Consider the following 224,739-nt stretch of genomic DNA (forward strand, 5'->3'; position numbering starts at 1 on the left):
CCGAGGCCGCAATCGACGAGGGGCTGACCGCCGTCGCCGCGATCGACGATGATCGCATCCTCAGGCGCCTGCGCGCGCTGATCCTCGCGACGCTGCGCACCAATGCCTTCTCGCCCGCCGGGCAGGAAGCGCTCGCCTTCAAGCTCGACAGCGCTGCCGTTCCCGGCCTGCCCCGGCCCCTCCCCTGGCGCGAAATCTGGGTCTATTCGCCGCGTGTCGAGGGCATTCATCTGCGCGGCGGCCCGATCGCGCGCGGCGGCCTGCGCTGGTCCGACCGGCGCGATGATTTCCGCACTGAAATATTGGGCCTGATGAAGGCGCAGGTAGTGAAGAACGCCGTGATCGTGCCTACGGGCGCGAAGGGCGGCTTCTATCCCAAGCAGCTCCCCACCCCCACCGATCGCGACGCATGGCTCGCCGAGGGCACGGAAAGCTACCGCATCTTCATCCGCGCGCTGCTCTCCGTCACCGACAATCTGGTCGAAGGCGCGGTCGTCCATCCGGACCGGGTGGCGATCCATGACGGCGACGATCCCTATTTCGTCGTCGCGGCGGACAAGGGCACGGCCAGCTTCTCCGATGTCGCCAATGCCATCGCGCTCGAACGCGGCTTCTGGCTGGGCGATGCCTTCGCCTCGGGGGGCAGCGTCGGCTATGATCATAAGGCGATGGGCATCACCGCGCGCGGCGCCTGGGTCTCGGTCCAGCGCCATTTCGCCGAAATGGGCGTGGACGTGCAGAGCCAGCCGATCCGCGTCGCCGGCTGTGGCGACATGTCGGGCGACGTGTTCGGCAATGGCATGCTGCTGTCGAAGGCGCTCAAGCTCGTCGCTGCCTTCGATCATCGCCATATCTTCCTCGATCCCGATCCCGATCCGGCGAAAAGCTGGGCGGAGCGCGCCCGCCTGTTCGCGCTGCCCCGCTCCTCCTGGGCCGACTATGATGCGAAGCTGATCTCCGAAGGCGGTGGCGTCTTCCCCCGCACGCAAAAGGCGATCCCCCTCTCCGCCCCCGTCAAGACGATGCTGGGCGTGGAGGAGGACAGCCTCGATCCCTCCGCGCTCATCTCCGCCATCCTCAAGGCCGAGGTCGATCTCCTCTGGTTCGGCGGCATCGGCACCTATGTGAAGGCGCGCGACGAGAGCAATATGGAGGTCGGCGATCCCGCCAATGACGCACATCGCGTGAATGGCGAGGATATCCGCGCCAAGGCGATCGGCGAGGGCGCCAATCTCGGCGTCACCCAGGCCGGCCGCATCGCCTATTCGGAAAAGGGCGGGCGCATCAACACCGACTTCATCGACAATTCGGCCGGCGTCGATTGTTCGGACAATGAGGTCAATATCAAGATCGCGCTCAACCGCGAGATGAACGAGGGCCGCCTCCCCCAAGAGGATCGCAACGCGCTCCTCGCGCGCATGACGGACGATGTCGCGGCGCTGGTGCTGGAGGATAATCGTCTCCAGACACTCGCTTTGTCGCTCGCCGAGCGCGGCGGCGCCGATGCGCTGCCCGCCCAGCTTCGCGTGATCGAGATTCTCGAAGCGGCCGGCCGCGTCGACCGCACGGTCGATGGTCTTGAGAGCAATGAGGAACTGCTCCGTCGCGAGCAGGACGGGCGCGGCCTCACCCGGCCCGAGCTCGCCATACTCCTGTCCCATGGCAAGCTCGCGCTGCAGGAGGCGATCGAGCGGACGAACCTTTCCGCCGATCCGCTGCTCGCGCCGCTGCTCCATGCCGCCTTCCCCCGCGAGATGCGCGAGAATTTCGCCAAGGCGATCGATGCCCATCGGCTGCGCGGGCCGATCATCGCCACCAAGATGGCGAACCGGGTCGTCAACCGGCTCGGCCTCGTCACGCCCTTCGAACTGATGGAGGAGGAAGGGACCAGCCTCGCCTCGGTCGCCGCCGCCTATTTCGCGGTGGACCGGATCTTCGATCTCGAGACATTGTGGAACGACATCGAGCGGGCTGAGGTGGGCGAGGATGCACGGCTGCTGCTGCTCGACACCGCGGCGGCTGCGGTTCGCCTCCATGTCGCCGATCTGCTGCGCGCCGCCCCTTCCGAATTCGGCCCGGGCGATCTTGCCGATCGGCTGCGCCCCGGCATCGATCGGCTCGACGCCGCCTTGCAGGATCTGCTGAAGCGCGAGGCGCGGCTCCAGGCCGATACGCTGCGCGAGCATATTTCCGGCAGCGGCGCGGACAGGGCGATCATCGATCGCATCGTGCGCCTCAACGAGCTGGACGGCGCGATCGGCACCGCCTCGCTCGCCAGCCGGCTCGGTATCGACGAGATAGTCGCGACGCTCGCTTATGTCCGTCTCGGCGAGGCGCTGGGTCTCGACTGGGGCAAGGCGGCGGCGCTGCGCTTCACCTCACCCGATCCGTGGGAAAGGCTGCTGGCGGCGGGCATAGCGCGCGAATGCGAACAACTCCGGCTCGATTTCCTCGCCCGCTTCACCGATGATCCGCTGGCCGAGGTCGATGCCTGGCTCGCGGCCCAGTCGGCGCGCGTCGATCAGTTCCGCCGCCTCGTCGACCGCGTCCGCGCAAGCCCCGTCACTACCGTCGCCATGCTCTCTCAGCTCGCCGGCCAGGCCCGCGTTCTGCTGGGCCGGTAAAGACGCCGTCCCACAAGTGCCCCACCCACTTACCGTTATCCCTGCGAAGGCAGGGATAACGAACCATTCAATCCCCAATCCAACGAAATCACCCACCCCACAATTGCGATCCATTCGCAAAACTGTTGCAAATGCGAATCGATCGCGTTACGCAAATCCAACCATCACCAATCGGGATCCGCCCGCGCTCCGTCATGCCCCACATCGCAACAGCCAAGGGCATGTCCGATCAGAACCGGCGCGGCTTCTGGCTGCGGCATCTGCATCGCTGGCACTGGATCAGCTCGGGCCTCTGCCTGATCGGCATGCTGCTCTTCGCCGCCACCGGCATCACGCTCAATCATGCCGGCGACATCGCCGCGACGCCTGTCGTCACCAGCCGACAGGCCATGCTCCCCCCACCCGCGCTCCGGCTGCTCCAGGACGCCGTGCCGCAGGATAGCCGCAAGCCGCTCCCCGATGCGGTCCGTGCCGCCGCGGGACAGGCGCTCGGCATCGCCATTCCGCCAAGCGACGCCGACTGGTCCGACGAGCTAATCTATCTCGATCTGCCCCGACCCGGCGGGGAAGCCACGCTGTCGATCGACCGCGCGACCGGCGACATAAGCTATGAGCGCACCGATCGCGGCTGGGTTTCCTATTTCAACGATCTGCACAAGGGCCGCAATGCGGGGCCTGCATGGGGCTGGTTCATCGACATATTCGCCGGCGCCTGTCTGGTCTTCACCATCACCGGCCTGGTCCTGCTTCAGCTTCATGCCGGAAACCGCCCGGCGACCTGGCCGATCGTCGGCTTCGGCCTGCTCGTGCCGCTGCTTCTTGCCCTTCTGTTCATCCATCGATGAGGATGCTTCCGTGAAGATAAGCCATAATATCGTGATCGGCGGGCTTGCCGCGCCGGCCTCAGCGCTTTTCGCCTTTCCCGCCATGCCGGCCGGGCTCGATCTCAGCATCACCATCCCGCAGATCAAGGTCGCCGAATATCATCGGCCCTATGTCGCGGTCTGGCTCGAACAGCCCGACCAGCCGACCGCGCGCACCCTCTCCGTCTGGTATCAGACGGTGAAGAAGGGGAATGAGGAAGGCACCAAATGGCTGCATGACGTGCGGAGCTGGTGGCGCAAGTCGGGTCGGTCGATGCGCTTCCCGGCGGATGGGATCAGCGGCGCCACCCGCGCGCCCGGCCCGCAGAAGCTCTCCTTCACCGCCGGCAAGGGCCCGCTCGGCACGCTCGCGCCGGGCAATTACGAGCTGGTCGTCGAAGCGGCGCGCGAGGATGGCGGGCGCGAGCTCGTCCGCCTGCCCTTCGCCTGGCCGGCCACACCAGGCCAGACGATGGTGCGCGCCAGCGGCAAGAGCGAGCTGGGCGCGATCGCGCTCAGCGTGAAGCCCTGATCGGGAGGAGGCCGATGCTCCGTTCCCTCGCCACCGCCGCCGCAGCGCTTGCGCTCCTCGCCACGCCCTTCGCGGCCGAGGCGCATCGTCCCTGGCTGCGCCCTTCCTCCACCGTGCTTTCGGGCGATGAAAGCTGGGTCACGGTCGATGCCGCCGCGTCCACCGACCCCTTCGTCCTCGATCATCAGCCGCTCCGCCTGCCCGGCTTTGCCGCCTGGGCGCCGGACGGGCATGAAGTGCCGCTCGAAAATGCGCTCACCGGCCGCTATCGCACCACTTTCGACGTCCATCTGACGCAGCAGGGCAGCTATCGCATCGGCCTCGTCCAAAACGGCATCGCCGGCAGCTACATGCTCAATGGCGAACAGAAGCGCCTCCCCCGCGGCCTGACGAAGGACAATTATTCCGATCAGATACCTTCCGGCGTCACCGACGTGGCCCTAAGCGAGGTCCTCAACCGCAACGAAACCTACGTCACCCTCGGCCAACCCACCCCCCTCAAGCCCACCGGCCAGGGCCTGGAGCTGGTGCCCGTCACCCATCCCAATGATCTCGTCGCCGGCGAACCCGCCACCTTCGCCTTCCTGATCGACGGCAAGCCTGCTCCGAGCCTCAGCATCACCATCATCCCCGACGGCCGCCGCTATCGCGACGACACTGCCGAACGCCGCTTCGTCACCGACGCCACTGGCCGGGTAACGATCGACTGGCCGGCGCCCGGCCTTTACTGGCTGAACGCCACCGCGACCGATGCCAGGGTCTCGCTCCCCGCCGCGAAGGAGCGGCGCCTCGGCTATACCACCACGCTCGAAGTGCTGGCGCCCTGACCTTGTCCACCTCCCCGCCCCGGCCCATGCCGGGGCACGAACCGCGCATCCTGCTCCCCGCCTCGCTCGACGCGGACGCCTTCTACCGGCGCGATCCCGCCGCCCGCCTCATTGCGCTTTCCGGGCGCACCATGGGCACGACATGGTCCGCCCATCTCGTCGCCGGCACCATTCCCGCCGAGCGCCTCCAGGCCGCCATCCAGGCCGAGCTCGACCAGGTCGTGGCCGAGATGAGCCATTGGGAGGCGGGATCCGACCTCAGCCGCTTCAATCGCGCGGCCCCGGGGAGCTGGCACAGCCTGCCCTCCGGCTTCTTCGCCGTTCTCGATACCGCGCTCGAACAAGCGGGCGCCACTGGCGGCGCCTTCGATCCCACTATCGGCGCGCTGGTCGATCTGTGGGGGTTCGGCGCCAAGCCAGCCCCGCTCGTGCCGCCCTCCGAAGCAGCAATCGCTGCTGCGCTTGCCCGCACGGGATGGAAGGGGATCGAGATCGATCGCCACGCCCGCCGCGCCCGCCAGCCGGGCGGCGTAGCGCTCGATTTCTCCGGCATCGCCAAGGGCTATGGCGTCGATCGGGTCACCGGCTGCCTCCGGGCCCATGGCATTGCCGACTATCTGATCGAGGTGGGCGGCGAGCTCAGCGGCGCGGGTATCAAGACCGACGGGCAACCCTGGTGGGTCGATATAGAGGCGCCCCCCGGCGCCGGCCTCCCCGCGACACGCGCCGCGCTCCACGGCCTGTCTATCGCCACCTCAGGCGACTATCGCCGCTTCTTCGATCATGACGGCCGCCGCTACGCCCACAGCCTCGATCCGCGCAGCGGCCGGCCGATCGGCAATGGCCTCGCCTCCGTCGCCGTCCTTCATGCCCAGTGCATGATCGCCGATGCGCTGGCGACCGCGCTGACAGTGCTCGGTCGCGAAGCTGGCCTCGCTCATGCTGCGCAGCATGGCATCGCCGCGCTGTTCGTCGAGCGCACCACCAGCGGCTTCAGCGAAAGCCTCTCCCCGGCGCTTGCGGCCATGGCGGACTGAGATGGCCGATCCCCTCCGCATCGGCCTCGCCATCGTCGCCACATCATGCTGGCTCGCACTATGCGTTGCCGCCTTCCGCGCCCATTACGCCCGCCGCCCGCGACCCTTCACCTTGTCGACGGACAGCATGCCCCTCCTGCTGGTCCATGCCAGCCAGACCGGCTTTGCCGAGCAGGTCGCCCAACGCACCGCTGTCACACTCGGCGACGCGGGCATCATGGTGCAGACGGTGTCGCTCGGCGAACTTGATCCAACGATGCTCACCTCGGTCGATCGCGCGCTTTTCATCGTCAGCACCACGGGCGAGGGCGACGCGCCCGACAATGCGGCCTCCTTCCTCGCCACCGCCGCGCGGCCGACCTCGCTTGCCGGCCTGCGCTATGCGCTGCTCGCGCTGGGCGACCGCCGCTACCGCCATTATTGCGCCTTCGGCCATCGGCTCGACCATTGGCTGAGGGCCAATGGCGCTCGCGCCGAGGCGGACCTGATCGAGGTCGACAATGGCGATCCCGGCGCGCTGCGCCACTGGCAACAGGGCCTGCGGCTGTTCGGCGCCGACAGCGACATGCCCGACTGGGCGCCGCCCGCCTATCAGCGCTGGCGCCTCGCCGGACGCCGCCTGCTCAATTCTGGCAGCTTAGGCGGCGAGATCCATCACATCATCCTCGAGCCCGAGGACAGGCTCCCTGACTGGGCAGCGGGCGACATAGTCGAGCTCTACCCCGGTCCCGCCGCAGACGCCTTCGCAGTGGACGGCCCGGCGCTGCCGCATCGCGAATATTCGGTCGCCTCGATCCCGGCGGACGGACGGATCGAATTGGTCGTCCGCCGCATGAGGCACCCCGATGGCCGGCCGGGCCTCGGCTCGGGCTGGCTATGCGAGCATGCCGCGCCCGGCACCGCGATTGCGCTCCGGATCAGGACCAATCGCGCCTTCCATGCACCCGAACCGTCCCGGCCGATGATCCTGATCGGCAACGGCAGCGGGATTGCCGGCCTGCGCGCGCATCTGAGCGCCCGGCCCGAGGCCAGCCGCAACTGGCTGCTCTTCGGAGAGCGCAGCGCGCTTCACGACCGGCTGTTCGCTGACGAACTCGACCGCTGGCGAGAGTCGGGCCGGCTCGCCCGGCTCGACCTCGCTTTCTCCCGCGACACGCCTGATCGTCCCTATGTCCAGCATCGGCTGCTCGATGCGGCGGATACGCTGCGCGACTGGGTGGAGCAGGGTGCCGCTCTCTATGTCTGCGGAAGCCAGGAGGGAATGGCTGCCGGGGTGAACGCCGCGCTCGCGACGATCCTCGGCGCCGATCGGCTGGAAGCGCTGGGAGAGGAGGGTCGTTACCGCCGCGACGTCTATTGAACCTGACCGCGCTCATCCTGCCATGAATATGTAAGCTGCAGCGAGCCTAGGCGTCCGCCCAGCGCCGCAGCAGATTATGATAGACGCCGGTCAGACGGATGATGGCGGCATCGCCCTGGCCGCGATCCGCGGCGATCGTCTGAATCGCGCTGTCGAGATCGAACAGCGTCCGCCGCGCGCCATCGTCGCGCACCATCGACTGGATCCAGAAGAAGGAGGCGATCCTCGCCCCGCGCGTCACCGGCGTCACATGATGCAGGCTGGAGGCGGGATAGAGGATCATATCGCCCGCATCGAGCTTCACCGAATGCGTGCCCAGATGATCCTCGACGGTCAGCTCGCCGCCATCATATTCGTCCGGACCGGACAGGAAGAGCGTCGCCGAAAGATCGCTGCGGATACGGAAGTCGCTGCCCCGCCGGATGCGGATCGCATTGTCGACATGAGTGTCGAAACGGTCGCCGCCGGCATCATAGCGATTGAACAGCGGCGGATAGACTTTGAGCGGCAGGGCGGCCGCGATGAACAATGGCGAACGCCCCAGCGTATCGAGCACATGGCCGCCCAGCGCCTGCGCCACGGGCGAATCCTCGGCAAGCTGCCGGTTGCGCTTGGCGAGCGCGGATTGGTGGCCCGAAGTGGCATTGCCATCGATCCATTCGGCGCCGTCCAGCGCCCGGCGGAACTCCGCCACCGCCTCGGCCCCGAGCAGGCCGGGTATCGCGATGATCATCGAAAAGCTGCCCTCAACCGCGCAACTGGAAGGGAATGGGCACGAAGCCGACCGCCTCGACCGCCCGTCCCGCCTGCATCCCCGGCCGGAACTTCCATTTGCGCACCGTCTCCAGCGCCGCCTTGTCGAGCCGCTCGAAGCCGCTCGATCGGGCTATGCTGATCTCCTTCACCCGGCCCTCGGGGGTGATGACGACGCGGAGCCGCACCGTGCCCTCCTCGCGCCGCCTGCGCGATTCGATCGGATAACGGGGGGCGTCATTGCCGAGATTGGCCGCGCTCGCATCGGGCGGCGCGATCGGTGCGGCCGGCCCGGCCATGACGGCCGGTTCGGCAGGCGCCGCAATCGTGACCGGCGCGGGCGGCGGCAGGATCGGCATGGGCGCGTTCGCTAGAGGCGGCGGCGCGGGCGAAACCGTCCGGACGAGAGGCGCGGGAGTAACGATCCGGGGCTCGATAGTCTTTTCCGGCTTCGCAGGCGCTTCTTGCGGAATGGCGGGCGGCGGTGGCGGGGCCTTCGCCACCGGCAGCGGGATCAGCTCGACAATCGTCGGAGCCGTCTCCCTGGGCTTGCCGATCTCGACCATGTCCAGCTTCACCAGCGCCGCGAGCAACGTTCCATGAAGCAGGATGATCGCCGCGATCACCGGCCAGTTGGGGCGCGAACGCACGCCGAAGCCGGAAAGCGATGGAACGGCAGCGGATGGAGAGATTGGCTCGGCTCTGGTGAAGCTGCGCGGACCGGCTGGCTGCTGCGGCCGGGCGGGAAAAATGCTGTCCGAGCGTCGGCGATAGGTCGCGTGCATGCCGATCCCACTGTTCGCGGCAAACCCGGCCGAGTCGTCGCCCGCGTGCCACTGGGGTGACTAACGCGAATACTATTGAGAAGCAATCTCAAATCCTGACCAGCCGGGTAGCAGATCGATGCCGGGCATCCGCGTCGGGAGGCCTCCCCCACGACGCGGCCCCTGACATCAGAAAGTGTAAGCGAGGCTCAGCACGGCCGAGCGCGCCTCACCGGGTGTCGCCCAGCCGCCGCTCACCACGCCCGTCGCCGCGGTCACATTGTGGCGGATGTTGGTGAAATATTTCTCGTCGGTGAAATTCTGGACGTTGAGCTGCGCGGTCAGCCGGTCGGTCACCGGATAGGAAAGGAAAGCGCGATGGACGAGATAATCGTCCGACCTGAGCTGCGTGCCGAACAACAGGCTGCGATTGTTGAACGCGAAGCTGCCCTGATAGGTGAGGCCATAGCCGAGCTGCAGGCCGAAGGGCAGCGTGTAGGTGGTGAATAGGCTGCCCGAATGTTTGGGCACCTGCGTCAGCTCGTCGCCGCGCGCCGGATCGGGCAATGCCGCGCTATTGCCGCAGGCCGTGCCCGGATTGGCAAGGCAATAGTCGGAAACGCTCTGCCGGATCTTGCTGTCCAGATAGGTGTAGTTGGCGAAGATCGTCCAATCCGGCGTGATGTTGCCGCTGGCGCCGAGCGCGATGCCGTCGACGCGCGAGCGGCCGTCCGGCACGGGCAGCGTCGTCACGACCGGATCGTTGGTCGCGACCCGGAAGTTGCGCCGGTCATTGCGGAACAGCGCGGCGGTGAGCTGGAGGCGGCGATCGAGCAGGTCCGCCTTGACGCCGATCTCATAATTATAGGTCTTCTCTGCCCCCGCATCGCAAGGATCTACCGGGCCGCCCGTGCCTCCTGTGAGCGCACCGCAGCCGAGGCGCACGGTCGTCGAGGTCGGTACGCGCGAATTGCCATAAGCGGCGTAGAGGCTCACCGTTTCGACCGGCTTGAAGTTCAGGCCGACGCGATAGGAGAAGAGATTGTCCGTGCTGCGCTGCTCCAGACCGCGCGTATAGGCGCCGAGCGTCGCGGGCGCGGTCGAATAGGTGTCGGGCCGGAAGACGGCCTTAACATGCTCGTAGCGCAGGCCGAAATTGAGCTCGAGCTGCTCGACGATCTTGCTGGTGTCGAACAGATAGATGGCGGCATTTTCGGATGTGCCGACCGAGCGGCCGGAGCGGATGAAATTGACCGGGCCGGTGTAGGTGGTGACGGGATTGGCGATGCTGATCGGCGTCTCGGCCAGGGTCGTGCCATCGGCATTGCGCAGCAAATTGCCCTGCACCAGCCTATAATCCTCGCTGGTGAGTGATCCACCCAGCACGACCGTGTGCTCCATGCCGCCCCAGTCGGCCACCGCCTTGAGGTCCGTCTGAGTGTAGAGAAGCTGATTTTCCTGGTTGCGCACCAGTCCGCGCGGGCCGCTCGGGCTATAGAAACCGGGCGTGGCGCAGGCGGCACCCACCGGCGTCACGCCGTTGGCGAGGCAATAGCTTCCTTGCGGCGCACTGGTGACCGACTCCTGGTCCACGCGCTGCCAGCGCGTCAGGTTGCGGATCGAGACGGCATCGCTGAATTCATGGACGAAGCGCAGGGTGAGCTGGTCGAGCCTGATGTCCTGCTTGTCGAGATTCTCGATCCCGAAATAGTCGGAACGGTCGACGCCCGGCAGGATCCCGTCGCTCAACCCAGTCTTGAAATAGGGCACGCCATAGACGGGGACGTTGTCGTCCTCCTGATGGAGATATTGGAAGGTGAGGCTGGTGGGGCCGTCTATGCCGATCGTCGCCGAAGGGGCCACGCCCCAGCGCTTATATTTCTCCACGTCGCGGCCGGGAAAATCGTTCCTGTGCACGACGCCGTTCAGGCGCAGCGCGACCAGATCGGTGAGGCGGACATTGCTGTCGACCGTGGCGCGATAATAATCATCGGTGCCGATGCCGGCCTGGACGATGGTGAGATCATCGGGCTGCGGCGTCTTGCTGACGAGGTTGATCGTGCCGCCGACCGAGCCCGATCCGTTGAAGACGCTGTTCGCGCCATTATAGACCTCGATCTGCTGGAGGTTGAACGTCTCGGTGCGGCTATATTGCGCGCTGTCGCGAACGCCGTCCTGGGTGATGTCGTTATTGGCAGAATAGCCGCGCAGGTTGATGCTGTCGCCATAGCCGCCGCCGCCTTCGCCCGCGCCGAAGGTGATGCCCGGAATCGTCGAGAGCGCGTCGCGCAGCGTGAGCAGATTCTGCTTCTTGAGCGTCTGATTGCTGATGACCGTGATCGTCTGCGGCGTATCGAGCAGCGCGGCGGTGGCCTTGAGGCTTTCCACCCGTTCGACCTTGATCTCGTCGGCGATCGCCGTGTCGGTGACGGTGACGCCCTGAAGCTCGGCGCCCTCGCCTTCCGGCGGCGTGGCCTGCGCCATGGCCGGCGCGGCGCAGGCCGCAGACGCGATCATGCCGACGCAGGATAGCGCGATGAAGCGCATCGAGCCCGCCGCCGAAGCCTGCTTGTGCAGAAGATCCTTCATATTCCCCTCATCATCGTGCCGCCCTGCCGGCAATGAGGGTTTGCTAATGAGAGTCGTTCGCGAGGTCAAATTTATTGAGAAAGATTCTCACTATCATCGGTAAAATTCGCGGGACCCTTCTGCCGGCAGCCTTGCTGCAGCCGCCGGAACAGCCAGACGCGGATGGCGCTGGCCAAATTGGGAGGTTGCGCCTCGGTCACGCGCGCGGCGTCGATCCGCGCGACCAGCGCGTTCAGCGGCAGGGCCTCTTCGGCCGCTGCCGCTGCGAGCGCGGTCCAGAAAATGGGTTCCAGGCTGATCGAGGTGGCATGGCCGGCAATCATCACCGACCGTTTCACCGGACCGCTACCAGCGGCAGCCGAGCGCCGCGCGCTCAATACATATGCTGGCCGCCGTTGATCGACAGGGTCGATCCGGTGATGAAGCCAGCATCCTCGCTGCATAGAAAGGCCACGCCGCGCGCAATTTCATGCGCATGGCCGAGCCGGCCGACCGGGATCTTGGAGACGATCTTCGCAAGCACATCCTGCGGCACGGCGGCGACCATGTCTGTATCGATATAGCCCGGCGCAATGGCGTTCACGGTCACGCCGAACTTGGCGCCTTCCTGCGCCAGCGCCTTGGTGAAGCCATGGATGCCCGATTTGGCCGCGGCATAATTGACTTGGCCATATTGGCCGGCCTGGCCGTTGACCGAGCCGATGTTGATGATCCGGCCCCAGCCGCGCTCGCGCATCCCCGCGAAAGTCGCCTTGGCCATGTTGAAGCAGCCGCCGAGATTGACGTCGATCACCTCTTTCCACGCCTGATAGCTCATCTTGAGCAGCGTGCCGTCGCGCGTGATGCCGGCATTGTTGATCAATATGTCGACCGAGCCGAGCTCCTGCGCCACCTGGGCGACGCCCTCGGCACAGGCATCATGATCGGCTACGTCCCATTTATAGGAAGCAATGCCCGTCCGCTCGGTGAAGGCAGCGGCCTTGTCGACATTGCCCGTATAGGTGGCCGCAACCGTCACGCCCGCATCCTTGAGCGCTAGGCTGATCGCCTCACCAATGCCGCGGGTGCCTCCAGTTACGATCGCGACTCGTGCCATTGTCGATGATCCTCTCTTGATTGGACGTCAGGGCAAGTCGAGCCAGCCCCGCATCTCCTGTTTCATAAGCTTTTCCAGGAGATCGATACCGGCTTTTCCTGCATTCAGGCAAGGTAGATAGGCAAAAGATCGTCCACCTTTGGACTGGAATATTTCCCTCCCGCGAATTGCCAGCTCCTCGAGCGTCTCGAGACAATCGGCAGAAAAGCCCGGAGCGAAGATCGCAAGCTTGCGCACACCCTTGCCGGCCAGCGCCGCCAGCGTCGCGTCGGTCGCCGGCTCGAGCCATTTGGCCGGCCCGAAACGCGACTGGAAGGAGACGATCAGCTCGCGGCCCAGCGCCTCGCTTAGCAAGCGCGCCGTCGCCTGGCATTGACAATGATAGGGATCGCCCAGATCCAGCGTCCGCTGCGGCATGCCGTGGAAGCTCGCGACAATCGCCTCCGGCTCGAAATTGAGCGCGGCCAGCTCCTCCTCCACGCGCGTCTTCAGCGCGGCGATATAGGCCGGATGGTCATAATAAGGCGGCAGCGTCCGGATCGCCGGCTGCCAGCGCATCCGCGCGAGCGCGGCGAAGGCCGCGTCGTTCGCCGTCGCCGTCGTCGCCGCGCTATATTGCGGATAGAGCGGCGCCAGCAGGATCCGGTCGCAGCCCGCATCCTTCAGCGCCGCGACCCGCTCCGCAATGGCGGGCCTGCCATAGCGCATCGCATGATCGACGATCACGCTTTCCCCCAGCCGCTCGGCCAGCGCCGCCGCCTGCGCCCGCGTGATCGCGGCGAGCGGCGATCCATCCTCGCGCCACACCTGCTGATAGGCATGCGCCGATTTCCGCGGCCGCGTGGTCAGCACGATACCGCGCAGGATCGGCTGCCACAGGATGGGCGGAATCTCCACGACGCGCCGATCCGACAGGAATTCGCCCAGATAGCGGCGCACCGCGCGCGGCTCGGGCGCATCGGGGGTGCCGAGATTGACGAGCAGCAGCCCGATCCTGCCCGTCGCCACAGGCGGATGATCGGCCGGCCTCATTTCGTGCCTCCGGGACGCAACGGCAGATCGCGCAGCCGTTCGCCCGTCGCCGCGAAAAGCGCATTGGCGAGCGCGGGTGCCACCGGCGGCACGGCGATCTCGCCCACGCCGCCGGGCGCCTCCCCGCTTTCGATCAGCTCCACCCTTATCTCCGGAATGTCGGCCAGCCGCGGCAGGCCCAGCCCATCGAAATTGCGCACCGTCGCCACACCTTTCTCGATCCCGATCGCGCCGCCCAAGGCCGCCGCCATGCCCCAGATGATCCCGCCCTCAATCTGCTGGCGAACGATGTCAGGATGGATGATGCGGCCGCAATCGACCGCCGCCACGATCCGGTCGACCATGACCGCTCCGTCCCTGACGCGCAGCTCGGCGAGCATCGCCACATGGCTGCCGAAGCTGCTGTGCGCCGCGATGCCCTGGCCCGATCCGCGCTCCCCGCCGCTCCAGCCGCCGATCGCCGTCACCCGGTTGAGGCAACGGGCGAGGCGCGGATTGCCGCCCAGCATCTGCATGCGGAAGGACAGGGGATCGATGCCCGCCCGCGCGGCCAGCTCGTCCACGAAGCTTTCGGTGAAGAAGGCGGTATAGCTATGCGCCACCGAACGCCACATGCCCGTTTCGATCCCGATATCGGCGGGCGCATGCTCCACCACCACCGCCGGAATGGCATAAGGCGGGTTGGCACCTTCCACCGCCGCGGCCTCGGCGCCGTCGCCGGGCAGCAGGGCGCCGGGCATCAGCCGCCGGTTCATCGCGCCGATGGTGGCGGGCGCCGCGATCCGCGCGCACCATCCCTGGATCGCGCCACGCGGACCCAGCCGCGCCGTCAGGAGGGCGCGCGCCGGCGGGCGATAGCGGCAGCGCATCGTCTCCTCCTCGCGCGACCACATGAGCTGCACCGGCTTGCGGGAAAGCTTGGCGAGGATCGCCGCCTGCTCCGCCGCGTCATTTTCGATCTTCCGGCCGAAGCCTCCGCCCACCAGCATGGGATAGATGGTCACCTGTCCCTCGCCAAAGCCGATCGCCCGCGCCACCGCCGCGCGCGTCAGCCCCGGCGCCTGGGTCGGCACCCACAGCTCCATCCGGTCGCCCGTCAACCGCGCGGTCGCGTTCAGGGGCTCCATCGGGGTATGCGCGGCCAGCGGCACGGAATAGGCTGCCTCCACCCGTCCGGCGCCGTTCAGCGCCGCCTCGCCCTCGCCCGTCTCGACGAAGCGCTCCGCCTCGCCCCCGGCCAGCGCCGCCTCCAGCGCCCGGCCGATCTGCCGGTCGTCGGGCGGGTTCGCGCCAGCGAAGCGCGGCGCCATCGCCTCCAGCGCCTGATTGGCCGCCCACCAATTGGTCGCGACCGCCGCCACCCAGCGCGGATGCTCGAAGACATGCAGCAGGCCGGGCACCTTGTTGCCCGCCGGCTTGTCGAGCCCCACCAGGCGGCTGTCGCCATGCGGCCCATGCCGGACGGAGGCATAGACCATGTCGGGCAGCCGCACATCGCCCGTGAAGCGCGCCGATCCGTCCACCTTCGACGGCAGATCGATGCGCGGCACCGGCTGCCCCGAAATCCCGCCGCTGCCCGGCCTGCGCAACAGCACATCGGCCGGCGGCGCGAGCATCGCCGCCTCCGCCGCCAGCTCGCCGAAGCGCAGCCGCTCCTCGCCATGGGTGACGAAGCCGGCCTCGGTATCGCAGGTCCGCCAGTCCGCCTGCCAGCGCTTGCCCGCCGCCATGCAGAGCAGCGCGCGGGCGGATGCACCCGCCTCGCGCATGCGCTGTTCGAACGCGCGGATCGAGCTCGACCCGCCCGTGATCATCAGCGCCTCGCGCGTCGCGATCTCGCGCGCCGCCCAGCGCGCGGCACCGCGCAGGAAGCCCGGCACCATGCCGTCCGCCGCCTGCTCCAGCAGCAGCTTATTGGCATAGAGCGGATTGATCGGCGCCGGTTCCACCGCGATCGTGCGCCAGTCCGCGCCCAGCTCGTCGGCCAGCGCCTGCGGCAGCGAAGTCCACACGCCCTGCCCCATCTCGGCCTGCGGCACGATCACCGTGACATGGCCGTCCTCGCCAATCTTCAGAAATGCGTCGAAGATCGTCTCGCCGGGCGCCGCCACCAGATTATGGCCATAATGCCGCGGCCAGGCCGCCCAGGCGATCAGCAGCCCGACACCCGCGCCGCCGCCGACCAGCAGCGTCCTGCGATTGATTCCCTTGTCTTTTTTCACGCCTGTCGCCATCCGGCTCCTGATAAGGTTCGGCGCGCGGCAATGCCAGCACCCTTCCCGTTTGATGCGCCTCGGCCTATGGGGAGCGGGCAATCACGGGGAACCCCATTGAGCCTCACCCTCCTCGCCGCCGCCGCCACCGCCGACTTCTTCCATTATGACGCGCTCGGCCTGTCGCCGGTCGCGCTCGATCTCGGCTTCTTCCAGCTTCGCTGGTATTCGCTCGCCTATATCGCGGGCATATTGATCGGCTGGTGGTATCTGCTGAAGCTGATCGCCCAACCGGGCGCGCCGATGACCCGGCACCATGCGGACGACATGGTCTTCTATGCGACGCTCGGCATATTGATCGGCGGGCGCCTCGCCTATGTCTTCTTCTATCAGCCGGAAATCCTGCGCAATCCGATCGACATATTGAAGCTGTGGCAGGGCGGCATGTCCTTCCATGGCGGGGCGATCGGCGTCATGATCGGCATCCTCCTGCTCGCCCGCAAACATGGGCTGAACTGGCTGCGCGTTCATGATTATGTCGCCTGCTGCGTTCCCTTCGGCCTTTTTTTCGGCCGCCTCGCCAATTTCGTGAATGGCGAGCTGTGGGGCCGGGAGACGGACGTGCCCTGGGCGATGATCTTCCCCGATCCCAATGCCGGCGGCGTGCCGCGCCATCCCAGCCAGCTCTATGAAGCCGCGCTGGAGGGCATAGTCCTCTTCGCAGTCCTCGCCTTCTTCTTCTGGCGGACGAAGGCGCGCTACGAACCGGGCAAGCTCGTCGGCATCTTCCTGCTCGGCTATGGCCTGTCGCGCTTCATCGTCGAATTTTTCCGCGAGCCGGACGTGCAGCTCGGGACGCTGAGCTGGGGCCTCACAATGGGCCAGACGCTGACGCTGCCGATGATCCTCGGCGGCCTCTATCTGATCGGCACCGCCAAGGGCCGCCGCCAGCGGGTCGAGCCGATCGCCGGACGTGACAGCGTCGCCTGATCTCGCCGCCCGGCTGCGGGCGGCGGCGCCGCTCTCGCTCGCCTGCTTCATGGGAGAAGCGAACGCGCATTATTATGCGACGCGCGATCCCTTGGGCGCGGGCGGCGATTTCGTCACCGCGCCGGAGATCAGCCAGATGTTCGGCGAGCTGATCGGCCTCGCTTTGGCCGATCTGTGGGATCGCGCCGGCCGGCCGGCCGTTCGCTATGTCGAACTCGGCCCCGGCCGGGGCACGCTCGCCGCCGATGCGCTGAGGGCAATGCGCCGCATCGGCCTCGCCCCGCTTGTCCATTTCGTCGAAACCAGCCCCGTGCTACGCGCGGCGCAGGCGGAGCGGGTCCCCGATGCCCGCTGGCATAACGGCATTGACGACCTTCCCGATGATGCGCCGCTCATCATCGTCGCCAATGAATTTTTCGACGCGCTGCCGATCCGCCAGTTCATCCGCACCGAAGCAGGCTGGCGCGAACAGATGGTGCAGGCGCAAGGCGACGGCTTCCTGCTCCAGCCCGGCAGCGATCCGCAGGACGACGCCATCCCCGCCTCGCTGCGCGATTCCTCCCCCGGCAGCATCGTCGAAACCGCGCCACAGGCCGCCGCGATCATGGGTGCGCTCGGCCGGCGCCTCGCAGCACAGGGCGGTGCGATGCTCGTCTTCGACTATGGCCATGCCGGGCCCGCGATCGGCGACACGCTGCAGTCGGTGCGCGCGCATGGCTTCGCCGATCCGCTCGCCGAGCCGGGGACGCGCGATCTCACCGCCCATGTCGATTTCACCGCGCTCGCCGATGCCGCGCGCGCGGGCGGCGCCACGCCCAGCCGGCTCGTGCCGCAGGGCGAATGGCTGGTGACGCTCGGTATCGCCCAGCGCGCCGCGGCACTCGCACGCAGCGCGCCCTCCCGCGCCGAGGAGATCGCCGTCGCGCATCGCCGCCTGACCGCCGCCGACCAGATGGGCCAGATCTTCAAGGCGATGGCCTTCACCGCGTCCGGCTGGCCGACCCCGGCCGGCTTTTGATAAGGAAAGAGGCATGACCGTCTCGCCCATCCGCGCCAGCACGCTTGCAGATCTCGCCCATGGCTTTCTCGGCCGCGAGGGCGGCGTTTCGACCGGCATCCATGCCGGGCTCAATGTCGGGCTCGGATCGGACGATGATCGCGCCGCCATCCACGAGAATCGCCGTCTTGCGGTGGAGGCGGTCGCGCCGGGCACGGCGCTCGTCACGCTTCATCAGGTCCATTCGGCCGAGGCCGTCACCGTGACCGAGCCCTTCCCGGAAGATGCCCGCCCCCATGCCGATGCGCTGGTGACGGATCGCCCCGGCCTGCTGCTCGGCATATTGACCGCGGATTGCGTGCCCGTGCTCTTCGCCGACGCCGAGGCAGGCGTGATCGGCGCCGCCCATGCCGGCTGGAAAGGCGCGATCGCGGGCGTGACCGACGCGACCATCGCGGCGATGGAGCGGCTCGGCGCCAGCCGGTCGCGCATCGCCGCCGCGATCGGCCCGTGCATCGCGCGCGCCTCCTATGAGGTGGATGACGGCTTTTTCCGTCGCTTCGCCGAACAGGATCCCGCGAACGAGCGCTTCTTCGCGGACGGCGTCCGCGCCGATCGCCACCAGTTCGATATCGAAGCCTATGTCGCGGCCCGGCTCGCCGAGGCCGGCCTGGAGCGGATCGAAGCGCTCGGCCTCGACACTTATGCGGACGAACGCCGCTTCTTCAGCTTCCGCCGCGCGACCCATCGCGGCGAGCCCGGCTATGGACGGCAGATTTCGCTGCTCGCCCTGCCGTCCTGAAGTGCCGGCCCGTCAGAAGGGCAGGATGCGCGATTTCTCGGTGAAGCGCATATAGCCGACATTGGCGCCCAGCCGCCAGCCGACGCCCAGCCGGATCGGGATCAGCACGACATTGCCGCGCCGCAAATAGCTCGCGGTGAAACCGCCGACGAGATAGGCATTGCCCTCCGCTGCGGGGAAGCGCGCGAACAATTCCTGGCTGTCGTAGAGATTATAGACCAGCACGAAGGTCTTGCCCCCGTTCGCGCCAAGATCGAAGCCCACCGACGGCCCCGTCCAATAGACCGGCCGCTCGCCCTCCACCTTGTGGAACATCGTGCCCGATCCGTAGCGCACGCCGATCGCCAGCGCGCCGCCGACCTCGCGTCCGGCGATATAGGCATTGGGCTCACCCTGATCCTTGAGCACCTTCTCGATCAGCTTGGCGAGGCCCTCCGCACCCTTGCCGAACACGCCCTCGGCGGCGGCGAGCACGTCATTTTCCTGATAGGTGCCATTCTCGGATGCGGCAGCGGCAGCCTGCGCAGCCGGCGCGGGCGGCCGGGCGGGGGCGGAAACGGGCGCCGGAGCCGGGGCAGACGTCCCGTTCTCCGCCGGCGGCTCGGCCGGCATGGTCGTCGTGCCGCCGGCGGGCGCGGCCATGCTATGGGCATCATTGGGGTCGACGGTGCGGATCTGCGCCGCCCCCGGCCCGGCCATGGCCAGCCCCAGCGCAGCACCCAGCCCGACCATCATCCTCGTCATCATCATCTTCTTCCCCCGGGATCCCGATCGGCCCAGTAAAGCGTTCGGGCCTGTCTCGGCAATGAACGACGGGACAGTGGCTCGCATCCTTGCGTCGGCCCGGGGGACAGCTCGGGTGAATCCACTCTGTTGCCTGCCGCCCATCGTCCCGCTATAGCCCGCCAACCGGCCGAGCCTGGAGACGTGGGTGAGTGGCTGAAACCAGCGGTTTGCTAAACCGCCGTACGGGGTTAACCCGTACCGAGGGTTCGAATCCCTCCGTCTCCGCCATTTGCCGCCGATTGCGCGATATTCTGCGAGATGGCTCCCCAATCATCGCCGATTACCGCACGGGTCCGCAGGGACTTGACAAGAGTTGACGAACATTCGGCTCAGCCGGATTCGATCCATTGCGGTCAGCGACCTCCCCGGACCAAATGTCAGCTTTTTGTTGTGACAGTGGCCGTTCTTTGCCGCAGGAGTTGCCACGAAAGATATCAGAACTTCGTCAACAAGTCCGCGTTTGTCCGGCCACCGCATAGGCACCTGAACATCGTTTCCGATATTCATTTCCTAAACAAATCGGAGATATCGTCGATGGCAGCCGCTGTGGATGACAAAAGGCCCGATTTTATCACGATTGGTTGGCCCAGATAGGCCCAATAGAGGAAGGCCGCACGATGTGCAGCCTTTTGGCTTTCTACCCCGGATTCCTCAAGCAACTTTGAAATGAAAGCCATTCTGTCAGCATCGACAGAGGCGACGACCGCCGCAACTTTGTCGTCATCTATGGCCCAGGCTCGCAGAGCCTTATCGAGTGATCTTATCGACAGATCGTCCCTTGGCTCGCCAGAAAATGCGCGACTCAACAACGATTTCAAACGGTCTGGCTCGTCATGATCGGCCTCTAATTCCCGGATGACCCTTTGCGTTGCCCAGTCCTTCCAGCTCTCTAAAAGTCGTGACCGAAAATCGGCAATGTCTCGGAAGTGCCAATAGAAGCTACCCCGAGAAACGTGGAGCTCGGCGGCCATGGCGCCGATCTTCAAGGCGCTAGGGCCATGGGCAGCGAGTGTGCGCAGGCCGTGCCCGATCCAGTCGGACTTTGTAAGGCGGTCATTCATGGGACCAACCATACATATCTGTATTGACTTCCGGCAATGCGCATTCCACTAACCATACAGTGATGTATGGGGGAAGCGTAGGGATATGGACTGGCACAGCACAGCCTTGATGGCAGCCGGAGTGATAGGCGGCGGGACGGCGGTTGCTCACGGCATCCTATTGCAGAGGCTAATAGTCCGCCGGATTGAGACGCTTCTTGTCGCGGACGAAGCGATATTGCGAAGACTCATACCGCTGCTCCTGCAATTCACCACGTTTAACTGGTTGCTTAGCGGCTTCGCTTTGATTGCTGCAGCCATGTGGTTTGGAAATGAGGTGCAGCTCGCAGTGAGCTTTTTCGCGGGCAGTTCTTTTCTCTTTGGCGCTCTGGGCGCTCTTTGGGGAACACGCCGTCTTCACCCAAGCTGGATTCTAATGACCGCTGCACTCGCTATGATCGCCTTCGGAGTAATGCCCGCGATCAGCCCTTCGAACTGAGCGCTTTCGGATGCGGCATCTGGGAGACGAAATGCAGCGCCGCCGCCAACCCGTTTTTTTGCAGGGTCAAGAGAATATTATACTCCATGCATGCGAAATTTGATGAAGCACTTCAGTCAGATTTCATCAATGCAAGTAAATCGAAGGAGTGTTTCGTGCGGCCATTTGCTGTATCCATCCCAAAAAATTGCGAACACATTTTGCCGTCAGTCGACTTCTGCGACGCGTTTGCTATTGACACGCCCGTTGCGACGCTGAGCGCACCTCAAGCCGCACAGTTGGCATTCAGCCGGCCGCCCGGTTGGATTGCAAAACTTCTGGCCATTCGTAACGTTCTCGTCTCTCCGTTCGGGCTGAAGTCCGGCGCTGAGGCCGATTTGTCAGACCGTCCCCGAATTGGCCTCCCTGTCTTTTCATCTTCCCCAGAGCGCGTCGTTCTGGGCCTTGACGACATACACCTTAACTTCCGGCTCATCGTTGACGTGACAAATCTGAACGACACCACTTGTCGGGTTATTGCCACTACGTTGGTTCAGCGAAACAACTTACTCGGTCGCATTTATCTCGCTACCGTCCTGCCATTCCATAGAATCCTTGTCCCTGCACTACTTGCGCCCCTCGCTCGACCGCAGTCCGGCCTGCCATAGCCTGTTCGCTCCCGAGTGACCGGAACGGGTCCCACTCCGGCCGAAACACGAAGGTACGCTTCTGAGAAGCGCCAGAAACGTCTGGAAACGGGACGTCCCTGCTCCTTCCGGTGGGCGACGAACCACCCGTTGCAGACGCTGCAAGGAGTCACTTGGGCGAGCTTGGAGGGCTACAGCGTAAACGTAATTCTCATCTGGTTCCCGCGCGGCCCGCCATAAACGCCTGAAATAGCCAGCCTTATTGGATGCCGGCTCCGCTTGAGAATCCCCTCCGCCTAACAACCAATTGATATTACGCGATTTACTTCCGAAGTATTTGGCTTCGAGCGATGCCATTTTTCTTGGCGAGACACTGATCTTGCATGCCTCTTCACTGCTTTTCCCAAAATTCGCTGAGCGCTTGCGAAATCGAGAGCGGGGAGAGCGACCGGTAGGCAGCAGGATCCTTCCGTACCGACGCAGTACGCAGTTCATGCGAGGGCAGAAGAGGAATCAGGCGTTTTACGAGCGCCAGGCACATACCAATTATGCCGAGCGCCACTGTCAGGACGACCCAACGGGTCATCCTGCATGGCCGGTGCTCAGAACCGATAGGAGATGCCGAGGCCTGCGGTCGGCTGCCAGCGCCGGCCCTCGTCGACCACGGGGCTGTCGGCGATATCGCCGACCAGATAGGATGCGCCCAGGCGGCCGATCACGCCGATGCTCCGGTCGAACCAGTAGCCGGCGGTGACGCCCGCGCCGAGATCGCGCAGTCCTGACCCCGGCCGATATTCCGGCAGACCCGAAGCGGCCGCATCGGCTGCCGTCACACCGAAATAGGTGCGGGCATAATCCTTGTTCGCCCAGCTGAGCTGGCCATCGAGCGACAGGAAGAAGTCGCTTCGCCGAACCGCCGCATAGGAAGCCTGGGCGGTTGCGAGCAGACCGTCATGCGTTCCTGAAATGTCGTGGAGCATGGTCAGCTCGAGCTGGACCGCGCCCTCGCCATAGGCGTTGCCGCCGAACCGGTAGCCGACAAAGCCGCCGGCCTCGATCGCCGTATCGATTTCGGGCAGCAGGCCGACCGCGCCATCGGCATCGTCGCGCGATAGCCGCGCGCTGATGACCGGGCCGGCGGCGAAGCGGCTGTCGGGCATGAGGTCGGCGCGCCCACGAAGCCCGCGAAACTCGAAGTCGACGCCGCCCCACCGCACGTCCGCCATGCCGAAGGGGATGACGCGCAGATCCTCCGCGCCATCATATTCCGGCGTCACGCCCGCCCCGAGCGCGACGAAGCCATGGGGACTGCCATTATCTTCGGGCGCCGGGGACTGCGCCGCCGCCGGAATGGCCAGGACGGCGGCAGCAAGGCTGGCGAGGATCGGGAGGACTTTAGGCATGGATTCACTCCTTTCCTGGGCGGTCAGGCCCGCATGTTCAGCAACAGCTTTCCCTGCACCGTCCGGCTCTCCAGCCGGCGATGGGCCTCGGCGGCCTGCCCGAGCAGCAGGACATCATCGACGAGCGGAGCGATCCGGTTGGCCGCCAGCAGATCGAGCAGCGCCATCAGATCCTCGCGAAAGGCGCTGGCGGCCCGCCGGGCGGCCGTGCTGACGCGGTAGAATACCGCACGTCTGTCGCCGGCAAGCAGCGATCGGACCTTGAGCGCGAGCAGATGCAGCGCGATACGCGGCATGATCGGCCCCCTGCCGAGCATGCCCGTGAAGCCGTAATTGACGAGCCGACCACCGGGCGCGAGCAGCCGCATGCCGCGCCAGGTCTCACGACCGCCAATGGGATCGAGGATGATATCGAAGCCGCCGATCTTCGCGGCGACATCGGCGGTTTGCTGCGCGTTCGAGAGATGGGTCGCGCGATAGCGGCGGACGGCGGCTGCCTTCTCCTGTGCAGCGACGCCATAGGCGATGAGGTCCAGCGCGGCAGCGAGATCGAGCACGGCGGAACCGACGCCCCCGGCCGCGCCATGCACCAGGACGGACTCGCCCGCCTGCGCATCGGCCACCCGGCGCAACATCTGCCACGCGGTCACATAGTTGAGCGTCAGGCAGGCTGCCGCCTGCGGATCGACTTCCGCGGGCACAATCGCGATCCTGTCGACCGGCACAAGGGCATGGCTCGCATAGCCGCCGAGAAAGGTGAGCCCGACGACCGTCCGGCCGAGCAGATCCTGATCCACCTCCTCGCCGACCGCCTCGACCGTGCCGACGACATCCCAGCCCGGCGTGTAAGGAGGCCGTGGACCGCCCGGATAGTCGCCCATCCGCATCAGCAGATCAGAATAAGCGACACCGGCATATTGGACCGAGACCAGAATTTCGCCTCTTGCCGGGGAAGGAATATCGACGGAGCGAAGGTCCAGCACATCCGTGGCGCCGAAGCGTTCGACAACGACCCGCCGCACCATCACCGCGCACTCCGCCAGAGATACCGGATGAGGATCAGGCTTGCCACGAGCGACGTCAGGAGGCCTATCGCCGCGCCGATGCCGAAGCGACCCTGCACCAGATAATCGGCGGTCGCCGTGGCGAACACGCCGACGCCCATGCCGAAGGCGAGCAGCAGTGCCGGGAACATGCGCGGTGAAGGCAGCAGCGAACCTGCGATCAGAACGGCGCACACAATGAGGTCGGGCACGAGGAAGATATTCGTCGCCCGCCAATTGTCGCCGACAAAGAGGAACGCGACCGTGCCTGCAGCGGTGCCCACCGCTACGATGCGGAGCAGCACGGCAGGAAGCCAATCCGATCTGCGTTCATTTTGCATTGCCGACCGATCCCGAGCGGGTTTATGCGAGTCATAACTCGCAAAAGAGGATTTACGAGCTAGGACTCGCATATGTCAACTGAAGATGGTGCCAAGGCCCCGATCCGGCGGCGCGAACGGGGCGAACGGCGAATGGCGCAGATCGTCGAGGCCGCCGCCGTGGTGCTGGTCGAGCGCGGCTATGAGAATGCGAACACCAACCTGATCGCCGCGCAGGCCGGCATCTCGCCCGGCTCGCTCTACCAATTCTTCCGCAACAAGGAGGAGATCGCCCGGGCCGTGGCCCGGAACTACGCCGCGATTTTCGCCGAGGCGCTTGACCAGGCCTTCCTGATCGAGATCGCCGACCTGCCGGTGGAAGCCATGGTCGACCGTATCGTCGACACGCTGATCGCAGTGAACGTCGCGCATCCGGCGCTCCGCACGGTCTTTCGCGGCTGGGATGCGCCGCCGGGTCTCGCCGAAGCGATCCGGCCTCTGCAGGAGGGCATCATCGACCGGGTTACGATGATCGTCGCACGGCGCCTGCCCGGCCTGGCGGAGGCGGAGCGGAGGGTTATCGCGACAGTCACTATCGAGATTTTCCGCGGGCTCGTGCCGCTCGTCCTGCTGTCCGACACGGAAAGACGCCCCGTCTTCACCCGCGAGCTCAAGCGCGCGCTCACCAGCTATATCGCCGCAGCTGAGACGGATGCCGCACTTCACGTCAGGTGAAGCCAGCCCGCTGGGAACGGCAAGGCTGGTCATCGAGCGGCCTGGCCGCGAGGGCGAGGGCGTTCGACCGCTGCCTTGGATGCCGACAAGGTGTCGCGCATCATCTGGGCATATTGGCGCTCCAGGAAGAATTTGCGGAAGAGGAAGTCGCCGAACGCGCCGAAGAATCCCGGCCACCGGTTGCGGCGAAGCTGGAAGCCATATGTCCATCGCACCAGCGTGCGCCCGTCACGAAGCTGCGTATGGACGAAACGGCCGACGCCATATTCGATCGGGCGGGCCTGCCTGGTCGAATAGTTCCACACAACATAGCGGAACTCCGCAGGGCTGGCCTCTTCCCGCCTGACCAGGATCTGCTCGACCAGGGTCGATCCGTCGCTCAGGCAGGTGATACGGCGGGCACCGGCGGGCTCGAACGCGCCGGGCGTCAGCATGAATGTCCCGGTAACGCGGGGCAACGATCCCTCCTGCTGGATCGTATCCTCCAGCGAGGTCGCTTTCGCGACCGCCAGCACCCGCGAGAGCGGTGCATCGATGATGCTCTCCTCCATGTGCGAAACCAGATTCTCGAAGGGCGCTGTCCGCGGTGGGGGCGTATCGACAAAGCCTGCAGGCGGCCGGCAGGCCGCGGCAGCATCGGACGCAAAGCTGAGGCATGTGGCTGCGGCGATTGCGGCCGCGATCCGTCTCCACGGGCGAAGAGCCCCCTTGTGCGTTCGGCAGGTCATGTCGGCCCCTAGTTGACAGCGTCAACCCAATGGCCGATCCGGTTGACGATGTCAACTAGGCGGGCTAGGCTCGCTTGGATGAGCACGCGTGACAGCCTGATCGCCGCCGCCGCCGGTCTCCTGGACAGTTCCGGTCCCGATGGGGTTACGTTGCGTGCGGTCGGCAAGTGCGCGGGCGTCTCGCACAACGCGCCCTACAAACATTTCCAGGACAAGGAGGCGCTGCTTGCCGCGGTGGCGGCGCAGGAACTGCGTGTTCGCGGGGCCGCAATGCAGGCTGCGGTCGAGGAGGCCGCGACACCGCTCGACGCCCTTCGGGCGATGGTGCGCGATCATGTGGACTGGGCGATGCGCCACCCGCGTCGCTTCCACCTCATATTCGGCCTATGGACGCGATATGACGAAGAGCTGGATCGTGCCGCCGGCGAGACGCGGCGGCTGTTCGTGCAGGCGGTCCGGGCAGCGCGCGAGAGCGGCGCCCTTCGCGCGCATGACGACGAACGAACGGCGGCGTTGCTCATGTCCCTGGCGCATGGTGCCATTGATCTGGCGCTTGGCGGACATCTTGCCGAAGACGGAAAAGGACGCGCGGACCCGCAGGGCCTGGTCGATGACCTGATCGCCGTGCTCAGCGTCAATCCCTAGGGGCCGAAACGCGCCGGTCTCCTGATCAGCCGGTCGGCGTCACGGCCCGCGAGATCTCTCCCACATCGTCGAGGAACTGGATCGCTCCCTGCCCCAGCTTCCGGTGCGATCGGTGCATGGCGATGGTCCTTATTATTGGAAGGGCGGGTCAGCAGACCTCGACTCAACTGTCGCTGCCGGAATATTGGTCGGCCGTGCGGATCAACGGGATTGCGCCCTGCACGGCCTGTCTTCCGACGAAGCCCTTTGCGTCTCTCGATGCGCCGAAAACGCCGGCCGGGATCGGGATCATTCCGGGCCTCCCGTCAAGGCCGATCTGGGCTTCGACAGCCTGAATTCACGCCGAAGGACCGGAAAGCCGTGGAACGCCGGAGCGCCCGACCGGCTGGGCTCGGGCGCGCTTTCGCCTCCCCTGCCCTCTATAGTAGAAGCGGGCGGAGATAGTCCCTCATCGGACCGGACCGGGAGGATGTCATGATTCACCATGTCTCGGTTGGCACCAATGATATCGGACGCGCCCGGGCCTTCTACGATCCGGTCCTGTCGCTGCTCGGCGTTCGGCTGCTCGCAGAGAATGGAAAATCCGCCGACTATGGCGTCGGCGAAATATTGTTCAGCGTGGAAACGCCGATAGACGGCCGGCCCGCAAGCGCAGGAAATGGCGTCCATATCGCCTTCCAGGCGCGCGATCGCGCGATGGTCCGGGAATTTCATCGGCTCGCGCTGGCGCATGGCGGCACCGATGAAGGGGTGCCCGGCGTCCGGCCCGAATATGATGCCCATTATTTCGGGGCCTTCGTCCGCGATCCGGATGGAAACAAGATCGAGGCTGTCACCTTCTCAGCCAAATGACGGCCGACACCGGATTCATGGTGAGGCTAGGCCATGCATGACAGGCATTGCGATCCGAGCGTCCCGACATCTGCGCGCATATCCTTGCCGGAGGTCAGAATGGCGCGGACTTGCTGTCGAGATCGGGCAAATCGACGATCGATGGTGGCGGGAGCAGGGTGACCGACTTTCCCAGCTCGATGACTTCACGGTCATGACCCATGGCGAGCGGCCCCGAATAGCCGGCCGCACGAACCCGGGACAGGATCGCGGCGTCGCCAGGGGCGCCGCCCAGTTCCTTCTTCACGATATGAGAAAAGATAGCGAGCTTTGGGCGCGTCTCGACGAACAGACGCGCCGCCTGTTCGGGCGTCGTCAGCTTCGCGAGTACGCCCTGCATCTCCGGCAACGCGCTGAGCCGCGGGCTGAACGCGATGACGTTGCTCACGACAAGGTCCACATCCTGTGCCGCCGCGACGACATTCGCGCTGTACGTCGTGTCACCGGACAGCACGGCTGCGTGGCCTGCGCGGTCGATGCGATAGCCGAAGGCCGGATTGCCATCGTCATGCTCGACGGCGAAGGCGGTGACACGCATGCCGTCGCGGTCGAAGATCGTGCCAGGCGCGAGCTCGTGCACGGTCACCGCGATCGCCCCGGCGGGATTGAAGCGATTGACGCGACTGGCAACGTCATGGCCGTACATCGCCAGCATGCCCGACACCATCGCGCGCGTTCCCGGCGGTCCCCAGATCTCCAGCGGCGCAGTGCGGCCGAGCAGGAACCAGGGCGTGATCCACAGATCGGGCAGGCCCGCAATATGGTCGCTGTGAAGATGGGTCAGGAAGATGCGCGTAATTCGCTTTGGATTGATGCGCTGTTCGTAAAGACGCTGCAAGATGCCGCGCCCGGCATCGAAGAGCAGCAACGTGTCGCCGCCTTCGACGAGCGTCGCATAACCGGCCCGGTCGGGCGTAAGCTCGGGCCCGCCCGTTCCCAGCAGATGAATGCGCAACGCAGGCGGTGCCGCCGAGACTGCCGGCGAGGTTCCGACGAGGAACAGCGCAGCCAGAACCGTGCCCAGGGCCGAGGCGGACGAACATCTACGCATCCAGGCGCAGCGGGCATTGCGGATCATAAAACCACCTCCAGAAGCTGCCATTTGCAGCATGATCGGCGAACGGCTGCAACAAGGCGGATACGGCCGTTCGGCTGTGCGCCTTCGACCGGCGTCACCAATGTCCGCATCATGGAATGCTTTCGGCTCTCGCGGTGCAAAATGGTGTCCAGCGACCGCAATTCCGTGCTTCCCTGCGAGCGCGATGAGGTGACGGTCGATCAGGTCGGCGGTGCCGGGCAGCTGCTCCGAGAGGAACCAATCGGTTCAGGGACGGTTCGCATTCCCAAGTTGCTGCTACAGAAGGGCCGCGACCGGAGGCTTGATCCCAAGCGGAAAAAGGCATGACCCCAACGGCATTTCCTCGGCCCGGCGGATTGACGAGCGCGCTGCGGCTCGACGGAACCCCGCCAGGCGGCAGGCACTGATCGGACGATCGGGATCAGGCAATGACCGAAGGAGCCGGCAGGGGATGAAGTTCGTCATTTTCGGCCTGACGGTCAGCTCGTCCTGGGGCAACGGCCATGCGACCTTGTGGCGCGGGCTGATCCGTGCGCTCGCCCGCCAGGGACATTCGGTCGCCTTCTTCGAGCGCGATGTTCCCTATTATGCGGCCAATCGCGACCTCCGATCGCTCTCGGACGGCGCGGCGCTTGTCCTCTATCCCGATTGGGAGAGCATTCGTCCGGCAGCCGCGGCGGCGCTGGCCGATGCCGACGTCGCGATGGTCACATCCTATTGCCCGGACGGGATCGCGGCTGCCGCGCTGATCTTCGACAAAGCGCCGGGCGTCGCTATCTTCTACGATCTCGACACGCCGGTCACGCTGGCGCGGCTCAGCGCCGGGGAAGCGCTTCCCTATCTGCCGCCGCAGGGGCTGGGCGAGTTCGACCTGGTGCTGAGCTATACCGGGGGCCAGGCGCTCGATGCGCTTCGCGACCGGCTCGGCGCGCGCCGGGTCGCGCCGCTCTACGGTCATGTCGATCCGGACCAGCACCGGCCCGCCGCGCCGATGCAGGCGTTCCGCGCCGACCTCTCCTATCTCGGCACCTTCGCCGCCGACCGGCAGGCGGCACTCGAAATCCTGTTCATCGAACCGGCGCGGCTGCGGCCCGGCTGCCGATTCGTCCTTGGCGGCTCCGGCTATCCGCAGGACTTCCCCTGGACCGACAATATCTATTTCGTGAAGCATCTGCCCCCGCCCGATCACCCGGCCTTCTTCAGCTCCTCCCGCCTGACCCTGAATGTCACCCGCAGCGACATGGCGACGATGGGCTATTGCCCCTCCGGGCGCCTGTTCGAGGCGGCTGCCTGCGGAACGCCTATACTCAGCGACTGGTGGGAAGGGCTCGACGCCTTCTTCGAACCCAGGGCCGAGATTCTGATCGGCCGCAGCGCGGAGGATGCGATCGCGGCGCTCGACCTTTCGGACGAAGAGATGGCGCGTATCGCCAAAGCAGCCCGCGATCATGTGCTCGGGGCGCACAGCTCAGCGCACCGCGCACGCCAACTGGTCGAACTCATCCGGGACATCGGCGCGCTGGCGCCAGCGATCGCGCCGACCATGGGGCCGACCACGGAGCCGACCATGGGACTGGGCGCCCGACTAGCGACAGGAGGATGATATGTGGGGCGTGATACCGGCGGCAGGCAACGGCACACGCATCCAGCCACTCGCTTTTTCCAAGGAGCTGCTGCCGGTCGGCGGCCGGTCCGAGGAGCGCATCGAACGGCCCAAGGCGGTCAGCGAATATCTGGTCGAACGGATGGTATGCGGCGGCGCCGACAAGATCTGCTTCGTCATCTCGCCCGGCAAATCCGACATCATGGAATATTATGGCGGTAGCCGGGTGCCGGGCGCCGATATCGCCTTCATCGTCCAGCCGCGCGCGATCGGCCTGTGCGACGCCATCTTTCGCGCATGCCCGGTCGTGCCGAAGGACGAACCGGTCGTGATCGGCCTGCCGGATACGATCTGGTTCCCCGAAGACGCGCTGTGCGCGCTGCCCGACGACAGGCTTTCCTTCCTGCTCTTCCCGGTCGACCAGCCTCGTTTCTTCGACGCGGTAATGACGGACGAGGCCGGCCGGGTGCTCGAAATCCAGGTCAAGTCGGAGGCGGCGCGATCCAACTGGATCTGGGGAGCCTTCAAGATGCCCGGGCACATCTTCCACGAGCTGCACCATTTCTGGCGCGCCCGGCCCGAACCCGACGAATATGTCGGGACGCTGGTCAACGCCTGGCTTGCGCAGGGCGGCGAGGCCATGGGCGTGCGCGCGGGCCTATCCTATGTCGATGTCGGCACGCTCGACGGCTACCGCTCGGCCATGCAACTGCTCCGACCGGCTGCACAAGAACAAGATATGTCGGCGCGGATCCCAATGTGAAGGAACTTCTGGAGAAATTCCGCTCCGGCACCGCGATTGAGGAACCGATCGCGATCGTCGCCGCCCATCCCGACGACGAGACGATCGGGATCGCCAGCCGCCTCGGCCGCATCAAGCGGCTGCGGCTGATCCATCTCACCGATGGCGCACCGCGCGATCATGCCGACGCGCATCGCAAGGGCTTCGCCGACTGGAAAGCCTATGCCGAGGCGCGCGAGCGGGAGCTTTGCGCCGCGCTGGACCGGCTCGGCGCGGCCGGGGCAGAGCGACGGCGCTACGCCTTTGCCGACCAGTCGGCCATTTTCGCAGCCCGCGAGATCGCCGATCGGCTGGTCGATGACCTGGCCGGCATGGCGGCGGTGCTGACCCATCCTTACGAACATGGCCATCCGGATCATGATACGGCCGCTCTGGCCGTATGGATGGCCTGTTGCACCCTCGCCGGGCGCGACGGACGGCCGCCCGAGCATATCGAATTTGCCTGCTATCATCGCGACGGCAATGCGGGGCTGTTCGGTCGTTTCCGGGCCACCCCCGCCCGCGCGGAAATCCGGATCGATCTCGACGCCGGGGAGGAGGCGACCAAGCGCGCGGCCATCGCCTGCTTCGCCAGCCAGGCGGCCATGCTCGCGCATTTTCCGCTCACCCCCGAACGGTTTCGTCGCGCACCGGATTATGATTTCGCCGCGCCGATCTCGCCCGGCGCGGCGCTCTACGATCTTTTCGGCTGGGATATGACCAGCACGCGCTGGGAAGAGGCTGCCGCCGCTGCGCTCGGCCGCCGAACGGGCGCGACGAACGGCGCGGCGCGATAACCCGCATGATGGGTTGGTGGAGCGGCAGCAGCTACTCTGCCGAACTACGTCTCTAGGACGATAGTTCGAGGTACGCATGGGCCTGACGGTGGTCAGCGTCTCCTATCCCTTCGCGCCGGTGACAGCCGATCCGGTCGGCGGTAGCGAGCAGGTGCTGGCGCAGATCGACCGTGCGCTGGTCGCCGCCGGCCATCGCGCGATCATAATCGCACCGGAAGGCTCGGCCGCAGCCGGCGAGTTGCGCTCCATCCCCGCCATATCCAGTCCGGTCTCCGATATCGCGCGCCGGCGGGCTCATGTCAGCGTTCGCGAACGGATCGCCGAAGCCATCGACCGGGACAGGCCTGACGTCATTCACCTTCACGGACTCGATTTTCATTCCTATCTCCCGCCGCCGGGACCGGCGGTGATAGCCACCCTGCACCTGCCGCTCGACTGGTACGCGCCCGAAGCGCTGCGGCCGGAGCGGCCGAACATGGTGCTCCACCCCGTGTCGGAAAGCCAGGAGCGACAGGCGCCTGCTGGTGCGATCCTGTCGCCCCCGATCGAAAATGGCGTGGAGATTCCCGAGATTCAGGTCCGCAAGGGTCAATTTGCCTTCACGCTCGGCCGCATCTGCCCCGAAAAGGGCTTTGAAGACGCCATCGAAGCCGCCGGCAGAGCGGAAATGCCGCTGCTGATCGCGGGCTCGGTCTTCCCCTATCCGGAGCATCAGACTTATTTCCGGACACGCATCCAGCCCCGGCTGAACCAGACCCGGCGCTGGATCGGCGCGGTTGCCGGGCGCCGCAAGAAGATGCTGCTCGCCAGGGCGCGTTGCCTGCTTGTGCCGAGCAAGGTGGCTGAAACGAGCTCGCTGGTCGCGATGGAGGCCATGGCTGCGGGCACGCCGGTGATTGCCTATCGCACCGGCGCGCTGCCCGACATTGTCGAGCATGGCCGGACCGGCTTCATCGTCGACACGGTCGAGGAAATGAGCGCGGCGATGCGCAAGACCGACCGCATCGACCCTGAGGAATGCCGCGCCCGCGCCCGCGCGCGATTCCCGCTCGAGAAGATGACCGGCGCCTATCTCGCCCGCTATGCCGAGCTCGCGATCCGATGAGGGCGGCGTGCCCGGCGAGACGCAAGGCCCCAACGGTCGAGATCGTCGCACCGGACGGCCTCTCCGGGATTCGGGAGGAGTGGGAACGACTCTGGCGTGCCGTGCCGGATCCAAGCCCTTTCCTCGCGCCGGCCTGGTTGCTCGCCTGGGCAGATATCTACGCGCCCGACCGCTGCCGGGCGGCGGCGCTATGGGCGGATGGAAAGCTTGCCGGCCTGCTGCCGACCTTCGTCTGGGAGAGCGCGCTGCTTCTCGCCGGAACCGGACCGAGCGATCATGGCGGGGTGCTGATCCGGCCGGGCTTCGAAAAATGGGCCGGGACGCTGGTCGAGGCGGCGGCAGAGGCGGCCCCCGAGCCGTTCGAGCGCATCGACCTCCAGCAGCTTGCGCCGGGCTCGCCCCTCATCGATTGCGCCGTACCCGGCTGGAGCGCGCGGATGGAAGAAGGTGATTGCTGCCCCGCCCTCATGCTGGCCGGCCGCGATGGCATGGCGAACGCGCCGAAGCGGATGCGTTCCAACTGGCGTTACGCAATGCGGCAGCTCGATCGCAAAGGCGGCGCCGTCGAACGCGTCGCCGCGGCGGAAATTCACGAGACGATGGCAGCCCTGGAGCGGCTGCACGGGCTGCGCTGGACGGAGAAAGGCGAGGCAGGCATGCTCGCCGACCCGCTGCCCAGCCGGTTTCTTCGGACGGTAGCCCCGGCGCTCGCCGAAGCCGGCCTGCTGCAGCTGCACCGCCTGCGTCTGGACGGCGGGACGATCGCGGTCCTGCTCGCGATGCAGACCGAAGGGGAAAGCTGCTATTTCCTCAGCGGCTTTGATCCGGACCATGCCGGCCTCAGCCCCGGCACCATCCTGGTGGGCGGTGCCATCGCCGAAGCTGCGCGGAACGGTGCGACGCGCTTCGATTTCCTGCGGGGGAAGGAGCCCTATAAATATCGCTGGGGCGCCAAGGACCGGTCGCTATACCGTCATATCCTGACCAGATCATGCTGACCGGCCAGTCGAGCGCCTCCTGCGACCGCATCTCGCAACCGGCAGCGAGATCATCCTTCCGTCTGCAAATCCTTACGCAGAATCTGCTGGTCCACCTCCATCGCCATTGGACAGCCCTTGAAGGTGTAGCGGACTTCCTCCCTCTCCGCGCCGACGGGTTCGTAGCCAAGGCGGCGGTAGAAGCGGCGCGCGCCCTCATTGTCCCACTCCACGCCAAGCTCCACCGCCCAGGCACCGCGCGCGGCAGCCACGGCTTCGACTTCCGCCATAAGGCGCGTCCCCAGGCCGGCGCCCTGAAATGGCGGGAATATCCGGATGGCCCAGATGCGCGGGCAATCGAGGCTGCCCTGCCGATCGAAATCCAGCCATGCCTGGCCGACCGGAAAGCCGTTCGCCAGGGCCAGCAGCATCAGCGCCTCGCCTTGCCGCTGCGCCTCGAAAGTGGCGGCGATGATCTCCCGCTGGCGCGTGAACAGGCCCATCCATTCAAGCGCGGGCAAATCCTCCTCATGCGCGATGCGAAATGCGATCGGCACCTCGATCAGCATGCCGCCGCTTCCATGGATGGCTGCTTCGTCTCGGCCGGCGGCGTCAGCCCGACCCGGCGATAGAGCTCCATCCGGTATCGACGCCAATGGTCCAGCCGCACTTCATGGGCCGGGCGCCCATAATAGTCCCAGGAAAAACTACGTGCATTGAGGCCGACGAAGTGCGCACCACAGCGGCCGAGCCCGGGCTGGTGCGGGGGAAAGGGAGAGCAGATCGATACATCCCCGGTGCCAACCACCAGCGGATCCGCACCCTGTGACATGGCCGCGATCTGGAGGCCCTGTTCATCCAGCTCGGACTCGAGCTTCGCCGGATGCGCGCGCAACACCGCCGCGATCGCCGACTCCAGGTCGAACCCGGCGGGCGTCCCTCTTATGCCCGAATTGCGCGGCTCCGGGCCGGCCATATGCGCGAACTGGCCATGTCCCATTAGGACGTCGGCGGCGATCAACGTCGCCGCTCCGCTCTCGTCCGCAAGCCATCGCGCGAGCGCGTCCGGAATCGCCCAGAGGATGACGTCATTATCGAGCGCCAGCTCGCGCACGCCGGGGTCGATCTGCAGCGGCAGGAATTTCCAGGCGGTTCCCTCGCTCATCGCGCTATCGAGGAAGGGGCGAAGCACAAGCGGCACTTCGGGCGCGACCGCATGCCAGCGGATGCCATCCGGAACCGCCCCGGTTTGCCGGCGGGCCTCGTCCAAAGCGATAGTGTTGACGCAGACATGATAGGCTGCGCCCGGCCCGAACAACCGATATGCGCCGTGCAGCGACAATCGCAGTGCCTCGAACCCGGCCGGGCTGACGTCACCGATCGTCCAGCGGATGTTGAGGAGTGCCTCGTTCATCCGGGCCGGCTCAGTCCTCGTCACCGGAGCGGCTGACGAACTTGTTGAAACGGCTCACCTGCCCGTCGGCGGTTTTGTCCTGATGGAGGAAAGCGAGTTCATTCTCCTCAAATATCTTGAAGAACTCGTCCCAACCAATGTGTTCCAGGCTCTCATCCTCCTCACCGCCCGGATCGTTAAAATCGATGCGCAATATGCCACCGCCCTGCTTATGCCTTTTGATATCGACCCGCGCAGGACAGCCGCCCCGCTCCTCGACCCATTTGCGGATCGCATCATGATCGGTGGTCTTAGTGGCGCTCGCCATGGCCATCTCCTTCGATGCCCCTGGCGGACGCAATGAATAGGCCGCGGCTGGGTTCCCGTTCACCACGCGGGCTAATGAAATGAAAGGCCGTAGGTGATCGCCGGACGTCAGCGCTGCTTAGACGGTTTCCCCGCGCCGCCACAGATAGCCCGGCATGCGCGACGCCAGCGGCCACAACAGGTTCAGCGCGAGCCCGCTCATCACCAGCGCGGCGGCAGCGAGCTTCCAACCCGGCAGCGGCTCGGCGAGGAGCAGCGCGGATGCGCCCATGCCGAATATGGGAACGAGCATTGCGGACGGCGTAATCGTCGCTGCCGGGTGGCGGGCCAGCAGCCAACCCCAGGCGGCATAGCCGAACAGCGTGTTGCCGACCGACTGCCACAGGACCGCCAGCCATGCTCCCGGCCCGGCATGCGCCAGCGCCGCGCCGATCACCGCCGGTCCTTCCAGCACCAACGATCCGATCAGCAGCGGCGGGATCGAGAACAGGCTGGCCCAGATCACGAAGGCCAGCATGTTGGTCGCCCCGCTCGCCTTTGCGACCTGATTGCCGCCCGCCCAGCTCATCGCCGCGATCAGCACGAGACCGAGCCCGAACGGCGTCGTCGTCCGGTCGCTATGCAGCATGATCACGCCGATGCCGACCGTCGCGAGCAGCAGCGCGAGCAGTTGGAACGGCCGGATACGCTCTCCGCTCAGCCACATCGAAAGCGCGATGGTGAAGAATATCTGCACCTGTACCACGAGCGAGGCGAGCCCCGGCGAGATATGGCCGTTCATGGCGATGTAGAGCAGCCCGAACTGCCCGAAGCCGATCAACAGACCATAGGCCGCAAGCGACCGCCACGTCACCGCCGGGCGCTTGATGAAGAAGGCGGCAGGCAGCAGCGCGAGCGTGAAGCGCAGCGTCGCGAACAGCAGCGGCGGAAGCTCGTCGAGCGCGGCACGGATGACCACGAAGTTGGTCCCCCACACCGCGACAACGGCAAGTGCAAGCAGCGCATGACGCCAAGGCAGTCCACGCGCATGGGCGACAGCAAGGGAGGAAGTGCCATTCATGGCCGCCTCTGTAACGATCTATCGCAAGCCAGGTCACGCAATATCGCGCCACATCCGCCGATCACCGGAATGCAGGTGGCTGCTGCTCATTGCATGTGCGGAACATCCGCTGGCTTTACGCAATGCCGCTATTCCACGCCCATCAAATGGCGGCCGAACCCATCGAGCGGCCACGCCGCCGGCACGGTCATTGTTGCTCGCGAAAATACCAGGCGAGCGCCTGCTCGATCACGGGCGCAGGCATCTCATGTCCGCCATCGAAAAGCAGGAGCTGAACCTCGAAACCGGCCCGGCGAAGCTCGGGCGCGAACCGCCTGCTCGTATCGCCGAGCGGAAGCACCTTGTCATTCCGTCCATGGGCGATGAAGATCCGCGAGCGGGCCTTGCCGCGGATCGGCATCATCATGCCCGGCGCAAGGGCGACGACATGCCGGAAGAGGCCGGCATTGTTGGCGCCGAGCGAGAGGGCGTAGCTTGCGCCATCGGAGAAGCCGATGATGGCCACGCGCTCGGGATCGACGGCATAGCGCGAAAATATCTGGGCGAGTGCTACGTCTATGCGCGCCACATCGCCTCCATAGCGTGGCGGGATGCCGGTCAGCCCCGCAGCCGCGTTGGAGACGACGATATCCCAGCTATAATCGAGCGAATCCGGGGCGAGGAGAATGATTCCGCGCGCTTCGGCCTGATCGCGGAAGCGGGCGATCATATCGTCGCCGCGCCGGCTGGCGCCATGGAGCAGCAGCGCGAGCGGCATGGCGCGATCCGGCCGATAGCTGGACGGCACATAGAGGGCTGCGCTCGTATCGCCGGTCAATCGCAGATAGCCGTGCGCGGCCGAAGGCAGCGGGGGCGCCGTCGTGACGCGGGCAGCCAGCTCTCCCGAACGTGCCGCCAATAGGGGGCTAGTGCCGACGAGCAGCAGACCGAGCATGAACGCAAGCCGCGATGCCGGGACCGTTCGACGCCTCGGCCCTTTCCGGAGACAGCCCGCTGGCGAGGCGGACGCATGACCGGCTTGCTGCATCTCCATCCGCTTCCCCCGTCATCATCTTCGTCAGGACATCGAACAGAGATCAACTGTTCGATTCAAGCAAGCACTGCGCCAAGGGGACAGCTTCTTCATGGCAGCCCCAGGACGACAGAGATGATCCAAACCATAGTCGAGAGGGCCTGAAGCCCTGGCAATGCGCCTTTCAAAATTGGGGGACCTGAGGGGATGTGACCGGGACGATACCTCAGCTTTCCGTTTCGTTTCGCCCTCGGTCCGCTCCTGCCGTCAGCGGCGCAGAAGAAATTCGAGGCGTAGCCCGACTGCCAATGCGTTCGATCCGGAACGCAAGCCGGGATTGAGGATATATTGGATGTCCGGCTGCACGCTGAAATGTTTCGAGAATAAGTGCCGGTAGCTCAGTTCAAGCGCCGTTTCGTGCCGTCGGGGCATTACGTCCTGCGATGCGGCAAGGGCACGATAATTGGATGATGTCCTCGCAACGGCCAGCGCCGCTCCCAACTGATCTTCGGGATGACGCGGGAAAGGCCCTGACAAGACCAGCCCGAAGCTGACGAATCCGTCGAACCTGTTGAACCGGCTGGCAGCCTTTCCGAAGCGGACGAACCCATCCAGCCTGCCAACCGACGCCCTTTGCGCAAGCCGTGCTTCGCCGCGGAGGTAGAATCCGCGATTGCCGCGCCGCAGGACAGGCGCTCCAGCGACTTGCGGGGCCGACTGATCCTCGAATCTCGCCGTATAGGCCCAATAGCCGGCGAGCAGCCGCAGATCGCCAAACGTCCGATCGATCTCGCCGACAAGCAGCGCACCATCATTCTGCCCGAGCCGGATCGCGGTACGACGCGGATGATCCGGATCGCCCGGCACCCCATCGAGCACGGCGCCCCGTACGACGAACCCGTCCTCCAGCCTGGCCTGAAGTCGCAAGGCGAGTGAGGTCGAAGGGAAGATGGACGGGCCGTTATGGCCGGTCTGCGCGATATCGGTTCCGATACCATGCTCGCTTCCGAGGAAAAATGTGGAAGCTTCCAGCGCATCGAATTCGCTATTGAGGTCATAGAGCCCGAATCTTGCAGAAATCGAGCCGGTCTCGTGCTCGACCCAGGCTTCATACAGCCGCAGCGCCCGGACGCCCGTTTCGATGTTCGACACGACCTGCGCATCGCCGACGCCTCCGTCGCTGAAGCGCACGCCGTTATTGTAGAGCATATAGGCGAACAGCCTGGTGCCCGACGGGCCGCCGAGCCGTTCCAGATCCGCGGATATCGTCAGATCGAGATTGTCGAGATAGCGGGTGCGGCGATCGAGGCCACCATGCGCCACCGACCAGATATCCGCAGCATAGCCAAGCTGCAGCGCGACGGGGCGTTCCGTCTCCTGCGGTTCGACGGACGCCGGCTCCGGCTGATCCATATTGTTCGCGACGCAAGGCTCGGCGGCGACCGCAAGGATCGCCGACGCGAGACCGATCATCATGCGGCGGCGGCGCGCGCAGCTTGGGTTCCTGCCCTGCCCGCCGGAGCAGTCATTCCCGTCCGTCATCAAGCGTCAATATCGGGGACGCGCCCGCATGTTCGTCCTTCAGGGCAACGCCGCTCAGCCGGCGCTTGCGCGCTTCCTTCATCAGCCAGGCGAGCTGGTCGGCGGCGGCCGCATGGGAAAGGCCATAAGGCGGGCGGATATTGGAGATGCAGTTGCGCTCGCTGTCGCGCCGGCCAGGACGCGGATCCCAGGTCAGATAGGCGCCGAGACTGTCGGCGGCGCTCAACCCCGGTCGCTCGCCGATCAGCACCACCGCCTGCGCCGCACCGAGCGCTGCGCCGATATCGTCGCCCAGCGCGACGCGCGCCTGGCGCGCCAGCACCACGGGCGCGATCCGCCAGCCCGCCAGCCGCTCGGCCATCGCGCCGATCAGCGCAGCCCCATGGGCGTGGACGGCGGTGGCGGAAAGACCGTCGGCGAGGATGAAGACCGCATCATATTCCCCCCGCGCCAGATGCGCGGCACTTGCGGGATCGAGCCTGCGGCCGAGATCGGGCCGCTGGAGGAAGGTCGCCCGATCGCCCGCGCTGCTGTCGACCGCGATCGTCTGCCGGCCTTCGAGTTGCCGGGTGAGGAGATCGATGTCGAGCGCGGCGTGGACGGCATCGCGTGCCCGCGCATGGGCGAGCTGAAAGTCGAGCAACGGCACGGTCGGCAAGCCATTGCCTGCACGGCCGAGACCGATGCGCGCCTGCGTCGCGCCGCGCAGCCGTCCGAAGGGCGAAGGATCGGCAACCGCGCTCATCGCGCGATCTCGGCGGCGGAGAGCAGACGCGGCCCCTGTTCCAGCGCGACGGGGCGAATCCCGCCACGCGCATCGAGCAAGCCGACGCCGTCGAGCCAGGCCTCGAACTCGGGCGCCGGACGCAGCCCCAGCACATCGCGCACATAGAGCGCGTCGTGGAAGCTCGTGCTCTGATAGTTGAGCATGATGTCGTCCGCGCCGGGGATGCCCATCACGAAGCTCACCCCCGCCACACCGAGCAGCGTCAGCAGATTGTCCATGTCGTCCTGATCGGCCTCGGCATGGTTGGTGTAGCAGACGTCGCAGCCCATCGGCAGGCCCATCAGCTTGCCGCAGAAATGATCCTCGAGCGCGGCGCGAATGATCTGCTTGCCGTCATAAAGATATTCGGGGCCGATGAAGCCGACCACCGTGTTGACGAGAAACGGGCGGAAGACACGCGCCACGGCATAAGCGCGCGCTTCCAGCGTCTGCTGGTCGATGCCATGATGCGCATCGGCGGACAGCGCCGCGCCCTGCCCCGTCTCGAAATACATGACATTGTCGCCGATCGTGCCGCGGCCGAGCGACAGCGTCGCGTCATGCGCCTCGCGGAGCAAGGCGAGATCGATGCCGAAACCGCGGTTGGCGGCTTCGGTACCCGCGATCGACTGGAAGGTGAGATCGACCGGTGCGCCGTTCGTGATCGCGGCCATGGTGTTGGTGACATGGGTGAGCACGCAGCTCTGCGTCGGGATCGCGTAGCGCTCGCGCAGCTCGTCGATGAGCTGGAGAAGCACGGTCGCGCCCTCGATGCTGTCCGTTGCCGGATTGATGCCGATCACCGCATCGCCGCATCCCATCAGCAATCCGTCGAGGATGGATGCGGCAACACCGGCGGGATCGTCGGTCGGATGATTGGGCTGGAGCCTGACCGCGAGCCGCCCGGGCAATCCGATCGTGGTCCGGAAACGCGTGATGTTCCGGCATTTGCGCGCGACCGCGATCAGATCCTGATTGCGCATCAGCTTCGAGACGGCGGCGGCCATTTCAGGCGTCACGCCCGGCGCCACCGCGGCCAGCTCGGCCGCCCCGGCATCGACGGATAGCAGCCATTCGCGAAAGCCGCCGACGGTCAGATGGGCGATCGGCGCGAAGGCCGCCGCATCATGGCCATCGGCGATCAGCCGCGTGACCTCATCCACCTCATAGGGGATCAGATGCTCGGCCAGGAAAGTGGCGAGCGGCAGATCGGCAAGCGCATATCGGGCGGCGACGCGCTGCTCGGCGCTCTCCGCCGCCACCCCGGCCAGGGCATCGCCCGAGCGGAAGGGCGTGGCTGCTGCGAGCAGATGCGCGAGATCACGAAAGGCGTGGCGCGTGCCACCAACATCTGCCCGATACATATCCGCCTGCCTCGATCAGCCGCCGGCCATCCTCACAGGCCGGCCAGGAAGCCCGACAATGTCGCGAAATAGGCTTCCGGTTCCTCATAAAAAGGCATGTGCGAGCTGTGGTCGAAGATCGCGATCCTCGAATTGGGCAGCGCCGCATGCATCTTGTACGAACAGGCCGGGGTCAATTCGTCATATTTACCCGCGATCACGAGGCAGGGCGCCTCGATCGCCGACATCGCCGGAACGCGGTTCCAGTCCTTCATATTGCCCGTATAGGTGAATTCGTTCGGCCCCTGCATCGTCATATAGGGCCCCATATTCCACTCCGCGAGCGACGCGGTCAGGCTTTCGGGCCACTCGGCAAGGCGGCAGACATGCCGGTAATTGAGCAGCGTGATCGCCGCCTGATATTCGGGATGGTCGATCGTGCCCGCCGCCTCACGCGCGATCATCATCGCCACGGTTTCGCTGCCCAGCGCGCCGCGCAGGCGATTAAGCTCGCTCACCAGATGCGGAATGTCGCAGGCGCCGTCGGCAATGATGTAGCTCGCCACCCGTTCGGGATAGGTCAGGCAATATTCGGTGCCGAGCCAGCTCCCCCAGCTATGGCCGAGAAAATGGACACGCTCGGCGCCGACTGCGGCACGGACCTGATCCGCCTCGGCCACATAGCGCTCGAGCGTCCACAGCGAGGAATCGTCCGGACGATCCGAGGCGCCGCAGCCGAGCTGATCCCAGGCGACGACGCGGAAGCGGCCGTCCGCCAGCCGGGCATGTGGCTCGCGCAGATAGCGGCAGGGCAATCCCGGCCCGCCATTTGCGAGCAGCAGCGTCTCGGGGCCATCGCCGTGGATATAGACCACGACCTCATAACCCTCCGCCAGTTTGATGCGCCGGGTTTCCATGGGGATTGTCATAGCGATGCCTCCTCGATGAGCGCCCGGTCGCTCGAGAGCGACGGAATGGCGGCGCGGAAACGGTCAACCTCCTCCAGGTCGAGCGTCGCGGCGATCAGCCCCGGCTCCTCCCCCGCATCGGCGATCACCCGACCCCAGGGATCGATGATCAGCGAATGGCCATAGCTGCGGCGGCCGGGATGATTGTCGCCGCACTGGCCCGGCGCGACGACGAAACAGCCGGTCTCGATCGCGCGGGCACGAAGCAAGGCATGCCAGTGCAGCGGGCCGGTGAAGCTGCTGAACGCCGCCGGTACCGCGATGATGCGGGCGCCCCGCTTGGCGAGCCGGCGGTAGAGATAGGGAAAACGCATGTCGTAGCAGATGCTGAGGCCGATCCCGCCCCAGGGCGTATCTGCCACCACCGCCCGCTCGCCGGGGCGATAGAAGTCGGACTCGCGGATCGCCTCTCCGCCCGGCAGATCGACGTCGAACAGATGGACCTTGTCATATTGCGCGGCGATCCGCCCCTGCGCATCGAACAAGACGGACCGGTTGACCGGCGTGCCGTCATCCGCGCGCATCGACACCGATCCGGCGAGAATCCAGAGCGAAAGTTCGGCAGCCAGCGAACTCAGCCGCCGAAGCGCCTGATGCTCCGCCTCGCGCTCCGCATAGCCATGGATATCGGACACGCCCGGCGCCAGGAAGTCGAACGCCTCGGGCAGGGTGACGAACTCCACACCATCTGCCGCTGCCGACCGGATCAGCGCTTCGGCCTGGACCAGATTGGCCGCGGGATCGGGAGTTGCGGTTGTTTGCGCGCAGGCGATGCGAAGGCTCGAGACCATTTGAACTTCCTGGCTGAAATATAGTTTAGTTTATTGGCTACTATTTTGGCACTGTCAACGGCGCGCGGGCCGCAACAGCCAGATTCCCAGCCCGAAACCGGCCGTCACGAGCAGCAGCAGACCAACCAGTGCAGCCAGGATGCGGCCCGGCACGCCGAGCCATTCGCCATTATGGACCGCAAACAGCGCATCAAGGACGGTATCGCCCCATGCCGCCTGCCGTGCATCGCGCTGCCACAGGACATTGCCATCCCGGCCGTCCACCGAAACCGCCGTGGTGCCGAATGTCGCGCGAAGCTCGCCGGGCTGGCGCATCTGCACGACGAAGTTGGCCGCGCCTGGCGCCGGCAGATCCAGCCGGACGAAATGTGCCTGCGGGTAGGCGAGCAGCGCCCGTGCCACCGCCCCGTCCGGGGACAGGCGGACAGGCGCATCGCTCCTGACGGTCGACGAAGCGGGTTGCGCCAGCCCGGCAGCGCCCAGCCACTGGCGCAGCTGCTTGGACCAGACCATCCCGGCACCGGTCATGGCGGACAGGGTCAGCGTCACCGCCACGATCAGCCCGGCGCTGCGATGGAGCACGTAAAGCTTCTGCCAGGGCTTGCCCGCGACGCGCGGCCATAGCGTCCGCTTCCACTGGCCCCGCCGGGGCCAGCCCAGCCAGACACCTATGAGCGCGGTCAAGAGCAGGAACAGGCCGCTCGCACCGACGAGCAGTTCCCCGTTATGACCAAGCAGGAGCTGCTGATGCAGCACATAGATGAAGCGGATGATCCCCGTCCGGCTTGCCCCGCCATCGAGCGGCGTGGCCGACAATATCCGGGATGATTCCGCATCGACCGTCACGACATGCGGAACATCCCGAACATTCACGAAGACGCGCAGCGCACGCACGGGCATGTCCTGCACGACGACGCGCGTCACCCGGCCCGGCAGCGCCTCCTGCGCCGCGGCGATCGCCGGGCCGACGCGCACCGGCCCCGCGACGGGCGAGCCGGCGCCGATCCATGTCGTCTCGATCTCGCGATGGAAGACGAGGAGAAAGCCGGTCAGCGCCAGCAGCAGCCAGTGCAGCCCGAGCGCGAGCGCGGTCCAGCGATGGACCAATAGCCAGTGGCGACGCGCCATCTCGACAGCCTAACGGTTCCGGTTTTGGGATCAGGGCAGGACGACGACGGCATGCTCCGGCTCAAAGGTCGCATAGACTTCGGGCCGATCCAGCGAATCCTCGGTTTCCGCAGCGATGGAAGTGCCGCCTGCTTCAAGCGCATATTGATAGCGCGCACCAAGATAGCTGCGGCCGGTGATACGCCCCGTGAGCAGGTTGGTGTCGTTCGCGGCCGGGCGTGCCGCGGCCAGGCGAATATGCTCGGGCCGCACGGCGACCAGCACGTCGCTTCCCTCCTGCACCTCCGGCGCCCAGATCGTCCTGATCTGCAACCCGCCCTCGAGGATCACTTCGGCGCCGCCATCGCTGTTGCGGTGCTTCATCCGCCCGCGCAGGAAATTGCTCGATCCGATGAAGTCGGCGACGAAGGCGCCCGAGGGACGGGTATAGACTTCCTGCGGCGAAGCGAGCTGCACCACCGAACCCTTGTTCATCACCGCGATACGATCGCTCATCGCGAGCGCCTCGATCTGGTCGTGGGTGACATAGATCGTCGTGATGTTGAGCCGCTTCTGAAGCTCCTTCAGCCAGTTGCGCGCGCGGATACGCAGCTTGGCGTCAAGATTGGACAAGGGCTCGTCGAGCAGCAGCAGCGAAGGCTCGAAGACGAGCGTGCGCGCAAGCGCCACGCGCTGCTGCTGGCCGCCCGAAAGCTCGTGCGGATAGCGCTTGGCATATCGATCCATCTCGACCAGCTCCAGCGCGGACATGATCCGACGCTGGCGCTCCGCGGCCCCCACCTTGCGGATGCGCAGGGGGAAGGCGAGATTGTCCATCACCGTCATGTGCGGCCAAAGCGCGTAGGATTGGAAAACCAGCCCGCAGTTGCGCTTTTCCGGCGGCACGAGGATGCCGCGATCCCCATCGAAGAAAGTCTGGTTGCCGACCCGGATCACGCCGCCGGTGGGCGTGTCCAGCCCGGCGATCGCGAACAGCGTGGTCGATTTGCCGCAGCCGCTGGGCCCCAGCAGCGTCAGAAACTCGCCATCGGCAACGGTGAGGCTGATCCCATCAATGGCGCGGACGTCGCCGAAATGCTTGGCAAGATTTTCGATGATCAGTTCAGACATCCTGGTGACTCCGCAAGAGCAGGCGCGCGACGAAGACGAACAGCGCGGTAATGACGAGCTGGATGACAGACAAAGCTGCGACCGGCCCCGTATCGCCATTGGCCCAGAAGGATAGCATCGTGGTGCCGATGATCTCGCTGCCCGGCGAGAAGAGGAAGACGGCCGAGCTATATTCCTTCAGGAAGGAGAGGAAGAGCAGCACATAGGCACCGAAAATGGCGGGCTTGAGCAGCGGCAGGACGATCATGCGCGACGTCGTCCACCAGTCGGCGCCGCAGGAACGAGCGCTCTTGTCGAGCTCCTGCCCGATCTGGAGCAGTGCCGGGGAGATCGCGCCGAATGCGGTCGGAATGCTGCGCATGGTGAAGGCCAGGACGAGGATCCAGATCGTTCCGTGGAGCAGATTGACCACCGGCAGCAGCAGCATCGCCCAGAACAGCCCGATGCCCGCCACAATCCCGGGAATGGCCCGAGGATAGAGCGCGACATATTCCAGCTGCCGACGCCAGCGGAATTCGGAACGGTGGACCACCAGCGTCACCAGCGCGACGAACGCGGTCGCGATTGCACCGCCCAGCGCCGAGATCAGCAGGCTGTTGGTGATCGAGCGGACATAGGCCGGATAAGCGAAGATCAGCGTGAAATTCTGCGTGGTCAGCAGATCGAACGGCGCCATCAGCGGCGTGAGGAAGGTCGTGACCGAGCGTAGCGCGATACCGGCCAGCGGGATTGCCAATATGGCGATATTATAGACCAGGAAGAAGGCGAAAAGCGGCCAGCGGGCGGGGCCAAGATCGGCGAGCTTCTGGCGCTGCGCCTTGCCCTTGACGGTGACGAAGCGACCCGCCTTGCGCAGCAGCAGCCCCTGGAGGACGAGCAGCAGGGAGATGATCGCCAGCAATACCGCCGCAGCCGCGCCGAGCAGGCCGTAATCGGGGGTGATGCCGCCAAGCCCCTGGCTGTAGAGATAGGTGGTGAAGAATTCGAGCCCGACCGGACGGCCGAACACCAGCGGCACCGAAAGCATCTCGAGCGAGCTGATGAAGGTGAGCAGCGCGCTATAGATGATCGCCGGGCGCATCAGCGGAATGGAGATCGACCAGATCACGCGGAGCGATCCCGCGCCCATCATGCGCCCCGCATCCTCGAGCGTCGCATCGATGCGCTTTGCCGAGCTGGCACAGAATAGATAGACCAGCGGCGCAAGCCCGGTGCCCGCGACCACCGCCATGCCCGGAATGCTGTACAGATTCCACAGCGCGCTGCCAAACCATTGCTGGCTCAGCAATGTGACATAGCCCGACGGGCCGTACATCATGAACCAGGAAAAGGCGATGACGAGCTGCGAAATGTACATCGGCCACAATGCCAGCGAACGCAGTATCCGGCGGCCGGGCAGATTGGTCCGTTCGAGGAAGATCGCGAATGCGACGCCCAGCACGCCCGCGACGAGCGTCGTCGACAAGGCCAGCAGCGCCGAATTCCAGATCACATCATAGAAGCCGGCATCGCCAAACAGCCGGGCATAATTGTCCATCGTGAACAGCCCGCCCGCTTCGTAGAGCGGCCGGTCTACCAGCGATTGCCAGAGTATCGGCGCCAGCGGCGCCGCCACCAGAATGACGGTGGCGACGCTCATGAGCGACTGGATGATCAGCGCCCGGGAGAAACGATCATCGCCTCCGGACAAAGTGGGCATCGGGATCGAGGCCATGATCGGTCCTTCTCCGAGGGCGTTCAGCGCTTGGTCTTGAAGAGGGCGTTCCAGCGGGCGATGAACGGCTTATATTCCGTCACCATGGCCGGTTCGTAGCCGATACGGACCATATTCTGTTCGCCGCCGATCCGCTCGGCGATCGCGCCATAGGTGAGGAAGGGCACCTCGTTCGCCGCGACGTCCGGCCGATAGGGGGTCATGCCGCCTTGGCCGGCCGCGACCTGCCCTTCATGCGACAGCATATAATCGAGCATGAGCCGCGCCGAATTCGGGCTGCGCGCCGCCTTCGTTACCGCCATGCCGCGCAGCATCATCGGGGTCCCGTCCTTGGGCAGCGACCAGCCGAGGATGCGATCGCGACCCGGATCCTTCATGCGCGGGAAGACGGTGATGCCAGACGTGTAGAAAGCAGCCAGATATTCGCCGCCCATCACCTTGTCGAGCATGGTCGATCCGCCCGATTCCGGGCGGGTGACGGGGCCGAGCTGCTCCATCAGCGACCAGCCGGACGGCTTGCCATGATCCACCACCGACCAGTGAATGGCATAGGCGAAGGAATGGCTCGACGCGTCATAGGTGGTCAGCCTGTTGCGGAACCGGGCCGGATCGGCCTTGGCCATCGCGGCGAGCTGCTTCGCGCTCTCGGGATATTCCGACGGCTTGAACAGCATCTTGTTGTAGATGATGATCATCGGGTCGGTCGCGAGCGTATAGAGGCCCGGGAAGGGGCGGCTCCAATCGGGCAGCTTGCTGCTTTCGGGGCTCACATATTCGGCCTGTTCATGGTTCGTGACGAAACGCTGCCAGGCATCGGGCGCGCCGCTGACGATCAGATCGGCGGTCTTCTTGTTGGCCGAAGTTTCCGAATAATAGCGCTCGAACGCCTCGCCCGGCCCGATATCCAGCGCGGAAACCTTCACCCAGGGATATTTTCTTTTGAATCCGTTCAATATCTCGCGCCAATTATATTCGGCGATGTTGGAATAGACGAGAAGCTCCGGCTCTTTCTTCGAATCCTCGACCAGCTTGGCATAATCGGCCGGATAATAATCAGGATAGAGCGGCCCGGCCTGTTGCTGCGCAGTCGTCACCACATCGCCGGCCGCCTCATTTTCGGACGCGCCGCCGCTGCAGGCAGACAATGTCATTCCGGCTGCGGTAAGCGTGGCTATGGAGACCCAACGGGCAAAAACACTCTTCATGGTTAGCATCTCCCTGTTATCACGTCCGGAGTACGGGCCGCGCCATCTGCAGCCCCCCATCACGCAGTAATCCGACATCGCTCGCGGCGGTAACGAAGGCATAGCCGCGATCGAACAGCGCCGCGGCGTCGTGGCCGGGCAGGGCCGCCCCGCCAAGCGCAATCCCCGCCTCCCGCGTGCGCCGCTCGGCTTCGTCGAGCAACTCGACGAAGGCAGACTCCGTATAACGGCCCATCAATCCGATGCTCGCCGACAGATCGAGCGGACCGATGAAGAACATGTCGACATTGGCGACACGCGCGAGCTCGGGGATCGCCGCGACGCCGGCCGCGGACTCGATCATCGCGATGACGAGCAGTTCCTTGTCGGCATTTGCCGCATAAAGGTCGCCATCCAGCCCCCAGCGCGCGGCACGCGACACGGTGAAGTGCGCGCCGCGCTTGCCGAGCGGCGGATAGAGCGCCGCCGCCACCAGCCGCTCCAGCGTGTCGGCGTCCTCGACATTTGCGGCGACGATGCCGTCCGCGCCGGAATCGAGCGCTTGCTTGACGGGGGCCGCGATATTGTCCCCCAGACGCACCAGCGTCGTGACGGGCGAGGGAGCGATGGCACGGAGCTGATCGACGGCGGTTTCGAGCCCGCCGGGGGAATGTTCATGATCGATCAGCAGCGCATCATAGCCGCAATGCGACAATATTTCCGCGGCGGTCGGGCTGCCCATGAACAGCCAGCAGCCGATCGAGCGCTCGCCTGCCCGCAGGCGCTGCTTGAGGCGGTTTGGCCTAAGCATCGTCCGCCACCATCTGCGGCTTCACCGCAAGCACGCTTTCGAAAAAGACGATAGCGCTATCCGCGAGCGCCTGCCGTTCATGGCGAATGCCCGGGAGCAGATCGACCTGGACGCCCAGCCCGTTTTCGCGGAGACTGGCGGCGAGCGACAGAAGCCGGTCCACCCGGGTGACACCGGCATCATTGGCGCCCTCCATCCAAAGGGGGCTCCCCTCGCTGTGCGTTATCTCGTCCGTGTCGGTATCGGCGTCGCCGACCGCGAGATGAACGGCGACCTTGCGCAGCGCGGCCTTGTCCAGCGGGCGTCCGAAGCGCTGCTCGATATCGCGCACCCCGACCCACCAGTCGCGCGTCTCGTCGAGCAGCGTGGGAGAACCCGGCGAGCAGACGGAAAGTGCATCGAGCCGCTCGGGATGCAGATAGAGAAAGCGGTGGGCGAGATGTGCGCCCCCGGAAAATCCGAACATCGATATCCGCTCGACCGGCACGCCATAGCGCGCGCCGATCTCGTCGAGCATGGCGAGCATCAGATGATCGAACCGGATGCCATTATATTCGACATATTTATAATTATCCCGGTCATATGGATCGATGATCCCCGCGGGAAACAGCGGTGCCATCACGATCAGGCCCAGCCGATCGGCCAGCGGCACGAAAAGATCGCGCATCGCCTGATTGCCCCGCTCGGTGCCATGGATCACGACGAGGATGCGGGCCTCCGCGAGACGCCCCGCATCGGCGAGCGACGGCGGAACATAGAGGCAGTAGGAGAAACGCTGGTCCGCCTGGCACGCGATCGCGGCGGTGCGCCCGATTTCGTACCGCGAGAGCGGGGGATCAGGTTCGTTGCCATTATCGATTGTCATGACGCGTGCGTGCTCCGTGCCGCCGATACTGGGGCCGGCGCACAGCGCGCCGGCCCGTGAACAAGTTGATCAATAATCGATGCCGATCTGGACAAAGGCCGTGCGGCCCAGCGCCTTGCTGTACCGATCATTGCGGTTGAGCATCTGCGACGTCACCGAATAATAATCGTTGTTCAGCAGATTGCTCACGCCGACCGTAAGATCCGCCGGGCCGATCTTGAACTTGGTCGAGGCGTCGACGCGGGTCGTGGATTCCACGCGACCCGTGTAGAAATTGTTGATGGGGCTGCCGGGGAACTTGTTGCGATCGCCCGAATAGGCGAACTGAACGCGCGCCAGCCAATTGTCGGTGATGTCATATTCGATGAAGCCGTTGAGCAGCTCCGGACTGATCCGCCGGCCGGTCATCGGAGTTTCCACCTTGCCGTCCTTATTGGCGTCGCGCTTGCCCTCGGACCAGGAGAAGACCAGCCCCCAACGCGTCGCATCGCCGAACTTGCCGTCGAGCGTCGCCTCGAAGCCCTCGATCCGCTCCTTCTCGCGCAGGATCAGCACTTCCGTCGGATGGAGCGGGTCGATCACGAAGTCGGTGCCGAGTTTCGATGTGTTGATGAAATAAGCGGCAGTCGCCTTGATGCCGCCGATGGTGAGCCGCGTGCCAAGCTCATAATTGTTGACGAGCGCAGCCTTGGGCTTGAGCGTGTCGATCGTCGGGAAGCGCGCATTGCGGAGCGGCAAGCCGATATCGGGTACCGAGAAACCCTGGGAGAAGCCTCCGAAGATCTGGAAACCTTCGCTCGCCTGGATCGTCGCGCCGACATTGATTGGCGTCGCACCGTAGGAAAGCGTGCCGCCCTGCACCTTGAGCCCAGTCAGGCCTGCCACGAACGGATCAACCTTCAGACGGAACTCGTCATGCCGGACGCCGGCGCGCAGGGTGAACCAGTCGGTAAGCGGCAGGTCCGCCTGGACGAACAGCGCATAGTTGGCCTGCTTCAGCGGCGGCGTGAAGGTGCGGCCATCGATCGCGGTCAGCGGCAGCAGCGGCTGCTCGGTGATGTCGCGGCTGATGTCGAAGCCCCAGAGCAACAGGCCACCATCCAGCCCGAACGTGTCGAGCTTGGTGCGGAAATCCGTCTGAATGCCGTATTTCTCTGAGTTGAGGGTCGTCTGGGTGCCGCCGAGCCGCGTCGGCTCGAACGCGAACACCGCATAATTCTTCAGATAATAGACCTGGCTGCGCATCGCGCTGCCGAAGACATCGCTGTTGGTATAGGCGAGATAGGAGACGAAATTGCGGTTGACCTGATCGAGCGCGCGCGGATCCTGCGCGGCCTTCCTCACGCTCGTGGGTGTGCCAAGTGCGATATTGCCGGGCACGAGCACATAATCCGTATCCTGCGCCTGCCGGTAATAATTGGCCATCGCCTCGATGCGCTGCGTGCCGCCGAAGGAATAGCCGACCTTGCCGTAGAAATTATAGATGTCCGAATCCGCGATACCGCCGAACAGATGAGGATCGGGGGGCAGCCGCTTGCCGTCGGCATCGAACTGGCCGTTCACCCGCTCATAGCTGCCGTTGAGGTTGACGTCGAAGCCGCCGATGCCGCCGGCCGCGCTCTGGAAGATATAGGGGCGCGCGCTGTCCTCGAAATGCTCGGTCGAGAAGCTCGTCCCGATCTCGGAGCGGAAGGTCCACGCGTCGCTCGCCGAGCCATTCTTGGTAATATAGTTGATGATGCCCCCGGCGCCGCCCTGCCCATAAAGTGATGATGAGCCGCGGATAACTTCGATTCCCCCCAGTGCCGTGGGCGCGATAAGGCGCACGTCGCGGCCGCCATCGCGCAGCGGATTGGATACCGGAATGCCGTCGATGAAGATGCGGACGGGCCGTCCGCGCAGGCTCTGCTCGACATTCGCCGCCGTGTCATTGCCCTGCGCAAGGCCAGGCACCGAGAAGGAAAGTATCTTGCCAAGGTCGCGGGTGATCGCGAGCTGGCTCTCGATGTTCGCCTCATCAAGGACGCTGACGGAGCCCGGGAAGGTTCGGACGGAATCGGACAGGCGCGTGCCCGTCACGACGATATCGCCCGCCGGTGCACCATCGACCTGCTTGCCGCCCTGCGAGGCGCTGTCCTGCGCAAATGCCGTTGCCGAGACCATGGCAGCAAAGGTCACACCCAGCCTCAAAGCACACCGTAGCTTCATCATGCTTTCCCCCGTTTTTCGTGCCACAACCCCGATTGCCAAAATGGTAGCCAATTTCTTCGATCAATGTAAAGCCAATAATGACAATTCAAATAATGACGCATTTTCAGCTGGTTAGCATAGGTTTGAAATCGGGGTTGAGCCGCCTGAGCTACGCAGTCTATAGAGTGATCCGGATAGGATACTGATATTGGCTAACATCATGGCGACCAAAATCGACTCAGAATCAGATCAGACGCTCGTGTCCCGAATCGAGGCCGATCTGCTGGCGGGGCATTTCCGCCCCGGCGAATGGCTGAAACAGGCGGATGTCGAGGCGAACTACAATGCGAACCGCTTCGACGTTCGCATGGCGCTGCTCGACCTCAAGGCGCGCCAGCTGATCGAGCATATTCCCAATCGCGGCTTCCGGGTGATCAACCTCAGCGAGCGCGAACGCGAGGAGCTGTTCGAGACGCGAAGCATCCTCGAAACCGCGGCGGCGAAGCTTGCTGCCGAGCGTATTTCCGATGAGACGATCGCGGAACTGGAAGCGATCGTCCGCCAGTTCGAAGTACAGATGGAGACCGCCGAACTGGACGAGTTGCGTGCGCTAAACGGCCGCTTCCATGATCTTCTATATCAATCCAGCGGCAATTCACTGCTGGCGGAGGAGATCAAGGCGCTGCGCCAGCGCGGATTGCCCGGCGCCCGGGGCGGCGGGCTGGCTTGGCGCACTATGGCGGGCATCCTTCAAAGCCATGAGGATCATGTGCGGATGATCGCCCTGCTCCGCGCCCGTGACGGCGACGGGCTGGCCGAAGCGATCTGCGGTCATTTGAACATGTGGCGGAAATATCTGCCGAAGCCGTAATAGACTATTTCGGCCTGACCGCGCTCACCCTGACCTTGTCGAAGGGTGCTTCAAGCGCGCACCATCATCGGCCAGTCGAGACGGACTTCCAGCCCCCCCAGATCGGAACGGCCGAGGCTAAGCGTGCCTTCGGTCGCTTCCACCAGATCGCACACGATGGCGAGGCCAAGGCCGTGGCCGGGACCGGCCTCATCCAGACGCCCGCCACGCATCAACGCGGCCTCGGCACGTCCATCGGCGATGCCCGGGCCATCATCGCCGATGATCAGAGATACCGTCGCGGCCGCGTTATCCGTCATCCCCATTATCCTGATCTGGCGACGGGCATAGCGCGCGGCATTTTCGATCAGGGCACCAAGGATTTCGGCTAGATCGTCCGATCGCAGCGGAACGCGCAGCGCCTCGTCAATCGCAACGTCGAAGATGATGGATTCCCCTTGCTCGGTCCGCTCGACGACACCGATCACGCGCTCGGCCATTTCCAGCGGCGATGCCTGGGCATTCGCGCTTGCGCTGCGCGCGGCGGCGGCGCGTGCACGCGCCAGTTCCGCCTCCAGCGCTGCACCAACGGCAGCTATCGCATGATCAAGCCCATCGGCAGCGCTTTCCGCTCCCGCCTCACGCGCGCGCCGGCTTTGCGCGGAAAGCGCCGCAAGCGGCGTCTTGAGGCTGTGGGCAAGATCGGCAGCACGTTTGCGGGCGCGGGCCAGATCGGCCTCGCGCGCATCCGCGAGCGCATTGATGGCGGTCGTCAGCGGCTCGATTTCGCGCGGGTAGCTCTGCGTCAGCCGCGCCTGGGCGCTGCGCCGCAGCCGATCCATCTCGGTTCGTATCCGTGCCAGGGGCCGCAGCCCCAGACGCACCTGCATATAGGCGGCGATCAGCAGAACCAGCCAGAGCAGGAGCAGCGACATGGCAAGTTCGCGTTCGAATTCGGCATTGGCCGTACGCAACTCCTCATCGTTCGTCGCGACCTGGACGAGCACCATCGGCCCGCCGCGATCGGGCCGCACGCTGCGTTCGACGAGCAGGATTCGCTTCCCGAACGGGCCCTCCGCCCTGCGTATCTGCCATTCAGTCGCGCTGGCACGAGGCGGTGGCGCAAGCGATTGATCCCAAAGCGATTCGGAATGCGCCGCGCCTCGCGTGGTCGAAATCTGCCAATAGCGGCCGCTGGCCAATTGGGTGAATCGCGGATCGACGGGCGCCGCATCGGCCCAGGGCGTGCCGTCCGGCGCCGTTCCCAGACCGGAAACAAGGATACGGGCATCGCGGATCAGTGCGGCGGCCTCGCGCTGCTCGATATGGCGTTCGAACAACCAGATCATGCCCAGCCAGGCGATCGCCAGCGCGACGAAGATCGCCCCCGCCGCTGCGGCCAGCAGCCGGGAACGAAGCGAATAGGCGATCACGATGTCGCGTCAGCCAGCGTATAGCCAAAGCCGCGCCGCGTTTCGACGATATCGGGGCCGATCTTGCGGCGCAGCCTGACGACCAGCGCCTCGATGGCATTGCTATCGTTCCCGTCGGCCGCGCCATAAAGATGTTCGGCGATCTCGACCGCAGAGACCACCCTGCCCGGCTGATGGCCGAGAAAATCGAGGAAGCGGAACTCGAGCGGCGACAGCCTGATCGGATGGCCGTCGATGGTGGCGGTCATCCGGCTGGTGTCGAGCCGGAGCTTGCCGACCGTCAGCACGGCAGACACCCGCCCCGCCGCGCGACGCACAAGGCCGCGAACGCGCGCGATCAGCTCGCCCATGGCGAAGGGCTTGGCAAGATAATCGTCCGCGCCGGCCTCTATCCCCTCAACCTTTTCCGTCCACTCGCCGCGCGCAGTGAGGATCAGGACCGGGAAGCTACGGCCTTCCGCGCGCCAGCGCTTGAGCACGGTCAGCCCGTCGAGCCGCGGCAGCCCGAGATCGAGTATCGCCACGGCATAATCCTCGACGCCGCCCTTGAACCAGGCCTCGTTGCCCTCGGACGTGAGGTCGACGACGAAACCGGCAGCAGTGAGCGCAGTGGCAAGATCGGAACCGACGTCGGGATCATCCTCAACGACCAATGCCCGCATCAGTCATCCTCGATTTCAATGAGCGCGCCAGTGCGTGCATTGAGTGAAACCTCGCGCACTCTCCCGTTGGGCGTCAATATCTTCACTTCATATTTCAAGCCCCAACGCTCCTGCTCGATCTCGACCTTGACCACCTCACCGGGCACGCGCGCCTGAGCGAGCGACAGGATCCGGGGCAAGGGCAATACCTCCCCGCGCGCCACGGCGGCGCGGATGGCGGCCTGTTCGCGCGCCTTCCGTTCGGCACTTGCCCGATTTTTCGGATCACCTTCGGCGCTGGCCGCCGATCCCGCGGCTCCGTCTGGCTTCTGGATGGCAACGCCGCCCGTGGCGACGGCAAGGCCGAGCGCGGCCACAGCAAGGACTATGGATCGTCTGGCGGGAATGATGCGGACATATGTCATTGGCAGGCTTCTGCCACAACATGGCTGACGTTGCGCTGACGGCCGATGATGGCCGCCTGTAAGCCAGGCCTTTCCAGAAGCGCCCCGTTTTCAACAGGCAGGGGCCAGCATATGAAATATCGAAAGAGCGGAACGGCGATCGCCGTCATGGCCTGCTTCTGGTCCGCTTCCGCGCTGGCGCAGCAGAACGCACCGTCGCCGGTGACGCGCTATTCACCGGACTTCTTCGCCAGGTCGCAGCCTTATTCCGCGCTCGACATGGTGGCGCTGCTGCCAGGCTTTTCCCTGGACAGCGGCAATGCCGATATACGCGGCTATGCCGGTTCGGCAGGCAATGTGCTGATCGATGGAGCTCGCCCGGCGAGCAAGCAGGAGAGCCTCGAGGAGATATTGCGCCGCATTCCGGCCAATGCCGTCGAGCGGATCGAGCTCATTCGTGGCAGTGTGCCGGGGATCGACATGCAGGGACGAGCGGTGATCGCCAACATCGTCCGCGTGAAGGCGGCCATGGCGCGGGGCCGCATGGAGGCCGGAGCCTATATCTTCCGCTCGGGCCTGCTCTCCCCGCGCATCGCGGCCGAAGCATCGCACCGTTCCGGTGACCGGCTGATCGAGGCGTCCATCGCCTATTACCGCGAATATGACGACCAGCATGGGCCGGGCTCGCGCGATCGCCTCGCCCCCGACGGCACCGTGCTGCGCGATGCCGACTATCGGCAGGACGAGGGCGACAAGGCCATCGAAGCCACCGGCAATTATGAGGACAGGCTGTGGGGCGGCAAATTGCGGCTGAACGGCTCCTTCAGCCGCAGCCGCACATTTGCCGATATCGAGCAGCTGACCCGCGCACCCGTCGCCGCGCGCGAACTGATTTTCGAGCGCGCCCGCAAGACGGCGAAGGAATTCGGGCTCCAATATGCGCGGGACATGGGCGCACGCACCGGGATGGAACTGGTCGCGCTCCATCGCGCCGGCACCGGGCATGCAAGGACCAGCGCCTTCGAGGGGCGTGGCAGCGATGTTACACGCACCGATACCGACGCGCCGGAAACCATCGTCCGCGCCGTGCTGCGCCGCCGCGGGGCGCTGGTCTCGCTCGAAGGCGGGCTGGAGGGGGCGCTCAACATTCTCGACAGCTATAATCGCCTCGAGGAAGATGGCGTCGCCGTCCCGCTCCCGGCCGCCCATGTCCGCATCGAGGAACGGCGCGTCGAACCCTTCGTCACCAGCAGCTGGCAATTCTCCCCATCGCTGTCGCTCGAAGCGGGGCTGCGCTTCGAAAGCTCGACCCTGATCCAGAGGGGCGATTCCTCGCTCCGAAAGTCATTGGCCTTCGCCAAGCCCCGGCTCCTGGCGAGCTGGTCGCCGGGCGCGAACGACCAGATCCGCCTGCTCTTCGAACGCGAGGTGGGCCAGCTCGACTTCGCCAATTTCGTGACATCGTCCTCGCTTGCCACCGGCACGGTCACCGCCGGCAACCCCGATCTGGAACCGGATCGGACCTGGCGGCACGAAGTTGCCCTCGAGCATCGCTTCTGGACGAGCGGATCGCTGCTGCTGACCGTGCGACGGGAGCGGATCGACAATCTCGTCGATCGGCTGCCGGTGGTCGCCTCCTCCACCATTTTCGATGCGGTCGGCAATATCGGCCGCGGCGCCCGGCTCGAACTGGCCGCCGACCTCAGCCTGCCGCTCGATCGGATGGGTCTGCCGGGCATGTTGATCAAGGCGAACGTCACCTGCCGCCGCAGCCATGTGATCGATCCGGCAACGGGAGAAAGGCGGCATATCTCCGATGATGCGCCATTGGAGGGAGAGCTGCATTTCACGCACGATCTTCCGCGCTGGCGCGCACGCTGGGGCGTGGATGTCGTCCTGCCGACCGCCGAGCGGGAGTTTCGCTTCAACGAGATCCGTACCGACCGGATCGGGACGCAAGCCGGCATCTTCGCCGAATATCGGCCCGATCCGGTGTGGAACGTCCGTATCTTCGCCAGGAATTTGATCGACAGCAGCAATTCGCGCGAGCGGATCGTCTTCGGCGGCCTGCGGGGAACGACCGGCAGGGCCTATGTCGAAACCCGCCTGCTGGGCGTGGGCCCCTATGTCGGTTTCACGGTGCAGCGCTCCTTCGGGAAATAAGCGGATGGCTGGCGCCGGAAGCTGACAATTCGCTGACGGCCGGCGTCAGAAGGACGACAGCGGGCCTGACTAGAAAGGCCTCCTGCGTCGGGGCGCCAAGCTCGATGACGCGGGTGGCTTCGGTTTCCGCCTCGCCGATCGAGCAGGCGCCGGATCGAACCCCAACCAAAATTCGGCAGCCATTCGGCTCGTGAGACAAAGGGGGCCAAGTCTTGAAAAATGCGTTTGACGATCGACAGCTGATAGGTGGTCGAAATCCGAAGCGGCTCCGCTTCGCCCCGATCGTCGCGCTTGCGCTGTCGACATATATCCTTCCCTCGGCCGCCTCCGCACAGGCGGCACCCTCGGCGGACGACATGGCCGAACTGCGGCAACAACTGGCGGCCCTGCGGGCCGAGCAACAGCAATCCGCCAGCCGGATCGCGGAGCTCGAGGCCGCGCTCAAACGTGCCGCGCCTCCGCCTGCCGCCACCCCCGTCACGCCGACATTCACCACCGGATCGGCGTCGTCGCGACTGCAGCTCTCGGGCGACATGCGGCTGCGCTACGAATCCAATTTCGGCGACAGGGATGCGCGCAACCGCGATCGCGGCGTGCTGCGCGCGCGCTTGCGCGGCACCTATGCGGTCAACAGCTGGCTCACGGTCGGAGGGCAGATCGCCACGGGCGATCCCGATGATCCCAACAGCACCGACATGACCCTGTCCAATTTCGACGACGATCTGCAGGTCAGCCTCGATCAGGCTTATCTGCGCGCCACATTCGGCAATCTGCAGATCCATGGCGGCAAGATGCCCCAGCCTTTCGTTCGGACCGACCTGGTGTGGGACGGCGATGTCAGTCCGCAAGGCGTGAGCGCCGCTTACAGGCTGCCCCTGGCCGGCGGCGGATCGATCAAGGCGACGGGCCTCTACTTCCTTGTCGACGAGTCGGTCGCCGGGCCGAACAGCGACATGGTCGGCGGGCAGCTCAGCCTGGAGACCTCGCCGGCTGCGCCCTGGCGTCTCGAACTTGCGGCCGGCTATTATGATTATTCGCTGCGCAGCCTGGGCGGCGGCGATGCCGGCGATTTCCGCAGCAACCTTGTCGCAAACGGGCGCTACCTCTCCGACTTCGATCTCCTGGACGTGATCGGAGCCGTCACCTGGCAGGGCCTGGGAGAGAAATGGCCGGTGCGACTGACGGGCGACTATGTCAGGAATTTCGGGGCCGCCACTTCACAGGACAGCGGCTATGGCGTGGACCTGCTCGTCGGGCGTGCAAGCCGTCTCGGCGACTGGCGCTTCGGCTATGGCTATGCGTCGACGGAAACCGACGCAGTATTCGCCGCCTTCTCGCAGGACAACACCAACCTAGCCACCAACTATGTTCAGCACATGCTGAGCGTCGATTATGTGCCTGCGGCCAACATCGTGCTCAATGCGACCTATGCACGTTACAAGCCGAAGAGCGCGATCAACGCCGGATCGAACGATCCCAAGGATTGGCTCGATCGGCTCCGGCTGAACTTCCTCGTCAACTTCTAGCAGCCCGGAAGTCCGATAGCCGGACGAGCGGCCCGGCTATCGGACTCAGGATTGCCGATGCGATCAGTCGCGCGCGGCGATGACGATGATCTCGACCTTATAGTCGGGCGTCGCGAGCTTCGCCTCGCCGGTGGCGCGAGCGGGGGCATCCTTGCCGTCGATCCAGGCATCCCACACGGCGTTCATCTCGGCGAAGTCGGCCATGTCGGCGAGCCAGATCGTCGCGGAGATGAGCTTCGACTTGTCGCTGCCGGCTTCGGCCAGGAGCCGCTCGATCGAGGCGAGGATCTCCTTGGTCTGGACCGTCACGCTCTCGCCCGGTGCCCCGACCTGGCCGGCGAGATAGACGGTGTTGCCGTGGATCACGGCCTGGCTCATGCGGGGGCCGGATTCGATGCGCGTCAGGGTCATTGAAAGCCTTTCTGTTGGCGTGGAATGAATGGAGTCAGGCGGCGTAACGGGCGATAGCGAGATCGGATGTCTCGATCGCGGGCGCCTTGCCGCTCATCAGATCGGCAATGACCTGCCCCGAGCCGCAAGCCATCGTCCAGCCCAAAGTGCCGTGGCCGGTGTTGAGGAAGAGGTTGGGAATGCCCGTCGCGCCGATCACCGGCGTGCCATCCGGCGTCATCGGCCTCAGGCCCGACCAGAAGCTCGCCGCCGCAAGATCGCCCGCGCCCGGAAACAGGCTGCCGACGGAAAATTCGAGCGTGCGGCGGCGGCGTTCGGGAAGGTCGTTGGTATAGCCCGAAATCTCGGCCATGCCGCCGACGCGGATACGGTCGCCGAGCCGGGTGATCGCGATCTTGTAGCTTTCGTCCATCAGCGTCGATTCGGGCGCGCGGGACGCATCGACGATCGGGACGGTGATCGAATAGCCCTTCACCGGATAGACGGGCAGATCGATCCCCAGCGGCCGCGCCAACCCTGCCGAATGGCTGCCCAGCGCCAGCAGATAGGCGTCCGCGACGATGTCGCCGCGGCTGGTCTTGACCGAAGCGATGCGGCCGCCGGACCGGCGCAAGCCTTCGATCTTCGTCTCGTAGCGGAAGGTGACGCCGCTGGCGGCGGCGAGCGCTGCGAGCTCGGTCGTGAACTTGAAACAGTCACCGGTCTCGTCATTGGGCAGGCGCAGTCCGCCGACGATCGTATCGCGGACGCCGGCCAGCCCCGGCTCGACCGCGACGCAGCCGTCGCGATCGAGTATCTCGAACGGCACGCCGCCGGCACGCAGCACCTCGACATCCTTGGCAATGCCGTCGAGCTGCTTCTGCGTGCGGAAGAGCTGCAGCGTGCCCTGCATGCGCTGGTCATATTGGATGCCGGTGGCCGCGCGCAGGTCGATCAGCCGGTCGCGGCTATATTCGGCCAGCCGGACCATCCGGCCCTTGTTGACCGCATAGCGCGCCGCCGTGCAGTTGCGCAGCATCGCGAACAGCCAGCCGAGCATCTCGCGATCGACGGCCGGGCGAAGGATCAGCGGCGCATGCTCCATCATGAGCCAGCGTATCGCCTTTTGCGGAATGCCCGGCGCCGCCCAGGGCGAGGAGTAACCGGGCGAAACCTCGCCGGCATTGGCGAAGCTGGTCTCCAGCCCGGATGCTTTCTGGCGATCGACGACGACGACCTCATGGCCTGCCTGCGCCAGATAATAAGCCGAAGTGACGCCGATCACGCCGCTGCCGAGCACTGCGATCTTCATGGGTTCAATCCACCGCGTTGGAAAGGTCGCCCGGCACGCCGTCCGAATAGATGCGGCTGTAGCGCGAACCGAGGCTGGTCAATATTTCATAGGGGATGGTGCCGGCATCCGCCGCCACCTGCTCGAGCGTCTGATGCGGCCCGATCAGCTCGACTTCGTCGCCGGGGCCGAGCGCGCCTTCGGCAAGCGCCGTGACGTCGAGCGTGATGCTGTCCATCGACACACGGCCGGCGATCGGCAGGCGCACGCCTCCGAAAAAGGCAGCGCCACGATTGCTGAGGTGACGCGGCCAGCCATCGGCATAGCCGACGCCGATCGTCGCGATCCGCGCGGGCTCGCTTTTATTGAAGGTAAGGCCATAGCCGACGCCCGTGCCCGCCGGAATCGCGCGGACCTGGATGATGCGCGCGTCGAGCCGTACGACCGGCCGCATCGGGTTCGGCCCTTCTCCATTGGGCGCGGCCCCGTAGAGCGAGACGCCCGCGCGGACGAGATCATGGTGGAATGCGGCCGGCAGGAAGGCGCCGCCCGAATTGGCGAAGGACAGCAGCGCAGGCGGCAGCAACGCGGCCAGCGCGTGGAAACGACGGAGCTGCTCCGCATTGGCGGCATTGCCCGGCTCGTCGGCGCAGGCGAGATGGCTCATGACGAGGCGGAGCGGCACCTGCTCGAAAAACGCCTTGTCCTCGGCAAGGGCGGCGACCTCCTCGGGCTGGAGGCCGAGGCGGGACATGCCGCTGTCGACCTGCAGCACGGCGGGAAGGGCGTGCCCGATCTCGCGCGCCATGGCAGCCCAGCGCCGCGCCTGATCGAGCGAGTTGAGCACGGGAAGGATGCCCAGCGTCGCGCAGCGGCGCTCGGCGCCCGGCTGAAGGCCGTTCAACACATAAAGCGCCGCATCGGCTGGCAGATGGGGACGAAGCGCGATCGCTTCGGCCAGATGGGCGACAAAGAAGTCGCGGCAGCCCATCTCGGCAAGCGCCGGTGCGACCCGCGTCGCGCCAAGTCCATAGGCATCCGCCTTGACCACGGCGGCCGTGCGCGCCGGCGCCACACGCGCGGCGATGAGGCTGTAATTCGCCGTCAGCGCCGCCAGATCGATCGTCAGACGCGCGCCGGCAAAGGGATCGGCAATATGGTCATGCGGAGCCATGCAAATGTCCCGAGCTGGATCTGGGCTCCATCATATCCGAAGAATGATCGAATTTTCTGCGGGATACTCGTCAGATCGACGATAAAACCATAAAAAGCGATATGATATTCGAACTTTATGAAAGAATCCGATGTCGACCCTCGACACGATAGATCGCAACATCATCCGCCTGCTCCGGCTGAACGGCCGCTTGCCCAACAGCGATCTCGCCGCCGAGGTAGGACTATCCGCCTCGGCCTGCCTGCGCCGGGTCAAGCTGCTCGAACAAAGCGGCGTCATCCGCGGCTATACCGCGCTGATCGCCGCGCCGGCGGAAGAGGAAGCGGTTATCGCGATCGTCCGGATCACGCTCGAAAAGCAGACCGAGGATTATCTCAACCGTTTCGAATCCGCCGTGCGCAAGCATCCCGAGATACAGGAATGCTATCTGATGACGGGCGATGCGGATTATGTCCTGCGCGCCTCCGCGCCGAGCGCTGCGGCCTATGAAGCCATTCACAAGGAAATATTGTCGCGCCTGCCGGGCGTCGCGCGCATTCATTCCAGCTTCGCGATACGCAGCGTGCTCGTCCCCAGGCCGCGCGCCGGCAGACATGCCGGGAGCTAGGCTGGAGCCTCCACCCTATCGCGGCATATCTTCCGCCGGCGGTCACGCGGCCCGTCCACCGCGCCCCCGAAACCAGGCCACCAGCCACAAGAGGATGATCGCGCCGATCGTCGAGACGACAAGGCTGCCGATCCACCCGGCGAAAGCGATGCCGAGCAGCCGCGCAAGAAACCCGCCAACAAGCGCGCCACCGATGCCGACGACCAGATTCATCAACAGCCCATGATCGCGCTTCATCACTTTTTCGGCGATGTAGCCGGCAAAGATTCCGATGATGATAGCGCCGAAGAAACCGACCTCGTTCATGGCAGCCTCCCGTTCAGACATTCCGTTCCCGCCTGGCCTTCCGGCGGCGACCGACCAGCGAAAGATGCCATGAATTGACGCAATCGGAAAGCGACAGTCGGCGCCTGTCACCAGACAGGATGGCTTAACTCCTTATCTTACATAGTTTATTTACAGCCATCTAATCGTTTCAAATAGAGCTTGCCGATGGTTGCATGGGCTGGCCTGACGGAGGCGCCACGCGGCGCACCCATCACAAGGAGAAAGAAATCATGTCGCTTCTGAACCTCCTGACCCAGTCGGGCGGCGCTTCCGCCATCAGCCAGATCGGCGCGCGCGTCGGGCTCAGCCCCGAACAGACGCAAAGCGCGATGGCAGCGCTGCTTCCGGCGCTTGCCGGCGGGCTGAAGCAGCAGGCACAGCGCGGTGAACTGCCCAGCGCGCCCGCCACATCCCCCGATCAGAGCGCGAGCGACGCTTCGGTCGCCCAAGGCAATAATATATTGGGACAGATATTCGGATCGAAGGATGTCAGCCGATCGGTCGCGGCCGATGCCGCGGCGAAGACCGGGATCGACGTCGGCCAATTGAAGGCGCTGCTGCCGATGCTGGCGACGCTCGCCGCCGGCACGGTCGCAGCAAAGGCCGGAAGCAGCGCGGGCGGGCTGGAAGGCATAGTCGCCATGCTCGACAGCGATCGCGACGGCAATCCGCTCGACGACATCATGGGAATGGCCGGCAAGCTGTTCGGGCGCTGACGGGCTCCTTATCGCGGCCGCGTCAGGCGGCGTCACCTTCATGCCGGGCGACGGCGTCCGCAAGCTGGTCACGTACCCAATTCTGCGCGGCGACGGCCTCGCTCGATCGGTGCCAGATCATCGAGAAGGGCACGGGCGGCAGATCGAGCGGCAACGCATGGATTTCGAGCGGGAAGAGCCGCGCCGCATGGTTCGCCAATGCCACGGGCAGGGTCAGCACCATATCGCCATGCGTCACCAGCTCGGCCGCGACCAGATAGCTCGGGACGGAAATCGCGATATCGCGCCGCAATCCGTGCGACAGCAGCGCCTGGTTGATATGGCTGTTGATCCCGCCGACGATCTCCAAATGGCTGGCGGACATATAGCGATCGACCGTCCGGCGGCTCGCAGCGCCGGCCCATAGGCCGCGCCGCGTCACGCACACAAGCTCGCTGCGAAAAAGCAGGAGGGTGCGGAAGGCGGCATGGAGCCCGTCGCGCGGAACGTCGAAGGCGAGATCGATCCGCCCTTCCTCAAGATGGCCATATGCCCGCTCGACATTGCTCGACAGGCTGAACTGGATGTTGGGCGCGCGTGCCGCGATCGCAGCGATCGGCCGCGCCAGGATCGCGGCGATCGCGCCATCGGTCGCGCACAGCCGGACGGCGGCGGAAACGGTAGCGGGATCGAACGGCGTCGAGCTCAACAGCGCGCTGACGCCGGCCAGTATCTCGTCAATTTCGCGGATCAGGCCCAAAGCGCGGCTGGTGGGCAGCATGCGGCTTCCGGAACGCACCAGCAGCGGATCGGCGAACAGCTCGCGCAGCCGGTTGAGCGCATGGCTGACGGCGGGCTGGGTCATGTGCAGCCGATTGGCGGTCTGGGTCACATGCCGTTCCTCGAGCAGTACCTGCAGGACCACGAGCAGGTTCAGATCGACCGACCGTAAATTAACCGGCTGCATGATCTTCATCCGTATGATTCATTTCCCAATGGTTGAATTTTACCACAACTTCCTCTCGACCAGCCTCGCTGCGCTGCGGCAAGGTTTGCAAGAGGGGGGAGCGCAAGCCATGATCCATCGGAATCCTATGTTGCACCAGTTCAAGCCGGGCGTCAGGGGCATATTGCTTGGCGCCCTTGCCTGTGCCGCGTTTCCGACCATTGCCTTGGCGCAGGCCTCCGCCGATCCTGCGCCGCCGGCCGATGCTGCGGACGCGAATGCAGCACAGGCCGGGGTGGAGGACATCACCGTCACCGCCCGCCGCCGCGAGGAGAGCCTGCAGGATACGCCCGTTTCGATCACGGCCTTTTCCGCCGCCGCGCTCGATCGCGCGCAGGTCAATACCGTGTCGGATATTTCGCGCTTCACGCCCAATCTGGTGCTGAACCAGTCTGCCGCCATTTCGGGCAACAGCTCGGCCACCACCATCTTCATCCGCGGCATCGGCCAATATGATTTCAGCCCGACGACCGAACCGGCCGTGGGCCTCTATGTCGACGGCGTCTATGTCGCCCGCTCGGTCGGCAGCCTGCTCGACGTCGCCGATGTCGAGCGTGTCGAGGTGCTGCGCGGGCCGCAGGGCACGCTGTTCGGCCGCAACACGATCGGCGGCGCGGTCAACATCGTCTCGAAGCGGCCCGGCGACGAATTTGGCGGCTATGTCGACATGCGCGTCGGCAGCTACGACCGGATCGATGCCAAGGTCGCCCTCGATATCCCGCTGTCCGATCGGGTGAAGACGCGCCTGTCGCTCGCCACGCGCAACCGCGACGGCTATGTCCGGCGCATCTTCGACGGCGTGCGCAACGGCGACGAGGATAGCTGGTCGGGCCGTTTCGACATTTTGGCCGACGTGACCGACAGCCTCACCGCGCGGCTGATCGTCGATGGCACCCGCCGGCGCGAGAATATGGCGGGCAACGAGCTTACCGCCGTCTTCCCCGCATCGGGCTTCGTCACGGCGCACAACATGCAGGTGGCGGGCCCGCAATGCGCGCCCAATCCCGGGCCGCTCACCAATCCCAATTGCTATAATGCGCAATGGATATCCGATCGCGAATATCGCGATTTCGGCACGTTCGAATCCCGCTCGGACCTCGACCTGTGGGGCGTGAACCTCACGCTCGAACAGCAGGCGGGTGCGGTGAGCTTCAAGTCGGTGACGGCCTATCGCGACCTCGATTCGATTTCCTTCCGCGACGGCGATCATTCGCCCGTGCGCATCTTCGAGACGGTCGACGATTTCGATCAGTGGCAGTTCAGCCAGGAATTGCAGGCGCTGGGCAAGGCATTCGACGACCGACTGAACTGGGTCGTCGGCGCTTATTATTTCAAGGAGAAGGGCGGCGATGCCAATGACGTGCTGACGTCGCGCATCGAATTCCGCTCGGGCGGGCGGATCGACAATGAGTCCATCGCCGGCTTCGCCCAGGGCACGTTCGATATCACGGATCGGCTCTCGGCGACGGCGGGCCTGCGCTACACGCACGATCGCAAGCGCTTCACGCCCGATCAATTTGTCACCAAATCGGGCCTGCTGCCCTTCCCCGTCGGCTTCCGGCTCGCGCCGCACCAGCAATATTCGAGCAGCTACGACGATTTCAACCCGATGGCGGACCTTAGCTACAAATGGACGCCGGAGATCATGACCTATCTGCGCTTCGCGGAAGGCTTCAAGAGCGGTGGCTATTCCTTCCGCTTCTTCCCGCCGGTCCAGACGGTGCCGGCCTATGATCCCGAATATGCGCGCGTCTATGAGGCGGGATTCAAATCGACGCTGCTGGGCGGCCTCGCCCGGGTGAACGGCGCGATATTCCGGACGGATTATTCCAATCTCCAGGTGAGCGGCATCCCGCAGGGCAGCGTCGGCCAGGTCACCGTCAATGGCGGCAAGGCGCGCATCCAGGGCGGCGAACTGGAGATGGAAGCGCGCCCCGTCCCGCCGCTCCGGATGCAGTTCGGCCTGGGCTATCTCGACACCGAATATCGCAGCGTCACGCCGGGCCTCGGCATCACGGACATCTCGCTCGATTCCAAGCTGCCTTACGCCCCCGCCTGGTCGCTCAGCGGCTCGGCCTCCTATGAGATCGCGACCGGGATCGGCAGCTTCACACCCCAGATCGACTGGAGCTATCGCTCCAAAACCTATGGCAATGCCGCCAATAATCCCGAAGCCACCCAGTCCAAATATCATGTCGTGAACGGCAGCCTGACCTTCCTCGACCAAAGCGAAGTCTGGGAAGTGGCGCTGGGCGTGACCAATATTTTCGACAAACGCTATTTCACGACGGGCTATGCCAATCGTAGCGTGGGCTATGCGGAGGCGCTGTTCGCCCGGCCGCGCGAATGGTCGCTTCGCGTGAAGCGCACATTCTGAACAGGGACTGCCACCGGGTCGGGCCGGCGGCGATCTTCGCATGAACGGCGCGCCCGGGCGGCCGGGCTGCCCTTGAAAGAGCGCGGGGGATGATGATGACCGAGCATAGGATCGTTGAGCGCCCATCCTCCTCCCGCAAGGGATGGTATGTCGTCGGCCTGTGCATGGTCGCCTATATCTTCTCCTTCATAGACCGGCAGATATTGTCGCTGCTGATCGCGCCGATCCAGGCCGATCTGAATATCCGCGATACCGAATTCGCCCTGCTCCACGGCCTTGCTTTCTCGATCTTCTACGCCACTGCCGGCCTGCCGATCGCGGGGCTGGCGGATCGCATGTCGCGCCCCTTCATCATCTCGGTGGGGATAGCGGTGTGGAGCGCGGCGACGATGCTGTGCGGGCTGGCGGGCAGCTTCCTCCATCTGTTCGCCGCGCGCGTCGGCGTGGGCGCGGGCGAGGCGGCACTGTCGCCCGCCACCTATTCGCTGATCAGCGATCTGTTCCCGCGCGAAAGGCTCGGCCGCGCGATCGCGGTCTATTCGCTGGGCTCCTTCGCCGGCGCGGGCATCGCCTTCATCGTGGGAAGCAGCGTCATTGCCGCAGTCGGGGCGAGCGATGCCTGGGCGATCGGTGGGCTCATGCTCAAGCCATGGCAGCTCACCTTCCTGCTGGTTGGCCTGCCCGGTCTGTTCCTGGCGCTGATCGTTGCCGCCACCGTCCGCGATCCGCGGCGGGCGGCACTCGGGGCGAGCAGCCTTGCCGACGCACCGCCCTTCAGCGCGGTCCTCCGCACGCTCTGGCAGCATCGCGCGATCTTCGGGCCGCACATGCTCGGCTATTCGCTGGCGGCGATGAGCCTGTTCACCCTGCTCGGCTGGTCGCCGGCCTTCCTGATGCGCGGCTTCGCCATGGCGCCGCAGCAAGCCGGCTATGTGCTCGGCGCGATCGCCGTCGTGGCGGGCGGCGGGGGCGTGCTCGCCAGCGGCACGCTGATGGACTGGCTGGCCGCGCGCGGACGCAGCGACGCGCCCTTCCTGACGGGCGTGATCGGCGCGATCGGCGTGGTGCCGGCGATCATCCTGATGGCATCGACCGATAGCGCCGCCAGCGCCGCCGTCTTTCTCGGCGTGGCGCTGTTCTTCGCCTCCTTCCCCATGCCGCCGTCGAGCGCGCTGATGCAGATCGTACCACCCCGGCCGATGCGCTCGCGCGTCTCCGCCATCTTCCTGTTCTGCAATTCGCTGGGCGGGCTCACCATCGGCTCGGTGCTGGTCGGCGCACTCAACGACCATATTTTCGGGCCCCGCAATATGGGCCTGTCGCTTGCCATCGTCATCGGCGGGGCGGCGGCACTGGCGGCGATCATCCTGTCGCGCGGGATGCGGCCCTTCCGGCAGTTCATGGCCGCCACGGCCTGAATCCGGCTATCGCGCCGTAGCAAGACCGCGCGCCTGCCCGACGATCGCCCGCGCCGCCGGCATGGCGAAGCCCATCCTGTCGGCCAGCGCGAACAGCGCATCGGCGATCGCCCCCAGCTCGAGCGGCGCGCCGCGCCGGAAATCCTGCAGCATCGACGTCTCGAACGGCCCGGCGGCGCGGCCCCGCTCGACCATCGCATCGAGCGACATCGATGGCCGCACGCCATAAAGCCCGGCCAGCGCCTCCGCTTCCCGCAGCACGGCGCGCACGCTTTCAAGCAGGTCGGGACGATGGAACAGCGCATGGAGCGTGGCGCCGCTCATGACCGACAGCGGATTGGTCGCGAGATTGAGCGCCATCTTGGTCCAGAGATCGGCGCGGATCGCGGTGCTGATGCTCGTGCCGATCCCGGCATCCGAAAGCGTCGCGGCAAGATCGGCGATCACCAGATCGCGCTGTCCGTCCGGCCGGCCCAGAATCAGCCTCGGCGCACCGATTATGTCCACGGCTCCGTCCGCCTGCATTTGCGCGGTGATATAGACGACGCATCCGGCAATGTTCCCGGCCGGCAGCAGCCGCATCAGCACCCCGCCTGGATCGACCGTCTCGACGCTGCTGCCATCGAAACGGCCGCCCTCTTTCTGGAAATACCACCAGGGAAGGCCGTTCACGGCGGGCACCACGATCGTGCCCGGCCCGATCATCGGCATCAGCCGGGGCAGAAATTCGGGCAATGCCTGCGCCTTCACCGCGACGAAAAGCACATCCTGCACGCCCAGATCGGCGGGTTCGCCCAGCAGCGGCCTTGCATGAATAGTGCGCGTTCCGCTCCGCACGGCGAGGCCCGTCGCGGCAAGCTGCGCCCGGCGCGCGCCACGCGCGACGACATGCACAGCATGGCCCGCCTCCATCAGCAGGCCCGTGATCGCTCCCCCGATCGCGCCCACCCCCGCAACGCAGATGCGTCTGGGCCGCCGGCTTGTCACGCTTCGTTCCAAGACGCTCCCCCCGTCTCCACGCCGCCGGAACCGACCCGGCGCGGACCGATCGACAGCGCCCGTTCATTCTGATTAGAACAGATGAATAGTCAAGTTTGTTACGGACGCGTAGGCGGCCGACGATCGGAGGGAGGATGATATGAGCAATAGGGAAGGCGCCGCCGAACGGATCGATTTCGCTGCATGGCAGTTCGTGGCCGCCCGCGCCGCGGCAGAGGGGTTCAATGCCTTTCCCGGCGATGTTCCGACCGATCTCTCCACCGCTTATGCCATTCAGCAGGCAGCGACGCGGCTATGGCCCGATACGGTTGGCGGCTGGAAGGTAGGCCGCATTCCGGCTGCGTTGGAGGCCGACCTCGGCGCTGAGCGCTTCGCCGGCCCGATCTTCGCGCGCACGATCGTCGAAGGCGATGCGGCATCTCCGGCCGATTTCCCCGTGCATCGCGGCGGCTTCGGCGCCGTCGAGGCGGAAATCGTCTTGCGGCTGGGCCACACCCCGCCGCCGCAGAAGCAATGGACCGCCGGGGAGGCCGCCGCCCTGATCGGCAGTGTCCATATCGCGATCGAGGTCGCCGGCAGCCCGCTTGCGACGATCATGCAGCTCGGCCCCACCGCATCGATCGCTGCCTTCGGCAATAATAGCGGGCTGATCCTGGGGCCGGCGATCTCCGATTGGGCCGGGCTCGGGCCCATCACCTGCGCGACGATGATCGACGACGATCAGGTCGGCAATATTATCGTGGACGATCTAACTGGGCCAATGGCGGCGCTCGCCTTCGCGCTCGAGCAGGCGCATCGCCTAGGCTCTCCCCTCCGCGAAGGCGATCTCGTCTCGACCGGCGCGCTGACGGGCGTGCATCCGATCGACATCGGCCAGCATGCACTTGCCGATTTCGGCGCGCTCGGCTCCATTTCCTGTCGGGCAGTCCCGGCCCGGCCGCTCGCTGCCTGAAACAGCCGGTGACGGACGCCCTTCAGGCGGAGGCCTCCGCCGCCGCAAGATGGTGATAGGCGCGATTGAAGTAGATCAGGCCTTCGATTTCCGCATGCAGCCGGATGTCCTCCACTTCGGCGAAGAAGACGCTGTGGCTGCCGACCTCGCTGACCGAGGCGATGCGGCAGTCGAGCGCGACCGAGGCGTCGGCGAGCACGGGCGCGCCCGTCTCGAGCCGGGTCCAGTCTGCCTCGGGCCCAAACCGTTCGGCCATGTCGGCGGCGCCGGCGAAGCGCGCGGAGAGCGGCGCGTGCCGGCCGGCGAGCACATTGACGCACAGCACGCCATTGGCCTTGAGCAGGACGTTCGCGCGCGAGGCGCGGTTGACGCAGACGAGCAGCGTCGGCGGCGTATCGGTCACGCTGCACACGGCCGAGGCAGTGATGCCATGGCGTCCCGCCGGTCCATCCGTCGTGACGAGGTTCACCGCCGCGCCCAGGCGCGCCATGGCCGTGCGGAAGTCGGCGCTTTCGATCATGATCCGTCCTCAGCGCATGAACAGGCCGCCATTCACGTCCCAGGTCGCGCCCGTCACGAAACCGGCCTCGGCTGCTGCGAGGCGGACGACGAGATCGGCGACGAAGGCCGGATCGCCGAGCGCGCCTACGGGAATGCCGGCAACAAGCTGCGGCAGGCGCTCCTCCGGCACGATCGCGCGCACCGACGGCAGGTCGAGCGGGCCCGGCGCGATCGCGTTGACGGTGATGCCGAACGGCGCCAGATCGCGCGCGAACACCTTGGTCAAGGTCAGGATCCCACCCTTGGACGCGGCATAATGCGCGCCCGTCGCGGTGCCGCCATTCTGCCCGGCAAGCGAGGCGATGTTGACGATCCGGCCATAGCCGCGCGCCTTGAAATGGCGCCCGAAGACCTGGCTGCCGAGAAAGGTGCCGCGCAGATTGACCGCGATCACCGCGTCGAACTCCTCCGCGCCGATCTCCAGCACCGGCGTCGCGCGCGTCACCACCGCATTGTTGACGAGGATCTCGACCGTGCCCCAGCGCGCGCGCATCGCATCGCGCACCGCTGTGAACGCCGCCTCCTCGCGCACGTCGAGGCGGAAGCCCATGGCGGTGTCGCCCGAGGCGTCGAGCGCGTCCGCCAGCGCCTGCGCGGCCTCCCCGTCAATGTCGCCAATGGCGACGCGATGGCCGGCGGCATGGAGCGCGCGCGCGATCGCTGCCCCCAGCCCCTTGGCGCCGCCGGTGACGAGCGCTGCGTGCGCGCTCACAGCAGATAGCCGATGCCGTGGAGCGCATCGTCCGAATTGATCAGCCGGATCACCTTGCGGTCGAGCGCCAGCCCGCCATTGGCGCGGACGATGCGGTAGTTCAGGTCGGCGGCGAGCAGGCGCGTCGTCTCATATTTATATTCGACCAGCAGCATCGCCGCGTCGAGCTCGATCGCGCCCGCCTCCGCAGCCGTCTCGACGAAGCGCGAGACGGTGCGCACCGTGCGCGCGGGCGGCGCCGACGACATGGAAAAGCCGCTCTTCAGCCGCTTGACCCGCGCCTCGCGCATCGCCTGATCGTCATAGGCGACGTTGAGCGTGCCGGCATAGTCGGTCGTGCCGCGGTCGATCGGGATGACATAGCGCCCCGCCGCGCTCCACAGCGCCAGCCAGGGCGCATAGGCGCAGCGGTCGAGCATCTCCGCCTCGCGCCAGATGAAGGCGATCGCCTCGTGCAGATCGATCGCGGCGCCGTCGGTCTCCAGGCTCATGCCGTCATCATCCTTTTCCACATCGCATAGGCCGCGCGCATGCCCGTCTCGGCGCTGACGTCGCCGACATTGTCGCCGGCGCCATGGCCCGTCAGCGGATCGGTGCCGCGATTGACCAGGATCCACAGATCCTCGCCCGCCGCCGCGCCGCGCTGCACGCGCTCCCAGCCCTCGGCATCATCGGGGCTGCCAAAGCCCATCGGCCCCTGGAAATGCTCGTGCAGCCTCAGCCGCATGCGGTTGCCCGCCTCGGGTCCGCCATCCATGGCGAGCGCGATATGGCTGATCTCCGTCTCAGTGACCGAGACCGGACGCAGCACGCGGAAGAAAGCCATCGAGCAGGCGACATTGGGAAAGAGGTTGAGGTTGAAGCCGGTGCCGCCAACCGCGCGGACGATGCGGCGCACCTGCTCGTCCGAATGGCCTTCCGCGGCAAGCTCGTCAGCCAGCGCCTGGAAGCGCTCGGGGATCGGCGCGTCGAGATTTTCCTCCAGATCGACCAGATCGGGGATCATCACCATCACGCTATGGCCATTGCCGAGATCCTCGATCCAGCCGCCCTGCCCCAGCACGTCGAACAGCTCCTCGGTCTCGTCGTCGAGCGAGGTGAGGAAGCTCTTGTGGACGATCGGGAAATGATAGGCGTCGGTGGTGTTCTCGAGCTGGATCTTCCAATTGCCGCGAAAGCGGAACCGATGCTCGCCGGCGGCCTTCACGCCAAAGCCCGCGCCCTGCTTCATGAACAGGTCGATCCACTTCTTCGCCGGGCCGAGATAGTCGGCCAAAGGCTCCACATCCGGATTGAAGGTGGCGAAGATCAGGCCATTATATTCCTCGGTCCGGAGCGCCACGAGCGGATAGTCGGCCTTGTCGAAATCCTGCGCATAGCCCGCCGCATGCGGCACCGCGCGCAGCCGCCCGTCCACATCATAACTCCAGCCATGATAGGGGCAGACGAACACGCTCGCCTTGCCCTTCTTCTGCTCGCACACGCTCGCCGCGCGGTGGCGGCAGCGGTTGAGCAGCACATGCACCTGGCCCGCCCGGTCGCGCGTCACGATCACCGGCTGGCGGCCGACATGCGCCGTCTTGAAGCTGTTCTTGCCCGGCAGCTCGCTCGCATGCGCGACCCACACCCAGGTCTTGGTGAAGATCCGCTCCATCTCCGCCTCGAACAGGGCAGGATCGCGGTACAGCGACGTATGGACCCGGTCCTCGCGCACCAGCGAACCATAATCCGGCACAGACGCCGCATCGCTAGGCAATGTCCCCATCTCAGTCTCCATGGCTGTCGGGTACGGGCACCGGCGCGGGATCATCCCAGCGATCGACCGGCCGGCTGAACAGATTTTCGGTCTCGAAACGCGCGATCCGCCACCGCCCTTCCTCGACCGCGAAGCGGACATGAAGCCGCGCCGCACGAAGATCGGACGTGCCCGATGCATAGGTCGAAGTCTGCAGCATCACCCAGCTTCCTTCGGCCGCATCGCCCTCGACGCGGATCACTTCCGAGGTCAGGAAATGCGCGTTCATTGCGAAATACGGCACGGGCCCGCGATAGCGGTCGAGCATCGCCACGATCGCGTCGCGTCCGCAATGGCCGCCAAAAGCCGCGCCATAACGCGCACCCTTGCCGGCCCACAAAGCATCGCGGGTGAAGAGCGCGCCAAGCTCGTCCATCGGCGTCGTCGCGTCGAGCCGGTCGCACAGCTCCATATAGCGCGCCATCACGCCCCGGATCGCGCTCTCCGCCTCCAGCCGCTCGAGCCGGGCGAGCAGCACGCCGATATCGCCCGCCCCGCTCATGCGGGGATGACGAGCTCGCGGCCGATCCGCGCCTCGACGCGCATATATTTCCACAGCCGGTGCGCGCCCACCTCGGTCACGCGAAACAGGTTGCACGCCGCCACCGCGGTCGCCCGGTCGGGCACGTCGGCGAGGATATAGAAGGTCCAGGGCCAGCCATTGGGCGAGGTGCCGACCATCGTCTCGTCATCGTCGAGCGTGCCGAGCACCTCGACCCCGGGCAGGTCGCGAATGCCCTTGAGCATCTCCCCCGTCGCCTTCCAGACGGTGCCGATCTCGGATGCCGGAAGGTCGAAGAAATTCTGCGTTACGGCACCGCAGAACAGTACGCGAAGCTTCTTGGGCGTTTCAGTGGCCATCGGATCGATCCTTCTGTCAGGGAAAGCCGGGGGGCGTATCGAGGCCGAGCAGCACGCGCCCGGCATTCTGCCAGGTGCCTTCGGACAGAAAGGCATGCTGCACGACGACCATCGCGTCCTGGACGTGGCGCGCGAGCGGATGCGCGGAATAGATGCCGGTCGTGCCCGACAGCGTATAGGCGGTCCGCGCGACATCCGCGCCGACACGCGCGACATGGCTCGACGCCAGCCGCAGCATATTGGCCTTCTCCACCGGCAGGGGATCGCCCCCGCTCACGATCGCGAAGGCCTCCTCGGTCGCCTCATAGAAGAAGGCACGCGCCGAACGCAGCGCGGCCTCGGCCTTCGCCAGCTCGATCTGCACATAGGCGCGGTCGGCAAGCAGCGGGGCCCCCGTGATCGAGGCCCTGCCGCCTGCCATCGCGACGATCTCGTCGAGCGCCGCGCGCGCCACCCCGATCGCGACCACCGCCAGCACCTGCGCGGCGAGCGCCATGGAGGGATAGCGGTAGAGCGGCAGGTCGAGCGTCGCCGGGCTGCCCCGCACGAAGGTCCATTCATGCGGCACGACCACCTTGTCGACCAGCAGATCGTGGCTGCCCGTGCCCTGGAGACCGATCACCTCCCAATTGGGCAGGATCGTCACCTTCTCGGCGGGCATCACCGCCATGCGCGGCAGGCCAGCGCTGGGGCCTTCCTCGCTCTTCACGCCGACGCCGATCAGCGACGCACCGGTCGCACCACTGCCGAACTGCCAGCGGCCCGAAACCTCCAGCCCGCCCTCCACAGCCACCGCCTTCTGCGGCGGGAACAGCGCGCCCGCGAACACGACATCCGGCCCGTCGGCATAGATTTGCTCGAGCGTCGCGAGCGGCAGCGAGGCGAGATACATGGATGACACGCCGAAGCTCGCCACCCAGCCGGCCGACCCGTCCGCCGTCGCGATCCGCTCGATCAGCCGCAGGAAATCGGCGGGCGACGCCTCGTCCCCACCGAAGCGCTTCGCGACGAGCGTGCGATAGACGCCGGCCGCCCGCATCAGCCGGACGACTTCGTCGCTCATCTGCCGCTGTGCGCCAAACTCCGCACGGCCTTCGCGCAGAACGCCAAGCAGCTCCGCCAAGGCCTCGTCGCGTGCGGCGGCCCCAATCCCATCCTTCGCCATTCTCGCCTTTCCGCCCAGCGCGTCCATCATTTCGCTCATGCCGCGCGCGCCGGGACGAGCGATGCCACGAAGGCGCGCGCGACCGCGCACAGCGCCTCATCCTCGCCCCGTCGTCCGACGAGCTGGATGCCGACGGGCCGTCCGGACGCTTCGGCGAGCGGCAGGCTGATCGCGGGATGCCCCGAAAGGTTGAACGGCCGCACGAAGGCGGTGACGCGGATCACCGCACGCGCGTCGGTTGCTTCGGCCAGGGTCGGCACAGGATCGGGCAGCGTCGGCAGGGCCAGCGCGTCGAACCTGTCGAGCGCCGCATCGACCTGGGCAGCGAAACGTGCGCGCACCGCCTCCGCCTCCGTCAACTGCACCGGATCGATGCCGCTCGCGGCGCGCAGCCGGGCACGAATATCCTCGCCCAGCGCGGGATGATCGACATGCGCGCCGAACGCGCGCCAGCTTTCCGCGCCGATCACGGCCAGCCCCGCATCGAAGGCGCGCCCGAAATCCGGCAGATCGACCGGCGCGGCAAAGAGACCCGAACGCCGCACGACATCCGCGAACGTCGCCGCCACCGCCTCAGCCGCCTCGACCCGGACAAGGCCGATCCGTGGCGCGGACGGGGCGGGCAGGCTGTTAAAGCTCGGATCGATCATGGCCATCGCCTGCTCGATCATCGCCATGTCGCGCGCGAAGGGACCGACGCAATCGAGCGTGGTCGCCGCCGGCATCACGCCCGTGCGGCTGACGCGTCCGAAGCTGGGCTTCAGCCCATAGACGCCGCAGCAGGCCGCCGGCATGCGGATCGAGCCGCCAGTATCCGTGCCCAGCGCGAAATCGGCGATCCCCGCCGCCACCGCGGCGGCCGATCCGCTGGAGGAGCCGCCGGGGATCAGCCCGGGATAGAGCGGGTTGGGCGCCGTGCCGGTCCAGTGGTTCACGCCCGTCACGCCATAGGCGAACTCGTGCATATTGGCCTTGCCGATGATGCGGCACCCGGCTTTGCGCAATGCGGAGACGACATCCGCGTCCCGTTCGGCAGGCGGCGCATCGGCCAGCACGCGGCTCGCGGCGCGCGTGGCATGGCCGGCAATGTCGATCGTGTCTTTGATCGCGACGCGGGGACCTTCCGCGCAGGAGGCTATCGTCTCGACAAGAATCGTGTCCAACGCCTCGCCCTTCCCCCTATGGCATGGAGCAATCGCCCCGCCCGTCCGATTCCTATCCGTTTTACGTGAATTGTCAACTAATCCGATGCCCATGGGGATTGCCGGATGGGCCTTGCCGGGGCATGCGGCATGGAAGATGACGCGGCCGTCGGGAACGGCTAGAAGCAATCCATCTCCGCCGCGCACAGTTCGTCCTGTGGCCGATATTCAGGTTGCCTGCCTATATGACCGACAGCGCTTCTGCCTTTCTTCCTCCCGAAGTTCCGGAAATGGATGCGGCCTCGTTCGACGTGGAGGAATGGCCCTTTTATTGGCTCAGCCGCGTCGTCGGCCGCTATCTGCGGCAGATGGAGGCCGCGCTGAAGCCGATCGGGCTCGACGTTCCCCGCTGGCGCGTGCTGATGGTGCTCCATGATGGCGAGCCCGCCAGCGTGAGCGAGATCGCCGAACATGCGATCGTCAAGCTGCCGACCATGACCAAGATCATCCAGCGTATGCAGGCCGACGGGCTGGTCGAATGCCGCGCGCGCGAGACGGATGGCCGCGTCACCGAAGTGATCCTGACCGATGCGGGATTCGCCGCGCGCGACAAGGCATGGACGGTCGCGCACAGCGTCTATCGGCGCGCCTTCGCGGGCGTGAAGACGGGCGAGAAGAAGATGCTCAACCGGCTGCTGCGGCAGGTGTTCGAAACGATCGGCCCCTGACGGCTCAGGCCTTTTCCCAAGGGATGCCACGCTCGCGCTGCATCTTGCGGACCATGGCGCCATAGACGAGATCGGCGAAGCTCGCCTTTTCGATCAGGCTCGCCGCCGCATCGCTGCACCGCTGGCGGATCATGTCGGCAAGCGCGATGTCCGGCCCCGGGATCATGCCGGCCTGGCACTGAATCTCGGCCGCGCGCTGCACCGTCCAGAGCAGCATGAAGGTCGTCGGCACGTCGCGCTCGCATACCGCGACACCATGGTTGCGCAGCACCAGCACATGCTTGTCGCCCAGGCTCGCGATCATCCGGCTGCGCTCGTCGGGATAGAGGGTGATGCCCTCGAAATCATGATAGCCGACCCGGCCGAACAATTGGGCGCCGTAGAAATTATCATGGTCGAACCCGCCCACCTTCATCGCGATCGCCGAGACGGGATTGGTATGCGTGTGCGCGACGCAGGCGACATCGGCGCGCGTCTCATGGATCGCGCCATGGAGCGCGAAGCCGGCCGGGTTGGCGGGATAGTCGGACGGCTCGACCAGATGGCCGGTCACGTCCACCTTCAGCAGATTGTCCGGCGTGATCTCCGAATAATGCAGCCCGAACGGGTTCACCAGATAATGATGCTCCGGCCCCGGCACGCGCAGCGAGATGTGGTTGAAGATCAGCTCGGTCCAGCCGAGATAATCGACCAGATGATAGAATTGGGCGAGCTGGACGCGCGCTTCGCGCTCCGCCGCGGCAAGATCGGCGGGCTGGGTCCTGACTTGGGCAAGGCTCGGCATGGCGCGTCTCCGTAAAGGCGTGATCGGATTGGGGCGCCCGGAGCGGCATCGTGCCGATCCAGTAACGACAGGATCGGAAAGGCCGTGATCAATTGCAACAGCAAAAAGGATCATGCACCCACATGCACCCATGGGCCTTCATCCAGAGTCGGGCGCCGAGAGGAAAGATATGGGCGAGCCTTATGTGATCGAGCCGCCGGCGCAGCCGGCCGTGCCCGTGGCCGGCACCGATGCAACCTTCCCCGTCCGCCGCATCTGGTGCATCGGCCAGAATTATGCCGATCATGCACGCGAAATGGGGCATGATCCCGATCGCGAGCCGCCCTTCTTCTTCGCCAAGCCCGCCGATGCCATCGTTCCGTGCGGCGGGACGCTGCCCTTCCCGCCCGCCACGGACAATCTTCATCATGAGGTGGAGATGGTCGTCGCGATCGGCCGCGGCGGGGCGGACATATCGGCCGAAAGCGCGCTTGCCCATGTCTATGGCTATGCCATCGGGCTGGACATGACGCGTCGCGACCTGCAGGCCGAAGCCAAGAAGGCCGGCCGGCCCTGGGCGCTCGCCAAGGGCTTCGATCAATCCTGCCCGATCGGGGCGATTCACCCGGCCGAGACGATCGGCCACCCCACGGCCGGCAAGATTGAGCTGCTGGTCAACGGCGCGGTGCGGCAGGCGGGCGATCTCGGCCAGATGATCTGGCGCGTGCCGGAGGCGATCGCCTATCTGTCGCGCTTCGTGGTGCTCGCCCCGGGGGACCTGATCATGACCGGCACGCCCGCAGGCGTCGGCCGCGTCCTGCCGGGGGACATGCTCCTCGGCCGGTGCGAAGGGCTGGGCACGATCGAGGTCCGCTACGCGGCGTAATGATCTCCGCGCACCATTTGGCAGGATCGCGCGAAAATGCTATCAGGCGAATGTCCACGCGAATGAAGGGAGGCCATTGATGACAGCATCATGCAGGCGCTCCCTGCCGGTCGGGGGCTATCGTTAGGCCCTGAAGCCTCCTCGGGTCCCGCCTTGGCCGGACCAGCCATTCACCGTCATTCCTTCGCAGTGGAGCAGGCGCGCAATTTCCCCGCGCCCAATATCGTCATGACCAACGATCATAGCCGGCGCCGTTCGGACGCGATCCGTCTCGTCCTCGCCTTTCTTTTCCGTCACTGGGCACGGCAGAAGCCGCTCGTCGCGGGCGTGGCGCTCGCAATGTCGACGGCCACGCTCGCCGACATCTTCATCCCGCTCTTCGCCGGCCGGCTGGTGGACGCGCTGGCGCGCGGCCCGGCGGCGGGCGACGCAGCGCTTTCGGCCTTCGCCGCGATGGTGGCGCTCGGGCTCGCAATGGTCCTGCTCCGCCATTTCGCCTGGTGGGGCATCGTGCCGCTCACGCTGCGCATCATGTCCGATGTCGGGCAGGATGCCTTCCGCCGCGTCCAGCGTTTCTCGACCGACTGGCACGCCAACAGCTTCGCCGGATCGATCGTCCGCAAGATCACGCGCGGCATGTGGGCGCTCGATTCGCTCGACGACGTGCTGCTGCTGATGCTGCTGCCGTCGCTGGTGGTGCTGGTCGGCACGATGCTGCTGCTCGGGCTGCACTGGCCCGTCATGGGCCTCGTCATGGCGCTGGGCGCGACCGCCTATGTGACGATGACGGTGCTGCTCGCCACCCGCCTCATCGCCCCCGCCTCGCGCCTGTCCAATGCCTGGGACACGCGCATGGGCGGCATGCTCGCCGATGCGATGGGTGCCAATTCCGTCGTCAAGGCGTTCGGCGCGGAAGAGCGGGAGGATGCGCGGCTGGCGCAGGTCGTCGGCAAATGGCGCCGGCGCACGCGCCGCACCTGGATGCGCCATACATGGGCAGGCTCGGGCCAGATCCTGCTGCTGTGGCTGGTGCGCAGCAGCGTCACCGGCACCGCGCTCTGGCTATGGTGGCAGGGCCGCGCGACGCCGGGCGAGGTCGCCTATGTGCTGACCACCTATTTCGTCGTCCACGGCTATCTGCGCGACATCGGCCAGCATGTGCACCATCTCCAGCGCGCGGTGAACGAGATGGAGGAGATGGTCCGCCTCTATGAGGAGCCGCTCGGCATCGAGGACCGCCCCGATGCGCGGCCAATCCGGATCGAGACGGGCGAGCTGCGCTTCGATCATGTCACCTTCCGCTATGGCGGGCATCGCAAGCCGCTGTTCGACGATCTTTCGATCACCATCGCGCCCGGTGAGCGGGTGGGGCTGGTCGGCCCGTCCGGATCGGGCAAGACGAGCTTCGTCAAGCTGATCCAGCGGCTCTACGATCCGACGGAAGGCCGCGTGCTGATCGACGGGCAGGATGTGGCGCATGCCGCCCAGGCCTCGCTCCGCGCGCAGATCGCCATCGTCCAGCAGGAACCGATCCTGTTCCACCGCAGCCTGGCGGAAAATATCGCCTATGCCCGGCCCGGCGCGTCGATGGCGGAGATCGAACAGGCCGCGCGGCTGGCCAATGCGCACGACTTCATCTGCCGGCTGCCCCGCGGCTACCGGACGCCGGTGGGCGAACGCGGCATCAAGCTTTCCGGCGGCGAGCGCCAGCGTGTGGCGCTCGCCCGCGCCTTCCTGGCGGATGCGCCGATCCTGATCCTCGACGAGGCAACATCGAGCCTCGATTCCGAATCCGAGGCGCTGATCCAGCAGGCGATCGACCGGCTGATGGCCGGCCGGACGGCGATCGTCGTCGCGCATCGCCTGTCCACCGTCCGCACGCTCGACCGAATCCTCGTCTTCGATGGCGGCCGCATCGTCGAGGATGGCGACCATGAGACGCTGCTGCGCGATCCGGACGGACGCTACAGGCGGCTGTTCGATCGCCAGTCGGGCAATATCTCCGATCAGCCGATGCTGGTCGAAGGATAAGCCCGCCCCGGCGCGACGATCTCGTCCAGGCAGCCCATTCCGGCCAGCGTATCGCGGATGGCGATGTCGAGCGGCGTGTGCGGCTCCGCGCCGAGCAGTGCGACCATCCGGCTATTGTCGAGCCGCATCGGCGACCGCCAGAAGCGCCTGATCTCGCGCATCTCGCGCATCGTTTCGGAAAAGGGCGCGGCAAGCCCGGTCAGCCACCAGGGAAAGCGATGGACCGGAATATCCGGCCGGCCGACTACGCGCTTCACGGCATCGGCGATGGCGTGGCCGTCCGCATCCCAATGCCCCGCGAAATGAACGCGCTCGAAGGAGCGCAGCCGCTCCTCCGCCTCGATCAGCCGGACGACCGCCTCCGCCAGATCGGGCAGATAGGCCCAGCCATGGCCGATGCCGGCCGCGCCGGGGTGGATAATGCGGCGGACGGGACGCCCCGGCTGCACCAGGAGCTGGTTGAACCAGCCCTGCCCGGCCCTCGGCCCGAAATAGTCGCCGGAACGGACGATCAGGCTGCTCACGCCGCGCGCGGAGGCCTGCTCCAGCCGTCGCTCGAGCGCGACGCGGATCGCGCCCTTCTTCGTCGTCGGATGCTGCAGCATATCCTCATGGAGCAGCGTCTGGCTCGCCGGATCGAAATTATAGATGGTGCCCGGCAGCATGATCCGGCTTCCCGCCCGCGCGGCGGCGGCGATGCTGTTGTCGATCATCGGCAGCACCAGCCGGCCCCAGCCGCGATAGGCAAGCGGATTGACGGCATGGATGATCGTCCCCGCGCCTTCCGCCGCGCGGACCACGTCCGCCTCCACCATGGCATCGCCGATGATCCATTCGGGCCGCGCCGGGCGGTCGCGCCAGCGGTCCGCCGCCTTGATCGGATCGCGCACCATCGCGCGGACATGCCAGCCGCGCGCCAGCAGCGCCTCGGCCATCACACCGCCAATACCGCCCGTGGCGCCGAGAACGAGCGCGGTTCGCATGCTGGAAAAGGTCATCTTCGCCTCCATCTCTTGATGGCCGGAAAATGAAGGAGGAAAGGCCAGTATAAAATTGCCCAAAAATGTCGATCCGCTCATAAGGAATATATGAGCGACGACGTTCCGGACTGGGAGGATCAGCGCGCCTTTCTCGCCGTGATCGAGAGCGGCAGCCTGTCCGGCGCATCACGCCAACTGAATGTCGCCCAGCCGACCGTCCGGCGGCGGATGGAGGCGCTGGAACGGGCGCTCGGCATCGCGCTCTTCACCCGATCGACCAACGGGCTGGCGCCGACCGAACAGGCGCTCGCGCTCGCCCAGCATGTCCGCGCCATGGCGAGCGCGTCGCGCGCCTTCGTGCGTGCTGCCTCCGCGCCCGCTGGCATGGTCGCGGGCACGGTGCGGATCAGCGCGGCCGAGGTCGTCGGCACGGCGGTGCTGCCGCCGATGCTGGCGTCGCTCCGCCGCAAGCATCCCGATCTGTCGGTCGAGCTCAGCCTTACCAACATGCCCGAGGATCTGCTGCATCAGGAAGTCGATATCGCGATCCGCATGCACCGGCCGCATCAGGCGGCGCTGGTGGCCAGGCGCATCGGCGTGATCGGCCTCGGCTTCTTCGCGCATCGCGACTATGTCGCGCGCCACGGCCTGCCCGCATCGCTCGCCGAGCTCAGCCAGTTCGACCTGATCGGATCGGACCGCACCGTCGCCGATCTGCGCCTCACCCAGACTTTGGGCGAGGGGCTGGACCGCACCGCCTTCGCGCTGCGCACCGACAGCCATCCCGCGCAGCTCGCGGCGATCCGGGCCGGGTTCGGCATCGGCATCACCCATATCGCGCTCGGCCGCAACGATCCCGATCTCGTGGCGATACTCCCAGATTTCGTCGTCCATGGCATTGAAAGCTGGGTGGTGATGCATGAGGATCTGCGGCGGCTGGCGCGCGTCAGGGCCGCCTTCGATCATCTTGTCGAGCAGCTTTCCCGCTACGCCCAATCCGCATGACCGGGAAAGCCATGCCGCATCATAGCGGCCGGAAACGGATGGCCTGCCCGCCGCCCGGCGCCAGCGCCACGTCCAGCACCGTCTCCGCCGTCACCTCCTGCGCACGGATGACGACCGCCTCGGGATTGCTGCGCCAGTCCGCGCCCGGCCCGTCGGCATAGATTTCCGCGCGGTAGCGCCGCCCCCGATCGAGAAAGGCGAGCGGCAGGCGCAGCGTGCGCGCCTCGCCATTGGTGATCGCACCGAGATACCAGTCGGGCCCGTGCCGGTCCCTGCGCGCGATCGCGACATAATCACCGATCGCGCCGGCGATCACGCGGCTCGTCTCCCAATCGGTCGGCACGTCGCGGATGAACTGGAAGGCGGGCTTGCCCTCATAATTTTCCGGCAGGTCGACCGCCATCTGCACCGGGCTGTAGAGGATGAGATAGAGGGCGAGCTGGTGCGCCAGCGTGGAAGGCACGCGGTTGATCGGCCGCCGCGCGCGATAGTCGAACGCGAACACCCCCGGCGTATAATCGAGCGGCCCCGACAGCAGCCGCGTGAAGGGCAGGATCGACGTATGGTCCGGCGAATTGCCCGTATCCGGGCTGCCGCCATTATATTCCTGGCCCCGCGCGCCCTCGCGGCTCATCAGGTTTGGCCAGGTGCGGCGCAGGCCCGTATCCTTCACCGGCTCGTGCGGGAAGATCGCAATCCTGTGGCGCGCCGCCGCCTCGACCACTTTCTGGAAGCTTTCGACCGCATATTGACCGTCGGGCCATTCGGTCTCGTCCAGCCGCGTGCCGACATAGCCGAGCTTGATCGCACGCACGCCATGGCGGTCATAATAGTCGAACGCCTGCTCCATCTGCCCGAGATAGTCGCGCACCTGCCCGCCCGTCTCATGATGGCCGATCAGGGAGACGCCCTTCGCCTTGGCATAAGCGGCGATGGCGGGCATGTCGAAATCGGGATTGGCTTCCGCCTGGCGGAAACGCGATCGCCCATTCTTCCACCATTCGGGCACGTCCCAGCCGACATTCCATCCCTCGACCAGCACGGCGGGGATGCCATTGGCGGCCGCCCAGTCGATATAGCTCTTGGTCCGCTCGGTAGTGGCGCCCAGCTCGGGCCCGCTATTCCAACTCAGCCGGCCAATATGCATCGCCCAGAAGATGCCGATATATTTTTCCGGCCTGATCCAGCGCGTGTCCGCGATCCGGCTCGGTTCGTTCAGATTGAGGATGATCGTCGATTCCGCCAGCCGCGCGGCATCGTCGGCCACCATCACCACGCGCCACGGCGTCTTGAGGCCGGCGCGCCCGCGCACCCGATCGCCGTTGGACCAGGGCGAAAGATCGGCCTTCAGCGTCTTGCCATTATCCTTGGCCGTCCGGAGGTTCATCGACGCATAGTCGACAAGCGCGGCTTCATGGACCGCCATCGCCACCCCGTCGCCCTCCAGCGTCAACGGCGTCTGCACCACGCTCAGCGCGGACAGCGCCGAGCGGGCATATTCATATTCGGAATAATTGTCGCGATAGGCCGGGATCCACCATGCGCGGTAATTTTGCGCGAAGGCGAATTCGGTCGCCTCGTCCATGATGACGAAACGGTCCATGCCGCCATCCCTGGGCAGCTCGTAACGGAAGCCGAAGCCATCGTCATAGACGCGGAATTCGATCGCGAAATGGCGCTGGGCCCCGCCCGTCTCGCGCAATTCGGCGCGAAGGCCGCGATAGCGATCATGGACGAGGCGCACCTCGCCCCAGGGCTGCTGCCATTCGCTATCGGCCGATATCCTTGCGACCTTGTCGATCGCCAGCCCATCGAGCAGCGGCGCCTGCTCCTTGAAGCGGAAGCCGAGCAGCGACTTGTCGAGGATCGGCCTGCCCTTGAACGCCGCGCGATACCAGGCCCGCCCTTCCTCGATCCCGAACTGGATCTGGAGCCGCCCATCGGGCGAGCTCACGCTCTGCCAATCCGCAGCCCGGGCGGGCACCGCGACGAGGAGGAGGGTAGCGAGCATAGCGAGCACCGCCGGCATCATGCGAAATCGCGCGAACATCATCCTCGCCATCCTCCCGCCCTCAAGTTCCGACCGAAACGACCGATCAGAAGCTGTAGCTCAGCCCGCCGCGAACGCGCCGACCGAAGATGGGGCGGCCCTGGAAAGCCGCTTCATTCGTGCCGATGATGGCGCCGGCGCGCGGATTGCCCTCGGTCAGGCCGACCTCGTTGAACAGGTTGGTCGCGATGATCTGCGCCGAAAGACGATCGGTGACCCGCCAGTTCGCGCCCAGGCTGACTTCCGTATAGCTCGGCAGCTTGATCGTGTTGGCGACGTCCACGAAGCGGCTGCCGGTATATTGGATCTGGCTGTAGAGATCGACCGCATTGCCCAGAAGGTGCAGCGTCGGGCGAATCGAGGCAGTCATCTTCGGCTGGCGGACGATGCGGTTGCCGCTGAAATCAAAGGCGCCGTTGGCATCGGTGCCCGCGAAGCTGGAATAGCTGATATCCTGATAATTGCCGCCGAAGGCGAGCTCGAACATGGGCGCGGGGGTGAGGGAGAATTCCACCTCGACACCCTTCGATTCCGCCGCCGCCTTGGCCGATTGCGAGACGAGCGAGCCATCCGGCCCATTGACCAGCGTCTGGAAGGCAATGTTCGGGAATTTATTGTAGAACAGCGTCACGAAGGCGGAGAAGGGCCGCGTCGAATATTTGATGCCGCCCTCGACCAGATCGATCCTATTCTCCACCGGGGTACCGCCACCGAACCATTGCTGGAATTCGGGCGTGACGCGGAAGCTGCGGCTGTAGCGGGCGAATGCGGCGAGCTGGCGCGTGAACTCATAATTGGCGCCGGCCGAGAAGGCCCATTGGTCGGTCTTGTAGCGATAGGGCGTCTGCGTGCCGGTGAAGACCGGCACCGCATCGTCGGCGATGGTGGAGGCGTCTCCCAGATTGACGGTCGCGGTATCGGCGATCGTGCCCTTCTTGCGGACATGATGGTAGCGCGCGCCGAGATCGATGCGCAGCTTGTCCGTTACCTGCCAGCTATCCGTCAGATAGAGCGCATTGATCCGCACATTATCGTGGAAGCGCTGCAGGCCGGTATGGAGGTTGACGAGCCCCCGGTCGGTCAGCGCGATCGTCTGCTGGCCGGCGGCATTGACGCCCACCACGTCGAAATAGCGCGGCCGGTTGACCCCTTCGACGATGATGTCGTTGAAATTCCAGTTCTGCGTCTGGTGGAACTGGCTGAAATACCAGCCGGCGGTGATGTTGTGGCGGCCGAGACCGGTGTCGAGCTTCTTTGTGACGCTGAGGTCGTTGATGAAATTGTCGAGCTCGACGAAATTGCTGAACAGGCTCTGCGTCAACGCCAGCCGGTTGCCGAGGTCGCTCGCCGCGACCGTCGCGCCGGTCGCGGCATCGCGATAGACGGCCGCCACCGTGTCCGGCCGCACCGCGCGCAGACGGGCGAGCGCTCCGTCGAGGAAGGTCTGGCTGTTGGCGACGCTCGAGCTGAACAGCCCGTTGAAGTCGATCGACCCGTCGACATAGCGGGCCTTCTCGTTAATCTCCCAATCGTCCCCGAATGGCTGGCTGACAAGCAGCGTCACCGTGTCGGTGTCGGTATGCACGCCGTCGGTCAGGTCCAGCCGCTTGGTGAAGGCGCCGGTACCGTCCGGCACGGTCAGCCGCGCGAACAGGTCGTTGACCAGCGTGCCCGATCCCGCGTCCAGGCCCGGCAGCCCCTTGTCGTCGCTGGCGAGCGGGATTGCGGTATAGAAGATGTTGCGGTCGTTGAGCTTGCGATAGCCGAGATAGGCCGAGCCGCCATTATCGAACTCATAGCTCAGGCCGGCGCGGAGCTGCCCGCCCTTATTGCCCTTGAAGCCCGGATCGCGCAGCCCGTTATCCGCGCGATAGAAGCCGCCGATCTGGAACAGCAGATTGTCGGTTATCGGTCCGGAGATGTTGAAGTCGCCGCGATAATGGTCGTAATCGCCGCCTTCCAGCTTGATCAGGCCCTGAAGGTCGCGCGTACCATGCTTGGTCAGGATGTTGACGATGCCGCCCGGCGCGTTCGATGCGGTGATGGATGCCGATCCGCCGCGCACGATCTGCGCGCTCTGGGTGGTGACGTCGACCCGGTAGAAGATATCGGCATTGGTGAAGGCGCCCGCGCCTTCCTCCCAGACGGGCAGGCCGTCCTCAAGCACCGGGATATAACGGTAATTGTCGTTCGGAAGGCCGCGCGAATAGACATTGTTGCCGATCTCGCCGCCCGAGCTTTCGACATAGAGGCCCGGCGTCCCGGCGATCAGATCGGCGACGCTGAGCGGCGCCTTCTTCGCAATCTCCTCCGCCGAAAGCGTGGTGATCGCATAGGAGGTTTCGAACTTCGTCCGCTTGATCGTATTGCCCGTGACGACGATCTCGTCGAGCCCGAGGCCCGCTCCGTCCTGCCCCGCCTGATCGGCCGCCTCCGCCGGCTGTTCCGTCGGGAGCTGCTGCGCCAGGGCTTTTCCCCCGGCGGCGGCCGCGACGCTGACGACAGAACATAGCAAAGCAGTGCGCAAAATACGCTTCATGGCATCCTCCCTCTCCTGATCGTGTTCGGATGACGCCCGTTCTTGGGACGGGCCAGCCTGCCGACCGATTCGCATCCGCATCAATATCGGATCGGCAATCGTTTGCAAGAGCTATCGCAAACGATTGTCTGTTTTGCTAACGGTCGGCCGAATCAAGCCGGCGCTCGGTTCACCGCACGGCATGAACATGTCCCCACACAACGCCTCCGGAACAATTGTGCGCGGAAACCAATGTCGGCAGATCGCTAACCCTCTTCTCTATCGGAGCAGCGCATGGACGATGATAATGCGGTCACCACCAAGGCATTCATGGCCATATTGGGGTGTCTGGCCGACGAGCTTTCCGAATCAGGCCTGATCGATCATGCCTCTCTCGACGCGCGATTGCACGCCACCGCCGAACTCTGCGACGAAACGGGAAACGCGCCTGTCGGCAGCTATCTCCGCCTGTCCGGCGCGCTACTGCTCCAGCGCCATCTCCATTAGCCGGCACGCCTTCCGGCCCATGGCATGCCCCTGTTATCGCGCCGCAATCGCGAGCAGCAGGATGAGTTGCCCCACATAGGCCGAAAAGCCCAGGCAATCGCCCGTGCTCCCGCCGATGCTGCGGCGCAGCAAAGAGCGAAACCAGGCCAGGAAGAGGGTGCCGCCGCCGCAGGCCAGCAACAGTCGGCCAGGCGCAAGCAGCAGCAGCGGCAGCAGCCCCGGCAGGGCGGCGAGCAGGGCGAGCGCCAGCTGCCTCGCTCCCACGGCGGCCGCGACATCCTTTGCCAGCCCCTCGCGCGCGGGCGCCGGCGCGACCGCCGCCATCGCCGCCACGACGAGCAGCCGGCCGAAGGTCGCCGAGCCCAGCAGCGCCGGGACGAGCAATACGGATGGCAAGGCGACCAGCAGCGCCGCGCGCAGCCCAACGCCGAGCATCAGGCCCAGCGCGCCATGGCTGCCGATGCGGCTGTCCTTCATGATCCGGCGGATCGCCTCCGCATCCCGCCCGCCGCCGAAGGCGTCGCAGAAATCGGCGACCGCATCCTCATGGAAGGCCCCCGTCAGCCATGCCTCCGCCAGGAGCGCGAGCAGCACCGCCACGAGCCGCGGCCAGAAGGCATCGGCCACGACCAGCACTGACGCCGTCACCCCGCCGATCAGCGCACCGGCCAGCGGGAACCAGCCGACCGCGCGGCCGAGCCCGATCCGCACCGCCTCGCCCGAAAGCCCGCCAAGCCCGGGCACCGGCATCCGCGTCAGAAATTGCAGCGCGAGAAGCGGCGGCGCCCAAGCCGGGCAATCAGTCCTCACGCGCGACGCCCAGATCGGACAGCCGCGCCACATCCTTGAGCAACGCCGCGGCACTATCGAGCAACGGCAGCGCCACCAGCGCCCCCGTCCCCTCGCCCAGCCGCATGTCCCATTCGAGCAGCGGCTCGAGCTCCAGCGCCGCGAGTGCCGCCCGATGGCCCGGCTCGGCCGAACGATGCGCCGCGATCATCGCCCGCGCGGTGCCCGGCCGCAGCCGCTCCGCGATCAGCGCCGCCGCCGTCGCCACATAGCCGTCGAGCAGCAGCGTGCGCCCGCGCGCGGCACCTTCGGCGAAGAAGCCCGCCATGGCGGCGATCTCCAGCCCGCCGACCCGTGCGATCGCACCCAGCGGATCCCCCACCAGCAGCGGCCGGGCAGCGGCGACAGCCTCCCCCACAATCCGCCGCTTGAGATCCAGCGCCGCATCATCCGCACCCGCCCCACGCCCCACCGCTTCCTCGATCGCCGCCCCGGCGAGTAGCGCGGTCAGGCAAGCGGCCGGCGTGGTGTTGCCGATCCCCATCTCGCCCGCGATCAGCAGGGAACAGCCCGCATCCGCCGCTGCGCGCGCCTCCTCCGCACCCACGGCCCAGGCGCGCTCGAACGCCTCCACCGTCATCGCGGGCCCGCTCGACAGATCGTCCGTGCCGTCCGCGATCCGCACGGCACGATAGAAGGATGGCGGATCGGCCGGCGGAGGCGCCGCACATCCCATATCGACGAGCCTGAGGTCGCAGCCATGCGCGGCGGCCAGCGCATTGCTCGTCGCGCGGCCCGCCGCAATCGTCTCCACCATCAGCCCCGTCACCGCTGAGGGCCAAGCCGAAACGCCCTGCGCCACGACACCATGATCGCCCGCGAACAGCAGCATCCGGCGCGGCCGCACCGCAATATCGATCCGCTGCTGGATGATCGCCAGCCGGACGGCCAGCGCCTCCAACCGGCCGAGGCTGCGGCGCGGCTTGGCCAGCCCGTCGAGATGCGCCCAGACTGTTTCTTCGTCGATCATGCTCCCTCCGCCGCGATTGCCAGCAGCCGTTCCGTATCGATCACCTGCGCGAGCCCCCGGGCCAGCTCGTCCAGCGCCGCATCGACGCGATCCGCCTGATCGACGCCATCCGAAACGGCCCCGATCCGCGCCAGCCAGGCCGCGCGCTGCTCGGGCCGATTGAACAGGCCATGCACATAGCATCCGGCGATCCGCCCGCAGGCGCTCACGACACCATCCACCGTCCCATCCGAAAAGCGCAGCAGCGGCGCCGTGCCGGGCCCGGCCACCGTCCTGCCGGCATGGATTTCATAGCCCCTGAAGGGCGCCCCATCGGCCAGGCTGGTGCCGGTCACTTCCGTCACCCTCTTGTCCCCACTCATCTCGGTCGTCACGGGCAGCAGGCCCAGCCCCGGCATCGTGCCCGCCGGCCCCTCGATCCCCAGCGGATCGGCAATGCTGAGCCCCATCATCTGATATCCCCCGCACAGTCCCAGCACATGGCCGCCGCGCCGGACATGCGCGGCGATGTCGATGTCCCAGCCCTGCGCACGCAGGAAGGCGAGATCCGCGATCGTCGCCTTGCTGCCCGGCAGGATAATGAGCGCTGCCTCGGCCGGCAGAGGCTCGCCCGGCGGCACCATGCGCAGGCTGACGCCCGCTTCCTGGGCGAGCGGATCGAAATCGTCGAAATTGGCGATGCGCGGCAGCATCGGCACGGCGATCACGACCTTGCCGTCCCCCACCTGCGGTCGATCAAGCACCACCGCATCCTCCGCAGGAAGCCGCCGCGCCACCGCCAGCCAGGGCACCACCCCCAGCCCCGGCCAGCCGGTGCGATGCGCAATCTCCCAATAGCCATCGTCGAACAGGCGGGTATCGCCACGGAATTTGTTGATCAGAAAGCCGCGGATCATCGCCGCGTCGTCGGGATCGAGCACGGCCTGCGTGCCGACGATCGAGGCGATAACGCCCCCGCGATCGATATCGCCCACCAGCAGCACCGGCACGCACGCCGCGCGCGCAAAGCCCATATTGGCGATGTCGCCGCCACGCAGGTTGATCTCGGCGGGGCTTCCCGCCCCCTCGACAATCACCAGATCGGCCTCGGCGCGCAGCCGGGCATAGGATGCCAGCACCTGATCGAGCAGCACGGCCTTGTGCCGCTGATAATCCTCCGCGCCGAACGTGGCATTCACCCTGCCCTGCACCACCAGTTGCGCGCCCTTGTCCGATTGCGGCTTCAGCAGCACCGGATTCATGTCGCTCGTGGCGGGCGTGCGGCAGGCGATCGCCTGCAGGGCCTGCGCCCGGCCGATCTCCCCGCCATCGGCGGCGACGGCCGCATTGTTCGACATATTCTGCGGCTTGAACGGCCGTACCTTCAGGCCGCGATCCGTGAACAGCCGGCATAGGCCCGCGACCAACACGGACTTGCCGACATCCGATCCCGTGCCCTGCAACATTATCGCAGCCATGCCATGCCTCCTACCAGCAACCATATGAGCAGGCAGGCGCGCCGATAAATTGCAAGCGCCGAAGCGAGATCGGCCGGCCCCGGCGGCGGCCCCATGCCGAGCCAGGCCCGCTCCGCCGGCGCGCCATCATAGCGTACCGGCCCGCCCAGTCGCCGCCCGATCGCGCCCGCCATCGCCGCTTCGGGCCAGCCGCCATTGGGCGAGGCATGACGCCCTGCATCGCGCAACATGGTGCAAAACCCGCCCGCGCCCGCAAGGCAGATCAGCAGGCCCGCAATCCGCGCGGGGATCAGGTTGACGAGGTCGTCGGCACGCGCAGAGGCCCAGCCGAAGGCGCGATGCCGCGCATCCTTATGCCCCACCAGGCTGTCCGCCGTATTGATCGCCTTGCAGGCGAACAGCCCGGGCAGGCCAGCGACCAGAAACCAGAAGGCCGGCGCTGCGATCCCGTCACAGAAGCTTTCCGCAAGACTCTCGATCGCCGCGACCGAGACGCCGGCCTCATCCAGCGCATCGGTATCCCGCCCCACGATCATCGCGACCGCATCACGCGCCGCCAGTACATCGCCCTTCGCCAGTGGCCGCAACACCGCCGCGACATGATCATGCAAGCTCCGCTGCGCGAGGCCCGCCGTGCCGATCAGGATGATCAGCACCATGCCCGGCCCGTCCCCCACGATCCGCCCGATCGCCCAGCCAACGCCACCGGCCAGAAGCAGGAGCAGCAGGAGCAGCGCGATGCCCATCGCCCTGCGACGCGTCTCGCCACCCCGATTCCAGCGCTCGTCCGCCCCCGCGATCAGCCGGCCCACCCAGCTCACCGGATGGCCGATGCGGGCGTAGAGCGCCGCCGGATAGCCGATCGCCGCCTCTACGATGAGGATCAGCAGCAATTGCTCCGCCCGCGCAGCCGGCATCAGCCGATGCGCCGGACGGGAATGACGAAACGGCAACCATCCGCCGTCCGCCCGATATCCACGGCCACGCCATAGGTCTCGGCCAGCAGCGCCTCGGTCAGCACATCGTCGGGCGGGCCCATCGCCACCACCCGTCCGGCGCGCAGCAGCAGCACCTCGTCCGCCACCCGCGCCGCCTGGTTGAGGTCGTGCAGCACGACGATCACGCCCGCGCCTGCCGCCGCTACGCCACGCAACCGATCGAGCACGTCGAGCTGATGCGCGGGATCAAGGCTCGCCAGCGGCTCATCCGCCAGCAGCCATTCGGGCTCGCCCGCCAGCACGCGCGCGAGCAGCACACGGCTCCGCTCGCCACCCGAAAGCCGGGTCACGGGCCGGTGCGCGAAGCGGGTCACGTCGGTCGCCGCCATGGCACGAGTGACCGCCGCGCGATCCTCTTCCGTTTCGCCCCAGCGGCCCCGATGCGGGAAGCGGCCGAGCGCCACCAGCGTCGCCACATCCACATCCCAATGCACCTCGCCCGATTGCGGCAGCAGGCCGATGCTGCGCGCCCGTGCCCGTGGAGCAAGCACCGTCAGCGGCACGCCGTCGAGCATCACCTGGCCCTCGTCGGGCCGCCGCAGCCCCGCGAGGCAGGAGAGCAGGCTGCTCTTGCCCGCGCCATTGGGGCCCAGCACCGCCGTCACCCGGCCGTGCCCGAAATCAAGCGAGACATCGTCCAAGACGGTCGCCCCGCCCAGCCGGACGGAAAGCCCGCGCGTCCGAAGCCCGGTCATGCGAGCGACCTCCGCATATGGATCAGGAGCGCGAGGAAGAAGGGCCCGCCGAGCATCGACATGGCGATACCGAGCCGCAGCTCGCTGACGGTCGGCGCCGCGCGGACGAGGCTGTCCGCGAGCAGCAGCAGCAGCGCGCCGCCGAGCGCGGAGGGCAGCAAGAGCGCCGAGGGCCGGCCGCCGGCGAGCGGGCGGACGATATGCGGCACCATCAGCCCGACGAAGCCGATGATCCCCGCCGATATCACCGCCGCCCCCACGCATAGTCCGACGCCGAGCACGATCAGCAATTGCAGCCGCCGGGGATCGACCCCCATCGATCGCGCCGCCTGCTCGCCCAGCGTCAGCGCGTCGAGCGAGCGCGCCGTCAGCGCCAGCGACACCACGCCCAAACCGATGATCGGCAGCGCGATACGCACATCCTGCCAACTCCGGTCGGTCAGCGCGCCCATCAGCCAGGTCACAATCTCGGACGCGGCGAAGGGCGTGGGGGCGAGACTGATGGCGAGCGCCGTCATCGATCCGGTAACGCTGGAAAGCATCATGCCGGCCAGCGCGAACAGGATCAGGCTGCCCGATCGCCCCGCCAGCAGCGCGAGCAGCGTCATCGACACCGCCGCACCCGTCAGTGCGAAAAGGGGCAGCAGAAAGGCGGAGGCGGCATAGCCGAAGAAGAGCGACAGGACCGCACCCAGCGCCGCGCCGGAGGAAATGCCGAACAGCCCCGGATCGGCGAGTGGATTGCGCAGATAGCCCTGCATCGCGGCCCCCGCCAGGCCCAGCGCCGCGCCGACGAGCAGCGCGAGCATGGTGCGGGGCAGGCGCAGCTCGACGATGATCAGCCAGCGGGGATCGGATGCGCTCCAGGCATCCCAGGGCAGCCAGACCTTACCGGCCACCAGCGATAGGCCGATGGCGAGGAGGAGCCCCAGCAGCAGCGCCAGATTGAGGCGAAAAGGATGCGCCCTCATCGCCGTGCCAGCTCCCGGCGCAGCGCGGCGAGCCGCGTCACCGCCTCGATGATCGTCGGCCCACCGCAATGGAGCAGGCGCGGCGGATAATCGCGGATCGCAATCCGCCCCGACATGCGGCGCAGCACGGGATGCGACAGCATCCGGTCCCGCGCTTCCGCGCCCGTCGTCAGCAGCAGCTCCGGCGGCCGCGCGACGAGATGCTCCAGCGGCAGCACATCCCATTTCTTCAGGCCATAGGCCGCGCTCATATTGATGAAGCCGCTGACCCGCAGCAGCTCGTCCGCCAGCGTTCCCGATCCCGGCACCAGTCCCCCTCCCTGCCAGATCAATGCCGGCACGTCCGGACCCTGCGCCCGCCGCGCCGCGCCGATGGCAGCCTCGATCGCCGCCGACAGCCTCTCCCCCCGCTCCGGATGGCCTGCGGCCGCTGCGATCGCCCGGATCTGCGCCTCGCTCTCGCTTATGCCCTCCGCCACGCTGAACTGGATCAGCGGGATGCGCATGCGGCGCAGCGCCTGGATGGTCGCCGGCGCGACATGCGGCCCCGCGATCACCATATCCGGCGCCAGCGCCACCACCTCCTCCGCCGTGCCCGACGTCGCCTTGAACCGCCGCGCGAGGTCGAGCGGAATCGAGCTTGCCGCCGGGTCCTGCGAATAATGGCTGATCCCCGCAATCTGCCCCGGATCGGCGACCCGCATCAGCACCGCATCGACGCACGGATTGATCGATACGATGCGCGGCGGCCTCGCCCGCGCGCTCCCGGCGCAGGCCATGGCCGCTATTATGATCAGGGCAAGGCAGCGGCCGATCAATATTCGACCCCCTTCTGCGCCTTGAAGCCCGCCTTGAACGGATGCTTCACCTCGCCAAATTCGGTGATGAGATCGGCAAGCTCTGTCAGCGCCGGCTTCGCGTTGCGGCCGGTGATGCAGATATGCTTGCTGAGCGGACGATCCTTCAGGAAATCGACAATCTCCCCGATCGGCAGCGTGTCATCGCGCAGCACGATATTGAGTTCATCGAGGATGATGAAGTCGTAGTCCGGATCGAGGATCAGTTCCTTCGATCGCTCCCACGCCGCGCGCGCCGCCGCGATATCCCGCGCGCGATCCTGCGTGTCCCAGGTGAAGCCCTCGCCCATCACCTCGAAGGTCAGCAGATCGGGATAGGCGTGAAAGAAATTCTTCTCCCCCGTCTCCCAGCTTCCCTTCACATATTGGACGATCCCCACCTTCATGCCCCAGCCGATGCTGCGGATCGCCATGCCGAAGGCAGAGGAGGATTTGCCCTTGCCATTGCCCGTATGGACGATCAGCAGGCCGCGCTCGAGCGTCCGGCGCGCCTGCATCTTCGCGCGCGCCTGCTGGATACGCAGCATCCGTGCATTATGGCGGGCATGATCCGCCTCCGTCCCCGTCATCCCATTCTCCATCCGTCGAGCGCGGCCGCGAGCCGCGCCCATTGTTCCTCATTGCCCGGGAGGCCGATGCGCAGCCGATCGGGCTCCGCCGCGAAGGGCCGGGTCAGGATCGCCCGGGCGGCAAGGTGCCGGAACAGCGCATCCGCGTCACGCGAAAGGACCAGCCGGAAAAGCGACGTCCCGCCCATCAGCTCCAGCCCACTCGCCCCAAGCAGCGCGTCCAGCCGGCCTGCCGCTTCGCTGATCCGAATGCGTTGCGCGGCCTGCCAATCCCGGTCGCGATAGGCCGCCTTCCCGATCGTGATGGCGGGGCCCGAAAGCGGCCAATCCCCCAGCATCGCGCGGAACAGCATCGCGATCGCCGGCGGCGCGATCAGGAAGCCGAGCCGCAATCCCGCCAGCCCGAAAAACTTGCCGAAGGAACGGAGCAGGATCAGCCCCTCGCCGCACTCGCCCCCGAGGCTCGTCTCGGGCGCCGCATCGGCGAATGCCTCGTCGACGATCAGCCAGCCTCCGCGCCACGCCAACCGGGCCGATACCGCGAGCAGCCGCTCCCGCGCGATAATTCGCCCGTCCGGATTATTGGGGTTGGCGAGCAGGACGATGTCGAACCGTTCAGCGGCCTCCTCGATCCGATCGGCGGATATGGCGCTGACCGGTGCTCCCTCCCATGCCGTGACATGGCCCGAATAGCCGGGGCGGACGACCGCCACCGTCCGGTTCGGAAACAGCCGGCCAAGCAGGCGCAGCGCCAGGTCGCTCCCCGGCACCGCGACCGTCTCCACAGCCTCTCCGGTGCCGAAACAGGTCGCGGCCGCCGCTTCGAGCGCGGCCAACGCCTCAGGCGCGGGCAGCCGCGCAAGCGCGGAAGGATCGATCGCAGCCGGATAGGCCCAAGGGCTGATGCCGGTCGAAAGGTCGACCCAGGGAAGCGCGCCGGGAAAGGCGGCGCGCGCAGCCTCGATCCGCCCGCCATGGCTGCGGAACGGATCGAGGCTGGCGCCGCCGCCTACCATGGTTCAGTAGCTCAGCCGCACGCCGACATAGCCGGCCCGGCCGGGCGTGCCATAACGGTAGATCGTCTCATAATCCGCATCGAACAGATTCTCGATCCGGCCATAAAGCTCGATCCCCTCCGTCAGCGGGAAGGAGGCGCGCAGATCTGCGAGGACATAGCCTTCCAGCTCGCGGCGATTGGCGGCATCGTCGAAGCTCGATCCGACATGGGTCAGCGTCGCGCCCGTCTCCAGCCCGAAGGGCCAGCGATAATCGATCAGCGTGGTCAGGCTGTGCGCCGGCCGCCGGTTGAGCGCCTTGCCGAAATTGGCGCTGCCCTTCGACCGGTTCTCCGCGTCGAGATAGGTGTAGCTCGTCTGGACGCGCAACGCATCGACGGGCCGGATCGCCAGCATCACTTCCGCGCCCTGCGCGCGCGCCTTGGCGACATTGTCATAGGTGCCGAACGGCCGCCCGGCGCAGATGCCGACGGGCTGCAGGCAGGATACGAAATTGATCAGATCATCGCTGTCGCGGTGGAACCATGTGGCACCCGCCTCGATCGCGCCGTCCAGCAGCCGCTGCGTAATGCCCGCATCCCAGCCCTTGGCGCGCTCGGGCCGCAGCGTCTCATTCCCATATTCGCTCTTGAGCTGATAGAGGGTCGGCGCTTTGAAGCCCTCGCTATAGCTGGCGCGCAGGGTGGTCGCGCCGCTGTTCGGCGTCCAGACGCCGCTCGCGCCGAAGGTGGTTTCCCCGCCGAAGCGGCTGTGATGATCGTAGCGCACGCCGCCCGTCGCGGTGAAGCCGGCAAAGGGCGTCGCGACGATCTGGCCATAGATGCTCTCGATCCGCGCCCGCGCCGGATCGCTCGCGACACCATAGCTGGCGGTGCGGAAGCGCGAGACTTCCCGCTCCGCGCCGAAGGTCGCCTGCCACTGATCGGCAAGATCGACGACGCCCTGATATTCCAGCCGCTCATTGCGTCCCTTGCCCCTGAAGGTCTCGAACGCGAGGTCGGGATCGAAATTGCTGCGGCGCGTATTGGTATAGGCGAAGCCCAGCCGGTTGCGGAAACGCCCGTCGAACAGCGCGGCATTGAGCCCGCCATAGCCGACCAGCTCCTTCGTCCGGCCATATTCACGCGTATCGGCGAAGGTGAAGGCCGGGGCCGGGAAGCCATCGATCCCCACCCGCCCGTTGGAATACCAGCCGCGCAGATCGACCGAGACAGCTTTGGACAGAGCGACGTTCACATTCGCATTCGCGCCATAGTTGCGATAGCCGTCGCGCTCGCGCCCGCCGCGATCCGCGTTGAAGGCGGAAATGCCGTCGGTGCGGAAATAGCCTGCGCCTGCGCTCGCCGAAACCGACCCCGCCTTGCCCGAGACATTGCCGACGAGCTGCGCGCTGTCATGATAGCCATATTCGCCGCGCGCATTGATCGCGAGCCGCTCGCTCGGCGGGATGGTGATGAGATTGACGACGCCGCCGATCGCCTGGCTTCCCCAGAGCACCGACTGCGGCCCGCGCAGCACCTCGATGCGCGCGATATTGCCCAGCAGCAGATTGCCGAAGTTGAAGCCGCCGCCCGGCGAGGAGGGATCGTTGAGCTTGACGCCATCGATCAGCGCCACGGTCTGCTCGCTCTCCGCGCCGCGAATGAAGACCGAAGTCGAGCTCCCGATGCCGCCATTGCGGGTGAGGGTGACGCCCGGCACGGTGCGCAGCAGATCGGCGACCGTCGCCGTCTGGCGCATGAGGATTTCCTGATGGTCGATCACCGAAATGGACTGGCCGATGCGCGAGAGCGGCTGCTCGGCGCGGTTCGCGGTGACGACGACGATATCTTCGGACGGCGCTTCGGCCGCCCAGGCGATGCCCGGCGCCGCCAGCGCCACGGCCGCCAGGAGAGGATGGAGATTCGAACGCATATTTCCCCCTTGATAAACAACGGGGTCGCACGCGCCGGGCAGGACGGCATGTCTCGCGAATGCGGAAAGAAATTCCTCCCCACGCACGCAACCCATAGGACGTCGTCACGCGAGGAAGCCCTCGATCGCCCGGCACACCCCGTCCGCGCGAAGGATCGACCGCGACAGGCAGGTCTCCTGGCTCCCGGGTCCGCGCCCTCGCCCTGTCTTCCCGGATGATCCCATCCAGTGACGTCAGGGGGCGAAGGCTCGCCGGTCACAGTTGCGGGGGCAGCCCCGGATCATGGAGAAAGCTCCACTTCCGGGTTCCCTTTTGATCCCATCTCTGGGAACCTGTCACGCAGGCCCCCTTAGTGCGGCGCTGAAAGGGAGGCAAGATTGGCGGGGCCCGGAAAAGTGACACTGATTCTGGGCGGCGCGCGATCGGGGAAGAGCCGGCTGGCGCAGACGATGGCGGAGGAGCATGCCGGCCCCCTCCTCTATCTCGCCACGGGCCAGCCCTTCGACGCGGAGATGACGGATCGCATCGCCCGTCATCAGGCCGATCGCGGCCCCCGCTGGCGCACGGTCGAATGCCCCCTCGACCTGCCGGAGACGATCGCCCGGGAAGATGCGTCCGACCGGCTGCTGCTCATCGACTGCCTCACGCTCTGGCTCAGCAATTTGCTGCTTGGAGAGCATGATATTGAGGCGCGCGCCCAGGCCCTGCTTGCAGCACTTGCCGACGCGAAAGGCCGGATCATCCTCGTCACGAACGAGGTGGGGCTCGGCATCGTGCCCGAAAATGCGCTGGCCCGCAGCTTCCGCGACGAGGCCGGCCGGCTCAACCAGCGCATTGCCGCCGCCGCCCAGAGCGTCATCCTCGTCGCGGCGGGGCTCAGCCTTATCTTGAAGTGAAGATCGCCCCCGACGGCAAGTCGGTCAGCCCCTCGCCTCCGTCAGACTTCGGCCTGGAGCAGATGGCCGGCGCAGCAGGCCGCACGGCTGCTTTCGACATAATGGGCGTCCTGCCACCAATAATGCTGATGCGCCGCCGTGATCGGCGGAAGCATACGGTTTTCGACTTCCGCCTGCCGGCTCTTCGCGAAGGGCTTCATCAGCCCGTCGATCGTATGGACGATGCCGTTCGCCATCACCTGCCGGATCGCAGCGAGATCCTCGATCCGCGCGAGCGGATCGCCCTCCACCGCGATCAGATCGGCCAGCGCGCCCGGCGCGATCCTGCCGACCGGCTCGTCGAGGAAATCGCCCGAATGGCGCGTGGCGCTGAGCAGCACGTCATGCGTCGAAACGCCGAAGCGGGCCATCGCGCGAAGGTTCAGGTGCAGGCTGACCGCGACGAAATCGATCGGCGCATCGGTCCCCGAAATGACGTGCCAACCCTGGGCCAGCGTATCGCGGATCTGCGCGATATTGCGTTCGAGCGCGGCGAGCAGCGGCGCCCGATCGCCTTCGCGCATCGCCTTCACCCGCGCCTGCAGCTTGGCATATTCCCAGGGCGGGAAAAGCGTGCGGATGCGCGGATCGTCCGCCAGCGACGAATCCTCGCCGAGCAGGACGCCGGCGGAAAAGAGCGTGGGCGTCCGCCCCGCCTTCGCCTTGGCGAACAGCCGCGTCACATCCTTATAGCCCGCGCCGAGCGCCGTCACCGTGCGCGAATAGCCATAGCGGCTGGTGGCGCCGAGATGCTCCATACAGTCGCTGCCGATGTTGAGCGCGGGATAATGGTAATGCGAGCTGATATGCACGCCCATATCATGCGCGGCGGCGATCACCTTGGCCTGCTCGCTATGGGGCAGCCGCACATAGGCCTTGACCATGTCGTAGGAGAGGGCCTCGGCGCGCGACAGTTCGAGCGCCATCTGCCCCGGCTCGGTCACCGGCCGCATGAAATTGTAGAAGATGCGCGATCCGTCGATCGCCTCGCCCGTGGCATAATGGCGCGGCGCGATGCGGGCGCCGGAATCGATCGCCTCGCGATCCTCCACCATCTGATAGGCGGGCGCGCCGAGCGACCGGGTGGCGGTGATCCCCATCGCCAGCCAGATCCGCCCCATGCGGTCGCCATAGCCATAGCCCGCCATCTGCCGATGCGTGTGCATGTCGATCAGGCCGGGCAGCACCGTAAGGCCGGACGCATCGATCAGCTTCGCATTCGCATCGGACGGCGCTCGCCCACCATGCGGCATGATCGACAGGATCCGGTTGGACTCGATCATGATGTCGACATCGCGCTTGTAGCGCGGCTCGCTGCTGTCCCACAGCCGGCCCGCGCGCACGATCGTCCGCCCCTCGGGACGCGCATTGGCCCAGCCCAAGGCCACCGGCACGGTGCGCGGTGCGCCGCCGGCAAGCGGCACGAGGCGGAGCTTGCCGTTGCTCAGATAGAGGAGCGTTTTGGAATCGCCGCTCCAGCTCGGCGCGTCGGTCACTTCGGTGGTGAGCTGGCGCGGCGCGCCGGTGAACGCACCCGTCGCATCGACCGGCACGACCCACAAAGTGCTGCCCATGACATAGGCGATATGGCTGCCGTCGGGCGACCAGACGGGCCCGTCGTCGCCGCGCGTCGACAAGGATTTGAAGGGTGCGACCGGCGCATAGCTGCCCTTGCCGGTCGCCCGGTCGATCGTCAGTATCTCGCTCAGCCCCTCGCGATAGCGGGCCGCGATCGGCTTGAAGGCGGCGATGGCGATCGTCCGCGCGCCCGGGCCGAAGCTCGGCCGGCCGGGTTCCCACAGTGCATCATAGACCCTCTGCACCGCGCCCGTCGCAACCGAGACGGTATGGACCGCACCTTCCTGATTGATGAAGGCGATGAGGCTTCCGTCCTGCGACCAGCTCCCCCAGACCGCGGCCGAATCGGGCAGGTTGGTGAGCTGCCGATCCGTGCCGGCGGCGAGATCGCGCAGCCAGATGTCGAGCGTGCCGCCCCGGTCCGACGAATAGGAAATATAGCGCCCATCGGGCGACCAGGCGGGATCGCATTTGAACGAGGCGTCGGCGATCAGCCGCTCGGGCCGCTTGCCGATCTCCATCGTCCAAATGTCGTTGAGCGCGCGGAAGGCGACGCACCTGCCGTCCGGCGACAGCACCGGGCCGGAAATGCCCACCACCGGCCGTTCGGTCCGCGAGGTGAAGTCGCGATGCTTCTTCGCATAATCGGGGGTGGTAACGGGCACGCTGATCGTGACGGGAACGATGTCGGCCGCGCCCCCGCCCGATTTCCGCCTGAGCTTGCCGCTCGCCCCATAAAGGAAGCTCCCGTCGGGCAGCCAGCCGACACGGAAGGGATAGACATCCTCTCCGCTGACGATCGGCTCGCCCGCGCGGATCAGTCGCGCCTCGCCATTCTCGATCACCGTATAATGAAGCGCGCCGTCCGGCCCGAAGCTCGGCGCGCGCAGCTCGACCGGGCGGAAGCGCTCCCCGCTCGGCTTCACCGACGCGACCATCGTGGCCGCGCCATCGAGACCCATCACCATCAGCCGGGTGCCGTCCGCGACATAGGCGATCTTCGTCCCGTCGCGCGACCAGGCCGGCTCCGAATCCTGCGAGTTGCCCTGCGAGACCATCCGCACCGCGCCGGTCGCCACGTCCAGCACATGGATGGCGTAACGGCCCGGCCGGTCGGACGAAAAGGCGATCGACCGTCCATCGGGCGAATAACGGATCTCGCGATGGTCGTTCTGGCCATGCGTCAGCTGACGCAGGCGGCTGCCGTCGGGGGCGATCGTCCAGATATGGAAATTGCCCGAGCGATAGGATTGGAAGGCGATCAGCGTGCCGTCCGGCGACCAGTCCGGCTGGGCGATATCGCCGAAATCGTCGGTCAGCCTACGGGCCGCGCCGCCGGAAACCGGCGCGATCCAGAGAATGCCGAGCTGATCGAACGCGACCCATTTACCGTCCGGCGAGGTGGCGATGGCGATGTTGGTCGCCTCGTCGAGCTCCACCATCTCCTTGGGCGACGGCAGGCGCCGGCCCGCGGTCGGGGTCGCGCCGGTGAGCGCGATCGCCGCACCCCCGGCGATCAAGGCGGTCCGGCGGCTGATGCCTTCCTTGCTGTTCATCAACTTACCCCGCCTCAGAAGGTGAAGGCCAGGCGGGTGTAGTAAAAACCACCGCTAATGCCGTAGGGAGAATAAGCGTTATAGTAGCTGAACCCGGTCACGCCCTGATTGGCCGGCTTCAGCACCGTCGGATAGACGTTGAACAGATTGTTCGCCCCGATCGACACACGGACATTGTCATTGAGCTTGGCGGCGAGATCGACGTCGAAAATGACCTTCGGATCGATCGTGTCGTCATTGGCCGCAATGTTCGAAACCATCGTCACCTTGCCATAGCGGGTGGCGCGCAGGTTGAGCGTAGCGGGCCCCAGCTCCCAATTCACGCTGCCGATGAACTTGTCGCGCGGCGTGCCCTTGGTGAAATCGCCCTGGCGCGCACGATCGATCAGCACGAGGCCGGCATTGGCGAGCGCCGGCGGCGGCAGATCGATGCTGCGGAACTTCGTCTTGTTGAAATTGCCCGAAAGGCTGAACGTCGCCCGCCCGAAGCTCCCGAGCCCGGCACGGTAGGTGCCGACGATATCGAGGCCGCGGGTGCGCGTATCCGCCGCGTTCGAGAAATAGAAGCCGCCCTGATTGGGATCGAGCCCGGCGGAGAGGAAGGCGTTGCGGACCGCGCCATTGCTGCGCGCATTGTCGATCAGCGTGCCGGACAGGAGGATGCGATCGTCGATATCGATCTGATAGGCATCGATCGTGACGTTCAGCGCCGGAATGGCGGTGAAGACGAAGCCGGCCGAATAGTTGGTCGACTTCTCCGGTTTGAGCGGCGTAGCGCCAAGCGCGACCGCCGCAGGCGAATCCACCGGTAGCGCGCGAACCGGATAGAGCTGCGTCACGGTGGACGGCGGAATCAGCACGCCGATCGTGCTCGACGAGGCATAATGCTGCTGCTGGAGCGTCGGCGCGCGGAAACCGGTGCTGACCGTGCCGCGCAGCGCGATGCCTTCGATCGGCTCGAGCCGGGTCGAGAATTTGCCCGTGGTCGTCGTGCCCGCATCCGAATAATCTTCGTAGCGCACGGCCGCGGCCGCGTCCCAGCCCTTGACGATCGTCTGCTCGAAATTGGCATAGGCGCCGATGCTGTGGCGGGAGAATTTGCCCGCCGCATCGGCCGGAAAGCCGGTGACGCCCTGCGAGCCCGGCTGGCGGGCGACACCCGGGAACAATTTGCCCGGCGGTGCGCGATAGCCGCCATCGATATAGGATGCCGGCTCGCCCGCGCCGATCTCATACCAGTTCTTGCGATATTCCGCGCCGATCGCGGCCAGCAGCGGCTCTTCCAGGAAGCCCAGATCGAATTCGTTCTTGAGGTCGATATTGCTGGTCCATTCGCTCGCGATCACGCGGCCGATATAGAAATCGGTCGGGCTGGCCGGCCCCATCGAGACGTTGAGCGCGGTCGTCTCGCGATAGCGCACCCGGTTGCGCGAATAGGTCGAGCTCAGATCCCAGACGAAGTTCAGCCCGACATCGCCGCGCAGGCCCGCCGCCACCTGATAATCGCGATCATAGACATGCAGCCGCGGCACATAGCCGTCGGGAAAGATCTCGATGATATTGTTGGATGCATTGGGATTGCGGAAGGTCAGCCACGCATCCGAATGGCGCGTGGAAGCGGTGCCGAACGAATAGAAGCGCACCGCCTCGCCGAGCGGCAGCGCCGCGTCATAGGACAGGTTCAGGACGGCGACCTGTGGCTGGCCGGGATGGTTGACATAGCGGTTGGCGGTCGCTTCGCGCGGGTCGAGTTGTCCGTTGATACGGGGATAGAGCACCGACGTGTTCGGCCCGCCGCGATCGGTGCGCGCCTGCAGGCGCGCATCCGCGGCGAAATGCAGATGCCCGCCATCACCCAGCGGCAGGCCGAAATCGCCGAGCGCCTGGCCGGTATCGCCGTCGCCGCCGAATGTCTGGCCGAACAGCACCGCCGCCGTGCCGCCCTTGTCGTCATCCTTGAGGATGAGATTGATGACGCCCGCCAGCGCATCCGAGCCATATTGCGCGGAAGCGCCGTCGCGCAGCACCTCGATCCGCTCGATCGCGCTCGTCGGAATAAGGTCGAGATCGGCCGGAGACTGGCCGTTCTGCGTCGTGCCGTTGATGAACAAAGTCGCCGTATTATGCCGGCGCTTGCCGTTGACGAGGACGAGCAGCTGGTCGCTCGACAGGCCGCGCAGCGACAGCGTCTTCACCGCGAAGCTCGCGCCCGCGCCGCTGTTCGATACGTTGATCGACGGCACCAGCGTGCCGAGCAGGTCGCGTACCGACTGCTTGCCGCTCGTGCTGGTCAGTTCCGAGGCGGACAGGACGTCGATCGGCGCGAGGCTGTCGGCCACGGTGCGGTTGGTCTGGCGGGTGCCGGTGACGATGATGTCGCCTGCGGCAGCTTCCTCGGCGGCGGGTGCCGCGACTTCGGCCATGGCGAGCAGCGCCATCATGTTCGCCGGATTGGGCGCGGCGGCCTGCGCAAGCTGGATCGGTGCCGCACGCCGCGCGCCCGCCCCCCGGCCGGCCATGGACAGAGCGACAATCCCATCCTGCGCCATGGCGACGCGCAGCGGCGTGCCGGCGATGATCCGCGCCAGCGCCTTGTCCGCCGCCATCCGCCCGCTCACGCCCCGCGAGCGGAATCCGGACAGTTCGTCATAAGGAAAGAGCAGCCGCGTTCCCGACTGGGCAGCGAACGCATTGAGCGCGCTGCGCACATCCTGCGCGGGAATGTTGAACATGGCTTCCGCTTGCACGGGCTTGGCATGGGCCACCATGCCGATCGGACAAGCGATGGCTATCAGAGATGCTGCAACGCAAAATGAACGAGTAAGCCGACTTCCCCACATGGTCGCTACCCCCCTTAGGGCACATCAACGTGCCTGCGCTAAGAGTAACGAACGGGCGACAGCGATCCGCCATCAGCTTTCGCGAAAAAGATGATTATTCCAGCGAAAGGAGCAATATCGATCCGTCGGCTCCCTTCACCGTGCGCACGGGAAAGCTTCGCTGCAGCGCAAGAAGGAATTTGTCGCCCTCATCCAGCTCGAAGCGGCCGCCGATGCGGATCGAGGCGATGCGCGGATCGCCGACGACGATCTGATCGGGGCGATAGCGGTTGAACTCGGCCACCGCCTGCTCGATCGTATTGCCCTCCAGGTCGAGCAGGCCGTCGCGCCAGGCGATACGCTGGCGGATCAGATCATGGTCGAGCTGCGTGGTGGCGACGGTTCCACGGCGGAGGACCGCGCCCGCGCCCGCCGCGACGCGCGGCTCGTCATCCGCCTTGTGCGCCTGCCCTTCATGGCCCAGCGCCACTATCCCCTCGGTGACGGTGAGCTCGACCAGCTCCTTGCGGATACGCACGTTGAAAGCCGTGCCGATCGCGCGGATCCAGCCCTGCGCGACCTCCACGAAGAAGGGCCGGGCCGCATCATGCGCCACGTCGAACAGCGCCTCGCCCTGGAGCAGATGGATGGTGCGTCTTTCGGCCGTCATCGCGATCCGGATGCGCGACGCGGTGTTCAGGCGCACCTTCGATCCGTCGGGCAGGAGGAGCGAGCGTCGCTCGCCCAGCTTCGTCTCATAGATGTCGCTGCCATCGAATCCCTTCCAGCCGAAGGGCACGGCCACCGCGGCGGCGGAAGCCGCCAGCAGCCCCGCCGCCACCGCGCGGCGTGTCGGATGGCGCTCCGCCGGGCTGTCCTGCGTCTCCGGCTCCGCCACACCGATGAGCGGCGGCGGGCTCGCGCGCAGGCGATCGGCCATGTCCCAGCCGGCCTCCGCCCGGGCGAAGGCGACGGCATGGGCGGGATCGGCGGCGATCCATCGCATCGCGACGTCCCGTTCGGCCGCATCGCCACCGCAGCGAAGGCTAACGACGAAGCGGGCGGCCTCCTCGTCTATCTTCCGCCGCTCGGCCGGGGGCCTGAAAGGATCGTTCAACGCCACTGTCCTCGCTCTCCGCCATCGCCCTTGTTACCAGCATGACTGCCTTGGCGAGATGCTTCTCAACGGTAGAAACGGATAAGCCCATCTCTTCCGCTATCTCGCCCAGCGAGCGTTCATGGACGCGGCGAAGCAGAAATACATTACGGCATTGCGGCGGGAGCCCGTCGATGATGCGCTGAAGCTGCCGCAATTCGTCGCGGGCGGATAGGGCAGCCTCGGTCGAATGGTCAATCTGCAGCATGTCCAGATCGGCAACGAAATCGAAGGAGACCACCGCCTCGCGCCGGGCGAAATCCATCAGCAGGTTGCGCGCGATGGTGAAGAGATAGGCCCGCCCCTTGGTGATGCGCCGCCAATCCTCCACCGCATAAGCGCGCGCGAGCGTTTCCGCGACGAGATCGTCCAGATCGAAGCCCGCCGGCGCGATCAGCCGCAGCCGGCCGCGCAGCGATCGTTGATGCGGAAGAATAACCGTCTTGAACCAAGCCAAACGATCCGTGAGATCATCCACGCCAGCCCCCTCAGCGTCGATTTCGATCCTCTTACATTTTTATGTCGGCAGGACAGCATTTTTGCGACCCACTGTCCAGCGCGCTCTTGGCGGATCGTTATTCGACTGAATCGACCGCAAACCGGATCGCGGAAGGGCATGTCCGCGGAGAAGACGCACCGACAAAACGCAAGCCCGGCGGGAAGGTACGGAAACGTTTGCATTGATCCCGGATACCGTGGCACTATCGTTCGCACACCGAATTTCAAAAGCGGAACGCTCCGGAGAAGAGCGCCAACCGTTCGGGGAGGATCGCCTATCTTGCCATGTCCGCTCGACATGAACGACCTGCCGCGGCCCCGGCCTGTTCCGGGCCGGCCCTGTCGGCTGCGCCGCTTCGGCCATGGGCAGGCGCCCCGCAGCGCCCCAGACAAACCAGATTTCAACGGAGAGGTGCAAAATGCGTCGATCGACGACGAGAAAGAAAAATAATGTCCTGACGGGCGCGCTGCTCGGCGCGTCGGCGATGATCCTGCCATGGGCCAGCCTTGCCGCGCAGCAGCCGGTTGCCGCCCCCGCATCCGCGGCAACGCCCGTCCTGACGCCACTCGCGGACGGCATCGACGTGCGGACGGGCGCCATGCTGATGCGGGTGACGGCGCTCGATAATGGCATATTGCGCGTGCGGGTGGGGCGCGACGGGCAATTGCCCGAGGACGCCTCCTGGGCGGTGACGGCCGCCACGCGCCAGCGCGCGGCGAAGGTGGAGCCCTTTTCGGACGCGGCCTCGGCGGGCTTCCGCACGAGCGCCTTCACCGTCCGTATCGATCGCCGCGACGGGCGGCTGACCGTCGAGGATCCGCAGGGCAAGCCGATCTCGTCCGACGCCGCACTGGAACCGGTCGACTTCCGCGGAACATCCTTCACCGTCCGCAAGACGATGCCTGCCGATGCGCATTATTATGGGCTGGGCGACAAGGCCGGCCCGCTCGACCGGCGCGGGCAGACCTTCACGCTGTGGAACACCGACGCCTTTCTTTTCCAGGAATCGACCGATCCGCTCTACAAGGCGATCCCCTTCTTCATCTCGGTCGATGGCGAGGGGCGCAGCCATGGCCTGTTCCTCGACAATACATGGCGCAGCTGGTTCGATTTCGGCCGCATCGATCCGGATGCGCTGAGCTTCGGCGCGGAAGGCGGGCCGATCGACTATTATATCCTTGCCGGGCCGACGCCCAAGGATGTGGTGCAGCGTTATGCAGCGCTGACCGGCACCTCGCCGATGCCGCCGCAATGGACGCTCGGCTTCCAACAGTCGCGCTACAGCTATATGTCGGCGGACGAGGTCCGCGCCATCGCCAGCCGGTTCCGCGCCGAGCATATTCCGCTCGACGCCATCTGGCTCGACATCGACTATCAGGATCGCAACCGCCCCTTTTCCGCCAATAAGGGCAGCTTCCCCGATCTCGCCGGGCTGGTGCGCGATGTCGCGCGGCAGGATGTGAAGATCGTCGCGATCACCGATCTGCACGTCGCGAACGCGCCGGGCGAGGGCTACAAGCCCTATGATACGGGTGCGGCGGGCGACCATTTCGTCAGGGATGCGGCCGGCAAAATCTATTCCGGCACGGTCTGGCCCGGCCCCTCGGTCTTCCCCGAATTCACCCGTGCGCCCAGCCGCACATGGTGGGGCTCGCTCTACAAGGATTTCGTGGCGGACGGCGTCGCCGGCTTCTGGAACGACATGAACGAACCGTCGATCTTCGAGACCGCGACCAAGACGATGCCGCTCGACAACCAGCATCGCATCGAGGAGCCCGGCTTCGCCGCGCGGATCGCGACCCATCGCGAGATCCACAACGTCTTCGGCATGCTCAATTCGCGCGCCACCTATGATGGGCTGCTGGCGCTCAAGCCCAATGAGCGACCCTATGTGCTGACGCGCGCAAGCTATGCCGGCGGCCAGCGCTATGCCTCCACCTGGTCCGGCGACAACAGCTCGACCTGGAACCATCTTCGCCAGATGGTGCCGCAGCTCCTCAATCTCGGGATGAGCGGCTTCGCCTATAGCGGCGTCGACATTGGCGGCTTCGCCGGCACGCCCAATGCCGACCTCCTGACCCGCTGGATCGCGATCGGTGCCTTCACGCCGGTCTATCGCGATCATACGGCCAAGGGCACGGCGGCGCAGGAGCCCTGGGTGCACGGGCCCGAACATGGCGCAATCCGCCGCCGCTATATCGAAGAACGCTACCGGCTGCTCCCCTATCTCTACGCGCTCGCGAACGAGACGGAACGGACCGGCCTGCCGATCATGCGCCCCGTCTTCCTCGAATATCCGGATGCGCTGTCCGCGCCCTGCGACGGCAGCATGAACTTCCTCATGGGCGATCGCATGCTCGTGGCGCCCGGACCCTGGGGCGATTCGCCCGCCCATTATTTCATCTGCCTGCCCAAGGGCGAATGGTTCGATTATTGGACGGGGAAGAAGGCGACGCCGGCCGTCGTGCCCGATGATCCCGCAGCACCTTCTGTCCCCGTGCTGCGCGAGACGCCGACGCTGGAACGGCTGCCGGTCTTCGTGCGCGCGGGCACGATCCTGCCGCGCCAGCCGCTCGTGCAGAGCACGGCCGAAACGCCCAAGGGCCGGCTCGAACTCGCCGTCTATCCGGGATCGGATTGCCGCGGCACGCTCTATTTCGACGACGGCCACAGCCTCGACTATCGCCGCGGCGCCTTCCTCCGCCAGCAGCTCCGCTGCACCGTGGCGGGCGACCGGATCACGCTCAGCTTCGATCGGCGCGAAGGGCGTTTCCAGCCCTGGTGGAAGGAAGTCGATCTGGTTATCCATGGCTGGAGCGGCGCCTCGGCCCGTGCCACCATGGGCGGCCGCACGCTCGCCAGCACGGTCGATGCAGGCGCCGGGCTGCTCCGCGTGACCTTGCCCGATCCGAAAGGCGCCGCGACGGTCGAACTCGCGACGGGTGGTTAAAAAAGTGATAGGCGAAGGCTCGCCAAAAGGGGCGGCCTTCGCGTAGGCATCTTCGAAACGGTTGAAACTGGCTCATAACAACGGGAGAGCGCCATGGCAGCTCCGGTAGCGGCGGGTGTCCAGGTGAATGGCGACGGCAGCAATGCCCCGGCCGACCTGAAATATTTCGTTTTCGCACTTTTCTTCATTTTCGGCGGCATCACCAGCCTGAACGACGTCCTGATCCCCAAGCTCAAGGACATCTTCACGCTCAGCTATTCGCAGGCGATGCTGACGCAATCGGCCTTCTTCGCCGCTTATTTCGTGGTATCGTTGCCCGCCGGCGGGCTGGTGCGCCGGATCGGCTATATGCGCACGGCGGCATTCGGGCTGCTCCTGATGACGGCGGGCTGCCTCGCCTTCATCCCGGCATCCTATTCGGCGGCCTTCCCCGCCTTTCTCGCCGCTTTGTTCGTGCTCGCGGCCGGGATCACGATCGTCCAGGTCGTCGCCAATCCGCTGATCTCGATGCTCGGCGCGCCGTCCACGGCACATAGCCGGCTGACCTTCGCGCAGGCGTTCAACTCGCTCGGCACGACGATCATGCCCTATGTCGGCGCGATGCTGATCCTGGGCTCGCTCGCCAATGTCGACAGCTCGACGCTCGATCCGGCAGCGCTCGCAACCTTCCGCGCGGAAGAGACGCAGGTGGTCGTCCACACTTATATCGGCCTCGCCGTCGCGCTGGTGGCGGTGGCGCTGCTCGTCTGGGCGCGGCGCAACCGGCTTCAGGAGGCGCGCGCCGAACGCGTGCCATTCACGCGCTCGTTCGAGCTGCTGAAGCGGCCCCGCTTCGCCTTCGGCACGCTCGGCATCTTCCTCTATGTCGGCGCGGAAGTCGCGATCGGCAGCCTCATCGTCAATTATCTGATGCAGGCGCGGACGCTGGGCCTCGATCCGCAGTCGGCGGGCGAGCATGTCGCCTTCTATTGGGGCGGCGCGATGGTCGGCCGCTTCGTCGGCGCCTATGTGCTGCGCCTGGTGGCGCCCGGCAAGGTGCTCGCGACGGCGGCAAGCATCGTGATCGCGCTGCTGCTGATCTCGGCCAACAGCACAGGCGCCGTCGCGGGATGGTCGCTGCTCGCGATCGGCCTGTTCAACTCGATCATGTTCCCGACGATCTTCTCGCTCGCCTCCGAAGGGCTGGGCGAGCGCGCGCCGGAAGGGTCGGGCCTGCTCGCCACCGCGATCGTCGGCGGCGCGATCGTGCCGCCGATCACCGGCAGCGCGGCCGATACCCTAGGTCTGGCCGCCGCGCTCACAGTGCCTGCAATCTGCTATGCCGGCATCGCATCCTTCGGCTGGTATGCGCGCCGGCCGGCGGTTCTGGCGCCCGTCGCCAAGCCGCTTACCGCCTGACCATGGCCAAGGCCGCTGCCCGGCGTGCATCGCCGGGCAGCGGCAGCATTCAGCTCACCGACCGGCGCACGATGAGCGCGGGCTGAAGCAGCACGGACGGTGTGACCTCGCCCGCCATCCGGCGCAGCAGCAGATCGGCCAGCGTCCCCGCGCCGAGCGCGATATCCTGCCTTATGGTGGTGAGCGGCGGCGATGCGTAGCGCGCGAGGCTCAGATCGTCATAGCCGATCACCGCCACATCCTCCGGCACGCGCAGGCCATGTTCGGCAAGCGCCTGTATGGTGCTGATCGCGATGATGTCGGTCGCGGCGACGACGCCGTCGACGTCAGGCTGCTCGTCGAGAAAGGCCGCGACAGCATCATGGGCGATCCCGGCGGCCGGAAAGACGGGCAGGATGCGCTGCGGCGCATCCAGGCCCAGCGCCTGATGCGCGTCCAGGAAGCCCCGATAGCGCTCGCCCATTTCCAGCAGGTCCGGATTGCCAAAGAAGGCGAGCCGCCGCCGGCCCTGGCGCAGCAGATGCAGCGTCGCCATCTCGCCGCCCTTGCGATTGTCCGAGCCGACCGAGCAATGCACCTGTCCCTCGAAATGGGCGCCCCACACGACCAGCGGAAGATAGCGGCGCGCCATCTCCTCGATCGCTTCAAACTGGTTGGATTGGCCGATCACGACGATGCCGTCGACGCGGCCCGATTCCGCGATCCGCCCCAGCCATTGCGCATCGGTGGGCACCACGCGGGACAGCAGCAGATCATAGCCGCGCACGGTAAGCGCGTCGGCGAGATGGCCCAGCATGGTGATGAAGAAGGGTTCGGAAACGAGCTGATCGACGGCATGGCCGAGCGGCATGACGACGCCGATCGCCTGGGTGCGCCCCGTGCGCAGATTGCGGCCGAGACGGCTGGGGCTATAGCCATGTTCCTTCGCCAGTGCGGTCACGCGCTCGCGCGTCGCGACGCTGATCTCGCGATTGCCTGCCAGCGCGCGGGATGCGGTCGAAAGCGATACGCCCGCCGCGCGGGCAAGGTCGGTTAGGTTGGTGATCCTGCCTTTGCCGGCCTGGCCCATGCGCATATCCGCCCAGCGTTGAAAGCGGCCGGCCGTCTGGCAAGCCGGAGGGCGCTTGCCCCACATCGGCACCCGCAATCGGGATAGGGTGCCAGAAGCCCGTTCGCAACTCCCCCTATGAAGCCCTCCCGCCCGGCCATAGGGACCGGACGGAAGGGCTTCCAGGCAAGGCATCAATAGCGATAGCTGACGCCCAGAAGGTAGCGACGCCCGAAGCGCTGATAATCGATCACGCGCCGGCTATCGTCGCCCTCATAGGTGATGAAGGGCTCGTCGGTCAGGTTGGTGCCCTGCGCCAGGATCGAAAGCCCCTCGAGCGGTCCGTCCTTGAACTCATAGCCGATCTGCGCATCGAGGATCGTCTCGCCCTTCGCCTCGCGCATCTTGCGCGACGCGCCGAAACCCGCCACCTCGCCGAGGAACTTCGAGCGATGACGGATGCTGGCGCGTGCCGAGAGACCCCATTTCTCGAAGAAGAGCGTGCCGTTCCAGACATATTTGGACAGGCCCGGCAGCGGCTGCGACGGGTTGTTCGGATCGGGCGTGATCTTGCTCTTGGTGTAGGAAAGGCTGCCCAGCGCCCCAAAGCCGTCGAGCATCTCGGCCACGACGCTGAACGGCAGCGAGACCGAGCCTTCCGCACCATAGATCTTGCCGCCATCGCCATTCTGCGGCGTCGTGACGACGCCCTGGCGCAACACGGGCTCCGGACCGGACGAAACGGGGAAGCCGGTGAAGTCGTAGACCTGGTTCTGATTGTAGATGTAGGTCTTCAGATTCTTGTAGAAGCCCGCCAGCGAGACATAGGCCTGCCGGCCAAAATATTTCTCCACCGAGATATCGGCCGCATCGGCGATCCAGGGACGCAGCTTCGCATTGCCGCCGCTGCCGCCCCAGGGCGAGAAGGAAATGTCCGTATTGCCGGCATTGGCCGGATTATAGCCGAAGTTGATCGACGAACGCATGTCGTCCAGCCGCGGTCGCGCCATTTCGCGGGCGAGGCCCAGGCGGACGATGAAGTCGTCGGGCATGCGCAGCGACAGGTTCAGGCTCGGCAGCGCCTTGGTATATTTGTCGCCGTCGCTGATCGGGTTGGCCGCGAAGGCGGGCGCACCCGAGGCCGCGAAGCCGTCCGAGCTCTGGTCGGTATAGACGATCTGGACGCCGGCATTGCCGGTCAGTGTGCCGATGCCGAGATCGGCGTCGAGATTGAGCTTGGCATAGCCGGTGAGGACATCCTCCTTCACCTTCCAATTGGCGCTCAGCACGTCCGCATTGGGGTTGCGGTTGAGATTGTAGATGCCGCTATTGAGGAGCTTCAGCGGATCATAGCTCACCATGCCCGGAATGCCGAGATAAGCGAGCTCGGTCGGCGCCAGCAGATATTCGCTCGGGATCGTGACGCTGGTCGTGTGCGTCGGATCGTCGGCATTCGCCTTCAGGCCGAGGAAATACTGATTGTAGCTGAGCGATTTGGTACGCTTGGTGAAATTGGCGCCGATCTGGATGCTCTTCAGCCAGCTGCCAAGCTCGCGCTCGACCTCGCCGCGGAAGGCGGCCAGCTCGTCGTTCACGATCGGCTGGTTATAATAGCCGTCCTGACCGCCGGGAATGACGTCGCTGCCCCAGCCCTGTGAGCTGGTCAGCTTGATGATGTTCGGGTCCGCATAGTCAAGCGCGGTGTCGAAGGCGAAGCCCTTGCCCGTCTGCCGGAAGCTCACCGTGTCGGCCGCGCCGAAGCCGCGCCGGCCCGTGCCGGCATAGGTTTCGACGATCATATCCTTGCGCTTCACGTCCGAATAGCTGACGTCGCCCATGATCTTCCAGCCATCCTGATCATAGACGCCGTTCCAGCCGAGCGCGTAGAGATCCGACTTGCGCTGATTGGCGTCGTTGCGGACAACGCCCTTCACGCCCGTATAGGTGCCATTGGTGATCAGGCCGTTCGACGCGGTGACATTGGGCTGAAGGATCACGCGCGGATTATCGACCGCCCCCTGCGGATAGGGATCGCCCCACCAGAGCGGGAACTCGATGCCGCGCAGAATCTGCGTATCCTTGAACTTGGAATAATAGCCGTCGACCGTCATGGTGAAGGCATTGACCGGTTCCCACTGCACCGTGCCGATCACGCCGGTGCGCTTCAGGTTGGTCGACACAACATAGGGCTTGGCGCCGCCGATCACGTGGTTTCCGGCCGCATCGGCATAGGCCAGGTTGGGCCCGGTGCAGACACCGGCGGCGGTGAGGCAATAAGGCGGCTTGGCCGTTTCGACGGTGGGATAGCCCCAGGCGTTGAAACGCTCGATCTGGGTGGGCGATTCCAGATGTGCGACGCCGATCGCAATGCCGATCCTATCGTCGGCGAACTGGTCGACATAGGTGCCGCTCGCGCGGAAGCCTTTATTCTTCGATCCGGCGTTGAGCTTGCCGAGCGACAGCTTCTCGCCGCGCAGATTGCCCGCGATCACGCGCTTGCCATAAGCGAGCGGGCGGATCGTCCGAAGGTCGACCGTGCCCGAAAGCCCCTGGCCGATCAGACCGGCCTCGGGCGTCTTATAGACCACGACCTGACCGATCACCTCGGACGGATATTGATCGAATTCGACGCCGCGATTGTCGCCGGTCGTAACCTGCTCGCGCCCGTTCAGCAGCGTGGTGGAGAAATCGGGCGAAAGACCGCGAATGCTGATCACTTGCGCGCGGCCGTCGAGACGCTGCGCGGTCAGGCCCGGCAGGCGCGCAATCGCCTCGGCGATGCTATTGTCGGGCAGCTTGCCGATATCCTCGGCGGAGACGCTCTCGACAATCAGGTCGGACGTCCGCTTCTCGGCAATGGAACTCGCCAGGGCGGCGCGGAAACCGGTGACGACGATATCGGCGGTTTCCGCCTCGTTCACCGTTTCGGCTTGGGTGTCGGCGCTCGCCTGCTGCGCATGGGCCGCGCTCTGTGCCGCGATCAGGAATAAGGCGCAGCCGATCGCATGTGCGCTGGCGCCAAAGATCAGTCGTGCCGTCGCGCGTGCGCGACGGCCTTCGGAAACAGCCATCATTCATCCCCTCATCTATCGATGCCGACGCATCTTGCGTGCGCCTGCCGTCCGCTCTTTGACGGACTCGCCTACGGAAACGTTTGCATGATCAGGTGTGAAACAGCGGGTCCCGATCAGTGCAAATGTTTACGGAAACGTTTGCGTTGAATATCGCTGCGCCTGCGCCTTGCCAAGCGGGAAATATCGCTTCCGATTGGAGCGACCGACGATGAGGCTTGCCGGCAACAGTCCCGACGCGGGCCGCGCTCAGCGGCCGCCGAGCGCGCGGTAACAGGCGATCGCGGCGCGCGCCGCTTCGCCCTGCGACGCAGCCAATGCGGACCGCGCCTCGAGCAGGTTGCGATCGGCGTCGATCACCTCGATCAGGCTCACCTCGCCCGCGCGCCAGGCCTGCTCGGCTAGGCGCCGGGCATGGCCCGCGGATTCGAGCCGCTGCGCGAGATCGCCCGCCTGCGCCAGCGCCCCGGCGCGCGCCGCAAAGGCGGTTTCGAGATCCTCGGCCGCGCGCAGCACCGCCTGGCGATAGGCGGCAAGCGCCTCGCGCTCCACGCCGCGCGCGGCCGCCACCTCGGCATCGATCCGCCCGAAATCGAACAGGCGCCAGCGCAGTCCCGCCGCGCCCTGCACGAAATTGGCCGATCCGCTCAGCAGGTCCGAAGCCGCGTTGGCGCGAAAACCCAGCAAGGCGGACAGCGACAGCTTCGGATAATATTCGGCAAGCGCGACGCCGATCCGCGCATGCGACGCCGCCAACCGGCGCTCGGCGGCGACCAGATCGGGGCGCCGGCGCAACATTTCGCCGGGCGTTCCGGCGGTCGCGACCGGCGCGTCGGGGATGGCGCCCGGCAGTTCGAGCCCCAGCCGCTCGGCCTGCGGCTCGCGTCCGGTGAGCACAGCGATCCGGTTGAGCTGCGCCTCGATCCCGGCGCGGAGCGGAGGCAATGTCGCGCGCGTCGCGGCCGCCGACGCACGCGCCTGTTCCAGTTCGAGGCGGGAGGCCTCGTCCGCGGCATGGCGCTGCTCCACCAGCGCCACGAGCCGCCGCGAGGCCGCCTCGAGCTCGGTCGCCGCGGCAAGCCGCGTCTGGAGCGTGCGGAGCTGGACATAGGCATCCGCCGTCTCCGCCGCGACGGTGATCCGCATCGCGGCACCGCTCGCCTCGGCCGCCTCCAGCTCATAGGCGGCAGCTTCCCGGCCGCGCCGCAGCCCGCCGGCCAGGTCGATCTCCCAGCTCGCACCGCCCGACAGATCATATTGGCTGACGGTACGCGGAAAGCCGGGCGCCAGCCCCGAAAGCTGGCCCAGCCCGCTTTCGGTCGACTGGCGCTCGCGTGCCGCCCGTGCCTCGATGCGGCCCGCCGGCAGCAATTCCGCCCCGGCCGCGCGCAGCCCCGCGCGCGCGCGATCGACCCGGGCCATCGCCTGCTCGATATCCAGATTCTGCGCGAGCGCGGTGGCGACCAGCCCATCCAGCACCGGATCGCCAAATTCGGTCCACCAGTCGCCCGCCTCCCGCATCGGCGCGTTCGGCGCCCCGCGCCAGGCGTCCGCGACGGGCACGACCGGAGGGCGATAGTTCGTGCCGGCCGCGCAGGCGGCGAGCGCGGGAAGCAGGGCGAACGATATGGAACGGCGGATCATGCCGGCTTCTCCTCATGGCGCCCGGCCAGCAGCAGATACATGACAGGCGTCGCGACACGCGACAGCAGGGTGGAGGAGATCAGTCCGCCCATGATGGCGATGGCCATCGGCGAATAGAGCCCCGAATGTTCGATCGCGAGCGGCAGCAGCCCGCCGATCGCGGTGATCGAAGTGAGCAGCACGGGCAGGAAGCGCACCTCGCCCGCGCGCTCGATCGCCTCGCGCACGGGCAGCCCCTCATCGCGAAGCTGCTCGGTGAAATCGACCAGCAGGATCGAATTTTTGATCTCGATTCCGATCAGCGCGACCAGGCCGATCATCGCGGTGAAGGACAGCGAATTGCCCGTCAGCCAGAGCGCCGTCACCGCGCCGAACAGGCCGAGCGGGATGATCCCCGCGACCACCGCCACGCGACGGAAGCGGCCGAATTCGAGCACCAGCACCGCCAATATGCCGAGGATGGCGATCAGGATCGCCGCACCCAGCCCGGCAAAGCTGCTCGACTGCGCTTCCGCCTCGCCACCCAGCGAAATGCGATAGCCGGGGGGCAGCAAGATGGCGCGCTCGACCCGCGTCAGCGCATCCTGCGTCACCTGGGAGGTCAGCCGCCCCGTCTCGACATAGGCGGTGAGCGTCACGCTGCGCGCGCGTTCGAACCGGTCGATACGCGCCGGCCCACTCTGCGGCTCGGGCGCCGCGATCGCCGAAAAGGGCACGGCCGTGCCATCGGCGGAGGGCACATAGAGGGTGTCGAGCGCGGCAAGCTCGTTGCGCGCCGCCATCGGCATGCGCACGGTGACGGGATAATCATCACCATCCTCGTCGCGGAAACGGGCGGCCTGCTCGCCCGACAAAGCCAGCCGCGTGATCCGCCGCGCCGCACCCGCGGGCACGCCCAGCGCCGCCGTCTTGCCCTCGTCGATGCCGAGCGCGAGATCGGTCCGGTCGATGCGCAGCGGATTGCCGACATCGCGCACCCCCGGTGTCGCCTGGAGCGCCATCTCGGCCCGGCGCGCGAGCGACTGGAGCGTGGGAAGATCTTCGCCGCTGATGCGGATGGCGATCGGCGCCTCCACCTGCGGCCCCTGGGCGAAGGTCAGCACGCTGATCTTCGCGCCGGGATAGGCGGCGAAGTCGTGCCGCAGCCGGTCCACCAGCGCCTCGCTCTGCCCCGGCCGCCATTCGGGCAGGGACACGGCGACCTCGGCGAAGGTCGGCGCGGGATCATGCTGCGCGATATTATAATAGATTTGCGGGTTGCCGCGGCCGAGATTGGCGGCGAACCATTTGATGCCCGGCTCGCGCGCCAGCCGCTGTTCGACATGTTCCAGCGCGCGCCCCGTGCGCGCCTGCGCCGCCCCCTCGGGCGTCTCGATCCGCACCAGAAATTGCGGCGTCTCGGCGGCGGGAAACAGGCTGGTGCCGATCGCGCGGAGCATCGGAACGGCGAGCAGGCAGATGCCCAGCACCACGCCCAGCGCCAGCCAGGGCCGCTCCAGGCTGCGATGCAGGACGGGCCGGTAGAAACGGTGGATGCCGCTGTTGATCGCCCGAAGCAGCCGGTTGCCCTCGGCGGATTCATGCCGGGGCAGCAGGCGGCTGGCGAAGAAGGGCGTTACCGTCATCGCGACGAGGAAGGAGGCGCCCACTGTCGCGAGCACGGTCGCGGGCAGCGAGCGGATGAACGCGCCCGATCCCTCGGGCAAGGCCAAGAGCGGCACGAAGGCGAGCATCAGGCAGCCGGTGCAGCCGATCACGGCAAGCGCGATCTGGCCCGTGCCGCCGATCGCAGCACCGATCCTGTCCTCGCCTTCGCGCAGGCGCCGGGCGATATTTTCCGTCACCACGATCGAATCGTCGACCAGCAGGCCGAGCGACAGCACGAAGCCCGCGATCGAAAGCTGGTTGAGGCCGAAGCCCATGGAATGGATCAGCGCGAGCCCGATCAGCAGCGACAGCGGGATGGAGATCATCACCACCACCGCCGCGCGCGGCCCCAGCGGCAGCAGCGTGATCAGCACGAGCAGCAGCGCCAGCGTGAAGTCGCGCGTCAGGCGCGACAGGCGGTGGCGCACATTATCCGCCTGGAAGAAGGCGCGCTCGAGCTTGACGCCGCCCGGCAATGTCTTCTCGAACCGGTCGAGCGTGCCGTTGATGGCGTCGGTCAGCGACGCGATGTCGGCCGATTCCTTCTGCGTCGCGGTCAGGAGCAGCGCACGCTTGCCGCCGAAGCGGGTGACATGCTCCGCCTCCACCGTCTCCCAAGCAACATCGGCCACGTCGCCGACATGGACGACCGCGCCCTGCCGGCTCGTCACCGGCACCGCCTTCACCGCCTCGATGCTGGCAAAGGCGCCGCCATGGCGCAGCGTGAAGCGGCGATCGCCCGCATGGACGGAGCCGATCGGCGTTTCCTCGCCCGCGCGGGCGAGCGCATCGGCCACCGCGCTCGCCGGCAGGCCGAGCTGGGCGAGCCGGCCGAGATCGACCGCGACGCGCATCTCGGATTGCGGCGCGCCCCAATAGCTGGCGTCGCGTATGCCGGGCACGCGCTTGATATCCTCGCGCAGCCGATCCGCCAGCTTCTCCAGCCGCCGCATCGGCAGATGCTCGCTCACCAATGCCACCTCGAAGATGGAAACCTCGCTGGTGCGACCGCGCAGCACATCCATGCGCCTGATGCCCGCCGGCAGCCGCGGCCTGAGCGCGTTCACCTCGCGCACCACCTCGTCATATTTGCGGTCGGGATCGCTGCTCCAGGCGAATTCGACGCGCACGGAGGAGGCTCCGTCGGAGCTGGTCGAGCGCAGCTCGACCACATCGTCGAGCCCGTCGAGAGCATCCTCGATCGGCTTGGTCACGAGCTGCTCGATCTCGCTCGGCGTGGCGCCCGGCAGCACGGTGCGCACCGTCATGATCGGCACCGGGAATTGCGGGTCTTCCGCGCGCGGTATGGCGAAGAAGGAGTTGAGCCCGAGCAGCGCGAGCAGCGCGCAGAGCACGAGCGTGAACTGCCATCGGCGGATGAAGAAGGCGGCGGGGTTGAAGCGCATCGGAGGGATACTCACCGGATCGCGGCCTGCTGGCCGGCGCCCGACGCCGCGACGCGCACGCTCTGCCCGTCGAGCGCGTAGCCCGCGCCGGAGGTGATCAGCGCGGCGCCCGCCGGCAGGCCGGCGACAAGCGCATCCTCGCCCGAAAAGCCCGCGAAACGCACGGTCCGCTTGCGCGCCTGCGACGTCTTCGGATCGAGCAGAAAGACGGTGCCGTGCCCGTCCCGCGCCTCGATCAGCGCCTCGGCCGGGATCGGCACCAACGCCTCCGCGCCGGTAGAGGAGATAGCGATTTCCGCCGTCCCGATCATGCCGCTTTCAAGGCCCGCGCGCCGCGCCAGGGCAATTTCGACCATCACCGTGCCGGTGCGCGCGTCCGCCTGCCTGCCGATGCGGCGAACGCGGCCGGCAAGCGGAGCACCCGGCAGCGCATCGATCGTCACCCGTGCCTCGGCCCCCGGCCGGATGCGCGCCGCCTCCCGATCGGGCAGCGGCACGCGGATCAGCAGCGGGCTGGCTTCGTCCGCAACACGGATGATCGCCTGTCCCGGCGACACCACTTCGCCCGCTTGGGCGGAACGTGCCAGCACGACGCCCGAGACGGGCGAGACGAGCCGAGTCGAGCGGCTGTCGAACGAGGCCGCATCGCGCGCCGCGCGTGCCTGCGCCAGAATCGTCTGCGCATCCTGATATTGTGCGCGCGCGACGGCGCCCGTCTCCGCCAGCGCCGCCTGCCGCGTGACGACGCGCTCGGCGCGCTCGACATCGGCATTGGCCTGCCGCAGCCGCGCCGCCGCGTCGGTGGCGTCCAACATGGCGACCGGCTGCCCCACCCTCACTTTATCGCCGATATCCACCGACAGGGCGGTCATGATGCCCGGAACGCGGAAGGAAAGATCCGATTCGCGCTGCCAGGCGATACTGCCGACGCCCCGCACCACCGCGTCCGACGCCCCCGCAGCACCCACCCGCACTATCTCCACGGGCAGCGGCTCCGCCGGCGCGGCGGCGGATGGCGCCTGGCCGCAGGATGCCAGCGCGCCGGCACCCGCCATGACGCAGACCGGCGCCAGAAGCTTGATCCTGATCATCGGAACCATCCTATCGCTGATAGCCTATCAGTGATAGGTTGACCTGCTCGCTGTCAAGGGAGAAAGAAATCGGCATGGCAGGAAAAAGTCGGAACGCGGCCCGCAGCAGCCATGGCGAACGGCGCGAGGAGATTCTCGCCCAGGCGCTCAGGCTGTTCAGCGAACATGGCGTGCAGCAGGTCTCGACGCGCCAGATCGCCAGCGCGGTCGGCATCTCCCAGCCTTCGCTCTACGCCCATTTCCGCACCAGCCAGGAAATCGCGCAGGAGCTTTGCGTCCGCGCCTTCCGCCATCTCGCCGAAGATCTGTCGCGCGCGCTGGCGGGCGAAGGCGGCCGGGCCGAACGGCTGCGCCGCGCCGCACTCGCCTATGTCTCCTTCGGGCTCGACAATCCCGATGCCTATCGCGTCGCCTTCATGATCGAGAAGCTCGTCGATCATCGCGCCCAGGCGGAACAGGGGCCCGGCCTCGCCGCGGGGCTCGAAGCCTATAAATTGCTGCGCGGCGGCATAAGCGGGGCGGACGGCACCGCCGATCTCATCGCACAGAGCGTATGGGCGACATTGCACGGGCTGGTTTCGCTATTGATCGCGCGGCCCCATTTCCCCTGGGTGGACAAGGCGGCGCTGATCGACGCGCATGTCACGCGCGCGCTTGCCGGCCTCGACTGACGCCGCTGACTCGAAACCCATTCACTCGACCGCACTCAAAACAAACGCGGCAATCAAGGGCAGGCGGCACGCTCCAGCCGCTGCTCGATCGCCAGGATCAGCATCTCGATACTCGGCTCGATCAGCTGCTCCAGCCCGATGCCGAGCGTGAGCTTGTTCGAAAGATGCAGCATGGCGAGCCCGTGGAGCGTCGCCCAGGCGAAATGCGCGCCAAGCTGGACGGCCGCCGGATCGGGCTGCTCCGAAAGCGCCGCGACCAAGGCGATCAACTGATCCCAGCTCGGCGTGGCATGCGGCTCCGCGCGGCCCGGCGGGGGGCTTGCGCGCGGCATAAGGTCGAAAATCAGGCGGTAATCCTGCTCATGCTCGCGCGCGAAGGCGAAATAGGCACGTGCTGCGAGGCGGAATCGCTCGCGCGGGCCCTCGCCGCCAGCCGCCGCCTCGCGCAGCATCGTGGTGAAGCGCCCGAAGATGCCGGCGCGCAGATCGACGAACAGCGCCTCCTTGCTCGGATAATAGCGATAGGGTGTCATCGCGCTGATGCCCAGGCAGGTCGCGAGCTCGCGCATCGAGAAGCCCTGCGGCCCGCCTTCGCGCAGCAATGCATGCGCCGCATCGCGCAGCACCGCGCGCGCCGCGTCATGCCCGTCCGCCGCCAGCCAGCGCTCATGCAGTTCGGGTTGCTGCGGCTGCATCATGCCTCCCCGAACAGATCCCGCACCGCGCGCACATAGGGCTGCGATACGGGTACGAGCAGGCCATTTTCCAGCTCGACGCGAACCGCCCGCCCCTTCCGGCTGACCCTTCTCACGCCCGCGCGCGCCACCCACCAGGATCGATGCACGCGCAGGCCCGGCGTATCGCCCAGCGACGCCACCGCATCCCCGAGCCGCATCAGCAGCAGCGAGGATCCCTTGTCCGAATGGACGCGCACATAATGATCCTCCATCTCCAGGCAGTAGATGGGACCGCGCAGATGCGGCGGCAGCTTCGCCTGCAGCACATCCCGTTCCACGGGCATAGGCGGCGGGGCGGGGGCGACCTCCGGCACGGGCGCGGCCGACGGCATGGCGGGTCGGCTCTGCCGCGCCAGCAACCGGCCTTCCCGATCGAGCAGCGCGGTCGATATGCAGGTGAGGCCGCATCCGATCACGAAGATCTTGGCATAAAGCGCGAAAAGCTGATCGGCGCCGGGCCGCCAGCCTTGCAGCGCCTCGGTCGCGGGCAGGGTGACGAGCATCATCGGCAAAGCGGCGAAGCCCGCCCTCGGCGCGATGCGCGCCCATTCCGGCAGATCGCGCAGGCGCGCCAGCCGGCCGACCCCAGCCCCGGCCAGCGCCGTCAGCACGAACCATATCGCCACCAGCAGTGTCCAGAAGCCGATCCGCGAGAGAAATTGCTGCTCATAGGTCCGGAACGGGCCGAGCCAGGCGAACAGCGCGCCCAGCCCGATGGCCAGCCCGCCCTCGGCCGACAGCCGCTGCAGCCAGGAAGGCGCCGACGCATTGGCGAAATCACGCATGACGAACCCCTGCAGGCAATCATTTACAGTGTAAATTCACGAAGCGTTCGGCGCAACCGCGCATGTGCGGGCGCCATGCCGCCCTGCTTTGCCTAGGCCTGATCCGGCGTCCGGGAGACGCGTTCATGATGGAATAGGATCATGCAGCCCAGAATATTGCCTTTGCTTCTCCTCGCCGGCCTCGGCACCACCCCCGCTCTAGCGCAAAATGCCCTGGCCGTGCCCGAAGAGGATGATGGCTGGTCGGGGCTGGTGGCGCTGGGGCCGGGCGCGACGCCGGAATATGAGGGCGCGGACAGCTATCGCCTCATCCCCTTCGCCATCGCCGACGTCCGCCGGGAAGGCATCGCCTTCCAGATGCGCGGCCTGCGTGCGCGGCTCGCGCTGGGCTCGGGCGGGCTGGTCGCCGGTCCAGTGGTCAATATGCGCCTGTCGCGCGACGATGATGTCGGCGGCAGCGTCAGCCGGATGGCGAAGATCGATAGCGCGGTCGAGCTGGGCGGCTTCGTCGGCTATCGTTTCGGCGGCGATGCGCGCGGCCAGGGCGAGGTCCAGCTCGATCTGACAGACCTGTTCGACGCGTCCGACACGCATGACGGATTCCTCCTCGTGGCGAGCGCCTCCTATGCCGCGCTCCGCGCGGATCGGTTCAGCCTCAGCGTCGATGCGCAAACCACTTATGGCGACAAGAAATATACGCGCACCTATTTCGGCGTGACGCCCGCCGATTCCGCAGCCTCGGGCCTGGCGGCATATCGGCCGGGCGCCTCGCTGCGCGATGTCGGCGTGGGCGGCACGCTCGGCTATCGCTTCGACGATCATTGGGGCCTGCTCGGCCGCCTCTCCTACACGCTGCTCGTGGGCGATGCGGCGGACAGCCCGGTCGTCCGCGACGCGGGATCGCGCCATCAAGGACAGGCGGGCCTGGCGCTCTCCTACCGCTTCTAGCGGTCGCAATGCGCCCCGGCTCCGGACAGCCGCCACGGCGATGCCGTTCGGGCCGATGGCGCCGGCTCCTGCTCGCGCTTCTGGGCGCGCTGCTGCTCGCGGGCGGGCTCGCCTGGATCGGCGCCGGCCAGCATCACCACTAATTTTTTGATATATTTGGAATCAGGAGGCCATCATGGCTGGATTTGGAAAAGGCGGCGTCGTTGTCGTCACGGGCGGCGTCGGCGAAAAGCTGCGGCCGCGGCTGGAACATGCCGGATTTCGCGTCGTCGGCTGCGCGCGGAGCGGCGCCGATGTGACGATGGATCTTGGCGACGATGCATCGATCCAGGCCGGCGTGGAAGCGATATTGCGGCTCCGGGGCGAGGATCGGCTGGCAGGGCTGGTCAATCTCGCGGGCATCATCGTCGAAGGCCCGCTCGAACTCATCCCGCCCGAAGAGCTGCGGCGCCAGTTCGAGATCAATGTCGGCGCGGTCACGGCGCGTACGACGCTGCCCTTCTTCGGCGCGGTCGCCGCATCGAAGGCGGCGCTGGCCTCGCTCACCGAAACGCTGCGGATGGAATGCGCGCCGCTCGGCATCGCCGTAACGCTGATCGAGCCGGGCGCGCTCAAGACGGATATCTTCCGCAAGGCATCGGACGCACAGGCACAATCGCTGGCACGACAGCCGCGCGAAATCGTCGCCCTCTACGAACCCGCCATGGCAGCGGCGCGCACGGCGATGGCGGGATCGCCCGTCGACGATCCCGACGTGGTCGCGCGCGCGATCGAGGCCGCGCTCGTCGATGCCCGGCCGAAGCTCCGCGTGCTCGCGGGCAAGGGCACGGCGACGCTCGCGCTGCTCGGCCGCCTGCCGGCGCGGCTGCGCGACCATCTGCTCCTGAGCCAGCTCGGCATCACCAAGGCGCTCCGCACGGCATATTGATGCCCGGCTCAGCGCCCACCGACATTATCGGGAATGGACCATGGACATGAACGAAAAGACCGTTCTGATCACGGGCCCCACGGATGGCCTGGGCCATGCCACGGCGCTGCACCTCGCCCGGCCAGGGGTGACGCTGCTGCTGCACGGCCGGGACAGGCTGCGCGGCGAGCAGATATTGCGCACCGTGGAGGATGCCGGCGCGCGCGCCTTCTTCTACCCGGCGGATTTCGCCGCGCTGGACCAGGTGGAAAGCTTCGCCGATCGGGTGCTCGGCGCGCATCCCCGGCTGGATCTGCTCATCAACAATGCCGGGATCGGCTTCGGCCCGCCCTTCCAGCGCCGGCAGGAAAGCGCGGACGGGCATGAATTGCGGCTGGCGGTCAATTATCTAGCGCCCGTCCTGCTGACCGAACGACTGCTCCCCGTGCTGATCGCCGGGGCGCCCTCGCGCATCGTCAACGTCGCCTCGGCCGGCCTGCATGCGATCGACTTTTCCGATCTCATGCTGACCAGCGACTATAGCGGCTCGCGCGCCTATCGCCAGGCGAAGCTCGCCATGATCATGTGGACCTTCGATCTCGCCGAGAGGCTCCGGTCGCACAAGGTGACGGTCAACGCGCTTCACCCGGCGACCTTCATGAACACGACGATGGTCCGGCAGGGCTGGGGCATTCCGATGAACAGCGTCGATAAAGGCGTCCGCGCCCTGCTGAACCTTGCGGAGGGCGAGGCGCATACGCGGACCAGCGGCGCCTATTTTAACGGCCTCGATCCCGATCGCGCCGATCCGCAGGCCTATGACATGGCGGCCCGCCAGGAATTGCGCCGCATGACCCGCGCCCTGCTCGGCCTTTGACCCTCCGGCTGTCGCCTATCGTTCATAGATGCCGGTCAGCTCGGCCTCGGCCAATATATGCGGCCGCGCGGCGTTCCACACCGCGTCCGCCCGGGCCGAGGCCGGTATGTCGAGATGATCGGTATCGAGCGCCGCAAGCCTGAACCGATAATGATGCGGGCCATCGCCGCGCGGCGGCTGGGGGCCGTCATAGCCGGCATTGCCGAAATCATTGGCGAGCTGGTGCAAGCCGCGGCCCCGCTGCCCCTCGCCTTCTCCCAATTCATGCCGGTTGGCCGGTATATCGCAGATCGCCCAGTGGCGGAACGTGCCCCGGGGCGCGTCCGGATCCTCGACGATCAGCGCATAGCTCATCGTGCCCTCGGGCTCGCCCTGCCATTCGAGCGGTGGCGAGCGATTGTCGCTGTCACGGACATATTGATCGGGAATGCGTTCGCCGTCGGCGAAGGCCGGGCTGCTGATGGTGAGCGTCATATTCGCCTCTCCTTCATCCTTGCTGCATTTTTGCTGCATTCGGGAAGGGCATGTTTCGTGCCCCGCTCCGGAACGTCTCGATCCCTGCGGAGTTGCTAGCAGCATCCGGAATCCAGCGAATCCGTCGTCCCTAACCCTTTGGACGATCGCGCTTTCCGCAGCTTCGAGGAGCTTCAGCAAGCCATGGTGCGAGAGGCGATAGATGTCGAAATTCCACCGTTCGATCTGGCCGGCACGCTCACTCTTCCTACTAGGGGATCGGGCATCGTGCTGTTCGCGCATGGATCGGGCAGCGGCCGCTTTTCCCCACGCAACCGCCATGTCGCGCGCGGGCTTCAAACCGCCGGGCTCGGCACCTTGCTGTTCGATCTGCTGACCGAGCCCGAATCGATGATCCGCGCCAATGTATTCGACATCGCCCTGCTCGCGGACCGGCTGCTCGCCGCGACCTATTATATTCGCACGCGCGATGATACCGCCGCCGCGCGGATCGGCTATTTCGGTGCCAGCACCGGCGCCGGCGCCGCGCTCGTCGCAGCGGCGCGCGGGCAGGACGACGTCTCCGCCGTCGTCTCGCGCGGCGGCCGGCCGGATCTGGCGGGCGGATCGCTGCCCAAGGTCAGGGCCGCGACCTTGCTGATCGTCGGCAGCCTGGATCATGGCGTGATCGAGCTCAATGAGGAGGCCTATGCCAAGCTGGGCTGCGAGAAGCGGCTGGAGATCGTCCCCGGTGCGGGCCATTTGTTCGAGGAACCCGGCACGCTCGATCAGGTGATATATCTCGCGCGCGACTGGTTTGCGGAGCATCTGCAATGATGTTCACCGATCGAGCGGAGGCGGGCCGCCTGCTCGCCGAAAGACTCGGCGGGATCGCGCTCGATCGGCCGGTGGTGCTGGCGCTGCCGCGCGGCGGCATCCCTGTGGCGGCGGTCGTCGCCACAGCGCTCGATGCGCCGCTGGACATCATGTTCGTGCGCAAGATCGGCGCCCCCTTCCATGCCGAATATGCAATCGGCGCGGTCGTCGACGGCGCCAATCCGCAAGTCGTGCTGAACGAGGAAGTGCTCGCCCATATTCCCGTCGACAAGGGCTATATCATGCGCGCCCGCGATCGCGAGCTGGCCGAGATAGAGCGGCGGCGGACGCTCTATCGGGGCGATCGCCCGCCGCTCGACGTGGCCGGGCGGACCGTGATCGTCATCGACGACGGCGTGGCGACGGGCGCGACCGTCCGTGCAGCATTGCTCGGGCTGGAACGCAGCGGCGCATCGCGCATCATTCTCGCCGTGCCCGTCATCTCGGCACAGACCGCCCGGCAGTTCCGCGCGGAGGGCATTGAGGTGGTCGCCGTGCTCGAGCCGCGCGATTTCATGGCGGTCGGCCAATTCTATCGCGATTTCCGCCAGCTTCGGGACGAGGAGGTGATCGACCAGCTACGCACCGCCTGGGCCGCCGAGGGGCCGGAGCCCAGGCCGGCCGGCTCCATGCTGCCATAGTCGACGCCCACGGAACCGCCGGCTCGCAAATTGGTTCGGCCAATGCGCAGCGTACAAGCCTCGGGCGCCGACCGAACCGGCCGGCGGCCCCTGCGCATCATCCCCGATGCCCCCCTGCTCCCGATGAGCCGAGACGGAGTATAGTTCGATGAAAGTCGCCGAAATCATGACACGCAATGTCCGCATTGCGGACCCCCAGCAGCCGATCCGCGCGATCGCCGAGATGATGGCCTCGGACGATATCGGCTTCCTTCCTGTCGGGGAGAATGACAGGCTGGTCGGAACGATCACCGATCGGGACATGGTGATCCGCGCGGTCGCGCGCGGGCTCGATCCCGAATGCCGCGTCCGCGACGTGATGACCACCGATCTCAAATATTGTTTCGACGATGACGATGTGGAGAAGGTCGTCAAGAATATGGGCGACATACAGGTCCGGCGCATGCCCGTGATCAATCATGACAAGCGCCTGGTCGGCGTGATCACGCTCGCCGATGCCGCACTGCACGAAGATCCGGAGATCGCGGGCGCCGCATTGAGCGAAGTGGTCCATCCGGGCGGACAGCATAATCAGTCGCGGCACTGAGCTTTCGGACCGGCCATGGCCGGCGCTCCTCTCATGAGAGGCCGGATCGGGGGTGCCGCCATGGTCCGGCCGGCTTCCGCCTGGCGCCAATCAACGCGCCCCAACTGAAACATTGCGCTCAGCCTGAGCGCAATGAGGTGGGGATGAGCACTGCCAAATAGGGACTGCCCTATTCCTTTGCGCCCGTGACCTCGTTCCCCGCCGGCTGCCGCGCCACCCCGCCGGCACTTTCCCAGAGCGACCTCAGGCTCGCGGGCAATGCCTCGCGCACCTTGACGATCTGCCCGTCGGATACATGGCGGGACAGCACGCCGAAGACCGCATGGACTGCAACTTTTGGATCGACGGGCCGGATATCGGACAGCCATTCCGCCACTTCGGCAAGGAATTGCTCGGGCGTGTCGCAAGCGCTCGGCTGGCTGGCGGGGTGATATTGGTCATAATAGACGCCCCGGACGAGCAGCGGCAGTTGCGAGCCGAGATGGGCGGCGAGATTGACGGGCAGGCGATCGCGCAGCTTGTGCAGCACGATGCTCAGCACCTTCCAGGCGACATGCCGGTCGGGTCCGATCTCCTGCATGATCTCGCCGAGCCAGATATTGGTGATCTGCAACGTCCGGTCGAACAGGTCCAGGCCGGTGGCGCTCATGGCTGCCTCCTATTTGCAGGCGCCCCCTCAACCGCCCGAAGTCAGGGGCGGTTCCGCGCTCCGGCGGATAATGATGAGGCCGCGGGAAGCGCCAGCCTCAGAGCAGCAGATGATCGACCGGCGCGAGCGCTTCCGGCAGCGGCGAGCGGCCGAGCGCCGCCAGCAGTTCGCGCTCGATCATGCGCACCATGGCATCGAGCGGCAGGTCGTTCGCCTCGCGCCCGAACGGGTCTTCCAGCTCGTCGCCCAGCGCGTCGAGGCCGAAGAAGGTGTAGCAGACGATCGCCACCAGAAAGGGCGTCGCCCAGCCCAGCGACCCCGCCAGCGCGAAGGGCAGCAGCCCGCAGAACAGATAGGCGGTGCGGTGGAGCAGCAGCGTATAGGCGAAGGGGAGCGGCGTCGCATGGATCCGCTCGCACGCCGCCTGCACGCCCGTCAGGCCCGCCAGCCGCGCCTCCAGCACCGTATAGCGCCACTCGCTGATCTCCCCGCTCCGGGCGAGCCGCGAACAGGCGAGGCCGACCTCGCGCAGCACCGCATCCGGCAGGTTGGGCGCCTCATCGCGCACCGGATCGTCGATCCAGCGACAAGCCGCCGCCTGCTCATCCTCGTCGCGCAGCCGCGCAGCCAGCGCATGGGTGAAGCCGCACAATCCGATCAGCAACGGCTCGCGGACATGAAGGTCGAGATGCGCCGTCGCGCGGATGAAGGAGCGGATGTCCACCACGAGCTGGCCCCATTGGCGGCGCCCCTCCCACCAGCGATCATAGCAGGCATTGTTGCGGAAGCTCATGAAGACGGAGAGCGCGATGCCGATCAGCGTGAAGGGCAGGACGGAGAATCGCGCGAACAGGTCCGGATAGCGCCCCGCCAGCAGCACGGCCGCTATCGCCAGCAAAACCATCGCCGCCACGCGGCGCGCGATGCGCGGCACGATCGATCCCCGCAGCGCGAACACTATGTCGCCGAAGCTCGGCCGTGCGCGGACGATCATGGCGTGCCTCCCCCATCCTCTTTCTCCCCGCGCCGGGCCGATAGCGCGGAAAGCACGCCCAGCACGCCGCCCTTGACGAAGGGCAGCGCCAGCAATGTCGCGGCCACCACCATCGCCAGCAGCAGGAACGTCGCCAGCCACAGCGGCATCGTCCAAAAGGTTTCGATCGCCAGCGCCGGCGCCACCACGACATGGCCGGCCAGCAGGACGGTGAAATAGGAGGCGGCATCGTCGACGCGGTGACGTCCATTCTCCTCGCCGCAGACAGCACAGACCGGCCATATCTTCAGATAGCCGGCGAAGAGCGGCGCGCGGCCGCAGGCCGGACAGCGCCGCGCCAGGCCGCGCTTGAGTCCTTCGATCACCGTCTGAGGCACGTCGCCCATCCCGCCCAATGTCGCCGCGCAGCATATCGCCCGATTGGCGATGGCTTTCAAATCACATTGGCAAATCACATTGGCGGAAGAGCCGACGGACATCGCCCATCGGGCCGCGCGCCTTGCCGTGCGAGTCGCTCGAATCTTGGGATCATCATGGGATCGAACCGGGCCGGCAGCGAAAGATGGTACCCCAAAATGGCATTTCAAGGCGATTTCGGGCCTATCTGATGCTGCGGACACGTGATGTTCACCTTTTCACGTTTCCGAGACTATGGCAGAGGGCCCCACCTGAAATCGTTTTCCGACATTTTCTGATGGCGGTGACCGATATCCGACAGGGCGGTTCCTCTGTCGCGCAGGCTGTTTGGGTGAAAATTGCTGAGGGAACAGGAAATGCAGGGAGCGACGAGTCCGAGCGACGTCCATGACGAGGGAGGAGCCCCCCCCGGTCTGTCGCGACGTCGCCTGCTGCTGAATTCCGGCATTTCCCTCGTTGGCCTGCTCGCATCGTCGGTCGCGCTGAAGTCCGCCTTCGCCGCGGACGAGGGTGCGTCGATGCTCCCCGTGGCCAAGGATGTGCTCGCGCGCTTCATGGCCTTCTCGCGGCTCGCCACCGGGCATGACTCGATCGCCGACGAGCTGGGCGGGCGCCTCTACCAGGCGCTCGTCGAGCAGGACAAGAAATTCGCCGACAATCTGACCGCGCTGACGGCGCTGGTCCAGGCCAAGGGCTTCCGCGATGTCGAAAGCCTCGAAGCCGCGCTGAAGGACAATGCGCCGCTCCATGGCGCGCTGATGAGCGTCATCAGGGCCTGGTACAGCGGCGTCGTCGCCGAAGGGACGAACGCCACCGTCTATGCCTTTGAAGCCGCGCTGATGTACCAGCCGGCACGCGACGCGGTGGTCATCCCCACTTATGCCTATAACGGCCCTGATTACTGGGTGGCCGAACCGCCTGCGGTCGACGCCATGCCCCGGTTCTGACGCCGCATGAACCGCGAAATTCCGGAAATCGGAGGCTGGAAGTTGGTCGTACAATCCTTATTCGAACGCCTGGGTTCGCCGAAAAAGAACCCTCTTAAGCTTGCCTTTCTGACGATCGCCTCGGCCGTGATCGCGCTGCCGCTCGCGGCGGCGGAGCATCCGGCGGCCGTCAGCACCAAGGATGATCTGGTCAGCCGTGGCCAATATCTGTCGGTGGCGGCAGACTGCGCCGCCTGCCATACCGATCCCGCGGGCGGGCAGCCCTTCGCGGGCGGCTATGCCATCCAGTCGCCGATGGGCAAGATCTTCTCCACAAACATCACGCCGTCGAAGCAGTTCGGCATCGGCAACTACAGCCGCGACGAATTTGCCAAGGCGGTGCGTGAGGGCGTCCGCGCCGATGGCGGGCATCTCTATCCGGCCATGCCCTATGCATCCTATTCGATGCTGACGGATGCCGATATCGACGCGCTCTACGCCTATTTCATGAAGGCCGTGAAGCCGGTCGAGAAGGCGTCGCCCGAAACGAAACTGCCCTTCCCGTTCAACGTCCGCGCCTCGATGATCGGCTGGAACGCGCTGTTCCTCGGCAAGGATCGCTTCACCGCCGACAAGGCCAAGGACGATCAGTGGAATCGCGGCAAATATCTCGTCGAAGGGCTCGCGCACTGCGCCGAATGCCATACGCCGCGTAATGCGCTGATGGCGCCCAACCAGTCGGCCGCGTTCGCGGGTGGCCAGGTCGGCTCCTGGTATGCGCCCAACATCACCAGCGACAAGCTGAGCGGCATCGGCGGCTGGACCGACGAGGAGCTCTTCTCCTATCTGAAGACAGGCAAGGCGGGCGACAAGTCGCGCGCCGCGGGGCCGATGGCCGAGGCGGTCGAGCACAGCTTCCAGCATCTGAGCGACGACGACATCAAGGCGATGGTCGCTTATCTGCGCACCGTGCCCGCCATCCGCGACGCTGGCCAGACCGAGGCCAATTTCGTGCATGGCACGGCCGGAACCGACGTGCTCAAGCTGCGCGGTGTGCGCAAGCTCACGCATGAGATCACCGACATGAGCGATGGGGCGCAGCTCTATATCGCAGCCTGCGCGAGCTGCCATCAACCCGATGGCCTGGGCACGAAGGACAAATTCTATCCTGCGCTCGTCAACAACACGACGACGGGACAGCCCAACCCGACCGACCTGATCGCCGCCATCCTGTTCGGCGTGAAGCGCGAAGTCGGCGGGCGCGAGACGCTGATGCCCGGCTTCGGCGCGGACTCGCTGGTCCAGCGCCTGTCGGACGAGCAGGTCGCGGCGATCGCCAACCATGTGCTCCAGCAGTTCGGCAACAAGCAGGCGAAGGTCACTCCGGCCGATGTCGCGACGGTGCGCGCCGGCGGCCCGACGCCCCTGATCGCCTGGCTCGCCAATCCCTTCGTCCTGGGCGTGATCGGGCTGGTTGGCCTGGGTGTCATCGTGGCGGCGTTCCGCTTCATCCGCCGCCGGAAGCAGGCTCGCTAAGCCCGCCAAATCTTGATTCGGCCCGGCGAGAGCCGGGCCGGCAACAGGGCTGAGCAATCAGCCGAAGGAGTTTTTCATGGCAGAAAATCTTTCCGCCGATGTGGTGATCGTGGGCTCGGGCATTTGCGGGTCCTTCGTGGCATATGAAATGGCGAAGGCCGGGATGTCGGTGATCCTGCTTGAAGCGGGGCCGCGTTATGATCGCGCGCAGATTCTCGAAAACTGGCGCAACATGCCGCCGCACAACAAGTCCGAATATGATTATGCGACGCCCTATCCGATCGTGCCGCACGCGCCGCACACCAATTTCTTCCCGGACAATGGCTATCTGATCGTCAAGGGGCCCGATCGCACTGCTTATATGCAGGGCATCATCAAGGGCGTGGGCGGCACCACCTGGCACTGGGCGGCCTCGTCCTGGCGTTATCTTCCGTCGGATTTCAAGCTGAAGTCGCTCTATGGCGTCGGCCGCGACTATGCCATTTCCTATGACGATCTCGAGCCCTTCTACTATCAGGCCGAGGTCGAGATGGGCGTGTGCGGCCCGAACGGGCAGGAAATCGTTCCCTCCGCGCCGCGCAAGCAGCCCTGGCCGATGGATTCCATGCCCTATGGCCATTCCGACCAGCGCTTCACCGAAATCGTGAAGCAGATCGGCTTCGACAACACGCCCGTGCCGCAGGGCCGCAACAGCCGTCCCTATGACAACCGGCCCCAATGCTGCGGCAACAACAACTGCATGCCCATCTGCCCGATCGGCGCGATGTACCATGCCGTCTATCACACGCAAAAGGCCGAGGCGCTGGGCGCGAAGGTGATCCCCAATGCGGTCGTCTATGCCATGGAGACGGACGGCCAGAACAATATCGTCGCGATCAACTATTATGATCCGGACAAGCAGTCCTTCCGCGTGACGGGCAAGACCTTCGTCATCGCGGCCAATGGCATCGAGACGCCCAAGCTGCTGCTGCTCGCCGCCAATGACCGCAATCCGAAGGGCATCGCCAACAGCTCGGATCAGGTCGGCCGCAACATGATGGACCATCCGGGCATCGGCATGAGCTTCCAGGCGGCCGAGCCGCTCTGGGTCGGCCGCGGTTCGGTGCAGATGAGCTCGATCACCAACTATCGCGACGGGCCCTTCCGCTCCGAATATGCCGCGATCCAGATCGGCATGAACAATACGGCGCAAAATTCGCGCGCCGGCATGAAGGCCCTGTCCATGGGCCTGGTCGGCCGCAAGCTGGACGAGGAAATCCGCCGCCGCACCGCGCATGGCGTGGATATCTATGCCAATCACGAAGTGCTGCCCTATGCCGAGAACCGGCTGACGCTCAGCAAGGATCATCGCGACAAGCTCGGCATCCCGCATCCGGAAATCTATTATGATGTCGGCGATTATGTCCGCAAATCGGCGGTCAAGTCGCGCCAGCATCTGATGGCGATCGCCAAGGCGCTGGGCGGCACCGAGATCACGATGACCGACTTCTTCACGCCGAACAATCACATCACCGGCGGCACGATCATGGGCACCGATCCGAAGGATTCGGTGGTCGACGGCTGGTGCCGCACGCATGACCACAAGAATCTGTTCCTGGCGACGGGTGCGGCGATGGCTGCGTCGGGCACGGTCAATTCGACGCTGACCATGGCGGCGCTGGCGCTGCGCGCGGCGGACGAGATCAAGCGCGACATGCAGCACGCCTGATCCCCGGCCCGCCTCAGGGCGGGTCGCCATCGCGACATGAAAAAAGAACCCCGGCTCTCGCGAGCCGAGGTTCTTTTTTATCCGAGAGAGACGGACAACGCCCCTCTCTCCTTCAGCCGCGTCGTACCACCCGCGCTCAGGATGAGCGCAGTCAGGCGGAAGCGGGCACGGCTCAGCGATGCACCGGCTTGACGCCGAGCTTGAGCTTGTAGGTGACGATCGGGGGCTTCACCGCGTCAACGCCGCGGTTGAGCCCGGCAGTGCGGTTGATCTGCGTCGCGGGGATCCAGAGATAGCCCTGCTCGTCGATCCACATCGCGTCCATCTGGATCAGCCGGGGATCGTGGAGGATCGTGCTGATCTTGCCGTCGGGCGCGATCTTCAGCAGCCGCTGATGGTTGATATCGCTGGCATAGATCGTCCCGTCCACGGCCATGGCGGTGCCACCGGTGGATTCGGTCGCAGCGAAAGGCTCGACATGGCTTGCGAGCTCCGCGGGGCTCAGCGCGGCATCGTCCAGATAGCGCGTCTCGATCCGCGACATCGGGCCGCTCGCCGGCTGATAATAGAGCCATTTGGCGTCGGGCGAGAGCTCGAGCTGATCGGCATTGACGACGATCTCCTTGCCCTCGGGCGTCACCAGCGGCTTGCCGCTCGACAGCCAGGAACGATGCGCCGCAGTGGTGGGATGGCCGTCAAGCACGCGCCGCGCCGCGCCGCTGTCGAGGTCGAGCACGATCAGCCCGGGCTGGCCCGCATCGGTCAGATAGGCGGTGCTGCCCTTGAAGCGCAGGTCGTTGACGAAGCTGTTGCCGGTGGCGACCGCACCCAGCCTGTAGATGCGCTTGATCTGCCGCGTCTTGACGTCGATCCGCACGATCTTGGGCTGAAGCGACGGATCGCCGCCGCCATTGCCATTGGCGCCCTTGTCGACCACCCACAGGTCGCCATCGGGGCCGATGCGGATCGAATTCACGCCGACAAAGGCATTGCTGCCGTCCTTGCCCGGCGCCCAGTCATTCCAGGCGGCGTCGGGGAAGGGACGCGGCGTGCCCTTCACGACCTCGCCCACTTCGATGCCCTTGGCCGGATCCTGGCGCTGGACGGGGATGAAGATGCGGCCCGAGGCGGTCGTCGTCACGCCATTGTTGATGATGTTGAGCTTCAACGCCGGAACGAGCAGCGGGGCGGCAGCCGGAAGGGCTGCCGGAACGGACAGCGCGGCAAGCGCGACGAGAGACAGGACTGGCGGACGCATCAAAAACTCCGGGCTGGGAAAATTTTAAGTCGGCATGGGCAGCCGTTACAGCGCCCGCTTGTCCTTGTGTCGCCTTGAGGGAGGATGGGCAACCCGCCCATGGCCGAACGGCCGCGACAGCCTGGCCCCTGCCCTATGCGGCACGGTCGAGACGCGGACGACCGAAGCCCCCTTGCCCGAAAAGCATTCGGGCCGGACCTGTCGAGGGTTCCCCCGAACAGACCCGGCCCGAACATGATCCGATGAAAGCGATGATCGGCAGACCTGTCCACAACCGGGACATGTCTGCCGAAACGCCTCATTCGGTCATGGACATCGGCATCGCCATCATATTGTGATCGAGGTGATACATCACCCAGAGCGATCCGCCGACCAGGATCACCAGCACGATGGCCGTGAACAGCAGCGACAGCAGCGTCCAGCGATCGCTCGATCCGTCCACATGGAGGAAGAAGATGAGATGGACGACCATCTGCACGGCCGCCGTCCCCATGACCAGCGCCACCGCGCTGCCGCCCGTGACCGCGCCGGTCATCACCGCCCAGAAGGGCAGGACGGTTAGAATCACCGCCAGGACGAAGCCGATGGCATAGGAGCGAAGGCTGCCATGGCCGCCATGGCCGGATGCGTGGGCTTGCATGTCGTGCGCGCTCATGCCGCTGCTCCCAAGAGATAGACGAAGCTGAAGACACCGATCCAGACGATGTCGAGGAAGTGCCAGAACAGGCTGAGGCACATCAGGCGCCGGTTCGTCGTCGGGTTGAGGCCCCGAAGGCCGAGCTGGACCATCATGATCGCCATCCAGACGAGACCGGACGTGACGTGCAGGCCGTGCGTCCCCACCAGCGTGAAGAAGGCCGAGAGGAAGCCGCTGCGATCCGGCCCCGCGCCTTCCGCGATCATATGGTGGAACTCGTTGAGCTCCATGCCGATGAAGGCCAGGCCGAGCAGGAAGGTGACGGCGAGCCAGAACATCACCGCGCCACGCCGGCCGGCATTCACCGCGAGCATCGCAGCGCCATAGCTGAGCGAGCTCAGCAGCAGCAGCGCCGTCTCGACCGCCACATAGGGAAGGTCGAAAAGCTCGCGCCCGGTCGGCCCGCCCGCGAAATTCTGCGAGAGCACCGCAAAGGTCGCGAACAGCCCCGCGAACAGGATGCAGTCGCTCATCAGATAGATCCAGAAGCCGAGCTGGACGGTCGGCGCCGGATCGTGATGCTCATGCTCGTCGACGTGGAAGGCCGACGGCGGGACTGTGCCCTGGCCGTCGTCGCCGCCGGGCGTTTGGAGTATGCGAAGCGTCTTCATTGGCTCAGGCCTCCCCAGCCAGCGCCGGCGTGCGGCGGCCTTCAATCTCTGCGACCTGTTCGGCCAGCACGTAATAGTCGCGGTCCTCGTTGAACGAATGGACGATGGCGACCGCGACCGTGCCGACGAAGCTTGCGATCGCCAGCCACCAGATATGCCAGACGAGAGCGAAGCCGAGCGGTATGCAGAGCATTCCGATGATGAAGCCGGCGCCGGTGTCGCGCGGCATGTGGATGGGCGCGAAGTGGCTGGGCACGCCCGTCTGGCCGCGCTTCTTCATATCGTGCCAGGCGTCGATGTCATGCACCACCGGCGTCGCCGCGAAATTGTAGAAGGGCGGCGGGGAGGAGACCGACCATTCGAGCGTCCGTCCACCCCAGGGATCGCCGGTGACATCGCGATATTCCTCGCGCTTCCACACGCTGACGACGAGCTGGGCGATCTGGAACATGATGCCGAGCAGGATGATCCCCGCGCCCACCGCGGCGACGATCAGCCAGGGCTGCCAGGCCGGATTGTCATAATGGTTCAGGCGGCGCGTCATGCCCATGAAGCCGAGCGCATAAAGCGGCACGAAGGCGACGTAGAAGCCGATCAGCCAGCACCAGAAGGACGCCTTGCCCAGCCGCTCGTTCAGCGTGAAGCCGAACGCCTTCGGGAACCAGTAGTTGAGCGCGGCGAAGCAGCCGAACACGACGCCGCCGATGATCGCATTATGGAAGTGCGCGATCAGGAATAGGCTGTTGTGCAGCACGAAGTCGGCCGCCGGCAGCGCCATCATCACGCCCGTCATGCCGCCCACCGTGAAGGTGATCATGAAGCCGATCGTCCAGAGGACCGGCGTCGTGAAGCGCACGCGGCCGCGATACATGGTGAAGAGCCAGTTGAAGATCTTCACGCCCGTCGGCACCGAGATGATCATCGTCGTAATGCCGAAGAAGGCGTTGACGTTGGCGCCGGCACCCATGGTGAAGAAATGGTGCAGCCACACGATGAACGACAGCACCGCGATCGCCATCGTCGCATAGACCATCGACTTGTAGCCGAAGAGCGACTTGCCCGAGAAGGTCGAGATGATCTCGGAGAAGGCGCCGAACATCGGCAGGATGAGGATGTAGACCTCCGGATGGCCCCATGCCCAGATCAGGTTCACGTACATCATGGGGTTGCCGCCCATGTCGTTCGTGAAGAAGTGCATGCCGAGATAGCGGTCGAGGCTCAGCAGCGCGAGCGTGACCGTGAGGATCGGGAAGGCCGCGACGATCAGGATGTTGGTGCAGAGCGTCGTCCAGGTGAACACCGGCATGCGCATCAGCGTCATGCCCGGCGCGCGCATCTTGAGAATGGTCGCGATGAAGTTCACGCCGGCCAAGGTCGTGCCGACACCCGATATCTGCAGGCTCCACAGATAATAGTCGACGCCGACGCCGGGGCTGAAGCTGAGCTCGGAGAGCGGCGGATAGGCAAGCCACCCGGTCCGCGCGAACTCGCCCACCGCGAGCGAGACGTTGATCAGCGCCGCACCCGCAACCGTCAGCCAAAAGCTGAGCGAGTTGAGGAAGGGGAAGGCCACGTCGCGCGCGCCGATCTGGAGCGGTACGACGACGTTCATCAGGCCGATCACGAACGGCATGGCCATGAAGAAGATCATGATCACGCCATGCGCGGTGAAGATCTGGTCATAATGGTCGGGCGGCAGATAGCCCGTCGCTCCGGCAACGGCGACCGCCTGCTGCGTGCGCATCATGACCGCATCCGCGAAGCCACGCATCAGCATGACGAACGCGAGCATGATATACATGATCCCGATCTTCTTGTGGTCGACCGAGGTGAACCACTCGTTCCAGAGATAGCCCCACTTCTTGTGGCGGGTGATGAGCCACACGGTCGCGAAGGCCACCACACCCATGAAGAGCGTGGCGCCCACGATGATGGGCTCCTGGAGCGGAATGTCCTTGAGGGTGAGTTTCCCGAAGATCATGCTCATCGCATTCATTCCTGATGCGCCGGAAGGGTGTTCATCGCGGTATGTTCCTCATGGGCGACGGCCACATTTTGGGACAGGATCGCCTGATAGAGATGGGGATCGACCGATCCGAAATAGCGGACCGGGTCGCGCTCGCTCGGCTTGGCGAGCGTCTGGTAATCGGCAAGGCGAAGCGCCGCGGGGGCAGCCTTCGTCTTCTCCACCCAGCGCGCGAAACCCGCATCGTCCAGCGCCACCGTGCTGAACTTCATGTCCGAAAAGCCTTCGCCGCTATAATTGGCGGAGATCCCCTCATAGGTGCCGGGACGGTCGGCGACGAGGTGGAGCTTCGTCTGCATGCCCGCCATCGCATAGACCTGGCTGCCCAGCCGCGGGATGAAGAAGGAATTCATCACCGTGGCCGAGGTGATCTTGAAGTTCACCGGGCGGCCCACCGGCACGGCGAGCTCGTTCACCGTCGCGACATGATATTCCGGATAGATGAACAGCCACTTCCAATCGAGCGCGACGACCTGCACCTCGACCGGCTTGGCCTCGGACTCGATCGGCCGATAGGGGTCCAGCGAGTGCGAGGTGTTCCAGGCGATGACCGCAAGTGCCGCGACGATCAGCGCGGGCACGGTCCAGATCACCACCTCGATCAGGTTCGAGTGCGACCAGTCGGGCGCATAGTCCGCGGCCGTGTTCGAGGCGCGGTAGCGCCATGCGAAGAAGATGGTGAGCGCGATCACGGGTATGACCACGATCAACATGAGGAGCGTCGCCCAAAGGATCACGGATCGGTTTTCGATACCGATCGGACCATGGGGATCGAGGATGCTCCAGCCGCATCCGTTGAGCAGCATCAGCGGGGTTAGCGCGGAGAGCCTCCGCAGGCCGTGAAACCCGGGAATGTGCATCGTCGACTTTCGTTTTCGGAAGGTGGCGGAAATCAGCCGGCCCATTCACGCCAAATCTTTTCGACGCGACAACGGTCCAGCAAGCGAAGGGCGGACAGGGAAAGGGGCCCGTTTAAGGAGGGCCGAGATCGCCAGCCCCGGGCCGAATTTCCGCGGCGGCGGAGCGAAAGCGCAGCAATATGCTTAGCCTGTCGAACATTGCCGGACGCGATGCCCCTGGCCAAGCATGCTTGCAATTGCTGATTGTGCACTGCAGCTTGCCATTCAAGCAACCGCAATGGATCGCCGCGGGCAATCCCGGGCGCGGAGGAGGTCAGGCGCGCACCGATAAGCGCCCGTTGAGGACGTCGGAGGCGGCGAGGCTGAAGGCCATCTGGTGATCCGGCAGGACAAGATCAATATCCCGGATGTCCGCCTGACCTCGTCGCGGAGCTGACGAAGGATGATCTACTCACCATGGGTCCGACAAGATATCGGGCTGAGGCAGAATGACTGCGCGCCGGGACCAACGTGCCTCCGATTATCCCAATGGCCGCGCCCTGGCCCCGGCGCGCGCGCGGTCAGCCCGCCGCTTGCGCTCGTCCTACCAATGTCGGGAGGAGAGCGGCTTACGCCCTTGACCCTGACATGATGTCAAACCCTACATCGGCACGCGTCGAGAAGGAGAAGGGCCGTGACTGATTCGAAACAGACGACGCATTCGGGAGCGCATGGCTGCTGCGCAGCCCATCGCAGCCATGAAGCGACCGGCGCATCCCGGCATGGCGTGAAGGATCCGGTGTGCGGAATGACCGTGGATCCGGAGCGCACCGCGCATCACGCGTCTCACGCGGGAAAAGACTATCATTTCTGCAGCGCAGGCTGCCGGTCCAGATTCATTGCCGATCCGGAACTTTATCTGGGAGAGCGCTCCGCGCAGCCTGTCGAGGCGGCGCCGGGGACGATCTGGACCTGTCCGATGCATCCCGAAATTCGTCAGGACCACCCCGGCGCCTGTCCGATCTGCGGCATGGCGCTCGAGCCGGAAATAGTGACCGCGGAGACCGGACCAAGCCCCGAGCTGGTCGACATGACCCGCCGCTTCTGGATCGGCCTGGCGCTCACCTTTCCTATCCTCATTCTCGAAATGGGTAGCCATCTGTTTCCGGCGCTACACGAGCTCGTACCGCCGAGAATCTCGACATGGCTCCAGCTTCTTCTTGCGACCCCGGTCGTCCTTTGGGGGGGCTGGCCCTTTTTCGAGCGCGGCTGGGCATCGCTCAAGACGCGCAATCTCAACATGTTCACGCTGATCGCGATGGGAACGGGCGTCGCCTGGGCCTATAGCATCGTAGCGACGACGGCACCCGCCCTATTCCCGGCTGCGTTTCGGGCGGGAGACGGCTCGGTCGCGGTCTATTTCGAAGCCGCCGCCGTCATCACCATTCTGGTTCTGCTTGGGCAGATACTCGAACTTCGGGCTCGGGAGCGCACCTCGGGGGCGATCAGGGCACTGCTCAACCTTGCTCCCAAGACGGCGCGCCGCATCGGCGACAATGGAAGCGAGGAAGAAGTGGCGCTCGACCTCGTCGCGGTTGGCGATCGGTTGCGCGTGCGTCCGGGAGAGAAGGTACCGGTGGACGGTCTTGTCGAGGATGGCCGCTCCTCCCTCGACGAGGCGATGGTGACAGGTGAATCCATGCCCGTTTCCAAATCGGCCGGGGACGCTGTCATCGGGGGCACGCTCAATCAGAGCGGTACATTGGTGATCCGCGCCGCGAAGGTCGGTCGTGACACGATGCTCGCGCGCATCGTTCAGATGGTGGCCGAAGCCCAGCGTTCGCGCGCGCCGATCCAGCGCCTGGCCGATCAGGTTGCCGGATGGTTCGTTCCGGCCGTGCTCCTCGTCGCGGTCATCGCCTTCGGCGCCTGGGGCATCTGGGGCCCTGAACCGCGTCTCGCTTATGGATTGATCGCTGCGGTGGCGGTGCTCATCATCGCCTGCCCTTGCGCCCTGGGCCTGGCGACGCCGATGTCGATCATGGTCGGCGTCGGCAGAGGCGCGGGGCTCGGCGTTCTGATCAAGAATGCCGAGGCGCTCGAGCGCCTGGAAAAGGTTGATACGCTGATCGTCGACAAGACGGGCACGTTGACCGAAGGCAAGCCGTCGGTGACGCGCATCGTCGCGGCGCCCGGATATGATCAGATCGAACTGTTGCGGCTGGCGGCTGGCGTCGAACGTGCCTCCGAACATCCGCTGGCCCTGGCGGTGGTCACTGCGGCGAGTGACAGGGACATCATGATCCCGAGCGTCACCGAGTTCGACGCGCCGACGGGCAAGGGAGCGGTCGGGACCGTCGAGGGCAAGCGCGTCATGCTTGGAAATGCGCGCTTCCTCGAGGAGAGTGGCGTTGATGCGAGCGTCATGGGCGCCCAAGCGGATATGCTGCGCGGTGATGGCGCGACTGTCATCTTCATCGGCGTCGACGGCCAGGTCGCCGGTCTCCTCGCCATTGCAGATCCGATCAGGAAGTCCACGCCCGAAGCGCTCGCGGCATTGCGCGGCGAGGGCATCAAGATCGTCATGCTGACGGGCGACAACCGCACCACCGCCGCGGCCGTGGCGCGCAAGCTCGACATCGACGAGGTCGAGGCCGAGATTTTGCCCGATCAGAAGAGCGCGGTAATTGCGCGACTGAAGCGCGAAGGCCGAGTGGTTGCGATGGCAGGCGATGGCGTGAACGATGCCCCGGCGCTCGCCGCCGCCGATGTCGGCATCGCCATGGGCTCGGGCACCGATGTCGCGATCGAAAGTGCCGGCGTCACCCTGCTGAAGGGCGATCTGAACGGGATCATCCGGGCGCGGCGCCTCAGCGAGGCGACCATGTCCAATATCCGGCAGAATCTGTTCTTCGCCTTCATCTACAATGTAGCGGGCGTGCCAATCGCGGCGGGGCTGCTCTATCCCTTCTTCGGAATCCTGCTCTCGCCGATCATTGCAGCGGCCGCCATGGCCTTGTCGTCGGTGAGCGTGATCACAAACGCTCTCCGCCTGAATCGGGTGACGCTATGAACATAGGCACCGCCTCGTCTGCGAGCGGCGTTTCGCAGCGGATGATCCGGCATTATGAGAAGATCGATCTCATCCCGGCGCCGCCTCGTCGCGACAGCGGCTATCGAGACTATTCCGAAGCCGATGTGCACAGGCTGCGCTTCATCGCCAACGCCCGCAATCTGGGTTTTCCTATTGAGGAAATTCGCACCCTTCTCGACCTGTGGTCCGATCGGCATCGCGCAAGCGCCGAGGTGAAGGCGCTCGCCGAAAGGCGCGCAACCGAACTGGGACGCAAAGCGGCCGCGCTTCAGGCGATGCGCAAGACTCTGCTCGAGCTCGCGGAGCATTGTCATGGTGATCAGCGGCCGGATTGTCCGATCATCGATCGGCTGGAAAGGTGATCTTTCCGGTATCGCTCGGGGCAGCAGGTGATTTCCCAGGCTGCAGGCGGCCACATTGCGCTGCCGTCAATGCCTGAGGCGCATATGACCTTGCCTATCCCCGATCAGCCGCGCTTGGCTTCATCCAATGCCGAGTTGTCCGGCAGCAGGCGCGGGCGCGCCTGCTCGACCGCACGGATGATCGCATCCTGCACCGCGCGGATACGCGGGGTCGCGCGCGTATCGCGATGCACCCCCATCCAGATCTCGCGAACAGGCTCCGGCCCGGGCGTAGCGAGATGCACAAGCTCGCGCATGCCGTCGGCGAGATAGCGCGGCAAGCAGCCGAGGCCGAGCCCCGCGACTGCGCCGCGGAGCTGGACCTCACGGCTGTTGGCGAGCAGCGACGGTGTTCCGTCATGCGCCAGCGCGGAAAACCAGCGCGCCTCCGGGGTCGTCGACAGATCGTCCTGAAGGCGGATCAGCGCATGGCCGATGGCGCCCTGCCCCCAGTCCGGCTCGCCATGCGCGGCGAGATAGGCGGGCGCGGCATAAACCCCGAAGGCCATTGCCCCGATCTTGCGCACGATCGTCTCATGGCCCTCGAACGCGGCCAGACGGATAGCGATGTCGGCCTCACGCCGGGCGAGGCTCAACGGCCGGGTGTCGGTGATGAACTCGACGGCGATGCCCGGATGGCGGGCGCGGAGCGCCGCCAGCGCCGGCGTCAGGACATGCGCGCCGAATGTCTCCACGGTGGTCACGCGGACGAGCCCTTCCAGCCGCATGTCCTCGCCGGCGATCGCGCGTTCGAGCGCGAGCGCTTCCTGCTCCATGCGGGCGACATGATCGAGGATCCGCTCGCCCGCCGGCGTCAGGCGGAATCCCGTGGGCGTGCGTTCGAGCAGCTTGGCACCGGCGCGACCGTGAAGATGGTCGAGCCGGCGCCCCATGGTCGTCTGGCTCACCTTCAGCGATCGCGCGGCAGCCGAAAGGCTGCCCTGCCGTGCGATCGCGAGGAAGGTCTTGAGATCATCCCAGTCCAGCACCGCGCGCTCCTTGACTCCTTCGGGAGCATAAGCGGGCGCGGGCGGCTGCGCCATCATGCCCTGCGGCTGGCGTCCAGGCTCCACGGGCCGGCCCCGGCCACCGCGAGGTGAAGGAAGATAAAGCAGAACAGGATCGCCGCCTCGCCGCCGTTGAGCACGGGGAAGACGCTCTGCGGCGCATGCGCCATGAAGTAGGCGATCGCCATCTCGCCGGAGAGGAGGAAGGCGACCGGCCGGGTGAACAGGCCGAGGACAATCAACAGGCCGCCCACAAGCTCCAGCATGCCAGCCAGCCCGTAAAGGCCGAACAGCGGCACCTGGCCCGGCTGGGCGCCCGCGGGAAAGCCGAACAGTTTCACGACGCCATGGGAGAGGAAGAGCAGGCCGGTGACGACGCGGAGCACGGAAAGCAGGCGCGGTGCCCAGATATTTGCGTCGACCGGCCCGGCGGATATCGGGGAGGTGCTGGTCATGATCTTGTCTCCTGAGCGGAACCAGACGGACGAGTGATGAGATGATTGGTGGCGGCCTGAAGCGTGCGAGGCCCGATGGCGTGACCATAACCATTGGTCACGATCAGCCGGATATCATAGCCCGCAGCGGCAAGCTCGGCCTGCGCCGCACCCGCGAGCGTGAAAGGCATGATTGGATCGGCAAGGTCGTGAATGAGCAGGATCTGGGGCGATGCGGCCGGCAGCGGGCGTACTCCCGCCGCAAGGCGGCCGGCGATGGCAATGACGGAGCCGAACGGCTCGCCGGCAGCGATTGCAGCCAGAGCCATGATTGCGCCCTGGCTGAAGCCGACAAGCGCAACATTCCGGCGCTCCAGGCCTCGGTCGGTGCAAAGTGCATCGATCCGGACCAGCAGAGCGGGAAGTGCGGCTGCAACACGGGCCGGGCGATCGGCATCGGTTACGCCCTTGACGGAGAACCATTGCCGGCCGTGCGAGGCCATGTCGAACGGCTCCAGCCCGTCGAGCGCGAGCGCCTCGGCCCCGGCCGCCTCGCCAAGTGCATGGGCAACAGGCATCATGTCGGCTGCCGACGCGCCGACGCCGTGCAGCGCGAGGATCAGTCTGATCGTCACGCGGCGCCTCCGAAGGCATAGGCATCCATGCGCAGGATGCCGTGGGTCGTGCTCGCATGGAGGCGGCGGACGCCCTCGCCGCAACCGGCGCCGAGGGCCACGAACAGCGGCAGAAGATGCTCCTCGGTCGGATGGTTGCGCGCTGCATGCGGTGCAAGCCGGCGATAGGCGAGAAGATCGTCGACGCGGCCGGCCGCCAATGCCGCATCCATCCAGTCGGCGAACGCGGTCACCCAATCGGGCGCGGGCGCGTGCAGCGCATGATAATAGTCGCGAAAGCTGGACAGATCATGGGTGAAGCCGCCCGAGCCGAGGATCAGCACGCCTTCTTCGCGCAGCGGCGCGAGCAGACGGCCAAGCTCCAGATGATAAGCCGGGCCTTTAGCGGTCTCGACCGAAAGCTGCACGACGGGAATGTCGGGGTGGGGATAGATCAGCCGCAACGGGACCCAGGCACCATGGTCGAGCCCGCGGCGCGGGTCACGGCCGACAGGAATGTCCTTTGTGCCGAGCAGCGCCGCGACACGATCGGCAAGCGCCTTCGAGCCCGGTGCCGGATAGCTTATCCGATAGAGTTCGGGCGGAAAGCCGTAGAAATCGTGGATCGTCTCGTTGATCACGACGTCATTGACGATCGGCCCGACCGCCTCCCAGTGCGCGGAAATGACGAGGATTGCCTTCGGACGCATGGGAAGCTCGGCGGCAAGCCCCTCAAGGAACGCGCGTGCCGGCGCGTCGGTGAGCGGGAAGGTTGGCGCGCCGTGGGAGACGAACAGGGCTGGCAGCATCGAAGGAACTCCACAGGGCGGGTTGGCTTGCAACAGCTTTATCGCGATTGCCTCTCAATCCCGCGATCGTCGATCTGCGTGGCCTCGCTATGCATTTTTGCAGAGGCAACATGGTTCGGACAAGCAGTTCGGACATAGCCGCGCGGCCGATCTCGCCCCTCTGGGTCCTTTGCTTCAATATTTCGGCCAGGGATCCGGATCTGCTCAAAATTTCCTCCCAGCCAGCATCTGCCTATGGAAATGCGATGCGCGGCGCTGCGGCATCGCCATGGCTCAAAGATGCCCGAGGAAGGCCAGCACACGGGCGTGGTAGGCGCGCTCGCGGCCGGCCCGTTGCTGGCTGAGGCGATCGGACGGTTGCGCCAGGGCCGCTCGCTGGCGGAGCCGATGGTCCTTTAGCCGCTATTTACGTTGATGGTCTCGTGGACCGCGATTGGCCCAAGGCGCGACAATGCCGGATTGCCGCTCCGGTGCCTCGGGTTTCGCAGGAGCAAGGAGGGTGGAACCCCTCCCGAAGCCGTCGGTTGGTCCCGAGATCGTTCGCTACGGCGTCGGCTCGCGGGCCTGGGATGACGCAATGTTCATTTATCGCGTACGGCTGTTCAGCCTGTTCGGCTTCAAAGTCTATATGGACGCCTCCTGGCTGCTGCTCGCGCTGCTCATCGTCTGGAGCCTGGCGCTGGGCGTATTTCCGAGCCTGGTCCCCGGATATCGGATGAGCATCTATGTCTGGATGGGCATCGCGGCGGCGGCCGGCCTCCTGCTTTCGATTGTCCTGCATGAAACCGCCCATGCCCTGGTGGCACGGCGTTTGGAGATGCCGATCAGAGATATCACCCTGTTCATTTTCGGCGGTGTAGCCGAAATGGAGGGGGAACCGACCAGCGCGCGGGGCGAGTTGCTGATGGCGGCAGCTGGGCCGGTGACGAGTGCGGCGCTGGGCCTGCTGCTGATGATGGGATCAGGCGTGGCCATGGCCGTTGGCGGATTTGCCCCGGCTGCCGCGGTGCTGGGCTATCTCGGGACGCTCAATTGGCTGCTGGCGATCTTCAACCTGATCCCGGCCTTCCCGCTCGACGGCGGACGGATGCTGCGGGCGATGCTGTGGAGCTGGCGCAAGGATTTCGCGTCCGCAACCAGGATCGCTGCGGGATCGGGCCAGATCTTCGGCCTCATCCTGATCCTGATCGGCCTGCTCCAGTTTCTGCGCGGCGCGGTGCTCAACGGAGTCTGGCTGTTCCTGATCGGCCTGTTCCTGCGTGGCGCGGCGAGCCTCGCCAATCAGGAGATGCTGACGCGCAAGATCCTCGGCGGCGAACCCGTATCCCGCTTCATGACTCCCAACCCGATCTCCGTTCCGCCCGACCTGTCGATCCAGAATCTCGTCGACGACTATATCTACCGCCATCACCACGGCAGCTTCCCGGTGACGCGCGACGGTCGCCTGGTCGGCTGCATCGGCACCGCCGACATCACCATGCTTGACCGTTCCGATTGGAGTCGGCGCACGGTGGCCGAGCAGATGAGGCGTTGCGGCGAGGATGAGATCACGACACCCGACACGGATGCGCTCCAGGCCATGGCCAAGATGAGCCGTACAAAGCCGAGCCGGCTGTTCGTAACGGACGGCGATCGGCTGGTCGGGGTCTTGTCATTGAGAGACCTGGTCGAATTCCTCAGAGTCAAGCTGGAGCTTGAACGGCCACGCCACGTGCAGGAACCCGGCCTGATGCTTGTCGGACCTGCAGCCCGGTAAGCCGCGACGGACCGGCCCGACCGAGATCCATGGTCCCCATTACGGTGCCTTGGCCCGCATCATCTGGCGGATCTGATGGAGACAATGGACGGGTATATTGACGGGAAATATGCCGGGGCGCCTAGCATCGACGGACAGCTGGATCGAGAAGTCGATCGGCCCGCGACGAGAGGGCTTCTGATCGGAGCCTGCCAGAATGGCAAGCTCTCCATGAGCATGGACAAGCCGCCGTCACCGATGAAGCATATCACCCGACACTCCGGAAATAGGATTGCGGCAGCGATGGCATTAAAGCAGTCCGCACCCCATGCTGGCAAGATTGCCGGAGCATGAGAACATCATGCCGTCCCGGATCGTGAGATGCCGGGCGGCATCACTCGCGCTCTTCGACCCGCGCCCCCGCCTTATCGATTACCCGTTCGGTCACGTCCCGGATCTTCTCATATCTGAGGTGAAAGAACTCCCTGCTCTTGTTGAGGCGAAACTCCTTCAGTTGCCCGTGGACCTCGTGCTCAATCAATCGCGGCGAGCGGAGCCGTCCACATACGGCCAATTTACCTTCCGACGTCTCAGATCAGGATCCATACCGAAGGACCGGAGAGGGCGGAAACGGGCCGACACGGAACGAGTGCTGGCGCAGCACCCGTTCTAGAGATCCAGGCCGGACGGCCAGAACTGCGAATCTGGGCATAAGTTGAAGAGCCGACGCCGAGAGAGCCACGACCACGCCGGTCGTCGCGAACATCCCGATAGGGCTATTGCGCAGGTGCAGCCCCGGCCGGCGGCAGGGCTGTAGTACCGCCTCTGCCGGAACGCCCGCGCCATCTCTCGAAGAGGGCGAGCCCGGTAGCTCCCATGCCCAGCAAGCCCGTACCGACCCAGACAAGGGAGCCGACGAACGGCAGCGCGCCGAGGAGGACAACAACCAGGAGCACGGCAGCCAGGCGCGCGAGCACGGCAGATCGACGCGGCTCCGGACCCATCCGGCGTACAGCCCAGGCCCGGCCAATCGCCAAGCCGAACAGTGGCACCGCCGTGCCCAGCGCGAAGAAATAGGCGCTCAGCACACCGAGCGCGAGGGGAAGGCCGATCAGGGTCAAGGCAAGGAGCAGCGCGAAGGGCAGGCCTGCGATTGCGATCAGCAGCCCAACGCCCAAGCTCGGCAGCGGACGCTGGGTGAGCGATCTCTGCACGTCGCGCACAATGTTGGGCGCGAGCAGCAACAGGACGGCACCGAGAATCCATAGGCCAATCAGCATCGCGAGCGCCGACACCAGGCGCGCCGCCACCTGCGCCACCACGCCCCGGCGCGCCTCTTCGGGCTGGCGATGGCTGATCCCGCCGGCCACCACCGCGCCAGGCGCCACTTCGGGCGCACGCGCGCTTTCGACGATGAGCCTGCCGCCGATCCGCGCGGTCCGGCCGAGACGCAAATGATCCGCCACCACATTGGCATCGCCCAGGACGGTGCCGTTGATCTGAACCTCACCGCCAGCAAGGCGCAACGATCGGGCGACGGTGCCGGCGACGATCAAGGCGCCGCCAGCCAGGCGGGCATCCGCAACGATCGCGCGGGGGCCAAGGCTGACGCGGCCACCGAAGGCGATGGCCTTGCCGCCGACACGTCCCTCCACCGCAACCGACCGGCCCGCCGCGAACAGATTGTCGCCGACGGCGCCACCGATCCCGACCGTTTCCCCCGCCAGGATCGCATCATTGCGGATAGCGCCGCCGATGGTCAGTCGCCGGCCGGCGGCGATCAGCGTGTCGCCGATACGCCCTGCGATGTCGACCGTGCGCCCGGCGACGACCGTGTCCCCCGTCACATCGGCCCGAACGTCGATCCGCTTGCCCGCCATGATGATATCATCGGGCACCGTTCCCCGGATCGTGCGGGTCGCCGCGGCCACCGCTGCCACATCCAGCAGGACAGCCAGCGCGGCGACGGAGGAAATGAACCATGTGCGATTCATGCTCTGCTCTCCTCGGCCCAGGGACCCGAGAGGCATGATGCCAGCGCGTCCTACCCGGGACGCCAAGGCCGTCGCGTCCCGCCTAGGCCCGATGCGGAGCTTGTCGGGAGCCTCGTTCGCCCGTCCACCGGGAACAGCTCCGTCTTCCTGTGGAGAGTAGCACATGCGGCAACATCCAGAAAGCCTTCCCATCAGCGTGGATCGGATCGACGACAAGGTGGATCAAACGCTCGCCCCGAAGCTGCGCATGGAGATTTCGAGCACGAGTTCAATTAACTAAAGGCGGGCGCACCAAGCGTCTGCTCGGGCCCCAACTGTTCGAGGGAGCCGCCGAAACCCTATTTGGGATCGAACCACGTCAGGTGTTGCGACCCACCGCCAATGTCCGTTCCCGTCGCTGAATCGGTCGCGCCAAACGTCAATTACCGGCCGAAGGTGCGGTGAAAGCTGGAAGTTCCTCTAGTTCATTGGTTGCTTTGGTCGGCTGAAGCTGGCCGATAGTGGTCCGGCAGCTTTCGGGCGGAAGCCGAGGAAGCGGCCCTCCGTTCAGCTTGCCGCCGCCCGACCGCTCACGACCTAAGTCAGCCGTTTACGGTTGCGCCCGACGTTCTGCGGAGCGGACGTTCGCGGCGCTAGCTTCGTCGACCATTTCAGCATCTGGATTCAGGAGAGAGAGAATTCAGTTTTGGATCTTCAACCACTCGGGGACAGCAATGCGATGTAGGTCGGTTATGGGCACAACCGGTGATCAACGCGGGAATTTTCAATGGAAATTTCCGCCGGTACAGCTTCGGTTGCCCCATTCATCACGCAAAAGCTGGTGATCACATCGAGCACGAAGGCTCAGGGATGACAGCGAAGTTCGTCGCTCTTTTAGGGCGCCTTGGGCAACTTCCCGTGATCGTCTCGAAAGCGACGGAACGGCTGTAGTTTCAACAGGTTAACTGCTTTGACCCACGCCAGGCTCAGGCAGGGAGCCAGAAAATGGTCGAGACGAACCCTGTCGAGGTGATCCCCTTGGTGGAAGCGAGGTCTTGAGAGGCTCCCATGCCGGAAGACACTGCTACACAGCGCGACGCCGCCCCAAAGGATCGGCTTATTGCTCCGAACCCTGTTGCGAGCATGGCTTTCCCCGCTTCAGATCTCAGCGCTGATCTATCTGATAAGCGGCTCCGCGGGGGCCGGTCGATACAATGTTCCGGCCGACAAGCCCGAACGTCTCCATGAAAGAGCATAGGCTCATGCGAGACCGAGGCCGCGATGCCGACAGTCCGACGGATATGCCCGCTCTCGGATGGCGGGATATTGTCATCCGCAGCTGGCGCGAGGCCGGGCAAGACAATCTGAGCCTGGTGGCAGCGGGTGTCGCTTTTTATGGATTTCTGGCGCTCGTGCCGCTGATCGGCGCGGTCGTGCTCAGCTATGGCTTGCTGGCTGATCCGGCCACTATCGTGAGGACGCTGGAGTCCCTGACGCGCATGCTGCCTGCCGATGCCGCCCGATTGGTCGGCGAACAAATTTTGAGCGTGACGCAGACCGCCCAAACCAAGAAAGGAATCGGCCTGGTGATCGCGCTCGCGCTGGCGCTCTATGGCGCGATGCGGGGCGCATCGGCGATCATGACGGCGCTCAACATTATTTATGAGGAAGAGGAGAAGCGTAGCTTCATCCAGGCGAGCCTGGTCGCGCTAGCGATTACGGCAGGAGCAGTTATTGCCGCCTTGCTCGCGGCTGGCGCAATATCTGCCCTCGCCTATCTCGACCGGCTGCTTCCACGCGCACCTGCGGCCCTTCTCATTCTAGGTCGCTTGCTTTCTTGGCTGTTGCTCGCGGCTGGAGCCGCGGCTGCGGCGGCAACGGTGTATCGGTACGGGCCGAGCCGCAACATTGCCCGGTGGCGATGGCTGACACCAGGCTCCCTCTTCGCCTGTCTCGCTTGGCTACTCGCCACGTTCGGCTTCGGCCTCTACGTAGCGAACCTCGGCAACTACAATGCGACATATGGGTCGCTCGGCGCGGTTGTCGTGCTGCTGATGTGGCTCTACCTCTCGGCCTATGTGCTGCTCCTCGGCGCCGAGTTCAATGCCGAGCTTGAGCACCAGACGGCGCGCGACACCACAGGCGGCGTGCCGGCGCCGATGGGTAAGCGAGGGGCCGTGGTCGCCGACACGCTGGGCGAGATACCTTGAGGGCCGGCTTGCATTCTGAGAGATGCCAGCCTGGAAGGACAGCGACCTTCCGATTTTGAGGGACCAGAGCCCAGGAATGATATGCTGAAGCCGCACATGGATGAAATGGACCATGACTGTCTGATGATCGGTGGCGGCCGGCTGACGGCGGCGATTGTCAGCCGGTCGCGCTCACAGACAGCCGCTCGATAAGGAAATCGAAAGCACTGACCCGGGTCAGCATGTTGGCGCCGCCGACGAACCGGGCGTGGACGACTTCATGATCTCCAGGATTGAATGCCTCGAGCAGAGCGACCACCCCGTTAGCGTTCGAGCGAAAGCATTTGTTGCAGATGGGCGGCTGGCTCGCACTGTCGGAAACCGGTTCCCGACAGGAAGCGCGGGATCCAGTAGGCGAGGATGATTCCCGCGCCGATCGCCGCTGACCTGCCCCTGAGATTTTCCTCCAGTTGGAGTTAGAGTCTGGCCCTTCAGAAGGACGGACGAATGAAGCGTTCACGGTTCAGGGAAGAGCAAATCATCGGGATCCTGCGCGAGCATGAGGCAGGTCACGTCCTCGCCACCCGCTGCGCTAGCTTCACCGCGCAGCTCGGGCTCACCCCGAACCGGCGCGCCGCATCTCGTCGTGAATGCCCCGCCGAGACATGCGCAGATATCCGCTCTCGAAGATCGCTCGAATAAGCTTTCCCCATGATCCACCTCCGCAAAGGGTGAATCATATTTTCAACCCGCCGGGAATCCCCAGCCCGATTCCGAGTTCAAGCTCAACGCTCTAGTTAGCCCGCAGGGGGAGCCAGTCCTTTTATCTTGCCGTCCCTAAAACCGCACATTCCGGCCTCCCGCGACTAAGCGCGCTCACCAAGAACGATAAGCCCACATAATATATGCAATGTACCAACAGACCAAGGAGACCGACGCTGCTGCACCGATTTGCGGTAGCGAATAATGCCTGCCGAGAACGAACATCGCGCCGAATGCCACGGTGCAAAACAAGATCGATATCAAAATCGGCATCAAAATCGTCGTGACGACAATCCGCTTCCTCCGACTCAATTGCATAGCCTTCCACCTGTACATGTTGGAGGAGTTGCTGGCGGTTGCGCGGCCCCTACCGCCGTGCTCGCCGCTTGCCCCGCGACTGCTCCGATTTCACTCGGTGAGCGACCACCCGGCGATGAACCAAGATCGATGCGCGCGCCACCCGGATAGCCTTGGCCTTGCACCATCCGCTCTGCCTCGGCGGCACTAATCGCAGATTCACGAGCTGAGCCACCTGCTGCACGGAATGCTCCCGACGTCGCCACATCGCCAACTGCGGAACCAGCAGCAGAAAAGACTGCTCCCTGCTGGGCAGAGGACACAAGTTCAGCGCTACTCGCTCCAGTTTTCCCGCCCGAAGCGATACGAGCATTAGCCTCTGCCTGACCAGCGCCGACGGCTGCGCCTGCCACTGCATTTGCTCCGGCGCGAGCTTCTATAAAGGCGACACCTTCTCTCACTATCGTGCGCCCAATCACACCAGCTGCGCCTCCTCCCAAAGCTCCAGCAGCCGTCGCCGTCGCAACACGCCCCACACCACCCCAGCTATTTAACGTCCCGGCTCGGTATTCGGTATATGCTTGGATACCCCCGTTTAGTCCGGCGCCGATGGCAACCTGAACCGCCCCGGCATTGCCGGAGACCCGAACTCCTGAGAGGAAGGGTCGATGAGCAGGACGACGAACAAGTTTTCACCTGAGGTTCGCGAGCGGGCAATTCGGATGGTGCTCGACCACGAGAAGGATCATCCGTCGCGCTGGGGAGCGGTCACGTCGATTGCCGGGAAGGTTAGCTGTTCGGCCTACACGTTGCTTGAGTGAGTGAAGAAGTCTGAGGTGGACAGCGGCATGCGCGCCGGCGTTCCGGCCGAACTGTCCGACAAGCTGAAGGCTTTGGAGCGCGAGAACCGCGAGCTACGCCAGGCCAACGAGATCCTGCGCAAGGCGTCGGCTTATTTTGCCCAGGCGGAGCTCGACCGCCCATTCAAGCGATGACTGCCTTCATTGACGACCATCGCGAGGAGTATGGGGTCGAGCCGATCTGTCGGGTTCTGCCGATCGCCCCTTCCACTTATCATGCTCGAGTTGCCCAGCGGCGTGATCCCTCGCGCTTGTCGCCTCGTGCCCAGCGCGATCAGGCGCTTAAGCCCGAGGTTCTACGCGTGTTTTCGGAGAACTTCGGCGTCTATGGCGTCCGCAAGGTTTGGCGGCAGATGAAGCGCGAAGGCTTCGACATCGCCCGATGCACTGTCGAACGGCTGATGCGCGATCTGGGCCTTCAGGGTGTGATCCGGGGTAAGCCGGTGAGGACCACGCTAAGCGATAAGGCCGCGCCTTGTCCCCTCGATCAGGTCAACCGGCAGTTCCACGCCGCGGCGCCAAACATGCTGTGGGTGTCGGACTTTACCTATGTCGCGACCTGGGCGGGCTTCGTCTACGTGGCTTTTGTGATCGACGTCTACGCCCGCTACATCGTGGGTTGGCGGGTGAGCCGGACTGCCCACGCCAGCTTCGTTCTCGATGCGCTGGAGCAGGCCATTCACGAGCGGCGACCGACTTATCGGGGCGGTCTCATTCATCATTCGGACCGCGGATCGCAATACGTGTCCATTCGGTACACCGAGCGCCTGGCCGAAGCTGGCATCGAGCCTTCCGTGGGCAGCGTGGGCGACAGTTACGACAACGCTTTGGCCGAGACGATCAACGGACTCTACAAGGCCAAGGTGATCCATCGCCGGGGGCCGTGGTGCTCCTTCGAGGCCGTGGAATACGCCACGCTTGAGTGGGTGGACTGGTTCAACCAAAGGCGACTGCTGGAGCCAATCGGCAACATCCCGCCGGCCGAAGCCGAAGCGCAATACTACGCCATGCTGGACGACACGCCCATGGCAGCATAACTCAAACCAAATGGTCTCCGGCAATGCCGGGGCGGTTCACATCGACCACCGAGCGCTCCCTGGTCAAGAGCTGAATTCACACCACCATAACCAAGCTGCCAGATCGCATCCAAAATGGATTGAACGACATCTTCCGTTAAGGAAGCGTGGCATATTGTGGTTCGCGAGGCGAACTCGTGGTGAGCTGCTGCCGGTTCCGTGGACACCGAGTTAGGCTACCTAGTGTCTGCTTCTCGAAGTCCATGGGACTGAGACATCCCAAGGTCGAGTATCTGCGCGTCGGATTATAGAAGCGCTCGATATAATCGAACACGTCCACCTCCGCCTGATTGCGCGTGCGATAAGTCTTCCGTGAGTGCTGTCAATCTAATCGCAACTTGTCTCTTTTGGACGCAGCTGCGGCTGAAAGCGGCGAGCTTTAGGCCATGAGGGTCTGCCATTCGGCCAGAGCAGCCGAGCGGCGTTCGCGGTAGGTCTGTCGATTAACGAGGTGGCGTTCGAGGGCAAAGTGGTTGTGCAGATTGGCATGGACGGAGGCGAACTTCTGGAGCGTCTTCATTCGCCTGAACCGTGACATCGCCCGCTCGCGTCGTCTGAAGGGCAGATGGCCGTTCTCCACCCGGTTGTTCGCCCAGCGCCCATGTCAGCGATATCGAGCGCGGGGCGCGCAATCCGACCATCACCGTTGTTGTTGAGGAGCTGGCAAAGCCGCTTGGTGTGGAACCAGGAGTATTGCTCGACTGACGCCCCAATACACAAGTTACTAGACCTTTTACTGCTGACTCGGCTCTCTTCCAGGACGGTGGGAGGGCGCCCTTAAGATCTTCACGATGCCGTAGATACCTGGAATCATGGGCAGAATGGCGGTGTAGAGCCCCGGGAAATAGTAACGTCCTGTCACGCTCACATAATAGTTAGGCATGTTAGCGATGATCCTGCCACCTCCGACGACCGCCGTGATGGGCGCGAGATTATGCGGATCCACAGCCGGTGGGAGGAGCGGGAAGATAAAATGCGTGAACTCCGCAAGGCCCGGCCCGATGAAGATGAACCAGGCGAGAAAGCCGGCGAACGGGACCCGCCAGAACAAGCCCAAGGCGGTCAGCGTGTATAGGATTGGCCCGATGAAAGTGAAGATCAGCAGGAAGCTCTGCTCACTCCAGCTGATGTCGAACAGCCGGCTCATGGCAGGTCCGAAACCGGCGAAATACTCCTCGATCATGTGCGCCTCCAGGCACGCGACCGTCAGAAGAAAGGGCGGAAGAATCACAGCCGGTTCGATCGGTCCACACCGATACGTCCTGATCCAGAAGAGGAGGCCCGCCACGCCGGAGCCACCGACAATCACCACCGGGGGCAGGCCGATGTTGCGGTAGCCGAACCACATGGCCAGGATCACGAAGACAGCGGCCGCAGCTACGGATGGAAGGGACGGCCTTCCCGTTCGCGATGGCATAAAGGTCTCTCCCTTGCGCGATAGTCAGCACCCATATGGGTAGACCCGTTACCCTTCGTGTCGCGGTCGCGATTGCCCCGGCACATGCATTCCGGCTCTATGCCGGGCCAGGATGTCTCTGATGCGTGGTCAGAAAGGTCTGGATCGGTGCGACAGCGTCCCGACCCAGCTCTTCCGCCACAAAATGACCGATTTCGGGGAAGGCTAGCGTATTATGCGCAGGAAAGGCCTCCTCCCATCGGGCGAGCTTGTCGGGCCCGAACGTGGGATCCTTCTGCCCGCATAGAATCTGCACCGGAATTCCGCCGAGGCGCGCACGACGGTCCCAGAGCGAGGCAAGCCAGTCGCTCTCGCCGATCAGCGCCTTGGCCAGCATCCATGTCGCCTGGCGGGAGGCGGGCGTCGGAAAGGGCCGGATATAATGCTGGTGGATTTCCGGCGTCAGCCTTGATCTGTCGCCCATGACGCGGGGAATGACGAAGCGCGGGAAGGCGTTGAAGGTGCGACAGACAAAATGGCCCAGAGGGCTGCCGACCACCCGACTGAACCGCTCGGCGCCAGCGACGCCCTTGAGCGACCAGCAGCTAGTGTTGAAGATGATCAGCCGCTTCACATTCTCCGGATGCGCCAGCGCATAGGAGAAGCCGATGGGCCCGCCCCAGTCGTGGATCACCAGAGTGATCTCCTTGAGCCCGAGCGCTTCGATAAAGCGGGCGAGATTGTCGGCATGGAGTTGCGGCAAATAGGAGAGGCCTTCAGGCTTGTCGGACAGTCCGAAGCCCAGATGATCGGGCGCGATACAGCGGTACCGGTCGCTCAGGCCACGGATGAGGTGCCGGTACATGAACGACCAAGTCGGATTGCCGTGGACGAACAGCAGCACCTCGCCTTCGCCCTCGTCGACATAGTGAATATTGCCTTGCGGTGCCGCGAACAGCCGCGATCGAAAGGGATATTCGGCCTCGTCGACCCATTCGGGCCTTTGGAAATGCTGCACGTTCCCGCTCCTCTTGCTGTTTCGATTCTTCCGGCTGACCGGAGCCGAATTCAAAAATCGATGCTGGCGGCGATGCCTTCGAGCTTGCACACCCGCTCCTGCAGATCGGCCAGTTCGATGAGCGACGCCGTCCCGGATCCCGCGCGCGCCGCTCGTGGCGCGCGCAGCGCACCGATCTCGAGCCGGCGCAGATCCAGCCACCCACGCCAGCCGCGAAGCAGGGCCTGGCTGATGATCAGCAGTGCCATCAGCGACGTAGCAATAATCATGAGCGCCGCATCAGGCATAGCGCGCCGCCGTCATCGAGACGGTCGCCACGACGAGCAGGACTGCCGCAACGCGGTGGCTGACGCGCATGCGCGACCATGCGCCGGTCTCATCGTCTCGTGACATATGCAGGCCGCCGCCGACGACGATAATCTGAACCGCGACCGCAAGGATGGCGAAGAAAGCGCCGAGCGCCAGCAGCGTCTCCATCATGCCGAACGATTCTTCGTGCAGCGTTAGCCACAGATAGACACCCGTGGCAGCTGTCACGGCCGCTGCGCCGAGCTGCGGTCGAAAAAGCCCTTCGCAATTAGCGCTTCCTGCTCGCGCCAGCGCGAACGTCGAGCCGGCCCAGAACATGGCGGCGAGGACATGAAGCGACAGGATGATCATCAACATCTGCTGCATCTGGGATTGCTCCTGCCTCGAATTGAGGTTCGCTATACGGCATGTATAATGTAATATGAAAGGTGACAATGTCCGAGCGATCTTATGTCAGTCGGGCGCGGAGCCATGTCTCGTTGAATGAAGCGGAAAGGGTTTCGAAGGGGTCTCATGCGTTCTGCCATTCCCTACGCCCTTGCGGCCGCCTCAGCCCTGTCGATGGGCCTTGCTCACGCCGCCGATGTCGGGCCCAGCCCGCCTGCGCCCCGGATATGGCAGCCTGGCATTGTTTCGGGACCTCTCCACGATTCTGCGCCGGCATTCACGCCGGACGGTCGGCACGTGTACTTCGGACGAAGCGGCGGCGCCGATACTGCGCGTCCGACCCTCTACGTCTCCGAGCGCGCCGCTATATGGTCGCCGCCTGAGATTGCGAGCTTTTCGGGTCGCTTCAGCGATATGGAGCCGGCCATGGCGCCGGACGGCTCGCATCTCATCTTCGTATCCAACCGACCGATCGTAAAGGGTGGCGCGCTGTTGGACGGCCACTTCAACAATCGCGATTTTCCGGCGCAGGGCGGCGCGCTCTGGCGGGTCGATCGAACCATCGGCGGCTGGTCGGAGCCGCAGCGCTTGCCCGACAGCATCAACACGCCCCAGGGCGCCAGCTTCGCACCGGCGATCGCGGCAGATGGCAGCCTCTATTTCATGCGCTCGGATCCACAAAGCGGCCGATTCCGTCTCTATCGATCATCCTGGTCGGCCAGCGGTTACGGCGCGCCCGAGCCGCTGAGCTTCAGCACCGGAGCCAGCACCGACGTCGATCCGGCTGTAGCGCCCGACCAGTCCTTCCTCGTGTTCGGATCGGGTCCGGCCCGAGCAGCAGTCGCTCGCGGAATGGACCTCTTCATTGTATTCCGGCGAGCGGATGGAGGCTGGGGACGACCGGTGCATCTGGGCGAGCGCGTCAACGCACCGGGCTCCGACGCCGAGGCGCGACTCTCGCCAGATCATCGCACGCTCTTCTTCAGCAGTGAGCGAAAGACGGCCCACCATCCGGATGCGCCCTGGAATAACGGGCTCTACAATATCTGGTCCATGTCCTTGCGATCTCGGATGATGGCCGAACTGAAACACAGATCGCTCAGCGAAGCTTCCGGTGGACACTGATAACGACTTAGCCGCGGAGGTCCATTATCGACCGCAATTGCGCCAGGCACGCCTGCAGGACCTCCGTCGCCTGCTCGGCCTTGGCGATCGACATCGCGCCCGAGAACATCGCCACGACCATGTTGGCGAAGCCTTCGGGGTCACGCCGCGCGAAGACCGCGCCGCCGGCCTCGACATCGAGCCTCAGGCGTTCGGCGATCGCCCCGCGCCTACATGATCGACCTCTACCCAGTGGCGGCGGGCTACGCCATCGAGGCGATCGTACGCACCCGGCCGCTCCCGGGCCGCCGCCAGGCCGTTGAATGGCTGATCGCAGAAACCCCAGAATCACCGAATGCGACAAGAGCACCAGCGACGATTGCTACGTCGCCCGCACCTTCGTTTGGGCGGTGTCCGACCTCGATCGGCTGACCGAAAGGCTTTCCGACGATTCCGAGACCAACACGGCCGTGGTGAAGTCCAAGCTCTTCCCGCGTCCGCTGCCGCTTCTGCCGTAAATTCGGGGACCGTTCCGCAAGCCCTGGCCAAGGCCTCTCAGCCCCCAAAGCTCTTCCGGACGATCAGGTTGACGATTGGCTTGACCTGGGCCGCCCGGTCCTGGACGAGCGACAGATCCGCCACGTCTCGAGGTCCGCCATAGATCCGCCGCGTCGCCCGGAAGCCGCGGGACGTGACGTTTTCGACCTCCAGCCGGAGCACGAGGTCCGCCTGCGGCTTCCATTGGCCGTAGGTGATGACATAGGTCCCGAGCTTGCTCGTCGAGACCTCGTCGAAGCGGTAGGACGTCCGGCGCCAACCGCCGAACAGGTCGGCTCCCAGCTCGAGGTTCCAGGCTGGGACCTGCTTGCTGAAATGGCTTTCCCATTCCAAAGGCCGCAAGCCCGAGATCGGCCGTTTGGCGTGGGTCGTCGGATCGGTGACCTCGCTGCGGCGGACCTTGAGCAGCCCCCGATATTCGGCGTTGGAAAGCCCCAGCCGGCTGAGCGGAATGCTAAGGCTCAGTTCGACCTCGTCCTTGGAGCCCTTGCCGATGTTGGCGGGCGCGTCGAAGACACCGGTCGGATCGTAGATGGGCGCGCGGTCGATCGTGTCGCTGAGGGCGGAATGGCGGGCGGTCAGCACCGCCGCTCCGCTACCCCAAAAGCGCTGCTCGACCTGGAGTTCGGCGACCCAGGCCTGTTCGGGCACGAGATTGATGTTTCCGGCCCGCAGGACGCCGTCATTGAGGGCGGCGCTGGAGACGAAATCGTCGAAGTTGAGTTGTCCCACGGCCCGCTCGCCGCGGGCGCGCAGTTGCAGGTCGCTGCGGGCCTGCCAGACGACCAGGAGGCGAGGCTTTGGATAGCGCAGGCTCCGCTCGACATTGACCAAGCGGTCGCGGGAGCGTCCCATGATCTTGGACCCTTCCTGGCGCAGTCCCGCTTCGAGCGTCCAGGCGGGCTTTGGGCGCCAGACCGCCTTGGCGAAGGCCTCCGACCGCGCCTCCTCGACGCGGACCTGCGGCGCCGGCAAGAACTGTGGCGAGCCCTTGAGCGCCAAGCTGGTGTCGCTGTCGAGCCTGTTCCTCGCCACCTCGCCGCCCGCCTCCAGCGACAGGGCCAGGCTCACCCGGAACCGGCCAACGACCCGCCCGATGGTCTCGGTTGTCGACACGGCCTGGCGGTAGTCGAAGTCACCGGGTGGCATGGTAGCCGCCGAGCGCAAATTGCGGTCCTCCGTCTGGTGCAGGCCGACGACCTCCACGCTCGTACGCGCGCTGATGGCGCGGTCGAAACGCAGGCCAAGCTCGGACTTGTCGCGCGCCCGCCGGTCTTCGCTGGCAAGGTCGCGCGGACCTGGCGAGATGAAGCGGCTGGTCTCGTTGAAGCGATAGTCCTCGCGGTAGAGCCGGCCGTTTATTTTCAGCGTCCCGCCGAAAAGGCCATGCTCGAAAGCGCCGGTTGCAGTGTTCATGCGGTAGTCGGCGTGAGACTTGATGTCCGACCGGGCGAGCAGCCTGCCGAGCGGGTCGGTTTGTTCATAGACAGCGGGCCCCACCGAACTGTCGGGCGCGCCCTCGCTACGCAAGCCAAGCTCCCACCGCCCGCCCGCCGCAGCGCCCGTGCCCTCGAGGCGGAAGCCCGGCATGGTCCGTCCATAATCGCCAACATAGCGTCCGGACAGTTGGACAAGACCGGCGGCTGCGCCGGCCTTCTTGCGCACGACATTGGCCAGGATGGTCTTGCCTTGCATGTCAACGCCCGGCACGCCGCCCCGGATCACCTCGACATAGTCGACCTGGCCAGCGGGTATGCGACTGAGAATGGCATCGAGGCCGTCGCTCTTGGCGGCCGGCCGTGCGCCATCGATCAACACGTTGCCCGCTGCCCCCTCGAACCCGCGGACCGCATCCCCCATGTCGAGGGTGAAGCCGGGGAGGTGCGCGACCAGGTCCTTGGCGGTGCTCGGCTGGAAGACAGCGAAAAACCCGGGCCCGTATCGCGTGACGCCCTCGGCGGCGGCGGGAGCGAGGGCCGACGTGGCCGTCGCCTGGGCAAGGAGCGCAGCAAACATCATAAAGGAAGGCCTTCGAAGGTCCGGTCCTGGGCGCCGACACTTGTGAATGGGTTTACAGTCTGTCTGCGCAAATCCAGCACTCCGGCGGCGGCGCCAACCGGCGAGATTGGCCATACCTCGTGATTTTGGTGACCCTCCAGTGAGGTTAATGGCATGTTGCGGACATCCACAGCGATCCTAGTTGGCTTGACGATCGGCCTTGGTTGCGCGATTTCGTTATACAGCTTGTTTATGCTCTAGCCAGCAAACTTCGTCTTGGACCGGACAGCGCGATGAGGTTAAGGTGGCCGCTTTCGTCGCGCTCCATCGCGAAAGGAAAGCTGTGGCGGCGTCCTCCGCCACCATCACAGGCTCGTCGTCCTTGATAGCGTAGTCGCCGAACGACCGGTCGCGCGCCGGCTTCCTGGCGGCCAGGCCGCAGCTCGACTTGAACCAAAGCCGCGCCTCGTCGACGAGCCGGACCATGGCAATGGACGCATTGAACAGGTCCCACGCATGCTCCGCCAGACAGTCGAACGCTTGGCTGGGCGCGGTGTCGAGGAGGTCTAGGCTACGCAGAGCCTGCAGTCGTTTCCCGGCGCCGAAGATAATCACCCGCTCCCGAAAGCGCAGATTGGCACGGCGGCAATCGGCAAAGCGTTAAGCCGGGTTGCGACATGGCCGCACAGCCGCGGCCGCGATCCCCCCGCCATCGCCCAGTATCACCGGGTCAGGTGAGCTTGGTCGGCTGCCGACCGCCCAGCCGCTGGGTCGCGACCGCCGGGAGTTGAGTGAGGTTGAGGGTCGCGAAGACACCGCGTCCCATCCCCCCGATCATGAATCGGATGAAGTCGGCCTGGGTCTCGAGCATAGCGGCGCGCTCGAGGGCGCCGGCGTCAATGGCGTTGAAACCAAGCTCCTCGGCCAAAGCCCCCACGGCCGCCTTGGCCTCCTCGTCGTCCCCAGCCAGGAACACCGAAACGCCGTGGCTGCGGAGGATGACAGGATCGTGCTCGAAGATCTCCTGGGCCATGGTGTTGAACGCCTTGACCACCCTGGCGCCCGGGGCGGCCTTGGCCAGGCGCTCGGCGAAGGCCTCAAGGATGGGCGGATAGTGAAAATCCGCAGGCACGGGCCCGTTGTTCATGTCGACGACCACCTTGCCGTCGAGGAGGCTGGGGTCGCGCAGGACCTCACCTGGCATGGCGCGAACGCCCCAGACGACGATATCCCCGAATGCGACCGCCTCGTCATTGCCACCGCTGCGGGCGGCCCCGCCGCACAGGGCGACCGCCCCTTCGGCCTGGGCGATATCGCGCGCCCCGAAGAACACTTCATACCCGGCCAAGGCAAACTTCACGCCCAAGGTCCGACCCATGTTGCCCGTACCGACGATGCAGATCTTCATGCCTGCCTCCAGGAAAAAGAAGCGGCAATCTGGCCTGGGCCTATCAGATCAGGCAAATTGATCCCGATGAGCATGAAGATCAGTAATATTGAATATCTTGGCGGCGCGGAGTTCAGCGAGGCGGACCTGCGCAAGCTTGACCTCAATCTGCTCCTCGCGTTCAGCGCCGTCATGCGGACGGGCAGCGTGCGGGCCGCGGCCGAACGGCTGTTCCTGGGCCCCTCCGGCGTGAGCATGGCGCTCTCGCGCCTGCGCCTCCACTTGGGTGAAGAGCTGTTCGTGCGCGGCAAGGCAGGCCTGGAGCCGACGCCCTTCGCCGAGCGCCTGTTCGAGTTGATCGCGCCGGCGCTTGGCGGGATCAGCGCCGCGCTCGGCGAGGTTGGCAGCTTCGACCCTTCAAGCGCCGAGCGCACAGTTCGCATCGCCATGTCCGACGACATCGAGACGGCCCTCGCGGCGAACCTCGCCCAGCGGGTTCGACGCGAGGCCCCGGGTATCACGCTCATCCTTCGAACGGGCGACTACCGCCGCGCCCCCTCCCTGCTCGATGGGGGCGAGGCCGACCTTGTGCTGTGCGCCAAGCCCCCCGCGCTGCAGGCGCGCCACCGCGCCCGCGCGCTCTACCGCGAGGAGTTCGTGCTGCTGGCCGACGGGCCGCGGCTTGGCCTACCCGAGCGGCCCTCGATGGAGACCTACCTCACTCTGGCCCATGTCCTCGTCTCCGCCGAGGGCATGGCGACGGGACTGACCGACGAGGCTCTGGCGAAACTGGGCCGTGCGCGGCGGGTCGCGCTCGTCGCCGAGCGCTTCTCGACCCTCCCCTACCTCCTTAAGTCCGCCGACCTCGTGGCCAACGTGCCTCGGCGCGCGGCCGAAAGCCTGGCCGGAGCTTTCGGGCTCAGCCGCCACGCCCTGCCTTTCGAGAGCCCGGCATTCGAGGTCTCCGCCATCTGGCCAGGGCGGCTCGAGCGCGACCCCGCCCACGCCTGGCTGCGCACCGTGGTGGCCGAGGAAGTCGGCGAGCCGGCCGCATCAGGGTCCGGCTGATCCTTTAGCCGCCCGCGCCCGCGGCGGGGCGATTGTGCGTCTTTGGCGGACCAGATTATGTGCGTGACCCATATACAGGGCGTACAAGGCATGACGCGCCGCTACGATAATTAGGATCGGCTCGGCTACTTAGCTTCCTTCTTGTTCCGCGCGGCGCGCTTCGTCGTGGATTCAGCTCTTCATCACCGGCGCTGGAGCCGCGAACAGGACATCGCATACATGCGCGAAACACTCGGGGAGCCTGAAACGTCCGCGATCCGTGAGGTCGAGCGCTACTGCGTCCAACCAGGTCAGGCGCTGAGCTATATGCTCGGCTGGCGGATCTTCTCCAAGGCACGAGCTGGCGCCGAGGTTAGGCTGGGTGCGTGTTTCGACCTTCGCACTTTCCATGACACGGTCCTGCTTAACGGAGACATGCCTCTCGACGTTCTGGCCCGCGTGATCGACGCCCGGGCCGCTGCTTAGGATCGCCCGCGGAGAACTTGTGCGACAGTGGGTCTGCTCCTACTCGGGACATGCACAGCCTTTGCGACGGTTGTTTCTCAGGGATGATGCGTTTTCACTGACCAGATAACGAAGGCTTTGCGGTCCCCTGATAAGCGGCCGAAGAGGCCCTTCAAGGCGCTCGAGTAGGGATAAGCTTGGTTGACGCGATTGAACGAAGGAAACGGCGCTACGTCAGTCCGGCGCGTGCGGCTGCAGCCGCCGAAAAGCGCGAGCGCGTGCTCGAGGCGGCCACGCTTCTCTTGCGCGAGGTCGACGGGATCGCTTCCTTCACCTTGGATGCGGTCGCGAAGGCTGCTGGTGTCACCCGTCTTACCGTTTACCACCAATTCGGATCCCGTCGCCTACTGATCGAAAGCATATTTGACAGGCTCGCGCGTCGTGGCGGATTGCTGGATATCGGTCACGCAATCGCGAAGGACGATCCCTACGACGCGATACGCGACATAGTCCGTATCTTCTGTCGCTTCTGGGGGAGTGAACCAGCCGTCCAACGCCTGAATGACGCAGCAGCTCTTGATCCGGAAATCGAACAGAGCTTGGCCGAAAGACACGAACGTCGTCGCCAGCTGCTGTTAACTACCGTTGATCGCATCGCGCCGAAAGCCTCTGCCAAGCGTAAACAGGAAACCATCGATTTCATCTACGCCCTAACCGCGCCGCAGATGTTTCGCTCCCTTTCGTCGGGACGATCCACGAAGCGGACTTGCGATCTCATCACCGAAGCCAGCCTTGAGGCGATTGGGCGCCTAACGCGCCAGGAGAATTGATTGGCAGCCAATTCGCGCCTCGCTCCGAAAACACGACATTCGTGACGAGGCGCCGGCAGGAGAGCGAAGTACCCTTGGGGGAGCTTCAATCTTTACCGGCATAACCGCGCCAGATCGAAAAAGCAGCGTGTTAGATCCCCCCACAACCGGCGGGCCTCCTCGGCCGATCACCTCCGGATATTCCTCGGGCCAGAAGAGCTTGGCCTTGGGCAGACGGCGCACGCCCCTGGAGTTGGGCAGGATGTGGTCGAGATAGTCGGGGCTGTCCTTGGCGAAGATGTCGTCTGCCATGCCCCAGGCGATGCGGACAGGGACCTTGCACCGGCGCAGGGACGCCTCGATCCCGGCCAGGGGTTGGGGTCCAGGCCCAGCGTATAGGCGTTGGTCAGGGCCTTGCGGGCCGGAGTGGCGATCAGCGGACCGAAATACATCTCGATCGCCGCGTCGGTCGGCTGGTTCGGGTCGGAAAAGCACATGCCGCCAAAGCCCTGGGGCGAGCGCGCCAGGACGTGGTCATTAAACCACGGGACCAGCCACTGGTCGGGATAGGTCCCCTCGCGGGCCAAAGCCAGGACCGGCTGCAGGGCCGGGGGCGGGCTGTCGGGCTCGACGTCGCAATTGGTCAGCAGCAGGGTGCGGACGCGGTGGGGATAGCGGGTGACGAAGATCTGGGCCACGGCACCGCCGCTGTCGTTGGCGACGAGATCAACGCTGGCGATCCCGAGCTTGTCGAGGAAGGCCGCCAGCATGTCGGCCTGGTCCGACGGCGCGACGCCCTAGCCCGTAGCCGGGCGGGTGAAGCCCAGGCCCATGGAGTCGGGGGCAATGCAGCGGCGGTAGGACGAAAGGCGCTCGAAGGCCCCGCGCCACTGGAAGCCGTTGAGTAGGAAGCCGTGCAGGAACAAGGCGACCTCGCCTCGCCCGCGCTCGACATAGGCGATGTCGCCGAATTTGGTAGGAAGATAGCGGCGGCTGGAATTCCAAAGGCGGGCGGCCCGGCGTCGTCCTCGGCACGTGGCAGGCCACGGCTAGCGCCCAAGGCGACCTTGGCCAGGGCGGGGGCTCCAGTGGTCAGAGCCAGAAAGCCGGCGGCGGTGGTGATGAATTGGGGGCGTTGCATGATCCGTCTCCCTCTTGGCTTCGCGAGAAGGGCCTCGGCGGCTCGATGGACGGAGGGATAGAAGAAGGCTGATCACGGACTCCATGACCTGTCAGGTCATTGCGACCGGATAAGCCATGGCTAGTATCGCGCCATGCACATCATGGCCCCCGGCCGCCCCTCGCCTGACAATCCCTTTGGTGATCTGCTCCGGCAATGGCGCGTGTCGCGTCGCCTTAGCCAGATGGACCTAGCCCTGGAGGCAGGCGTCTCGACCCGCCACCTCAGCTGCGTGGAAACCGGCAAGGCCCGGCCGAGCCGCGAACTGGTGGCTGTGCTGGCCGGGGCGCTGGAGATACCCATGCGCGACTGCAACGCCCTGCTGGTCGCAGCCGGTTTTGCACCCGGCTATCGCGAGACGGCCCTCTCCGATCCGCAAATGGCGCTGGTGAGGAGGGGCCATCAAGTTCATGCTGGCTCAGCAGGAGCCCTATCCTGCCTTCGTCGCGAACCGGCACTGGGACGTGATGATGGCCAATGCGGGCCTGGTGCGCGCCTTCGACTGGCTGCGCGACGGGGTTAAGCCGCACGGCAACATCCTGCGCCAGATCTTCGACCCGGCCGACATGCGCCCCTTCATCGAGAATTGGGACGAGGTGGCCGGCGACGTGATCCGCCACCTGCACCACGAGATCGCCGCCAATCGGTCGGACAAGGTCTCTCGCGCCCTGCTGGACGAGATCCTGGCCTATCCAGACGTGCCTCGGACGTTCGAGACCCGTGAACTGGGGACCATGCCCATGCCGCTGATGACCGTGGTGTTCCGCAAGGGCGACGAGCGGCTGCGCTTCTTCTCGGCTCTGACCATCTTCGGCGCCTCGCGCGACATCACCCTCGAAGAGTTGCGGATCGAGTGCATGTTCCCCGCCGACGAGGAGACCGCCGCACGCTGCAAGGCCCTGACGGCGGGCTAGCCGGTCGCGCGAGAACGGGCCCATCCATGGGTAGGCCTGAGCAGTATTGAAGGGAGTAATGTCGGATCCGAGTGTCAGCCCGCCAAATCATATTTTGGCCGTGCGCGCCACCCAACGGCCACTAACCACCAAGCTTCATCAAAGACCGCAATTGCACTAGACACGCCTCCAGCGCATCGGTTGCCTGCTCGGCCTTGGCGATCGACATCGCGCCCGAGAACATCGCCACGACCACATTGGCGAAGCCTTCGGGGTCGCGCCGCGCGAAGACCGCGCCACCGGCCTCGATATCGAGCCTGAGGCGTTCGGCGATTGCCCCGCGCCAGGCGGCATATTCACCGGCCACGGCGATGCGGAAGTCGGTGTCGGCCAAGGCCAACTCCATCGTCAGGTTCCCCAGCGGGCATCCCTGGACCGAACCCTTGGCCTCAAGCTGGGCGATGGTGCGCTCGAAGATCGCGGCAATCCCCTCGGCGGCCGAGGGCGCGGCCTTGACCACCTCGATCCAGGTTTCGGCCAGCTCGGCCGATACCCGCTCGCTGATCACCGCCAGGCCTAGGTCTTTCTTGCTGGGGAAGTGGTGGTGCAAGGCGCCGCCGGTCACTTCGGCCTCGCGGACGATATCCTGCATGCTGGTAGCGCCGTAGCCGGCCGCCTGGAACGACTGCGCGGCCGCGTCCAGCACCTTCCGCCGCAGCCCGACGGGATCGTTGGTTCGAATTCGATTACGCCGCCCGGCCATGCGCTTCTCCTTGCCCTCTCAATAGCGATGTTGACAAAACCGGACAACCGGTCTGTTTATTATCCAGTCGCCCGCGGCCTCACCACACCGAGCAAGGACCCGAACGCCATGACGATCACCACAGTCGTTACAGCCGCCCAGGAGGCGACCGCGCGTCACACGGTGCTGGAGCTTCGCCAATACAAGATCGTGCCCGGGCGTCGGGACGACCTCATCGACCTGTTCGAGCGTTACTTCATCGAAGGGCAGGAAGCGACTGGCATGCGCCTTGTCGGTCAGTTCCGTGACCTCGACGATCCTCACCGGTTCACCTGGATCCGGACGTTTCCGAACATGTCTGCGCGGGAGAAGGCGCTCAACAGCTTCTACTATGGCCCTGTCTGGCTCACCCATTGCGATGAGGCTAACCCGCTGCTGTTCGACAACGACAATGTGCTGCTTTTGAAGCCGGCAACGGCAGCCTTCGCCTTCCCGACGGGATCGGGGCCCGCGCCGAATAATTCCCTGCCGGTAAAGGCGGGACTTGTCGTGGCTACGATCCTCTATCTGTGGAAGGATCCTTCGGAGGGATTCACCGAGCTCTTCGCCAAGAAGCTGGCGCCGGAGTTGGAGGCCGCCAGCTTGCCGGTGCTCGGCGCCTATGTGGCGGAGAACTCGGAAAACAGCTTCCCGCGCCTGCCCGTCCGTCAGCACGAGAAGGTCTTCGTCTGGTTCACCCGTATCGAGGACCTGGCGGCTTACGACGCGGCCCAGGAACGCCTCCGGGCTCGGCCCACCTGGCGCGACGGCCTTGCCGCCGCCCTGGCCGATCATGAGGAACGTCCCGCCCAGATATTGCGCCTGGCCCCAACGCCGCGATCGCGGCTCCGCTGAGCTGGCCTAGCCATACCACCAGGGCGCTGCACGAGGTCGCGATCCCTCCCGATTGGCCAAAGGAGCTGCGCCACGCCGATGGCTGCCTAAGACTCGATCCTATCACATTTCATCTGGGTTTCGGATCCGACTTGGCGATCACCGCCTTCACCCCGGCCAGGGGCACGGACACGTTGGAACATCTTACAGCGCTCGCCGAGAAACGGAAACTCGGTTCGCGATAGTCGATTGGGTTTTATAGACAAAGTTTGATTGTGAAATCCGGAATTCGAATTGTGAAGGCGACTGCCGGCGAGTTCCAACGCATCGATCATCAGCCTGCCTTCCGTCTCGCGGCGCAGACACAGATCGCCGCAGCCTCGTGTTGAAGATCGAGAACAACTGCTGGAACTCTGCTCACCATGCCGATGATCCCCAAGCGCACTTTCCTCTGCCTGGCGCTCGCCCTTTCCGGCTGTGTCCCGTCGACGCATCTGATCGGCACACAGGCCGGGATCGACGCTGCGGCGACCGAGGGGCTCCAACGCGCTCATATTAAATCTAAAATGCAACTGTAATGCTAGTTTTCGGCGGATTTTCCTTTTGAAGGAGGGTTCTCGGATGAAGCGGAAGCGGTTTTCGGTCGAGCAGGTCGTAGCGGTGTTGAAGCAGGCTGAGCTTGGCCTGGCGATGGCGGACCTGATCCGCCAGGTCGGGATATCCGAGCAGGCATTTTTTGAGGAATTGGCGAAATGTCGGCGTTTCATGTAAAAAATGGATCTAAAGTTCCACTGAATGTTATCATTGAGCCCTTTGGTGATAGGTACATTTTTGATCCAGGGGCGTCTTATTATATTGACGTCCAAGGCGAAGAAGGGAGTGAGTTGGAGATCGTCCATTATGATGGAGGATTGGCAATTTGGACGCACGGCCTGTCCAATGTTTACTTCGATGAGAAACTGCTCAAACCTAGCTAAAAGACTGCTGGAAAATCGGATTGCCAGTGCCGGGGGTCTCGCGGACGGTGTGAAGCGTCCCGGGTTTTCTGGAGGCAGTTCAGTTTGAGTCAGGCGGCCATATCGAGGTTTTCAATGGCCGCATAGTAGTTGGCCTCGGCCTCGGCAGGCGGGATGTAGCCGATGGGACCGAAGAGGCGGTGGTTGTTGAACCAGTCGATCCAGCGCAGGGTCGCCATTTCTACCGCCGAGACGCTCGGCCAGGAGCGCTGGCGCCAGATGACCTCGGCCTTGTAGAGACCGTTGATCGTCTCGGCCAAAGCGTTGTCGTAAGAATCGCCCACGCTGCCGACCGAGGGGACCAGATTGGCTTCGGCCAGACGCTGGGTGTAGTTCATGGCAAGATATTGCGATCCGCGGTCGTTATGATGAATAAGTCTGTCGTCGGGGCCGGGCTTGCGCACATGAGGGCCTGCACCTGAGCGAGCTTCTCCTCGGCGCTGCCTTCAAAATTCCCCTGCATCGGTTCAGCGCCCTCTGAGCAGGATGGAGGAGGGGCAATGGTCCGAGGGATGCTGGTCTTCCGGCACCCCATAGGTGAATTCCGCGAAGGAGCCGGAACCATCCGCCTGACCGCCTTGGGGTCGAGCACGATATGATCGATGAACTCGTGATAGCGGCTTTTGCAGCTAGCGCGCTGTCCCGCATCGGCGAGCACCAGATCGGCCTCAGGCTGCTCCGGCCGGTCGATTTCGCTCCAGAAGGCGTCCTTGCGGCTGGCAAGACGGCGGTTCCAGTCGCCGAGGATCGCGAAGCCCACACCCTCGCTGATCCGGGCATCGATCCAGCGCTCGACCACCGGCAGCTGAGCGAACAGCACGTCACAGTCCCTGTCCGACGGCGCATGGCCTGAATTGCAGCCCGATTTGAGATGCAACGCCAACAGACGGATCGGCTTGGGCGTACCGAGCGTGATGTCGACGCCCCAGCGAAGATCGGGATTGCCCAGCCCCAAGTCCGACACGTCGGGATTGCGCGTGAACGGCACGCCCTTGCGGATCGCAAAGCCGACATCCTGCTTACGGATCGCAAGTCCCTTCTTGCCGTAGCACCCGCCGCCCCGACCACTATCCGGCCGTTTGGACATGATCACCGTGTAGCGCTCAGGCAGAAAGACGCGCTCCGCCGCCGCCCGGCTCTCCACTTCCTGCAGGGCTATGACATCCGCACCAAGCCTGTCGGCATAGCCGCGCAGCGCAGCATAATCGGCTTGCCTACGTGGCCTGCATCCCATGCCGTCCCGTTCGGCGAGATGCTCCATGTTCCAGGTGGCGATGCGCAGTTCCGTCGGCACCGGCGCATGCGGTGCCTGGACCGCCTGATCGGCGCAACCAACGAGCAGGATCAGTGACAGGAAGAGGCTGAAGACGGGTTTGAGCATGCCGCTCGTCTAAAGACCTGCGGACAGCGATGCCAGTTGGGCGGTGCTGGCGGAGCCCCCAATCATGCCCTTCTCGTCTTGATCTCAGCGGTTGTCCCGACGGGCCCTCACCTCGGCAGCCAAGACACCCGCCGGATTTTCAGCGTATCAACGGATGGGACCAAATCCGAAATGGATCATGTTTTCATGATCATTCGCGCCAAAATGCGGACAGCTCAGGGCGCAGTCGACTCTGCGCATCCCCCGGTCTCACCAAGATGCATACGACCGTTTTAGAATAAGGAAATTCGAGAGAGGAAATGAGATGCTTGCCGAGGCGAGCCCAGATCGAGCGTTAGACGATGAACAGGAGTGGGGGATGCGCAGAGCCGGACTGATCGACAATATGCAAGCCTGCCTGGACGAGATGGATGCTCTGGGATTCAATTTTGCTGCAGCCCATCTTTCGCTTGGTCTGGACCTGCTGAAAGGCGAACAAGGGGTGCCATTCTGCGCGAGCGCAAGGCGGCCTGGTAGCCGCTAGCCTCATCGACAAATCAGGCGATGGCCAGGCGAGATGGCTGATCTGGCTATCAACGGATCATTTGCTCGAATGGCAATTCGTCGTCGCTAGCGGCGACGGATCCGGCGAAACCAGCCCCAGCGTCACTCGGGCTGCCGTAGATGTGGCTCGCTTCCTTGAGCGTTACCAAGCCGGCTACATCCATTAGAGAACAGCATCGGCTGAAATAACCACCCAGGTCGCCACATAATTTCCGCGATACTGAGCATTCGCGTGAAGTGAGCGGAGCGACACTATGCGTTTGCGGCGGCACTGCACTCGCTTGACAGATATTCGGAGCAGTTGCACGAATGCCGCCCTCAAGGGGAATATTCATATATGAAACTCAAGAATTGCCTGCCGCTTGCGGCGGTGGTGGCACTCGCCTTCGCGTCTTCGGCGCATGCCTTCGAGAAGCCCAAGAAAACCTATGTCGTCGTCAACGAAGCCGCCGGCGTGCCCGTCTTCCCGTACGACATTACCGATCGCCCCTATGAAGTGATCGGTCAGGTAGAGGCGGGAGTCCGCAAGGCCACGATCTTCAGCAAGGAAGCATCGCAGGAAAAAATCTATCGCGAGCTCTGGGAACGCGCCGAAAAGATGGGAGCCGACGCTGTCGTCAAGGCGAACTATGGCGATTCCCATGTATCGGCATTCAGCTGGGGCAAGACCAACGCGACCGGCGTTGCCATCAAATTCAAGAGCGACGCGACCACGACTGCTTCCGGCGCTGCCGGGGTAGGAACCGCTAACTGATTCCAAAGCCGGGCGCTTAGCGCCCGGCCACCGCGCCACCTTCTCCAGAAGGACATGTCCTTGACCAGAATTATGGTCGCGATCGGGCTGTTCGCATCGTGGTCGCAGACGGCCATGGCGCAACAGCAAATTGCGCCGCAAGCAGGGCCTGCCGCGGTGACGGCAACAATTATAACCCAGCCTGCGAGCGTTGCGCCGAGCACACTGCTCGTTGATCGCGATACGATGATCCGCCTGATGGTGGTCAATGAGGTGACGACCAAGACCGCCAAGGCAGGCGATAGATTCCTGCTCCGCGTTGACGAGGCTGTGGTCGTCGATGGCGTCACTGTCATCCCCGTTGGCACGAAGGCCTGGGGCGAAGTCGTATCCGCGGAGGAAAGCGGCGTCGTCGGCAAGTCCGGCAAGCTCAGCGCCCGCCTGCTCAACATCGAGCTTCCATCAGGAACGGTGGCGCTGCGTGGCGACAATGCGACGGCCGGTGCGGGCGGCACCGGAGAGACGGTGATGGGCGTCCTGGGACTTGGCCCTTTTGGCCTGTTGGCACGCGGCAACAATGCCAAGCTCAAGGCTGGCGAGATCTTCAACGGCTATCCAGCCACAGATATGCTATTCGTCAAGGCGACCGGCCAGTTGCACCCTGCCCCGCCGTCTGAGGCCCCTCTGGCCATCGTCGGTGCCCAATGAAATCGGCTGCGCGGCGATGGCGGGCTACCGCGACCGTTTTGATCGCCGGCATGAGCCTCGGCTGTTCCATACAAACGTTGGCGCAGGAGAGTTCAACATCGCCGGTTGTTGCCGAGATCGCGATACCCGTTCCGGATCAGATGGTCCTTCGTGCCGGCACCGAGGTGCCGATGCGCACCAATGGCGAGCTAAGTTCGAAGACGAACCGCCAAGGCGATCGCTTCGATCTTACGGTCACCGAAGATGTGCTGGTCGGCCCGCACATCGTCATTCCTCGTGGCGCGCGCGGCATTGGCGAGATTACCCGTCTCATTCCCAAGGGTGCCTTTGGAAAATCAGGCAAGCTTGAGTTGCGCCTACTTTATGTCGAGGTTGGCAACGCCCGCGTGCGGCTTGATGGGCGCGCCGGCGATCGCGGGCGCAGCGGGACGGGCGCTACGGTTGCGACCGCTGTCCTCGCAGGTGTTTTCTCTGCCTTCGTCACAGGAACCAGCGCCAGATTGCCGAGCGGCTCGACACTGGTCGGCTATGTCGAGCGCGATCTGCCGCTTGTATTGCGGCCACGATCTGCTGCCGGTGATGCGCAAATGACGCAAGGAGCAGCGAACTAGGACACGTTCGTTGTCCTCAAGGATTGGGATGAGCGGCCATTTCACCAGCTATTTCCAAAGCCGGACGGGTACGGGCCAGCCGGTCGATTTCATCGCGACCGACATCCTGCGCGTGCAGGACGGCAAAATCACTGACCATTCGCACCTGGAGGACAATCTGACCTTGCTCAAGCAGATCGGCATCATTGCGACCGCTCAGAACCAGAGATCCTGACAAAGGGCCGATAGCCACGCGCACTATAATGAACGTCTGCGGCGATAAGGCGCATGGGACATGAACGGCCGCATCGTATGTTAAAGTGGAAATCTGGCCGATTGCGGACTGGCAGGTTCGGGGCCGACATGGTGCCAGAGCCGCCATTCATCCCCACCGCTGTGGGGTGGCAGCTCGCGACCAATCCGGTCATCCGGCGATCACAACGTGAACGTCTGCTTCTAGCAGAACCGGCCGGCCAGCTACGCATCCACATCCGGTAGTTGAGCGGCCAAGCTCCAAACCCCGGAAGCGGTCGTTCGTGGAGTTGGTTCACCGGCCCACGCAAGCGGCTAATCCATTTTTTGGTCCCGCGGTCTGGCTTCGTGCCGCCCACCGCGCTCTTTCGCCCAGCCAACCTCACTCGAGCTTCGCGATTGAAAACGCTGGCGGGCCGTGAAACTACTGACCGGAGCGCATCGCGGCGGGGGCAAGCTTGCAACAGATCGAAGTTAAGGTTGAGAACGATCATATTCAGAGGATCACCACGGCGCGGCCGCTCGTGGCGATCTCCGAACTGATCTGGAATGCCTATGATGCCGACGCCACCGAAGTTCGCGTTCAGCTCGAAGAAGGGCAGCTTACTCGCCTCGGGACAATCCGGGTAACCGACAACGGCACGGGAATTTCACTCGATGCGGTCGAGGAGTCCTTCCAGAAGCTCGGCGGATCCTGGAAGAAATTAGCAACCAAGACGAACGGAGGCCGCGCCATCCATGGCGAGAAGGGTCAGGGCCGCTTCAAAGCCTTCTCTTTGGGCGAGACCGTTGCGTGGACATCCAACAATGGCGGCCGCCGATTCACCATTTTCGGGCAGAAGGCGGACCTGAAGCGCTTCGAACTGAGTGAACCCGTCGCGTCGTCCGATCAGGGCTGCACGGTCGACATACGAAATGTCGTGAAGGATTTCAAAATCTGGGCCAGCGACGGCTTTGCCGATCGCATCCGGGACATGTTCGCTCTCCAACTCTACGACGACGCAAATTTCCGCATCATCTATGACGGTATCGAAGTTGACGCGCGCGAGGCGATCGCCGCTGTTACGCCCATTCCGATCAGCATTGACCAGGGTGGAAGCGCCCACGAGGCGATACTCGAAATTGTCGAGTGGAAGAAGCCCGTCGACCGAAAGCTCATGCTGTGCCTTCCTGGGCGCTTCAGCTTTCATGAGATGCCACCGGGCATTCAGGCTCGGGGGTTCGAGTTCACGGCATATCTGACGTCCGAGCACTTTCAGAAGCTCGCCGACGACAACACCGAGGGACTGGTCGAACTGGACCCTGCGTCCACAATGCTCATTGAGTCAGCAAAAGCGAAGCTGCGTGAGCACTTCAGAAGCAAGGAAGCGGAACGCTCCAGAGATAAGATTCAGGAGTGGGTAGAAGCCAAAATCTATCCCTATGAGGGCATTGCGGCCGATCCGATCGAGGTCAACGAGCGACAGCTGTTCGACGTTGTCGCGCTGAACCTCGCCGATTACAGCGCCGATTTCGACAAATCTCCGCCTAAGCAGAAGAAGCTAGTCCTTCAGCTTATCAAGGCGGCCATCGAAACCGGCGCCAGTAACCTTCTGTCGATTCTAGAAAAGGTCATCGACCTGCCGAAAGCGCGGCAGGACGAACTGGCGGACCTTCTCCGGAAGACGTCGTTGACCGCTGTCATCAACGCGGCAAAGGCGGTTACGGATCGATTGGAATTCCTCCGCGCTTTGCAGCTGCTGTCTTCGACCCTCAATCAAAGCGGCAGCTTCTTGAGCGGTCGCAGCTTCACCGGATCATCGCTCAAGAGACTTGGGTCTTTGGAGAGCAATACAATCTGATGAATGACGACGAGGACCTCACTTCGGTCCTCCGCAGCCATATCGGTCTCCTCGGCGACGGTCGGGCAAACCTCGGTTCGCCCGAATCCGTCCTAGATGCCGACGGCAAAGCGGCGATCGTCGATCTGATGTTGTCGTGCCGCGTGCCGACCCCGACAGACGACGAGCGCAAGCACCTCGTCGTCGAGCTGAAACGGCCATCTCAGCCGCTGAATGAGGATGTCCTGGGGCAGATTAAGAAATACGCCAAGGCCGTGGCGCTGGACGAGCGCTTCAAACACAGCAAGGTCGAGTGGGACTTTGTCGCCATTTCAAACAAGTTCACCTCCGATGCGGAGCTCGAAGCACGGCAATCAGGAAAGCCGCGCGGTCTCATTCTCGAGCTGGAAGACCCGATCCGAGTGCGCGTTTGGGCAAAGACCTGGGGAGAAATCATTCAGGAAGCCGAGGGGCGGCTCACCTTCTACAAGCGGCGATTGGAGTATCAGGCAAGCGACGACGAAGCGCTTGGCTATCTCCGGACTATCGACGCAGCTTATTTGAGTGATGCGGTCAAAGCGCGGATCGCCGAGCTTGATACGGCGGACAATTCCGATGAGACGGCGCCGGATTGAAGGGTAGACGCAGCGGGTCGGGGACGACGATACACGCCCTCTGACATAATCACCTTTTTCAGGGAGGCCGCTGCATATCTTGGCTCACCGGTGCCCCCGGCGGCTCGGCACCATCGCCGTTCGAGATCGCCTCAGGTAGCGAGGCTATCTCGCCACGATCGATCCGCCGCTATCGGCGCATTTCCGGGCCTGCGATGTGCTGATGCGGCCGCTTGACGACACCGTATGTCATGCCGCCTTTTAGCAACTCCGAAGCAGAGCTTGATCTGGTCCATGCCGCGATCCAGGAGTGGATCGCGCTACTCGCCCACTGCCAGCCGCGCGCGGGTCAGCGCGTGCACCAGCGCCAGCATCTGGCGCAGACGGTCATCGCCCTCCTCGGTCGACCAGGGCTCAACGAGATGGCCGTGCATCACCGAATTGCGAATGTCGTACCAGGTCTGGACATGATCGGGATCGAGAGTGCCCGCCGCGCCGAGCCCGCGCATGAAGGCAAGTACGCTGCGCTTGCTGACCATGCCGAGATTCGAGAGCATCCGGTCTCGAAGGCCGGAATCGTACGCGAAGGCCTTCAGATGATCCTTCATCTTCTTGAGATTGTCAGCGGAGTATTCGGGTGCCCGATCCGCCTGAGTCGTCAGGCCTGACGCCATCGCCTCGGCGGCGCCGGCTAAGGTCAAGGTCAGCGCCCAGCGCGATCCCTGCGCGGCGCCGCACATTTCCTCATAGTAGCGCGTAAGCGGGTTGGACTCGAACTCCCCGCCCTTGGCGATGAAGGTCAGGATGTCGGCATAAGCCTGCCAAAAAGCTTCCGCCCGTTGCGCACCCGGCTCCATCGAGAAGGGCTGCAACAGTCCGATCCCGCTCGGGCCCTTGGTACGGGGCGAAGGACGCAACCACACTTGGGCTGTGCCGTCACCGAGATTGCGCGCGACCATCCGTGGGTAGACGGGCATGCCCAGCAGAATGCGCAGCGGCTCGGTCAGCCAGTTCTCGAGAAAGGGGTGGTTGAGCGCCTCGCTCGTATCGGCGGTGATCCAGAGCGCCTCTTCCTCAGGCTCATAGGCGAAGGTGATTTTCGTGCCGAGCACCTCGAGCGTATGCTGGCCCGGACCATAGGTGGTGCGGATTTCGCGGTTGCCGATATGGGCCTTGGTCGTCAGCCGCTCGCTCATCGGCAGGTCGATGGGCGGGATCAGCAGCAGCTCGACGCTGCTGCGCTTCGATACCCAATGGCCCTCCGCTAGCGTCGAGAGCGCCTGCAGGTCACCGGCCAGGGGCCAGCCCCTGTCATGGTCCGTGAAGAAATCGGCCTGGGTATAGCCGCCGGACCAATGGGCACCGCGATAGTCAACCGCGTCCAGCCGCAGCAGGTCGAACGGATCATAAGGCTGCGCCTTGACCCGGTTGACCACCTCGATCGCTTTACGAAGATCGACCGCGGGTGCGGCGTGCATGAAATAACGAATCTCGGTGGCGCTGCGGATTTCGATCCGGCCCGAGCCGGTGAAGATCACGCCTTCCTCGTCGCGCCCCATCAGCGTCATCACCGGGCATTCGATTGTGCGCGGAATGCTCGACAGGCGATCGCGCCAGGTGCTGAGCGTCCGCACGCCGCTGTCCGCTGCGCCTTCCTCAGGCGCGGCACCCTCCGATTCCACTCGGAGCAGATCGGCCAGCTTGTTGCGGAGAGTGGCGATCCAGGACATCGTGCCCTTCTGCGGCATTCGCGAACGGCGTCAAGGCGGCGCGTGGACTTGTCGTGGCGACACTAGTTAGCGACAAGGGGGGCGGGCGGGCGCAGTACAGGAGGCGCTTTATGGCCACGCGATCTGCGCCGGTTTCTAGACGGCATCATTATACGCCGCGCTACTATCTCGAGCGCTTTCAGGACGCTGACGGCGCGTTGTACCGGCGCGACTGCGAAACGGGTGCCGTCGTGCTCGGCAACAAGGAGCGTTTCGGCTACAAGAACCAGTGGAACACGCTTCGCAATCCGCCGCCCGGCTATGAGTCTGACTGGGCAGAAAAGCGAATCGCTGAGATAGACGGCCTGGCGTCCGCGTTGCTGACCCGCATCTTAGCGGGGGACATGCCCGCCGATTTTCGCCCGATCGCCTACGCCATCTCCTTCATGGTGCATAATCAGCCGCGCATGTGGCGCGAACTCGAGGAGAAACACGCGAGCGAGGTCGAGCACTGGACTGACGACTGGCGGCTCGTCGTGATGCTAAATGCGGCGCTGGAGGCGGCACCGGACTACGTGCCGCCGTATTATGCCGTACAGGCCATCGATCCGGCCGAACCGGGACTGCGCTTTCTTACGTCAAGCAATCCGGTGATCAACTTCGAGAACCGGCCAACCATGCTGCTACCGGTATCTAGCCGCCACTGTTTGTTCCTCTCCTGGGATCCCGCACATCTGCGTTACGAGCGTAAATCCTTCCCCTGCGGCCGCGACATGGTCGTCGGCATCAACCAGACGACGCTGACGAATGCCTGGCAATATGTTTACTCGTCGACGCCTTCCTTCAACCCATAACTCAGAGCAGCAATCCGCAGCAGCCAACGGCAGCTATCGCCGTCAATAGTCTCGAAAGCCGACGGCCCGCCGAAGGCCAACCCTACTCCTTCGGGGGTGAAGGACACGCGAATGGTCGAAGGTCCGCTTTTCCCAGAAGCTGCCGTTTGCGGTCGCTATCGGGATGGCGGGTAAGTCCCAGCTGCCGACGCCAGTGCGCTGCATCGCGGTATCCGAGAAATGGCTGGTTCCAGGAAGCGCGCTGACGACGCTGAACGACGACAAGTGGGCGCATTTGCGACCTTCAGCACCATTCGTGGGCGATCGCGCTGATGGCGTCCGCGATGATGATCATCTCCTGACCGGTGGCCTGGAGCTGGTTGGTGAGATCGCCCACAGCCTCGCTCCCGATATCGGTCGCCTGTCCTTTTGCGGCCATGGCGGCGGCATCCTCGCAGCGCACGGTCAGCAGATAAAAGCGCCTCCGAAGGGGGTCGTGACGCGCCTTATGGTCGCTGTTGTCCGTATCCTCCACCAAGGCGGAACCCGGTGGCGAAGTCATCCGGCTTTGGGACCGGTCCGCACATTCCATTCGACTGCGCCGCCAGTTCGAGCATTGCTGTCCTCGTGAGTCGCGGCCGGCGCGGGGGCCGGCCGTAGGACCCCGACCGGGCAACCGGCGGGGCTGTGGGTGGTGGGAGCGGCGATGGTGCCGCTTCCGGCAAGGACAACTCCCATGGCCCACCCCAAACTCAGCGATATTCAGCTCATCCTCCTCTCGGCCGCCGCGCTGCGCGACAGCGGCAGCCTGCTGCCGCCCTCCGACACGCTTGGCGCGCTCAGTGACCGCATCCGCAAAGCCATCGGCGGGCTCATCCGCCGTGGCTTCGCAGCAGAGGTCGAGGTCAGCGATGAACAGTGCATCTGGCGCAGGGAGGGCGATCGCCCGATCGGGCTCGCGATTACGCCCGCCGGTCGCGACGCGCTCGCCGCCGGCACCTCCGCCGAGCCACACCCCTCTCTCGCCGAGGCCGGGATGGTCGCTACGCCCCGGGCCAGCACGACCAAGATCGGCAAAGTCCTGGCGCTGCTTGGCCGAGAGCAGGGCGCCAGCCTCGCCGAGCTGGTCGCAGCGACCGGCTGGCTGCCGCACACCATCCGGGCCGCGCTGAGCGGGCTGCGCAAGAAGGGGCATGCCGTCTCGACCGGGAAGGTCGAAGGCGTCACCCACTATCGCATCGCACAGGCCGCCTGAGATGAGGCGGCTTGATGCCCGACTGGCGGCGCTGGCGATGCTGTCGCCGGCGCAGCTTCGCGACGAATGGGCGAGGCTCTATGAATCGGCTGCGCCGCGCCTCTCCCCCGACCTGCTGAAGCTGGGGATCGCCTATCGCCTGCAGGACCAGGCCGGCAAAGGTCTCGCGGCCTCGGCGCTGCGCCAGCTCCGCTCGGGCGGTGCGCCCCCGCCGCCAGCCCGGGAGCCAGTCACCCTGCGGCCCGGCACCGAGCTGGTGCGGACCTGGCATGGCCGCACGCTCCGCGTGTCGGTCGAGGACAAGGGCTTCCGGTTCGAGGGGCGCCGGTATGCCTCGCTCACCGCCATCGCCCGCGAGATCACCGGCGCCGCCTGGTCGGGGCCCCGCTTCTTCGGCCTGACCAAGGCCAGGGAGGTGGCGCATGGCTAAGGCGCGAACCACGGTGAAGACGGCCTCCCGCCAGCTTCGCTGTGCGATCTATACGCGCAAGTCGACCGAGGACGGGCTGGAACAGGAATTCAACAGCCTCGATGCGCAGCGCGAAGCCTGCGCCGCTTATGTCCTCAGCCAGCGTCATGAAGGCTGGACCCTGGTGCCGGGTCGCTATGACGATGGCGGCTTCTCCGGCGGCACGATGGAGCGCCCCGGGCTCAAGCGGCTGCTCGCCGATATCGAAGCAGGTCGCGTCGACGTGATCGTCGTCTACAAGGTCGATCGCCTCACCCGCAGCTTGGCCGACTTCGCCAAAATCGTCGACGTGCTCGACGCGCGCGGCGCCAGCTTCGTCTCGATCACCCAGGCGTTCAACACCACCAGCAGCATGGGGCGGCTCACGCTCAACGTGCTCTTGTCCTTCGCCCAGTTCGAGCGCGAGGTCACCGGCGAGCGCATCCGCGACAAGATCGCGGCGTCCAAGAAGAAGGGGCTATGGATGGGCGGGCCCGTCCCGCTCGGCTATGAGGTCCGCGACCGCAAGCTGGTCGTGAACCAGGCCGAAGCCGAACTCGTCCGCCACATCATGCGCCGCTACATTGCGCTGCGCTCGGTCAACGAGCTCGTCGAGGAACTTGCCCGGGACGGGCATCGCACCAAGGTCCAGCGCCGTGCCAGCGGGCCGCACAAGGGCGGATGCCCCTTCCACCGCGGCACGCTCTACCATCTGCTCGCCAACCGCATCTATCTGGGCCAGATCGTCCACAAAGGGGTCGCCCATCCCGGCGAGCATGAAGCCATTGTCCCGCCCGATCTCTGGGACGCGGTCCAGGACAAGCTCGCGGCACGAGGCCCGGGTCGGATCGTCAAGCGCGAGGGGCTCCACCGCTCCGCGCTCACGGGGATCCTGGTCGACGGTCTCGGCCGGCCGATGACGCCGAACCATGCGGTCAAGGGCGCGAAGCGCTATCACTATTATGTCACGCGCGAACCCTCCGCGGCCGAGCCCGCCTGGCGTGTTGCTGCGCAGGACATCGAGCGCATCGTTGCCGCACGCGTCGAAGCGCTGCTGCGCGACCGCAATCGTCTCGCCCGACTCGTGGCTGCGGTCGATCCAAGGCAGGTCGAAACGGTGGCCGCCGCCGCAGAACGATTGGCGACAACACAGGCGATCCTCGCCGATCCAGCGGCGATTGGCCTCGAGCAGATCGGCCTGCATGAGGATCGCATCGAGATTATTCTCCGCGCGCGCGATCTGCTCCGGGCCTGCAATGTCACGGTCGAGGACGACCTTGAGGAGCGCATCACCCTTACCGCACCCGTGTCCCGCGTCCGGCGCGGACATGAGCTGCGGCTGGTCATCCCTGGAGAGGGTCCAGCGGAGCCACCAGTGGCTGGGCGGAACGAGCGTCTGGTCGCCTTGCTGGCCGAAGCGATCGAAGTGCGAGACAGCCTATTGGCGGCACCCGGTCGATCACTGCATCAGATCGCCCATACCCAAGGCAAATGCCGCAAGCGGCTCGCGAAGCTCATCCGGCTGAGCTGGCTGGTACCCGAGATCGTCCGCGCCATCCTCGAGGGCAGCCAGCCCGCGACGCTCACCCCGCGTGCGCTTCTGGACGCGGAGCTTGCCCTCGACTGGCGCGCGCAACGCGCCGCGCTCGGGATGCCGTAGCGGTCGCACATCCTCAAGTGCCTCGGCGGGCGCTGCGCGACAGCGCCCTTGCGCGTTTGCGGATGGGTCGCTGGCTCCCCCAGAGTCGGTCTTCCCTGACCCGGTCATGCCGAAATGGCCGCCGACTGCCTGCTTCCCGCTCAGTCCTGCGGGAGACGCATAGACCTCACTTGCACGAGTTGAGGTCAGTCATTTGCCCACCAGAGACACGGGCAGATATTCTGCAGGCAAAGTCCGGAGCAGAGACACCGCTCGCCTCACCTGCAAATCGGGAGCCGGCAAAGCCTCGGAAAATGGGGGAGAATTCCCGGAGCACCCAGGAATTATCTAATTATCCCAATAACTTAGAGTGTTTGGTGCGGTCGAGAAGACTCGAACTTCCACGGCCTTTCGGCCACAACGACCTCAACGTTGCGCGTCTACCAGTTCCGCCACGACCGCACGTGAAAACCGGGTTTGTCACCCGGCGATCTGGAGAGGGGCGCGCATTAACAGAGGAATTCGGGGTCTGCAACAGGCTTCGCACCCAAATCTCAATAGAGGAACATCGGCATGCCCTCGACCCGCATCAGCTTCGCGCGATAATGATAGGGATCATAGAGGCCCTCCACATCCACCGACCGGGTCGATCGAAGCAGCGTGTCGGCCGGAACATGATCATATCGGCCCTGATTCAGCGTCACCATCCGCCCCATCCGCCGGGAGTGGATCAACTGCACCGCCAGCCCGCCGAAAGCGAATCCTACCATCCGGTCGAGCGCGTCCGGCTCGCCCGCGCGCATCAGATAGGCGAGTTCCTGCACCACCGTTCCCTGCCCCGTACGCGCCTCGAGATGCTTGGCGAGGCGATGGCCGACGCCCGCCAGCAGCCGCTGGCTGGCGGATTTGGCGATGTCGCTCTTGTCGGGCAGCGCCTCGCCGACGATCGAGGCGCCCTCCGAGATCACGCAGACGGCATAATTTGCGGGCCGCGACTTCTTGTCCGCGACGATCAGCGGCACGAGCCGGTCAAGATCGACCGGCACTTCGGAGATCAGCGTGCGATCGACCTGGGCGAGAAAGCCCGATAGCAGCGCGGTCTCGCCGCTGCGCCGGCCGAACAGCTCGATCACCGCGATCCGCTCATGACTCTCGGTCGTCGTCCGCAGCGCATTGATCGCCTCCACCGAGCGAGTGACCGCGGTCGAGAAGCCGATGCAATAATCGGTGCCGAACACGTCGTTGTCCATCGTCTTGGGGATGGAGATGATCGGATAGCCGAGCCCCGCCAGATGGGCAGAGAAGCGCAGCGTTCCGTCGCCGCCGAGCGTGATCATCGCATCCACGCCCATCGCGTCGAGCACGCGCAGCACATGATCGGTCCGGTCGCCTTCCGGCGCGGTGCGCGGATCGACGCGCGATGTGTGGAGGATGGTGCCGCCCATGCGGTCAATGCCGCGCACCCGCTCGCGATCGAGCTTGTAGCTATAGGCCGCAATACTCGCCGGGTCCTCCGGATCGATCTTCAGGAAGCCGCCCCAGCCCCGGCGGAACCCGATCACCTCCCAGCCGAGATCGATCGCGGAAAGCGTGATCGAGCGGATGCAGGGATTGAGCCCCGGCACATCACCGCCGCCCGTCAGGATCCCGATGCGCATGCAGCCTCCTTTCGACCCCGATATGGTCATCCAGTCCACCAATGCCGTCGCGCCCAACTGGTTTCCACGCCCGCCCGATCCGCCTATTCCCGGATGATGCGCCCCGCCCTCCCCGAAATCGCCGCCGAGGCGCGCCGCCAGCTCAGCCTGGCCTGGCCGGTGATGCTGACCAGCCTGAACTGGACGCTGATGCACCTGATCGACGTCGCGATCGTCGGCCAATTCGGGACAAGCGAGCTCGGCTCGCTCGCGGCGGGGCGCACGCTCACCTTCATCACCATCGTCATGGGCCTGGCGGCGCTGTCCGGCGTGCTCGTCCATAGCGCGCGGGCGGATGGCGCGCGGGACGCGCGCGCCACGGGCGACTATTTCCGGGCCGGCCTGATCTTCGCGCTGGGGCTGGGCATCGCCTGTATGGCGGTGCTGCTATTCTGGGCCGGGCCGCTGATCCGGCTCGCAGGCGTGGCACCGGACATGGCGGAAGGCGGCACGGCGGTGGTGCGTGCGATGGCGCTCGCCTATCCTGCCCAATTCCTGCTGGCCGCCGCTGCCCATTTCCTCGAAGGCGTCAGCCGCCCGCGCCGCGTGACGGTGGTGAACCTCGCCATGCTCCCGCTCAACGCGCTGCTCGCCTGGGCCTGGGTCGGCGGCCATCTCGGCCTGCCGGCGCTGGGCGCGGTCGGCGCGGCGCTGGCGACCGCCACCGTCTCGGCGCTGGGTGCGGCGGCCATGCTCGTATCGGCCTGGACCTTGCCCGATGCGGGACCACGCGGCGTGCGCGATCTTTCGGCTCCGGCCTGGCGCCGGGCAGTGGCGGATACGCCCGCGCTGATCCGTTTCGGCACCGTGCCCGCGCTCGCCTCGGGGCTGGAGCTGGCGGGATTTTCCTGGCTGATCGCATTGTCGACCCAGCTCGGCGCGGTCAGCGCGGCTGCCTTCCAGACGGTCTTCTCGCTGCACAACCTCGCATTCTCCATGGCGCTGGGCTTCGGATCGGCGGCGGGCGTGCGCGTCGGCAATGCGGTAGGCGCGCAGGACTATGGCGCAGCGCTGCCCCGCAGCCTGATCGCGGCGGGGCTGGCGGTGATCGGCATGGGCGCCCTCAGCCTGTTCCTCTTCCTCGGCAGTGATCCTGCCGTCCGGCCCTTCACCAATGATCCGGCGGTGGCGCGGCTCGCGGCCGGGCTGCTGGCGCTGCTCGCGCCCTTCATGATCTTCGATGGGCTGCAGCTCGTCTTCGTCTATGTGCTGCGCTCGCTCGGCGATCAGGTAGCCGCCGGAATCAACGGCATATTCGCCTTCTTCCTCGTCACCGGCGGGCTCGGCTGGTGGCTGGTGCGCGCCGGCCTTGGCGCGCCGGCGCTGATCGTCGCCTCGGCTGCGGGCATGGTGGTCGCCGCCCTGCTCCAGGGCGGGCGGCTATGGTGGGTCAGTTGGCGGCGCCCACGAAGCTCGCGCTGATCGAGCGGGCGGTGCGCGGCACGTCCACCGCCGCCGAATCGAATTCCGCGCTGGATCCGGCGGGCAGCAGCCGCACCGGCCGTACGATCGTCCAGCTATAGACGATCCGCCCCTGCGCATCGCGCAGTTCGGCGCGGATATCGGGCACGCGCTGGGCGCTATCGGTGCGGTTGACCACGCGACCGCTGACAGCGGCGAGCGCATCGCCGCCTTCCCCGCCGATCGCGCCCCAATCGGGCTCGCGCACAATCTCGATGGCGAGCGGCACGGGGCGCATGGCGAGCCCCAGCCGCGCCGCCACCTCGTCATAGCCCAATGTCGCGATCGCGGCCGCGACGCCCAGCGCCACCGCCGCCGTGACGATAGCGAGCGCAATCCACAGCCCCCTGAGCCGCCGGCGCGGGCGGAAGGGCGCCTCATGCGCGAAGGGATCGAAAGCGTCGGGATCGGCCGTCGCCTGAGCGCCTTCCTCCGCCGGCGGTTCCGCGATCCGGACGGGACGGGAAACGGCCGCGGCGGGCAGTGGTGCTGCCATCTGGCTGAATTCCGGTTCCCGCTCCGGTTCGGGCTCAAGCTCGGGTGCCGGAGATACGGCTTCGGCAGCGGGCGGCATCGCCTCCTCTGCCGGCTCGGCCAGTTCCGGCGCAAGATCGGACGGGGCCGCGAACCAGCTATGGCCGCAGGCGGCACAGCGCACCTGCCGGCCGTTCGGGCCGAGCGCCGTATCCGGGATTTCATAGCTGGTCTGGCAGGCGGGGCAGGTAAGGATCATCCGTAGGCAAGCTCGAGCACAGACACGCCGACATAGACGCAACGGCCACTAACCACGCCACCCCGCCCGCCGCAAGCCGCACGATCTTCCGCACCCGCTTTACGCAAAGGGCGGCGCTGTGCCATGGCGATCCTGATCTCAAGGACGAAGGGGTGCGCCGGGCGCGATGGCCAGCATCGTGCAATTCGAGAATGTCGGCCTGCGCTACGGCACGGGCGCGGAAATATTGTCGGACCTGAGCTTCAGCCTGGCCAGGGGTTCCTTCCATTTCCTCACCGGACCGTCGGGCGCGGGCAAGACCTCGCTGCTGCGCCTGCTGTTCCTCGCCCAGCGGCCGAGCCGCGGCCTGATCCGCCTGTTCGGCGAGGATATCGTCACGCTGCCGCGCGATCGCATGCCGCTGTTCCGCCGGCGCATCGGCGTGGTGTTCCAAGATTTCCGGCTGATCCCCTATCTTTCCGCCTATGACAATGTCGCGCTGCCGCTGCGCGTCGCGGGCGTGGATGAGGCGGAGATCGCGACGGCGGTGAACGAGATGCTCGCCTGGGTCGGCCTCGGCAGCCGCGCATCGGCACGGCCGGCGACGCTTTCCGGCGGCGAGCAGCAGCGCGTCGCGATTGCCCGCGCGGTGATCGCCCGGCCCGAACTGCTGGTGGCGGACGAACCCACCGGAAATGTCGATCCGGACATGGCCGGCCGACTGCTCTATCTTTTCGAGGCGCTCAACAAGCTCGGCACGACCGTGATCGTCGCGACCCATGACGTGCATCTGCTCGAACGCGTGCCGGATGCGCGGACGATCCGGCTCGATCGCGGGCGGCTCGACGATCCGGCCGGGATCGTCCGTACCGACATCGCCCGGCCGCTTCCCCGGCGTCCGCTGCGATGAGCGCCGCCAGTACCGCCATGCGCGCCAGCAACCGGCGCCTGCTGCCCGAGGGGCGGCTGGAAGGGCCGCTGCCTTGGCTGATCGCGATCATGATGTTCCTGATGGTGCTCGCCGCAGCACTCGGCCTGGGGCTGGGCCGCGCCGCCGCGAGCCTGGCGGACGCGCTCGCCGGGCGCGTCACCGTGCAAATCGTCGAGGGCGATCCCCGCGCGCGCGAAGCGCAGGCCCGCGCCGCCCAGTCCGAGCTCGGGAGGATCGCCGGCATCCGTGCCGTGCGCCGCGTGGACGATGCGGAGATGCGCGCGCTGCTCGAACCCTGGCTCGGCAATATTGTAAACCATGGCGACGATCTGCCGCTGCCCGCCATGATCGACGTCGATATCGCGCCGGGCGAGCAATGGCGGCTGGCAGCGATCGGCCGAACGCTGGCGAGGATCGCGCCCGCTGCGCGGATCGACGATCATGGCCGCTCGCTCGCCCCGCTCGCCGGCCTCATCGCCTCGCTCACCTGGCTCGCTATCGCGATCGTGCTGCTGATGGCGACGGCGACCGGCTTCGTCGTCGTGCTCGCCACCCGTTCCGCGCTCGACACGCATCATGCGACGATCGAGGTGCTGCACCTGCTGGGCGCTACCGATAGCCAGATCGCTCGGCTGTTCCAGCGGCGGATCGCGCTTGATGCCTTGCTCGGCGGCGCGATCGGCCTCGCCTGCGCCGCGCCCGTCATCTTCCTGCTCGGGCTACGGCTCGGCGCGCTGGGATCGGAACTGGCCGGAACGGTGGCGCTGTGGCCGGCGGCCTGGCTGCTGCTCGGCGCACTGCCGCTTGCCGGTGCCGGGCTCGCGACGATCGCGACGCGCAGGACCGTGCTTGGCGCGTTGAGGCGAACATCATGATCGCCCGCATCGTCGCCTTCCTGCTGCTCGTCTATCTGCTCGGCTTCCCGCTCTTCGCGGTCACGCTGCCGACGCCGGCGGGCAATGGTCCGACCGACGCCATCGTCGTCCTCACCGGCGGGCGCGGCCGGGTGCAGCATGGGCTTGCGCTGCTGGAGGCGCGGCGCGCCAGGCGGATGCTCGTCTCGGGCGTCGACCGGCGGGTGAAGCCGCATGAGCTGGCGGCCCAATATGGCGTGCCGAACGGGCTGATCGATTGCTGCGTCGATCTCGGCCATGAATCGGTCGACACCCGCTCCAATGCGGAGGAGACCGCCGAATGGCTGCGCGGCCGGCGCTATCGCTCGGTGCGCCTCGTCACTACCGACTGGCATATGCCCCGCGCCCGCTTCGAGCTTGGCCGGCTGCTCGATCCGGACGTCAGGCTCGTCGCCGATCCCGTGCCCAGCCAGCCTGGGCTGCTCGATCTGGTCCGCGAATATAATAAATATCTGCTGCGCCGCATCGCGGCTCCCCTCGGAATCTGAAAGACCCTGAAATCCAATATGGCCCTGCTGCGTTCACTCGCCTTCGCGTTCGTCTTTTATGGTGGAACGATCCTCACGGTCCTCGTCGCCTTCCCGGTCGCGCTCGCCGGTCCCGCCATGCTCCGCCGCTATGTGCTGTGCTGGGCGCGCTTCCATCGCTGGTGCGCCGCCACCCTGCTCGGCATCCGCACGCGGCTGGAGGGGACGGTCCCCACCGGCCCCACGCTCGTCGCGGCCAAGCATCAGTCTATGTATGAGACGCTGGAGCTGGTCGTCCTGCTCGGCGATCCCGCGATCGTGCTCAAGCGCGAGCTGGCGGACATTCCGCTATGGGGCAAGGTGGCGCGGATGCATGGCGTGATCCCGGTCGATCGCGCAGGCTCCGCCCCAGCGCTCCGCCGCATGCTCGGGGCGGCGCGCGACGCGGTTGCGGGTGGGCGCACCATCCTCATCTTCCCGGAAGGGACGCGCGTCCTGCCCGGGGAAACGCCGCCGCTCCGCCCAGGCTTTGCCGGCCTCTATCGCCAGCTCGCCCTGCCCGTCGTGCCGGTGGCGCTGGACAGCGGCCGGCTCTGGCCCCGCGGCCTCGTCAAGCAGGCGGGCACCGTCACCATCCGCTTTGGCGAGCCCATTCCGCCCGGCCTGCCGCGCAAGGCGGCGGAAGCCCGCGTCCACGCCGCGATCAACGCGCTCGAACCCGCCTTGCACGCGGAGGGATGAGGCGGCCGGCGCCTATTCGTGCGCCCGGCCGAAATCGGGCCGGCTATCGTCCTGCCCCTGCTCGATGATGCCGCGCCGGATCGCGCGCGTGCGGGAGAAGAGATCGAACAGCGTATCGCCATCCCCCCAGCGGATCGCACGCTGAAGCGCCGTCAGATCCTCCGAAAAGCGCTGGAGGATTTCGAGCACTGCCTCGCGATTATTGAGGAACACATCACGCCACATGGTGGGATCGGACGCGGCGATACGCGTGAAGTCGCGAAAGCCACCGGCCGAATATTTGATCACTTCGCTGCGCGTCACCTCCTCCAGGTCGGAAGCGGTGCCGACTATGGTGTAAGCGATCAGATGCGGCACATGGCTGGTGATGGCGAGCACCAGATCATGATGACGAGGGTCCATGATCTCGACATTGGCACCCAGCGCCTCCCAGAAGGCGCGCAGCCGGACGACGGCCGCCTCGGGCGCATCGTCGGTCGGCGTGAGGATGCACCAGCGGCCATGGAACAGGCTCGCGAAACCCGCTTCGGGGCCGCTATGCTCGGTGCCGGCAACCGGGTGGCCGGGCACGATCGTCGCCTGCGGCAGCGCCGTGCGCAGCGCCTCGATCACGCTCGCCTTCGATCCGCCGACGTCGCTCACGATCGCATCATGGGGCAGATCGGCAGCGATGGCGGCCGCCGCCGCGCCCATCGCGCCCACCGGCACGCACAATATCACCAGATCGGCGTCGATGACCGACGCGCCCGCCGTATCCGCCACATCGTCGAGGAAGCCCAGCGCCTCGGCGCGTGCGCGCACGTCGGGATCGGCATCATGCCCCGTCACGCGCACCGTCGGCATATGCTGGCGCACGGCGCGTGCAATGGACGAGCCGATCAGCCCCAGCCCGATGATCGTGACCCGCGCGAAAGGCAGCATCAGCCCGCCCTCGCCACCAGATCGCGCAACGCCGCCGTCAGGCCCCTCATCTCCTCCTCGGTGCCGATGGTGATGCGCAGCGCATGGGGCAGCCCCTGGCCGGGCAGCCAGCGCACGATATAGCCTGCCGCCATCAGCCCCTTATAGGCCTCTTCCGCGCTCAGCCGCCCCTCGAACAGCAGGAGGATGAAATTGGCCTCGCTGGGCACGGCACGCAGCCCGGCATTGCCGAGCTGGGCGATCTGATCGGCGAACCAGGCGCGCCAGCGCGCATTATGCGCCCGGCTCGTCGCCACGAAATCGTCCGCGCCAAGTGCCGCGATCGCCGCCATCTGCCCTGCCGTGGTGACGTTGAACGGCGCGCGGATCTTGTGCATCGCCGCGATCACCGGCGCCGGGCCATAGCCCCAGCCGATCCGCTCGGCGGCAAGGCCGTGGATCTTGGAGAAGGTGCGCGTGACGAGCACATTGGGCGCGCTCTGCGCCAACGCGAAGGCGCCGTCATCGTCCGCCTCGTCCAGATATTCGGAATAGGCCTGATCGATCACCAGCAGGCAATCGCTGGGCAACGCCGCATGCAGCCGCGCAATTTCGGCGCGCGGCGTGAAGGTGCCCGTGGGATTGTTCGGATTGGCGACGAAGACGACGCGCGTCCGCTCCGTCACCGCGGCGAGCAGCGCGTCCACGTCGGTCGCATAATCCTTGTCCGGCGCCTCCACCGGCGTCGCGCCCACGCGCCGGGCCGCGATCGGATAGACGGAGAAGCCGTAGCGCACATAGAGTATCTCGTCGCCCACTCCGGCAAAGGCGCCGGCGGCGATATGCAGCACCTCGTCCGATCCCGTGCCATGGATCACGCGATCGGGATCGAGCCCATGTTTCGCCGCGATCGCCTGGCGCAGCAGCAGGGCCGTCGCATCGGGATAGCGATCGAGCGACCGCGCCGCCCCGGCAAAGGCGTCGCGCGCCTCGGCGCTGGTGCCGAGCGGATTCTCGTTGGACGAAAGCTTGGCGACCTTGCGGCCGTCATCGGTGGTCGAGCGGCCGGGCACATAAGGCGCGATCGCGTCGATCCAGGGCTTGGGGCTGGGAGCGTTCATGGCGTGCCGCTTTAGCGACGAAGCGGCCGATTCAAAACACCTGCTTGTGCGCCTCCCTCACTGGGGGTAGCGCGCCTCGAATGTTTCACGACGCCCGTTTCGGCCTTGCCCGCCATGTCACGCTGCCCGGACCGCTCCGGCTGGATGGCGGCGGCGAGCTGGCGCAGGTCGAAATCGCCTATGAAACCTATGGCACGCTCGATGCCGCGGGTTCCAACGCGGTCCTGATCTGCCATGCGCTGACCGGCGACCAGCATGTCGCCTCGACCCATCCGATCACCGGCAAACCCGGCTGGTGGGCGCGCATGGTGGGCGCGGGACAACCGATCGATCCTGCGCGCCACTTCATCATCTGCGCCAATGTGCTCGGCTCCTGCATGGGATCTTCGGGGCCGGCGAGCGTCGATCCTGCGATGGGCGTCCCCTTCGCGATGCGCTTCCCGGTCATCACCATCCGCGACATGGTCCGCGCGCAGGCGATGCTGCTCGATCATCTGGGCGTGGGCATCTGCCGCGCGGTGGTCGGTGGATCGATGGGCGGCATGCAGGTGCTGCAATGGGCGGCGACCTTTCCGGAGCGGGTGCAGGCTGCCGTCGTGATCGCGTCCGCCGCGCGCCATTCCGCGCAGAACATCGCCTTTCACGAGGTCGGCCGCCAGGCGATCATGGCCGATCCCAACTGGCGCGGCGGCGAATATTATCGGATGGACGATCCCCCCGCCGCCGGCCTCGCCGTCGCGCGCATGGCCGCGCACATCACCTATCTTTCGGAAGCGGGCCTGACCGAGAAGTTCGGCCGCCGCCTCCAGGCGCGCGATGCCAAGAGCTTCGGCTTCGACGCGGATTTCCAGGTGGAAAGCTATCTGCGCCATCAGGGGATCAGCTTCGTCGATCGGTTCGACGCCAACAGCTATCTCTACATCACCCGCGCCATGGATTATTTCGATCTGGCCGAGGAACATGGCGGCCTGCTCGCCAACGCCTTCAGGGGCACGAACACGCGCTTCTGCATCGTCAGCTTCGATACGGACTGGCTCTATCCCACGTCCGAATCGCGCAGCATCGTCCATGCGCTGAACGCGGCGGGCGCGGCGGTGAGCTTCGTCGAGCTTTCCAGCCCCTTCGGACATGACGCCTTCCTGCTCGACGTGCCCGAACTCAACGCCGTCGTGGACGGTTTCCTCAAGGCAGGCGAAGCATGACCCCCCTTCCCCCCGGCTATACCCTGTCCGACGATCCCGCAGCGCTCCAGCCCGAGGCGATCCATGCCTATCTGACGCGCAGCTACTGGGCGCCGGGCATTCCGATCGATCTGGTGATCCGATCGATCGAGGGATCGCATTGCGTCGGCGTCTATCATGATGGCGTGCAGGTCGGCTTCGCCCGCGTCATCAGCGACCATGCCACCTTCGCCCATCTGGCGGACGTCTTCGTGCTGGAGGAGCATCAGGGACGCGGCCTCGCATCCGCCATGCTGCGCTATTTCCACGACCATCCCCGGCTCCAGGGCCTACGCCGCTGGACGCTCACCACGCTCGACGCGCACAGCCTCTATGCCCGCCATGGCTGGACTCCGATGGCCGATACGGGCCGGCTGATGGAACGTTACGTGCCCGATCTCTATCGGCGGCCGGCATGACCACGCTCCGCCCCGATCTGGCGATCATCGCCGAACATGTGACGCCCGCCGCACGCATCCTGGATGTCGGCTGCGGCGATGGCGAGTTGATGGCCTGGCTGCGCGATACGCGCCATGTTGACGCGCGCGGCATCGAACTCGATGGTACAAATGTCTCCGCTGCCGTCGCGCGCGGCCTTTCGGTCGTGCAGGGCGATGCCGACACGGATCTCGCAAACTATCCCACCGACGCCTTCGACTATGCGATATTGAGCCAGACGCTCCAGACCACGCGCGCACCGGACAAGGTGCTGGGCGAGCTGCTCCGCATCGGCCGGCGTGCCTTCGTCTCCTTCCCCAATTTCGCTTATTGGCGGGTGCGCTGGTCGCTCGCCTGGGGCGGGCGCATGCCCGTCACCCCGGCACTACCGGTAAGCTGGTATGCGACGGAGAATATCCACCAACTCACCATCGATGATTTCCGCGCCTTCGTCGCCGAACGCGGCATCACCGTCGAAAATGCCTGGTTTCTCACCGGCAATCGCCGCACCAGCGCGGCCGGCGCCAATCTGCGCGCCGAACATGCGGTGTTCCTGATCCGGCGATGACGAAAGCCCCTCCCCATGCGGGAGAGGGGCCTTGCATCAGGAGCGGAGCCGCGCGCCGATCTTGGCCGCCGCCGCGACGATCTTCTCCGAAATCGCCTGCAATTCGGCATCGGTGAAGCTCTTGTCACCCGGCTGGAGCGTCACCTCGATCGCCACCGACTTCTCGCCTTCCGGCACGCCCGCGCCGCTGAAGAGATCGAACAGCTTCACGCCCGTGATCGCCGCCTTGTCGGCGCCCCTCACCGCGCGGAGCAGTTCGTCTGCCGGCTTGTCCACCGCCATCAGCAAGGCGAAATCGCGCCGCACCGCCTGGAGCGCCGGCGGGGCATAGGCCGCCCGCGTCCGCGAGGCATCGCGCTTCTGCGGCATGGCGTCGAGGAACAGTTCCGCCGCGACGACCGGCCCTTCCAGATCGAAGGCCTTGGCCGTCGCCGGATGCAGCTCGCCAAATTCCGCGAGGATCGTCTTCGGGCCCAGCCGCAGCGTGCCCGAACGACCGGGATGGTAGACGGACGAGACCGCCGGCATCACCTGCAGCCGATCGACCGGCGCACCCGCCGCCGCGAGCAGCGCCACCGCCTCGGCCTTGGCGTCATAGGCGTCGAAGCCGACCGCCCGGCCGCTGCGCCAGTCGCGCTCGGTCCGTTCGCCCGCGAGCAGCACGCCGAGCGTGGCACCCTCGCCATCGGCCAGATAGCGCCGCCCGATCTCGAACAGCCGTATCGAGGCCGCGCCGCGATCCGCATTGCGCTTCGCCGCCGCAATCAGCCCGGGCAGCAGCGAAGGCCGCATCACCTTCAGCTCCTCGCTGATCGGATTGGCGAGCGTCCAGGCGCCGCCGCCGAAGGGTGCCGCCTCGGCTTCGGACACGAAGCTCCACGTCACCGCCTCGTTGAGCCCACGCGCGGCAGCCGCGCGACGTGCGGCGCGCTCGATGCGCTGGGCAGGCGTGGCGGTGGGCTTGGCGACGCCTTCGGCGCGCGGCAGCGGCGTGGACGGGATCTTGTCGATCCCCTCGATCCGCACGATTTCCTCGACCAGATCGGCAACGCCATCCACGTCGCGGCGCCAGCTCGGCACCAGCACCGTCCAGCCGCCATCGACCGCGAAGCCGAGCCGCGACAGGATCATCCGCTGCCTGTCCGGCGGCACGCTGAGCCCCGCCAGCTTCAGCGTCAGCCCCGTATCATATTTCAGCGTGCGTGCGCTGGCGGGGGGCTCGCCGGCCTCGACGACCTCCGTCGGCTGGCCCCCGCACAGTTCCGTCACCAGCTTCGTCGCGATCGCCAGCCCGTCGCCCAGGAAATCCGGATCGACGCCACGCTCGAAGCGCGTCCGCGAATCGGAGGCGAGGCCCAGCGCCTGCCCCGCGCGGGCGATCGCCTCGGGCGCGAAATAGGCGCATTCGATCAGGACGTCGGTCGTCGCCTCGGTCACACCCGAATAGGCGCCGCCCATGATCCCGGCGATGCCGAGCACGCGCGCCTCGTCCGCGATCACGGTCATGTCGGGCGTGAGCTTGTACGTCTTCTCGTTGAGCGCGACGAGCTCCTCGCCGGCGCGTGCCTTGCGCGCCACCAGCCCGCCCGAAAGCTTGGCAAGATCATAGACGTGAAGCGGCCGGCCATGATCGAGCAGCATATAGTTGGTGATATCGACCAGGGCCGAGATTGGCCGCTGGCCCACCGCCGTCAGCCGCTTGGCCAGCCAGTCGGGCGAGGGACCATTTTTCACGCCCGTCACGACGCGACCGAAAAAGGCCGGGCAGCCCTCCGGATCCTCGGTGCGGATCGCGACCGGCGAGGGCGTCTCCGTCCGGATGACGGGCACATCGAGCGGCTTCAACGTGCCCAGCCCCGCTGCTGCCAGATCGCGCGCGATGCCCCGCACGCCCATGCAATCCTGCCGGTTGGGCGTGATCGCCACGTCGATCACCGGATCGCCGAGCTCCGCCCATTCCACGAAGGACTTGCCCACCGGCGCATCGGCGGGAAGCTCGATTATGCCCTCATGCGCGTCGGACAGCTCCAGCTCGCGCATCGAGCACATCATGCCGCGGCTCTCGACGCCGCGGATCGCCGCGACCTTGAGCGTCACGTCGAGCCCCGGAACATAGGTTCCCGGCGCGCCGAACACGCCGACAAGCCCTGCGCGCGCATTGGGCGCCCCGCACACCACCTGCAGCGGCGCGCCCTCGCCCGCATCCACGGAAAGCACCTGAAGCTTGTCCGCCTGCGGATGGCGCTCGGCAGTCAGCACGCGCGCGATGCGGAAGGCGCCCAGCCTTTCGGCGGGATCCTCCACGCCTTCCACCTCGAGGCCCACGCGCGTCAGCGCCGCGACGATCTCGCCGAGCGAGGCGTCGGTCTCCAGATGGTCCTTCAGCCAGCCAAGGGTGAACTTCATGCTCCCACTCCTCCGCTCAGCGTGGGCACGTCGAGCGCCGCGAAGCCATAATGTCTGAGCCAGCGCAGATCGCCGTCGAAGAAGGCGCGCAGATCGTCCATGCCATATTTGAGCATCGCCAGCCGATCGATGCCGCAGCCGAAGGCGAAGCCCTGCCACTCCTCCGGATCGAGCCCGCAGGCCGCGATCACCTTGGGGTGCACCATTCCGCTACCCAATATCTCCATCCAGCCGCCGCCTTCGGCATCGCCGCCGCCGCCGATCACGCGCTTGCCGTTCACCCAGGTGAAGCCGACATCCACCTCCGCCGAAGGCTCGGTGAAGGGGAAATAGCTGGGCCGCAGCCGGAGAACGATGTCGTCCCGCTCGAAATAGGCCTTCACGAAGGTTTCGAGCGTCCATTTGAGATGGCCCATATGGATGCCGCGATCGATCACGAGGCCTTCCACCTGATGGAACATCGGCGTGTGCGTCGCATCCGAATCGGAACGATAGGTGCGGCCCGGCGCGATGATGCGGATCGGCGGCTCCTGCGCGGTCATCGTCCGGATCTGCACCGGCGACGTATGCGTGCGGAGCAGCATCTTCCGGCCGTCGCGGGCCTTGTCCTCGGGGAAATAGAAAGTGTCGTGCATCGCGCGCGCCGGATGCGTCTCCGGAATGTTGAGCGCGGTGAAATTATGCCAGTCGTCCTCGATCTCGGGCCCGGTCGCGACGGCGAAGCCCAGATCGGCGAATATCTCCGCCAGCTCGTCCATCACCTGGCTCACGGGATGGACCGATCCCTGCGGCCCGGCCATGACGGGCAGGCTCATGTCGAGCGTCTCGCTCGCCAGCCGCGCATCGAGCGCGGCCGCCTCGAACGCCGTCTTGGCCGCCGCCAGCGCGGCCGTCACAGCCTCGCGCAGCCCGTGGATGCGCGGGCCCTGCTCCTGCCGCTCCTCGGGCGTCATCTGCCCCAGCGTCTTCAAGAGGCCGGTCACCGCCCCCTGCTTGCCCAGCGCCCTCACCCGGATCGCCTCGATCGCGGCCAGATCCGTGGCGGTCGCGATCTCCCCCAGCAGATCGGTTTTCAGTTGGTCGAGGTCGGTCATGGCTAAAAGGTCGTTTCCGCTGTTCGGATGGCCGGCGGGCCATAAGTCATGGAGAGCACAAAAGGAAAGGGCGCGGATGGCCCGATGCCGTCCGCGCCCTCGAAAGCCTTGCGGCCGTGCGGTTTAGGCCGCGACCCGCGCGCCTTCCGGCAGCGCGGCCTTGGCCTGCGCGACGATCGCCTTGAAGGCCTCGCCCTCATGCATCGCGATGTCGGCCAGCACCTTCCGGTCCAGCTCGATGCCGGCCAGCTTCAGGCCATGCATGAACACGCCATAGGTGAGCCCTTCGGCGCGGACGGCGGCGTTGATGCGCTGGATCCAGAGCGCGCGGAACGACCGCTTCTTAACCTTGCGGTCGCGATAGGCGTACTGACCCGCCTTCTCGACGGCCTGACGGGCGATGCGGATGGTGTTCTTGCGGCGGCCATAATAGCCCTTCGCCTGATCCAGGATCCGCTTGTGCTTGGCGTGCGTGGTTACGCCGCGCTTGACGCGTGCCATATTTCAAGCCCTCCTTAGTTGAGGCCGTAGGGCGCCCAGAGCTTCACCGTACGCGAATCGGCGTCGGCGAGCACGGAGGTGCCGCGGTTCTGGCGGATATATTTGGCATTGTGGCTGATCAGCCGGTGACGCTTGCCGGCGACGCCGTGCTTCACCTTGCCGGTCGCGGTGAGCTTGAAGCGCTTCTTCACACCGCTCTTGGTCTTGAGCTTGGGCATTTTCGTCTCCTGAACTGCGACGTATGAAGACGGCCACGGCAGCCCATACCGGCCGGGCAGTCCATCAAATCGCGGAAGCGCGGGCCTATAGGCGAGCGATGCGCGCTTGGCAACCGCGAAGGAACCGGCCGCGCGTCCGGCGGTTGCTGCATCTCATGGCCGATCAACCGATCCCCGATAAGGCATCGCCGGCGCCATCCGCCAATCGGCAGATTCGCCGCGATCCGATAAGCACGACGCTAGCCACAGGGATTTCGCTACTCGCCACGCTCCTTGGCCTGATCGCCCTTCTCTGGCTCCTCCTCTTCGTCACCAAGGGCCGCTTCCTGAAGCCGGCATTCGAGTCGCTCGCCTCGCGCATGACCGAGCGGCAGGTGCGCGTTGCGGGCGATTTCCAATTCTATTTCAATATCATCGACCTAAAATTTCTCGCCGACGGCCTGACCGTCTCGAATCCGAAATGGGCGAGCCGGCCCAATTTCTTCGAGGCAAGACATATCGACACGCGGATCGAGACGATCCCGCTGATCTTCGGCAAGCGCCGCGCCGAATGGCTGATCCTCGACGGCGGCAAGGTCGATGCCGAATGGGATGCGCAGCGCCGCAACACATGGACCTTCGGCGATCCGAACCGGAAGGGCGCTCCCTTCCAATGGCCCGTCATCCGCCGCGCGACCGTCAGCGGCACGGAAGTGCGCTATCGCGATCCGCAGCTCCAGCTGCTGACCGATGTGAAGCTGGACATGATTCGGGCCGGCGGCACGCGGATCGTCAATGATCAGGTCCGCCTGACCGGGAACGGCACGCTGCGCGGCAAGCCGTTCGTGATGAGCGGCGGCATATTGACGCCCAACAGCACGGTGCGCTTCGGCCGCACCAGCCTCATCCTGCATGCGCAATCCGGTCCGACGAGACTCGATGTAAACGGCAGCTTGCCGGCCGCCACCCAGATCGAGGGATCGGACCTCACCCTCATGGTTCGCGGCCCCAATCTGCGCCTGTTGTTCGACTTTCTCGGCGTCGCCGTACCCGACACGCGCAGCTATCGCTTCACCTCCAGGCTCACCAAGGCGGATGACGAATGGCGCTTCACCCGGCTGAACGGCTTTTTCGGGGATAGCGATCTGGCGGGCCGGATGACCATCTCCATGCCCAATGAGCGGCTGTTCATCGATGCCGATCTCGCCTCGCGCAAGGTGGACATCATCGATGTCGGGCCGTTCGTCGGCTATGCCCCCAATGCGCTCGCCACCAAGGGGCCGACAGCGGCGGTGAGCCAGACCGGCGGCGCAATCCGGCTGTTGCCCGATGCGCCGCTCCGCATCGATGCGATCAGCCGCTTCGACGCCCACGTCGATTATCAGGTGCGCACCATCCGCGCGCCGAACCTGCCGGTGTCGAACGTGGCGCTCGTCCTCGATCTCGAGGATCGGCTGCTGAAGCTTTCGCCGCTCACCATGGATGTGGCCGGCGGCCATCTCGCCTCGGACATTTCGATCAATGCGCGCGTGCCGGCGGTCATCACCGAATATGACATCCGCCTCTCGCCCACGCCGATGGGCCGGCTGCTCCGGGGAATAGGCGCGGAGGAATCGGGCACCACCGGCACGCTTTCCGCACGCGTGCAGATGCGCGGCACGGGCGACACGCTGCGCGATTCGCTCGCCACATCGAATGGGCGCATCGCCATGATCCTGCCGCAGGGCAGTTTCTGGACACGCAACATCCAGCTTTCGGAAATCGATATCGGCACCTTCATCCAGAAGATGTTCGAGCAGAAGCTGACGGAGCCGGTGCAGATCAATTGCGGCCTGATCGCCTTCACCGTGCGCCAGGGCCTCGCCTCGGCCGATCCTATCCTGATCGACACGCGCCAGAATGTGATGATCGGCCGGGGCGGCTTCAGCTTCCGCGACGAATCGCTCAATCTCGCCTTCCGCGCCGATGCCAAGAAGTTCAGCCTGTTCTCCGGCCAGTCCCCCGTCGGCCTAGGCGGCCATTTCGCGGCGCCACGGATCGACGTGATCAGCCCGGAGCTGATGGCCCGGGGCGGCGCCGGCCTTGGCCTCGCCGCCGTCAATCCCCTTGCGGCCATTCTCGCCTTCGTCGATCCGGGCGATGCGAAGGCCGCTGCCTGCGGCCCCATCCTCTCCGGCGCCCGCGCCTCGGCCCAGCGCACGACCAAGGGCGAGCCGCGCAAGGATGTTGGCGCCGAAACGAAGCAGGAGCCGCAGAAGAAAAAGAAATTCCTCGGTATCTTCTGACCGGCTCAGCCGAGCGTCGCGATCACCGCATCCAGCAACTCCGGATCCCCGGCGGCGATCACCCGTCCGTCGCTCGTCGCATCGAGCGGACGCCCGGCCCAGTCGCACATCCGCCCGCCCGCGCCCTCGACCACGGGGACGAGAGCCGCGAAATCATGGAGCTTCAGCCCCGCCTCGACGACGAGATCGAGATGGCCGCTCGCGAGCAGCCCATAATTATGGCAGTCGCCGCCCCATAATGTGCCCCAGGCCGCCGCGGCGAGCCGACCGAACGCAGCACCATCGGGCGGGCGGAAATAATCGGGCCCGGTCGTCGCAAGATGCGCTTCGCCCAGCGCGGCGCAGGCCCGCGTCCGCGCGACCGCGCCGTTGAGCAGCGTCGGCCGGCCGGCGGCCCCCACCCATCGGTCGCGCGCAATCGGCTGGTCGATGACGCCGATCACCGGCCGGCCCCGCTCGAGCAGCGCCACCAGGCAGCCGAAGAGCGGCCGGCCGGCGATGAAGGCGCGCGTGCCATCGATCGGATCGATCACCCAGATCCGCTCCGCATCGCCGCGCAGCGTGCCATATTCCTCGCCGATGATGCCGTCCGCCGGGCGCTCGACTTCCAATATGCGACGGATCGCGGCTTCGGCGGCGCGATCCGCCTGCGTCACCGGCGAAGCATCCGCCTTGGTCTCCATGTCGAAGCGCGCCCGGAAGAAGGGGCGAATCGCCTCGCCCGCCGCATCGGCGAGCCTTTCCGCGAGAAGAATGTCGTCGTCGGTCATGCTGGCGTCATCGGCAAGGAGCGCGCGCGGCGCAAGGCCGTGAATGAGGGCCGGGCCCTCACCTCCCTTTGCCAGCCGCCCGGAAGCTCAGTCGAACAGGCTGGAAACCGAGCTTTCGTCCGCGATGCGCGTGATCGCCTCGGCGAGCAGCGGCGCGATCGTCAGCAGGCGGATCTTCTTGGCGTCCTTCACCGCATCGGGCGCGCCGATCGAATCGGTGATCACAAGCTCGGTCAGCGCCGATCCCTCGACGCGCGCCACGGCACCACCCGAAAGCACGCCATGGCTGACATAGGCGACGACGCCCTCCGCGCCTGCCTCGAGCAGCGCCGCAGCCGCGTTGCACAGCGTGCCCGCCGAATCGACGATATCGTCGACCAGGATGCAGAAGCGCCCGGAGACATCGCCGATGATGTTCATCACCTCCGATTCGCCCGGCCGCTCGCGGCGCTTGTCGACGATCGCCAGCGGCGCATTGTCCAGCCGCTTGGAAAGGGTGCGGGCACGGACGACGCCGCCCACGTCGGGCGAGACGACCATCAGGTTGCGGCCCGCGAAACGCGCCTGGATATCCGCCGACATCACCGGCGCGGCATAGAGATTGTCGGTCGGGATATCGAAGAAGCCCTGGATCTGGCCGGCATGGAGATCGACCGAAAGCACGCGGTCCGCACCCGCCTTGGTGATCAGGTTCGCCACCAGCTTGGCCGAGATCGGCGTGCGCGGACCGGGCTTCCGATCCTGCCGGGCATAGCCGAAATAGGGGATGACGGCAGTGATCCGCCGGGCCGAGGCGCGGCGCAGCGCATCGATGCAGATCAGCAATTCCATCAGATTGTCATTGGCCGGATAGCCGGTCGACTGGATCACGAACACGTCCTCGCCGCGGACATTCTCGTGAATCTCGACGAACACCTCCTCGTCGGCGAAACGGCGGACGCTCGCGTCGGTCAGCGGCATTTCCAGATATTCGGCTATCGCCCGCGCCAGCGGCAGATTGGAGTTGCCAGTCAGCAGTTTCATCGCACGAATTCCCAACATTGCCGCCATAATCGTCCGCGCGCCTCATAGTGACGGTGGCCGAGGAGGGAAAGGGGGCGGTTGCCGCGCCCGTTTGCGCTGCTACAGGGTCGCGCCATGCCCGTCATCACCCGCTTCGCGCCTTCGCCCACCGGCCGGCTCCATGTCGGCAACATCCGCGCCGCGCTCCACAACTGGCTCCATGCCCGCCGGCAGGGCGGCCTTTTCCTGCTGCGCCTCGACGATACGGATGCCGAGCGTTCGACTGCCTTATTCGCCGATTCGATCCGCGCGGACCTCGCCTGGCTAGGCCTCGCGCCCGATGCGGAATATCGCCAGTCCGATCGCTTCGCGCTTTACGAGGCGCAGTTTCAGAGGCTGGTGGCGAGCGGCCATGTCTATCCCGCCTATGAGACGCAGCAGGAGCTGGACCTCAAGCGCAAGATCCTCGCCGGACGCGGCCTGCCGCCAATCTATGATCGCGCGGCACTGCGGCTCTCCGACACGGATCGCGTCGCGCTGGAGGCCGAGGGCCGCCGGCCGCACTGGCGCTTCCGCCTCGATCATGACGCGCCGATCGTCTGGCACGATCTGATTCGGGGCGAGCAGCGGCTCGATCCGAAGCTCCTCTCCGATCCCGTCATCCGCCGCGAGGACGGAAGCTGGCTCTATATGCTGCCCAGCGTGATCGACGATATCGACATGGGCGTGACGCATGTCGTGCGCGGCGAGGATCATACGACCAATACCGGGCTCCAGCTCCAGATGTTCGCAGCGCTCGGCGCCGTGCCACCCCTCTTCGCGCATGAGGCGCTGCTGACGGGAAGCGAGGGCAAGCTTTCCAAGCGGCTCGGCTCGCTCGGCTGCGATGCCTTCCGTGGCGAGGGGATCGAGCCCTTGGCGCTCGCCGCCCTGCTTGCGCGCCTCGGCACCAGCGATCCGGTGGAGCCGGTCGAAAGCATGGCGCCGCTGATCGAGGGCCTCGATTTCGCCCGCTTCGGCCGGGCTCCGGCGCGCTTCGATCTGGACGAGTTGAAGGCGCTCAACGCCCGCATCATCCATCTCCTGCCCCATGAGGCCGTCGCCGATCGTCTCCCCGCCGGGATGGATGCCGCCGCCTGGGCCGCGATCCGCCCCAATATCGCGACCGTGGCGGAGGCGGCCGACTGGTGGCGCGTGATCGAAGGGCCGATCGATCCACCGCCCGCGCCGGAGGAGGATCGCGCCTATCTCGCCATCGCTGCCGAGATCGCCGCCGGCATCGACTGGTCGGCCAATCCCTGGGCGGCGCTCACCGCCGCGCTGAAGGAGAGGAGCGGCCGCAAGGGCAAGCCCCTCTTCCTCCCGCTCCGCCGCGCACTGACCGGGCTCGACCATGGCCCGGACATGGCCACGCTGCTGCCGCTGATCGGCCGCGAAGGCACGCTGCAACGGCTGCGGGCAATGGGCTAGCGCGGCCTCGCCGCCCGCCCTATCTTGGCGGCCATGGCTCTTCCCCGCCCTTCTTCTCCGCGCGCGCTCACCAAGGATCTCCGCCTTTTCCTGCTCGGCGGGGGGCGGCACAAGATTCTGGTCGCCGTGGCAGCGATATTGATGCCCGTGATCATCGTCCTCGGTTTCATCAAGGATGCGCGCACCAACATCCTGCCCGGCCGCTCGATCACCTATATTCAGAGCTGGCCCGCCAACCGTTCGGACGAAGAGATCATCGCCCAGCAGAAGATCGATCAGAAGAAGAAGGAAATAGCGGACGCGAAGCGGCGCGCCGAATGGCAGAGGCTGGCCAAGCAGCTCGGAATGTGAGCAGGCCCGAGGACGATGCGCGCTGGATGGCGGCGGCGCTGGCGCTCGGCGCGCGCGGCCGGGGGCGAACCGCGCCCAATCCCAATGTCGGCTGCCTGATCGTCCGCGACGGCCGCGTCATCGGCCGGGGCTGGACCCAGCCCGGCGGACGCCCCCATGCCGAGGCGATGGCGCTGGAACAGGCCGGCAATGTCGCCGGCGCCACCATCTACGTCACGCTGGAGCCCTGCGCGCATCGATCGCCGCGCGGGCCCGCCTGCGCCGATCTGCTCGTCGCCGCCCGGCCGGCCCGGATCGTCATGGCGCTCGGCGATCCCGATCCACGCACCGACGGGCTGGGCGTGGCCCGGCTGCGCGCGGCAGGAATCGCCGTGACCGAAAATCTCCTCGCCCATGAGGCGGCACGCGGCATGGCGGGCTTTCTCAGCCGGCAGATGCTCGGCCGGCCGCATGTCACGCTGAAGCTCGCTACCTCGCTCGACGGCCGCATCGCGCTTCCCGACGGGCGCAGCCGCTGGATCACCGGCGCACAGGCCCGCGCGCACGCCCATGTCGAGCGCGCCACCACAGATGCGATCCTCGTCGGGCGCGGAACCTATGATGCCGATGCGCCCCGGCTCGACGTCCGCCTGGCCGGGCTGGAGGGCCGCTCGCCCCGCCGCCTGCTGCTCAGCACCCGCGAGGCGCCCGAAGGCTGGACGGCAATCGCGAGCCCGGAGGCGATCGCAACGCTTGCCGATGTCGATCATCTGCTGGTCGAGGGCGGTGCCGGCGCCGCCGCCGCCTTTCTGCGCGAGGATCTGGTCGATCGGCTGCTCCTTTATCGCGCGCCCCTCCTGATCGGCGAAGGACGCGCCGCGATCGGCGATATCGGCCTCCATGACCTAGCCGAAGCGCATGGCCGCTGGCGGCTCGCCGACACGCGAATGCTTGGCAGCGACCGGCTGGAGGTCTACGAGCGCCAGCGCACAGGCGGATAGGGCTCCCATGTTCACCGGAATCATCACCGACGTCGGCACGATCGAGGCCATAGAGCAGCGCGGCGACCTGCGCGCGCGGATCATGACCGCCTATGACACGGGCACGATCGATCTCGGCGCGTCCATCTCCTGTTCGGGCGCCTGCCTGACGGTGGTGGACAAGGGCCCTGGCTGGTTCGCGGTGGATATCTCCGCCGAAACGGTCGCGCGCACCGCTCCCGGAATCTGGTCCGTCGCCAGCCGCCTCAATCTCGAACGCGCGCTCAAGGTGGGCGACGAGCTTGGCGGCCATATCGTCACCGGCCATGTCGACGGCATCGGCACGATCGTCTCGGCCCTGCCCGAGGGCGATTCCGTCCGCCTCACCATCGCCGTGCCGAAGGTGCTCGCGCCCTATGTCGCGCCCAAGGGCTCGATCGCGCTCGACGGCATCTCGCTCACCGTCAACAGCGTGGCGGATACGGCCGATGGCGCCGAGATCGGGCTCAACATCATCCCCCACACCGCCGCCATGACGACCTTCGACCGGCTCGAGCCCGGCCGGCCGATCCATGTCGAAATCGATGTCCTCGCCCGCTATCTGGGCCGGATGGAGCAGCTCCGCAATGTCGCCCGCTAACCCCCTCTCCCGCCTGCGCCACGCCTTTCTTTCCTCGCCCGAGGAGATTATCGACGAAGCGCGCAACGGCCGGATGTTCATCCTGGTCGACGATGAGGATCGCGAGAATGAAGGCGATCTCGTCATCCCCGCGCAAATGGCGACGCCGGATGCGATCAATTTCATGGCGAAGCATGGCCGCGGCCTGATCTGCCTCGCGCTCGCCAAGCAGCGCGTCGATCAGCTCGGCCTCGATCTGATGAGCCGCAACAACGGCACGCGCCACGAAACCGCCTTCACCGTCTCGATCGAGGCGCGCGAGGGCGTCACCACCGGCATTTCGGCGGCCGATCGCGCGCGGACCATCGCGGTCGCGATCGATGCGTCCAAGGGCCGCGAGCATATCGTAACGCCGGGCCATATCTTCCCGCTGATCGCGCGCGAGGGCGGCGTGCTGGTGCGCGCCGGCCATACCGAGGCGGCGGTCGACGTGGCGCGGCTGGCCGGGCTCAACCCCTCCGGCGTGATCTGCGAGATCATGAAGGATGACGGGACGATGGCGCGGATGGACGATCTCGTCTCCTTCGCCCAGCTCCACAATCTCAAGATCGGCACGATCCGCGACCTGATCGCCTATCGCCGCCGCTACGACCATCTCGTCGAAAAGCGCGCGGAACTGCGCTTCACGAGCCGCTGGGGCGGCGAATGGACGGGCATGACCTTCTACAACAAGGCCACCGGCACGGAGCAGGTGGCGCTGGTGAAGGGCCATATCGATCCCACGAAGCCGACACTCGTACGCATGCACAGCATGTCCACCTTCACCGACCTGTTCGGTGAGATTTCGGAGCGGTCGAACCTGCTGTCGGGCGCGATGGAGATGATCGGGCAGGAAGGCTCGGGCGTCGTTGTCGTCATCAATCGCCCGATGCAGGGCGATACGCTGAGCAAGGTGATGGCGGCGCGCGCGGCGGGCACGGCGGTGCGCGAGATTCCCGAGCTCGCGGAGCTGCGCGATTATGGCGTCGGCGCGCAGATCCTGTCGGAACTGGGCGTGCACGACATGATCCTGCTCACCAATTCGCATCATACGCTGGTGGCGCTCGACGGCTATGGCCTGTCGATCGTCGGCGAGCGGCCGATTCCCGGCGCCGGAGAAGAATGAATGGCACGTATCCTGATCGTCGAAGCCCGTTTCTACGCCCATCTGAACGATCTGCTGCTCGAGGGCGCCACCGCCGCGATCGAGGAAGCCGGCCACAAGCATGAGGTGATCACCGTCCCCGGCGCGCTGGAGATTCCGGGCGCGGTGGCGCTTGCCGCCGAGACGGGCCGTTATGACGCCTTCGTCGCACTCGGCGTGGTGATCCGCGGCGAAACCTATCATTTCGAGGTGGTGTCGAACGAAAGCGCGCGCGGCCTGATGGCGCTGGCGATGGACGGCATTCCGATCGGCAACGGCATCCTCACCGTCGAGGACGAAGCCCAGGCGCTCGCCCGCGCGCGCTCGACCGAAAAGGACAAGGGTGGCGAGGCGGCCAAGGCGGCGCTCGCCATGCTCGCCCTCAAGGAACGCTTCGCCTGATCCGAAATGCCGGGCCGCAGGGACGGCCCGGCGCCTTTCCTCAGCCGAGCCGAATCCTGCCGGGCGACGTTGCGGACGGCTCGGCCAGGCTCAGCGCATCGATCCTGCTCTCCCGCTCGATCCTGCGAAGCAGCGCTGCGAGGATGCGGATCGTATCCGAGCAGAATCCCACCGAATCCTGCCTGATCCGATCGGGCGTCCACATCGCCATATAGGCACGCAGCCATTCCGAAAATCCGGCCGCGTCCTGCGGCAGGGCGGACGACGCCTGCCTCACCCGCATGGTCCCGCCGGGCCGGACGCCGGGATAGAGCATCTCATCCTCGTCCGAAAGCTGCGCCAATAGATGCCGGCACAGCTCCCAGCGAACGATGGATATCTCGCCGGCGCTCAGCCGTACCGCGGAGACCGATTCGATCAGCCTCTGCGCCAGCGCGCCGAGCTGATCCTGGTCCGAAAGCCGTTCCGCAATATCCGCCATGCGCCCGAGGCTAGGAGCCCAATCGTCAGCAAAGCGTAAATGCATTGCGGTCGTGCCGGCTCGCCCGGCCGATCGGCCCTTGCCTCAGGCGGCGAGCGGCCTATTCTTTCGCCATGACGACGCCTCAGGACATGACGCTCGACGAGCTGCGCGAGGCGCTCGGCGCCATCCTGCCCACCCATGCGGCCTTTGACGGCTGGTCCCCGGCCGCGCTCGAAGCCTCCGCCGATCAGCTCGGCGTGCCTGCCGATCGCGCGCGCCTCGCCTTTCCCGGCGGCGCGGTGCAGATGATCGACGCCTGGTTCGCCACGATCGACCGGGCGATGGCGGCAGCCTTCCCGCCCGAACGCATCGCCACGATGAAAATCCGCGATCGCATCCGCGCGCTCGTCCTGTTCCGGATAGAGATGGTCGCTCCGCATCGCGAGGCGCTGCGCCGCGCGCTCGCCATATTGGCGCTGCCCACCAATGTGGCGCAGGCGACAAGGCTCGGCTGGCGCGCGGCGGATGCGATGTGGCATGGAGCGGGCGACCGCGCAGCCGATTTCGCCTGGTACAGCAAGCGCTTCACGCTTTCCGCCCTCTATGCCTCCACGCTCCTCGCCTTTCTCGACGATGAGAGCGAGCATTGGGCGGATACGCGCGCCTTCCTCGATCGCCGCATCGAGGATGTGATGCGATTCGAGCGGCTCAAGGCGCGGCTGAAGCCGCATCCAGAACGCTATTTCAGCCCCACCCGCTTCCTCGGCCGGCTACGCTATCCGGCGATGTAAGCCCGCACTGGCATTTCGCTCGCGTTATTGATAATCAGTTGCACATTGTCCGTCTCATTGGATATGTGCACGTGCGCCTCGATGAACTGCCGCTGCGCCATTTGGCCCAGATTTCTGCGATTCGCTGGTCCGATCTGCGCGAGGCCGAGGCCCGGCGCCTGCGCGAACTGGGCTTTGACGAAGGCGTGCGGGTAGAGGCGCTTCATCGCGGTCCTTTCGGGCTCGATCCGATCGCCTGCCGCGTCGGGCGCATGACGATCGCGCTCCGCCGCGCCACTGCCGCTGCGATTCTCGTCGAGGCAGCATGAACCCTGCGCCGATGATTGCGCTCGTCGGCAATCCCAATGCCGGCAAATCGGCGCTGTTCAACGCGCTTACCGGCGCGCGCCAGAAGGTTGGCAATTATCCGGGCGTGACGGTGGAGCGGAAATCGGGCCGCATGGCGCTGCCCGACGGCCGGCCGGTCGAGCTGATCGACCTTCCCGGCACCTACAGCCTGACCCCCGCTAGCCCCGACGAGGCCGTCACCCGCGACGTGATCTTCGGCCGGCAGGAAGGCGAGCGACTGCCGACCGCGCTGGTCGTGGTCGTCGATGCGACCAATCTCGACAATCATCTGCGCTTCACGCTGCAACTGATCGATCTCGGCCTGCCGCTCGTGGTGGCGCTCAACATGATCGATATGGCGAAGCGCGACGGGCTGACGATCGATGCCGACGCGCTGTCGCGCGCGCTAGGCGTGCCGGTCGTGCCCACGGTCGCCGTCCGGCGCGGGGGCATAGAGGGCCTGAAGAACGCGCTTGCCGAAATCATCGGCGATGGCAGCCATGTCGCCCGGCCCCGCGACGTCGAGACCCCGGATTTCGCCCAGCTCCAGCGCCGCGCGCGGCGGATCGCCCATGCCGCGACCTCCGAACAGGGCGGCGCGCGCCGCTGGACGCAGGCGTTCGACAAGGTGGCGCTCCATCCGGTCGCCGGGCCGATCCTGCTCGGCCTGCTGCTGTTCGTGATGTTCCAGGCGGTGTTCGCCTGGTCCGAAGCGCCGATCGGCTGGATCGAGGATCTGTTCGCGGCGCTTCAGCAAGGCGTGACGGGGCTCCTGCCGGCAGGCGTCCTCCGTTCGCTGATCGTCGACGGGATCATCGCCGGTGTCGGCTCGGTGGTGGTCTTCCTGCCGCAGATCCTGATCCTCTTCTTCTTCATCCTGCTCCTGGAAGCGTCGGGCTATATGGTCCGCGCGGCCTTTCTGATGGATCGGCTGATGGCGGGCGTCGGGCTGTCGGGACGGGCCTTCATCCCCCTCCTCTCCTCCTTCGCCTGCGCCATTCCCGGCATCATGGCGACACGTACTATCGACGATCCGCGCCACCGGCTGACGACCATCCTGATCGCGCCGCTGATGACCTGTTCGGCGCGCCTGCCGGTCTATGCCGTCATCATCGCCGCCTTCATCCCGGCGCGCGACGTAGGCTATGGCATCGGCCTGCAGGGCCTCGTCCTGTTCTGCCTCTATGTCACGGGCATCATCGGCGCGATGCTCGCCGCGCTCGTCTTCCGCCGCACCATCGCGCGCGGCGCCAATGCCGGCTTCCTCATGGAAATGCCCAAATATCAGCTCCCCGTCTGGCGTGACGTCGCGATCGGGCTGTGGCAGCGCGCAATCGTCTTCCTGCGCCGCGCGGGCACGATCATCATGGGCGTCACGGTGGCGCTCTGGGCGCTGCTCGCCTTTCCACAGGCGCCCGCGGGGCAGAGCCAGGTCGAATATTCGATCGCCGGCCGCATCGCCTCCGGGCTGGAGACGGTCGTCCGCCCGATCGGCTTCAACCATGACATGGCGCTGGCGCTGATCCCCGCCATGGCGGCGCGCGAGGTGGCCGTCTCGGCACTCGCCACCGTCTATGCGATCGACAGCCAGGATGAGGTGCAGGCCGAGCATTCGCTGGTCGAACGGCTGCGGGGTCGCTGGTCGCTGCCCACCGCGCTCGCCTTCCTGATGTGGTTCGTCTTCGCGCCGCAATGTCTTTCGACCATCGCGGTGATCCGGCGCGAGACGAATGGCTGGAGGTGGCCGATGTTCGCGCTCGCCTATCTGTTCGGGCTGGCCTATCTCGCCGCCGGTGCTACATATTGGGCGGCAACCGCCCTCGGGCTTTAGGCCCCCTCACCAACAGCGTCATTCCGGCACCCGCCGGAATCTCTCTTGCCTGTGAGCGGGCCGGGAATAGTGGATTCCGGCATTTGCCGGCATGACGAACAGGAGTTGGGACAGGCATATGGCCGGCAGCGTCAACAAGGTGATCATCGTCGGCAATCTGGGCCGCGATCCCGAATCGCGCAGCTTCCAGAATGGCGGCAAGGTGGTGAACCTGCGTATCGCCACGTCGGAAACGTGGAAGGACCGCAACACGGGCGAGCGCCGCGAGAAGACCGAATGGCATTCGGTGGCCATCTTCTCCGAGCCGCTGGCACGCGTCGCCGAACAATATCTGCGCAAGGGCAGCAAGGTCTATGTCGAAGGCCAGCTCCAGACGCGCAAATGGCAGGATCAGCAGGGCCAGGACCGCTACACCACCGAAATCGTGGTGCAGGGCTTCAACGGCACGCTCACCCTCCTCGATCGCCGCGAGGGCGAAGGCGCCGGCGGCCGCGGCGGCGACTGGGGCGGCGAGGAAGAGAGCGGCTTCGGCGGCGGATCGAGCGGCGGCTATGGCGATCGCGGCGGATTCGGCGGCGGCCGCAGCAGCGGTTCCGCCCCGTCACGCCCGTCAAACCCGTTCAACGACGATCTGGACGACGACGTCCCGTTCTAAAAGCCACATCGTCGCCCCGGCGAAGGCCGGGCCCATGTCTCTCTCCGCCAAAGACAGCCTATGTGGAGAGAGACATGGATCCCTGCCTTCGCAGGGATGACGGGCTTGGGGCGGCAATCGCTCTTCATGCCCGCCTCCGACCGACAGGTCCCGTCTATTCGCCCAGCTTCTCCTTGAGCGCCTTGAGCGCGCCGAACGGCCCCGCCTCGCCCTCCTCCAGCACGCCCGCCGCCTTCAGCACGGCATCGGCATCGGAGCTGCGTGGAAAGGGATCGAGCGAGAGCGCCAGCGTCTCCGCCGCCGCCTCGCCCAGATCGACCGCGCCGCCTTCATAGGTCACGACATCGCAATCGGCCTCGCTGAGCTCGATCTCCTCGGCCTGCTCCCCTTCCTCCTCGGGCACGAAGCGCAGCGAGAAGGCGGTATCGATCATGGCCGGCAACGGATTGCCCGTCGCGACGCAGCTCTGCACCGCCTCGGCGCGCAGCCGCCCCTCGGCCGAGACGATCGATCCGATCCGCGTCAACGCCGCTTCCGCCTCCAGCCGGCCGATCGCGACCAGCCCGAAGCGCCGGGCGAGCGCCGCGCGCTCCGCCTCGTCCGCCTCAATCTCGATCCGCCGCGGCGCATCGCCCAAAATGTCCAGTCGAACGGGGCGGGAAAATTCATTCTCGATCATGGTCTGGGAAGCTCACCCTTGAGGATCGTCGCGGTCGGCGTCGCCACCAATGCCGCATGGAAGGCGCGCAGCCGCGCGGCACCCGCCGCCAACGCCGCATTCGCCGGCTGCACGCCGCGATATAGGTTGCGCAGCAGGGCGCCTTCCAGGTCGCCGCCCTCCGCCAGCCCCGCACGATAGGCGGTCAGCCGCCCGCCCAGCGCGCTCATCATCCGGCCGATATGCTTGCCGACGACGATGTCGCCAATTCCCGCCTGGCGAAGCTGCCCGTCCATATCGTCGACGAACAGCTCGGTCAGATGGGCGGAGGGCGCACGCCCCTCCTCGCCCGCCTGCTCCAGCCGGATCAGCAGCAGCGACAGCACCGCCGCAATCATGTCGAACCGCCCGTCGAGCGTATCCGCCACGCCGCCGTCGCGATACCAGACGGGCTGACGCCCCTCGCGCACGATCGCATCATAGAGCGGGATCAGATCATGTTTCGGGTCCTGCCCACCGAACAGCCGCCGCCACATCGCCACCGCCAATTCAGCTCACTCCCAATTCGGCTCATCCTCGCCGGATTCCGCAGGCCCGCTTGCCGGCTGCCGCTGCGCGGCATATTGAGGCGGTCCCGCCCCGATGCAATCCCGTCGGGCCGGACGGCCGCCTTCCGGGCCGATGTGGCGTTGAGGAGAATAGCGAATGTCGGCAAACATGCCCCGTCTGGGCGCGATCGTCGCCGGGATTGCGGCGCTGGGGCTTGCCTCGGGCTGTGCGCAGATCAGGGATCATAAGGGCTATGTCGTCGATTCGACGCTGATCGACACGGTCAGGCCCGGCGTCGACAATCGCGATTCGGTTGCCCGCACGCTCGGCAATCCCAGCTTCGCCAGCCAGTTCGACCGGGGCGCCACCTGGTATTATCTCTCGCGCGACACGCGCCAGCTCGCCTTCGCCAGCCCGCGCCCGGTGGGGCAGATGCTGCTCGCGGTGCGCTTCGATTCCGCCGGCAATGTGGTGGGCGTGGAAAAGAGCGGCATGGAGAATGTCGTCTCCATCTCGCCCGATGGCGACAAGACGCCGACGCTCGGCCGCGATCGCGGCTTCCTGAGCGAGCTGTTCGGCAATATCGGCCGTGTCGGCGCCGCCGGCGCAGCACCGGGCGGCGGCACGGCGGACAATCCCAACTGATCCGCCTCCGCCCGGAGCGGAGGTGGGTCCGCTATCGGGCCCTAAAGAGAAAAATGATTCCCGTGCGCCGTCAAATCGGCAACAGCGCCGCGCGGAGGCGGGCGCATGTCTGCCATTCCGCCCCTATATGGACGTTTCGACGCGCGCCGCCCGCGCTGCGGCACGCCCGAAGCAGCAGAGGACGCACGACCGAATGACCGGCCAAACGCCCGGCGAACGGCCCGGAACAGGGATCGATCCCGTCACGCTCACGCATCTCCAGCGGCTGGAGGCGGAGAGCATCCATATCCTGCGCGAGGTGGTGGCGGAGGCCGAGCGCCCCGTCATGCTCTATTCGGTCGGCAAGGATTCGGCGGTGATGCTGCATCTGGCGCGCAAGGCCTTCTATCCCTCGCCGCCGCCCTTCCCGCTGCTGCATGTCGATACGACGTGGAAGTTCAAGGCGATGTACGAGCTGCGCGACCGGATGGCGCGCGAAAGCGGCATGGAGCTTCTCGTCTATCGCAATCCCGAGGCGGTCGAGCGCGGCATCAACCCGTTCGACCATGGCGCGCTCCACACCGACATGTGGAAGACGGAGGGGCTGAAGCAGGCGCTCGACCTTTATGGCTTCGACGCGGCCTTCGGCGGTGCGCGGCGCGACGAGGAGAAGAGCCGCGCCAAGGAGCGCATCTTCTCCTTCCGCACCGCCAATCATCGCTGGGACCCGAAGAACCAGCGCCCCGAGCTCTGGCATCTCTATAATGCCCGCAAGGCGAAGGGGGAGAGCATCCGCATCTTCCCCATCTCCAACTGGACCGAGCTCGACATCTGGCAGTATATCCATCTGGAGAATATCCCGATCGTCCCGCTCTATTTCGCCGCACCCCGGCCGACCGTGGTGCGCGACGGGCTGACGCTCATGGTCGATGACGATCGCTTCCCGCTGCGGCCCGGCGAGGTGCCGGAGGTGAAGTCGATCCGCTTCCGCACGCTCGGCTGCTATCCGCTGACGGGCGCGGTCGAGAGCAAGGCCGCAACCCTGCCCGAAGTGATCCAGGAAATGCTGCTCACCACCACGTCCGAGCGCCAGGGCCGCGCGATCGACCATGATCAGGCCGCCAGCATGGAGAAGAAGAAGCAGGAGGGCTATTTCTGATGGCGAGCATAGCCGAAGCTCCCTCCTACAAGGCCGATGCCCTCATCGCCGAGGATATCGACGCCTATCTGCTCCAGCATCAGCACAAGTCGCTGCTGCGCTTCATCACCTGCGGCAGCGTGGACGACGGCAAGTCCACGCTGATCGGGCGCCTCCTCTATGATTCGAAGATGATCTTCGAGGATCAGCTCGCCGCGCTCGAGGCGGATTCGAAGCGGGTCGGCACGCAGGGCCAGAATATCGATTTCGCGCTGCTCGTCGACGGGCTCGCCGCCGAGCGCGAGCAGGGCATCACCATCGACGTCGCCTACCGCTTCTTCGCGACCGACAAGCGCAAGTTCATCGTCGCCGACACGCCGGGGCATGAGCAATATACGCGCAACATGGTGACGGGCGCCTCCACCGCGGATCTCGCCGTGATCCTGGTCGATGCGCGCAAGGGCATCCTCACCCAGACACGCCGCCACAGCTATCTCGCCCATCTGCTCGGCATCCGGAAGCTGGTGCTCGCGGTCAACAAGATGGACCTGATCGGCTATGATCGCGAAGCCTATGAGGCGATCGTCGCCGATTATCGCGCCTTCGCCACCGGCATCGGCATAGCGGACTTCACCGCCATTCCGATCTCGGGCTTTATCGGCGACAATATCACCGGCCCCTCCGCCAACACCCCCTGGTATCGCGGCCCTGCGCTGATCGAGCATCTCGAAACGGTCGAGCTCGACGTGGAGAGCGATCAGGCGCGGCCGTTCCGTCTGCCGGTCCAGTGGGTCAACCGCCCCAATCTCGATTTCCGCGGCTTTTCGGGGCTGATCTCCTCAGGGACGATCCGCCCGGGCGACAAGGTGCGCGTCCTCCCCTCGGGCAGGACATCGACCGTCGACCGCATCGTCACGCTCGACGGAGACCTTCCGCAGGCGGTCGCCGGCCAGTCGGTGACGCTGACGCTCGCCGACGAGATAGACTGTTCGCGCGGCGACGTGATCGTGCTCGCCGACGATCCGTCCGAAGTGGCCGACCAGTTCGAGTCAACGATCGTGTGGATGGCGGACGAGCCGCTGCTGCCCGGCCGCTCCTATTGGCTCAAGCTCGGCACGCGGACCGTCTCGGCCACCGTCCAGACGCCCGAATATCAGATCAACGTCAACACGATGGAGCATCTGGCGGCCAAGACGCTGGAGCTCAATGCCATCGGCGTCGCGAATATCGCCACCGATCGGCCGATCGTGTTCGAGCCCTATCAGGCGAACCGGGATCTCGGCGGCTTCATCCTGATCGACAAGATCAGCAATGCGACGGTCGCCGCCGGCATGATCCGCATCGCGCTGCGCCGCAGCCAGAATGTCCATTGGCAGGCGATCGAGGTATCGCGCGAGGCGCATGCCGCGCAGAAGAACCAGCGGCCCCGGCTGCTCTGGTTCACCGGCCTTTCCGGCGCGGGCAAATCGACCATCGCCAATCTCGTCGAGAAGAAGCTGCATGCGCTGGGCAAGCACAGCTTCCTGCTCGACGGCGACAATATCCGCCATGGCCTCAACAAGGATCTCGGCTTCACCGATGCCGATCGGGTGGAAAATATCCGCCGCGTAGGCGAGGTCGCCAAGCTGATGACGGATGCGGGGCTGATCGTGCTCACCGCCTTCATCTCCCCCTTCCGCGCGGAGCGGGAGATGGTGCGCCAGATGCTTCCGCAAGGCGAGTTCGTCGAGATTCATGTCGATACGCCGCTCGCCGAGGCGGAGCGGCGCGACGTGAAGGGCCTCTACCGGAAGGCGCGCGCCGGCGAGCTCAAGAACTTCACCGGCATCGATTCGCCCTATGAGCCGCCCGAAAGCCCCGAGATCCGCATCGACACGACCGTCACCAGCCCCGAACGGGCGGCCGAGCTGATCGTCGAGCGCGTCATCGGCCCCTGGGTGCACGAGCTGTGAGCGATGCGGCGCTCGCCCGCCATATCGCCGAAACTGCGGGCGAGCTTCTCCTGACCTTGCAGGCTTCCGGCCTGATCCAGGGCAAGGCGCTCGGCCGGGCGGGAGACCGCGTCGCCAACGCCTTCATCGTCGAGGCGCTGCGCCAGGCGCGGCCGGATGATGCGCTGCTATCGGAGGAGGAGGCCGCCGATCCGGCGCGGCTCGGCCACAGCCGCGTCTGGATCGTCGATCCGCTCGACGGCACGCGCGAATATAGCGAGGGTCGCAGCGACTGGGCGGTGCATGTGGCGCTCGCGATCGACGGCGTCGCCGCCATCGGCGCGGTGGCGCTGCCCGCCCTGTCGCTCACGCTCGGATCGGATGATCCGCCCCCCATCGCCTGCGCCGGCGAAGCGCCGCTCCGCATGCTCGTCAGTCGCAGCCGCCCTGCCGCCCATGCGGTGGCGGTCGCCGAGGCGCTGGCGGCAGAGCTGGTGCCGATGGGATCGGCGGGTGCCAAGGCGATGGCGGTGGTGCGCGGCGAGGCCGACATCTATCTTCATTCGGGCGGGCAGTATGAATGGGACAGTTGCGCCCCCGTCGCGGTCGCCCGCGCGGCGGGCCTGCATGTCAGCCGCATCGACGGCAGCCCGCTCGTCTATAATCGCGAGGATCCCTATCTTCCCGATCTCTTGATCTGCCGGAAGGAACATGCGCGGCGCGTGCTGGATCTGGTCGCCCGGATCGACGCCTGATCCTCGGCTCGGCGCAATGCCACTTGCACACCCGCTGCGCGTTGGCAGAGTCGGATGCATCGCGAAGGACGAGGATGAAGCGATGAGCGACGCTCACCATGAATGGACGGTCCACGAATTGGACGAACTGCGCAATCTGGACGCCCAGGGCGTGCCGACGGACGAGATCGCCCGGCGCCTGAGCCGCAGCAAGGACGATATCGAGGATCGGCTTTCCCTGCTTCGACATGCCGATGGCCAACGAATGCCCGAGCCGTCCTTCGGACCCGACGAAGAAGGCGACGTGTCTCCCTCGACGCACGACACGGACGGCGATCCCGCCGCCTGGGTCCATGTGGATCGGCCGCCGACGCATCGCGACTAATGCGGAACCGCTAGAACGTCCTTCACCCGACCGCGCTCAGCCTGAGCGCGGGGATTTCAACCCAGCCGTGCTCTAACGCGCTATCCCCGCCGCCGCGAGCACGGCGAGCGTCAGCAGCTCGGAGGCGGTCGCGGACATGGTCGCGATCTGCACCGGATGCTCCATGCCCACCAGCATCGGGCCGATCACCGATCCGCTGCCCAGCTCGCGCAGCAGCTTGGCGGAGATATTGGCCGACTGGAGGCCGGGCATGATCAGCACATTGGCCGGGCCTGACAGGCGGTTGAACTGATAATTCCGCGCCACCGCCGGATTGAGCGCCACGTCGGGCGCCATTTCGCCTTCATATTCGAAATTCGGCTGGCGCTCGTCGAGAATGGCGATGGCGGCGCGGATATTTTCGAGCCAGGTACCCGGCGGATTGCCGAAGGTGGAATAGGAAATGAAGGCGACGCGCGGCTCATGCCCCATGCGCCGCGCGACGGCGGCGGTATGCTCCGCGATCGCCGCCAGCTCCTCCGGGCCCGGCCGTTCCGTCACCATCGTGTCCGCCATGAAGATGGTGTGGCTCTTGCCGACGACGATATGAATGCCGCACGGGCGCCGCCCCTGTTCCGGATCGATCACGCGCCGCACCTGGCGCAGCGATCGGGCGTAGGTGCGCGTGATGCCGGTGATCATCGCATCCGCCTCGCCCAGCGCGACGAGCAGCGCGCCGAACACGTTGCGGTCCTGATTGACCATCGCCTCTATCTCGCGGCGCAGATAGCCGCGCCGCTGCAACCGGGCATAGAGATGATCCACCATCTTCGGCACGAGCGGCGAGATGCGGCTATTGTGCAGCTCGAAGCTTTCGGGATCGTCGACGCCCAGCGCGCGCAACCGGTCCGGCACATCGTCGCGCCCGACGAGCACGGGCGTGCCATAGCCGCCGTCGCGGAAAGCGATCGCGGCGCGCAGCACCACCTCCTCCTCCGCCTCGGCGAAGACGACGCGCTTGGGATTGGCCCGCGCCGTCTCATGCGCCGCCGCCAACACGCCGGTGGTGGGATTGAGCCGCGCGCGCAGGCTTTCGCGATAGTCGTCCATGTCCAGTATCGGCTGGCGCGCCACGCCCGAATCCATCGCCGCCTGCGCGACGGCGGCGGGCACCACCTCCATCAGCCGCGGATCGAAGGGAGCCGGGATGATATAGTCGCGCCCGAAACGCGGCGCGGTGCCGCCATAGGCCGCCGCCACCTCCTCCGGCACCTGCTGCCGCGCGAGGGCCGCAAGCGCGTTGGCGGCGGCGATCTTCATCTCGTCATTAATCGTCGTCGCCCGCACGTCGAGCGCGCCGCGGAAGATGAAGGGGAAACCGAGGACATTGTTGACCTGGTTCGGATAATCCGAACGGCCGGTGGCGACGATCGCGTCGGGCCGCGCGGCATGCGCCTCGTTCGGCGTGATCTCCGGATCGGGATTGGCCATGGCGAAGATGATCGGCCGCGCCGCCATCGAACGTACCATATCCTGCGTGACGGCGCCCTTGACCGAAAGGCCCATGAACACGTCCGCGCCCTTCAGCGCCTCTGCCAGCGTGCGCTTGTCGGTCGGCACCGCATGGGCCGACTTCCACTGGTTCATGCCGGCTTCGCGGCCCTGATAGATCACGCCCTTGGAATCGCACAGCAGCACGCGATCCGAAGGCACGCCCATCGCCTTGATCAGTTCGGTGCAGGCGATCGCGGCCGCACCCGCGCCGTTCACCACCACCGTCATGTCGGAAAGGCTGCGCCCCGTCAGATGCGCGGCATTGATCAGGCCGGCCGCGGCGATGATCGCGGTGCCATGCTGGTCGTCATGGAAGACGGGGATGTTCATCCGCTCGCGCAGCGTCTGCTCGATGATGAAACATTCGGGCGCCTTGATGTCCTCAAGATTGATGCCGCCGAAGCTCGGCTCCATCAGCGCGACGGCATTGATGAAGGCATCGACATCCTCGGTGGCGAGCTCAAGGTCGATCGAATCCACGTCGGCGAAGCGCTTGAAGAGCACCGCCTTGCCCTCCATCACCGGCTTGGAGGCGAGCGCGCCGAGATTGCCGAGGCCGAGAATCGCCGTACCATTGGAGATTACCGCAACGAGATTGCCCTTGGCGGTATAGTCATAGGCTGCCGCCGGATCGGCGGCGATGGCGCGCACGGGCACGGCCACGCCCGGCGAATAGGCCAGGCTCAGGTCGCGCTGCGTCGCCATCGGCTTGGACGCGATGATCTCGATCTTGCCCGGACGTCCCGTGGAATGGAACAGCAGCGCCTCGCGCTCGGAAAACTGCACGTTGCCGCTCTCGCTCATCGCAATCTCCAATAGATATTCCGGCCTATTGGGGCATGGCTGCCGTTGCAACAAGCCGCTATCAGGCCGCTCATGGCGGGAACGATGAAAAACGGTACGGCGGCAGCACAAACGACGCCGATGATGGCACAATATTTGGCGTTGAAGGCGCAATGCCCCGATTGCCTGCTATTTTATCGGATGGGCGATTTCTTCGAGCTGTTCCTCGAAGATGCGCGGATCGCCGCCGCCTGCCTCGATATCGCGCTGACGGCCAGGGGCGAGCATGACGGCGCGGCCGTGCCCATGTGCGGCGTGCCCGCCCATTCGGCGGAAAGCTATCTCGCCCGCCTGATCAAGGCCGGCCACCGCGTCGCCATTGCCGAGCAGACCGAGACGCCCGCCGAGGCGAAGAAGCGTGGCGGATCGAAGGCGCTGGTCGGCCGCGCGATCGTCCGCGTCGTCACGGCCGGCACGCTGACCGAGGAGACGCTGCTCGACGCGCGCGCCGCCAACTGGCTGGTCGCCATCGCCGAAGCGGGCGGCGCGCTGGGCCTCGCCGCCGCCGACATCTCGACCGGCCGGTTCGAGATCGCCGCCCTGGTGCCCGGCGCGCTCGATGCCGAGCTCGCCCGGCTGGGCGCGGCCGAGATCATCGTGCCGGAGGGCTTTTCCTATGATCTGCCAGCCGCCTATCCTACGCCCGACGGCTTCGACAGCATCGCAGCCGAGCGCCGGCTGAAGGCGCTGTTCGGCGTCGCCACGCTCGACGGCTATGGCGGCTTCTCCCGCGCCGAGCTCGCCGCCGCGGGCGGGCTCCTCGCCTATCTCGATCGCGCGGGCCAGGGCACGCTACCCTTCCTCCAGCCGCCGCGCCGGCGGGCGGCCTCCGATCATATGATGATCGACGCCGCCACCCGCGAAAGCCTGGAGATCACCGCGGCAGCCGGCGGCGGGCGCAAGGGCAGCCTGCTCGACGCGGTCGACCGCACCGTCACCGGTGCCGGCGCGCGCCTGCTCGCCGCCGATCTCGGCGCGCCGCTCACCGAGATCGCCCCGATCGAGGCGCGACTCGATCTCGTCGCGCTGTTCGCCGGCGATGGCGGGCTGCGCGACATGCTGCGCAGCAAATTGCGCGCGCTCCCCGATATCGGCCGTGCGCTCGGCCGGCTCGCGGCGGGTCGCGGCGGCCCGCGCGACCTGGGCCTGCTCCGCGACGGCCTCGACGAAGGCTATGGCCTGCACCAGATATTGGAGCGGATCGCCCCCCGCCCCATGCTGCTCGACGCGTTGCTACCCCGCTTCATCGGCCATGGCGCGCTGGTCGACATACTGCGCCGCGCGCTGGTCCCCTCGCCTCCCATCGATGCTTCCAATGGCGGCTATATCGCCGAGGGCTACGACCCCGCGCTCGACGATCTGCGCGGTCAGGGCGGCGAGGGCCGCCGCGCCATCGCGGCGCTCGAGGCGCGCTATCGCGACGAGACGGGCATCGCCGCGCTCAAGATCCGCCACAATGCGGTGCTCGGCTATCATATCGAGGTGCCGGCCCGACATGCCGATCGCCTGCTCAAGGCGGATTCGGGCTTCACCCATCGCCAGACGCTCGCCGGCGTAGTCCGCTTCAACGCGCCCGAGCTGCACGACCATGCGATGCGCGTCACCCAGTCCGGCGCGCATGCGCTCGCGGCCGAAGCGGCGCATCTGGAGGAGCTGACCGCCGCCACGCTCGCCCGCGCCGCGGAAATCGCCGCCACCGCCGATGCGCTGGCCCGGCTCGACGTCGCCGCCGGCCTCGCCGAACGGGCGAGCGAGGGTGGCTGGTGCCGCCCCGCCTTTACCGATCATCCCTGTTTCGAGGTGGAGGGCGGCCGTCATCCGGTGGTGGAAAGCGCCGTCGCCGCCTCGGGCGACCGTTTCGTCGCCAATGACTGCCGCCTCTCGCCCGACAACCGGCTATGGCTCGTCACCGGCCCGAACATGGGCGGCAAATCCACCTTCCTGCGCCAGAATGCCGCGATCGCGATTCTCGCCCAGGCCGGCGCCTTCGTGCCGGCGACGAAGGCGACGATGGGCCTGGTCGATCGGCTGTTCAGCCGCGTCGGCGCATCCGACAATCTCGCGCGCGGCCGTTCCACCTTCATGGTCGAGATGGTCGAAACCGCCGCGATCCTGGCCCAGGCGACCGAACACAGCTTCGTCATCCTCGACGAGGTCGGCCGCGGCACCTCGACCTATGACGGCCTCGCCATCGCCTGGGCGGTGGTGGAGGCGGTGCACGACCTCAACCGCTGCCGTTGCCTCTTCGCCACTCATTATCATGAGCTGACGCGGCTCGCCGAACGGCTCGATGCCCTGTCGCTGCACCATGTCCGCGCGCGCGAATGGAAGGGCGACCTCGTCCTGCTGCACGAGCTGGCGCGCGGCCCCGCCGATCGCAGCTATGGCATCGCCGTCGCACGGCTGGCCGGGCTGCCGCCGCCCGTGCTCGCCCGCGCAGGCGACGTGCTGAAGCGGCTGGAAGCGGGCCGCGCCGCGACCGGCGGCCTCGCCGCCGGGCTGGACGATCTGCCCCTCTTCGCCGCGGCCGCCGCGAAGCCGGAGGAGGCACCCGATCCGTTGCGCACCGCGCTGGATGCGATCGATGCCGACGCGCTTTCGCCCAGGGACGCGCTCGACCTCATCTACCGGCTCAAACGGCTCGCAGCCGAGGGCGAAAGCTGATCCGCCAGTTCAAGCGGGTTGCATCTGCGGCATGACAGCGGACGGCTGGGCAGCCACCCGGGCGGCCTTGCCGCGCATCGCTTCCGGCGGCTGGGGAAAGCCCGAACGGCCGCTATAATCGCGCAGGCCGCCCGTCTTCGGACGCCTGTTCTGCGCGGTCAGCATGCTCGCGCAGGCGATGTCGATGGCGGCGATGCCCGCCACCGCCGCCATCGCGATGCCGACATTGCGGCGCCGGCCGCCATCGGCCTTGAGTCCCCGGGCCAGTGTCGCCAGATCGAGCGCGTCGCCGCCCGCGCGGCTCCAGATGGCGGGCGCGGGGTTGGCCGAAAGCGCCCCGACGCCGGAGACCATCTCGCGCGCGCCATAGGCGCGGATCAGCCTCTCCTTGCCCTCCAGCCCCAGCGAGCGCGCCAGCAGCCTCGGCGCCGCCAGCTCGGCGACGCCCAGGCCGATCGAAAGCCAGCCGAGGCTGCGCGCGATTCGGTCCGCGGAGGTCAGCGAGCCGCGGGTGCCGCCATCATCATGATGCAACTGGTTCATGCCTCTTCTCCTAGGGCCGAAGGACGACCTTGATGCAGCTGTCCTGCTTGTTCTCGAACATGCGGTACATGTCCGGCCCGTCGGCCAGATCGCCGCGATGCGTGATGACGAAGGAAGGATCGATCTGCCCGTCGGCAATCAGCGACAGCAGCTCGCTGGTCCAGCGATTGACATGGGTCTGGCCGGTACGGACAGTAAGCCCCTTGTTCATCAGCATGCCGAACGGCAGCTTGTCGATCAGCCCAGCATAGACGCCGGGAATCGAAAGAATTCCCGCCGGGCGGCAGACATAGATCATCTCGCGCAGCACGTGCGGCCGATCCGTCTCCAGCATCGCCGCCTGCTTGACCCGGTCATAGACGCTGTCGAGCGTGGCCGTGGCATGCGCCTCCATCCCCACCGCATCGATACATTTTTCCGGCCCCTTGCCGTCGGTCAGCTCGTTGAGCCGCTCGATCACGCTCTCATCGTCGAAATTGATCGTGATCGCGCCGCCGGCCGCCGCCATGCTCAGCCGCTCGGGCAGATTGTCGATCGCCACCACCTGTTTCGCGCCGAGCAGGATCGCGCTGCGGATCGCCATCTGGCCCACGGGGCCCGCACCCCATATCGCCACCGTGTCGGTCGGCTCGATGTCGCACTGGATGGCGGCCTGCCAGCCGGTCGGGAATATGTCCCCCAGGAACAGCACCTGCTCGTCGGACAACCCGTCGGGGATCTTCACATGCGTCTTGTCGGCAAATGGTATGCGGACATATTCGGCTTGCCCGCCCTGATATCCGCCGGTCAGATGGGTGTAGCCGAACAGACCGGCGGTCCTATGGCCGAATATCTTGTCGGCCACATCCTTGTTGCGGTTGCTACGCTCGCAGACGGAGAAATTGCCGCGTCGGCACTGATCGCATTCGCCGCAGATGATGGTGAACGGCACGACGATCCGGTCGCCCTTTCTGAGCGCCTTATTCTCTGGCCCGACCTCGATGACCTCGCCCATGAATTCATGGCCCACCACATCGCCGGGTTCCATTCCCGGAATCATATTGTGGAACAGGTGCAGGTCCGATCCGCAGATCGCGCAGGCCGTCACCTTTATGATCGCGTCGCGAGGCTCCTCGATCTCGGGATCGGGCACCGTTTCGTAGCGAATATCCTTCTTGCCGTGCCAGACGAGGGCCTTCATCGCGCATCTCCTGTCTTCGAGGCCTTCCCCAAGGGCAGCGATCGCATGAACGCGCCCGGCCCCCCTGCGCTCCAACGAAGGCCTCGGCGCCGGAATCATCGCCGGATCAGGCGCGCGAGATCAGAGCGACGAATGATCGCTCTGGGCAGGCATCTCCATGCTCCGGTCGGCCTCCTTCTGCTCGGCCAGTTCGAGTGCCTTTACGATCGAATCCGGATCGAACGGCTTTTCGCACCGCACGACATCGGCATAGCGCGCCGGCAGCGACGCATCCTCATCGCTGGTGGCCAGAATGAAAGGCACATGCCTTTCGCGCAGCATATCGGCCAGGGGGCAGGATTTTTCCTGGGCCAGATCGATATCGAGCACGGCGCCGTCGATTGGAGCCTCGGTCGCCAGCATCGCCTCCGCCTCGGCGCCTCCGGGAACGGGCCCGACGATGATCGCACCATGTTGCTTCAGCCCCCGCTTCATATCGTCGGCGAGGATATATTCATCCTCCACGATCAGAATGCGGCGTCCGGCGACGCAGTCGACAAATGCTCCTTTCATCATCCATCTCCTTGCTTTTCTTTATTATTGATGGGCC

The 224,739-nt window shown here is 65.8% G+C and carries 212 protein-coding genes, 2 tRNA genes, 6 pseudogenes, 1 riboswitch and 1 other annotated feature (2 of these 222 running past the window's edge); of the genes and pseudogenes, 97 read left to right on the forward strand and 123 right to left on the reverse strand.

Going from position 1 to position 224,739, the window contains the following annotated elements; genetic code table 11:
• From CLG96_RS03440 to CLG96_RS03465, 6 genes are all read left to right on the forward strand, one after another.
• Window positions 1–2,624: the 3' portion of an NAD-glutamate dehydrogenase gene (locus CLG96_RS03440; protein ID WP_107966422.1), read on the forward strand. Its footprint begins 2,026 nt before the window's first position; 2,624 of the gene's 4,650 nt are visible here — the last part of the coding sequence; the start codon falls outside the window, past its left edge; the stop codon is at window positions 2,622–2,624.
• Between the two features lie 221 nt (window positions 2,625–2,845).
• Window positions 2,846–3,469, forward strand: a complete 624-nt coding sequence (locus tag CLG96_RS03445; protein ID WP_207796543.1) for a PepSY-associated TM helix domain-containing protein — start codon at window positions 2,846–2,848, stop codon at window positions 3,467–3,469.
• 10 nt (window positions 3,470–3,479) lie between these two features.
• Window positions 3,480–4,019: a DUF2271 domain-containing protein gene (locus CLG96_RS03450; RefSeq protein WP_207796544.1), complete on the forward strand. Its 540-nt coding sequence runs from the start codon at window positions 3,480–3,482 to the stop codon at window positions 4,017–4,019.
• Between the two features lie 14 nt (window positions 4,020–4,033).
• Entirely contained in the window at window positions 4,034–4,846 is an 813-nt protein-coding gene (locus CLG96_RS03455) for a DUF4198 domain-containing protein (RefSeq protein WP_107966425.1), read from the forward strand.
• Between the two features lie 131 nt (window positions 4,847–4,977).
• Window positions 4,978–5,883, forward strand: coding sequence for an FAD:protein FMN transferase (locus tag CLG96_RS03460; RefSeq protein WP_207796573.1), 906 nt, complete (start codon window positions 4,978–4,980; stop codon window positions 5,881–5,883).
• 1 nt (window position 5,884) lies between these two features.
• Window positions 5,885–7,243 carry a sulfite reductase subunit alpha gene (locus CLG96_RS03465; protein WP_107966427.1) on the forward strand — a complete coding sequence of 453 codons (1,359 nt, stop codon included), beginning with the start codon at window positions 5,885–5,887 and terminating at the stop codon, window positions 7,241–7,243.
• Between the two features lie 46 nt (window positions 7,244–7,289).
• On the opposite strand, the gene CLG96_RS03470 is transcribed toward CLG96_RS03465, so the two are convergent.
• From CLG96_RS03470 to CLG96_RS03500, 7 genes are all read right to left on the reverse strand, one after another.
• A complete protein-coding gene (locus CLG96_RS03470; RefSeq protein WP_107966428.1) occupies window positions 7,290–7,976 on the reverse strand; it encodes a Fe2+-dependent dioxygenase in 687 nt (228 codons plus the stop codon).
• A 13-nt stretch (window positions 7,977–7,989) separates the two neighbouring features.
• On the reverse strand, window positions 7,990–8,646 hold the full coding sequence (locus CLG96_RS03475; RefSeq protein WP_165799512.1) for an energy transducer TonB: 657 nt from the start codon (window positions 8,644–8,646) through the stop codon (window positions 7,990–7,992).
• Between the two features lie 303 nt (window positions 8,647–8,949).
• Window positions 8,950–11,349 carry a TonB-dependent receptor gene (locus CLG96_RS03480; protein ID WP_243395584.1) on the reverse strand — a complete coding sequence of 800 codons (2,400 nt, stop codon included), beginning with the start codon at window positions 11,347–11,349 and terminating at the stop codon, window positions 8,950–8,952.
• A gap of 71 nt (window positions 11,350–11,420) precedes the next feature.
• Complete coding sequence (locus tag CLG96_RS03485; protein ID WP_423828180.1) at window positions 11,421–11,726, reverse strand: ribbon-helix-helix domain-containing protein; 306 nt, start codon at window positions 11,724–11,726, stop codon at window positions 11,421–11,423.
• Window positions 11,723–12,445, reverse strand: a complete 723-nt coding sequence (gene phbB, locus CLG96_RS03490) for an acetoacetyl-CoA reductase (RefSeq protein ID WP_107966431.1) — start codon at window positions 12,443–12,445, stop codon at window positions 11,723–11,725. Before phbB ends, CLG96_RS03485 begins: the two co-directional genes overlap by 4 nt.
• Before the next feature lie 27 nt (window positions 12,446–12,472).
• A complete protein-coding gene (gene hemH / locus CLG96_RS03495) occupies window positions 12,473–13,477 on the reverse strand; it encodes a ferrochelatase (protein ID WP_107966432.1) in 1,005 nt (334 codons plus the stop codon).
• Entirely contained in the window at window positions 13,474–15,711 is a 2,238-nt protein-coding gene (locus tag CLG96_RS03500) for a xanthine dehydrogenase family protein molybdopterin-binding subunit (protein WP_107966433.1), read from the reverse strand. The genes hemH and CLG96_RS03500 overlap by 4 nt, the downstream gene beginning before the upstream one ends.
• A 66-nt stretch (window positions 15,712–15,777) precedes the next feature.
• On the opposite strand from CLG96_RS03500, the gene lgt reads away from it, so the two are divergent.
• The 3 genes from lgt to pgeF are packed head-to-tail and all read left to right on the forward strand — an operon-like array spanning window position 15,778 to window position 18,479.
• Complete coding sequence (gene lgt, locus CLG96_RS03505) at window positions 15,778–16,680, forward strand: prolipoprotein diacylglyceryl transferase (RefSeq protein ID WP_423828181.1); 903 nt, start codon at window positions 15,778–15,780, stop codon at window positions 16,678–16,680.
• Window positions 16,681–16,729: 49 nt separating this feature from the next.
• Entirely contained in the window at window positions 16,730–17,698 is a 969-nt protein-coding gene (locus CLG96_RS03510) for a class I SAM-dependent methyltransferase (protein ID WP_107966815.1), read from the forward strand.
• A gap of 13 nt (window positions 17,699–17,711) precedes the next feature.
• Window positions 17,712–18,479: a peptidoglycan editing factor PgeF gene (gene pgeF / locus CLG96_RS03515; protein WP_107966435.1), complete on the forward strand. Its 768-nt coding sequence runs from the start codon at window positions 17,712–17,714 to the stop codon at window positions 18,477–18,479.
• 12 nt (window positions 18,480–18,491) lie between these two features.
• Here the strand turns inward: pgeF and CLG96_RS03520 are convergent, their stop codons facing one another.
• The gene (locus CLG96_RS03520) at window positions 18,492–19,226 is read right to left on the reverse strand and encodes a DUF1134 domain-containing protein (protein ID WP_107966816.1); all 735 of its coding nucleotides are present in this window, start codon (window positions 19,224–19,226) and stop codon (window positions 18,492–18,494) included.
• Window positions 19,227–19,400: 174 nt separating this feature from the next.
• Here CLG96_RS03520 and CLG96_RS03525 point away from each other — a divergent pair.
• Window positions 19,401–19,493, forward strand: a tRNA-Ser gene (locus CLG96_RS03525).
• Between the two features lie 275 nt (window positions 19,494–19,768).
• On the opposite strand, the gene CLG96_RS03530 is transcribed toward CLG96_RS03525, so the two are convergent.
• Entirely contained in the window at window positions 19,769–20,326 is a 558-nt protein-coding gene (locus tag CLG96_RS03530) for a TetR/AcrR family transcriptional regulator (protein WP_207796545.1), read from the reverse strand.
• An 85-nt stretch (window positions 20,327–20,411) separates the two neighbouring features.
• Between CLG96_RS03530 and CLG96_RS03535 the strand changes: the two genes are divergently transcribed.
• Both CLG96_RS03535 and CLG96_RS03540 read left to right on the forward strand, forming a co-directional pair.
• The gene (locus CLG96_RS03535) at window positions 20,412–20,804 is read left to right on the forward strand and encodes a hypothetical protein (protein ID WP_107966437.1); all 393 of its coding nucleotides are present in this window, start codon (window positions 20,412–20,414) and stop codon (window positions 20,802–20,804) included.
• Between the two features lie 86 nt (window positions 20,805–20,890).
• Window positions 20,891–21,451 carry a DUF2867 domain-containing protein gene (locus CLG96_RS03540; protein ID WP_107966438.1) on the forward strand — a complete coding sequence of 187 codons (561 nt, stop codon included), beginning with the start codon at window positions 20,891–20,893 and terminating at the stop codon, window positions 21,449–21,451.
• A 581-nt stretch (window positions 21,452–22,032) separates the two neighbouring features.
• Here CLG96_RS03540 and CLG96_RS03545 read toward each other — a convergent pair.
• From CLG96_RS03545 to CLG96_RS03555, 3 genes are read right to left on the reverse strand one after another with little or no spacing between them, the layout of a single operon-like run.
• Window positions 22,033–22,833, reverse strand: a complete 801-nt coding sequence (locus CLG96_RS03545; protein WP_107966439.1) for a MipA/OmpV family protein — start codon at window positions 22,831–22,833, stop codon at window positions 22,033–22,035.
• 23 nt (window positions 22,834–22,856) lie between these two features.
• Window positions 22,857–23,858: a zinc-binding dehydrogenase gene (locus CLG96_RS03550; RefSeq protein WP_107966440.1), complete on the reverse strand. Its 1,002-nt coding sequence runs from the start codon at window positions 23,856–23,858 to the stop codon at window positions 22,857–22,859.
• On the reverse strand, window positions 23,858–24,181 hold the full coding sequence (locus tag CLG96_RS03555; protein WP_133175331.1) for a hypothetical protein: 324 nt from the start codon (window positions 24,179–24,181) through the stop codon (window positions 23,858–23,860). The genes CLG96_RS03550 and CLG96_RS03555 overlap by 1 nt, the downstream gene beginning before the upstream one ends.
• 108 nt (window positions 24,182–24,289) lie before the next feature.
• On the opposite strand from CLG96_RS03555, the gene CLG96_RS03560 reads away from it, so the two are divergent.
• On the forward strand, window positions 24,290–24,931 hold the full coding sequence (locus tag CLG96_RS03560) for a TetR/AcrR family transcriptional regulator (protein ID WP_107966442.1): 642 nt from the start codon (window positions 24,290–24,292) through the stop codon (window positions 24,929–24,931).
• Window positions 24,932–24,960: 29 nt separating this feature from the next.
• Here the strand turns inward: CLG96_RS03560 and CLG96_RS03565 are convergent, their stop codons facing one another.
• Entirely contained in the window at window positions 24,961–25,482 is a 522-nt protein-coding gene (locus CLG96_RS03565) for a hypothetical protein (protein ID WP_107966443.1), read from the reverse strand.
• Window positions 25,483–25,737: 255 nt separating this feature from the next.
• Here CLG96_RS03565 and CLG96_RS03570 point away from each other — a divergent pair, with 255 nt between their 5' ends.
• A complete protein-coding gene (locus CLG96_RS03570; protein ID WP_207796546.1) occupies window positions 25,738–26,304 on the forward strand; it encodes a TetR/AcrR family transcriptional regulator in 567 nt (188 codons plus the stop codon).
• 474 nt (window positions 26,305–26,778) lie between these two features.
• Entirely contained in the window at window positions 26,779–27,156 is a 378-nt protein-coding gene (locus CLG96_RS03575) for a VOC family protein (protein WP_107966445.1), read from the forward strand.
• Between the two features lie 94 nt (window positions 27,157–27,250).
• Here CLG96_RS03575 and CLG96_RS03580 read toward each other — a convergent pair whose 3' ends face one another.
• Window positions 27,251–28,273, reverse strand: coding sequence for an MBL fold metallo-hydrolase (locus CLG96_RS03580; RefSeq protein ID WP_165799513.1), 1,023 nt, complete (start codon window positions 28,271–28,273; stop codon window positions 27,251–27,253).
• Window positions 28,274–28,724: 451 nt separating this feature from the next.
• Here CLG96_RS03580 and CLG96_RS03590 point away from each other — a divergent pair, with 451 nt between their 5' ends.
• From CLG96_RS03590 to CLG96_RS03610, 5 genes are all read left to right on the forward strand, one after another.
• A complete protein-coding gene (locus CLG96_RS03590) occupies window positions 28,725–29,876 on the forward strand; it encodes a CgeB family protein (protein WP_107966448.1) in 1,152 nt (383 codons plus the stop codon).
• A gap of 1 nt (window position 29,877) precedes the next feature.
• Window positions 29,878–30,639, forward strand: a complete 762-nt coding sequence (locus CLG96_RS03595) for a nucleotidyltransferase family protein (protein ID WP_107966449.1) — start codon at window positions 29,878–29,880, stop codon at window positions 30,637–30,639.
• Window positions 30,636–31,454, forward strand: coding sequence for a PIG-L deacetylase family protein (locus tag CLG96_RS03600; RefSeq protein WP_165799514.1), 819 nt, complete (start codon window positions 30,636–30,638; stop codon window positions 31,452–31,454). The genes CLG96_RS03595 and CLG96_RS03600 overlap by 4 nt, the downstream gene beginning before the upstream one ends.
• Window positions 31,455–31,530: 76 nt before the next feature.
• Window positions 31,531–32,559: a glycosyltransferase gene (locus CLG96_RS03605; RefSeq protein ID WP_107966450.1), complete on the forward strand. Its 1,029-nt coding sequence runs from the start codon at window positions 31,531–31,533 to the stop codon at window positions 32,557–32,559.
• A gap of 101 nt (window positions 32,560–32,660) precedes the next feature.
• Complete coding sequence (locus CLG96_RS03610) at window positions 32,661–33,557, forward strand: GNAT family N-acetyltransferase (RefSeq protein WP_165799515.1); 897 nt, start codon at window positions 32,661–32,663, stop codon at window positions 33,555–33,557.
• 50 nt (window positions 33,558–33,607) lie between these two features.
• On the opposite strand, the gene CLG96_RS03615 is transcribed toward CLG96_RS03610, so the two are convergent.
• The 17 genes from CLG96_RS03615 to CLG96_RS03695 all read right to left on the reverse strand — a co-directional run bounded on the left by CLG96_RS03615 (window position 33,608) and on the right by CLG96_RS03695 (window position 51,761).
• Window positions 33,608–34,105, reverse strand: coding sequence for a GNAT family N-acetyltransferase (locus tag CLG96_RS03615; protein ID WP_107966452.1), 498 nt, complete (start codon window positions 34,103–34,105; stop codon window positions 33,608–33,610).
• On the reverse strand, window positions 34,099–34,950 hold the full coding sequence (locus CLG96_RS03620) for a hypothetical protein (RefSeq protein WP_107966453.1): 852 nt from the start codon (window positions 34,948–34,950) through the stop codon (window positions 34,099–34,101). The genes CLG96_RS03615 and CLG96_RS03620 overlap by 7 nt, the downstream gene beginning before the upstream one ends.
• A 10-nt stretch (window positions 34,951–34,960) precedes the next feature.
• A complete protein-coding gene (locus CLG96_RS03625) occupies window positions 34,961–35,263 on the reverse strand; it encodes a hypothetical protein (RefSeq protein ID WP_243395586.1) in 303 nt (100 codons plus the stop codon).
• A gap of 111 nt (window positions 35,264–35,374) precedes the next feature.
• Window positions 35,375–36,316, reverse strand: a complete 942-nt coding sequence (locus CLG96_RS03630) for an EamA family transporter (protein WP_107966454.1) — start codon at window positions 36,314–36,316, stop codon at window positions 35,375–35,377.
• Window positions 36,317–36,503: 187 nt separating this feature from the next.
• Window positions 36,504–37,250, reverse strand: coding sequence for an alpha/beta hydrolase (locus CLG96_RS03635; RefSeq protein ID WP_165799516.1), 747 nt, complete (start codon window positions 37,248–37,250; stop codon window positions 36,504–36,506).
• A 345-nt stretch (window positions 37,251–37,595) separates the two neighbouring features.
• Window positions 37,596–38,804 carry a carbohydrate porin gene (locus CLG96_RS03640; RefSeq protein ID WP_243395587.1) on the reverse strand — a complete coding sequence of 403 codons (1,209 nt, stop codon included), beginning with the start codon at window positions 38,802–38,804 and terminating at the stop codon, window positions 37,596–37,598.
• A 49-nt stretch (window positions 38,805–38,853) separates the two neighbouring features.
• The gene (gene eutC, locus CLG96_RS03645; RefSeq protein ID WP_107966456.1) at window positions 38,854–39,615 is read right to left on the reverse strand and encodes an ethanolamine ammonia-lyase subunit EutC; all 762 of its coding nucleotides are present in this window, start codon (window positions 39,613–39,615) and stop codon (window positions 38,854–38,856) included.
• Entirely contained in the window at window positions 39,612–41,000 is a 1,389-nt protein-coding gene (locus CLG96_RS03650) for an ethanolamine ammonia-lyase subunit EutB (protein ID WP_107966457.1), read from the reverse strand. The genes eutC and CLG96_RS03650 overlap by 4 nt, the downstream gene beginning before the upstream one ends.
• A gap of 32 nt (window positions 41,001–41,032) precedes the next feature.
• On the reverse strand, window positions 41,033–41,908 hold the full coding sequence (locus CLG96_RS03655; protein WP_107966458.1) for a proline iminopeptidase-family hydrolase: 876 nt from the start codon (window positions 41,906–41,908) through the stop codon (window positions 41,033–41,035).
• Window positions 41,905–42,738, reverse strand: coding sequence for a carbon-nitrogen hydrolase family protein (locus tag CLG96_RS03660; protein WP_107966459.1), 834 nt, complete (start codon window positions 42,736–42,738; stop codon window positions 41,905–41,907). The genes CLG96_RS03655 and CLG96_RS03660 overlap by 4 nt, the downstream gene beginning before the upstream one ends.
• Before the next feature lie 54 nt (window positions 42,739–42,792).
• On the reverse strand, window positions 42,793–43,866 hold the full coding sequence (locus CLG96_RS03665) for a PepSY-associated TM helix domain-containing protein (RefSeq protein ID WP_107966460.1): 1,074 nt from the start codon (window positions 43,864–43,866) through the stop codon (window positions 42,793–42,795).
• Window positions 43,867–43,896: 30 nt separating this feature from the next.
• Entirely contained in the window at window positions 43,897–44,976 is a 1,080-nt protein-coding gene (locus tag CLG96_RS03670) for an ABC transporter ATP-binding protein (RefSeq protein WP_107966461.1), read from the reverse strand.
• Window positions 44,969–46,690: an ABC transporter permease gene (locus tag CLG96_RS03675; protein ID WP_207796547.1), complete on the reverse strand. Its 1,722-nt coding sequence runs from the start codon at window positions 46,688–46,690 to the stop codon at window positions 44,969–44,971. Before CLG96_RS03675 ends, CLG96_RS03670 begins: the two co-directional genes overlap by 8 nt.
• Before the next feature lie 23 nt (window positions 46,691–46,713).
• Window positions 46,714–47,895, reverse strand: a complete 1,182-nt coding sequence (locus CLG96_RS03680; protein ID WP_165799517.1) for an ABC transporter substrate-binding protein — start codon at window positions 47,893–47,895, stop codon at window positions 46,714–46,716.
• A 19-nt stretch (window positions 47,896–47,914) separates the two neighbouring features.
• Window positions 47,915–48,685, reverse strand: coding sequence for an HpcH/HpaI aldolase family protein (locus CLG96_RS03685; protein ID WP_107966463.1), 771 nt, complete (start codon window positions 48,683–48,685; stop codon window positions 47,915–47,917).
• Window positions 48,678–49,550, reverse strand: a complete 873-nt coding sequence (locus CLG96_RS03690; RefSeq protein ID WP_107966464.1) for an alpha/beta hydrolase — start codon at window positions 49,548–49,550, stop codon at window positions 48,678–48,680. The genes CLG96_RS03685 and CLG96_RS03690 overlap by 8 nt, the downstream gene beginning before the upstream one ends.
• Window positions 49,551–49,619: 69 nt before the next feature.
• Window positions 49,620–51,761 carry a TonB-dependent receptor gene (locus CLG96_RS03695; protein ID WP_107966465.1) on the reverse strand — a complete coding sequence of 714 codons (2,142 nt, stop codon included), beginning with the start codon at window positions 51,759–51,761 and terminating at the stop codon, window positions 49,620–49,622.
• A gap of 238 nt (window positions 51,762–51,999) precedes the next feature.
• Between CLG96_RS03695 and CLG96_RS03700 the strand changes: the two genes are divergently transcribed.
• Complete coding sequence (locus CLG96_RS03700) at window positions 52,000–52,611, forward strand: GntR family transcriptional regulator (protein ID WP_165799518.1); 612 nt, start codon at window positions 52,000–52,002, stop codon at window positions 52,609–52,611.
• Window positions 52,612–52,661: 50 nt separating this feature from the next.
• Here CLG96_RS03700 and CLG96_RS03705 read toward each other — a convergent pair whose 3' ends face one another.
• From CLG96_RS03705 to CLG96_RS03715, 3 genes are read right to left on the reverse strand one after another with little or no spacing between them, the layout of a single operon-like run.
• The gene (locus CLG96_RS03705; RefSeq protein WP_243395588.1) at window positions 52,662–54,023 is read right to left on the reverse strand and encodes a sensor histidine kinase; all 1,362 of its coding nucleotides are present in this window, start codon (window positions 54,021–54,023) and stop codon (window positions 52,662–52,664) included.
• Window positions 54,020–54,685, reverse strand: a complete 666-nt coding sequence (locus tag CLG96_RS03710; RefSeq protein ID WP_107966467.1) for a response regulator transcription factor — start codon at window positions 54,683–54,685, stop codon at window positions 54,020–54,022. Before CLG96_RS03710 ends, CLG96_RS03705 begins: the two co-directional genes overlap by 4 nt.
• Window positions 54,685–55,041, reverse strand: coding sequence for a PepSY domain-containing protein (locus tag CLG96_RS03715; protein ID WP_165799519.1), 357 nt, complete (start codon window positions 55,039–55,041; stop codon window positions 54,685–54,687). The genes CLG96_RS03710 and CLG96_RS03715 overlap by 1 nt, the downstream gene beginning before the upstream one ends.
• 159 nt (window positions 55,042–55,200) lie before the next feature.
• On the opposite strand from CLG96_RS03715, the gene CLG96_RS03720 reads away from it, so the two are divergent.
• Window positions 55,201–57,231 carry a TonB-dependent receptor plug domain-containing protein gene (locus CLG96_RS03720; protein ID WP_165799520.1) on the forward strand — a complete coding sequence of 677 codons (2,031 nt, stop codon included), beginning with the start codon at window positions 55,201–55,203 and terminating at the stop codon, window positions 57,229–57,231.
• Between the two features lie 212 nt (window positions 57,232–57,443).
• Entirely contained in the window at window positions 57,444–58,757 is a 1,314-nt protein-coding gene (locus tag CLG96_RS03725; RefSeq protein WP_107966470.1) for a putative porin, read from the forward strand.
• 63 nt (window positions 58,758–58,820) lie between these two features.
• Here CLG96_RS03725 and CLG96_RS03730 read toward each other — a convergent pair whose 3' ends face one another.
• From CLG96_RS03730 to alr, 3 genes are read right to left on the reverse strand one after another with little or no spacing between them, the layout of a single operon-like run.
• Window positions 58,821–59,168: a RidA family protein gene (locus CLG96_RS03730; protein ID WP_107966471.1), complete on the reverse strand. Its 348-nt coding sequence runs from the start codon at window positions 59,166–59,168 to the stop codon at window positions 58,821–58,823.
• A gap of 34 nt (window positions 59,169–59,202) precedes the next feature.
• A complete protein-coding gene (locus CLG96_RS03735; protein WP_107966472.1) occupies window positions 59,203–60,459 on the reverse strand; it encodes a D-amino acid dehydrogenase in 1,257 nt (418 codons plus the stop codon).
• A 4-nt stretch (window positions 60,460–60,463) separates the two neighbouring features.
• Complete coding sequence (gene alr, locus CLG96_RS03740; RefSeq protein WP_107966473.1) at window positions 60,464–61,612, reverse strand: alanine racemase; 1,149 nt, start codon at window positions 61,610–61,612, stop codon at window positions 60,464–60,466.
• Between the two features lie 130 nt (window positions 61,613–61,742).
• Here alr and CLG96_RS03745 point away from each other — a divergent pair, with 130 nt between their 5' ends.
• A complete protein-coding gene (locus CLG96_RS03745; RefSeq protein WP_107966474.1) occupies window positions 61,743–62,219 on the forward strand; it encodes an Lrp/AsnC family transcriptional regulator in 477 nt (158 codons plus the stop codon).
• Window positions 62,220–62,261: 42 nt separating this feature from the next.
• Here the strand turns inward: CLG96_RS03745 and CLG96_RS03750 are convergent, their stop codons facing one another.
• Window positions 62,262–62,636, reverse strand: a complete 375-nt coding sequence (locus CLG96_RS03750) for a GlsB/YeaQ/YmgE family stress response membrane protein (protein WP_243395589.1) — start codon at window positions 62,634–62,636, stop codon at window positions 62,262–62,264.
• Window positions 62,637–62,776: 140 nt separating this feature from the next.
• On the opposite strand from CLG96_RS03750, the gene CLG96_RS03755 reads away from it, so the two are divergent.
• Window positions 62,777–63,262 carry a DUF937 domain-containing protein gene (locus CLG96_RS03755; protein WP_165799521.1) on the forward strand — a complete coding sequence of 162 codons (486 nt, stop codon included), beginning with the start codon at window positions 62,777–62,779 and terminating at the stop codon, window positions 63,260–63,262.
• Window positions 63,263–63,284: 22 nt separating this feature from the next.
• Here CLG96_RS03755 and CLG96_RS03760 read toward each other — a convergent pair whose 3' ends face one another.
• Window positions 63,285–64,208 (reverse strand): LysR family transcriptional regulator, encoded by a 924-nt coding sequence (locus CLG96_RS03760; RefSeq protein WP_165799522.1) that lies wholly within the window; start codon window positions 64,206–64,208, stop codon window positions 63,285–63,287.
• A 109-nt stretch (window positions 64,209–64,317) separates the two neighbouring features.
• Between CLG96_RS03760 and CLG96_RS03765 the strand changes: the two genes are divergently transcribed.
• The gene (locus CLG96_RS03765; RefSeq protein WP_243395590.1) at window positions 64,318–66,624 is read left to right on the forward strand and encodes a TonB-dependent receptor; all 2,307 of its coding nucleotides are present in this window, start codon (window positions 64,318–64,320) and stop codon (window positions 66,622–66,624) included.
• Window positions 66,625–66,713: 89 nt separating this feature from the next.
• Window positions 66,714–68,042 carry a spinster family MFS transporter gene (locus tag CLG96_RS03770; RefSeq protein ID WP_243395591.1) on the forward strand — a complete coding sequence of 443 codons (1,329 nt, stop codon included), beginning with the start codon at window positions 66,714–66,716 and terminating at the stop codon, window positions 68,040–68,042.
• A 6-nt stretch (window positions 68,043–68,048) separates the two neighbouring features.
• On the opposite strand, the gene CLG96_RS03775 is transcribed toward CLG96_RS03770, so the two are convergent.
• Window positions 68,049–69,029, reverse strand: coding sequence for a ketopantoate reductase family protein (locus CLG96_RS03775; RefSeq protein ID WP_165799523.1), 981 nt, complete (start codon window positions 69,027–69,029; stop codon window positions 68,049–68,051).
• A 151-nt stretch (window positions 69,030–69,180) separates the two neighbouring features.
• On the opposite strand from CLG96_RS03775, the gene CLG96_RS03780 reads away from it, so the two are divergent.
• The gene (locus CLG96_RS03780) at window positions 69,181–69,993 is read left to right on the forward strand and encodes a 2-keto-4-pentenoate hydratase (RefSeq protein ID WP_107966480.1); all 813 of its coding nucleotides are present in this window, start codon (window positions 69,181–69,183) and stop codon (window positions 69,991–69,993) included.
• Between the two features lie 22 nt (window positions 69,994–70,015).
• Here the strand turns inward: CLG96_RS03780 and CLG96_RS03785 are convergent, their stop codons facing one another.
• The 8 genes from CLG96_RS03785 to CLG96_RS03820 are packed head-to-tail and all read right to left on the reverse strand — an operon-like array spanning window position 70,016 to window position 76,250.
• Entirely contained in the window at window positions 70,016–70,513 is a 498-nt protein-coding gene (locus tag CLG96_RS03785; protein ID WP_107966481.1) for a flavin reductase, read from the reverse strand.
• 9 nt (window positions 70,514–70,522) lie between these two features.
• A complete protein-coding gene (locus CLG96_RS03790; RefSeq protein WP_107966482.1) occupies window positions 70,523–71,266 on the reverse strand; it encodes an SDR family NAD(P)-dependent oxidoreductase in 744 nt (247 codons plus the stop codon).
• A complete protein-coding gene (locus CLG96_RS03795) occupies window positions 71,263–71,757 on the reverse strand; it encodes an aromatic-ring-hydroxylating dioxygenase subunit beta (protein WP_107966483.1) in 495 nt (164 codons plus the stop codon). The genes CLG96_RS03790 and CLG96_RS03795 overlap by 4 nt, the downstream gene beginning before the upstream one ends.
• On the reverse strand, window positions 71,754–73,031 hold the full coding sequence (locus CLG96_RS03800; RefSeq protein WP_107966484.1) for an aromatic ring-hydroxylating oxygenase subunit alpha: 1,278 nt from the start codon (window positions 73,029–73,031) through the stop codon (window positions 71,754–71,756). The genes CLG96_RS03795 and CLG96_RS03800 overlap by 4 nt, the downstream gene beginning before the upstream one ends.
• A 1-nt stretch (window position 73,032) precedes the next feature.
• On the reverse strand, window positions 73,033–73,563 hold the full coding sequence (locus CLG96_RS03805) for a nuclear transport factor 2 family protein (protein WP_107966485.1): 531 nt from the start codon (window positions 73,561–73,563) through the stop codon (window positions 73,033–73,035).
• Entirely contained in the window at window positions 73,560–73,922 is a 363-nt protein-coding gene (locus tag CLG96_RS03810; protein WP_107966486.1) for a hypothetical protein, read from the reverse strand. The genes CLG96_RS03805 and CLG96_RS03810 overlap by 4 nt, the downstream gene beginning before the upstream one ends.
• 16 nt (window positions 73,923–73,938) lie before the next feature.
• Window positions 73,939–75,126 (reverse strand): acyl-CoA dehydrogenase family protein, encoded by a 1,188-nt coding sequence (locus CLG96_RS03815; protein WP_107966823.1) that lies wholly within the window; start codon window positions 75,124–75,126, stop codon window positions 73,939–73,941.
• The gene (locus CLG96_RS03820; RefSeq protein WP_243395592.1) at window positions 75,123–76,250 is read right to left on the reverse strand and encodes an amidase; all 1,128 of its coding nucleotides are present in this window, start codon (window positions 76,248–76,250) and stop codon (window positions 75,123–75,125) included. Before CLG96_RS03820 ends, CLG96_RS03815 begins: the two co-directional genes overlap by 4 nt.
• A gap of 224 nt (window positions 76,251–76,474) precedes the next feature.
• Between CLG96_RS03820 and CLG96_RS03825 the strand changes: the two genes are divergently transcribed.
• Window positions 76,475–76,957 (forward strand): MarR family winged helix-turn-helix transcriptional regulator, encoded by a 483-nt coding sequence (locus CLG96_RS03825; RefSeq protein WP_107966487.1) that lies wholly within the window; start codon window positions 76,475–76,477, stop codon window positions 76,955–76,957.
• Between the two features lie 4 nt (window positions 76,958–76,961).
• Here CLG96_RS03825 and CLG96_RS03830 read toward each other — a convergent pair whose 3' ends face one another.
• On the reverse strand, window positions 76,962–77,741 hold the full coding sequence (locus CLG96_RS03830) for a class II aldolase/adducin family protein (protein WP_107966488.1): 780 nt from the start codon (window positions 77,739–77,741) through the stop codon (window positions 76,962–76,964).
• 169 nt (window positions 77,742–77,910) lie between these two features.
• Between CLG96_RS03830 and CLG96_RS03835 the strand changes: the two genes are divergently transcribed.
• Both CLG96_RS03835 and CLG96_RS03840 read left to right on the forward strand, forming a co-directional pair.
• Entirely contained in the window at window positions 77,911–78,606 is a 696-nt protein-coding gene (locus tag CLG96_RS03835; protein ID WP_107966489.1) for a fumarylacetoacetate hydrolase family protein, read from the forward strand.
• 153 nt (window positions 78,607–78,759) lie between these two features.
• The gene (locus CLG96_RS03840; protein WP_243395593.1) at window positions 78,760–80,637 is read left to right on the forward strand and encodes an ABC transporter ATP-binding protein; all 1,878 of its coding nucleotides are present in this window, start codon (window positions 78,760–78,762) and stop codon (window positions 80,635–80,637) included.
• Here the strand turns inward: CLG96_RS03840 and CLG96_RS03845 are convergent.
• Window positions 80,613–81,635 carry an NAD(P)H-binding protein gene (locus CLG96_RS03845; RefSeq protein ID WP_207796548.1) on the reverse strand — a complete coding sequence of 341 codons (1,023 nt, stop codon included), beginning with the start codon at window positions 81,633–81,635 and terminating at the stop codon, window positions 80,613–80,615. The genes CLG96_RS03840 and CLG96_RS03845 overlap by 25 nt on opposite strands.
• A gap of 90 nt (window positions 81,636–81,725) precedes the next feature.
• Between CLG96_RS03845 and CLG96_RS03850 the strand changes: the two genes are divergently transcribed.
• A complete protein-coding gene (locus CLG96_RS03850) occupies window positions 81,726–82,622 on the forward strand; it encodes a LysR family transcriptional regulator (RefSeq protein WP_107966491.1) in 897 nt (298 codons plus the stop codon).
• Between the two features lie 19 nt (window positions 82,623–82,641).
• Here CLG96_RS03850 and CLG96_RS03855 read toward each other — a convergent pair whose 3' ends face one another.
• Complete coding sequence (locus CLG96_RS03855) at window positions 82,642–84,675, reverse strand: glycoside hydrolase family 97 protein (protein WP_243395594.1); 2,034 nt, start codon at window positions 84,673–84,675, stop codon at window positions 82,642–82,644.
• A 43-nt stretch (window positions 84,676–84,718) separates the two neighbouring features.
• Complete coding sequence (locus tag CLG96_RS03860) at window positions 84,719–87,211, reverse strand: TonB-dependent receptor (RefSeq protein WP_165799524.1); 2,493 nt, start codon at window positions 87,209–87,211, stop codon at window positions 84,719–84,721.
• A gap of 273 nt (window positions 87,212–87,484) precedes the next feature.
• Between CLG96_RS03860 and CLG96_RS03865 the strand changes: the two genes are divergently transcribed.
• A complete protein-coding gene (locus CLG96_RS03865) occupies window positions 87,485–87,697 on the forward strand; it encodes a hypothetical protein (protein ID WP_107966493.1) in 213 nt (70 codons plus the stop codon).
• Window positions 87,698–87,730: 33 nt separating this feature from the next.
• Here the strand turns inward: CLG96_RS03865 and CLG96_RS03870 are convergent, their stop codons facing one another.
• From CLG96_RS03870 to CLG96_RS03915, 10 genes are read right to left on the reverse strand one after another with little or no spacing between them, the layout of a single operon-like run.
• Window positions 87,731–88,507, reverse strand: a complete 777-nt coding sequence (locus CLG96_RS03870) for an adenosylcobinamide-GDP ribazoletransferase (RefSeq protein ID WP_243395595.1) — start codon at window positions 88,505–88,507, stop codon at window positions 87,731–87,733.
• Entirely contained in the window at window positions 88,497–89,516 is a 1,020-nt protein-coding gene (gene cobT / locus CLG96_RS03875; protein WP_107966495.1) for a nicotinate-nucleotide--dimethylbenzimidazole phosphoribosyltransferase, read from the reverse strand. The genes CLG96_RS03870 and cobT overlap by 11 nt, the downstream gene beginning before the upstream one ends.
• A complete protein-coding gene (locus CLG96_RS03880) occupies window positions 89,513–90,973 on the reverse strand; it encodes a cobyric acid synthase (protein WP_107966496.1) in 1,461 nt (486 codons plus the stop codon). The genes cobT and CLG96_RS03880 overlap by 4 nt, the downstream gene beginning before the upstream one ends.
• Window positions 90,961–91,890 carry an adenosylcobinamide-phosphate synthase CbiB gene (gene cbiB, locus CLG96_RS03885; RefSeq protein ID WP_107966497.1) on the reverse strand — a complete coding sequence of 310 codons (930 nt, stop codon included), beginning with the start codon at window positions 91,888–91,890 and terminating at the stop codon, window positions 90,961–90,963. Before cbiB ends, CLG96_RS03880 begins: the two co-directional genes overlap by 13 nt.
• Complete coding sequence (locus CLG96_RS03890; RefSeq protein ID WP_107966498.1) at window positions 91,890–92,666, reverse strand: ABC transporter ATP-binding protein; 777 nt, start codon at window positions 92,664–92,666, stop codon at window positions 91,890–91,892. The genes cbiB and CLG96_RS03890 overlap by 1 nt, the downstream gene beginning before the upstream one ends.
• Window positions 92,663–93,637, reverse strand: coding sequence for a FecCD family ABC transporter permease (locus tag CLG96_RS03895; RefSeq protein WP_107966499.1), 975 nt, complete (start codon window positions 93,635–93,637; stop codon window positions 92,663–92,665). The genes CLG96_RS03890 and CLG96_RS03895 overlap by 4 nt, the downstream gene beginning before the upstream one ends.
• The gene (locus tag CLG96_RS03900; protein WP_243395596.1) at window positions 93,634–94,455 is read right to left on the reverse strand and encodes an ABC transporter substrate-binding protein; all 822 of its coding nucleotides are present in this window, start codon (window positions 94,453–94,455) and stop codon (window positions 93,634–93,636) included. The genes CLG96_RS03895 and CLG96_RS03900 overlap by 4 nt, the downstream gene beginning before the upstream one ends.
• Window positions 94,452–95,063 carry a cob(I)yrinic acid a,c-diamide adenosyltransferase gene (cobO, locus tag CLG96_RS03905; protein ID WP_107966828.1) on the reverse strand — a complete coding sequence of 204 codons (612 nt, stop codon included), beginning with the start codon at window positions 95,061–95,063 and terminating at the stop codon, window positions 94,452–94,454. The genes CLG96_RS03900 and cobO overlap by 4 nt, the downstream gene beginning before the upstream one ends.
• A complete protein-coding gene (cobD, locus tag CLG96_RS03910) occupies window positions 95,060–96,079 on the reverse strand; it encodes a threonine-phosphate decarboxylase CobD (protein WP_107966500.1) in 1,020 nt (339 codons plus the stop codon). The genes cobO and cobD overlap by 4 nt, the downstream gene beginning before the upstream one ends.
• A 3-nt stretch (window positions 96,080–96,082) precedes the next feature.
• Window positions 96,083–97,993, reverse strand: coding sequence for a TonB-dependent receptor plug domain-containing protein (locus tag CLG96_RS03915; protein ID WP_107966501.1), 1,911 nt, complete (start codon window positions 97,991–97,993; stop codon window positions 96,083–96,085).
• Between the two features lie 150 nt (window positions 97,994–98,143).
• A riboswitch (cobalamin riboswitch) is annotated at window positions 98,144–98,345 on the reverse strand.
• Between the two features lie 44 nt (window positions 98,346–98,389).
• On the opposite strand from CLG96_RS03915, the gene cobU reads away from it, so the two are divergent.
• The gene (cobU, locus tag CLG96_RS03920) at window positions 98,390–98,890 is read left to right on the forward strand and encodes a bifunctional adenosylcobinamide kinase/adenosylcobinamide-phosphate guanylyltransferase (RefSeq protein ID WP_107966502.1); all 501 of its coding nucleotides are present in this window, start codon (window positions 98,390–98,392) and stop codon (window positions 98,888–98,890) included.
• Window positions 98,891–98,931: 41 nt separating this feature from the next.
• On the opposite strand, the gene CLG96_RS03925 is transcribed toward cobU, so the two are convergent.
• From CLG96_RS03925 to CLG96_RS03940, 4 genes are all read right to left on the reverse strand, one after another.
• On the reverse strand, window positions 98,932–102,063 hold the full coding sequence (locus tag CLG96_RS03925; protein ID WP_107966503.1) for an amidohydrolase family protein: 3,132 nt from the start codon (window positions 102,061–102,063) through the stop codon (window positions 98,932–98,934).
• 14 nt (window positions 102,064–102,077) lie between these two features.
• The gene (locus tag CLG96_RS03930; RefSeq protein ID WP_243395597.1) at window positions 102,078–104,795 is read right to left on the reverse strand and encodes a TonB-dependent receptor; all 2,718 of its coding nucleotides are present in this window, start codon (window positions 104,793–104,795) and stop codon (window positions 102,078–102,080) included.
• A 202-nt stretch (window positions 104,796–104,997) separates the two neighbouring features.
• The gene (locus tag CLG96_RS03935) at window positions 104,998–105,999 is read right to left on the reverse strand and encodes a FecR family protein (protein WP_165799525.1); all 1,002 of its coding nucleotides are present in this window, start codon (window positions 105,997–105,999) and stop codon (window positions 104,998–105,000) included.
• A complete protein-coding gene (locus CLG96_RS03940; RefSeq protein ID WP_107966506.1) occupies window positions 105,929–106,516 on the reverse strand; it encodes a sigma-70 family RNA polymerase sigma factor in 588 nt (195 codons plus the stop codon). Before CLG96_RS03940 ends, CLG96_RS03935 begins: the two co-directional genes overlap by 71 nt.
• A 439-nt stretch (window positions 106,517–106,955) precedes the next feature.
• Between CLG96_RS03940 and CLG96_RS03945 the strand changes: the two genes are divergently transcribed.
• Window positions 106,956–109,487, forward strand: coding sequence for a glycoside hydrolase family 31 protein (locus CLG96_RS03945; RefSeq protein ID WP_243395598.1), 2,532 nt, complete (start codon window positions 106,956–106,958; stop codon window positions 109,485–109,487).
• Between the two features lie 93 nt (window positions 109,488–109,580).
• Entirely contained in the window at window positions 109,581–110,885 is a 1,305-nt protein-coding gene (locus tag CLG96_RS03950) for a sugar MFS transporter (RefSeq protein ID WP_107966507.1), read from the forward strand.
• 49 nt (window positions 110,886–110,934) lie between these two features.
• Here the strand turns inward: CLG96_RS03950 and CLG96_RS03955 are convergent, their stop codons facing one another.
• The 5 genes from CLG96_RS03955 to CLG96_RS03975 form a co-directional block, all read right to left on the reverse strand.
• Entirely contained in the window at window positions 110,935–111,954 is a 1,020-nt protein-coding gene (locus CLG96_RS03955) for a LacI family DNA-binding transcriptional regulator (protein ID WP_107966830.1), read from the reverse strand.
• 173 nt (window positions 111,955–112,127) lie between these two features.
• A complete protein-coding gene (locus CLG96_RS03960) occupies window positions 112,128–115,007 on the reverse strand; it encodes a TonB-dependent receptor (RefSeq protein WP_243395599.1) in 2,880 nt (959 codons plus the stop codon).
• Window positions 115,008–115,253: 246 nt separating this feature from the next.
• A complete protein-coding gene (locus CLG96_RS03965) occupies window positions 115,254–116,648 on the reverse strand; it encodes an efflux transporter outer membrane subunit (protein ID WP_107966508.1) in 1,395 nt (464 codons plus the stop codon).
• Window positions 116,645–119,716, reverse strand: a complete 3,072-nt coding sequence (locus CLG96_RS03970) for an efflux RND transporter permease subunit (protein WP_243395600.1) — start codon at window positions 119,714–119,716, stop codon at window positions 116,645–116,647. The genes CLG96_RS03965 and CLG96_RS03970 overlap by 4 nt, the downstream gene beginning before the upstream one ends.
• Complete coding sequence (locus CLG96_RS03975) at window positions 119,713–120,792, reverse strand: efflux RND transporter periplasmic adaptor subunit (RefSeq protein ID WP_207796549.1); 1,080 nt, start codon at window positions 120,790–120,792, stop codon at window positions 119,713–119,715. Before CLG96_RS03975 ends, CLG96_RS03970 begins: the two co-directional genes overlap by 4 nt.
• Before the next feature lie 74 nt (window positions 120,793–120,866).
• On the opposite strand from CLG96_RS03975, the gene CLG96_RS03980 reads away from it, so the two are divergent.
• Window positions 120,867–121,463, forward strand: a complete 597-nt coding sequence (locus CLG96_RS03980; RefSeq protein WP_107966510.1) for a TetR/AcrR family transcriptional regulator — start codon at window positions 120,867–120,869, stop codon at window positions 121,461–121,463.
• 53 nt (window positions 121,464–121,516) lie between these two features.
• Here the strand turns inward: CLG96_RS03980 and CLG96_RS03985 are convergent, their stop codons facing one another.
• Window positions 121,517–122,161, reverse strand: a complete 645-nt coding sequence (locus tag CLG96_RS03985; RefSeq protein ID WP_107966511.1) for a TetR/AcrR family transcriptional regulator — start codon at window positions 122,159–122,161, stop codon at window positions 121,517–121,519.
• Entirely contained in the window at window positions 122,158–122,985 is an 828-nt protein-coding gene (locus CLG96_RS03990; RefSeq protein WP_107966512.1) for a LytTR family DNA-binding domain-containing protein, read from the reverse strand. The genes CLG96_RS03985 and CLG96_RS03990 overlap by 4 nt, the downstream gene beginning before the upstream one ends.
• Window positions 122,986–123,126: 141 nt before the next feature.
• On the opposite strand from CLG96_RS03990, the gene CLG96_RS03995 reads away from it, so the two are divergent.
• The 3 genes from CLG96_RS03995 to CLG96_RS04005 all read left to right on the forward strand — a co-directional run bounded on the left by CLG96_RS03995 (window position 123,127) and on the right by CLG96_RS04005 (window position 125,717).
• Window positions 123,127–123,933: a MipA/OmpV family protein gene (locus tag CLG96_RS03995; protein ID WP_107966513.1), complete on the forward strand. Its 807-nt coding sequence runs from the start codon at window positions 123,127–123,129 to the stop codon at window positions 123,931–123,933.
• A gap of 175 nt (window positions 123,934–124,108) precedes the next feature.
• The gene (locus tag CLG96_RS04000; RefSeq protein WP_107966514.1) at window positions 124,109–124,861 is read left to right on the forward strand and encodes an SDR family NAD(P)-dependent oxidoreductase; all 753 of its coding nucleotides are present in this window, start codon (window positions 124,109–124,111) and stop codon (window positions 124,859–124,861) included.
• Between the two features lie 46 nt (window positions 124,862–124,907).
• Window positions 124,908–125,717, forward strand: coding sequence for an SDR family NAD(P)-dependent oxidoreductase (locus tag CLG96_RS04005; RefSeq protein ID WP_207796550.1), 810 nt, complete (start codon window positions 124,908–124,910; stop codon window positions 125,715–125,717).
• Window positions 125,718–125,732: 15 nt separating this feature from the next.
• Here CLG96_RS04005 and CLG96_RS04010 read toward each other — a convergent pair whose 3' ends face one another.
• Window positions 125,733–126,191, reverse strand: coding sequence for a YbhB/YbcL family Raf kinase inhibitor-like protein (locus CLG96_RS04010; RefSeq protein ID WP_107966833.1), 459 nt, complete (start codon window positions 126,189–126,191; stop codon window positions 125,733–125,735).
• A 183-nt stretch (window positions 126,192–126,374) separates the two neighbouring features.
• Here CLG96_RS04010 and CLG96_RS04015 point away from each other — a divergent pair, with 183 nt between their 5' ends.
• The 3 genes from CLG96_RS04015 (at window position 126,375) to CLG96_RS04025 (ending at window position 128,273) form a co-directional block, all read left to right on the forward strand.
• Window positions 126,375–127,007 (forward strand): dienelactone hydrolase family protein, encoded by a 633-nt coding sequence (locus tag CLG96_RS04015; protein ID WP_107966834.1) that lies wholly within the window; start codon window positions 126,375–126,377, stop codon window positions 127,005–127,007.
• The gene (locus CLG96_RS04020; RefSeq protein ID WP_107966516.1) at window positions 127,004–127,687 is read left to right on the forward strand and encodes a phosphoribosyltransferase; all 684 of its coding nucleotides are present in this window, start codon (window positions 127,004–127,006) and stop codon (window positions 127,685–127,687) included. The genes CLG96_RS04015 and CLG96_RS04020 overlap by 4 nt, the downstream gene beginning before the upstream one ends.
• Window positions 127,688–127,835: 148 nt before the next feature.
• Window positions 127,836–128,273: a CBS domain-containing protein gene (locus tag CLG96_RS04025; RefSeq protein ID WP_107966517.1), complete on the forward strand. Its 438-nt coding sequence runs from the start codon at window positions 127,836–127,838 to the stop codon at window positions 128,271–128,273.
• Between the two features lie 169 nt (window positions 128,274–128,442).
• Here the strand turns inward: CLG96_RS04025 and CLG96_RS04030 are convergent, their stop codons facing one another.
• From CLG96_RS04030 to CLG96_RS04040, 3 genes are all read right to left on the reverse strand, one after another.
• Window positions 128,443–128,922: a DUF2267 domain-containing protein gene (locus tag CLG96_RS04030; RefSeq protein WP_107966518.1), complete on the reverse strand. Its 480-nt coding sequence runs from the start codon at window positions 128,920–128,922 to the stop codon at window positions 128,443–128,445.
• 97 nt (window positions 128,923–129,019) lie between these two features.
• Entirely contained in the window at window positions 129,020–129,916 is an 897-nt protein-coding gene (locus CLG96_RS04035; protein WP_107966519.1) for a bestrophin family protein, read from the reverse strand.
• The gene (locus CLG96_RS04040; protein ID WP_165799526.1) at window positions 129,913–130,293 is read right to left on the reverse strand and encodes a DUF983 domain-containing protein; all 381 of its coding nucleotides are present in this window, start codon (window positions 130,291–130,293) and stop codon (window positions 129,913–129,915) included. Before CLG96_RS04040 ends, CLG96_RS04035 begins: the two co-directional genes overlap by 4 nt.
• Window positions 130,294–130,689: 396 nt before the next feature.
• Between CLG96_RS04040 and CLG96_RS04045 the strand changes: the two genes are divergently transcribed.
• The 3 genes from CLG96_RS04045 (at window position 130,690) to CLG96_RS04055 (ending at window position 134,503) form a co-directional block, all read left to right on the forward strand.
• Entirely contained in the window at window positions 130,690–131,280 is a 591-nt protein-coding gene (locus CLG96_RS04045; RefSeq protein WP_107966521.1) for a sugar dehydrogenase complex small subunit, read from the forward strand.
• 126 nt (window positions 131,281–131,406) lie between these two features.
• Window positions 131,407–132,795, forward strand: coding sequence for a cytochrome c (locus CLG96_RS04050; RefSeq protein ID WP_207796551.1), 1,389 nt, complete (start codon window positions 131,407–131,409; stop codon window positions 132,793–132,795).
• A 76-nt stretch (window positions 132,796–132,871) separates the two neighbouring features.
• Window positions 132,872–134,503, forward strand: a complete 1,632-nt coding sequence (locus CLG96_RS04055) for a GMC family oxidoreductase (RefSeq protein WP_107966523.1) — start codon at window positions 132,872–132,874, stop codon at window positions 134,501–134,503.
• A 172-nt stretch (window positions 134,504–134,675) separates the two neighbouring features.
• Here the strand turns inward: CLG96_RS04055 and CLG96_RS04060 are convergent, their stop codons facing one another.
• The 5 genes from CLG96_RS04060 to cyoA all read right to left on the reverse strand — a co-directional run bounded on the left by CLG96_RS04060 (window position 134,676) and on the right by cyoA (window position 139,955).
• On the reverse strand, window positions 134,676–135,761 hold the full coding sequence (locus CLG96_RS04060; RefSeq protein WP_107966524.1) for an SMP-30/gluconolactonase/LRE family protein: 1,086 nt from the start codon (window positions 135,759–135,761) through the stop codon (window positions 134,676–134,678).
• 298 nt (window positions 135,762–136,059) lie between these two features.
• The gene (gene cyoD / locus CLG96_RS04065; RefSeq protein WP_107966525.1) at window positions 136,060–136,416 is read right to left on the reverse strand and encodes a cytochrome o ubiquinol oxidase subunit IV; all 357 of its coding nucleotides are present in this window, start codon (window positions 136,414–136,416) and stop codon (window positions 136,060–136,062) included.
• The gene (gene cyoC / locus CLG96_RS04070) at window positions 136,413–137,069 is read right to left on the reverse strand and encodes a cytochrome o ubiquinol oxidase subunit III (protein ID WP_107966835.1); all 657 of its coding nucleotides are present in this window, start codon (window positions 137,067–137,069) and stop codon (window positions 136,413–136,415) included. Before cyoC ends, cyoD begins: the two co-directional genes overlap by 4 nt.
• Before the next feature lie 4 nt (window positions 137,070–137,073).
• Entirely contained in the window at window positions 137,074–139,056 is a 1,983-nt protein-coding gene (gene cyoB, locus CLG96_RS04075; RefSeq protein WP_423828182.1) for a cytochrome o ubiquinol oxidase subunit I, read from the reverse strand.
• A gap of 5 nt (window positions 139,057–139,061) precedes the next feature.
• Window positions 139,062–139,955 carry a ubiquinol oxidase subunit II gene (gene cyoA / locus CLG96_RS04080; protein WP_107966837.1) on the reverse strand — a complete coding sequence of 298 codons (894 nt, stop codon included), beginning with the start codon at window positions 139,953–139,955 and terminating at the stop codon, window positions 139,062–139,064.
• Window positions 139,956–140,742: 787 nt separating this feature from the next.
• Here cyoA and CLG96_RS04085 point away from each other — a divergent pair.
• Window positions 140,743–143,007 carry a heavy metal translocating P-type ATPase gene (locus tag CLG96_RS04085; protein WP_207796579.1) on the forward strand — a complete coding sequence of 755 codons (2,265 nt, stop codon included), beginning with the start codon at window positions 140,743–140,745 and terminating at the stop codon, window positions 143,005–143,007.
• Entirely contained in the window at window positions 143,004–143,390 is a 387-nt protein-coding gene (cueR, locus tag CLG96_RS04090) for a Cu(I)-responsive transcriptional regulator (protein WP_107966527.1), read from the forward strand. Before CLG96_RS04085 ends, cueR begins: the two co-directional genes overlap by 4 nt.
• Window positions 143,391–143,494: 104 nt before the next feature.
• Here cueR and CLG96_RS04095 read toward each other — a convergent pair whose 3' ends face one another.
• From CLG96_RS04095 to CLG96_RS04110, 4 genes are read right to left on the reverse strand one after another with little or no spacing between them, the layout of a single operon-like run.
• Window positions 143,495–144,475, reverse strand: coding sequence for a LysR family transcriptional regulator (locus tag CLG96_RS04095; RefSeq protein WP_133175334.1), 981 nt, complete (start codon window positions 144,473–144,475; stop codon window positions 143,495–143,497).
• Window positions 144,472–144,891 carry a DoxX family protein gene (locus tag CLG96_RS04100; RefSeq protein ID WP_107966529.1) on the reverse strand — a complete coding sequence of 140 codons (420 nt, stop codon included), beginning with the start codon at window positions 144,889–144,891 and terminating at the stop codon, window positions 144,472–144,474. The genes CLG96_RS04095 and CLG96_RS04100 overlap by 4 nt, the downstream gene beginning before the upstream one ends.
• Window positions 144,888–145,505 carry an alpha/beta fold hydrolase gene (locus tag CLG96_RS04105; protein ID WP_107966530.1) on the reverse strand — a complete coding sequence of 206 codons (618 nt, stop codon included), beginning with the start codon at window positions 145,503–145,505 and terminating at the stop codon, window positions 144,888–144,890. Before CLG96_RS04105 ends, CLG96_RS04100 begins: the two co-directional genes overlap by 4 nt.
• Window positions 145,502–146,293 carry a DODA-type extradiol aromatic ring-opening family dioxygenase gene (locus tag CLG96_RS04110; RefSeq protein ID WP_107966531.1) on the reverse strand — a complete coding sequence of 264 codons (792 nt, stop codon included), beginning with the start codon at window positions 146,291–146,293 and terminating at the stop codon, window positions 145,502–145,504. The genes CLG96_RS04105 and CLG96_RS04110 overlap by 4 nt, the downstream gene beginning before the upstream one ends.
• 234 nt (window positions 146,294–146,527) lie before the next feature.
• On the opposite strand from CLG96_RS04110, the gene CLG96_RS18615 reads away from it, so the two are divergent.
• Both CLG96_RS18615 and CLG96_RS04115 read left to right on the forward strand, forming a co-directional pair.
• On the forward strand, window positions 146,528–146,692 hold the full coding sequence (locus tag CLG96_RS18615; protein ID WP_165799527.1) for a hypothetical protein: 165 nt from the start codon (window positions 146,528–146,530) through the stop codon (window positions 146,690–146,692).
• 178 nt (window positions 146,693–146,870) lie between these two features.
• Window positions 146,871–148,049, forward strand: coding sequence for a site-2 protease family protein (locus CLG96_RS04115; protein WP_107966532.1), 1,179 nt, complete (start codon window positions 146,871–146,873; stop codon window positions 148,047–148,049).
• Window positions 148,050–148,422: 373 nt separating this feature from the next.
• On the opposite strand, the gene CLG96_RS19420 is transcribed toward CLG96_RS04115, so the two are convergent.
• Together CLG96_RS19420 and CLG96_RS04130 are read right to left on the reverse strand one after the other, a co-directional pair.
• Window positions 148,423–148,602 (reverse strand): GIY-YIG nuclease family protein, encoded by a 180-nt coding sequence (locus CLG96_RS19420; protein ID WP_107966534.1) that lies wholly within the window; start codon window positions 148,600–148,602, stop codon window positions 148,423–148,425.
• A 202-nt stretch (window positions 148,603–148,804) separates the two neighbouring features.
• Complete coding sequence (locus tag CLG96_RS04130) at window positions 148,805–150,022, reverse strand: DUF8173 domain-containing protein (RefSeq protein WP_107966535.1); 1,218 nt, start codon at window positions 150,020–150,022, stop codon at window positions 148,805–148,807.
• A 1,241-nt stretch (window positions 150,023–151,263) separates the two neighbouring features.
• Here CLG96_RS04130 and CLG96_RS04135 point away from each other — a divergent pair.
• Window positions 151,264–152,211, forward strand: a complete 948-nt coding sequence (locus CLG96_RS04135; protein WP_107966536.1) for a YihY/virulence factor BrkB family protein — start codon at window positions 151,264–151,266, stop codon at window positions 152,209–152,211.
• Between the two features lie 157 nt (window positions 152,212–152,368).
• On the opposite strand, the gene CLG96_RS18620 is transcribed toward CLG96_RS04135, so the two are convergent.
• On the reverse strand, window positions 152,369–152,509 hold the full coding sequence (locus CLG96_RS18620; protein WP_165799528.1) for a hypothetical protein: 141 nt from the start codon (window positions 152,507–152,509) through the stop codon (window positions 152,369–152,371).
• Between the two features lie 1,408 nt (window positions 152,510–153,917).
• Between CLG96_RS18620 and CLG96_RS04155 the strand changes: the two are divergent.
• Window positions 153,918–155,146, forward strand: a pseudogene (locus CLG96_RS04155) (IS3 family transposase).
• Window positions 154,199–154,315: a sequence feature (AL1L pseudoknot), on the forward strand. (Overlaps the previous pseudogene by 117 nt.)
• A gap of 226 nt (window positions 155,147–155,372) precedes the next feature.
• Here the strand turns inward: CLG96_RS04155 and CLG96_RS04160 are convergent.
• The 6 genes and pseudogenes from CLG96_RS04160 to CLG96_RS04190 all read right to left on the reverse strand — a co-directional run.
• Window positions 155,373–155,501 (reverse strand): annotated as a pseudogene (locus tag CLG96_RS04160) (IS3 family transposase); the annotation flags it as partial.
• 63 nt (window positions 155,502–155,564) lie between these two features.
• Window positions 155,565–155,786 (reverse strand): annotated as a pseudogene (locus tag CLG96_RS19425) (DDE-type integrase/transposase/recombinase); the annotation flags it as partial.
• A 132-nt stretch (window positions 155,787–155,918) separates the two neighbouring features.
• Window positions 155,919–156,545 carry a hypothetical protein gene (locus CLG96_RS04175; protein ID WP_207796552.1) on the reverse strand — a complete coding sequence of 209 codons (627 nt, stop codon included), beginning with the start codon at window positions 156,543–156,545 and terminating at the stop codon, window positions 155,919–155,921.
• Window positions 156,546–156,699: 154 nt separating this feature from the next.
• Window positions 156,700–157,599: an alpha/beta fold hydrolase gene (locus tag CLG96_RS04180; RefSeq protein ID WP_133175335.1), complete on the reverse strand. Its 900-nt coding sequence runs from the start codon at window positions 157,597–157,599 to the stop codon at window positions 156,700–156,702.
• A 50-nt stretch (window positions 157,600–157,649) separates the two neighbouring features.
• On the reverse strand, window positions 157,650–157,886 hold the full coding sequence (locus tag CLG96_RS04185; RefSeq protein WP_107966541.1) for a hypothetical protein: 237 nt from the start codon (window positions 157,884–157,886) through the stop codon (window positions 157,650–157,652).
• Entirely contained in the window at window positions 157,879–158,274 is a 396-nt protein-coding gene (locus tag CLG96_RS04190; RefSeq protein ID WP_107966542.1) for a hypothetical protein, read from the reverse strand. The genes CLG96_RS04185 and CLG96_RS04190 overlap by 8 nt, the downstream gene beginning before the upstream one ends.
• A gap of 447 nt (window positions 158,275–158,721) precedes the next feature.
• Here CLG96_RS04190 and CLG96_RS04195 point away from each other — a divergent pair, with 447 nt between their 5' ends.
• Together CLG96_RS04195 and CLG96_RS04200 are read left to right on the forward strand one after the other, a co-directional pair.
• Window positions 158,722–159,420 (forward strand): TolB family protein, encoded by a 699-nt coding sequence (locus tag CLG96_RS04195; RefSeq protein ID WP_243395603.1) that lies wholly within the window; start codon window positions 158,722–158,724, stop codon window positions 159,418–159,420.
• Between the two features lie 302 nt (window positions 159,421–159,722).
• Entirely contained in the window at window positions 159,723–159,917 is a 195-nt protein-coding gene (locus CLG96_RS04200; RefSeq protein WP_107966544.1) for a hypothetical protein, read from the forward strand.
• A 37-nt stretch (window positions 159,918–159,954) separates the two neighbouring features.
• Here the strand turns inward: CLG96_RS04200 and CLG96_RS18625 are convergent, their stop codons facing one another.
• From CLG96_RS18625 to CLG96_RS04225, 3 genes are all read right to left on the reverse strand, one after another.
• Window positions 159,955–161,976 carry a TonB-dependent receptor plug domain-containing protein gene (locus CLG96_RS18625; RefSeq protein ID WP_165799530.1) on the reverse strand — a complete coding sequence of 674 codons (2,022 nt, stop codon included), beginning with the start codon at window positions 161,974–161,976 and terminating at the stop codon, window positions 159,955–159,957.
• 216 nt (window positions 161,977–162,192) lie between these two features.
• Window positions 162,193–162,570, reverse strand: a complete 378-nt coding sequence (locus tag CLG96_RS04220) for a hypothetical protein (RefSeq protein WP_107966547.1) — start codon at window positions 162,568–162,570, stop codon at window positions 162,193–162,195.
• 115 nt (window positions 162,571–162,685) lie between these two features.
• A complete protein-coding gene (locus CLG96_RS04225) occupies window positions 162,686–163,363 on the reverse strand; it encodes an NADPH-dependent F420 reductase (protein ID WP_107966548.1) in 678 nt (225 codons plus the stop codon).
• Window positions 163,364–163,429: 66 nt separating this feature from the next.
• On the opposite strand from CLG96_RS04225, the gene CLG96_RS04230 reads away from it, so the two are divergent.
• From CLG96_RS04230 to CLG96_RS04240, 3 genes and pseudogenes are all read left to right on the forward strand, one after another.
• The gene (locus CLG96_RS04230; RefSeq protein WP_107966549.1) at window positions 163,430–164,410 is read left to right on the forward strand and encodes a LysR family transcriptional regulator; all 981 of its coding nucleotides are present in this window, start codon (window positions 163,430–163,432) and stop codon (window positions 164,408–164,410) included.
• 126 nt (window positions 164,411–164,536) lie between these two features.
• Window positions 164,537–164,875, forward strand: a pseudogene (locus CLG96_RS04235) (DUF885 family protein); the annotation flags it as partial.
• 176 nt (window positions 164,876–165,051) lie between these two features.
• Window positions 165,052–165,684, forward strand: coding sequence for a TetR/AcrR family transcriptional regulator (locus CLG96_RS04240; protein ID WP_207796553.1), 633 nt, complete (start codon window positions 165,052–165,054; stop codon window positions 165,682–165,684).
• Between the two features lie 167 nt (window positions 165,685–165,851).
• Here CLG96_RS04240 and CLG96_RS18445 read toward each other — a convergent pair whose 3' ends face one another.
• A complete protein-coding gene (locus CLG96_RS18445) occupies window positions 165,852–166,433 on the reverse strand; it encodes an alpha/beta fold hydrolase (protein WP_133175336.1) in 582 nt (193 codons plus the stop codon).
• A gap of 513 nt (window positions 166,434–166,946) precedes the next feature.
• Between CLG96_RS18445 and CLG96_RS19430 the strand changes: the two genes are divergently transcribed.
• A complete protein-coding gene (locus CLG96_RS19430) occupies window positions 166,947–167,366 on the forward strand; it encodes a helix-turn-helix domain-containing protein (protein ID WP_423828187.1) in 420 nt (139 codons plus the stop codon).
• Complete coding sequence (locus tag CLG96_RS18945; RefSeq protein ID WP_207796555.1) at window positions 167,254–167,757, forward strand: MmyB family transcriptional regulator; 504 nt, start codon at window positions 167,254–167,256, stop codon at window positions 167,755–167,757. The genes CLG96_RS19430 and CLG96_RS18945 overlap by 113 nt, the downstream gene beginning before the upstream one ends.
• Before the next feature lie 121 nt (window positions 167,758–167,878).
• Here CLG96_RS18945 and CLG96_RS04250 read toward each other — a convergent pair whose 3' ends face one another.
• On the reverse strand, window positions 167,879–168,499 hold the full coding sequence (locus CLG96_RS04250) for a TetR/AcrR family transcriptional regulator (RefSeq protein ID WP_107966551.1): 621 nt from the start codon (window positions 168,497–168,499) through the stop codon (window positions 167,879–167,881).
• 27 nt (window positions 168,500–168,526) lie between these two features.
• Here CLG96_RS04250 and CLG96_RS04255 point away from each other — a divergent pair, with 27 nt between their 5' ends.
• Both CLG96_RS04255 and CLG96_RS04260 read left to right on the forward strand, forming a co-directional pair.
• Complete coding sequence (locus CLG96_RS04255) at window positions 168,527–169,372, forward strand: NIPSNAP family protein (RefSeq protein ID WP_107966552.1); 846 nt, start codon at window positions 168,527–168,529, stop codon at window positions 169,370–169,372.
• Between the two features lie 600 nt (window positions 169,373–169,972).
• Window positions 169,973–170,089 (forward strand): annotated as a pseudogene (locus CLG96_RS04260) (transposase); the annotation flags it as partial.
• 328 nt (window positions 170,090–170,417) lie between these two features.
• Here the strand turns inward: CLG96_RS04260 and CLG96_RS04265 are convergent.
• Window positions 170,418–170,774: pseudogene (locus CLG96_RS04265) on the reverse strand (integrase core domain-containing protein); the annotation flags it as partial.
• The gene (locus CLG96_RS04270) at window positions 170,702–171,748 is read right to left on the reverse strand and encodes an endonuclease/exonuclease/phosphatase family protein (RefSeq protein WP_341476937.1); all 1,047 of its coding nucleotides are present in this window, start codon (window positions 171,746–171,748) and stop codon (window positions 170,702–170,704) included. The pseudogene CLG96_RS04265 and the gene CLG96_RS04270, both read right to left, overlap by 73 nt.
• A 304-nt stretch (window positions 171,749–172,052) precedes the next feature.
• Here CLG96_RS04270 and CLG96_RS18450 point away from each other — a divergent pair, with 304 nt between their 5' ends.
• From CLG96_RS18450 to CLG96_RS04305, 7 genes are all read left to right on the forward strand, one after another.
• A complete protein-coding gene (locus CLG96_RS18450; protein ID WP_133175337.1) occupies window positions 172,053–172,271 on the forward strand; it encodes a hypothetical protein in 219 nt (72 codons plus the stop codon).
• Between the two features lie 357 nt (window positions 172,272–172,628).
• The gene (locus CLG96_RS04280; protein WP_107966554.1) at window positions 172,629–173,045 is read left to right on the forward strand and encodes a hypothetical protein; all 417 of its coding nucleotides are present in this window, start codon (window positions 172,629–172,631) and stop codon (window positions 173,043–173,045) included.
• A 72-nt stretch (window positions 173,046–173,117) separates the two neighbouring features.
• Window positions 173,118–173,732, forward strand: a complete 615-nt coding sequence (locus CLG96_RS04285) for a hypothetical protein (RefSeq protein ID WP_107966555.1) — start codon at window positions 173,118–173,120, stop codon at window positions 173,730–173,732.
• Window positions 173,733–173,782: 50 nt separating this feature from the next.
• On the forward strand, window positions 173,783–174,343 hold the full coding sequence (locus tag CLG96_RS04290) for a hypothetical protein (protein WP_133175339.1): 561 nt from the start codon (window positions 173,783–173,785) through the stop codon (window positions 174,341–174,343).
• Window positions 174,344–174,371: 28 nt separating this feature from the next.
• Window positions 174,372–174,557, forward strand: coding sequence for an ester cyclase (locus CLG96_RS04295; RefSeq protein ID WP_107966557.1), 186 nt, complete (start codon window positions 174,372–174,374; stop codon window positions 174,555–174,557).
• 475 nt (window positions 174,558–175,032) lie between these two features.
• Window positions 175,033–176,415 (forward strand): ATP-binding protein, encoded by a 1,383-nt coding sequence (locus CLG96_RS04300; RefSeq protein WP_165799531.1) that lies wholly within the window; start codon window positions 175,033–175,035, stop codon window positions 176,413–176,415.
• A complete protein-coding gene (locus tag CLG96_RS04305; protein ID WP_107966559.1) occupies window positions 176,415–177,029 on the forward strand; it encodes a hypothetical protein in 615 nt (204 codons plus the stop codon). Before CLG96_RS04300 ends, CLG96_RS04305 begins: the two co-directional genes overlap by 1 nt.
• Window positions 177,030–177,328: 299 nt before the next feature.
• Here CLG96_RS04305 and CLG96_RS04310 read toward each other — a convergent pair whose 3' ends face one another.
• Window positions 177,329–178,738: a hypothetical protein gene (locus tag CLG96_RS04310; RefSeq protein WP_243395604.1), complete on the reverse strand. Its 1,410-nt coding sequence runs from the start codon at window positions 178,736–178,738 to the stop codon at window positions 177,329–177,331.
• 110 nt (window positions 178,739–178,848) lie between these two features.
• Between CLG96_RS04310 and CLG96_RS04315 the strand changes: the two genes are divergently transcribed.
• A complete protein-coding gene (locus CLG96_RS04315; RefSeq protein ID WP_133175340.1) occupies window positions 178,849–179,571 on the forward strand; it encodes a DUF4238 domain-containing protein in 723 nt (240 codons plus the stop codon).
• Window positions 179,572–179,854: 283 nt separating this feature from the next.
• On the opposite strand, the gene CLG96_RS19305 is transcribed toward CLG96_RS04315, so the two are convergent.
• Entirely contained in the window at window positions 179,855–179,989 is a 135-nt protein-coding gene (locus CLG96_RS19305; RefSeq protein WP_279330515.1) for a hypothetical protein, read from the reverse strand.
• A gap of 297 nt (window positions 179,990–180,286) precedes the next feature.
• Here CLG96_RS19305 and CLG96_RS04325 point away from each other — a divergent pair, with 297 nt between their 5' ends.
• From CLG96_RS04325 to CLG96_RS04335, 3 genes are read left to right on the forward strand one after another with little or no spacing between them, the layout of a single operon-like run.
• Window positions 180,287–180,805, forward strand: coding sequence for a DUF3489 domain-containing protein (locus tag CLG96_RS04325; protein WP_107966562.1), 519 nt, complete (start codon window positions 180,287–180,289; stop codon window positions 180,803–180,805).
• A 1-nt stretch (window position 180,806) separates the two neighbouring features.
• Entirely contained in the window at window positions 180,807–181,235 is a 429-nt protein-coding gene (locus CLG96_RS04330; protein WP_107966563.1) for a DUF2924 domain-containing protein, read from the forward strand.
• Window positions 181,228–182,913 (forward strand): recombinase family protein, encoded by a 1,686-nt coding sequence (locus CLG96_RS04335; RefSeq protein WP_107966564.1) that lies wholly within the window; start codon window positions 181,228–181,230, stop codon window positions 182,911–182,913. Before CLG96_RS04330 ends, CLG96_RS04335 begins: the two co-directional genes overlap by 8 nt.
• 354 nt (window positions 182,914–183,267) lie before the next feature.
• Here CLG96_RS04335 and CLG96_RS04340 read toward each other — a convergent pair.
• Window positions 183,268–183,354: transfer RNA gene (locus CLG96_RS04340), tRNA-Leu, on the reverse strand.
• Between the two features lie 92 nt (window positions 183,355–183,446).
• The gene (locus CLG96_RS04345) at window positions 183,447–184,550 is read right to left on the reverse strand and encodes a 6-phosphofructokinase (protein WP_107966565.1); all 1,104 of its coding nucleotides are present in this window, start codon (window positions 184,548–184,550) and stop codon (window positions 183,447–183,449) included.
• 93 nt (window positions 184,551–184,643) lie between these two features.
• Here CLG96_RS04345 and CLG96_RS04350 point away from each other — a divergent pair, with 93 nt between their 5' ends.
• The gene (locus CLG96_RS04350) at window positions 184,644–186,011 is read left to right on the forward strand and encodes an MATE family efflux transporter (RefSeq protein ID WP_243395605.1); all 1,368 of its coding nucleotides are present in this window, start codon (window positions 184,644–184,646) and stop codon (window positions 186,009–186,011) included.
• Here CLG96_RS04350 and CLG96_RS04355 read toward each other — a convergent pair.
• Entirely contained in the window at window positions 185,980–186,783 is an 804-nt protein-coding gene (locus CLG96_RS04355) for a zinc-ribbon domain-containing protein (protein ID WP_107966566.1), read from the reverse strand. The genes CLG96_RS04350 and CLG96_RS04355 overlap by 32 nt on opposite strands.
• Before the next feature lie 166 nt (window positions 186,784–186,949).
• On the opposite strand from CLG96_RS04355, the gene ftsE reads away from it, so the two are divergent.
• Genes ftsE through CLG96_RS04375 form a run of 4 tightly spaced genes read left to right on the forward strand, consistent with a single transcriptional unit; the run spans window position 186,950 to window position 189,815 of the window.
• Window positions 186,950–187,672, forward strand: coding sequence for a cell division ATP-binding protein FtsE (gene ftsE, locus CLG96_RS04360; RefSeq protein ID WP_107966567.1), 723 nt, complete (start codon window positions 186,950–186,952; stop codon window positions 187,670–187,672).
• Complete coding sequence (locus CLG96_RS04365) at window positions 187,669–188,568, forward strand: cell division protein FtsX (RefSeq protein WP_107966568.1); 900 nt, start codon at window positions 187,669–187,671, stop codon at window positions 188,566–188,568. The genes ftsE and CLG96_RS04365 overlap by 4 nt, the downstream gene beginning before the upstream one ends.
• Window positions 188,565–189,095, forward strand: coding sequence for a YdcF family protein (locus tag CLG96_RS04370; protein WP_107966569.1), 531 nt, complete (start codon window positions 188,565–188,567; stop codon window positions 189,093–189,095). The genes CLG96_RS04365 and CLG96_RS04370 overlap by 4 nt, the downstream gene beginning before the upstream one ends.
• A gap of 18 nt (window positions 189,096–189,113) precedes the next feature.
• Window positions 189,114–189,815 (forward strand): lysophospholipid acyltransferase family protein, encoded by a 702-nt coding sequence (locus tag CLG96_RS04375; protein WP_107966570.1) that lies wholly within the window; start codon window positions 189,114–189,116, stop codon window positions 189,813–189,815.
• Window positions 189,816–189,827: 12 nt separating this feature from the next.
• Here the strand turns inward: CLG96_RS04375 and CLG96_RS04380 are convergent, their stop codons facing one another.
• Together CLG96_RS04380 and hisC are read right to left on the reverse strand one after the other, a co-directional pair.
• The gene (locus CLG96_RS04380; protein ID WP_107966571.1) at window positions 189,828–190,736 is read right to left on the reverse strand and encodes a prephenate/arogenate dehydrogenase family protein; all 909 of its coding nucleotides are present in this window, start codon (window positions 190,734–190,736) and stop codon (window positions 189,828–189,830) included.
• A complete protein-coding gene (gene hisC, locus CLG96_RS04385; protein WP_107966572.1) occupies window positions 190,736–191,836 on the reverse strand; it encodes a histidinol-phosphate transaminase in 1,101 nt (366 codons plus the stop codon). Before hisC ends, CLG96_RS04380 begins: the two co-directional genes overlap by 1 nt.
• Before the next feature lie 80 nt (window positions 191,837–191,916).
• On the opposite strand from hisC, the gene metX reads away from it, so the two are divergent.
• Genes metX through metW form a run of 3 tightly spaced genes read left to right on the forward strand, consistent with a single transcriptional unit; the run spans window position 191,917 to window position 194,062 of the window.
• A complete protein-coding gene (metX, locus tag CLG96_RS04390) occupies window positions 191,917–193,038 on the forward strand; it encodes a homoserine O-acetyltransferase MetX (protein WP_107966573.1) in 1,122 nt (373 codons plus the stop codon).
• Complete coding sequence (locus CLG96_RS04395) at window positions 193,035–193,475, forward strand: GNAT family N-acetyltransferase (RefSeq protein ID WP_107966574.1); 441 nt, start codon at window positions 193,035–193,037, stop codon at window positions 193,473–193,475. The genes metX and CLG96_RS04395 overlap by 4 nt, the downstream gene beginning before the upstream one ends.
• Complete coding sequence (metW, locus tag CLG96_RS04400; protein WP_107966575.1) at window positions 193,472–194,062, forward strand: methionine biosynthesis protein MetW; 591 nt, start codon at window positions 193,472–193,474, stop codon at window positions 194,060–194,062. Before CLG96_RS04395 ends, metW begins: the two co-directional genes overlap by 4 nt.
• A gap of 36 nt (window positions 194,063–194,098) precedes the next feature.
• Here metW and pheT read toward each other — a convergent pair whose 3' ends face one another.
• The 4 genes from pheT to rpmI all read right to left on the reverse strand — a co-directional run bounded on the left by pheT (window position 194,099) and on the right by rpmI (window position 198,281).
• Window positions 194,099–196,468, reverse strand: a complete 2,370-nt coding sequence (gene pheT / locus CLG96_RS04405) for a phenylalanine--tRNA ligase subunit beta (RefSeq protein ID WP_107966576.1) — start codon at window positions 196,466–196,468, stop codon at window positions 194,099–194,101.
• Window positions 196,465–197,562, reverse strand: coding sequence for a phenylalanine--tRNA ligase subunit alpha (gene pheS / locus CLG96_RS04410; protein ID WP_107966577.1), 1,098 nt, complete (start codon window positions 197,560–197,562; stop codon window positions 196,465–196,467). Before pheS ends, pheT begins: the two co-directional genes overlap by 4 nt.
• Window positions 197,563–197,685: 123 nt before the next feature.
• Window positions 197,686–198,063: a 50S ribosomal protein L20 gene (gene rplT, locus CLG96_RS04415; RefSeq protein ID WP_107966578.1), complete on the reverse strand. Its 378-nt coding sequence runs from the start codon at window positions 198,061–198,063 to the stop codon at window positions 197,686–197,688.
• 14 nt (window positions 198,064–198,077) lie between these two features.
• Window positions 198,078–198,281, reverse strand: coding sequence for a 50S ribosomal protein L35 (gene rpmI, locus CLG96_RS04420; RefSeq protein ID WP_107966579.1), 204 nt, complete (start codon window positions 198,279–198,281; stop codon window positions 198,078–198,080).
• 155 nt (window positions 198,282–198,436) lie between these two features.
• On the opposite strand from rpmI, the gene CLG96_RS04425 reads away from it, so the two are divergent.
• Window positions 198,437–200,545: an AsmA family protein gene (locus CLG96_RS04425; protein WP_107966841.1), complete on the forward strand. Its 2,109-nt coding sequence runs from the start codon at window positions 198,437–198,439 to the stop codon at window positions 200,543–200,545.
• Between the two features lie 5 nt (window positions 200,546–200,550).
• On the opposite strand, the gene hisN is transcribed toward CLG96_RS04425, so the two are convergent.
• Window positions 200,551–201,315, reverse strand: coding sequence for a histidinol-phosphatase (gene hisN, locus CLG96_RS04430; protein ID WP_107966580.1), 765 nt, complete (start codon window positions 201,313–201,315; stop codon window positions 200,551–200,553).
• An 87-nt stretch (window positions 201,316–201,402) separates the two neighbouring features.
• The gene (locus CLG96_RS04435) at window positions 201,403–202,338 is read right to left on the reverse strand and encodes a ribose-phosphate pyrophosphokinase (protein ID WP_107966581.1); all 936 of its coding nucleotides are present in this window, start codon (window positions 202,336–202,338) and stop codon (window positions 201,403–201,405) included.
• 114 nt (window positions 202,339–202,452) lie between these two features.
• Here CLG96_RS04435 and CLG96_RS04440 point away from each other — a divergent pair, with 114 nt between their 5' ends.
• The 6 genes from CLG96_RS04440 to ribH are packed head-to-tail and all read left to right on the forward strand — an operon-like array spanning window position 202,453 to window position 207,301.
• Complete coding sequence (locus tag CLG96_RS04440) at window positions 202,453–203,787, forward strand: glutamate--tRNA ligase (RefSeq protein ID WP_107966582.1); 1,335 nt, start codon at window positions 202,453–202,455, stop codon at window positions 203,785–203,787.
• 33 nt (window positions 203,788–203,820) lie between these two features.
• Window positions 203,821–204,138 (forward strand): hypothetical protein, encoded by a 318-nt coding sequence (locus CLG96_RS04445; protein ID WP_107966583.1) that lies wholly within the window; start codon window positions 203,821–203,823, stop codon window positions 204,136–204,138.
• 26 nt (window positions 204,139–204,164) lie between these two features.
• Window positions 204,165–205,118 (forward strand): bifunctional diaminohydroxyphosphoribosylaminopyrimidine deaminase/5-amino-6-(5-phosphoribosylamino)uracil reductase RibD, encoded by a 954-nt coding sequence (ribD, locus tag CLG96_RS04450; protein ID WP_107966842.1) that lies wholly within the window; start codon window positions 204,165–204,167, stop codon window positions 205,116–205,118.
• Window positions 205,119–205,125: 7 nt separating this feature from the next.
• Entirely contained in the window at window positions 205,126–205,737 is a 612-nt protein-coding gene (locus tag CLG96_RS04455; protein WP_107966584.1) for a riboflavin synthase, read from the forward strand.
• Window positions 205,724–206,881: a 3,4-dihydroxy-2-butanone-4-phosphate synthase gene (ribB, locus tag CLG96_RS04460; protein WP_107966585.1), complete on the forward strand. Its 1,158-nt coding sequence runs from the start codon at window positions 205,724–205,726 to the stop codon at window positions 206,879–206,881. Before CLG96_RS04455 ends, ribB begins: the two co-directional genes overlap by 14 nt.
• The gene (ribH, locus tag CLG96_RS04465; protein WP_107966586.1) at window positions 206,882–207,301 is read left to right on the forward strand and encodes a 6,7-dimethyl-8-ribityllumazine synthase; all 420 of its coding nucleotides are present in this window, start codon (window positions 206,882–206,884) and stop codon (window positions 207,299–207,301) included.
• A gap of 40 nt (window positions 207,302–207,341) precedes the next feature.
• On the opposite strand, the gene CLG96_RS04470 is transcribed toward ribH, so the two are convergent.
• Complete coding sequence (locus CLG96_RS04470) at window positions 207,342–207,782, reverse strand: hypothetical protein (protein WP_107966587.1); 441 nt, start codon at window positions 207,780–207,782, stop codon at window positions 207,342–207,344.
• Window positions 207,783–207,913: 131 nt separating this feature from the next.
• Between CLG96_RS04470 and CLG96_RS04475 the strand changes: the two genes are divergently transcribed.
• The 4 genes from CLG96_RS04475 to ssb all read left to right on the forward strand — a co-directional run bounded on the left by CLG96_RS04475 (window position 207,914) and on the right by ssb (window position 211,368).
• On the forward strand, window positions 207,914–208,555 hold the full coding sequence (locus tag CLG96_RS04475) for a COQ9 family protein (RefSeq protein WP_423828188.1): 642 nt from the start codon (window positions 207,914–207,916) through the stop codon (window positions 208,553–208,555).
• A 71-nt stretch (window positions 208,556–208,626) separates the two neighbouring features.
• The gene (locus tag CLG96_RS04480; protein WP_107966589.1) at window positions 208,627–208,863 is read left to right on the forward strand and encodes a FeoA family protein; all 237 of its coding nucleotides are present in this window, start codon (window positions 208,627–208,629) and stop codon (window positions 208,861–208,863) included.
• On the forward strand, window positions 208,860–210,713 hold the full coding sequence (gene feoB, locus CLG96_RS04485; RefSeq protein ID WP_107966590.1) for a ferrous iron transporter B: 1,854 nt from the start codon (window positions 208,860–208,862) through the stop codon (window positions 210,711–210,713). Before CLG96_RS04480 ends, feoB begins: the two co-directional genes overlap by 4 nt.
• A 118-nt stretch (window positions 210,714–210,831) precedes the next feature.
• Window positions 210,832–211,368 (forward strand): single-stranded DNA-binding protein, encoded by a 537-nt coding sequence (ssb, locus tag CLG96_RS04490; protein WP_107966591.1) that lies wholly within the window; start codon window positions 210,832–210,834, stop codon window positions 211,366–211,368.
• A gap of 154 nt (window positions 211,369–211,522) precedes the next feature.
• On the opposite strand, the gene CLG96_RS04495 is transcribed toward ssb, so the two are convergent.
• Both CLG96_RS04495 and CLG96_RS04500 read right to left on the reverse strand, forming a co-directional pair.
• Entirely contained in the window at window positions 211,523–212,047 is a 525-nt protein-coding gene (locus CLG96_RS04495) for a YceD family protein (protein WP_107966592.1), read from the reverse strand.
• A complete protein-coding gene (locus CLG96_RS04500) occupies window positions 212,044–212,562 on the reverse strand; it encodes a ubiquinol-cytochrome C chaperone family protein (RefSeq protein WP_107966843.1) in 519 nt (172 codons plus the stop codon). The genes CLG96_RS04495 and CLG96_RS04500 overlap by 4 nt, the downstream gene beginning before the upstream one ends.
• Window positions 212,563–212,731: 169 nt before the next feature.
• On the opposite strand from CLG96_RS04500, the gene CLG96_RS04505 reads away from it, so the two are divergent.
• From CLG96_RS04505 to CLG96_RS04525, 5 genes are all read left to right on the forward strand, one after another.
• A complete protein-coding gene (locus CLG96_RS04505; protein ID WP_107966593.1) occupies window positions 212,732–213,220 on the forward strand; it encodes an outer membrane protein assembly factor BamE in 489 nt (162 codons plus the stop codon).
• Window positions 213,221–213,413: 193 nt separating this feature from the next.
• Complete coding sequence (gene cysD, locus CLG96_RS04510; RefSeq protein ID WP_107966844.1) at window positions 213,414–214,358, forward strand: sulfate adenylyltransferase subunit CysD; 945 nt, start codon at window positions 213,414–213,416, stop codon at window positions 214,356–214,358.
• Entirely contained in the window at window positions 214,358–216,289 is a 1,932-nt protein-coding gene (gene cysN / locus CLG96_RS04515; protein ID WP_107966594.1) for a sulfate adenylyltransferase subunit CysN, read from the forward strand. Before cysD ends, cysN begins: the two co-directional genes overlap by 1 nt.
• Window positions 216,286–217,023, forward strand: coding sequence for a 3'(2'),5'-bisphosphate nucleotidase CysQ (locus CLG96_RS04520; protein ID WP_107966595.1), 738 nt, complete (start codon window positions 216,286–216,288; stop codon window positions 217,021–217,023). The genes cysN and CLG96_RS04520 overlap by 4 nt, the downstream gene beginning before the upstream one ends.
• Window positions 217,024–217,105: 82 nt before the next feature.
• Window positions 217,106–217,387 (forward strand): hypothetical protein, encoded by a 282-nt coding sequence (locus CLG96_RS04525; RefSeq protein WP_133175342.1) that lies wholly within the window; start codon window positions 217,106–217,108, stop codon window positions 217,385–217,387.
• Window positions 217,388–217,459: 72 nt separating this feature from the next.
• On the opposite strand, the gene CLG96_RS04530 is transcribed toward CLG96_RS04525, so the two are convergent.
• On the reverse strand, window positions 217,460–219,724 hold the full coding sequence (locus CLG96_RS04530) for an NADP-dependent malic enzyme (RefSeq protein WP_107966845.1): 2,265 nt from the start codon (window positions 219,722–219,724) through the stop codon (window positions 217,460–217,462).
• A 72-nt stretch (window positions 219,725–219,796) separates the two neighbouring features.
• Between CLG96_RS04530 and mutS the strand changes: the two genes are divergently transcribed.
• A complete protein-coding gene (gene mutS / locus CLG96_RS04535; protein ID WP_107966597.1) occupies window positions 219,797–222,427 on the forward strand; it encodes a DNA mismatch repair protein MutS in 2,631 nt (876 codons plus the stop codon).
• 9 nt (window positions 222,428–222,436) lie between these two features.
• On the opposite strand, the gene CLG96_RS04540 is transcribed toward mutS, so the two are convergent.
• From CLG96_RS04540 to CLG96_RS04555, 4 genes are all read right to left on the reverse strand, one after another.
• On the reverse strand, window positions 222,437–222,970 hold the full coding sequence (locus tag CLG96_RS04540; RefSeq protein ID WP_107966598.1) for a hypothetical protein: 534 nt from the start codon (window positions 222,968–222,970) through the stop codon (window positions 222,437–222,439).
• 10 nt (window positions 222,971–222,980) lie between these two features.
• Complete coding sequence (locus tag CLG96_RS04545) at window positions 222,981–224,150, reverse strand: zinc-dependent alcohol dehydrogenase (RefSeq protein WP_107966599.1); 1,170 nt, start codon at window positions 224,148–224,150, stop codon at window positions 222,981–222,983.
• A 120-nt stretch (window positions 224,151–224,270) separates the two neighbouring features.
• On the reverse strand, window positions 224,271–224,705 hold the full coding sequence (locus CLG96_RS04550) for a response regulator (protein WP_207796557.1): 435 nt from the start codon (window positions 224,703–224,705) through the stop codon (window positions 224,271–224,273).
• A 21-nt stretch (window positions 224,706–224,726) separates the two neighbouring features.
• Window positions 224,727–224,739, reverse strand: partial view of an HWE histidine kinase domain-containing protein gene (locus CLG96_RS04555; protein ID WP_107966600.1) — the 3' portion only. 671 nt of this gene lie beyond the right edge of the window; the window shows 13 of its 684 coding nt (coding positions 672–684); the start codon falls outside the window, past its right edge; it ends in the stop codon at window positions 224,727–224,729.

This window comes from Sphingomonas oleivorans (assembly GCF_003050615.1).
Lineage (GTDB): Bacteria > Pseudomonadota > Alphaproteobacteria > Sphingomonadales > Sphingomonadaceae > Sphingomonas_H > Sphingomonas_H oleivorans.

Bases quoted from the DNA above. Each gene is read 5' to 3' on its own strand.
- CLG96_RS03445 (WP_207796543.1), top strand. From the start codon at position 2,846: ATGTCCGATCAGAACCGGCGCGGCTTCTGGCTGCGGCATCTGCATCGC.
- CLG96_RS03455 (WP_107966425.1), top strand. From the start codon at position 4,034: ATGCTCCGTTCCCTCGCCACCGCCGCCGCAGCGCTTGCGCTCCTCGCC.
- CLG96_RS03460 (WP_207796573.1), top strand. From the start codon at position 4,978: ATGGGCACGACATGGTCCGCCCATCTCGTCGCCGGCACCATTCCCGCC.
- CLG96_RS03465 (WP_107966427.1), top strand. From the start codon at position 5,885: ATGGCCGATCCCCTCCGCATCGGCCTCGCCATCGTCGCCACATCATGC.
- CLG96_RS03470 (WP_107966428.1), bottom strand. From the start codon at position 7,976: ATGATCATCGCGATACCCGGCCTGCTCGGGGCCGAGGCGGTGGCGGAG.
- CLG96_RS03480 (WP_243395584.1), bottom strand. From the start codon at position 11,349: ATGAAGGATCTTCTGCACAAGCAGGCTTCGGCGGCGGGCTCGATGCGC.
- phbB (WP_107966431.1), bottom strand. From the start codon at position 12,445: ATGGCACGAGTCGCGATCGTAACTGGAGGCACCCGCGGCATTGGTGAG.
- hemH (WP_107966432.1), bottom strand. From the start codon at position 13,477: ATGAGGCCGGCCGATCATCCGCCTGTGGCGACGGGCAGGATCGGGCTG.
- CLG96_RS03500 (WP_107966433.1), bottom strand. From the start codon at position 15,711: ATGGCGACAGGCGTGAAAAAAGACAAGGGAATCAATCGCAGGACGCTG.
- lgt (WP_423828181.1), top strand. From the start codon at position 15,778: ATGGGGAGCGGGCAATCACGGGGAACCCCATTGAGCCTCACCCTCCTC.
- CLG96_RS03510 (WP_107966815.1), top strand. From the start codon at position 16,730: ATGGGAGAAGCGAACGCGCATTATTATGCGACGCGCGATCCCTTGGGC.
- pgeF (WP_107966435.1), top strand. From the start codon at position 17,712: ATGACCGTCTCGCCCATCCGCGCCAGCACGCTTGCAGATCTCGCCCAT.
- CLG96_RS03520 (WP_107966816.1), bottom strand. From the start codon at position 19,226: ATGATGACGAGGATGATGGTCGGGCTGGGTGCTGCGCTGGGGCTGGCC.
- CLG96_RS03530 (WP_207796545.1), bottom strand. From the start codon at position 20,326: ATGAATGACCGCCTTACAAAGTCCGACTGGATCGGGCACGGCCTGCGC.
- CLG96_RS03535 (WP_107966437.1), top strand. From the start codon at position 20,412: ATGGACTGGCACAGCACAGCCTTGATGGCAGCCGGAGTGATAGGCGGC.
- CLG96_RS03540 (WP_107966438.1), top strand. From the start codon at position 20,891: ATGCATGCGAAATTTGATGAAGCACTTCAGTCAGATTTCATCAATGCA.
- CLG96_RS03545 (WP_107966439.1), bottom strand. From the start codon at position 22,833: ATGCCTAAAGTCCTCCCGATCCTCGCCAGCCTTGCTGCCGCCGTCCTG.
- CLG96_RS03550 (WP_107966440.1), bottom strand. From the start codon at position 23,858: ATGGTGCGGCGGGTCGTTGTCGAACGCTTCGGCGCCACGGATGTGCTG.
- CLG96_RS03560 (WP_107966442.1), top strand. From the start codon at position 24,290: ATGTCAACTGAAGATGGTGCCAAGGCCCCGATCCGGCGGCGCGAACGG.
- CLG96_RS03565 (WP_107966443.1), bottom strand. From the start codon at position 25,482: ATGGAGGAGAGCATCATCGATGCACCGCTCTCGCGGGTGCTGGCGGTC.
- CLG96_RS03570 (WP_207796546.1), top strand. From the start codon at position 25,738: ATGAGCACGCGTGACAGCCTGATCGCCGCCGCCGCCGGTCTCCTGGAC.
- CLG96_RS03575 (WP_107966445.1), top strand. From the start codon at position 26,779: ATGATTCACCATGTCTCGGTTGGCACCAATGATATCGGACGCGCCCGG.
- CLG96_RS03580 (WP_165799513.1), bottom strand. From the start codon at position 28,273: ATGATCCGCAATGCCCGCTGCGCCTGGATGCGTAGATGTTCGTCCGCC.
- CLG96_RS03590 (WP_107966448.1), top strand. From the start codon at position 28,725: ATGAAGTTCGTCATTTTCGGCCTGACGGTCAGCTCGTCCTGGGGCAAC.
- CLG96_RS03595 (WP_107966449.1), top strand. From the start codon at position 29,878: ATGTGGGGCGTGATACCGGCGGCAGGCAACGGCACACGCATCCAGCCA.
- CLG96_RS03605 (WP_107966450.1), top strand. From the start codon at position 31,531: ATGGGCCTGACGGTGGTCAGCGTCTCCTATCCCTTCGCGCCGGTGACA.
- CLG96_RS03615 (WP_107966452.1), bottom strand. From the start codon at position 34,105: ATGCTGATCGAGGTGCCGATCGCATTTCGCATCGCGCATGAGGAGGAT.
- CLG96_RS03620 (WP_107966453.1), bottom strand. From the start codon at position 34,950: ATGAACGAGGCACTCCTCAACATCCGCTGGACGATCGGTGACGTCAGC.
- CLG96_RS03625 (WP_243395586.1), bottom strand. From the start codon at position 35,263: ATGGCCATGGCGAGCGCCACTAAGACCACCGATCATGATGCGATCCGC.
- CLG96_RS03630 (WP_107966454.1), bottom strand. From the start codon at position 36,316: ATGAATGGCACTTCCTCCCTTGCTGTCGCCCATGCGCGTGGACTGCCT.
- CLG96_RS03635 (WP_165799516.1), bottom strand. From the start codon at position 37,250: ATGCTCGGTCTGCTGCTCGTCGGCACTAGCCCCCTATTGGCGGCACGT.
- CLG96_RS03640 (WP_243395587.1), bottom strand. From the start codon at position 38,804: ATGATGATCGGTCTCGCGTCGGCGATCCTTGCGGTCGCCGCCGAGCCT.
- eutC (WP_107966456.1), bottom strand. From the start codon at position 39,615: ATGAGCGCGGTTGCCGATCCTTCGCCCTTCGGACGGCTGCGCGGCGCG.
- CLG96_RS03650 (WP_107966457.1), bottom strand. From the start codon at position 41,000: ATGTATCGGGCAGATGTTGGTGGCACGCGCCACGCCTTTCGTGATCTC.
- CLG96_RS03655 (WP_107966458.1), bottom strand. From the start codon at position 41,908: ATGACAATCCCCATGGAAACCCGGCGCATCAAACTGGCGGAGGGTTAT.
- CLG96_RS03660 (WP_107966459.1), bottom strand. From the start codon at position 42,738: ATGGTCTCGAGCCTTCGCATCGCCTGCGCGCAAACAACCGCAACTCCC.
- CLG96_RS03665 (WP_107966460.1), bottom strand. From the start codon at position 43,866: ATGGCGCGTCGCCACTGGCTATTGGTCCATCGCTGGACCGCGCTCGCG.
- CLG96_RS03670 (WP_107966461.1), bottom strand. From the start codon at position 44,976: ATGTCTGAACTGATCATCGAAAATCTTGCCAAGCATTTCGGCGACGTC.
- CLG96_RS03675 (WP_207796547.1), bottom strand. From the start codon at position 46,690: ATGGCCTCGATCCCGATGCCCACTTTGTCCGGAGGCGATGATCGTTTC.
- CLG96_RS03680 (WP_165799517.1), bottom strand. From the start codon at position 47,895: ATGAAGAGTGTTTTTGCCCGTTGGGTCTCCATAGCCACGCTTACCGCA.
- CLG96_RS03685 (WP_107966463.1), bottom strand. From the start codon at position 48,685: ATGCTTAGGCCAAACCGCCTCAAGCAGCGCCTGCGGGCAGGCGAGCGC.
- CLG96_RS03690 (WP_107966464.1), bottom strand. From the start codon at position 49,550: ATGACAATCGATAATGGCAACGAACCTGATCCCCCGCTCTCGCGGTAC.
- CLG96_RS03695 (WP_107966465.1), bottom strand. From the start codon at position 51,761: ATGATGAAGCTACGGTGTGCTTTGAGGCTGGGTGTGACCTTTGCTGCC.
- CLG96_RS03710 (WP_107966467.1), bottom strand. From the start codon at position 54,685: ATGCGGGCATTGGTCGTTGAGGATGATCCCGACGTCGGTTCCGATCTT.
- CLG96_RS03720 (WP_165799520.1), top strand. From the start codon at position 55,201: ATGAAATATCGAAAGAGCGGAACGGCGATCGCCGTCATGGCCTGCTTC.
- CLG96_RS03730 (WP_107966471.1), bottom strand. From the start codon at position 59,168: ATGACCCTGACGCGCATCGAATCCGGCCCCCGCATGAGCCAGGCCGTG.
- CLG96_RS03735 (WP_107966472.1), bottom strand. From the start codon at position 60,459: ATGAAGATCGCAGTGCTCGGCAGCGGCGTGATCGGCGTCACTTCGGCT.
- alr (WP_107966473.1), bottom strand. From the start codon at position 61,612: ATGGCTCCGCATGACCATATTGCCGATCCCTTTGCCGGCGCGCGTCTG.
- CLG96_RS03745 (WP_107966474.1), top strand. From the start codon at position 61,743: ATGTCGACCCTCGACACGATAGATCGCAACATCATCCGCCTGCTCCGG.
- CLG96_RS03755 (WP_165799521.1), top strand. From the start codon at position 62,777: ATGTCGCTTCTGAACCTCCTGACCCAGTCGGGCGGCGCTTCCGCCATC.
- CLG96_RS03760 (WP_165799522.1), bottom strand. From the start codon at position 64,208: ATGCAGCCGGTTAATTTACGGTCGGTCGATCTGAACCTGCTCGTGGTC.
- CLG96_RS03765 (WP_243395590.1), top strand. From the start codon at position 64,318: ATGATCCATCGGAATCCTATGTTGCACCAGTTCAAGCCGGGCGTCAGG.
- CLG96_RS03770 (WP_243395591.1), top strand. From the start codon at position 66,714: ATGATGATGACCGAGCATAGGATCGTTGAGCGCCCATCCTCCTCCCGC.
- CLG96_RS03780 (WP_107966480.1), top strand. From the start codon at position 69,181: ATGAGCAATAGGGAAGGCGCCGCCGAACGGATCGATTTCGCTGCATGG.
- CLG96_RS03785 (WP_107966481.1), bottom strand. From the start codon at position 70,513: ATGATCGAAAGCGCCGACTTCCGCACGGCCATGGCGCGCCTGGGCGCG.
- CLG96_RS03795 (WP_107966483.1), bottom strand. From the start codon at position 71,757: ATGAGCCTGGAGACCGACGGCGCCGCGATCGATCTGCACGAGGCGATC.
- CLG96_RS03800 (WP_107966484.1), bottom strand. From the start codon at position 73,031: ATGGGGACATTGCCTAGCGATGCGGCGTCTGTGCCGGATTATGGTTCG.
- CLG96_RS03805 (WP_107966485.1), bottom strand. From the start codon at position 73,563: ATGAGCGGGGCGGGCGATATCGGCGTGCTGCTCGCCCGGCTCGAGCGG.
- CLG96_RS03810 (WP_107966486.1), bottom strand. From the start codon at position 73,922: ATGGCCACTGAAACGCCCAAGAAGCTTCGCGTACTGTTCTGCGGTGCC.
- CLG96_RS03815 (WP_107966823.1), bottom strand. From the start codon at position 75,126: ATGAGCGAAATGATGGACGCGCTGGGCGGAAAGGCGAGAATGGCGAAG.
- CLG96_RS03825 (WP_107966487.1), top strand. From the start codon at position 76,475: ATGACCGACAGCGCTTCTGCCTTTCTTCCTCCCGAAGTTCCGGAAATG.
- CLG96_RS03830 (WP_107966488.1), bottom strand. From the start codon at position 77,741: ATGCCGAGCCTTGCCCAAGTCAGGACCCAGCCCGCCGATCTTGCCGCG.
- CLG96_RS03835 (WP_107966489.1), top strand. From the start codon at position 77,911: ATGGGCGAGCCTTATGTGATCGAGCCGCCGGCGCAGCCGGCCGTGCCC.
- CLG96_RS03845 (WP_207796548.1), bottom strand. From the start codon at position 81,635: ATGACCTTTTCCAGCATGCGAACCGCGCTCGTTCTCGGCGCCACGGGC.
- CLG96_RS03850 (WP_107966491.1), top strand. From the start codon at position 81,726: ATGAGCGACGACGTTCCGGACTGGGAGGATCAGCGCGCCTTTCTCGCC.
- CLG96_RS03855 (WP_243395594.1), bottom strand. From the start codon at position 84,675: ATGATGTTCGCGCGATTTCGCATGATGCCGGCGGTGCTCGCTATGCTC.
- CLG96_RS03860 (WP_165799524.1), bottom strand. From the start codon at position 87,211: ATGAAGCGTATTTTGCGCACTGCTTTGCTATGTTCTGTCGTCAGCGTC.
- CLG96_RS03865 (WP_107966493.1), top strand. From the start codon at position 87,485: ATGGACGATGATAATGCGGTCACCACCAAGGCATTCATGGCCATATTG.
- cobT (WP_107966495.1), bottom strand. From the start codon at position 89,516: ATGATCGACGAAGAAACAGTCTGGGCGCATCTCGACGGGCTGGCCAAG.
- CLG96_RS03880 (WP_107966496.1), bottom strand. From the start codon at position 90,973: ATGGCTGCGATAATGTTGCAGGGCACGGGATCGGATGTCGGCAAGTCC.
- cbiB (WP_107966497.1), bottom strand. From the start codon at position 91,890: ATGCCGGCTGCGCGGGCGGAGCAATTGCTGCTGATCCTCATCGTAGAG.
- CLG96_RS03890 (WP_107966498.1), bottom strand. From the start codon at position 92,666: ATGACCGGGCTTCGGACGCGCGGGCTTTCCGTCCGGCTGGGCGGGGCG.
- CLG96_RS03895 (WP_107966499.1), bottom strand. From the start codon at position 93,637: ATGAGGGCGCATCCTTTTCGCCTCAATCTGGCGCTGCTGCTGGGGCTC.
- cobO (WP_107966828.1), bottom strand. From the start codon at position 95,063: ATGACGGGGACGGAGGCGGATCATGCCCGCCATAATGCACGGATGCTG.
- cobD (WP_107966500.1), bottom strand. From the start codon at position 96,079: ATGGTAGGCGGCGGCGCCAGCCTCGATCCGTTCCGCAGCCATGGCGGG.
- CLG96_RS03915 (WP_107966501.1), bottom strand. From the start codon at position 97,993: ATGCGTTCGAATCTCCATCCTCTCCTGGCGGCCGTGGCGCTGGCGGCG.
- CLG96_RS03925 (WP_107966503.1), bottom strand. From the start codon at position 102,063: ATGAACAGCAAGGAAGGCATCAGCCGCCGGACCGCCTTGATCGCCGGG.
- CLG96_RS03930 (WP_243395597.1), bottom strand. From the start codon at position 104,795: ATGTTCAACATTCCCGCGCAGGATGTGCGCAGCGCGCTCAATGCGTTC.
- CLG96_RS03945 (WP_243395598.1), top strand. From the start codon at position 106,956: ATGCGTCGATCGACGACGAGAAAGAAAAATAATGTCCTGACGGGCGCG.
- CLG96_RS03950 (WP_107966507.1), top strand. From the start codon at position 109,581: ATGGCAGCTCCGGTAGCGGCGGGTGTCCAGGTGAATGGCGACGGCAGC.
- CLG96_RS03955 (WP_107966830.1), bottom strand. From the start codon at position 111,954: ATGGGCCAGGCCGGCAAAGGCAGGATCACCAACCTAACCGACCTTGCC.
- CLG96_RS03960 (WP_243395599.1), bottom strand. From the start codon at position 115,007: ATGATGGCTGTTTCCGAAGGCCGTCGCGCACGCGCGACGGCACGACTG.
- CLG96_RS03965 (WP_107966508.1), bottom strand. From the start codon at position 116,648: ATGATCCGCCGTTCCATATCGTTCGCCCTGCTTCCCGCGCTCGCCGCC.
- CLG96_RS03975 (WP_207796549.1), bottom strand. From the start codon at position 120,792: ATGATCAGGATCAAGCTTCTGGCGCCGGTCTGCGTCATGGCGGGTGCC.
- CLG96_RS03980 (WP_107966510.1), top strand. From the start codon at position 120,867: ATGGCAGGAAAAAGTCGGAACGCGGCCCGCAGCAGCCATGGCGAACGG.
- CLG96_RS03985 (WP_107966511.1), bottom strand. From the start codon at position 122,161: ATGATGCAGCCGCAGCAACCCGAACTGCATGAGCGCTGGCTGGCGGCG.
- CLG96_RS03990 (WP_107966512.1), bottom strand. From the start codon at position 122,985: ATGCGTGATTTCGCCAATGCGTCGGCGCCTTCCTGGCTGCAGCGGCTG.
- CLG96_RS03995 (WP_107966513.1), top strand. From the start codon at position 123,127: ATGCAGCCCAGAATATTGCCTTTGCTTCTCCTCGCCGGCCTCGGCACC.
- CLG96_RS04000 (WP_107966514.1), top strand. From the start codon at position 124,109: ATGGCTGGATTTGGAAAAGGCGGCGTCGTTGTCGTCACGGGCGGCGTC.
- CLG96_RS04005 (WP_207796550.1), top strand. From the start codon at position 124,908: ATGAACGAAAAGACCGTTCTGATCACGGGCCCCACGGATGGCCTGGGC.
- CLG96_RS04010 (WP_107966833.1), bottom strand. From the start codon at position 126,191: ATGACGCTCACCATCAGCAGCCCGGCCTTCGCCGACGGCGAACGCATT.
- CLG96_RS04015 (WP_107966834.1), top strand. From the start codon at position 126,375: ATGGTGCGAGAGGCGATAGATGTCGAAATTCCACCGTTCGATCTGGCC.
- CLG96_RS04020 (WP_107966516.1), top strand. From the start codon at position 127,004: ATGATGTTCACCGATCGAGCGGAGGCGGGCCGCCTGCTCGCCGAAAGA.
- CLG96_RS04025 (WP_107966517.1), top strand. From the start codon at position 127,836: ATGAAAGTCGCCGAAATCATGACACGCAATGTCCGCATTGCGGACCCC.
- CLG96_RS04030 (WP_107966518.1), bottom strand. From the start codon at position 128,922: ATGAGCGCCACCGGCCTGGACCTGTTCGACCGGACGTTGCAGATCACC.
- CLG96_RS04035 (WP_107966519.1), bottom strand. From the start codon at position 129,916: ATGATCGTCCGCGCACGGCCGAGCTTCGGCGACATAGTGTTCGCGCTG.
- CLG96_RS04045 (WP_107966521.1), top strand. From the start codon at position 130,690: ATGCAGGGAGCGACGAGTCCGAGCGACGTCCATGACGAGGGAGGAGCC.
- CLG96_RS04055 (WP_107966523.1), top strand. From the start codon at position 132,872: ATGGCAGAAAATCTTTCCGCCGATGTGGTGATCGTGGGCTCGGGCATT.
- CLG96_RS04060 (WP_107966524.1), bottom strand. From the start codon at position 135,761: ATGCGTCCGCCAGTCCTGTCTCTCGTCGCGCTTGCCGCGCTGTCCGTT.
- cyoD (WP_107966525.1), bottom strand. From the start codon at position 136,416: ATGAGCGCGCACGACATGCAAGCCCACGCATCCGGCCATGGCGGCCAT.
- cyoC (WP_107966835.1), bottom strand. From the start codon at position 137,069: ATGAAGACGCTTCGCATACTCCAAACGCCCGGCGGCGACGACGGCCAG.
- cyoB (WP_423828182.1), bottom strand. From the start codon at position 139,056: ATGAGCATGATCTTCGGGAAACTCACCCTCAAGGACATTCCGCTCCAG.
- cyoA (WP_107966837.1), bottom strand. From the start codon at position 139,955: ATGCACATTCCCGGGTTTCACGGCCTGCGGAGGCTCTCCGCGCTAACC.
- CLG96_RS04085 (WP_207796579.1), top strand. From the start codon at position 140,743: ATGACCGTGGATCCGGAGCGCACCGCGCATCACGCGTCTCACGCGGGA.
- cueR (WP_107966527.1), top strand. From the start codon at position 143,004: ATGAACATAGGCACCGCCTCGTCTGCGAGCGGCGTTTCGCAGCGGATG.
- CLG96_RS04095 (WP_133175334.1), bottom strand. From the start codon at position 144,475: ATGATGGCGCAGCCGCCCGCGCCCGCTTATGCTCCCGAAGGAGTCAAG.
- CLG96_RS04100 (WP_107966529.1), bottom strand. From the start codon at position 144,891: ATGACCAGCACCTCCCCGATATCCGCCGGGCCGGTCGACGCAAATATC.
- CLG96_RS04110 (WP_107966531.1), bottom strand. From the start codon at position 146,293: ATGCTGCCAGCCCTGTTCGTCTCCCACGGCGCGCCAACCTTCCCGCTC.
- CLG96_RS18615 (WP_165799527.1), top strand. From the start codon at position 146,528: ATGGAAATGCGATGCGCGGCGCTGCGGCATCGCCATGGCTCAAAGATG.
- CLG96_RS04115 (WP_107966532.1), top strand. From the start codon at position 146,871: ATGTTCATTTATCGCGTACGGCTGTTCAGCCTGTTCGGCTTCAAAGTC.
- CLG96_RS04130 (WP_107966535.1), bottom strand. From the start codon at position 150,022: ATGAATCGCACATGGTTCATTTCCTCCGTCGCCGCGCTGGCTGTCCTG.
- CLG96_RS04135 (WP_107966536.1), top strand. From the start codon at position 151,264: ATGCGAGACCGAGGCCGCGATGCCGACAGTCCGACGGATATGCCCGCT.
- CLG96_RS04185 (WP_107966541.1), bottom strand. From the start codon at position 157,886: ATGCCTGATGCGGCGCTCATGATTATTGCTACGTCGCTGATGGCACTG.
- CLG96_RS04190 (WP_107966542.1), bottom strand. From the start codon at position 158,274: ATGCAGCAGATGTTGATGATCATCCTGTCGCTTCATGTCCTCGCCGCC.
- CLG96_RS04195 (WP_243395603.1), top strand. From the start codon at position 158,722: ATGGCGCCGGACGGCTCGCATCTCATCTTCGTATCCAACCGACCGATC.
- CLG96_RS04200 (WP_107966544.1), top strand. From the start codon at position 159,723: ATGGCTGATCGCAGAAACCCCAGAATCACCGAATGCGACAAGAGCACC.
- CLG96_RS18625 (WP_165799530.1), bottom strand. From the start codon at position 161,976: ATGATGTTTGCTGCGCTCCTTGCCCAGGCGACGGCCACGTCGGCCCTC.
- CLG96_RS04225 (WP_107966548.1), bottom strand. From the start codon at position 163,363: ATGAAGATCTGCATCGTCGGTACGGGCAACATGGGTCGGACCTTGGGC.
- CLG96_RS04230 (WP_107966549.1), top strand. From the start codon at position 163,430: ATGAGCATGAAGATCAGTAATATTGAATATCTTGGCGGCGCGGAGTTC.
- CLG96_RS18445 (WP_133175336.1), bottom strand. From the start codon at position 166,433: ATGCTGGCGGCCTTCCTCGACAAGCTCGGGATCGCCAGCGTTGATCTC.
- CLG96_RS19430 (WP_423828187.1), top strand. From the start codon at position 166,947: ATGGCCCCCGGCCGCCCCTCGCCTGACAATCCCTTTGGTGATCTGCTC.
- CLG96_RS18945 (WP_207796555.1), top strand. From the start codon at position 167,254: ATGCTGGCTCAGCAGGAGCCCTATCCTGCCTTCGTCGCGAACCGGCAC.
- CLG96_RS04250 (WP_107966551.1), bottom strand. From the start codon at position 168,499: ATGGCCGGGCGGCGTAATCGAATTCGAACCAACGATCCCGTCGGGCTG.
- CLG96_RS04255 (WP_107966552.1), top strand. From the start codon at position 168,527: ATGTTGACAAAACCGGACAACCGGTCTGTTTATTATCCAGTCGCCCGC.
- CLG96_RS04270 (WP_341476937.1), bottom strand. From the start codon at position 171,748: ATGCTCAAACCCGTCTTCAGCCTCTTCCTGTCACTGATCCTGCTCGTT.
- CLG96_RS18450 (WP_133175337.1), top strand. From the start codon at position 172,053: ATGCTTGCCGAGGCGAGCCCAGATCGAGCGTTAGACGATGAACAGGAG.
- CLG96_RS04280 (WP_107966554.1), top strand. From the start codon at position 172,629: ATGAAACTCAAGAATTGCCTGCCGCTTGCGGCGGTGGTGGCACTCGCC.
- CLG96_RS04285 (WP_107966555.1), top strand. From the start codon at position 173,118: ATGGTCGCGATCGGGCTGTTCGCATCGTGGTCGCAGACGGCCATGGCG.
- CLG96_RS04290 (WP_133175339.1), top strand. From the start codon at position 173,783: ATGAGCCTCGGCTGTTCCATACAAACGTTGGCGCAGGAGAGTTCAACA.
- CLG96_RS04295 (WP_107966557.1), top strand. From the start codon at position 174,372: ATGAGCGGCCATTTCACCAGCTATTTCCAAAGCCGGACGGGTACGGGC.
- CLG96_RS04305 (WP_107966559.1), top strand. From the start codon at position 176,415: ATGAATGACGACGAGGACCTCACTTCGGTCCTCCGCAGCCATATCGGT.
- CLG96_RS04310 (WP_243395604.1), bottom strand. From the start codon at position 178,738: ATGTCCTGGATCGCCACTCTCCGCAACAAGCTGGCCGATCTGCTCCGA.
- CLG96_RS04315 (WP_133175340.1), top strand. From the start codon at position 178,849: ATGGCCACGCGATCTGCGCCGGTTTCTAGACGGCATCATTATACGCCG.
- CLG96_RS19305 (WP_279330515.1), bottom strand. From the start codon at position 179,989: ATGGCCGCAAAAGGACAGGCGACCGATATCGGGAGCGAGGCTGTGGGC.
- CLG96_RS04325 (WP_107966562.1), top strand. From the start codon at position 180,287: ATGGCCCACCCCAAACTCAGCGATATTCAGCTCATCCTCCTCTCGGCC.
- CLG96_RS04330 (WP_107966563.1), top strand. From the start codon at position 180,807: ATGAGGCGGCTTGATGCCCGACTGGCGGCGCTGGCGATGCTGTCGCCG.
- CLG96_RS04335 (WP_107966564.1), top strand. From the start codon at position 181,228: ATGGCTAAGGCGCGAACCACGGTGAAGACGGCCTCCCGCCAGCTTCGC.
- CLG96_RS04345 (WP_107966565.1), bottom strand. From the start codon at position 184,550: ATGCGCATCGGGATCCTGACGGGCGGCGGTGATGTGCCGGGGCTCAAT.
- CLG96_RS04350 (WP_243395605.1), top strand. From the start codon at position 184,644: ATGATGCGCCCCGCCCTCCCCGAAATCGCCGCCGAGGCGCGCCGCCAG.
- CLG96_RS04355 (WP_107966566.1), bottom strand. From the start codon at position 186,783: ATGATCCTTACCTGCCCCGCCTGCCAGACCAGCTATGAAATCCCGGAT.
- ftsE (WP_107966567.1), top strand. From the start codon at position 186,950: ATGGCCAGCATCGTGCAATTCGAGAATGTCGGCCTGCGCTACGGCACG.
- CLG96_RS04365 (WP_107966568.1), top strand. From the start codon at position 187,669: ATGAGCGCCGCCAGTACCGCCATGCGCGCCAGCAACCGGCGCCTGCTG.
- CLG96_RS04370 (WP_107966569.1), top strand. From the start codon at position 188,565: ATGATCGCCCGCATCGTCGCCTTCCTGCTGCTCGTCTATCTGCTCGGC.
- CLG96_RS04375 (WP_107966570.1), top strand. From the start codon at position 189,114: ATGGCCCTGCTGCGTTCACTCGCCTTCGCGTTCGTCTTTTATGGTGGA.
- CLG96_RS04380 (WP_107966571.1), bottom strand. From the start codon at position 190,736: ATGCTGCCTTTCGCGCGGGTCACGATCATCGGGCTGGGGCTGATCGGC.
- hisC (WP_107966572.1), bottom strand. From the start codon at position 191,836: ATGAACGCTCCCAGCCCCAAGCCCTGGATCGACGCGATCGCGCCTTAT.
- metX (WP_107966573.1), top strand. From the start codon at position 191,917: ATGTTTCACGACGCCCGTTTCGGCCTTGCCCGCCATGTCACGCTGCCC.
- CLG96_RS04395 (WP_107966574.1), top strand. From the start codon at position 193,035: ATGACCCCCCTTCCCCCCGGCTATACCCTGTCCGACGATCCCGCAGCG.
- metW (WP_107966575.1), top strand. From the start codon at position 193,472: ATGACCACGCTCCGCCCCGATCTGGCGATCATCGCCGAACATGTGACG.
- pheT (WP_107966576.1), bottom strand. From the start codon at position 196,468: ATGAAGTTCACCCTTGGCTGGCTGAAGGACCATCTGGAGACCGACGCC.
- pheS (WP_107966577.1), bottom strand. From the start codon at position 197,562: ATGACCGACCTCGACCAACTGAAAACCGATCTGCTGGGGGAGATCGCG.
- rplT (WP_107966578.1), bottom strand. From the start codon at position 198,063: ATGGCACGCGTCAAGCGCGGCGTAACCACGCACGCCAAGCACAAGCGG.
- rpmI (WP_107966579.1), bottom strand. From the start codon at position 198,281: ATGCCCAAGCTCAAGACCAAGAGCGGTGTGAAGAAGCGCTTCAAGCTC.
- CLG96_RS04425 (WP_107966841.1), top strand. From the start codon at position 198,437: ATGGCCGATCAACCGATCCCCGATAAGGCATCGCCGGCGCCATCCGCC.
- hisN (WP_107966580.1), bottom strand. From the start codon at position 201,315: ATGACCGACGACGACATTCTTCTCGCGGAAAGGCTCGCCGATGCGGCG.
- CLG96_RS04435 (WP_107966581.1), bottom strand. From the start codon at position 202,338: ATGAAACTGCTGACTGGCAACTCCAATCTGCCGCTGGCGCGGGCGATA.
- CLG96_RS04440 (WP_107966582.1), top strand. From the start codon at position 202,453: ATGCCCGTCATCACCCGCTTCGCGCCTTCGCCCACCGGCCGGCTCCAT.
- CLG96_RS04445 (WP_107966583.1), top strand. From the start codon at position 203,821: ATGGCTCTTCCCCGCCCTTCTTCTCCGCGCGCGCTCACCAAGGATCTC.
- ribD (WP_107966842.1), top strand. From the start codon at position 204,165: ATGGCGGCGGCGCTGGCGCTCGGCGCGCGCGGCCGGGGGCGAACCGCG.
- CLG96_RS04455 (WP_107966584.1), top strand. From the start codon at position 205,126: ATGTTCACCGGAATCATCACCGACGTCGGCACGATCGAGGCCATAGAG.
- ribB (WP_107966585.1), top strand. From the start codon at position 205,724: ATGTCGCCCGCTAACCCCCTCTCCCGCCTGCGCCACGCCTTTCTTTCC.
- ribH (WP_107966586.1), top strand. From the start codon at position 206,882: ATGGCACGTATCCTGATCGTCGAAGCCCGTTTCTACGCCCATCTGAAC.
- CLG96_RS04470 (WP_107966587.1), bottom strand. From the start codon at position 207,782: ATGGCGGATATTGCGGAACGGCTTTCGGACCAGGATCAGCTCGGCGCG.
- CLG96_RS04475 (WP_423828188.1), top strand. From the start codon at position 207,914: ATGACGCTCGACGAGCTGCGCGAGGCGCTCGGCGCCATCCTGCCCACC.
- feoB (WP_107966590.1), top strand. From the start codon at position 208,860: ATGAACCCTGCGCCGATGATTGCGCTCGTCGGCAATCCCAATGCCGGC.
- ssb (WP_107966591.1), top strand. From the start codon at position 210,832: ATGGCCGGCAGCGTCAACAAGGTGATCATCGTCGGCAATCTGGGCCGC.
- CLG96_RS04495 (WP_107966592.1), bottom strand. From the start codon at position 212,047: ATGATCGAGAATGAATTTTCCCGCCCCGTTCGACTGGACATTTTGGGC.
- CLG96_RS04500 (WP_107966843.1), bottom strand. From the start codon at position 212,562: ATGTGGCGGCGGCTGTTCGGTGGGCAGGACCCGAAACATGATCTGATC.
- CLG96_RS04505 (WP_107966593.1), top strand. From the start codon at position 212,732: ATGTCGGCAAACATGCCCCGTCTGGGCGCGATCGTCGCCGGGATTGCG.
- cysD (WP_107966844.1), top strand. From the start codon at position 213,414: ATGACCGGCCAAACGCCCGGCGAACGGCCCGGAACAGGGATCGATCCC.
- cysN (WP_107966594.1), top strand. From the start codon at position 214,358: ATGGCGAGCATAGCCGAAGCTCCCTCCTACAAGGCCGATGCCCTCATC.
- CLG96_RS04525 (WP_133175342.1), top strand. From the start codon at position 217,106: ATGAGCGACGCTCACCATGAATGGACGGTCCACGAATTGGACGAACTG.
- CLG96_RS04530 (WP_107966845.1), bottom strand. From the start codon at position 219,724: ATGAGCGAGAGCGGCAACGTGCAGTTTTCCGAGCGCGAGGCGCTGCTG.
- mutS (WP_107966597.1), top strand. From the start codon at position 219,797: ATGGCGGGAACGATGAAAAACGGTACGGCGGCAGCACAAACGACGCCG.
- CLG96_RS04540 (WP_107966598.1), bottom strand. From the start codon at position 222,970: ATGAACCAGTTGCATCATGATGATGGCGGCACCCGCGGCTCGCTGACC.
- CLG96_RS04545 (WP_107966599.1), bottom strand. From the start codon at position 224,150: ATGAAGGCCCTCGTCTGGCACGGCAAGAAGGATATTCGCTACGAAACG.
- CLG96_RS04550 (WP_207796557.1), bottom strand. From the start codon at position 224,705: ATGATGAAAGGAGCATTTGTCGACTGCGTCGCCGGACGCCGCATTCTG.